The following is a 230,686-nucleotide window of genomic DNA, read 5'->3' as shown; positions in this document are numbered from 1 at the left end:
CTATACCTGAATTTGAACAATTGCTAAGGGTAAAATCTATAATTCTATATTTTCCTCCAAATGGTACTGCTGGTTTTGCTATTTTTTTAGTTAATTCATTTAACCTAGACCCCTGACCTCCTGCAAGTAACATAGCTATAACTTCTTTCTTTTGTCTTGCCATACTTTATCCCCCCATGATTTCTGTCTTTTAAATATCTATTTATCTTCTAATTTTAAAAATACTGCACCTAACGGTGGTACATTTAATGTTATGTGATAAGGCTGAGTGTTCCATCTTGAGTTCCTAGATTCAATTGTATCATCATTGACACACCCAGATCCTCCATACATACTTAAATCGCTATTAAATACCTCTTTATATCTTCCCTTAACAGGTACTCCTACTTTGTAACTATATCTAGGTACAGGCGTAAAATTAAAAACTCCTATAACAAAATTTTTCTGATCTGATCCTTTCCTCATAAATGAAATTACACTTTCTTGATAATTCTGATGATCTATCCATTCAAATCCTCTATAATCACTTTCAAGTTCATAAAGAGCATTTTCACTTTTATAAAATCTAATAAGATCTTCAACATACTTTTTTGTCTTTGAATGTTTTTCAAAATCAAGTAACATCCAGTCAAGTTCTTTATTAAAATTCCATTCTGAAAAATGAGCAAATTCACTTCCCATAAATATTAATTTTTTACCCGGATGAGCTATCATATATGAATACAATAATCTTAAATTCGCAAATTTATTCCAATAATCTCCTGGCATTTTCTGAATCAAAGATTTCTTACCATGTACTACTTCATCATGAGATAAAGGCAAAATATATTTTTCTGAAAAAGCATACATAAACGAAAATGTAATTAAATTGTGATGCCATTTTCTATGTATTGGATCTATTTCCATATATTTTAATATGTCATTCATCCATCCCATATTCCACTTAAAATCAAATCCTAAACCACCTATGTGTGTTGGTTTTGTAACACTAGGCCATGCAGTAGATTCTTCTGCTATCATAATAGCTTGAGGAAAATACATAGATATAACTTCATTCAGTTTTTTTATAAATTCAATTGCCTCTAGATTTTCATCTCCTCCATACATATTCACTAATTTATTGCCACTTTTACCAGCATTTAAATAAAGCATATATGATACTGCATCTACTCTTAATCCATCTATATGATATTTATCTAACCAAAATATAGCATTAGATATTAAAAAGCTATGTATATAACTTTTTCTATAATCAAATATTGCTGTGCCCCACTCAATATTTTCTGACATAAATTCATTGTCATATTCATACAATGCAGAGCCATCAAACCTATAAAGACCGTGTTCGTCTTTACAAAAATGTCCAGGAACCCAATCTAAAATAACTCCTATACCATTTTGATGACATTTATCTACAAAATACATAAAGTCTTGTACTTGTCCATATCTGCTTGTCACACTATAATATCCAGTTACCTGATACCCCCAAGAATCATCAAGTGGATGTTCACATATTGGTAATATTTCAACATGGGTATATCCCATTTTCAATACATACTCTATAAGCTCATCAGCAATTTCTCTATAATTATAAAACTGTCCATTTTCTTTACGTTTCCACGACCCTAAATGTAATTCATATATCATCATGGGCTTTTTATTTAAATCAGCCTTATTTCTTTTTTTCATCCATTCTTCATCATTCCATTTATATCCATCTAAACTTGCTATAACAGATGCTGTTTCTGGCCTTTTCTGTGAAAAAAAAGCATATGGATCAGCTTTTAATATCTTTTTATTATCTTTTGTATGTATTTCATATTTATATATGTCACCTTGCTTTAAGTCTGATATAACTATATGCCATATTCCTTTATCATCTATTTTTTTCATTACATGATCTTTTCCATTCCATCTATTAAAATCTCCTACTACACTTACGCTCAATGCATTAGGAGCAAATAGGACAAAACTTACACCTTCAAATACAACATTTTTTATAATATGAGCTCCAAAGTACTCATAACTTTTATATGCTTTTTGCTGGGATAAAAGATTTTTTTCAAAAAAACACTCAGGTAAATAACTCGATCTATATTTGTCCATACTTTCCTCCTTATCATGTGTTAATTCTTCATAAAGCTTTAGCAAAGTCGCTTTAACTTTTACTTACTATTTCAAGATATTCACCTTCTAACTGAATTATTCCAAAAAAAAGAAAAAAGTCTGAGTTATTCAGACTTTTTTCTGCTCCAACATATTATTTTATATCTTTCTTTTCCATCAGGAACAGTTACCACTACTTCATCTCCTGCTTTTTTGCCTATCAGTGCTTTTCCTAGAGGACTATCTTCTGAAATCTTGTTTTCCATAAAATTTGCACTAGCTGTATCCACGATCTCAAAATTTAAATTTTCGTCATACTTATAATCATAAAGCTGTACGCTACATCCTACGCCTATTCTATTTGCAAAGTATTCTTTTAATATGTTCAAAATTGCTATTTCAGGGTCTATACTATTATCTATCGCACCCTTTTGAATCAATATTAACACTCCTTTTATGTAAGATAATCTTTACATTTTGAGTGTTAACAAATTATTTAAAGTATATACATTATATTTTAAATTGTTTTAAAAGGATCTTTGCATTCTTTTGATTTTATTATATTCACATTCTCTAGTTTTTCTTGTAAATACTTTTGTAATATATCACTAAATATTTTTTCGCTTCCAAAATGCCCTATATCAATAATGCTAACTCCACTTTCAAGGGCTTGTTGTGCTTCGTGATATTTTATATCTCCAGTTATAAGAACATCTGCATTCATTGACGAAACTTTGCAAATCAAACTTGATCCACTTCCTGATACTACTGCTACTTTATTTATCTTCCTATCTAAATCCCCAACTACTTTTACACTTTCTAGACTAAATTTTTCTTTTATGTATTCAGTAAAAGACCTAAGTGTATAATTTTCTTCACATGTTCCTATTCTACCAAGGCCATATCTAATACCTGAATTTTTAAGTTCATATACATCATATGCCACTTCCTCATATGGATGATTTTTTATCATATTATTTATTACATTGTCTAATATACTCTCTTTACATATAGTTTCTATTTTTGTTTCTTGCACTTTCTCTAATTTAAACTTTTCTCCTATATGTGGATTTGTATTCTCAAGTGGCATAAAAGTACCTACTCCTTCGGTATTAAATGTACAATGACTATAATTGCCTATATGACCTGCTCCAGCTGCTGATAAGGCTTCTCTTACTTTCTCTACGCTAGAAATTGGAGTATATACAACTATTTTATAAAGTTTTTCAACCTTAGTTTGCTCTATTAACTTTAAATTTTTAAGTCCTAAAATATCACAAATAGCATCATTTAATCCTCCATATGCTATATCAAAATTTGTATGACAACAATATATGTTTATATCATTTTTAATAAGTTTATATATATTTTTACCTATTAGAGAATTTGATGTTATTTTTTTGATCGGTTTAAATACAAATGGGTGATGAGTAATTATTAAATCTACATTGTTTTCTATAGCTTCCTGTATAACTTCATCAGTAGCATCAAGAGCTATTAATATATTTTTTATATGTGCATTTAAATTTCCAATAATTAACCCTACATTATCCCAATCATACGCTAGTTCTTTTGGATATTTATTTTCTATTAGATTTACAATATCTTTAAGAAGCATGTGTTTTCATCTCCTTTAATTTATTAATTTTATCTTCATAGCATCTTATTTTTCTATTAACATCAAAATTATTTAAGTCTTTTATTTTTTCAATTACCATTTTGTATTCATTTATTTTTTTGTCTATAAATTCATCTAAAAGCGGATCTTTGTTTTCTATTAATTTTAAGCCGATTTCATAATATATTTCATCTTCAATTTTTTGTAAATTTCCACCATATCTTGCCACAATTATTTCATAAATTTTAGACTGTTCTTTCACTAAGACTTCATCCATTACTTCGAACTTATTTTCTATTAGATACTTTCTTAAATAAGAAGAGTTTTGCATCGGCTGAAGTATTAATTTTTCTAATGATATCGAAATATCAAATGAATCATTTAATATGTCAGATATTAAAGTTCCTCCCATACCAGCTATTATAGCTTCTTTAACTTCCCCCTTTTTTACTACACTCAGACCTGAGCCTAATCTTAGGTCTATTTTATTTTCCAAATTATTCCTTAAAACTTCTTTTCTAGCATTTTCTAAAGGACCTTTGTTTACATCTGATGCTATTGCAAATGGCACTATATTATTTTTAACAAGATATATTGGTATGTATCCATGATCTGTTCCTATATCTGCAATTTCGAATCCCGGAGTTATTAATTGACAAATTTTTCTCAATCTTGCACTTAATTTCAATTGTTTACACGTCCTTTCTAGAATTAAAAGTATAAAGTTATTAAATAATAATATTGAGGTGATTTTATGAAAAAGCACATACCAGTTCAAAAATTAGTTAGATTTAAATGGGGTGGAACAACATATGAATGGCAAGAAGAAGCCAAAGAAATCCACTCACAAATACAAGATTTAAAAGAAGAAGAAAAGCCTCAAGATGAAATTAGAAAAGAAATTGAATACGGTTGTACAAAGCAATACTGGAATTAAGATCTTTAAGAAAAAATTCGCCGACATGGCGAATTTTTAATCTAGATAGTCTTTTAACTTTTTAGATCTGCTTGGGTGTCTTAGTTTTCTTAAGGCCTTAGCTTCTATTTGTCTTATTCTTTCACGGGTTACTTCAAATTCTTTTCCAACTTCTTCAAGAGTTCTAGCTCTTCCATCTTCTAATCCGAACCTTAGCTTTAAAACTTTCCTTTCTCTTTCATTTAAATCTTTTAAAACTTCTTCTATCTGCTCTTTTAAAAGAGAGTAAGCTGCAGCCTCTGCTGGAGCTGGTGCATCTTCATCAGGTATAAAATCTCCTAAGTGACTATCTTCTTCCTCACCTATAGGAGTTTCTAAAGATACAGGTTCTTGTGCTATTTTTAATATTTCTCTTATTTTATCTTCAGGTAGATCCATTTGTTCAGCTATTTCATCTGGCCTTGGTTCTCTACCTAATTCTTGTAATAACTGCCTTGAAACTCTTATCAATTTATTTATAGTTTCTACCATATGAACTGGTATTCTAATAGTTCTAGCTTGATCTGCTATAGCTCTTGTAATAGCTTGCCTTATCCACCAGGTAGCATAAGTACTAAACTTATACCCTTTGCTATAATCAAACTTTTCTACAGCCTTTATAAGTCCTAAATTTCCTTCTTGAATTAAATCTAAAAATAACATTCCTCTTCCTACATACCTTTTAGCTATACTTACTACCAATCTTAAGTTAGCTTCAACTAACCTTTTCTTTGCTGTTTCATCTCCTTTTTCCATTCTCTTTGCAAGTTCTATCTCTTCTTGTGCTGTTAATAAAGGTATTTTTCCTATTTCTTTTAAATACATTCTTACAGGATCATCTATACTTATCCCCTTAGGAAGCGATAAATCTATATTTTCTAAGTCTACTAATTCATCATCATCTAAATCGTGATGTGAAATCATTTCCAAATCATCTTTTATGAAATCTATATCTTCTTTTATATCTGTTTGTTCTACAACATCAATTCCCATTTGGCCTAATGTTTCATATATATTCTCTATTTGCTCTTTATCTAAATCAATTTCTCCGAATACTTCCATTATTCTATCATAAGTAAGCTTACCTTTCTTCCTACCTTCTTCTATTAAATCTTTCACAGCCTTTTTTTGTTCGTTGCTAATTTTTATATCCATAATATCCCTCCTTTCCTATATAAGATTGTCTATTTGTTTTTTTATCTTCATTATATCTAATCCTATTTGAAGCAATTGCATATCAACCTCACTCATATCTATATTTTTATTGTTCTTTTTTTCATATTCAAGATCAGCTTGCCTTTTACAAAGAATATCTACCCTTTGTTTAAGACTTCCTCTTTTGAAAATAGTAAGTAAGTTATTTAAATCACATTTAAGATCAATATGTGATATGTCTGTATCAAGTATTTTATTTAAAAATTTTTCGTCTATGTCTAAATGTTTAATTTTGTCAATACTTATTATGTCCAAATCGCTATTTTTAATAATAAATTTAACTATTTCTTTATTTTTATCTATTAAAAAATCATCTATATCAAGTTTTAAAAGAATTACACTCCTTAGATCTTTCCTAGTTATTAAAATTTTCATAATTTGAAATTCTGCATTTTCTATGGTGTTTGTTTCTACTTTTAACTTTTCTATTGTTTTAGGTTTTTCTTTAACAAATTTGTTTTTATAATACCTACCATATATCTCTTTTTTAATAGCCTCAGGAGTAATATTAGCTATTTTTGAAATCAAATTTATATAATACTCTGCTTCTATTGGACTTTTAATTTCTTTTATCAATAAAGCTGCTTCTTTTGTAAACTTTATTCTTTCATCATCAATATCTAAGTTATATTTTTTCCTTAAAATATTTATTTTAAATTCATATAAAGAAATGCAGTTTTGAATAGAGTTTTTAAATTCTTCAATTCCATAGGTTCGTATATACTCATCAGGATCTTTTGCTTTATCAAGTTTTAAAACTTTAACGTCAAGGCCTGCTTCTTTTAATATGTCCATTCCTCTAATAGTTGCTGCAACTCCTGCCTCATCACAATCGTATGCTATTATAACCTTGTTTGCATATTTTTTTATAAGTTTACCTTGTTCTTTTGTAAGAGATGTTCCTAAAGAAGCAACAACGTTTTTTATTCCGAATTGGAACAAAGTTATAACATCCATATATCCTTCTACTATTATTAAGGTTTTGTCTGAAATGTTTTTCCTTGCAAAATTTAATCCATATAAATTAAATCTTTTATTAAATATTTGGGTATCAGGAGAATTCAAATACTTTGGTAACGAATTATCAAGAACTCTTCCTCCAAATCCAATAACATTTCCTGTTGTATTAAATATTGGAAATATTACTCTATTTATAAATCTATCTATATAACCTTTTCCATTTTTCTTAGGTATTGCTAAGCCACAATCCACTATTTCTTCTATCTTGTAACCCTTATTTAATAAATACTTTATTAAATTATCCCAGCTATAACTAGCATAACCTAGACCAAAGTACTTGATAGTTTTTTCATCTAATCCTCTAGATATAAGATATTTATACCCAGAATTATCTTTTTTCATTAGATTTGCAAAAAAATATCTAGCTGCATGTGCATGAATTTGTAAAAGTTTTTGCTCTTTATTTAGTTTTTCTCTGTCTATTTTACTTATGTTATTACTGTTTATTTGTATTCCTACTTTTTGTCCTAAAAATTTTAAAGCTTCAACAAAGTCTAGATTTTCCATTTTCATTACAAATTTAATTACATCGCCACCTTCTCCACACCCAAAACACTTATACATCTGTTTTTGAGAACTTATTATAAATGATGGCGTTTTTTCGGAATGAAATGGACATAATGCTTTATAATTTGACCCTGATGGGCTTATGCTGATATAACTAGATATTATATCCACTATATCAACACTTTCTTTTATTTGTTGTATTACATCTTGAATATCATTCATAATTTCACCCTCTATAAATTAGGTGTACATCTTTATTAATTCTTCATAAAAAATATTTTCCCTTCATCAGAAAATTTCAAATTTGAATTAGTAATAAATAAACAAAAACAGAACAGTCTTCAATAATTCGACTTTTTTTTCTAAAATCCTTCTTTTTTTTTATAATTTATATTCAAAATTAAAAGAGGCCTATAGCCTCATTCTTTTTATACTTGTCATTAAATCTTCAAACTGGTGAAAATACAGTGATTGTTTTCCATCTGATAGTGCATTTTCTGGACTAGGATGAACTTCCACCATTATTCCATCAGCTCCTGCTGCAATTGCTGCAAGCGCCATAGGCTTTACAAGATCTCTAATTCCCGTTGCATGACTTGGATCAACTATTACAGGAAGACCTGTTTCTCTTTTTATTATAGGTACTGCTGATATGTCTAACGTGTTTCTAGTATAATCGTTATAAGTTCTTATTCCTCTTTCACACATTATAATCTTATTATTTCCACCCATTACGATATACTCTGCTGCATTTATCCATTCTGTTACAGTTGCCGCTATTCCTCTTTTTAAGAGGATAGGTTTGTCCTGTTTTCCAACTTCTAAAAGCAAAGAGAAATTTTGCATATTTCTAGATCCAATCTGAATTATATCAGATACATCATAAATTTTTTCTAAATCTCTTATATCCATTAGCTCTGTAACAACACAAATACCAACTTCTTTTTTAACCTGTTTTAATATTCTTAATCCTTCTTCTTTCAGACCTTGGAAAGAATGAGGAGATGTTCTTGGTTTATACGCTCCTGCTCTTAATACATTAGCTCCATTTTTTTTGACAAACTTTGCAGTCTCTAAAAGCTGATCATAACTTTCTATTGCACATGGTCCTGCTATAAAAAGCTTATCATCAGGCACTTTTATATCTACTATAGATATTTTTTCAAAAGAAAAATTATTTTTCATTTTTAGTATACTCCTTTATTCCCTGCTCATTGAGTGTACTCAGTATATCCTTTATACTTTTTCCATCTACATATAGATTTGGCTCTATATCTAATAAAGGAATCAAAACAAATGCTCTCTCTTTCATTCTAGGATGAGGAATTGTTAATCTTTCATCTTCACAGATTATATCATCATAAATTAAAATGTCAATATCTATAGTTCTTGGACCCCATCTTATGATTCTTTCTCTTTTTAAATATTGCTCTATCATTTGACAGCTATCTAAAAGCTCATATGGATTAAGGTGAGTATTTATCTTTACACATATATTTAAAAACTTTTCTTGATTAGTATACCCCCACGGTTCTGTTTCATATACCTTAGATATTTTTAGTATTTGTGTTTTTTCTATTTGGCTTATATAGTTTATAGCATCATTTATATTTTTTTCTCTATCTCCAACATTTGTTCCTATACTTAAATAAACATTATGCATCTTTTTTTCTCCTTATTTCTACTCCAAAATAGTCAAATATACCTTTAACAGGTGCTTCAGGTTTTTTTATTCTAATCAACACTTCATCTATAATATTAAACTCTTGAAATATTTTTTTTGATATATTTTCTGCTAAGCTTTCTATAAGTTTATATCTATTATTTTCACAGATATCTTTTGCTATGTCATAAACTCTAGCGTAGTTTACAGAAAAATTTAAATCATCACTTTCTCCTGCTTTTTTTAAATCACAGTAAAGCTCTATATCTATAAAAAATTTCTGTCCTAACTTATTCTCTTCTTCTAGTACTCCATGATATCCATAAAAAGCTAAGTTACTAAGTATAATCTTATCCATAGTCTAACCTACTTTCTATATATTTCGTCAACAACTTTTATCGCCCTTAAATTCTCTTTTATATCATGAACTCTTACTATATCTACTCCTTGCATTATTCCCATTACAGTTGTTGCAATTGTCCCTTCTACTCTTTCTTTTGGTGGAAGATCTAATATTTTTCCTATCATAGACTTTCTAGATGTTCCTAACAAAATAGGATAACCAATCTGTTTAAGTTCTGAAATTCTTCTCATAACTTCTATATTTTGCTCATAAGTTTTACCAAACCCTATTCCAGGATCTAATATTATTTTTTCATCTTTTATACCTGCTCTTTGAGCTATCTTTATACTATTTTGAAAAAATTCTTTTATGCTCTGTATTATATCCTTAGGGTAATTAGTGTGGGATTGATTATGCATTATACATACATAAGCGCCATAGTGAGCAATTACATTAGCCATTTCTTTGTCTCTTTGCAGTCCCCAAACATCGTTTATCATATCTACTTTATATTCTAAAACTTTCTTTGCAACACCTGATTTATATGTATCTATAGATATAAAGGAGTCTATATTATTACATATATTATCTAATACAGGTATTAACCTTTTTAGTTCTTCATCTTCAGATATTTCTAAAGAGCCAGGTCTTGTAGACTCTGCGCCTATATCTATTATATCTGCTCCTTCTTTTATCATACTTTTAGCATGATTTAATGCTTTATCTTTGTCTATAAATTCTCCTCCATCTGAAAAGCTATCTGGAGTTACATTCAATATCCCCATTATATAGGTTTTTTTTCCAAATTTAAACATGATACCACCTCTACTTATGATTTATCAAACTCATAACTTCTGCTCTAGCTGCAGCATCCTTTTGGAATATTCCTCGAACAGCTGATGTTACTGTTTTTGATCCTGGTTTTTTTATCCCTCTCATAGTCATACACATATGCTCTGCTTCTACAACAACTACTACTCCATGTGGATTTAAAACTTCATTTATTACATCTGCAACAGTTGTTGTTATCCTTTCCTGCAGTTGAGGTCTTCTGGCAACAGTTTCTACTACTCTTGCTAGCTTTGATAAACCTGTTAGCTTTCCTCCTTTTGGTATATAAGCTACATGTGCCTTCCCAAAAAAAGGAACTAAGTGATGTTCACAAGTAGAGTAAAAAGGTATATCTTTAACTAATACTAATTCCTCATGCTTTTCATCTTGAAAGTATATTTCAAGATGTTTTTTCGGATCTTCATTTATCCCAGAATAGATTTCTTCAAACATTCTTGCAATTCTATCTGGAGTTCCTTTTAATCCTTCTCTTTGAGGGTCTTCCCCTATAGCCTCTAATAATTCTTTTACAGCTTTTTTTATTCTATCCTTATCCATTTAGGTCATCTCCTCTTTTGTATATCATCTTTATATATGTTTTTTCTAAATTTCCTTTAAATATATACCTTATTATATCTTCTAATATACAACAATCGTAGGTTTTATATAGTTTTTTGATCATTTCATATAAATATATATCTTCTTTTTTTAAAACTTTAAACATCTTTTTGTCTTTTGGTATCCATTTATTATTTAGTCTAAAATACACATCTAATGCTCTTTTAAGATAAACACTATAAAGATAACTAATTTCACCTTTATCTATATCCTGTCTATATTTTATCCTTTTTATATCATCAACTAATGAAAAGTATATATTCAAAATTTCATCATGGCTTAATTTTTCTGGTCCTTTATTATATTCTTTTACGCATAAATTTACATATTCAAAAGCAAACCCTTGTTTATCATATATAATAGTTGAATTAGACATAGCTTCTATAAAAAATTGCTCTTTGTCATCTATCAATTTATCTACTATACTCAAAGGAAAATAATTTATATCAAATTCTATATTTGATATTTTTTTTATCTCTCTAATTTGATACTTTCCACTTTTAGTTATTACAAATAAATCGATATCTTTTCTATCCATTAAATCTAATGTTTGTGCTGAGCCAACTAAAAGTATCGATAAATTATTATCATCATCTTGTAGTTTTTTTAATTCCTCTTTAAATACATCCATACCATTTCTCCTTAAGTTTAGATTCAATAAACTTAAATAGCTTGTTTTCTTTTTTAAAGTATGTATCTTCTATATTTGACACTTTTATAAGCTCTATCAAACTATTTGTAATAAAGCAAAATTCAAAATCTTTTACGCTGCTTAACTGTATCTTTGTTTTCTTGATCTTTATTTTTTCTTTTGTGCATATATCTATGATTTCTTGCCTTATAATTCCTGGAAGTATACTTAGACTTTCACATGGTGTATATACGATGTTATCTTTTATAAAAAATATGTTAGTCATTGAACCTTCTAAAATAATGTTTTTCATATTGATAAATAAAGATTCATCAAAACCATGTTTTAAAGCCTCTTTTTTAGAATAAATATTCTCTAGATAATTAACTGTTTTGTGCGTATAAAGTATGCTACTCCCTCTAATTATAGGGGCTATCTTTAGCTTGTATCCCCTTAGATAGTCACTTTGAGTATATGGTATATCTCTTAAAGAAATGTTATATCCATCATCAAATATAGTTAGTCTTAAGGCCTTGTTATTTATATTTTTTGAATGTTTTATAATTATATTTTTCATTTCATTTTTACAAATATCAAACGATATATTTAATTCATTAATGGAATTATATATTCGCTCTAGATGATTATCTAATAACATTGGGATTCCTTTGTATACCTTGATCGTTTCAAATAATCCTATTCCAAATTTTGTCAAATTGCTTTCTAATGAGATCTTATTCTTCATAAACACCTTTTAAAGCTTTTATAATAGATTTTGCTTTGTGAAGAGTTTCTTCATATTCTTCGTTAGGATTTGAATCCCAAGTTATTCCTCCTCCTACTTGAAAATATATTTTTTCTCCTTTTTTAACTATAGTTCTTATTGCTATATTAAAATCTAAATTGCCATCAAACCCTATATATCCAATTGAACCTGTATATACATTCCTTTTATTTGGTTCAAGTTCATCTATAATTTCCATTGCTCTTATTTTAGGTGCACCTGTTATAGATCCACCTGGAAAAGTTGCTTTTATAATATCAACTGCATCACACTCATCTTTTAATTTACCTATTACAGTTGAAACTAAATGATGTACATTTGAATACTCTTCTAATTTAAATAATTCTGGTACCTTTACGCTACCTATTTGACATACCTTGCCTAAATCATTTCTTTCAAGGTCTACTATCATAAGCAGCTCTGCTTTGTCTTTTTCGCTATTTATAAGCTCATTTTTATACATTTGATCTTCTTTTTTTGTTCTTCCTCTAGGTCTTGTCCCTTTTATAGGTCTTGTTTGAATAATTTTATCAACGCACTTTATAAATCTTTCAGGAGAATTCGAAAGAATTTTAGCATCATCAAATCTTAATAAAGCTCCAAATGGTGCAGGAGATATTCTTCTTAAATCTCTGTAAATTTCATAGTCTGAAACGTTTATTTCCCCCTCAAATCTTTGTGTTAAATTTACCTGGTATACATCTCCAGTTTCTATGTAATTTTTTATTTTATTAATTGCCTTTATGTAGTCTTCTTTTTTGAAATTTGATTTTAATTTTATTTTATCATGCAAGCTTTCTTCATAGCATATTTTATCTATATTATTTTCAGCATCTAATACTCTCTTAGTAACTTCATCTATTATTTTCTTTTCTAAGTCTTTATCTATATCCGGAGTTGCTATATATACTTCTTCTTTCAAATGATCTACAACTATAGCCCAATTGTACAATCCCATATAAATATCAGGTATACATACATCATCTAGTGCTGTCTTTGGTAGATTTTCTATATAGTGACAAAGATCATAAGATAAATATCCGACTGCTCCTCCTATAAACGGAATATGTGTTTTATTATCTATTTTATATTTTGATAACTTTTTTCTCAGCTCTTTTAATGGATCTTGATTAGAATTTTTAATCTTTATTATATCAAATGGATTTGCACTTATTATTGAGTACCTTCCTAATTTTTCTTTATCTATTGCACTATCTAATATAAAACTATGATTATCATCTTTGAATATTGTAAATAATTCAAAAGAATTAAGTTTTGTTTGAATCTTACTTATCATTTATCTGCCCCCTAGCTTGATTTATAAAGTTTCTCAATAACTTATGACCTTGCTCTGTTAATATAGCCTCTGGATGAAATTGAACTCCTTCTATAAGATATTTTTTATGTTTTATTCCCATTATTTCACCTTCATCTGTAACTGCTGTTATTTCAAGCTCATCAGGCAAAGTATTTTTATCTATAACTAGAGAGTGATATCTTGTAACCTTTAAAGGATTGTTAAGTCCATAAAATACACCTTTATTTGTATGCTTTATTTCATGAACCTTGCCATGAACAGGTCTTATAGCCTTAATTATTTTTGCACCAAATACATGTCCAATAGTTTGATGTCCTAAACATATTCCTAATATAGCCTTTTTGCCTTTAAAATGGTTTACAACATCTATTGATATTCCAGCTTCAGTTGGAGAACAAGGGCCTGGAGATATTACTATTATATTAGGATCAAGATCTTGTATCTGCTCTATTGTTATTTCATTATTTCTTTTTACTACTATCTTTTCCCCTAATTCACCTAGAAATTGAACTAAATTATATGTAAAAGAATCATAGTTGTCTATCATCAAAATCAATGTAATGCCCCCTTTTACAAATATACTCCATTTATATTATATATTACATCTATGTATTTTTCACTTAAATTCTATGTATTTTACTGTTTTAATATAGTATAAAATCTATTTTATGTGTAATCATAAGAATAGCTACTATTTTTTTGGAGGTGTTTGATGGATACTAAATATGTTATAATCCGATCAGATACAAAGTCTATATCAAAGCCTATGAGTAGAAATGAGGCTATTTTAAAAGTAAAAGAATATGACAAAGACGGAATATCTGCCTATATTGTTTCCGAAGATGAAGGAAATAGAATTATGAAAAGTGAATTTAATATACCTAAATGGTAACTATGTATTGAAAAAAGACAAAGAAAATCCTTTGTCTTTTTTGTGTCATTAAAATATCTCCTTAATAATAAATTTTATATATACAAGTTTAAGGAGGTATTTTATGTTTGTGTATAAAATTGCAAACAAAAATAATATTTACTTTAGATTTTTAATTCCTTTCTATACATATTTTTTTAGGTTTTCACTTCTTAAAAAGTTTGATTTATTATTCAATTCTTATATAGAAAATAGTGATGACTCTATAAATATATCTTTCATAGACTACTCTTTTGAAACATTTGATTTTATACCTGAATTTTCATTTAGATTATATCCTAAAAAAAATTGTATATACGTATCATCTGTTAAGCTCCCTAGTAATCTTCAGAGAGTTGGAATAGGAAGCTATTTTGTTCAATGGTTAAAACAGTTCGGTAAAATATTTGGTTTTGATTATATTTTTCTAAATTCTTATCAGTCTGCATATGGTTTTTGGACGAAAATGGATTTTAAAAAAATACCTTATGAATATCAAAAAAATTATATTCCGTAAGTTTTCACACTAATGTTTCCTGACATTTAAGCAAAAAGGCCTTTATATTTTCTCTCTCTTCGTTCATTTTTTCATCGGTCATTTGACCTCTTCCTAACCTATCACATAAAGATAAAAGGGCTATTTCATCTATAGAAACCTCTGACACCATTTTCTTTATATCTGCAAATGGAAGGTCTTTTACTACAAATAAAGTTTGCATATGCCACCTTACCATATTAGATACATCTTTTATAAAAATTTTATCATCTATAAAATGTTCTAAAAATTCTATAGTTAATTCTTTTCCTACAGTGTCATGCTCATATGATGTTATCTTTCCTTTTCTTACCTTTGTTGTTTTTCCTTTTCCTATATCGTGTAAAAGTGCAGCCCACATGAAAACTTTAGGATTTTTGCTATCTTCTTTTCTTTTTGCTGCATTATCTACAACAAGCATAGTATGGTTCCATACACTTCCTTCAGGATGGTGTACTGGAGATTGAGGTATTTTCTCTAAATCACTTATCAGATTAAATGGGTATTGTTTAAAGAGCTTTTCATTTTTTAATAAATAGTTAAAATATATAGAAGGCTTTTCATCATTCATTAGGTGATTTTCCATTTCTTTGAATAGTTTCTTTGACTTTTCCATAATGCATCTCCTTTTTTATTATATTTTTAACTTTTTTAATAAATTTTAGTCATTAGGTATTTATTTCTACTAGGAATTGGTTGTCTTGACTATGAATACACATTAGAGTAATATACAATTATACTTATTTTTGGAGGATCGTTATGTACTGGGATAATAAAAGATATAATTATTTGAGTGGTCATTTAAAGAAAATATTTGGATGTAAAGTAATTAAACTTTCTTTAAATGCAAATTTTACATGTCCAAATAGGGACGGTTCTATAAGTGATAAAGGATGTATATTCTGCAGTGAAAAAGGTTCTGGAGATTTTGCTGGATCTTCTCATTTTAGTATAAAACAGCAACTAAAAGAGCAAATGCAACTTCTTTCAAAAAAATGGCCAAGCGGAAAGTATATAGCATATTTCCAAAGCTTTACAAATACTTATGATACTCCTGAGAATTTAAGAAAAAAATATAATGAAGCTCTATGTTGTGATAACGTAGTTGGACTTGCTATAGCTACAAGACCTGACTGCTTATCTGATGATATTATTGATATTTTAGATGAATTCAACAAAAAAACTTATATGTGGGTTGAACTTGGTCTTCAAACCATACATGAATCTACAGCAAAACTTATAAATAGGGGTTATGATTTATCTGTTTTTGACAAAGCTATAAAAAAACTTAGAAAAAAAAATATAAATGTTGTTGTTCATCTTATTTTAGGTCTTCCTTTCGAAAGTAAAAATGATATAATTTCATCTGTTAAATATATTTCAAATTTAGACATTCAAGGAGTAAAGCTGCATCTTATGCATATTCTTAAAAATACACAGCTTGAAACTTTTTATAAAAATAATAAATTCCATGTTTTAACTCAAGATGAGTATGTTTCGTTGGTAGTTGATTGTCTGGAACTAATTCCTCCTGATATTGTTATCCATAGAATAACAGGAGATGGGCCTAAGGACTTATTGATAGAGCCTATGTGGAGTTTGAATAAAAGAGCTGTTTTAAATTCTATAGAGAAAGAGTTAAAAGATAGAAATTCTTATCAAGGTATAAAATACAAAAAGCCAACGATTTAACATTGGCTTTTTTATTATCCTAATATAGTTTTAAGGTCTTCATCAGGAGTTGAAATAGGAGTTATATTGAATTTTTCAACAAGTACTTGAAGTATATTTGGCGTTATAAACGCTGGAAGTGTAGGCCCTAGATAGATATTCTTTATATTTAAATATAAAAGAGTTAATAAAATAGCCACAGCTTTTTGTTCATACCAAGAAAGAATTAATGATAAAGGTAGGTCATTTACATCACAATTAAATGCTTCTGCTAGGGCCGAAGCTATTTTTATGGCAGAATATGAATCATTACACTGCCCCACATCTAACAGTCTTGGAAGCCCTGCAACTGTTCCAAAATCATACTTATTGAATCTATATTTTCCACAAGCTAGAGTGAGTATAACTGTATCACTAGGAGTTTTTTGTGCAAACTCTGTATAATAATTTCTTCCAGGTCTTGCACCATCGCATCCTCCTATTAAGAAGAAGTGTCTTATTTTTCCAGTTTTAACAGCTTCTATAATTTCACCTGCATGACTTAAAACTGCATTGTGACCAAATCCTACTAATATTTTCCTTTCTTGTTCATCTTCTTCAAATCCGCCTAGTTCAAGAGCCTTATTAATAATAGGAGTAAAATCTTTTTTACCGTTTATTTCTTGTATATGAGTTACTCCTTCATATCCAACTATACTAGTTGTAAAGATTCTGTCTTTGTAGCTTTCTCTTGGCTTCATAAGACAGTTTGTTGTCATTAGGATACATCCAGGTATTCCATCAAATTCATTTTGCTGTTCCTGCCATGCTCCACCAAAATTCCCTACAAGGTGTTTGTACTTTTTAAGTTCAGGGTATCCGTGAGCAGGAAGCATCTCACCATGAGTATAAACATTTATACCTTTTCCTTCTGTTTGTTCTAAAAGTTCTTTTAGGTCTTTCAAATCATGACCTGATACTATAATAAATGGCCCCTTCTTTTTACTAATTGATACTTCAGTTGGTTGAGGATGTCCATAAGCTTGCGTATTAGCTGAATCTAACATAGCCATACATTCTAAATTTGTTTTTCCAAGTTCCATACAAAGATTAAATAAATCCTCAACTGTCAAACTATCATCTATAGTAGCTGCTAATCCCTTGTAAAAGAAATTATTTACTTCTTCATCAAATTTCCCAAGCACGTAAGAATGATGGGCATAAGCTGCCATTCCCTTAAACCCATATATCAATAATTCTCTCAAAGAACGAATATCCATGTCAAGATCTTCATCTGCCATTATACCAATATTTTTAGCATCATTTAGCATCTCTTGTTTTGTTAAGGGCGCTCTGTAATCTGCTGCTTCAGGTACAGATCCTAAATCTCCTACCTTTGATTTTAATTCTTCCTTTACTTTATCAGCGTACTTTATATACTCTACAAATCTTTCTTCATCAAAGTTTACATTTGTTAAAGTAGAAAACATGGCATCTACCAAAAACTTAGTTGTTTCGCTGCAAATTTTTTCGCCTTTTTGTATAAGTTTTTGTCCGTAAAAACCTATGCCTTTTAATTGATGAATCAAAATATCTTGTAAATTTGCAACATCTGGTTCTTTCCCACAAACTCCTACTTTAACACAGCCCTTAGATCCTGCTGTTTGCTCACATTGATAGCAAAACATAGAGTTGTTCATGCTAATTCCTCCCTTTATTCTTGGGCTTCAAACTGATCCTTTCCTACTCCACATAAAGGACATACCCAATCTTCAGGAACATTTTCCCAAGGTGTTCCTTCTGATACTCCATTATCTGGATCTCCTAATTCCGGATCATATACATACCCACATACTACACATACATATTTTTTCATATTTAATTCCTCCTTGTTATTTTTATATTTTTTTGTCATTATTATTCATTATTATTTATTGCCATAATTTATATGTTTAAACATTTTTTGCACTAAAAAATTTTATTTTTTAATATTTTGATTCTCAGATAATATCTTTATTAACTTAGTTAACAAAGCAGTTCTTGGAATAATACTATTTAAGTTAATATATTCATCTTCAGTATGAACTCCACCACCTGTTGGACCTAATCCATCTAATGTTGGTATTGAAAGTGCACTTGTAAAATTAGCATCTGACCCTCCACCTGTAGATGCTTCTCCTATAGACATTCCTAATTCTTCACCTATCTTTTTTGCTATTTTATATAATTTTACGTTTTCTTCTTTTCTTTCCATAGGTGGCCTTTTGATTCCACCTTCAACAATCGTACTTGTTCCCTTTATATAGACCTCATTAGCTATTTTTCTTATATTTTCATCTATTTTCTGAGCTTGTTCTAGTGTACATATTCTTACATCTATAACTGCATCGCTATATGCAGGAACTGTATTAGATGCACTTCCTCCTTTTATTAGGCCTACATTTACAGTTGTTCCAGTTTCATAATTTGTAAGATTTGATATTTGTATTAACTTATGACAAAGTTCTATTATAGAGTTTGCCCCTTTTTTTAGATTTCCACCTGCACGAGAAGATTTTCCTTTTACTCTTATTTTATACTTTCCTATTCCTTTTCTAGACGTTACAACATCACCATTTTGCCTACATGCTTCCAACACAAGAACACAATCTGAATCTTTTGATATATTTTCTATAAGTTCTCTTGAGTATACTGAACTTATTTCTTCATCAGAGTTAAATAGTATCTGTATTGTTTTTACATCATCTTTATATAGTATATCTATTACTTTTAACGCAAAATAAATAGACGTTATGTCAGCTTTCATATCTATTATTCCTAGCCCAAAAGCCTTGTCATCTTCTATTCCAAACGGTCTTTTTTGTACTGTTCCATCCTGAAAAACTGTATCCATATGCCCTAAAAGTAGAATCTTTCCTGGTATTCTTCCTTTTCTAGTTATAACAGCATGATTTCCACATTTTTTTGAGGTATTATTTGTATTTTATAGTTTCCATCGAGTTGTTTAAACTTGTTTTATATTATTTCTAGTACTTTATTTACTCCTAAAATATTTAAACTGCCAGAATCCACATTTACTAAAGACCTTAACATATCTAAATAATTGTGATATTCTTCTTCTAAAATCTTTAATATATCCTCCAATATATTCCTCTCCTAATCAAAAAACCACTACAAATATAGTGGTTTTCAAGAATATGAAAAAACTACAGAAATACTTGCAACAATTTCTAACTGTCCTACCTCTATGGGTGTAGTATCACTTGCTAGTTTTAATGAATATGCTTCTCCTATGCTTTGTTCAGTTATACTAATAGGAATCTTATTAAGCTTAACTTCAAATGCTCTGGCTATTTCACTAGCCTTTGATTTGGCATTTTGTGCTGCTTTGTTCAGAGCTTTTTTGTAATAAACTTCTGGGTTTGAAAGTGAGAAACTTATATTTTCTACTATATTAGCTCCATTTTGTACTGATATATCAATTACTTTTCCTATTGAGTCTAGATCTTTTATTATTATTCTAAAAATATTTCTAACCTCATATCCTACAAATTCCTGTTTGTTATCTATAAATTCATATTTTCTATCTATAGAATATAATATTGTTCTAATATCTTCTTCTTTTACTCCTAATTTTTTTATATCATTAATAATTTTATTAGATTTTATCGCATTTTCTCTTTGAGCAAGCTGTACATCTTTATTTTCTGTGCTTACCCCTAGGTTTATAGTAGCTATATCTGGCCTTGCATACACACTTGCTCTTCCTTGAACAGTCATTGTATTACATTTATCTTTGTAATAGCTTCTATTATACTTTGGATAATATAAATTCATATCTTTACCCCTGCCTTATAATAGTTTATACATAGATTATATGCATGGGTTTATAGATTATGTTTTAGTATCTATAAATAGGTGAGTTGTAGTATTTTTGCTTTTCTCCTTTTATTTTTCTTACATTAATAAAACTTTCTATTTCTTCTATATATTTAGGGTCTTGTGCTAATCTTATTAAGCTTTTTAGATAGTAAAGATTTGTGGTCTTTGGTATTTTTTTATTAACTACTAAATCTATAGCTGTTTTAGCTGCATTAAAATTCTTTAAATGGGTATGTCCTTGTTCGAATTCCTTATTCATATTGTAAACTACAAACCCTTTTTTGATAGGAAATATTATAAATTCTCCTTTTTCATAAATTTTATTAAACATACCTCACCTCATCATTTATAATTTTTCTGTTCTTACTATAAATGATATTATATTAAGTGTATGCAAATTAAACATTTTTTGATCCTTTAACACATTTTTTACATAAAAAAAGCTATACTAAGAAACTTTTTAGCATAGCTTTTACAGAACTTCTAGGAAAAAGTTATGACTTCTTTTGAGTAACACAGAAAATCCATCTTCTCTCTCTACCACTTCAAATTCAAAATCCTTACCCTCTAAAATTTCTAATATATCCCTAACCTCGTCCTCAAAATCTACTAGCACTTCTATTAAACTATATTTATATTCGTTAAATACAGATTCTAATAAACTTTTTAGATCACTACAAGTCCTTTTTCTTGCATCTACAAGGTGATGTAACATACTGTCCTCCCCCATCTATTACCAAGCAGGATTATTGGAAAATTTTACGAATGTTTTTTCATTATTTTACCATCTAAGTTCTGTTTTGTAAATTAGAAAATAAAAATTGCCGAAATATGAATATATTTATTTTTATAGAAAAAATTAAACAGCCTTAGCCCAATGAAATATTGAGCTTTGGCTGTTTAATACAATTTTTATTATTTCCATTGTTACTTAACAGTATGCTTAAGTAGCATTTATTCCTTTACCACCAATTTTAAATCAACTGGAACAAAAGAATCTACTTTTTCTCCATTTATAACTTTATTAGCTACTTCAACCCCTAGTGACCCTATTTTTTCTGGTTGCTGAGCAACAGTAGCTGCCATTTTTCCTTCTTTTACTGCCTTTACAGCATCTTCAGTAGCATCAAATCCTACTATTAATATATTCCTTCCACTTCCTTCTATAGCTTGAAGTGCTCCTAAAGCCATTTCATCATTGTGAGCAAATATAGCATCTATCTGTGATTGAGCCTGCAATATATTCTCCATGACTGTTAGTCCTTTTGTTCTATCAAAATCTGCTGTTTGCCTTGCTACTACTTTTATTTGGCTTGATTCTAAAGCTTTGTTAAATCCATTTCCTCTGTCTCTAGCAGCTGAAGTTCCTGGTATTCCTTCTAATTCAACCACATTTCCACTTGCGCCCAGCTTTTCTATTATATACTCCCCTGCCATTTTTCCTCCTGCAATATTATCTGATGCAATATGAGATACTACTTGACCACCATTTGCTCCTCTGTCTAAAGTTATAACAGGTATATTAGCATTATTAGCTGTTTGAATAGCATTAACTACTGCATCTGAATCAGTTGGGTTTATAAGTATTAAAGCAACACCTTTTGTAACTAAATCCTCAACATTTGAAAGTTCTTTTGCAGGGTCATCTTGAGAATCTAAAACTATAAGTTCATATCCCAGCTCTTTAGCTTTTGCCTCAGCTCCTTCCTTTAAAGTTACAAAGAATGGATTACTAAGTGTAGATACTACAAGCCCTATTTTTTTAGTAGAATCGCCGCCTACACTCTCTTCTTGCCCACATCCCACTAATGTTCCTAAAGATAAAACTAAAATTAATAAGATTGAAACAATTTTTTTCATCTTTTATCCTCCTTTTAAAGTTAATGTATATCAAGGCATAGCCTTAATACCTAGTTTGTTTTCTATCTAGTAATACTGCTATTAAAATTACTATACCCTTAGCAATCATTTGATAATATGATGAAACATTCAGTAAGTTCAAAGCATTATTTAAAATACCTATTATAAGTGCTCCTACTATAGTCCCAGGTATTCCCCCTTGCCCTCCTGAAAGACTAGTTCCTCCTAATACTACTGCTGCAATAGCATCTAGTTCATATCCTGATCCTGCATTAGGTTGAGCTGAAAACAATCTTGAAGTTACTATTATCCCTGCAACGGTAGAAAGTATACCACTTATAGTATATACATATACTTTTGTTTTTGATGTATTTATGCCTGATAGCCTTGTTGCTTCTTCATTTCCACCAAGTGCATATATATATCTTCCAAGTCTTGTTTGAGTTAGTATAAAATAACATATGATAAATATTACTATCATTAAATATATAGGCATAGGAATTCCTAAAAATTGACCTGATCCTATCTTTGTGAAAGTAGCAGCATACTTACCATTCCCTATACTTATAGGCTTTCCATCAGTAAAAACTAAAGTTGCTCCTCTAAATATAGTCATAGTTGCTAAAGTTGCTATAAATGGCTGGATTTTACCCCTACTTATAATAAGTCCATTTAATGCTCCTACTAAAGCTCCAATAGTAATAGATACTAGTATAGCAATTATAAGGTTAGTTCCTGCTGATAATAAACTTGCACATATAGCTCCTGTAAATGCTAAAACGGATCCAACTGAAAGGTCTATTCCCCCTGTTAAAATTACAAAAGTCATACCCGCTGCTATTACAGCATTTATAGATGTTTGCCTCAATACATTGAGTATGTTAGCCACTGTTAAAAATCTAGGACTTAAAAACGAAACTATTATAGAAAATATAACCAATCCTATTATTGACTTAAATTTCATTATTTTTTCTTTATTCATAATTAGCCCACCATCCCAACTGCACTTTTCATTATTTTTTCTTGAGAGGCATTTGAAATATCAAATTCGCCACTTATCATTCCTTGATGAAGAACTAGTATTCTATCACTCATACCTAAAATTTCTGGCATCTCAGAAGATATCATTATTATTGCCTTTCCTTCTTTCTTAAGCTGATTTATCAGATCATATATTTCTTTTTTTGCTCCTACATCTACTCCACGTGTAGGTTCATCTAGTATCAATACTTTTGGATCTGTCATAAGTGCCTTTGCTATTGCAACTTTCTGTTGATTTCCACCACTTAGGTTTTTTATGATTTGGTTTATACTTGGCGTTTTTATAGACATTTTATCTATATAATTTTTTACATAATCTTCTTCTTTTGATTTATTTATTATAAACATTTTGTTTTGTAGTTTATCTAAAGAAGATATTGTCATATTCTCTTTTACAGAGAGTCCTAATATTAATCCTTGTGTTTTTCTATCTTCGCAAACATATACAATTCCATTTTCTATAGCAGATTTAGGAGAATTTATATCTACTTTTTTTCCTTCAACATATATTTGACCACTATCTTTTGATATAGCGCCATATATTGTTTTTGCAAGCTCTGTTCTTCCCGACCCCATAAGTCCTGCTATTCCAAGTATTTCTCCATTTCTAACGCTAAAAGTTATATCTTTTACATACTTGTTCGTAAGATTTTTTACATGAAATATAACATTACCTACTTCATTTTCTATCTTCGGAAATTGTTCTGTTAACTTTCTTCCAACCATCATCTCGATAATTTTATCTTCATTTAAGTTGCAAACCTTTTCACTTCCTGCAAATTTGCCATCTCTTAAGACAGTTACATCATCACATATTTCAAATATTTCTTTTAATCTATGAGATATATAAACTATTGCCTTATTTTCTGATTTTAGTTCATTAATAACCTTAAATAAGCTTTCTGTTTCTTTATCTGTTAATGCATCTGTTGGTTCATCCATTATTATTATTTTTGCATCAAGTGATAATGCTTTCGCTATTTCGACCATCTGCTGCTCTCCAATACTAAGATTGCCTAAAATCTCTTTTGGATCTCTGTTTACACCTAGCTTTTCTAATAAATAGCTAGATTCCTTATATAATTTATTCCAGTCTATTCTCCCAAATCTATCTACAGGCTCTCTTCCAAGAAATATATTTTCTCCTATAGTCATATTAGGAATTAAATTGAGTTCTTGATGTATTATAGCTATCCCTTTTTCTTGAGCATCTTTAGGTCCTTTTATTTCGTTTTTTTCTCCTTTATAAAATATCTCTCCCTCATCTTTTATGTATACTCCACTTAATATCTTCATCAATGTAGATTTTCCTGCTCCATTTTCACCAAGTAAAGCCATAACTTTCCCTTCATACAATTTTAAATTTACATTGTCTAAAGCCTTAACTCCAGGGAATACTTTACTTATTCCAACCATTTCTAATATAGGTTTATTCATATCATTTCACCTCTTAAAATACTACTCCTGACTTTAAAATTATATTTGCATAAGGAGTAAATTCACCAGTTCTAACTACCGCTAAGCATTCTTTAGTCATCTCTTTAAATTCTTCATGAGAAACTAAAGTTATTTTCACATCATGAAATCTATTAGACACTTCATTATACAAATCAGCACTTACAATTTTCATTTCATTAGCTATTATTACTTCTTCTACTTTTAACTCACTTAATATAGTATCTAGTGTCTCTAAAAAAGATGGAGTACCTTTTCTTAATGCTAAATCTATTCTATTTACATTCTTGGGAATTGGAAGCCCACTGTCACATACAACCATCATATCTGTATGGCCCATTTTAGATATAACATAAGATATTTCTGAATTTATCAAATATCCTTTTTTCATTTACTACTCCCCCTTAAAATTTAGTACATCTTCAAGATAAGGAAGTGAGCTTTGAGCTCCACATTTTGTAACAGTCAATGCACCTACTTTTGATGCAAACTCTATAGCCTTATCTATGTTATTATCATTAGATAAAGCAACCGCTAAGGCTCCTGTAAAACTATCTCCTGCAGCAGTTGTATCTATGGCTTTAACTTTAAACGATTTAAATCGTTTTATTGTATTGTTATTCATGTATAAACTTCCTTTTTCTCCTAAAGTAACAACAAGCTCTTTAACTCCCTTTTTTAAAAGTTTTCTGCCTGCTAAAACTATATCATCTTCATTTCTTATTTGAAATTCACTTAGAATCTCAAGTTCAGTTTCATTTGGAGTTAATAAATCTACATTTTTTATTATTTCATCGCTAAGCTTAGTTGCTGGAGCTGGGTTTAGTATTGTATATTTACCTAAACTTTTTGCTACCTTAAGCAGATAACTTACTGTCTTTAGTGGTATTTCCAGCTGTGTTACTACTATATTTGAGCACTTTATTGCATCTATACAATCGTTTATATCTTCTTCATTTAAATCATAGTTTGCACCAGGGGAAACTATAATTGAATTATCTGCGTCTTTATTGACTGTAATAAACGCTAACCCTGTAGGTATATCCTTCCTAATTTTTACAAAATCTGTGTTAACTTTGTCTTGTTTGAGTGAATTTATTAAACTTTGACCAAAATCATCATCTCCAACTTTTCCTATCATATTTACATTAGCCCCTAGTCTTGCTATGGCAACAGCTTGATTTGCTCCCTTGCCACCACAAACCTTCTTAAGATTTTTTCCAATAACAGTTTGACCAAGTTTAGGCATGTTATCTACATTGATAACAAGATCCATATTTAAACTTCCAACAACACATATACTATTCATATAATCACCCCTTAACTGTTGAGCTTCTAATTACAAGCTTTGGTACTAATACAATATCTTTTACCTTTTTAGACTTTTTTTCTAATATATCTATCAAAGTCTGTACAGATTTGTATCCCATCTCATATATAGGCTGTTTTATAGTTGTAAGTTGAGGATCAATAATTCTTGATATATATATATCATCAAATCCCAAGACTCCTACATCTTGAGGTATTTTGATATCGTTTTCCTTAAGAGCCTTAATAGCCCCTATAGCTATTAAGTCATTCCCACAAAATAAAGCATCAAAATTTTTATTTTGCTTCAAAATGAAATTTACTGCATTATATCCCCATTCACTTTTATAGCTTCCTTCTATAACATTTTCATAACTAAATTTAATATTGTGTTCATCTAATGCCTTTTTATATCCATTTAATCTATCTAAAGATGTTTTATTTTTTAAAGAACCCGTTATAAAAATAATTTTTTTATATCCTTGTTCTATTAGGTGCTTAGTTCCCTCGTAAGCTCCCATAAAATTATCTACTGTAATTTTAGAACTTATATGACTGCCTTTTACATCTCTATCTACTAATACTATAGGTATATTCGCGTTTTTCAATAACTTAAAATCATCTACTCTTTGAGATGATGCTGTAAATATTATTCCATCAACCATCTTTTCAACTAGCATAGCAACATATCTATCTTCTTTTTGTATGTCCTCATCTGTATTACAAATTATCAAATTATATCCTTCTTTATTTGCTTTATCTTCCGCTCCTCTAGCTAGTTCAGGAAAAAATGGATTTACTATATCTGGTATAATAAGACCTATTGTTTTTGTCTTTTTGGTAACTAAACTTCTTGCTATAGTACTTGGAACATAATTATTATCTTTCATTATTTTTATAACTTTTTCAGTAGTGTCTTTACTAATACTATCATGTTTATTATTTATTATTTTTGAAACAGTTGTCGTTGATACTCCTGCTAATCTAGCTATATCTTTAATTGTCAATTTCATTTAAGTACCTCCATCCAGGTAACCGTTTTAGTAAAACGTTTACCTAAAATATATAATACTATTAATCTTTTGTCAATAGGATTAGATAGATGTTATACTATTTATATAAGTTTTTCAAAGGAGGAATAAAAATGAATTTAGAAAAACTATACTTTCTTCAAAAAGAGCTAGATGAGAAAATAAACATAACTCATAATCTACATGGACATAGTTTAACAAGTTATAAGATATTAGCTTTAAATGTAGAACTTTCTGAACTTGCTAACGAAACGAGATGTTTTAAGTTTTGGAGCAATAAAAAAAGCTCTCCTAAAAATATTGTTTTAGAAGAGTTTGTTGACTGTCTTCACTTTATACTTTCTATAGGACTAGACTTAGGATTTGACTTTATATCTTTTGAAGATATAAAATCTATACATTCATCTAAAGATGGGGATATATCTTTAAAATTTCTTGAAGTTTTTGATAGTATAAGTAAACTTAAGAATTCACTTTCTAAATCTGATTATATAAATATGTTTTCTAGTTTTATTTCTCTAGCTAATGAACTCAATCTTTCTGAAAGTGAAATTGAAGATGCGTATATACAAAAAAATAATATAAATCATTTAAGACAAGAGGAAGGCTATTAAAAGGAGAATAAAATTATTCTCCTTAATAGCCTATAGATACATTTACTTCAAATTTCATGTCGTTTTTAGTTTTGAAAGGAATTGTTATAGTTTGCTGAGGATTTGAAATATTTACTTTTCCTTCTAAAATCATCGGTGGAGTTATATCTACTGTTTTTTGTATCTGTGACAGCTTAATAGCTGCAGTTCCCATCACCATATTTCCAAGTTCTCCTACTGCACTTTTAGCCATTTCTATATCTGTTATCTGCATTCCTCCCATCATTTGACCTGCTAGATATTTAACTATATCTTTTTGTAGTGCTATGACTATTTGTCCCTTTAAATCCCCTGTTACCCCTATATTTACACTTATATCATCTGCTGTATAAGGACTATTTTTTATATAAGGATTCCCTTTTTGTATATCTTCACCACAACACATATCTACAACTTCTTTTACTGAACTTAAAATTTGATTTATATATGTAGCTTCCATATCAATTACCTCCATGATCTTTTCCTGTTAATAATTATTATAATACAATATTTCTATAACAATTAATAGTTTTACACTAAATTAACAGTTATATATAGTATTATTATTTCATACCTATTATTTTAAAGCCATATTTTATATTATACATTATTACATAAATATATTATAATTGTACTAAAGTACTAAAAACGATATAAAGAGGTGATATTTTGAAAAAATATTCAAAACTATTCGTACTAATTATTGTTTTTTTCAACCTAACATCACATACCGTATACTCTAATCAAAACATAGATAGATATATGCAATCTGGCATATTAATAGATAAAGAAAGTAGTAGAGTTTTATATGAAAAAGATAGTTCTAAACAAGTTCCAATTGCAAGTTTAACTAAAATTATGACTTTATTAATAGCCTTAGAAGCTATCGAAAATAATCAGGTTTCAGAAAATGATATTGTAAACATAAGCAATAATTCAGCAAGACTTAGAGGATCTACCTATAATTTAAAGAAAGGAGAGCAGGTAGAACTTATTGAACTGCTTAAAGCTTTAATGATAGTGTCAGGAAACGATGCAGCAGTTGCAATTGCAGAACATATAGCAGAAACAGAAGATAATTTTGTAAAACTTATGAATAACAAGGCTAGAGAAATAGGAATGCATAAAACTTTGTTTTTCAACTGTCATGGTCTTCCTATATATAATTTAAATAATCCTGATGATAGAATCGAAAACTTATCGTCTGCTAAAGATTTATCTATACTTGTAAAATATTTATTAGATAATTACTACGAAGAAACTTTAAAGATAACCAGTATAAAAGATTATTCTAATCCAAGTAGAAATTTTCAAAGAAGTAATACTAATCCTTTAATGGATATTTTTCCTGAAGTTGATGGATTAAAGACTGGATATACAGGTATGGCAGGATATTGTCTAGCTTTTACAGCTCCAGTAAAAGCTACTTTACAAGATGAAGGTGACTTTAGACTTATAGGAATAACACTTGGCTCTTCTAGTCAAAACGAAAGAGTTTTAGCTAGTAAAAATCTATTAGAATACGGCAAGAATAATTTTGTAAAAACTAAGGTCTTATCAAAAGGTGAAGTTGTTAGTACTAGATATCTGTTTGGATCTGAATATCTTTCTGTAAATGTTGTTTCTGAGGATGAAATATGGGTTATAAGATCAAAAAATGAAAATATAAATAAGGAAATTAAATTAAGTGAGTTGTCTTTTCCTGTTAGAAAAGGAGATTTATTAGGTGAGCTTGTATACACAGGAGAAAACGGAGATATATTAGGAAAAACAAATCTTTTAAGCAACACTGATATTGTCTGGATCCCTATCAAAGCTCAGTTAGATATTGTTAAAAGATCTATATTAAGATTGTTTTCAAAACAATAAAACTTGAATATATATTAAAACGAAATCTTTGTTTGAAAGATTTAAAAAGAAGACTTTATTGAAACACATATCTTATCAAGATACGTAATTTCATATTTATTATAAAAAAGCAAAGAAATTTCTTTGCTTTTTTATAATAAATCATTTACGCTTCTTTCTTTTTGTTGATTTACATTTCTCATTTCTTCTTTAGATGCTCTCTTGCTTAATTTTTTCTTTCCACCACCTGCAACGTTTACCTTGTCTTCGATATCATAAAATAGTGTACCTATTTCAGATGCCATTTCTTCTCTCATAGCATTTGGTTTTTTCCTATATTTTGGTATTCCGTTTCTGTTTTTTTGACCTTTAGGATTATTCTTTTGAGCCATATAAATCACTTCCTTTATATTTTCTTATTAATATTTTGCTAAATAACTTTAGTAAAATTCTAAGAAAAATATGGATCAATTGTAATAGGACTATTGCAGTTTCAATTTTTTACAGTTTAGAGATATACTTTGTGGCTAAACTATTAATAAATATATCCTTATTTGAGGAGGAATTTATATGACTAGAAGTAGAAAAGCAGCACATGAAGCTAGTCAGGCTATTTACAACACGGAAAGTGAATTAAGAAATGGAATAAGCATGACTGATTATGAAGTTACTAATTACTCTCCTATAAATAAAATACCTTTAACTTCAAGAAATAATGGTGCAAGCGGAAAAGACATAGTTGACGCATTTGAAAGGCAAATGAATGGACTTAGATAAACAAAATCGCTAGGTACGCCTAGCGATTTATTTTATATTAGTACTTTTGATAAAAACTCTTTTGTTCTAGGGTTCTGTGGATTATTAAATATATGTTCAGGACTACCTTCTTCTGCTATAATTCCTTCATCCATAAAAATAATTCTATCTCCAACTTCTTTTGCAAATCCCATCTCGTGAGTTACAACTATCATAGTCATTCCTTCAGATGCTAAACTTTTCATAACCTCTAAAACTTCTCCTACCATTTCAGGATCTAGTGCCGATGTTGGCTCATCAAATAGTATTACATCTGGAGACATAGCAAGTGCTCTGGCTATTGCAATTCTTTGTTTTTGACCCCCAGAAAGCTGATTTGGATAACTATAAGCCTTATCTTCAAGCCCTACCCTTTTAAGTAAGTTCATAGCTATTTCTTCACTTTCTTGTTTACTCATTTTTTTTACTTTTATAGGAGCTAAAGTTATATTTTCTAAAACATTCATGTGCGGGAATAAATTAAACTGTTGAAATACCATGCCCATTTTTTCTCTTAACTTGTTTATATCAGTATCTTTACTTGTTATAGAAATATCTTCAACTAATACTTCTCCCTTTGAAGGCACTTCTAACAGATTAAGACATCTTAAAAATGTACTTTTTCCAGAACCACTAGGTCCTATAACAACAACAACTTCCCCTTTTTCTATAGTTGTATTAATTCCCTTAAGAACGTGTTGCTTTTTAAATTTTTTGTGTAAGTTATTTACTTTAATCACTAACTTTCATCCTCCTTTCAAGTGTTCCAAGTAATTTAGAAAGTGTAAATGTCATTATAAAGTAAATTAATGCTGCAACTATTAAAGGTTCGAATGGCTGAAATGTATTACCTCTTACAGTATCAGCTTTGTACATAAGATCTTGTATTCCTATGATAGATACTATCGAAGATTCTTTTATTATAACTATAAATTCATTTCCTAGTGCTGGAAGTATATTCTTAAATGCCTGAGGAATTATTACATATCTCATAGCATAGTTATGATTAAGTCCTAAAGATCTTGCAGCTTCCATCTGCCCTTTATCTATAGCTTGTATTCCAGAACGGATAATTTCAGCTACATATGCTGCACTATTTAAAGATAAAGTAACAATTCCAGCTAAAAAATCACCATAATATATTCCTACTAAAGGAATAGCACTAAAATCAACTCCCAACTTTGGAAGACCATAATAAATTATATATAACTGTACTAAAAGTGGTGTTCCTCTAATAAATTCAATATATGATGTTGCTAATATACTAATTGCTCTGTTATTTGATATCCTCATTAATGCTAAAAATGTTCCCAATATAACTCCGAATAAAACTGTAAATGCTGCAATAAAAATTGTATTTTTACTACCTTCTAAAAAAAACATATAATATCTTGGTAAAAAGCTAAAATCCAATGGTGTCACCCCCTTTAAATAAGGATTATACTTACTCAGCTAGCTGAATTGCCTCCATTACGAATCTTTCTATACTATTATCATTTATTAATCTTTCAAGTGTTTTATTTATAGCTTCTACTAAATCATCATTTCCTTTTTTTATAGCTACAGCAGATCCTGCATCTTCTTCTTCAAACTTTATCTCAGTTAAATATAAATCTAAATTTTTATTTACATACGAGTTAGCCACTGGCTTTTCTAAAACTATAGCATCTACTTTGTTATTTTTTAAAGAAAGCACTAAATCTGATATTTTTCCTAAAGCTCTTAAATTTGCTCCTTCAATTTGCTCAGTAACTATTTGTTCTTGAATAGAACCTTTTTGTGCTCCAACTATTTTACCATCTAAATCCTTTAGCGTTTTTATTGAATCTTTATCTTCATATCTAACTATTACACTTTGAACAGATGTATAATATATATTCGAAAAATCTACATTTTGCTTTCTTTCTTCTGTTGGTGTCATTCCAGCTATTACAATATCTACATTTCCTGATTGAAGTGCTGCTAAAAGGCCATCAAATCTCATATCTTTTATTTCAAGCTCTACTCCAAGGTCTTTTGCTATTTCTTTAGCTATTTCTATATCGAATCCAACTATTTCATGTTTGCCATTTACTTCTTTGTGAAACTCATATGGTGGATAATCAGCACTAGTTCCTATTACTAATTTTCCTGATTTCTTTATTTGGTCAATTTTTGATTCTACTCCATTATCTTTACTTTGACATCCTACAAATCCTAAACTTAAGCATACCATTAGTATCATTGCTATTAGCTTTTTGTTAAACATTTCAATTCCTCCTCTTTTCATTTTTTTGAATATTTTACATTTTTTTACTTTTAAAGTGTGCAAACATATGCTTCTTGCTTTACAATATCCTTTAAGCAAGACATTGAAAAAGTATTAAATTATATTTTTCACCTCCTCATAAAACAAAGTCTTCTTCGAAAAATTAATAAACAAGAATTTACTCTAACACATTACGGAAATTATAACTTTCTCACAATTTATTAAAGTACATAATTTCCTATGTGTTATAAACAAAAAACTTTCGCCTCTTAAAATAAGAGACGAAAGTTTACTTCCGTGTTGCCACTCTTGTTGATAGAATTACTTCTACCCGCTCAATTTCCTTAACGATGGATACCGTATTTTCCTACTGCTATTTCAGAAAATCCCCTCCAGAGCTCTCTTCCATATAGTTATGTTACTAGACTCACACCAACTCTAGCTCGCTGAAACAATCACTATATGTACTCTCTCTTTCTTTGGGTTTATATATTTAATTTAGAATGAAAAAAAACTTTCATCTCTTAAAATAAGAGACGAAAGTTTACTTCCGTGTTGCCACTCTTGTTGATAGAATTACTTCTACCCACTCAATTTCCTTAACGATGGATACCGTATTTTCCTACTGCTATTTCAGAAAATCCCCTCCAGAGCTCTCTTCCATATAGTTATGTTACTAGACTCACACCAACTCTAGCTCGCTGAAACAATCACTATATATACTCTCTCTTTCTTTGGGTTTATATATTTAATTTTTCGTTTCGTTATGATAGATATGATTATACGTAATTTGTATATCTATGTCAACAGAAAAAATATTTTTTTAGATAAATTTTATTACAAGCCACTGTATAATTAATTTCAACATTAACCCTATGCTAATTTATGTGTTGTTGGCTTCTATGCACTTAAACATGGCTTTATAACAATAATTTATTATATCACTTCTTTTTATTATTCCTATAAACACATTTTGGTCATCTATTACTGGAACAAAATTTTGATTTACTGAAACTGATATTAAATCTTCTATATTTGAATTTATAGATACTGGCTTATTATCCATATGTCTAGGTATGTCTTTAAGAAGTATTTTACTAGTGTTTTTGAAATTAAGATCTGGGGTATTTTTTAACATCCAAAGTAGGTCACCTTCTGTTATTGTGCCCACATATCTACCTTCTTCATCAATTATAGGAACAGCTGTATATCTGTGATACTCCATTTTTTCTAATGCCTGCCTCATAGTAGAATTTGGCGTAAGGCATATTACATCTTTTTTCGGTGTAAGGAAAAATGCAATATTCATAAAATCTCCCTCCAATTCAAAACAACACTGCCTTTAAAAATAAATATCTTTACTATATTAATATTATCATAATATATTAAAATTGCAAAATTACGCATAATGCAAAACATAAATTTCATAAATCAAAAAAGCTGATTCAATATATATTGAATCAGCTTTGAATTTTCTCAAACTTTAGATCTATGTCAACTCTTGAATTACGCTCTTACAACGTTTGCAGCTTGAGGTCCTCTAGCACCTTCAACTACTTCAAATTCAACCTTTTGGCCTTCTTCTAAAGTCTTGTATCCGTCTCCTTGTATAGCTGAATAATGTACGAATACATCATTTCCTCCCTCTACAGATATAAATCCGTAGCCTTTCTCTGCGTTAAACCACTTAACTATTCCTGTTTTCATTATTTAATTCCTCCTAAAAATATTACTAACGCTTACAACTAATTGTTCACGTTATACTTATATTACTTTATTTTCCTTCTAATGTCAATATTAATTTTAAAAATATTTTTGTAAATTAAAAATTTTTCTAAATTGTATTGTGTCTGTTCTAGTAATGCACTCTCACTAGCCAAAACTTTATATTTTTATTACTCCATCCTAAATCCCATGGAACTCTGTGCCTATCTGTGTTATGACAATTAACTAGTGAATATCCTTTAGAATCTGCCCCAGTTGCTACTGATATATGAGTTATTTTTCCATTTTTTTCATAAGCTACAAAATCACCTGGTAAAAGTTTGTAAGATGCTTTGTAAACTTTGTCATAAGTACCATATGCTATAACCGATGCTCTCCCACTATTTATCATATAGTTTTTAAAAGCATGTGCGTTTACCCACGCTTTACTTGCACCACCACTATCGTAATTCCATACACTTGTTTTTCTAAATTTTCCACCTTCGTGAAGTATTTGTGATGCAAAATTAGCACAATCCCCTCCTAAAGGGTTATAATTTCTATATTTAGGGTTATATTTAAATCCATATTTTTCTTCTGATGCTGCGCCACTATATTTATCTGCATATTCAACAGCGCCTTTTCGCCTTTCATTTAAATTAGAAAAATCTCTTTCTTGTTGGGATAATATATACTGTTTTATTTCTTCGCTTTTTATATCATCTAGATGCATAGAATCTGCAAATGGATCTACATACCATTCTTTTACTATTATCCATTCATTATCTCTATTTACTATATCTAAATAATGATAAGTTCCAATTCTAAAAGCATTAGATCTTTCTTCTCCTTCATAAGAGTATTTATATTCTGTAGAAACCATAAGATTTATAGAATATTTATTTTCCTCTTTTTTCTTTATATTTCTTATCTTTGTAATAGTATTTATATCTGTAAATTTAACCCCTTGTTTTTCCGACCACTTATGTAAATATTTCATTTTTTTTATCTCATGCTCATATGCCCAAAGCCCATATTTTATACTTTTATCATAAAGTGCATCTAGTGTTTTTGTATCTTGCTGAAGAATTGCTTCATTTCTTAAATCAAAAATTTCCTGTATTACTTCAGAAAATCCTTCTTCCATTAACATAGTTGATATAGTAGGTTTATGTGTTATGAATGTAAAAATTATAGAAAAAACTAATACAATAAATAGTGTAAATTCAAGCCTATATTTTTTAAAATTCAAGCATATAAACATTTAGATTACCCCCCTGAAATTGCTAATAAAATTATATGTTTAAACCAGAGAAGGTAGAATTACAAATTAACTCATATAACAAAGTCTTTCTTTGAAATATTCAAAAAGAAGACTTTGCTAAAACATATTACGTAAATTATAATTTTATATGTGTTATAACAAAAATAAGTCTCTAAACTTTAGAGACTTATTTTCCTATACTTTTATTCACTTAACATTTTAGCTAAATCTGCTTTTGCATCTGTGCTTATTAATTGTAAATTGAATGTATCTTGAAGTACACTTAAAACTGAAGGAGTTATGAATTTAGGAGCAGAAGGTCCTACATACATATTTTTAACTCCAAGACTAAATAACCCAAGCAGTATAGCAACAGCCTTTTGCTCAAACCAAGATAAAACTATTGTAAGCGGTAGATCATTTACTGTACACTCAAAAGCATCTGCAAGTGCTAAGGCTATCTTTACAGCTGAACCTGAGTTATTACATTGACCTAAATCTATATATCTTGGTATATTGGTTCCTGGAACTACTCCAAAATCTATATCATTAAATCTAAACTTACCACAAGAAGTTGTTAAAAGTACACACTCTTTTGGTAGAGAGTGAGCAAGCTCTCTGTAATAATCTCTTCCTTTTGTAGGAGCATCGCATCCTGCGATAACAAAGAATCTTTTTATTTTTCCTTGTTTTACAGCATCTATTATTTCAGGAGCTATAGCTAAAACTGTATTATGATGGAATCCAGTAGTTAAAGTTTTATCTGAATCAATATTAGCTTTTGGAAGAGATAATGCTTTTTCAATTATTGGGGTAAAATCATCGTTAACTATTTTTTGTACCCCTTCAAGTCCACAAGTTCCATAAGTAAAGAATCTATCTGAATAACTTCCTTTAACAGGCATTAAGCAGTTTGTAGTACCAAGTATTGCTCCTGGAAACTCTTCAAATAGTTTTCTTTGATCAAACCAAGCTTTACCAACATTACCTTTTAAATGAGGATATTTTTTAAGACCTGGATACCCATGTGCTGGAAGCATTTCTGAATGAGTATATACATTTATACCTTTCCCTTCAGTTTGTTTTAACAATTCTTCAAGTGCATATAAATTGTGTCCTGTAACTAATATACAATGTCCTTCAACCTTATCTTGAGAAACTTTGACCGGAACTGGAATCCCAAGTCTTTGTGTATGTGCTCTATCTAATAAATCCATTACTTTAACTGTAGCTTGCCCTACTTTCATAGCCATATCTATATGTTCTTTTAGATTAAAATTAGAGTTTGTTAAAGTTGCATATAAAGCTTCATGAGTAATTGCATCAACTTCAGGATCTACCATGCCAAGTTCCCTTGCATGAGTTGCATAAGCTGCAACACCTTTAAGACCAAATACTATTATATCCTGAAGACTAGCTATATCAGGATTCTTCCCACACACCCCAAACTTTGTACATCCATTTTCTAGTGTTTGTTCACATTGATAGCAAAACATCGGATTAGACTCATTTGTTTTTACTTCTTCTTTACCATTTTTGAATAAACTAAACATTTTTCATATCCCCTTTCGAAAAGTTTATTTTTTCTTGTGAGTCTAATATACTTCAGTTTTGCTTTATTTAATGTGACTCAAATCACTAATTGAAAAAAATTTTGGTAAATTATTTGGATAATATTTAATTTTCTATTGTCTATTACTACTTATCATATAGCCATTTTCATTAAAATTTAATTTTTTAGAAAGGATATAGGTTACAACTACAGCAGCTATTATTCTACTTCCTAATAATATAAATCCATTTGACCCAACGGCTACAAATATCAGTGTATCTTCAACAACTGCATGACAAAGTATTAAAAAATTAACCATTAAAAAAATATCTCTATTGCTTATATCCTTTTCTTTAACGCTTTGTATTATAACTCCAGCACCATATGATATTCCAAAGATTGTGCCCACTAGTATAGGAAGTGTTGTATCTTTTGATATTCCAAAAAAGTCACTTATAAATTTAAATGTATCAGATATTTTATCTAATACTGAATAGTTTTTCAGTATTTCTAGTACTATCATAGTAGGTATAACTATTATTGCTATTGAATAAATAGATCTAAAACTACCAATAAGCCCTTCTTTTATAATATCTACCATAAAACACCACCCATTTTACCTATAATTATTCCAAATATAATAGCAAGTGTAACTCTTGTTACTACAACTATTGAAGGTTTAAGTCCAAGCTTTTTTGTTACAGCAGTTTCAACTAAAAGAGAGTGAGAAAAACCTAATATAACTGCAACAGTTGTAGCTTGAGCTGCACTTAAAGAAATAGCACTCATAGCACCAATTGCAGCATATAAATTAAGTACATTCCCTAAAACTAAAATTATAGCTGCTTCTCCAGGCAAATTAAAAATTGACATAAAAGGTTTGAATATACTCTCAATCCAATTAATCACCGGTGTATATTTTAAAATGGTTACAAATAAATATACAGGGATTATAACTTTTGAAAGTATCCACGTTGTTTCTACTCCTTTTTTAAATCCATCTTTAATAGATCTTAAAAGCATAATATTCTCCTTCCACTGTATTTAATTACTTTATTTAATTGTTTTCTGTAAAAACAATTAAAATCCTTGCCTTTTATTAATAATTTTTTTAGAAAACTTTGTAAAGTATTAAATAATGAAAAGGTGCAAAAATAATACAGACTATATTTATATTTAGGAGGGATATTAGTGAAAAGAAATGATCAAAAACAACATCACAAACACGAGCTTCAAGCTGAAAATGCTCGTCGTATAGACGATTTAATAAATACTGTTGAAAGATATACTCGTACTGAAAGACATCTTGAACAACATTCAGATATATCTTCACCAGAACAAATTCAGCATGCTAAACAGATTCAAAACGAAAGAAAAGAACATATTGAAAATCTTAAAAATATAATAGCTTATGGAGAACATGCAAATGCAGATACACCTTTTGAGAACTTAAAGCAAAACTACGAATACACTGAAGGTTATTTAAATAATAATGCAGATCATTTAGACGAAGAAACTATAAACAACATAAAAGAAAAACAACAACACAGAAAAGACCAAATGAAATTTATGAGATAGTATTGACTTAAGTTTTATCTTATGCTATAAATTAGTTTAGGTGATGGAGTTCGCCTTTAACCATTGCGTCTTTGCAATTAATGACTCCTACTTAGAAATATCTAGGTAGGGGTCTTTTTTGTTTTTAATATTTTAAAAAGGAGTGATATTATGACATTCAGTTTAAGTTTAATAATTCTTTTAGGTTTACTGTCTAGTTTTATGTTTTCTAAATTAAAACTTCCAGGTCTTTTAGGAATGCTAGTTTTAGGAGTAATTCTTGGTCCATACGCTTTAAATGTAATCAGTAGTGATATTTTAAAAATATCTTCAGACCTTAGAAAAATAGCTTTAATAATTATACTTTTAAGAGCAGGTCTTGGAATTAAAAAAGATACTCTAAAAAAAGTAGGATCATCTGCTATAAAAATGAGCTTTATACCTGGCTTATTTGAAGGTTTTACCATAATGATAGTTTCTCATTATCTACTCAATTTTTCTATAGTTGAATCAGGTATGTTAGGATTTATAATAGCAGCTGTTTCTCCTGCTGTTATAGTACCTCAAATGCTCAATTTTATTGAGGCTAAAAAAGGAGAAAAAAAAGGTGTTCCTACTATAATTTTAGCTGGAGCTTCTATAGATGATGTAGTTGCTATTACACTTTTCTCAACATTTATAGGCCTATATGGTAATGAACAAATTAATATAATAAAAAAGATATTTGATATACCATTATCTATATTCTTAGGAATATTATTAGGAGTAATTGCTGCTTTTATCTTAATATACATATTTAAAAAATTTAATGTAAATGATACTAAAAAAGCCCTTATAGTTTTAGGAAGTTCTATACTACTTACTAATATAGAAAGTTTTCTTGAAAATATAGTTCCTATAGCTAGCTTACTAGGAGTTATGACTATAGGTTTTGTAATATTTCAAAAATCTGAACAAGTTGGAAGTATATTATCTGATAAGTTTAATAATATATGGATATTTGCAGAAATATTATTATTTGTATTAGTAGGAAGCCAAGTAAACATCTATGTCGCTTTTGAATCTGGACTATTAGGTCTTTTAATTATAATTACAGGATTATTAGCTAGAAGTTTAGGAGTTTTTGTTTCTTTTTATAATACTGATCTAAATATAAAGGAAAAATTATTTTGCGTTATATCATATATACCAAAAGCCACTGTACAAGCAGCAATTGGAGCTATTCCTTTATCAATAGGTGTAAAATCAGGAGATATTATACTTGCTATTGCAGTTTTATCTATAATTATTACTGCACCACTAGGAGCTATTGGAATAAAATTATCTGGTGAAAAATGGTTAGGATAGCTATTAGCTATCCTAATTTTAAATACTTATATTTTCACTTATAATTTTATATACTTTGCTTACAATATCGTTTAGTTCTTTACTAGCTGCTAAAAATCTTTCTATTTCAGGAATTTGAGATATTTCTTTAAATTTTTTGTTTAAAACAACCATTCTTCTGTTCATATCTTTAGATGATGCACTCTGCGAATAAACTTCCATTTGTTTTTTCTGAAATTCTTCAAGTTTTTTTCTAAGTTCATCATTGCTATCTATAACTTTCTTTGCTTGTTTAAATTCTATAAACTCTTTAGTTTCCTTTATTGAATTAGCTAAGTCTTTAGCTTTATCAATTATATCCACTCTTCATTCACTCCTTTATCCTTATAACTTCTGTAACATTATATTCTAATTTATATGTATTGTTACAAAAAAAACGTGGAGAAAAAATCTCCACGACTTAATTTTTTAGTGCTGCCTGAGCTGCTACAAGTCTTGCTATAGGAACTCTATACGGTGAACAAGAAACGTAATTTAATCCTATCTTATGACAAAATGCAATTGAAGAAGGTTCTCCTCCGTGCTCACCACATATACCTAGTTTTATATCTTCTCTTTCAGATTTTCCTAGCTGTGAGGCAATTTTTATTAATTTCCCTACTCCTTTTTCATCTAGTACTTGGAATGGGTCTTTTTCAAATATTCCCTTTTCTTCATATTCTGATAAAAACTTGTTTGCATCATCTCTTGAAAAACCATAAGTCATCTGGGTTAAATCGTTAGTTCCAAAACTGAAAAACTCTGCTTCTTTTGCTATTTCATCTGCTGTAAGTGCAGCTCTTGGAACTTCTATCATAGTTCCTATTAAATAATCTATTTCTACATTTGAGCGCTGTAATATATCCTCTATAGTATCTTTTATTATACTTTTTACGTACCTAAGTTCATTTATATCTCCTATAAGAGGTATCATTATCTCAGGTTTTACTTCTATACCGTCTTGTTTTACTTCTATTGCAGCTTCTATTATCGCTCTTGATTGCATTTGATATATCTCTGGATATGTTACGCAAAGACGACATCCTCTATGACCTAGCATAGGGTTAAATTCTTCTAAGTCTTCTACTCTTGATTTTATTTCTTCATATGAAATACCCATATTTTGTGCAAGCATATTTATTTCATCATCTTTTTTAGGTAAAAACTCATGAAGTGGTGGATCTAATAATCTTATTGTTGTTTCTCTTCCTTGCATTACCTTAAATATTTCTTTAAAGTCATCTTTTTGTATAGGTAAAAGCTCATCTAAAGCTTTTTGTCTTTCATCTTTGTCTTTTGCAATTATCATTCTTCTAACTATTGGTATCCTATTTTCTTCAAAGAACATATGCTCAGTCCTACATAATCCTATTCCTTCAGCTCCAAATTTAATTGCAGTAGCTGCATCTTTAGGAGTATCTGCATTTGTTCTTACCTTTAATTTTCTAAATTCATCTACCCATTTCATCAATTTTTCAAACTTTCCAGTAAGCTTTACATCAACTTTTGGTATATCTCCAACAAATACCCTTCCTGTTGATCCATCTAAAGATATATATTCTCCTTCTTTTACAACTATATCTCCTGCTCTAAACTGCTTTTTGTCTTCTTCTATTTTTATATCTGAACAACCAGCAACACAACATTTACCCATACCTCTTGCTACAACTGCTGCATGAGAGGTCATACCACCCCTTGCTGTAAGAATTCCTTCGCTTGATACCATTCCTTCTATGTCTTCTGGAGACGTTTCAAGTCTAACTAAAATTACTTTTTCTCCACAAAGATGTGCTTTTACTGCATCCTCTGCTGTAAAATATACTTTTCCTGAAGCTGCTCCTGGAGATGCAGGTAACCCTTTTGAAATTAATTTAGCTTTTTCTAAAGCCTCTTTTTCAAAATTTGGATGCAATAAAGTATCTAATTGCTTTGGATCTACCCTTAATATAGCTTCTTCTTTTGTTATAAGATTTTCTTCAGTCATATCTACTGCTATATTTATAGCTGCCTCAGAAGTTCTTTTACCGTTTCTTGTTTGAAGTATATATAATTTTCCATTTTCTATAGTGAATTCTATATCTTGCATATCCTTGTAGTGATTTTCTAATAATTTTGTGATTCTTTCAAATTCTGTATAAACATCTGGCATAATGTCTTTTAAAGTGTCAATAGAGTGTGGAGTTCTAATTCCAGCAACTACATCTTCACCTTGAGCATTTATTAAAAATTCTCCAAACAATCTGTTTTCTCCAGTTGAAGGATTTCTAGTGAAAGCAACTCCTGTTCCTGATGTATCTCCCATATTACCAAATACCATAGACTGAATATTAACTGCTGTTCCTAAGTCATGTGGTATATCGTGTAGTTTTCTATAGACAAAAGCTCTAGGATTATTCCAAGAATCAAAAACAGCTTTTACAGCTAAAAATAGTTGCTGTTTTGGATCCGACGGGAACGATTGTTTTATTTCTTTTCTATATATATTTTTAAATTCGTTTACTACAACTTTAAGATCTTCGCTTGTTAGATCAGAATCTAAGCTATATCCTTTTTCTTTTTTTACTTTATCTAATATAATTTCAAACTTATACTTTTGAATCCCCATTACTACATCTGAAAACATTTGTATAAATCTTCTATAGCTATCATAAGCAAATCTTTCGTTATTAGTTTTTTGAGCTAATCCTACTACAGTTTCGTCATTAAGTCCTAAGTTTAATATTGTATCCATCATTCCTGGCATAGAAAATACAGAACCTGATCTTACTGAAACAAGTAAAGGGTTATCTTTGTCTCCAAACTTTTTACCTAAAACGTTTTCAAGTTCTGAAAGCTTTTCTAAAACTTCATCTTCAAGCTCTTTCCATATAACTTTACCTTCTTGATAATATCTATTACACGCCTGTGTTGTAATAGTAAATCCAGGAGGAACAGGAAGACCTATTTTAGTCATTTCTGCAAGATTAGCTCCTTTGCCTCCTAAAATATTTTTCATTTCTTTTGAACCTTCACTAAAATTATAAACATACTTTTCCATGTGGTTACCCCCTTTTTTTATTATTTTATATCTTTATTTAGCTCTATTCCCTGTTCTTTCATTATTTCTAAAATTAATCCTGCTGTTTCTTCTATGGCTTTAGTTGCAACATTTATTACAGGACAGCCTAATTTTTTCATAACCTGTTGTGCATATTCTATTTCTTCTAAAATTCTACTCATGGATGCATAACTTGCAGTATTTGAAAGTCCTAGTACTTTCAGTCTTTCTTGCCTTATTTCATTTAATTTTTCTGGAGTATTAGTAAGTCCTATAATTTTATTTGAAGGTATTTCAAACAATTCTTTTGGCAGTGGTGATTCTGGAACTAAAGGAATATTGGCAACTTTTATATTTTTATTTGCTAGATACATACTCAAAGGTGTTTTCGATGTTCTTGATATTCCTATTAACACTAAATCTGCTTTAGTTAAACCTCTTGGATCTTTACCATCATCATATTTAACTGCAAATTCTATGGCCTCGACTCTTTTAAAGTATTTTTCATCTAATTTTCTTATTATTCCTGGTTCCCTTAAAGGCTTTAGATTAGTTTTTGATATTATCGCATTCATTAAAGGATTTACAAGATCTACATTTGGTATTGATTGTTTTTGGCAAAAAGATCTTACATATTCTGAAAGCGTTGAATCAACTAGTGTATATACGACCACAGCTTTATCATTTTTGCATTCGTTTAAAATTTCTTTTAAAAACTCTAGATCTAATACATATGGATATCTTCTTATTTCATAATCCTTTATGTCAAACTGACTAACTACAGCCTTTGCTACTTGTTCTCCTGTTTCACCGAGTGAATCTGATATTACATATATAAATAGTTTCTCCATATAATACCCCCTATTAGTTTCCACTAAACTCTAAAAATAGTTTTGTTATATTTGTCTTTGAAATTCTTCCAACTATTTTATAATACTCTTTGCCTTCTTTTTGTTCTAAATTCACAACAGGCAAACTATCTACTTCATGCTCTATAATTTTTCTTGCAGCATCTACTACACTATCATCTGGATATGTAACAACTATATTAGGCATTCTAGTCATAGTTATGCCTACAGGTATCTTACTTATATCTGATCCTCCAATTGCAGTTTTTAATAAATCTTTTCTAGACACTACACCTGATAAACAGCCTTTATTCGCTACAAATATAGTTCCTACATTTTCTAAAAACATTGTAACTATAGTATCATATACGGTTGTATCTTCGGTAACTACAATTGGCATACTCATTATTTCTTCTACCTTTTTTGAGTTTATTTTCTTTGAGACTAAGCTATTTTCATCTATACCAGAATAAAAATATCCTACCTTTGGTCTAGCATCTAAAATTCCTGACATAGTAAGTATAGCCAGATCCGGTCTTAATGTAGCTCTTGTTACGCCAAGAATAGAAGCTATTTGTTCACTTGTTATAGGTTGATATTGTTTTACTATATCTATTATTTTGATTTGTCTACTATTTAGCTGTATAAAAACCACCTCTTTTTAAATGTGTTATACTATATTATATAGTATATTATATATTCCAATGCTAATAATGTAAATATTTTTAATAGTAAAACCGAGCTAAAAAGCTCGGCTTTAATCTATTTATATACTATCTTAGATAAATCGCATATAGAAAGCATTGTATCTGTTATTTGTCTTAAAAGTGCTAATCTGTTATTTTTTATTTTTTCATCTTTGTCCATAATCATCACTGTGTTGAATAAAGTATCTATAGGATCTTTTAATTTTATAAATTCATCTAGTGCGCTAGAGTAATTTCTATCTTTTATAAGCTTATCTACCCTTTGTCTTATATCTTTAAACATATTATATAAAATCTTTTCTTCATTTTTTATTAAATATTCTTCACTTATCTCTTTAGATACAGCCTTTTCAGCTAGAGAAGATACTCTATTAAATACAGTAAGTATTTGTACTATTTCGTCTTTGTTTATCCATGTATTAAGCTCTTTAGCTTTTGTATATATATTAGCTATATCATTAATACCTTGATTCAATACAGCATCTATAACATCGTATCTTATTCCCATTTCACTGAACATATTTTTTATTCTTTGTTTAAAGAAATCTACAACTTCATTAACAACCTTTTCTTTATCAAACTCTAAATGTTTATAATTATCTAATGCATCTGCTATTATATTTTCTAAATCTATAGTTATATCTTTTTCCATTATTATATTTATTATTCCTAACGCTTGTCTTCTTAATGCATAAGGGTCATTAGATCCTGTTGGCTGAATTCCTATTGCAAAAAATCCTGCGATAGTATCTAACTTATCAGCTAGAGAAACTACTATTCCTGCTTTAGTTTGCGGAAGATCATCTCCTGAGAATCTAGGTAAATAGTGTTCATATATACCTTGAGAAACTACTTCTTTTTCATTATATACTTTTGCGTACTCTCTACCCATAATTCCTTGAAGCTCAGTAAATTCAAATACCATATTAGTTACTAAATCAGCCTTGCAAAGTCTTGCAACTCTTAATATATCTTCTTTATCATTAATATAGTCTAATGCATCTATTAAACTTTGTGATAAACTTTGTATTCTTTCAGTTTTGTCATAAACTGTACCTAGCTTTTCTTGGAAAACTACATTTTTAAGTTTATCTATATATTCATCTAAAGGTTTTTTGATATCCTCTTTATAAAAGAAAAGTGCATCTGCTAATCTTGCTTCTAAAACTTTCTCATTTCCTTTTCTTACATTATCTATTTTATAATCTGTACCATTTCTAACAGTTACAAAGTTAGGTAAAAGACTGCCATCTTCTTTAATAACTGGAAAATATCTTTGATGTTCCTTCATAGGTGTTATTATTACTTCTTTTGGAAGACTTAAATAATCTTGCTTGAAGTTTCCATAAAATGCTGTAGGATATTCTACTATGTAAGTTACTTCTTCTAATAATTCTTCATCTAATAATAAGTTTGCACTTAAACTTTCAGCTACACTCATGCACTGCTGCTTTATAATTTGTTTTCTTTCATTTTGATCTAATATTACATAATTTTCTCTTAATTTTGTTAAATAGTCTTCTAAAGAGTCTACTTTTATACTGTCACTTCCTAAAAATCTATGACCTCTTGTTATGTTTGAAGATTTTATACCTTCTACCTCAAACTGAACAACTTCTTGCCCATAAAGGCATACCATCCATCTTATAGGTCTTGCAAATCTTAAATTTTTTCCTCCCCAACGCATAGATTTAGGGAAAGTTATGGACTTTACTATCTCAGGAAGAACTTCTTTTAATACTTCTTTTGTATCTCTTCCCTTTTGAGTTATTTTTCCATATACATACTCTTCTTTTCCTGATTGTTTAAAGTATATATTTTCTAATGTAAGCCCTTTACTTTTCATAAATCCCTCTAAAGGCTTTGTAGGATTGTTATTTTCATCAAAAGCTATTTTCTTAGAAGGACCCTTTACTTCTTCTTCAAGGTCACTTTGCATTTCTTTTAGATCATTAACTACTAAAGTAAGTCTTCTTGGAGTTGTATATACACAGATTTGTCCAAAACTTAATCTATTTTCGTTAAATATCTTTTGTGTATTTTGTTTTATTTGATCTATTGCACTGTTTATAAATCTTGCAGGTATCTCTTCTGTTCCTATTTCAAATAACAAGCATTTATTCATTGTTTTTTCCTCCCTTCAGTAAAGGGTATCCCATTTCTTTTCTTTGATTTATATATTCATTAGCTATTTTTCTTGCCATATTTCTTACTCTAGCAATAAATCCTGCTCTTTCACTTACTCCAACAGCTCCCCTTGCATCTAATACATTAAATGCATGAGAACATTTTAATATGTAATCATATGCTGGCATTACTAAACCTTTATCTATAAGTTTTTGAGCTTCTCTTTCATAAGTATCAAATAAATTGAGAAGCATGTCTATATCGCCCTCTTCAAAACTATATACAGAATGTTCATATTCAGGCTTTTTAAATATATCTCCATATGTTACTTCATCATTCCATTTTAAATCAAATACATTGTCTTTTCCTTGTAAATACATAGCTATTCTTTCAAGCCCATAAGTAAGCTCTGCCGACTCTAGCTCACAATCTATACTCCCAACTTGTTGAAAATACGTAAATTGAGTTATTTCCATTCCATCAAGCCATACTTCCCATCCTAGTCCCCATGCTCCAAAGGTAGGATTTTCCCAGTTATCTTCAACAAATCTTATATCATGCTCATCTGGATTAATTCCTATAGCTTTTAAGCTATCTAAGTAAATTTCTTGAATATTATCCGGAGATGGCTTTAATATAACTTGAAATTGATGATGTTGATATAATCTATTAGGATTTTCTCCATATCTTGCATCAGCTGGTCTTCTTGAAGGCTCTACATAACAAACTCTCCAAGGCTCTGGTCCAAGAGCTCTTAAAAAAGTCTGTGGATTCATAGTTCCTGCACCTTTTTCGCTATCATAAGGCTGCATTACTATACAATTTTGATTTGCCCAATAATTTTGAAGTGCAATTATCATATCTTGAAAATTCATCATACTCCTCCTTTGCACCTTTAAAAATTAAAGCCCTTCGCAGTTGCGAAAGGCTAGGTTCGTCTTTAGATTTTAATTTAACAAATTAATCATTATTTGTCAAGATGCCCATTTTCTTCTTTAACTTCTTTTATAACCTCTTCTGTTATGTCCTTGCCTTCTTTATTTTTCTTAAAGTTGATTTTTTCTCTTACTTCTGAAAGCTTTTCTTCTGTTATTTCATTCAAATCTATTGTTTCTCCATCATCTTTTACTATTTTTATTCTATAATTTGTAACCATAGCTGCTGATACTCCTATTATAGATGCAACTGGCGCCATAACTAAACCTATAGCTCCAACTGATACAGGAAGATTTAATATTATATCCCCTTCTCGTTCAATTATAACTCTAGTTATATTTCCTTTTTTTAGAGCTTCTCTAAGTCTTTCTATAAGTTCATTTCCTTTTTCATTTAAGTTTAGATTTTTAAATACTTTCTTATTCTTTTTTTCTAGGTAAATCAAAGCTTCTATTACATCTCCATTTGAGTTAACTAGTGCTTCTTTAGCTTCAGCATATCCTACATCTGCCCTATCCATAATTTGATCGATTTTTTCTAATGTAATTTCCATAACACCACTCCTAATCACTTATACTTTTTAAGAAATTTAATGACTTTAAATTAAAATTGTCTACGTGTTCATTTAAATAGTTTTGTATTATGTTCCTTAATTCTTTTATTCTATATTTTGCAACTTTTGCCCTGCTATTTATTATTATGTCATTTGATAATATGTATTCCATTAATTTTAAATTTTGTTTGTCTAGTTTAATGGACTTTATCCCTAGATTTTGACATTCAGTGCATATAGCGCCTCCCTCAGATATACTAAATGTAGCACTTATTAAATTATTATTCCCACAATATGCACATTTTGATACCTCAGGTCTATAGCCTATATAGTCTAAAAGTTTTATTTCAAATACTAAAGTTAAATACTCTATGTCATACTTTTGCTTAGAGTACAAATAAAGAGTCTTAAGAAGAAGGTCAAATAATCTATTGTTTGTTTGATTTTCTAAGGTTACTTTGTCTACAAGTTCACATATATACGATGCATATGAAAGAATTAGCAATTCTTTAGATAAACTATAGAAACTGTATTTTATATAAGTTTGGCTTATTTTGTACATTGATGTTGATTTATGTAAAGAAAAATTAGAATAAGAAAAAACTTGAGTTGATGATAACATACTACTCTTTGGTCTTTTAGCTCCCTTTGCTATTGCTGAAATTTTTCCTAATTTTCTCGTAAATATAGTCAGTATTGCATCACTTTCTTTAAATTTTGTACTTTTTAGAACTATACCTTCAGTCTCTATCAGTGTAATCATCACTTATCTCCCTCAAAGTATCATCTTTTAATTTATCTTTATTATTAAAACAATTACTTAATTCTAGCAAATACATATATGCATGAATATCTCCTGTTTGCTTAAAATAGTTCCATAAAAATTCCTGCATATTAAAAACCCCCTCTCACCGTTTAAATATATTTTTGGTAAGATGGGGAATAGTATACATAAATTTTTTGGAAAAATAACTTTAATCTAGATATCCAAAATTTCTTATATAATTTTCACTTTCTCTCCACTTTTCTTTTACTTTAACCCAAACTTGAAGATAAACTTTCGATCCTAATAGATTTTCTATATCTTCTCTAGCAGATTTTCCTATTCCTTTTAATTTTTTTCCGTTTTTTCCTATTATTATTCCTTTGTGTGAATCTCTTTCACAGTATATAGTAGCAGCTATATCTACTATATCAGAATCTGTTCTTTTTTTCATGCTTTCAACTTCAACTGCTACTCCATGAGGAATTTCTTCATGAATATAATGCAAAACTTTTTCTCTTATCAATTCAGCTACTAAAACTTTTTCAGGCTGATCTGTTATCATATCTTTTGGGAAATACAACGGGCCTTCAGGGATATATTTTTTTATTACATCAATTAATGTTTCAACATTATTGCCTCTTAATGCTGAAATAGGGACTATTTCTGCAAATATACCCTCTTTACTATAAAGGCTTATTATTTCCATTAATTCTTCTTTGTTTACATTATCTATTTTATTTATAACTAGAACAACTGGAGACTTTACATTTTTTAAGTCATCTATTATCTTTCTATCTCCAGGCCCTATATTTTTTGAGGTGTCTACTACAAACAAAACCAAGTCTACATCATTTAAAGTGCTAATAGCAGCTTTAACCATATACTCTCCTAGCTTATTTTTAGGTTTATGTATACCAGGAGTATCTAAGAATATAATTTGATGAGTATCATCTGTATAAACAGATTGTATTTTATTTCTTGTAGTTTGAGGCTTATCGCTCATTATTGCTATCTTTTGTCCTACTATTCTATTCATTAGTGTAGATTTTCCTACGTTTGGTCTACCTAATATACTAACAAAACCTGATTTAAATTTCACTTTATCACCTTCCAAATTATTTGTTTAAGTCTGCTCCAGAAAAGCATTTTGGAAGTAAATCGTCTATAGTAAATATTCTATAATCTCCCTTAGATTCACCAACTATAACTTTTATATCTCTTCCAAATTCTAATATTACTTGTCTACATATACCACATGGATAAGTTTCTCCTGGATTGTCACTGCTTATTGCTATAGCTTCAAATTCTCTTTCTCCTTCTGATACAGCCTTAAATATAGCTGTTCTTTCTGCACAATTTGTTCCTCCATATGATGCACATTCAACGTTACATCCTGTATATACTTTTCCTGACTTAGTTAAAAGCGCTGCTCCAACATGAAAGTTTGAATATGGAACGTAAGCGTTTTCTTTTGCCTTCTCTGCTGCTTCTAATAATTTAACTATATCCATCTTAAATTCCTCCTTGCTTATCTAACATTCAAAATGCCCCCTGATACTATAAGTTTAAGAGCCTCTTCTATTGTTATATCCAAGTATACAACTTCATCTTTAGGAACTATAACAAGCATTCCAGATGTTGGATTAGGTGTTGTAGGTATAAATACAAAAACACATTCTTTATCAATATTTTTATTTATAAACTCAGGTACATTAGCTGTCAAAAATCCTAATACATAAGTATCCTTAGATGGATATCTTATTAATACACTATGTTTAAAGCTTTCCCTTTTTTTATTTGAAAATGCATCTATTACCTGCTTTACAGAAGAGTATACAACACCTGCTAAAGGAATCTTGTATAAAATACTCTCACAGAATATAAAAATTTTCTTTCCCAATACATCAGTTACAAACACACCTGTTAAAAATATAAGCAAAATTGTAAGTACAAAACCAATCCCATATAAAGGAAAACCTATTAGTTTTTCTAGAGGCTCTCTAAATATGGAATCGATCTTATTAAAAAGCCAAAATATAAGAGACAAGGTTATTGCAAGCGGAAGAATTGAAAAAGTTCCAGTTATAAAAACATTTCTTATATCCATAAGATTTTTGTTTTTATAGTAATTGTTTTTTATTTTCAATTTTATTCTTCCTCCTTTTTCTACCTTGTATCCATATTTTACGGCTTTTCGTAATTAGAGTGAGTGTCTTTTATTATACCAAACTTTTTTTATTTATCCAATAATTATTTATAATTATATGAAACTTAATTGAAAGATGAATATAGTTACTAATATTCCTAGTATAGCTCCTACTATTACTTCTGTAACACAGTGTATTTTTGCCTCTATTCTACTTTGACCTACTAATATTGCTAATAAATATGTCAATGTAGAAACTAACATTTCTTCAGATATAAACGTTACAGCTGTAGCAACAGAAAATGCAAGTGCAGAGTGTCCACTTGGCATACCACCTCTTAAATGGCTTCCTTTGCCTGTTAAAGACTTTCCTACTATTACTAGTATAAGTACTATTAATATAGCTATTACTGTTACGTGAATTTCTGATTTTCTTATTTTATTTAATAAGATATGAGATAGAGGATTTATTCTATCAAAGAAAATTATATATCCTACAACAACAGAATTTAAAGATGATATCAAAACAGCTCCTGCTGCTACATCTTTTGCTATTCTTGCTAGTTCATGATACTTGTCAGTAAAAAGATCTATAGATTTTTCTATAGCTGTATTTATCATTTCTGATATTATAACTAATGAAATAGCAAAAAATAACACTATCATCTCAAGCCTAGTAATATCAAAGAAAAGACTTAAAAATAAAACTATAACCCCTATTAAGTAGTGAATCTTCATATTTCTTTCATTTTTTAAAGTATATATTATTCCATCTATCGCACGATTAAAAGCTTCTATTATTGTGCTTTTTCTCATACTACTCCCTCACTATATTTAGTTTAGATAAAACTTGTTCTTCCTTTTGTCTCATTATTTTTGTGTTTTCTTCTGTGTCATGATCATACCCCATAAGGTGAAACATGCTATGACATACTAAAAATGCTACTTCTCTATCAAAACTGTGATTATATTCTTTACTTTGGCTTAATGCTTTTTCCAGGGAAATAACTATATCACCAAGCATACTCTCGTTAGGTATAACTGTGCTTTCTCTATCTAATAACGGAAAAGAAAGGACATCTGTAGGTCTATCTACTCCTCTATACTGTTTATTTAGTATATGAATTTCATCATTATCTACAAAAGATACACTAACTTCAATATCTTCACTAAAACCTTCATGTTTTAATGATTCAGCAATAACTTTTTTTATCATATCTATCAATTTATTATCTACTAATATTTTATCTTGTCTGTTATCTATTAAAACATTCATCTATTTTCTCCTCCTTCTTTTGGATATTCTATTCTCTCATGAAACATTCCCATCATAACTTCTAAAAAAGCTTTTTTTATCTCTTCTAAATCTTTTAATGTCAAATTACTCTCATCTAACTGCTTGTCATTTAATTTACCACTTACTATTTTTTCTATCATATCCTCTATTTTTTCTTTAGTAGGTTCTTTTATGCTCCTTATAGCTGCTTCTGTTGAATCAGCTAACATAACAACAGCAGATTCTTTACTTTGAGGCTTAGGCCCCTCATATCTAAAGTCTTCTTGCTTAACTTCTAAACCTTCTTCCTTTGCTTTATGATAAAAGTATGCTACTAAAGTTGTTCCATGATGCTCTTTTATAATGTTGATTATCTCCCTAGGTAGTTTATATCTTTTTGCTAAATCTATACCTTCACTTATATGGTCTTTAATTATTTTTGCACTAAGTGTAGGAATTATTTTATCGTGTGGATTTTCTATGATTATCTGATTTTCTTTGAAAAAATAAGGTCTTGTTAACTTTCCTATATCGTGGTAGTAAGATGCAACCCTTGCCAATAAAGAATTTGCCCCTATTCTATCACATGCCCTTTCAGCTAAATTCCCAACTATTATACTATGATGATATGTTCCAGGAGTTTCTATTAACATTCTTTTTAAAACTTCATTATTTGGATTAGATATTTCTAGCAATTTTAAAGATGTAAGTATATCAAAATAATGTTCCCAAAGTGGCAAACTCCCTACTACTAATATAGACGAAAATACCCCTGATAAAAGAGATAATAAAGAGTTTAAAAATAACTCTCTTAAATTAGTAGTATACATAAACCCTAAAGAAATAGCTAAAAGGAAATTAACAATACCTATTTTTGCTCCTGTAAAAATTATACTTCTTCTTTGAGCTATTTCTAAACTTGCAAATGATGCAAAAGTTCCCGATATTAAAGATATAATAAATAAATTCTGATCTCCTATAGCTAAGTATGCCATTATAGATACTAAAAAGTTGCACACTATAGCAAGCTTAGAATCTAAAAGTATGCTAATTAACATACTAGCTGTAAACAAAGGCATTATGTATACAGATATTACGCTTAATGGAAGGGATAAAACTAAAGTAGTAATTAGTATTAAAATTAAAAGAAGAAGTTTTCTTTCATTTTCTAATAAATTTCTATGAAACATATAAAGGTATATACCCAATAAACCCTCTAATATTAAAAGTATCGTTGCAATACTTATATTTACAAAAAAATCTTCTCTGCCTTTTTTTTCAATTATTCCTAGACTATTTATTATGTCGATTTTTTCTTGAGTTACAATTTCGCCTTTATATAAAATATAATCTCCTTTTTTTATTATAACCTTGTCTACTGATGATTTTGCTTCTTCTATTTTCTGTTGAGTTTTTTCTATATCTAAAAATTTATTTGGTCTTAAAAATGCGTTTATAATCTCTATGCCAAGTAGCTTTTCATCTGACTTAAATTTGTTTGTTTCTTGAAAAGAATCAGCTATAGCTTCTTTTAATGGATCTATTTCATCTTTTGTAATTCCTGTATTCATTATTTGATTTATTGTTTCGAATATGTATCTTTTGAGGTATTCAAGTCTTTGCTTATCCATGGATAATGCTTTAGCTATTGATTTTTCTGATATTTTTACTTCTTTAAATTTTTTTATTTTATCTTCTAATTCTAAATCTTTGTTATCTTTTAATATATATATTTGCTCAAAGAAATTATCTATATCTGATTTTATTTCAGCCTGAACAGTTGGATTTATTCTATATACAGGTTGTACATTTTCTACTGCCTTTTTTATCAGCTTTTCTGTTTCAATTTTATTTTCAATATCTTTAGTGGCCCTTATATCTTCTTGTGCTCTTTCCCCTACCCTAAGTTCATATTTTTGTGGAGATAAAAATGTAAATAATAGTAAAAAATTTATAACAAAAAATAAAAGAGCAAGGGAAAATTTTTTCAATTTCATTTTTCCCTCTCCTTTCTCTAGTTTTTATTTTTTATACTTTTTTTGTATTCTTCCTTCTTTTCATATTTTTCATATGCTTTTATTATTTTTTGAACTAACTCATGTCTTACTACGTCTTTTTCAGTTAAATTTATCATTCCTATTCCTTTTACATCCTTTAGTACATTTTGAGCATGAATAAGACCAGATTTTTTTCCTGCTGGAAGATCTGTTTGAGTTGTATCTCCAGTTACAACAGCTTTAGATCCAAATCCCAGTCTTGTTAAAAACATCTTCATTTGCTGCGGTGTAGTATTTTGTGCTTCATCAAGTATTATAAAGCAATTGTCTAAAGTTCTACCTCTCATATACGCTAAAGGAGCAACTTCTATCATTCCTCTTTCCATATACTTGTTAAATTTTTCTGGACCAATTATTTCAAATAAAGCATCATATAAAGGTCTAAGATATGGATCTACTTTTTCTTTCAAATCACCAGGTAAAAATCCTAAACTTTCCCCAGCTTCTACTGCTGGACGAGTCAAAATAATTCTTGAGATTTCATCTCTTTTAAATGCTCTTACTGCCATAGCAACAGCTAAGTAAGTTTTTCCTGTACCAGCAGGGCCTATACCAAATGTTATATCGTTATTTCTTATTAAATCTACATATGATTTTTGTCCTAATGTCTTAGGCTTTATTGGATTTCCTTTAGCAGTAAGAACTACTATATCTTCAGATAATTCTTTCATTTTATGTTCTGTACCCTCAAGCAATAATCCTATAGCGTAATTTATATTCTGAGCATTTAAACTTTGCCCATTTTTAACTAATATTAAAAGTTCTTTTAATAGCCTTTCTGTATTAGTAACATTTTCTTCATTTCCAATTAATACTATACTTCCTTCTCTTAAAACTATATTTACACTGAAACTATCTTCGATTATCTTTATATTTTTATCAAAATTTCCAAATAATTCTCTTTGAAATATTTCATCGTCAATTTCCATTTTCTTTTGAATTATCAATACTAGCTCCTCCTTTTATTTTTTCCTCTTTTCCTATATTTTCTATAACTTCTATTGTTACTGTAAATTTTAAGTTATAACCATCTACTCTATAATTTTCTGTCTTATTAACTATTTTTGCCTCTGGTGGTATTAAATAATCAATTTTCTTAAATGCTTTTTGTCTTAAATTTTGTTTTAATACTGATATATCTTTTTTTCTTTCTTTTATATTAACTTCATAAAAAGTTTGTATTTCTATTTCTACAGGAATTTTATATATACTATATACCTTTTTTTCATCTATATAGTCTTTGTATGTTATATTCCTTTTGAGGCTGTATGTTTTGTCAAATATATTTATCTTGATTATTCTTTTTTTATTTCCTGTTTTTATTTTTAATTTTTCTAAATATACATCTTCTTGCGAAACTTCGTAAAATGTTCTAGCAAACACCTCTCCCTTAGCTACTATATCTCCACCTGCAATTAAAACATCTCCCTTTTTTACTATATCTCCTTTTTTGACTAAAGCATCACCTTTTCTAGCTATAACTTTCTCTATTATACCATTTTTTTTTGCTATTATATTACAACTTAGTCTTTCTTTTTCTCTAATTTCTTCTTCTTTTTTAATTATTTCAACGTATGCGTTAGTTCCATGTATATTTATTGTTATATGAGCTATTTCATCAAACTTAAGTAGCATTTTATCTCTTATATCTTTTTTATCTATTATATACTTATTTGTCCATGGTTTTAATCCTAATTTATAAATTTCTTGTCTTATTATATCTTTGTTTATTCCTTCTGGAGCATCTATGTACACATTTGTTATAAAAGTTGTTAAGATCATTAAAATAAATAAAGATATAATACCTCCTAAGAGTAAGGATTTTCTTTTATATATTCGCTTCATCAAAAAAGGTATCCCTATAGATCTTTTAACCTTTATATTGTAATTAGATCTTCTGTATACACTTACTAATTTAGCAAAATCTTTTTTGTATATATAAAATTCTATCTTCGTGCTTGTTATCCTTCTTACATTGAAAATATATAATCCGCTTCTAGCTATCTCGCTAATAAATCTTTCTAAGTTCAATCCTTCTATAGTAACTATTACAAACCCTTTTACATATTGCCACAATTTTATGCCTCCTTAGACCCAGTATTCTATTGAATATATTTTACCTTCTATAAGAGCATCTTCTTCTGTTATGTATTTTATAATCAAGTTATCTCCATGTATTTTTAGTATATTGTTTTTGGTTTGTATTTTTATCATTTTATCTGAATATTCTATAATCGCTATATAATTCTCTATTTTTATACTTTTATTACCAATAGTTGTTACTCTAGGTAAAGTAACTTCCAAATCACTTGGTAAGTCAAACATTAACCCACCCCCTCTTATATAATTTTATGAAACTTAAATTATTTGATTACTAGTTTTATTCCATAGTTTTGTTTGGTTACGAAAAACTTCTTGACACTTTTATCTTTATATCGTAATATAACGATATAAAGATAGTGTAAATATAAAGGAGGTAATAATTATGAAAACAAAACGTAAATCTCATATGAAGTGGTCTTGGGTATTTATGATGCTATTTATAATCTTATCAATTTTAGATATAAGGTTTGGAGTTTTAGGATTTGTATGTATGACAGTCCCTATGTATCATGCTATAAAAGGTAGAGGTAAAGTTCATTGTTCTCACTATTGTCCTAGAGGATCATTGCTTGGAAACTTTCTTAAAAATATAAGCATGAACAACAATTTGCCTAAATCATTCAAGACTAATACTGTAAAAAATATAATTTTAACTCTTATGATAACTATGCTTGCTATATCACTTGTTCATGCTGGTCCTGATATTACTAAAATAGGTTTTTCTTTATTTAGATTTATGATGGCATCTTTACTTGTTGGTATAATAATGGGAATTATATTCAAGCCTAGATCTTGGTGCCAAGTGTGTCCTATGGGCCATGCGACAGGTCTTATAGATAATGTTATTAACAAAAAATCTTCTAAATAGAAAAGTATTTATTTTTAAAATGTTTATCCAAAACAGTTTTGGATATAAATATTGTAGATAAAAATATTAGGAGGTATCTACAATGAAAAGCTTAAAGAATCTTTTACAATCTGGAGATTGGAAAGGTGAAAAACATGTACCTGTTATACATGCTCCTGAAAAAGTAAAATTAAATGAAAGTTTTGATCTTAAAGTATCTATTGGAGATGAAATAAAACATCCTAATACATTTGAACATCACATTTCATGGATAAAAGTGTTTTTCCATCCAGAAGGTGAAAAATTCCCTATAGAACTTGCTAGCTTTAATTTTTCTTCTCATGGAGAAAGCTCTATTTTTACAGAACCTGTAGGGTTATCAAATGTAGTACTAAGTAAATCTGGAACTATATACGCCTTAAGTTATTGCAATATACATGGACTTTGGGAAAATAGTAAAGATATAGTGGTAGAATAATAAAAGCACCCTAAGGGTGCTTTTATTTTACCTTAAACTCTTTGGTTTAGACAAAATTTCACTTAAAATTATACCTTTTTTTAAGCTATCTAGATCTGAAAATAAATCAAAGTCATCCTGTTTTGTATCTTGTTGTGTATCTTTTAAAACTTTTTTATTACTATCATTTTTATCAACTTTTTCTTGCTTGTAGCAAATAACCTTGTCAGGTTTAACATCTTCTTTAGTATTTTTATATATTTTTTCAATATTTAGAGTTTCTATCTTTTCTGGCTGTATTTCTTGATTTACAGCATCTATGTTATTCTTTACATTTTCAAATATATCGTTTATATTTAGCTGTTCAAACAAACTTTTTTTATTTTCTTTCTTATCTTTACCTAAGAATGCATTTATAACTGCCATTACAATTATAAAAATAATACCTTCCATTTAACCACGCCCTTTATAGCTTTTGGTTAGGCTTTTGATCTTTTTTATCACCCATTTTAGCTATAGATTCTCTCATATTAGTATCAGCCATTACATTTTTTAGATTATAATAATCTAATACCCCTAAATTTCCATTTTTAAAAGCTTCTGCTATTGCAAGTGGTATTTGTGCCTCTGCTTCAACAACTTTTGCTCTCATTTCTTCTACCATAGCTTTCATCTCTTGTTCTCTTGCTATAGCCATAGATCTTCTTTCTTCTGCTTTTGCTTGAGCAATTTTCTTATCTGCTTCTGCTTGATCTGTTTGAAGCTGAGCACCTATGTTTCTTCCCACATCTACATCTGCAATATCTATTGAAAGTATTTCAAATGCTGTTCCTGAATCTAATCCTTTTTCTAAAACTGTTTTAGATATTCTATCAGGATTTTCAAGTACTGCTTTATGACTATCTGAAGAACCTACTGTAGTTACTATACCCTCTCCAACTCTTGCTATGATAGTTTCTTCACCTGCTCCTCCTACTAGTCTTTCAATATTAGCTCTAACTGTAACTCTTGCTCTTGCTATAACTTCTATTCCATCCTTAGATACTGCTGCTATTTTCGGAGTTTCTATAACTTTTGGATTTACACTTACTTGAACTGCTTCAAGTACATCTCTACCAGCTAAGTCTATTGCTGCTGCTTGCTCAAACTCTAAATTTATATTAGCTCTTTGAGCTGCTATTAACGCATCAACAACTGAGTTTACATTTCCACCTGCTAAATAGTGGGCTTCAAGTTTGTCTATACTTATGTTTAACCCTGCTTTAGTGGCTTTAATCATTGGATTAACTATTTTTGCTGGTAAAACTCTTCTAAATCTCATACCTATAAGTGTTAATATAGATATTTTAACTCCTGAAAATAAAGCTGTTATCCAAAGACCTACTGGAATGAAGCTAAAAAACAGTGACAAAAATAAAATTATCAAACCTAAAAATATTATTGGACCCAAAATCATACTATCCCTCCCTAATTTCTCTTACTATTATTTTATTTCCATTTATTTGAATAATTTGTACTGCCCTACCTCTTTCTATATAGGAAGATTCTGAGATAGCATCTAAAATTTCATCATCTACCCTTATTTTTCCTGAAGGTCTTAAGTCTGAAATACTAACTCCGATTTTTCCTATATATTCTTTCTTCTCTTTATAAGGTATAAATCCTTCTTCTTTATTAAGCTTAGTATCTAAAAGTAATGTTTTAGATATTTTTCTTTTAGGTAACTTCTTAATCAAAAAGATAGTTGCAAGTATAGTTAATACCATAGATATAACAATATAAATTAACGCTTGTGCTAATGAATTTGAAGCCATAACTATACTTATTACTATAGTAAGTATTCCAAACATCCCAAATACTCCAAATCCAGGTGCTAAAGCTTCTAAAAGCAAAAATGCAATACCTATAAAAAATACAAAAAATACAAACGCACTAGCACTTCCACCTAGTACTGAACCTCCAAAAAACAATCCAAATCCCAATATACTAACTACTCCTCCTACACCAAAACCTGGTGTAATAACTTCAACAATAAGACCAATAAATCCTAATGCTAAAAGTATAGGAGCAATATATGTTGAATTTATAAAGTCTACAAAACTATCAAACAAACTTTTTTCTAAAACTACCTCATTTAAATTCTCTATTTTTATATCTGAATATATTTCATATCTTGAATTGGCCACTCCATCTATAAAATTTATTTTTTTAGCTTGCTTTGTAGTTAGATTTAAAAGTTTTCCTTTATCTATAATTCCCTCTATTTGTATATCTCTATCAGCCATAGCTGCAACAATATCATCATCTCTTCCCTTTTGCTGTGCTACAGACCTTAATTGACTAGTCCAGTAAGATATATTCTTTTCTGTATAAGGTATAGTCTCAGCAGATCCTATAGTAGCTCCTTGAGCCATATATATTTTATCGCAAGATATACTTATTAAAACACCTGCTGACTCAGCTTTTTTGTTTATATATGCAACTGTTGGTATCTTTGTAGAAACTATAACATCACTTATGTTAACAGCAGAATCTACACGCCCCCCCATTGTATCTATTTCAAATAATATTAAATTAGCATTTTCAATTTCTGCTTTTTGTATAGAATTTTTTACATAGTAATATGTTCCTGGATTAATTTCCCCTTTTATATTTATAACATAAACAGATTTATTCGATTTAGAGAATACACTGCTAGTTATAAACGGATTAAAAAGTACAGATAACACAGTAGTTAAAAATATTAAAAATACGAATACTCTTTTCAACAAATCACCCCTTTTAATATGTTTTATATTATACTTTATTAATATTATATTTTCCATCCTAAATATGTTTAATTTATTGTTATCAATTTTTATATTTTTATTAGATATACCCTTAAGTTAAAATAGTAAACATAAAAAGGATATCTTTATAGATACCCTTTATACTATCTAAAAACTATATTGAACATTTAAATCCTTCCACTTTCCACATTTATCTCCCCATCTTGCTGATAATTCGTCATCTTTATAAATACCTACAACTTCACAAACATTCGGACAATGATCACATTCAAATCCACTTACTTTAAAGTTACTATCTGCTATTTCAAATCCTAGGAAGTTTGTTTTTCCTGTATTTTCAACTTCTTTCTTAGCAAGTAAAGCAGCTCCTAAAGCACCCATAACATTGTAATGTTCAGGTACATAAATTTCACAATTTAGTGCATTTTCAAATGCTTTTTTTATTCCTACATTTGCAGCAACACCACCTTGAAATACAACTGGTGATAGTATTTCTTTGCCCTTAGCTAAATTATTTAAATAATTTCTAACTAATGCTTCACAAAGTCCATTTATTATATCTTCTTGACTGTATCCTAATTGTTGTTTATGAATCATATCTGATTCTGCAAATACTGCACACCTTCCTGCAATTCTTACTTTTGTTTTTGAGTTTAATGCCTTTTTCCCAAACTCTTCTATAGGAATTCCTAATCTTGCTGCTTGTCTATCTAAAAAAGAACCTGTTCCTGCTGCACAAACTGTATTCATAGCAAAGTCACTTATAACATTATTCCTTATAAGAATGATCTTTGAATCTTGTCCTCCAATTTCTAAAATAGTTTTTACATCAGGTATAAAGTTTAAAGCTGCTACTGCATGAGCTGTGATTTCATTTTTTACAACATCTGCTCCAACCATAACACTTGCAAGATCTCTTCCACTTCCAGTACTACCTACTCCTGATATTTTTACCTTTTGTCCCATATCATCGAGTGCTTTTTTAGTCATCTTTAATCCTTCTTTTAGTACCTTTATTGGATTGCCCCCATTGTTCTTATATAAAGTTTTTGAATTACTTCGTTATTTTCATCTATAATAACTATATTTGTACTTACAGAACCTACATCAATTCCAAGATAAACTCGTTTCATCTTTCATAACCTCTCTTCTTCTTATTAATAAGTCTACAAATGCTTCTATTCTTGTTAAATACCCAGCTTCTCCTGTCATTTCATCCAAAACAAGAGTCAATACAGGTATATTGTTTTCTGTTTCAACAGTAGGAAGAATGCTTTGCGCTACTATTTCAGGCATACAAGTAAATGGTAGTAAATGTATTACTCCATCATATCCTTCTTGGCTATACTTAACAGTATTTCCTATTGTACAAAGAGCATGCCCTCCTATTTGATGTGATAAATATTTGCTCGCAGCTTTATGCACTATTTCTTTTTCTGATTTAATAAAAGGTATAAAATCCATCTGTTCTCTTAAAAATTCACTTGCTGTTATAGATCTGTGTACTTCTATTCCCATATTACCCAATTTTCTTTCTATATTTAGGTTTATAAAAGGCTCTATAACTGTATATATTTCTCCAACTAATCCTACTTTTAAAATTTGTTTTTCTTTATCTATATCAATTTCATTTAGTTTTTGTTTATATTCTCTTATTGTATTTATTGTTTCTTTATATCCTTTTGATTTATTTATTTGTTTTTCAAACTCGCTATAAAGCTTATCCACTGTTCCCTTATTTTTTTCTCTTGGTCTTATTTTGTTTACAAGATCATCAAAATCATCTATTTCAAATAAAACTTTCACACCTTTTCTAAATACATCTAATAATTTTACATAGCTAGCTTCTTTTGATACTTTTTTTAGGTTTTCTATAAAACTTTTTATTTCCTTTATGTTTGTGAATGAATTTGTGCATATCATTTCAACATCATATCCTAAGTCATTTAGTATATCTCTTTGCAAAACATTATACATTCCAAACCTACAAACATCACATCCTCCTAGCATAAATATAGTATCTGCGCCTTTTTCTATGCTCTGTATGTAGTTTCCTATATTCAGCTTAAACGGAGCACAAATAAGCTCAGGAGAATATTTTGTTCCGATTTCAAGTGCCTTTTTATTGCACTTTGGAGGAATAACTACATCTATTTTTAGTTCATCAAATATTACTTTCAATGGAATATATATATTACCCATGTGCGGAAATGTTATTTTCATTTGTATCCCTCCATTTTATCATATCTATAAATGCTTCAAGCCTAGTATTTATACCAGCTTCTCCACTATGCTCATCTAGTGTTAAAAGCATATATGGAATATTGCTTTCTTTTTTTATTATTCTTTCTACAATCTCTTCAACAACTGAATCTATTCCACATCCAAAAGACGAAATATATATAACTCCATCTGCAAGATTGTTTTCAACCAAGTAAAGAGTAGATCCTATAAGTTTTCTTGCAAAAGACCAAAATATTTTACCTTTATACTTAGTTGAATATTCATCTATAATAGCTTTATCTATCATCTCTGGAGTTAATACATCTCCTTTAGCTTTAATTTTATCTATTGAATTCATATTCATATATTTATCATATAAATTATTAGGACATATATATTCTTTTTTATGTAAACTTAATATTCTTGGCATAAATATGTAATCAACTTTGTCTTTTAGACTCAATACATGACCATGAAACAACTTAATAGGTATGCATGCTTCATCAACGGTATTGTTTGTTCCTTGGTCTAAAATTTTTTTATTTGTATTATCTGATACTATAACTTCAGCTCCAAGTTCTTCAAAAAAAGTAGTCCATAAACAAGAATATTTATGAAACAAAAGTGCTTTAGGTATTCCAATTTTAACTGACATACATTCCCTCCTATCTTTTCACATTTAGTATTATTAAGCTTTTTTCATATTTTATACATTTAAATCTATTTTCATAGCAAAATTAGATCTTTTTGCATATTTAAATATAAGGAATAAACTTATTAGGAGGTGGATTATGATTAAGATTTTCATAGACGCTGGTCACGGTGGGGTTGATCCAGGAGCAACATATAGGGATAGATTAGAAAAAAATGACACTTTAGAGATAGCAAATCTTATTGCAGATGAATTAAAAAGACACAATATTACAGTTATATTGTCTAGAAAAGATGATGTAACTGTTCAACTACAAGAAAGAGTTAATCTAGCAAATTCTAATAACGCAGACTATTTTATATCTATTCATAGAAATGCTTATGTGCCAGAACAATCTCAAGGAGTAGAAACTTATATATTTGAAAATGCTTCTATAAAGTCTAGGCAATTAGCTCAGAAAGTTCAAAGAGGATTAGTTGAGTTAGGATTTAGAAATAGAGGTGTAAAAACAGCTAATTTTTATGTGTTAAGACAAACAAAAATGCCTGCTATTTTGATAGAAATTGGATTTATAGATAACTCTCAAGATAATAAGTTATTTGATTCTAAAAAAGATGAAATAGTAAAATCAATAGTTATGTCTATACTTGATCAAGTCGGTATACAATATAAAGAAAAGTATGTATTTGAAAATGCAAATGTAAAAAAGTGGTATATAGAGTAATAGCAGGATCTTTTAGTAATATAGAAAATGCTAGAAAACAAGTAGAAAAACTAAAACAAGCAGGATTTGATGCTGTTATAATGCAATTTGAAATAGATTAAAAAAACCCCTATGATAATAGGGGTTTTTACTCTTTTTCACATTCTAAACATTTTTTTAGTTTTTTCAGCGCTCTTTTTTCTATTCTTGATACATATGACCTAGATATTTGAAGTTTCTTTGCTATATCTCGTTGAGTTTTATATCCACTAGATGTAAGTCCATATCTTAGCTCTATTATTTCTTTTTCTCTGTTTGTTAGTATATTGTTTATTTTTTCATATAATTTTTTAACCTTTATTTTTAAATCGACTTCATCTATTACATCATCTAATTCTGTTCCTAATATATCCATAAGGGTTATTTCATTTCCTTCCTTATCTACTCCTATAGGATCATGTAATGATACCTCGCTTTTATTTTTTTTGTTTGATCTTAACATCATAAGTATTTCATTATCTATACATCTAGCAGCATAAGTTGCTAGTCTAGTTCCTTTTTCCATGTTATAAGTTTCTATGGCTTTTATCAGACCTATCGTTCCTATTGATATTAAATCCTCAGCATCTTCATAGTAATTTGTATATTTTTTTACAATATGAGCTACTAGTCTTAAATTCCTTTCTATTAATATAGTTTTAAATTGCTCATCTCCTTCTTTGAATTTTTTTAAGTATTCTAGTTCTTCTTTAGGGGTTAATGGTTTAGGAAAAGACTTTGTAGATGGCACTATAAATTCACCCCCAATTTACAAGTCATTTTATATTATATGAGGGTGAATTTTCTATTGTGCCTGTACTTTAAATTTAATTGTTATTTATATTTTCTATAATTTCTTTAAATATAGGAGCTGCTGCTCCCCCTCCGGATTTACCATCATATACAAATACTGTTATAGCATATTTAGGATCAATAAATGGATGATATCCAGTAAACCAGCCATGAACTATCTTTTTGCCACGTATATAACTCTCAGCTGACCCTGTTTTTCCTGCACTTTCTCCTTCAAGTCCCTGTGCTGTTCTTCCTGTTCCTTGGATTACAACTCCTTCCATAAGATCTCTTACTCTATTTACTATAAAGGGTGATATGATAACTTTTTCTTTATCTTTATTGAATTTTTCGATTTCATTCATTCTTTGATTTAAGACAGAATCAAATAAATATAACCTTTTATATACGCCATTATTTGCTATTATTTGTGTCATTTGATTTACTTGTAATGGTGTCACCTCTATATCACCTTGACCTATAGATATATTAGTTATTGCATTTCCTTTTGCTTTATCACCTTTTGGCATTATACCTGCTTTTTCTTCACTAAGTCCAATTCCTACCTTTTCGTAAAGTCCCATTCTTTTAGCCATTTCTAATATTTTTTCGCTTCCAACCCTTTTTCCAATTTCTATAAAAGTTGTGTTACAAGAATTATAAAAAGCTTCAGCGAATGTTTGCTCTCCATGTCCACCTTCTTTCCAGCATCTTACTGTAAGTCCATCAACTTGTATATCTCCTTGACAGTTAAATATTTCATCTTCTTTTACTACTCCTTCTTCAAAAGCTGCTAAAGCTACAATAGTTTTAAATACAGATCCGGGAGGATATGTGCACTGGATAGCTTTATTTAAAAGTTCATCTCCTGAGCTTTTTACATAATCTCCTATTTTATATACATCAAAGTTTGGCCTAGAGGCCATAGCTAATATTTCCCCTGTTTTTACATTAGAAACTACAACAGCTCCATTTATTCTATTTTTATCCATAACCTCTTCTACTACTCTTTGTATGTTATAGTCTATAGTAGTTTTTATATGTTTTGCGTTTTTATTATCTTCTCTATTTTCTCTAAAACTTCCTGGTATAACATTGCTATGAGCATCTAAAAATACTTCTACATATTGTCTTTCATTATATTTTAAGTAGTTATCTTTCGCTTTTTCTATACCACTTACACCTACATTGTCATATTCATTTATGTATCCTATAACATGAGATAATATATTATCCTTTGAATATCTAAACGTTTTTTCTACAATCAACATCCCCCTTTTGTTTTTTATTTGTCTTTCTAGATCATCATCTAAATTATTTATCTTAAACTCTATAATATCGCTACTTTTTTGAAGATTAGTATATATCTGTGCTTCTGACATTTTAGTTATACTCTTTATCAAATTTAAGGTTTGTGTGTCTAAAATTACTTTTTCATTATTAGAAATTAATCTATTTTTTAATACTACAAGCACTTTTTCCTTATCTACATCAGTAAGAGGTATTCCATTTCTGTCATATATAATGCCTCTATTACTAGTTAGATCTACCTTTATTTCACTTTGCCTTACTGTTCTATTGTAATATTCTCTTCCTTTATAAATCTGAATATATGCAAGCTTTCCTGTTATTGATATATATATGAATATAAACAAATAAAATAGCGTATACAATCTTTTCATCATTAACTTATCTAACTTTATGTACATTAAAACACCCCCTGCTATTTTGTGTTATTTTTCCCAAATAGCAGGGGGCTAATACATTGATTATTTATTAACTTTTGATTGGATTATAGATCTTATTTTTGCTACTACAATATCTATAGCTACTGTGTTATATCCTCCTTCAGGCATTATTATATCTGCATATTTTTTATATGGCTCTATAAATTGCATATGAGCAGGTCTTACGGTAGATAGATACTGCTCTATAACTGAATCTACAGTTCTTCCTCTCTCTCTTATGTCTCTTTGAATTCTTCTAAGTATTCTAAGATCAGAATCTGTATCTACAAATATTTTTATATCAAGCATATTTCTCAATCTCTCATCTTCTAAAATCATTATTCCTTCTACTACTATTATATCCTTTGGGTCAATCTTTACTGTTTCATTTTTCTTTCTTGTGTGGTTTTCAAAATCATATACTGGTTTTTCTATACTCTTTCCTTCTATTAGATCTTTAAGATGGCTTATTAACAAATCATTATCAAAAGCTAATGGATGGTCATAATTTGTATTTAATCTTTCATTCATAGGAAGATGACTTTGGTCTTTATAATAGGCATCTTGTTCTATCATTGCTATGCTCTCTTTTGGTACATTTTCTAGTATGGATTGTACTACAGTACTTTTTCCTGATCCTGATCCTCCTGTTATTCCAATTATCAAAGGCCTATTTATCATCTTTTATCTCCTTTCTTAACATATAGTTTTCTTTTACTTTTACGTTTAGTTTCATTTTTATAATCTGTTTTGGATGAGGTGCTACATTTATTTCTTCACCATCCATTGTCCACATTTTTTCTATAACTGCATTTTTAGTTTCAGTATAAGGTCCCATAACTTCTATTTGCTCACCTGTAAACATTCTATTTCTCTGTTCAACTATTGCTATTTGATTTTCTTCATCATATTCTTTGACAAGCCCAATAAAATCATAAGTTCTTATGTAAGAACTAGACCCATAGTGGTGATCCTCAGCTGTAGGCTTTTTAAATATAAATCCTGTTGTAAAATCTCTATGACTAGCTTTTTTGATTTCATCTAGCCACATAGGGTTAAATTTCCAATTTCTAGGATCTTTGTAATATTCATCTATTGCCATCCTATATGCTCTAACTATACTTGCAACATAATAAGAAGTTTTCATTCTTCCTTCTATTTTAAAACTTTTGATTCCAGATTCTATTAATTGCGGTATATATTCTATCAAGCATAGATCTTTAGAGTTAAAGAAAAAAGTTCCTCTTTCATCTTCATAAATTGGATAATACTCTCCTGGTCTTTTTTCTTCTACTAGATAATATTGCCATCTGCAAGGATGAGCACATTCTCCCTTATTTGCATTTCTTCCTGTCATATAATTACTTATAAGGCATCTTCCAGAATAAGATATACACATAGCACCATGTACAAACGCCTCTATTTCCATATCATCTGGAATATTTTCTTTTATTTCTTTTATTTCTTCTATGGATAATTCTCTAGCTACTACTATTCTTTTTATTCCTTGGTTATACCAAAAGTTAGCACTCATATAATTTGTTGTGTTTGCTTGAGTGCTTAAGTGCACTTCCATATTTGGTATTACTTGTTTAACCATATATAAAACTCCAGGATCTGAAACTATTACTGCATCTACACCTATTTTTTCTAAATCTTTTAGATAATCTTCTAACCCCTCAAAATCTTTATTATGTGGAATTATATTAACTGTTACATATACCTTTTTGCCTCTTTCGTGTGCAAATTCGACACCTTCAGCCATTTCTTCTTTGGTAAAGTTTTTTGACCCTGCTCTAAGTCCAAATGCCTCTCCTCCTAAATATACAGCATCTGCACCGTAAACAATTGCCATTTTTAGTTTTTCTAAATCTCCAGCTGGTGCAAGTAGTTCTATTTTTTCCAATGAGATCACCTCTTCTCCTTTTTATAACTAAGTGCTATTCCGTCTCCTATTGGAACTAAGCTTGTATCAAGATAATTACAATTGCATATATAGTCTAAATATTCTCTCATTCTTTTTGCTATTGTCTTTTTTCTTTTAATTAAAAATTCATCACTAGCTATCATTCCTTTGTATAAAACATTATCTGATATAAGCAATCCTCCTACATCTAGCTTGTCTATTACTATATCAAAAAATATCTTATACTGACCTTTTGCTGCATCTAAGAAAATCATATCGAAATTTCCATCTATCTCTTTAAGCTTTTCTTTTGCATCTCCATCTATTATAGTTATATTATCTTGTAATCCGAACTTTTTTATATTCTCTGTTGCCTTTTTTATCATCTCTTCATTTCTTTCTACTGTGATTATTTGACATTCTTTATCTAAACTTAAAGCAAATAATATAGATGAATATCCTATTGCTGTTCCTACTTCTAATATTCTTTTGGGCTTATGGATTTTAAGTAATACCTTTAAAAAAGAAGCAACCTCTTTTTGTATTATAGGTACATTGTGCTCCTTTGCATATTTTTCCATGCACGATAAATCAAAACCTGTATTTACAGTCTGCTTTATATATTTTTCAACTAATTCATTTACTATATTATTCACAAAACCATCCTTTCTCACAAATAAATAGGTGGCATATCCCACCTATCTTCCTAAGTTTTCTCTTCTGTTTTTAAGATGATCATTGTAGTTTGTTGCAAAACTATGACTGCCATCTTTCTTTGCTACAAAATAAAGATAGTCTACATCTGCAGGATATAACGCGGCTTTTATAGAAGCCTCTCCAGGAGATGCTATAGGTCCTGGTGGTAGTCCCTTATTTTTATAAGTGTTGTAAGGAGAATCTATTTGAATATCAGAATTAGATAATATAGCCTTTCTTTCTCCTATGACATACTGAACAGTAGCACAAGATTGAAGAGGCATATCTATTTTCATTCTATTATGGAAAACAGCTGAAATTAAAGCTCTTTCATTATCTAACTTAGCTTCTCTTTCTATTATTGAAGAAAGTGTTATAAGCTCATTTAAAGATAACCCAAGTTCTTTTTGTCTTTGTCTTATCTCTTTGTTGTAAACTTCACTAAATCTTCTAAGCATTAATCTAATTATAGCTTCTTCAGAAAAAGTTTTTTCTAAGTAGTAAGTATCTGGAAACAAATATCCTTCTAAAGAAGTAATACCTTCTTCATTTAAAAAGTCAAATTCTCTTTTAAAATTATCTACATCATTTGCTAAATCTATAAATTTATTTTTATCTACAAGTCCTTGCTGCTCTAGTCTTTGAGCTATTTGTTTTAATTCAAATCCTTCAGGTATTGTAACTATTATAAAGTCTTTATATATCTTGCCTGAATTTAGAAGCTCTAATATTTCTTTATTTGAAAAGTACTGAGGAATTTTATATGTTCCTGCTTTTATATTTTTATCTTTATTAGTTATTCTAGACAAATTTACAAAAAATAATTTGCTTTTTATGAGATGATTTTCAAATAAAATGTCAGCTACTTCATAAACTGAGCTACCTTTTGGTATTTTTACTATTACTTCGTCTATACTTTTTTTATCATAAGGTCCTATTTGATTATAAAAGTAAGCTATGGTTGTAAAAATAAATAAAATTATCAGTATTGTAGATCTTTTTTTTATCATAACACTACCCCATTTTAATAGTTATTTATCTATATAATTATATAATTTTAGACTTATTTTTACAATAGAAACGAATGAAAAAAGAGCAAGGAAATCCTTGCTCTTTTATTAGAATCTTTCTATATTATCTTTAGTTACAACGCCATAAATTAGTTTTCTTTCTTGAGGTTTTTTATCTTCTATTGTATAAGCATTCAATAATCTTTGTTTTGCACTGTCAAGTTTTGACATGTCATTTAAATACATATGAGCTAAAGTTTCCCCTTCTTCAACAAAATCTCCTACTTTTTTACGAAGAACTATTCCTGCACCTAAGTCTATTTCACTTTCTTTTGTCTCTCTTCCTGCGCCTAAAATTAATGCACTTACTCCAACTTCTTCTGCTTCTATTTTAGAGATATATCCTTTTTTAGGAGATTTTAATTCTACAACATGTGATGCTCCTGGGAATAAATCATAATTATCTACTACTTGATCATTTCCACCTTGAGCTTTTATAAATTCTCTTAATTTTTCAAGTGCCTTACCAGAAGATATAGACTCTTGTAGCATTTGTTTTGCATCATCATAATTATCTGCTACCTTAGCTAGCATTAGCATGTAAGCACCTAAGTTTAAACAAAGCTCTGTAAAATCTTTTGGCCCTTTTCCTTTTAGAGTATCTATAGCTTCTATAACCTCTAGAGCATTTCCAACAGCATATCCTAGTGGTTGATCCATATCTGTTATTATACCTATAGTTTCTCTGCCCATTCCATTTCCTATATCAACCATTTCTTTAGCTAGTGCAAATGAATCTTCAATATCTTTCATAAATGCACCACTACCTGTTTTTACATCAAGTAATATAGCATCTGCTCCCGAAGCTAATTTTTTACTCATTATACTACTAGCTATTAACGAAATATTATCTACAGTAGCAGTTACATCTCTTAGTGCATATAATTTTTTATCTGCTGGAACTATTGTTGCTGTTTGTCCGCATACAGAAACTTTAATTTTATTTACATTTTCTATAAATTTCTCTTGATCTACTTCTATAGAAAAACCTGGTATAGATTCAAGTTTATCTAGTGTTCCTCCAGTATGACCTAGTCCTCTTCCAGACATTTTAGCTACTGGAGCATTGCAAGATGCTACTAATGGCGCTAAAGCTATTGTAGTTTTATCTCCTACTCCTCCTGTACTATGCTTATCTACCTTTATTCCGTCTATTCTAGATAAGTCTATAACATCTCCTGATCTCATCATAGCATCTGTTAAGTAAACAGTTTCCTGTTTTGTCATCTTTCTTAAAAAAATAGCCATCAAAAGAGCTGATACTTGATAATCAGGTATTTCTCCTTTTGAGTATCCTTCTACAAAAAAGTTTATTTCTTCTTTTGTAAGCTCATGTCCGTCCCTTTTTTTCTTTATTATGTCATACATTCTCATATCATTTACACCTCTTTTACTATTTCTTTAACTAGTGATATAAATTTTGGCCTTGTCCTTTGTGCAACTTTTACTACTTGTTCATGAGTTAAAACCTCAAGGTGCTCATTAGGTATAGCCATATCAGTTATACACGATATACCTAAAACTCTCATACCGCTATGTCTAGCAACTATAACCTCTGGCACTGTAGACATTCCTATTGTGTCTGCACCAAATACTATAAGCATATTTAATTCTGCTTTAGAAAAATAGTTAGGACCAGATATTCCTGCATAAACCCCTTCAAATATCTCTATGTTTAGCTTATTTGCAACATCTTTAGCTAACTTTATTAACTCTTTATCATAAGCTGTTGACATATCTGGAAATCTTACACCTAACTGACTATCATTTGGGCCTATTAAAGGATTTGCACCTGTAAAATTAATATGATCATTTATAATCATTAAGGCTCCTGCATAAAAATTAGGATTTAGTCCTCCGCAAGCGTTTGTAACTATTAATGTATCTACACCTAAAGATTTCATTACTCTTACAGGAAATGTAACTTCTTTCATTGTATATCCTTCATAGTAATGGAATCTTCCTTGCATTGCTATTACATTTTTTCCTTCTAGCTTTCCTATTACTAATTGCCCTTCGTGTCCTTCTACTGTCGATACTGGAAAGTTTGGTATTTCTTCATATTTTATAACTTTTGCATCTTCAATTTCATCTGCTAATACTCCTAGACCTGATCCTAATATTAGTCCTATTTCTGGTTTTACATCAATTTTAGATTCTATATAATCCACGGCCTGTTTTATTTGTGTGGTGTTCATAAAAATCCTCCTAGATTTTATTTACTATTTTCTTAACCAGCTTAATGAATTTTTCTTTAGCCATTTGAGTAGTTTCTATAACTTCTTCATGGTTTAGAGGTTGATCTAATATACCTGCTGCCATATTTGTTATGCAAGATATACCTATAACATTCATATCACTGTGTCTAGCTACTATTACTTCAGGAACTGTAGACATTCCTACCGCATCTGCTCCTATCTTATCAAGCATTCTTATTTCTGCAGGAGTTTCGTAGCTTGGTCCTGTCATAAATGCATAAACACCTTCTTTTACATCTATATTAAGTTCGCTTGCAGCTTGTTTTGAAAGTTGTATAAGTTCTGGTGTATAAGCTTTAGACATATCAGGGAATCTAACTCCTAATCTATTATCATTTGGGCCTATTAAAGGATTATTTCCACTAAAGTTTATGTGATCTGTAATTATCATTAAATCTCCAGGTGTAAAAGACTTATTTACTCCTCCTGCTGCATTAGTAACTATAATTGTTTCTACTCCTAAAGATTTCATTACTCTAACTGGGAATGTAGCTTCTTGCATTGTGTATCCCTCATAGTAATGGAATCTTCCTTGCATTGCTATTACATTTTTTCCTTCTAACTTTCCTATTACTAATTGCCCTTTATGACCTTCTACTGTCGATACTGGAAAGTTTGGTATTTCTTCATATTTTATAACTTTTGCATCTTCAATTTCATCTGCTAATACTCCTAGCCCTGATCCTAATATTAGTCCTATTTCTGGTTTTACATCAATTTTAGATTCTATAAATTGTGCTGCTTTCATTATATTTTCCATTTTAATTCCTCCTATTTTATTATTATATTTTTAAAGCTTTCTCCTGCTTTAGGCATATCAACATTTAAAATATCAGCTATAGTCGCTCCTATGTCTGCAAAACTATTTCTTATTCCTAAATTAACTCCTTGTTTTACAGACTTTCCATAAATTAAAACTGGAACATATTCTCTAGTATGATCTGTACCTTTATAAGTAGGATCGTTTCCATGATCTGCAGTTAAAATTAATACGTCATCATCTTTTAGGTTATCTATTATTTCTGGTATTTTTGCATCTAATTCCTCTATAGCTTTTTTGTATCCCTGAACATCTCTTCTGTGTCCATATTTTGAGTCAAAGTCTACTAAATTAGTAAATATCAATCCTTTGTTTTCCTTTTTTATGTATTCTATTGTTTTATTTATTCCATCTAAATTATCCTTTGTATGAACAGCCTCTGTTATACCATTTCCATTAAATATATCTTCAATTTTTCCTATTCCTATAACATCTAATCCTGCGTCTTTTATGTTATTAAGGATAGTAGTATCATATGGATCTAATGAAAAATCTCTTCTATTAGCTGTTCTTACAAAATTTCCTTCTGTTCCTATGAATGGTCTAGCTATTACTCTAGCTACTGCATTATCACCCATAAGTATTTCTCTTGCTATTTTACACATTTCATATAATTCTTCTAATTTTACAATTTCTTCATGTGCAGCTATCTGAAAAACGCTATCCGCAGACGTATAAACTATTACATCTCCTGTTTCCATGTGCTGCTTTCCTAGTTCATCTAATATGGCTGTCCCTGAAGCTGGCTTATTTCCTATAACTTTTCTTCCTGTTCTTTTTTCAAATTCATCTATAACATCTTTTGGAAATCCATTTGGGAATGTTTTAAATGGCTTGTCTACAACTAGACCAACCATTTCCCAGTGACCTGTTGTTGTATCTTTTCCTTGTGATATTTCTGAACATTTACCAAAAGATCCTATTGGAGTATCAATATTTTCAATAAAGTCAGCTCCATCTATATTTCCTATCCCTAGTTTAATTAAATTTGGTATTTTTATATCTGGGCAAGCCTTTACTATATTGCCTAAAGTGTTTACTCCTTTATCTCCAAATTTCTCACTATCAGGCAATTCACCAATTCCAATACTATCCATAACTACTAGTATTACTCTTTTCATTTGTATCCTCCTTTTTCGATATTTTTCGCAGGAAATACCTAAATTATAGCACTGTTATAATTGTTTTTCAATTATAATTATACCCTTTTCTTCGTATAAAAATAAACGTTTTCTATGTCCTAGGATGTTTTTGTTTTAATTCACTTCTTATATTCTTATCTATATGAACTAAATACCCCTCAAGGCTAGATAAGTTTGTGTTGCCTAATATTTTGCTTACAACACTCATATCTGCTCCATTTTTTAAAAGATGAATAGCAAAAGAATGTCTAAGCATTCTAGGAGTTACATTTTTGTCTATATCATAGATCTTAGCATATGTCTTTATAATTTTCCAAAGACCTTGTCTTGTAAATCTTTCTCCTTTAGAATTTACAAATAAGGCTTTCTCATTTTTATTTTTCACTATATTTTCTCTAGATTCATTTAAGTATTTAGATATATATTTTTTCGTTATATTAGATAGAGGAACTATTCTACTATTTTTTGATGATTTGCAAACTATATATTCAAGATCTAAATTTATATCATCTAAATCTAATTCTATAAGTTCACTAACTTTCATTCCTGTACCGTATAATGTTTCTAAAATAGCTTTATCTCTTATTCCTTTAATGGTTTTAGTATCAGGAGAATTTAATATTTTTTCTACTTCTGTTTCTGTTAAAACATCTACTTTGTCTCTAATTACTTTAGGTTTTTTAAGCTTAGATGTTGGATTTGAATCTATTTTTTTAGTTAAGAAAAGAAAGTCGTAAAAAGACTTTATAGAAGATATTGTTCTAGAAAGTGTAGAAACTGAAACATTACTTTTTTCTAAATAAATTAAAAAACTAAATATATCATTTTCAGATACTTCATCTAATTTTATTTCTTTTTCATTTAAATAAGATAAATACTTTTTTAGATCTATTAAATACGAGTTTATTGTATTATTAGAAAGTTTTTTCTCTTTATTTAGATAATTTGAATACTGCTTTATAACTTCATCCTGCATTTTTAACTCTCCTATCAAAATATTCTTTGAGTAATAAATATAAGTATTCCATTTATAAATCCTTGAACTAATACAGCAGGTATTATTATAGCCATCGAATTTATGATATATTTTTTAGCTAATCTTGTAATATAGTACTTATTTTTAAACTTTCTGCTCATTTTTATTGCTGAAAATGCATTCTTTACATAATTAAATAAAACAACCATAACTACTATAGAAAAAGGCATTATTACTATATTTTTTACTAAAACAAAAAATATCATTTTCAAATACGAAAAGTTAAATCCTATTACTAAAGTGCTAACTGTAAAACCTACAGAAACTCCCTTTAAAAATATAACCAAAAGAGCTAGCGGCCATGTAAAAACTCCTAAAGATAAAACTAATAAAGAAAGCAAATAGAAAAAATCATTTTTTCCATTTATGTACATAAGATTTAATACGCTGTAACTTGAATCAGTATAATAGTTACTTGTCCTAGATATATACTCCATAATATAGCTTGTGCTATCTGGATATATTTTATTTAAATATACCCCTAAAGAAATCCCTAATAACAATATAAAAATGATAAAACCTATAAATATGCTATGGTTAGATTTGGAAATTAGGTTTATTCCTATTTTTTTCAAAGTAAAACCCCCTTCTTATTATCACTTTACATAATTTTATGTATAAAAGAAGGGGCTTATTACTAAATTATATTAATTGTTTAGACATTAAAATTGCTATAATAGTTTTAGCATCTTTTATAGTTCCGTTTTGTAACATATCTAATGCATCTTCTACTTTCACCTTATGAATTTCAACATACTCGTCTTCATCTGGATTTGGATCACCTTCTACTAGATCCTTAGCAAGGTATAAATACATTTTTTCATCAGAAAAACCTGGTGATGTATAGAAAGTATTTATTAATTCAATTTTTTTACAAGAATAACCTGTTTCTTCTTTTAATTCTCTCATTGCACATTTTTTAGGATCTTCTCCTATTTCTAGTTTTCCAGCTGGAACTTCCCATAATGTTTCTTCCACTGTTTTTCTATACTGTTTGACCATTATAATCTCATTTTCTTTTGTTATAGCTAAAACAGCAACTGCACCAGGGTGTTCTACTATTTCTCTTTTTTGATATTTATGATCTGGAAGTTCAACTGTATCTATTCTTAAATTTATTATTTTTCCATTATATATTTTTTCTGAACTTAGAGTTTTTTCCTCTAAAATCATTTCAATCCCTCCAATATGTATGCGCCAGCTCCTGATGAAGATTTAAAAAATTCTTCATCTTCTTCATAGCTTCTTCCCATACTCTTTACATTTAATTTAAAATATTCTAAACATTCTTTTGTTTTATCGGATTGCATAAATACAAATTTATGTTTTTCGATTTTATTGTGTTTTATTTGATCATATATATATTTTTTCTTATCGCTATCTTGTATATTTATAGGAACTATAACTTTAGATTTAACAATATCTTTAAGTATAGTTATTGTATGATGACTTATCCCCTTGTGTCTATCTCTCTTATCTGCAAAACTTATTCTAGGAATAGCTATAGCCTCTCCACCTAATGTAACAACCGCATCTAATATATATCCTTGTTCTATTCCTGAAAAGCCATATTTTGTTCCAGTTCCTACAATTCCAGGACCCATCGAAACAAAAACTACATCAGCTTTTATTATTTCTTTTGCCACTATTAAAGCTGTATATATATTTACACACTCATAATCTCCTCCGAATGAATTTCCTATAGTTATAGTAGCATCTATTAATTTTTTTTGTTTTAGCTGCTTTACATTTTTACTCAGGTGAATAGGTAAAGCTGCCCCATCCGTCATTATATACGCTATTTTTTTTGTAGGGTCAGCTTTTTTTATAACCGCTACAAAAGGTACTAACATACTATGTAAAGTTCCTACTGCTACAGGAAGGTTATCTAAAGATTTAAAGTTGTTTATAATGTCATGATATTTACTTTCTTGTTCTTCAGCTGCAAATACCTTTAATTGAAAAGGAGTATATCTTAGTTTCATTATATGTCCGCCACCAGTTAAGCTGCTTTCTAAATTATTTAAGTTAGCAATTACAAAGTGAGCCCCTCCTGTTCCTAAATTCAATTCTACAGCTGTAGTATTTAATAGTAATTCATCACCTACATTTACATTACCTGTTAAAGATATATAATTTATAGCTTTTTGTACTTTATTTTCTATTATCACTTTTATTTCTTGTATATGAAAATCTTCATAAACTATACTATCTACTATTCCTATTTTTTTGCTGATCATACCTCTTTACCTTCCCAATTTATCTATATAGTTTAAAAACTTATTATTTTCTATTATTTTCGTAAGCGAATACTTTTCTGTTATTATATGAATAAGTATTAATCCAATCAATATAGCTATTCTTGTATATATATTAAAACTGTTTGCACTTATAATTCCAAGCCATACTCCTAAGATATTTGAACCTGCATCACCCATCATTGACAATGCCTTTATATCTTCCTTAAAGTAAGCAATTACATTTGCAGTTAGTAAAGCTATTAAAATCTTTTCATAGCTGTTGACACTTAGAAAAAATAATACTGATATAAAAAGATATCCTTTTATTGATCTTCCAGGTCTTAAGTCCAGTAAATTTAAAAGGTTTGTAAATAAAGCTATCATCATAGTATTTATTATTATATCTTGTATATTTTTAGATATACCTACTGATATACAAAGTGCTACAAATCCTCCAAATAAAGCTTTAAATCCTCCTGTTGTAAGCTTTCCCTTTATTAAACTTTTAATATGACCTTTAAGACCTGTAACATCTCTTGTTCCGATAAGATCATCTATAATTCCTACAAACCCCATTGCGATTGCTCCAAATAAATATGAATATATGATATTGTTTTCTATATAATATCTTAAGATTATAGAATTTATAACTAAAAATGGTAAGAAAACTATTCCCATAGAAACAGGTATTTCTTTTCCTAAATAGTTCTTTTTAGTTATATTACTTTCTATTAAAAGACTTTTAAAGTATGGAATAATTATCTTTGTTCCAATTAATCCAATTATAAATATAATATATATCAAGTTATCACCTCTTTAATATCCTACTTATCAATATCAAAAGTATATGCATAAACTGCTTTCCTCTATGGATAAATCCTTTTAAATTTCTTCCTGTTTCATTATGTGTCATATTAACTTCAACTTCTTTTATTTTGTATCCTTTTCTTAATATATCTATTGTCATACCTACTTCAACTCCATATCCAAAAGGTATTTTTTCAAATTCCATAAGCACTTGTTTTTTAAATACCCTTTGTCCAGAAAGGCTACTTTGTATATCTTCTCCAGTTAAATATTTCACTCCATATCTTGCAAGCTTTTTTACTAAACCAAATCCTCCTTTTCGCTTAGCTTTAGGAAACTTTGCTATTGTTACATCTATATCTTCTGTTAATATAGGAATAATTAGCTTTTCAACTTCCCTAGATGTTTCTTTTAAATCTGCATCTAAAAATCCTATTATATCTGACTTTTCTAATGCTTTACTTAAGCCATAGTTTAAAGCATAGCCTTTACCCATATTTTTAGGAAGTTTATAAGCTTTTACAAATTCATATTTAGAAGCTAGTTCATATGTTTTATCACTCGATCCATCATCAACTAATATTATCTGATTTATAAGTTTTATATCTTTAAGTCCATCTAGTGTCTTTTCTATTCTACTTTCTTCGTTATAAGCTGGTATTATTATACTTATATTTTTTTCCATTTTATTTCCTCCATTTATTTTAATTCAAATGGCATAAAATCCGTAGCTGTATCTTTTTCTCCAAAATGTCCCTTATTTCCCTTTAAAACCATTACAAGCGATATTTTTCCTGTAACTTCATCTATATTATCTACAGTTGAAATTTTTGATTTTTTGTAAAATGGTATATAAGATATTTCAACATCGCTTCTTTCTGTTCCAACTAAAGATACGTTCTTATCTTTGAAGTATTCTATTATCTTTTTATCGAATAGTTCAATTTTTCCTTCATTATTATGTATGCTTCCTCCTTGTATGATTACATAATCTAAATTTTCAAATTCTAAATCTATATTTTTTATATCTATCATACCTTTATCTCTAAGCTTTATTAAATTGTCGAGATTCTTCTCTTCGTAAATATGTCTTAAGATATACAATACTAATTCTTCTTTAGAATTTATCTGTCCATCAAATGTAGAAAAGTCTGATACATCTAGTAAGTTATCCTTTAAAATTATTTCAAAATAAACTTTTCCACCTGCTGATTGTATAAATTCCTTTGTATTTGTATAAAAATAATCTTCAGTAGTTTGTATTATACCTACTTTTTTTCCTTCTATTTTATTGTCTATAACATAATTATATGTAGTTTCTATATATTTATTAAGTTTATCATTTTTTCTAGATAAATTTAAAATTCTATTTTCAAGCATTTCATTTTCGTTTTTTATATTCTGAAATCTTTCTTCTAATCTTTGAATTATTTGTCCTTGTTGCTCTTGAATTAATCCATCAGTATTTAAATTAAAACCTATTAATATTCCTATTCCTAGCGATATAAATATAGCACTTATTGTTACTATATAATATTTCATATTTATACTCATTAAATAACCTCCTTAAAATTCTAATAACAATCTCATCCTAAGTTCCATAAGTTTAATTAATTGTTGAATTGGCGTAGACACATATGCCACTATAAGTATTGGTACTAAAGCAGCTACAACTAAACCCCATATATACTTTACTTTTAATCTACTTTTATAAAGTAAACTTACTCCTTTTGCATCTATTAATTTAGATCCTATTTTAAGTCTAACTAAAAATGTACTAGCCATTCCTTTTCTACCTTTTTCTAAAAAGTCAATCATATTTGAGTGAGTACCTAGTGCAACTATAAGTTTTGCCCCTTTCTCGTATGGTATGAGCATTGCTATATCTTCACTTGTTCCTGGAGCTGGAAAAACTGTTGCTTTAAGACCTAACTTTTTTACTCTTTCAAGCCCTGGAGCTCTTCCATCTGGATAAGCATGTACTATTATTTCTTTGCATTGTTTTAAACATTTATCACTTACACTGTCCATATCTCCAACTATCATATCTGGAGTATATCCAAATTCTAAAAGTGCATCTGCACCTCCGTCTACACCTATTAAAATAGGCTTTACTTCTTCTATATATGAAATTATAGTACTTAAATCTTCCTTATAATTTTGTCCTCTTACTACTATTAATGCATGTTTGTTTTTAAATTCTGTTTGTATAAAAGGCATATTAAGATTGCCCAATATAAAGTCTTTTTCCTTTTTAGCATATTCTATAGTGTTGTCTATAAAATTGTCTAATTCATTAGATAAATTTTCGTGACATATTTTTAGTTTTTCTTTTATTTTTTCTCTATCTAGTATCTCACCACTTCCTATTAGGTTATTTTCTAAATATATTTTATCATCTATTATTTCTACTACATCTCCCTCTTTTAGAGTGTCGAATACCTCTTTTCCTACATTATCTAATATAAATATATTTTTTTCGCATAAAATTTGTGGTCCTTTATTTGGATATCTTCCACTTATAGATATGTCTGCATTAATTACAGCTTTAATTTTTGCTTCAACTAAAGATGTAGCAGCAATTTCATCTATATCTTTATGATTTATTACAGCTATATCTCCAACACTTAGTCTTTTAGCTAAGTTCTTAGTTTTTCTATCTATTTTTATTGGAGCTTTAATTCTCATTTTCAACCTCCTAAATTATTCTTGAGTAACAAGCTTTATTATAGCACAAAATATCTTGCATTTAATTAGTTTTAACAATTATAAATTTTCATAATATAAAAAAAGTCCATATATTGATGTTGTAAATGTCGCAATTGTGTTAAAACAAAGCACTTTCTTAATTTAAAGAAAGTGCTTTGTTGTTATATCTAAAAGATGTTCTCTATTATTTAAACTAGGATCTTGTATTACTAAATCTAAAAGCTTATTTAATATTATACCTACTTTTTGTCCTTCTTTACATCCAAGACTTATAATATCTTTTCCATTTATATCTAAGTCTTTTACAGTAAAACATTCTTTATTAGATATTATTTGATCAAAAATCTGTTTTATTTCATATATATCTTTTGTTTTTTCGCCGCTATTTACAATGTTTTGGGATATACATCTTGCCCATTTTATCTTTAGCAAATCTTTAAAGTTATCTTTTCCTAATTTGTTTAAAAGCTTTTTTATGTCTGGCTTTGTTTTATAAATTTTAATATTTATAAAAGGCATAATAGCTTTTAATTTTTGTATAGTAAATTTATCATAACGCAAATATTTTAGTATTTGTACACAAATTTCTAATGAATTTTCCTTAAACTCATCTAACTGAATAATATCACAAAGCAAAGCTGCAAGCCTTAAATGCAAAGTTTTATCTATATATTTTAACGATTTTAGAGCATTTTTTGATATAGGATCTTGTATGTATTTATCTAGATTCAAAGATATATATTTTAAAAGATTGAGATTATGCATTAGATAAATTTTTTCTGGATTATTTGACAATAGTATCTTATCTATTTCTACTTTTATTCTTTCTTTACTAATATCTTTTATTAATGCTGAATTTTTTTTTATGGCACCTTTTGTATCTTTATGTATATTAAAATTTAATTGTGCTGAAAATCTTATCGCTCTTAGCATTCTTAAAGCATCTTCTTTAAACCTTTCATCTGGATTACCTACAGTTTTTATAATCTTTTTGTCTAAATCTATTTTACCATCAAATTTATCTACAAGTCCTATAGTTTTGTTGTATGCCATAGCATTTATAGTAAAATCTCTTCTTTTTAAGTCTTCTATCAAACTATTTGTGTATTCTATATTATCTGGCCTTCTGTTATCTGAATAATCGCCTTCTATTCTGTAAGTTGTAATTTCAAAACTTTGATTGTTTATAACTACTGTTATAGTACCATATTTTAGTCCTGTTGGTATAGCATAGTCATCTTGAAATATTTTTAGTATCGTTTGTGGATTTGCATTTGTAGTTATATCAAAATCACTAGGAATTTTTCCTAACAAGCTATCTCTTACACATCCTCCTACTATAAAAGCTTCATATCCATGATTTTCTATTTTTCTTATTATATAATCTACTTCTTTAGGGATTTGTATATACACGTCATCACCTCAAGTTTATTTTATACTAAATAAGCTTTGATATGTAATATTTATTTTTATAAAATAATATATTTTAATAGGCAATGATTTTTATAAACATTGACCTTTAAAAAAATCAGCCTCGAAAATCCCAAGATTTTTGAGGCTGATTTTTTTATTTTGCCATTTTATATTCAAGTCTTAATTTGTCTGACACCATAGCTATAAATTCTGAATTTGTAGGTTTACCTTTCGTATTGTGAACAGTATATCCAAATAATTGATTTATAGTATCAACTTTTCCCCTGCTCCAAGCTACTTCTATTGCATGTCTTATAGCTCTTTCTACTCTTGATGGTGTAGTGTTAAACTGTTTTGCAATGCTTGGATATAATTCTTTTGTTACTGCACTTAAAAGTTCAACATTATCTATTACCATTTTTATAGCTTCTCTTAGATATAAATATCCCTTTATGTGAGCTGGAACTCCTATTTCGTGAATTATATTTGTTATTTGAGCTTCTATATTTCCTGATGTTTTCACAAAAGGTGCTTTAGAAGTTTTATTTTCAATTATTACATTGCTTTTTTCTTGAATAACTTCAGGTTTATTTTCTACCATTTGTCTTATTCTATCTATAAATACATTAAAATCAAATGGTTTAACTACATAATAATCTGCTCCTAAACTTATAGCTCTTTGTGTAATTTTATCTTGACCTACAGCTGATAAGATTATTATTTTAGGCATTTTTTCTAAATTCATTCTGTTTAATTTTTCTATAACTCCAAGTCCGTCTAAATGAGGCATTATTATGTCTAAAACTAATAAATCAGGTTTTTTTTCTTGAATAAGATCAATAGCTTCAAGACCATCTCTTCCTATTCCAACTACTTCAACATCATCTTCTTTTTCTAAATACTCTTTCATTATTTGGCAAAAATCTCTATTATCATCTGCCAAAACTATTTTTATTGTTTCTTTCACTAAAAAACCCCCCTAAAAGATATTTAATTTTCAATAATGGATAAATTCGACATATCTGTAAACTTTCCTTCTAAATTTATAAAATTAATTTTCAAATTTCTATTTCATCATCCATTTTGCAAAAATTGCGTATCCTTTTTTAGGATCATTTATAAATACATGTGTTACTGCTCCTACCAATTTGTTATTTTGAATTATTGGAGCACCACTCATACCTTGAACTATTCCTCCTGTATATTCTATCAAATCTTTGTCAACTATTTCAATAACCATGCTTTTAGCTTCAGGGGCGTTTTGACTGTATATTTTATCTATAATTATTTCATATTCTCTTATATTATTGTTTTCATCTGGAAATAATATATGTGCTTTACCTTTTTTTACTTCATGAAATTGAGCTATTTCAATTGGTTTTATATTTGGAAAATAAGATGTATCTTGTATAAATCCGTTTATTCCAAAGTTAGTATTAATATCAAATGTCCCTATTACAACTGTATCGCTAAATTGTGATGTCAATTCTCCCGGATTACCTACTCTTCCTTTTTTTACAGTTATTTTATCTGGTTTATAAACTTTTCCCGATTTAACTTCTAAAAGCCTTCCCGTATCAACATCTGTTATCCCATGACCTAAGGCTGCAAAATTTTTGCTTATTGGGTCATAATAAGTCAATGTACCTATTCCTGCTACCTTATCTCTTACCCATACTCCTATTTTATATTTATTAGTTTTATCATCTTTTATTACTCTCACGTTTTTTTCTATTACAACTCCGTCTCTTTTTATGCTTACATTTACTAACTCTTTCTTTTTAGTATTTAAGATTTCTTCAATCTCACTAGCTTTATTTACTTCTTTACCTTCTATTGATAAAATAATATCTCCTACTTTTAAATCTCTAGATTTATTCTTTAAAAGTTCTGAATCTATACCTATAACCAGTACACCTTTTGTATCTAGTCTTATTCCGGCTACATAACCTAGAGGAATTACATATTTTTTATCAGTATTTATCGCTTCAGTTTTTATATCTGCTTTTGCTAAGGTAAAAATTGTAAGGATGAATATTATGAAGGTTATAAAATTTTTATTTTTTTTCAATTTCACCACATCCTTATTTTCGATTTAGTTTTAATTTTCCTTTATAAGTTGATTTATATTCAGATAAAAAATTATAGTAATTCCAAAAAAAACAAAAGGATAAAGATGATTTTATCCTTATCCTTTTGCTAATTCTATTATCTCTTTAGCACTTTTTATAGTTGTTTCTGTTATATTTAATCCACCAATTAATCTAGCTATTTCTTTTATTTTTTCTTCCTTACTTAATTTGTTTATATTGGTGTATGTTCTATTTTCTTCTACTACTTTTTCAATGCAAAAATGAGTGTCACCTTGAACTGCTATTTGCGGAAGATGAGTAATGCAAATTATTTGTTTTATAGATGACATATCCTTTAATTTTTCTCCTACTATCTGAGCGGTTATTCCACTAATACCTGTATCTATTTCATCAAAAACCAGCGTATTTATTTTTTCAGCTGAAAGCAAGATTTTCTTAAATGCTAGCATAAATCTAGACAACTCTCCACCTGAAGCTACTTTTTGTATAGGCTTTAGATCTTCTCCTTCATTAAATGATACTAAAAATTCTACGTCATCTTTTCCATTTGATGAAAACTCTTCTTTTTTAATAAATTTTACATCAAATAATGCATTTTTTATATTTAAACTTTTGAGTTCATCTAATAGATCTTTTTTTAACTTTTCTGATACCTGTTTTCTTTTTTGTGTTATTAAATCTGATTTTATGTTTAGATCTTTTTCTACTAGGTTTATTTTTTCTTTTAATGAATTTATTTTTTCATCTTTATTTATTATTTCCTCAAGTCTAGATTTTATTTTGTCTTTATAGCAAAAAATTTCATCTATGGTATTTCCATATTTTCTCTTTAGATTATTTATTGTATCTATTCTACCTTCTATATATTCAATATCTAAAGATGAAAGGTTCAAATTATCTTTATATAGCCTTATATCATTAGATACATCTGTAATTTTATATGTAATTTCTTCTAATTGTTCATAAATTTGTTCTAACTTATTGTCAAAAGAACATGTATTTCTAAATTCTTTTAGATTTTTAGAAATTAAATCAAAAGCATTTATGTTATCTCCATATATACTATTGTAACAATCGCTCAGTACATTATATATTTTTTCACTATTTCTGTATATTTCTCTTTCTTTTAGCAGCTGATCGTATTCTTCTTGTTTTAAATCTGCTTGTTCTATTTCTTTTATCTGAAATTGTAAAATATCAACTTCTCTTTGGATTTCTTTGTCATCTTTATTTTCCGTTAATCTAGACAATTCTGATTTTAGCAAAATGTATTCATCATAAATTTTTTTATACTCTTGTTTTATATCTTTTAAATCCTTATACCCGTACATATCTAAAAATCTTAAATGATTATCTTTGTTTAGCAACAATTGATTTTGATGTTGACTATGTATGTCTATTAAAAGTGATGATATTTTTCTTAAAAAAGAAACTTTAACACTTCTTCCATTTATCCTACTTATACTTTTTCCATCTGCATATATTTCTCTGGTTATTGTTAAATTTTCATTTGTTTCAAAGTCTATACCATATTCTAAAAGTTCTTCTTTTATATTTTCATTTTCTGTATAAAAAATAGCTTCTACAACACCTTTTTCATATCCTTTTCTAACAAACGATTTATCAGCTCTTTCTCCTAAACACAAGCCTAATGCTTCTATTATTATAGATTTACCCGATCCGGTCTCTCCTGTTAATATATTAAGACCTTTATCTAAAGTTAATCTAGCGCTTTTTACAAGAGCACAGTTTTGTATATATAATTCTAGGAGCAAAGCATCACCCCCCACTTTATAATAACTTTTTAAATCTGTTTATTATTTTTTGTACATCTGATTTTGATTTACATAATACAAATACTGTATCTATTCCTCCTATAGTTCCTACAACTTCTTCTAATTCTAGAGAATCTATTATACTTGCAATTATTTGTGCTGATCCTGATATAGTTTTAATACTCACTATATTTTCTGCAAAATCTATTGCCACAACAACTTCCTTTGCCATATTGCAAATAATATCAGAAAAATTTTTGTCATCCCTTTTTAGATGAGCATATTTATATTTTCCACTTGAAGACAGTACTTTTACTAATTTTAGCTCTTTTATATCCCTTGAAACAGTAGCTTGAGTAACAGTAAACCCAAGCTTTACTAAATGCTCAGCAAGTTCTTCCTGAGTCTCTATTTCATTATTTTTAATTATTTCAAGAATTTTGGCTTGTCTTATTAGCTTCAATTTTTATCCTCCTGTTAAAGTTTTTCATGAGAATTATTTACAACAGTTAACACAATATCTTTGTAATTAATATCTGTATGTTCATTACTTTTCTTTATATGCATAAGGTACTCTATATTTCCCTCTGGTCCTTTTATAGGAGAATAGTCTAAATTTAAAACAGAAAATCCTTCTTTAATTGCAAAAGAAAGTATTTCTTCAACAACATCTATATGAGTTTGTTTATCTCTTACTACACCTTTTTTCCCAACCTTTTCTTTTCCTGCTTCAAACTGAGGTTTTATAAGAGCAACTATTTCGCCTTCTTCTTTTATCAAATCTCTTACATTAGGAAGTACTAGTTTTAGAGATATAAACGAAACATCTATAGAAGCAAAATCTGCAAATTCACCTATGTCTTCAATTTTTACATGACGTATGTTTGTTCTTTCCATACATATAACTCTATCATCTTGTCTTAGTTTCCAGGCAAGTTGTCCATATCCAACATCTATTGAAAATACTTTTTTAGCTCCATTTTGAAGCATACAATCTGTGAAACCTCCTGTTGAGGCTCCTATATCTAAACATACCTTTCCTTTTAGATCTATATCGAATTTGTTTATAGCTTTTTCTAGTTTAAGTCCTCCTCTACTAACATACGGGATTGCATTTCCCCTTATTTCTATTTTGGCATTTTCATCTACATTTGTTCCAGGCTTATCTACCTTTTGCTCATTTATGAAGACTACCCCTGCCATTATAGACTTTCTAGCTTTTTCTCTTGTCTCAAAATGTCCTTGCTCAACTAATAGTACATCTAGTCTTTTTTTCATAATACTACTTTCCTTTCAATTTATCTCATCCAAAATTCTACTTGCTATTTTTTGTGCTGACAAAGCATATTTATCGTATAGTATATCTACTTTTCCGTGTTCTATAAATTTATCTGGCCATCCCATATTTACTATATCGCCCTTGAATTTGAATTTGATTAAATAACTATTTACATAACTTCCAAATCCACCTATCAAAACATTATCTTCTAGTGTAATTATAGTATTATGAGATTTAGCAATTGTTTGTAATAATTTTTCATCTAAAGGCTTTATACATCTTGCATTTACTACGGTTATATTTAATCCGTTGTTACATAAAATATCTTTTGCATCTAAAGAAGTCTTTACCATAGATCCAGTCGCTATTATGGCTATATCTTTACCTTCATTAAGTATTTCCCATTTATCAATATCTTTGTCATCTGCACTGTCATTTATTGATATTGCCTCTCCTCGTGGATATCTTATAGCAACCGGAGTGTTTATTTTTATTGAATGTTGTATCATTTTTTCAAGTTCATGTTTATCCTTTGGAGACATTATTTTTAAATTTGGCATAGAACTTAAATAACTTAAATCAAATATACCATGGTGAGTCTCTCCATCATCACCTACTATACCAGCTCTATCTATTAAAAATGTGACAGGCAGATTCTGTATACAAGCATCATGTATTATCTGGTCATATCCTCTTTGCAAAAATGTAGAATAAACAGCAAAATAAGGTCTGAGACCATTGGCTGCAAGACCTGCAGCAAAGGTTACAGCATGGGATTCTGCTATTCCTACATCGAAAAATCTTTCTGGATATACTTGTTGAAATTTATTAAGCCCTGTACCTGATGGCATGGCAGCAGTTATCGCAACAACTCTATCATCTAATTTTGCAAGCTCTAAAAGCTTATTTCCAGCTATTTTTGAATATGTATCTATAAAGCTTTCTGATACTCCTTTATCTATCCTAAAAGGTCCTACTCCATGGTATTTATCAGGACATTCTTCAGCAAATTTATATCCTTTTCCTTTTTTAGTTATAACATGAACTAATACTGGTCCTTGTACTTTTTTTATATTTTTAAACGTATTTATAAGTTCTTCTATATCATGGCCATCTATTGGTCCAAAATATTTTAGCCCCATCTCTTCAAACAATGCTCCTGGCATCAATAAATACTTTAAACTGTTTTTGAATCTACCTGCTGTTTCATAAAATGTTTTTCCTATTTTGGGTATATGGTTGGCTATATTTTCGATTTCATCTTTCACTTTTTTGTAGGCTGCGTTTGTTCTAATATTACACAAATAATTAGATATACTTCCTACATTCTTAGATATAGACATTTCATTATCATTTAAAACAACAATCATATTGGTATTTGTATGACCTAAGTGATTTAATGCTTCAAATGCCATACCACCTGTTAAAGCTCCATCTCCTATTATAGAAATTATATGGCTTTTTTCATTTTTTATATCCCTTGCCACGGCAAGACCAAGTCCAACAGATATTGATGTACTACTGTGACCTGTATCAAATATATCATGTATGCTTTCACTTTTTTTAGGAAATCCACTTATTCCTTCAAACTGTCTTAATGTATCAAATTTTTCGCGTCTTCCTGTTATTATTTTATGAACATAAGATTGATGTCCAACATCCCAAATTAGTTTATCTTTTGGACTATCAAATACATAATGAAGTGCTAATGTTAACTCTACAACTCCTAAGTTTGGAGCTAAGTGGCCTCCTGTGTTTGAAACCGACTTTACTAAAAACTTTCTTATTTCGTTAGACAGTATATTTAACTTATCTATATCTAATTTTTTTATGTCTTCAGGAGTGTTTATATTATGTAGATATTTATACATAGATTCATCTCTCTTTCTACTTTCTTAGTAAAATTATACTTATTATGAATTGTAATCAAAATACATATAAATATACTTGGTATAAGTGGTAATGTTGATTTGAATGTTACCTAATTGTAATCAAAATACATATAAATATACCCTAGTAATTATTACTAGGATACATTTATATATATTGTACTTATCTCACCATTAAATTGGCTACTATAATGCCTAATAGCGCTCCTGCTAATACTTCAACAGGAGTATGTCCTACAAGTTCTTTTAATCTTTTTTCATTAAATACATCTTTTCTATGAGCATGTATATCCTCTATCATCGTATTTAAAATTTTAGCCTGCTTACCTACAGCTCTTCTAACACCTGCTGCATCATACATAACTATCAATGCTAAAACCAAAGAAATAGCAAATTCAACAGAACTATACCCTCTTTTTATTCCTACTCCTGTTGTTAAACTTGTTACGATCGATGAATGTGAACTAGGCATTCCTCCTGAGCCTACAAATCTAGATATATCTATTTGATTATTAAAAATCAATGTCAGTATAACTTTTAAAAGTTGTGCTATAAACCAAGCTGTTATACAAGCTATAAAAACATCATTTTTCGAAACTTCTTCAATAAAAACCACTAGTAGTCCTCCTTAGTTAACATTCTCTACTTATTATATAATCTGCTAAATCTATTAAAAATTGTGCTTTCTCTCCAAATAAACTTATAGATTCTTTTGCCTGTTTTATTAAATCTTGAGCCATTTGTTTAGACTTGTCTAATCCATACAACGACGGATAAGTAGATTTATTATTTTCTAAGTCACTTTTTATATTCTTTCCAAGCTTAGATTGATCTCCTACTATATCTAATATATCGTCTACTATCTGAAAACTTAATCCTATACACCTTGCATAATTTGTTATTCTATCTAATTGTTCATCACTAGCTTTTCCTATTATAGCCCCACTTCTCATAGACGCTATTATCATAGCAGATGTTTTGTTCATATGTATAAATTCCAATGTATCTTTATCTACTAGCTTATTTTCACATTCTAAATCTACAGCTTGTCCTCCTATCATCCCATAAACACCAGATGCCTTAGCTATCTCATTCATAGCTTGAAGATATGTATAACTATTTTTCTTATCACTTAAAGATGCTTTTATCATAACCTCAAAAGCCAAGTTTAAAAGACCATCTCCTGCTAAAACTGCTATTCCTTCTCCGAACACTTTATGATTTGTAGGTTTTCCTCTTCTTAAATCATCATCATCCATACAAGGCAAATCATCATGTATTAATGAATATGTATGTATCATTTCAATAGCATTTGCAAAAGGAATAACATCTTCAACATTTCCCCCAACTAAACTGCAACTTTCCATCATTAATAATGGTCTAAGTCTTTTTCCACCAGCATCTAAACTGTATTTCATAGCTTCAAACAAGGTTTTTTGGTAGTTTGCATTTTGAGGTATATACTGATTCATAGTTTTTTCAAAATAAATTTTTCTTTGTTTTAGCTCATCCTTAAAATTCATATTACTCCTCCTCGAAGGTAAAATCAACCTCTTTAAATTCATCTCCATCTTGTATTATTTTTGTTATTTTCATCTGAGCTGAATCTAATAAATTATTGCAGTACCTGTAAAGTTTTATTCCTTCTTCATAAAGGCTTAAAGACTCATCTAATGTAGTTGTTCCTTCTTCTAATTTATCTAAAATTTGTTCTAATTTTTTATATGCTTGTTCATAAGTCATACATTTACCTCTTTATCTAAATTTATTTTTGTAACAACACAGTCAACATTTGAATCTTTAAATATTATATTTATTTTATCCTTAACTTTTAAATCTTGTCCAGATTTAACTAACATATCTTCTTTTTTTACAATTGTATATCCTCTATCTATTATAGCTAAAGGACTTAAGCTATTTAAATTTTTACCAGTTAATACAAGCTTATCCTTCTTAAAACCTATATCGCTAATAATCTTTTTAGTTATAGTATCATTTATTATATCTAAATTAATCCTTTTTTCCTTTATCATATAAGAAGGGCAAGTAAGTTTTAATCTTTTTAGTATAGATGACATTTTAAGTTTATTATTAGATATATTTTGAGAAAGTATTTTATCAAGTATATATTTTATATTTTCAAGGTTATATTTTACATCACTTAAAGAAGGTACACTTATCTCTGCTGCAGCAGATGGAGTTGGTGCTCTTAAATCAGCTACAAAATCTGATATTGTAAAATCAGTTTCATGTCCTATTGCTGATATTATAGGTATTTGGGAATTGAATATACTTTTTGCTACTTTTTCATCGTTAAATGACCAAAGCTCTTCTATTGAGCCTCCCCCTCTTGCTAAAATTATTATATCTACACAGTTATATTTATTAAAAAATTCAATAGCCCTAACTACATCATCTATAGAATTTGATCCCTGAACAGAAACTGGATACAGCTTTATATTAACCTTTGGAAATCTTCTTTTTACTACATTTATTATATCTCTTATAACAGCTCCAGTAGCAGATGTAACAACTCCTATATTTTTAGGCATGTAAGGAAGGTCTTTTTTAAACCTTTTATCAAATAAACCTTCTTTTTCAAGTCTTTCTTTTAATTTATTAAATTCGACATATAACGCGCCTAAACCTTCTATTTCTACAGATTTTATATAAAATTGATATGACCCGTCTTTTTCGTATATAGATATGTACCCTGAAGCTATAATACTCATACCATCTTTTAATTGTAAATTATTTATATCAACATCTTTAAACATTACACAATTTATTTTTGAATGTTCATCTTTAAGAGAAAAGTAAGCGTTTTTGCTGCTGTGAATCTTAAAATTAGATATTTCTCCTTTGATTTTTAAATTATATAGTATAGGATCATTTACAAGTAACTTTTTTATATAATTATTAGCTTCTCTTACTGAAAGAGCTTTCAATTTCATTTTATTCATCTCCACAATGCATAGTTTCAGCACCAATTAACGCTACACCTACAGCATTATCAGTGGCATATTCTGGTTTTGTCCAGTAGGCTTTTATTCCGTTTTTGCCAAGATCGTGTGTTAACGATAAAGATATATACTTACTTGAAGACACTCCTCCAACAAATAATACATCATTTATATCATATTTTCTACACAAATATAATAATGATTTTAAAAGTGATTTACTAATACAATCTAATGTTAACTTTGATATATATTCTTTTTCGTACTGACCTATAAAAGAATATAGTTTAGTTTCTACTCCAGAAAAATTTATATATCCTTCGTTTACCGAAATTTTTATAGGATCTATACATTTTTCAAAACTAATACTGTCGTTGTCTAAATATTTTCCACACGGAAATGGATACCCAAGTTTTACTCCTATTCTATCTATAAGCTGACCTGCACTTATATCTTTTGATGCTCCTATTATATCTATACTATAATTTGATTTATTTTTGTTTACTAGTAAAATTTCACTAGTCCCTCCAGAAATGTGAACACATATAAATTTATCTTTTGTCATATTGCTATTAACATATCCAGCTTGTATATGGCCTTCTTGATGAGTGGTTTTATAGATAGGAACATCTAATATATCTGCAATTGCATTTGCAAAATTATATCCAACATTAAAAACTGGCATATATGAATTTTCTACTGGTCTTGGTTTTGTAGAAACACATATTGCCTTTATATTATAGTTATCTTTATATTTTTTTACTTTAGAAAATATTTTTCCTAGATTATTTACATGTTGGTACACAGCTTCTGATTGTCTTAATCCTGTGGTTGCATTTTTTACTTTTAGCTGTATCTTTTCATTTAACAATATTTCATTTTCTAATGTAACAAGACTAAAAGATGTAGTATAACAGCTTGTATCTATTCCTAAAACGACATCACTTTTCGATTTCATTTACAACACTTCCTAATACTCCGTTTATGAATGAAGCAGAATCTGAATCTGAATATCTTTTAGCTAACTCTACAGCTTCATTTATAGACACTTTTAAAGGAATATCTTCTTTATATATAATTTCAGTTATTGCAAGTCTTAATATACTTAAATCTACTTTTGCTATTCTATTTAACTTCCACCCTACTGAATGTGTTGATATTAACTTATCTATATACTCATTGTTTTGTATAAAATTTTCAACAATACTCATTATGTACTCTTTGTCAGTACTTTCATATGAATATTCATCTAAGAATGAATTTATTTTTTCTTTGTTAAAATCTTTAGTTAGTTCAAGTTGATAAAGTAATTTCATACATAACTCTCTACTTACTCTTCTACTCATTTGTATCCCGTTACAGAAAACTTATAAAACTTTATAAAGTTCTTGTCAAACCTTATAAAAGTTTACGTTTCCTTCCTTGTTCATCGTGTCCAGTTTCGAAAAATCTACTCCTGTTTATTTAACACTCCGAAGGCTTAAATTCCCGACTAACGAATCGGTACATATCAATAATAGCTTTAGGTGCTATGCTATTGATTTACCATAATTTTTTAGGTTTATACTTGCATTTAAGTCTCTATCTATCTCGTGCCCACATTCATCACATATAAATGTTCTTTCTGATAAAGAAAGATTGTTTTTTAAAGCACCACATCTGCTACAAGTTTTTGATGAAGGATAGAATGTATCTGTAAGTATAAATTTAATATCATTTAAGGCACATTTATATTCCATTTGTCTTTTAAATTCGTAAAATAGCTGCTCTTGTATCGATTTTGATAATCTTTTATTTTTTAGCATCCCACAAGTATTTAAGTTTTCCATAACTACATATTCTGGCTTGGCTTTCACCAAAGATGCAGTTATCTGATGAATATAATTATGCCTTATGTTTTTAAGCCTTCTTCTCATTTTTAAAACAAGGAATTCTAACTTTTTTATATTGTTAGTTTTTCTGTAACGGATTTCACCTCCGTTCATTTCAATTTTGTTTAATTCATATTTTTTAGATAGCCTTTTTTGTAATCTTTTTTGTCTTTTCTCAAGTTTTTTAACTTTACTTGTTTTATTTATGTTTTTGTACTTTTGTCCTGTACTTATTGTATCTTGATAAAAGCTTAGCTTACTTTTCTTTTTTGATTTAAACTTAGGAAAGTTTGCTCTACCTTCAAAGAAGTTTTTATATGCAATACAGGTTTTATAGCTTTCTTGCTGTGTTGCTAACGCAAAGTTATATGCCCATCTTGCAACTGAAGCACACTCGAATAGCTTTGTTTGTTGTTTATTGTTAGGTAAAAGCTTAACTTTGTAAGTCTTAATCATCTTCTAATAGCACCTTAATCATTTTCTTAGCTTTGTTTGCTCTGTTTTTCCTATCAACTTAGCAAATTCACCTATGCTATAATATTTCATTTCCATCACCTCATAATAACCATAACATGATGTTGTAAAAATTATAAGATTTTTGTATGAATTTATAAATATTTTTAACTGTTTACACACCTCCTAATTACACAAAACTAACCCTCTGATATATCAGAGGGTTGAAGTATTATTGATTATTTTCTTCTATTTTTTCTTTTTTAAAACTTACTCCCTGAATGTGAACATTTACTTCTGAAACTTTTAGTCCTGTCATTGTTTCCACCGTATTTTTAATATTTTCTTGTATCTTCCATGCCACATCAGGTATTACAAAGCCATACTCTATTAGTACAAATAAATCTATAAATACTTCATCTTCATTAACTATAACTTTAACACCTTTAGATAAATTTTTCTTTCCTAGAATCTCAGTTATATTTTCTGTAATTCCACCACTCATAGAAGCTACGCCTTCTACCTCAGAAGCTGCTAAACTAGCTATTGTAGCTATTACATCTTCAGATATCTTTATATTTCCATACTCTTTACTTTCCATCGGCTCACCCCCTGATCTTTTCATATGTTAATTATACCAAATGAAGCTGTATTTTACAAACTATCTTTTATTATTCATTATTCTTATTTTATCTAGTGTTAATCCTGTTTGAGTCATAACTATATCTGATATCTTAGCTATATCTTGCTGATCTAATTTTTCTTTATTTACTACAATGTTAGCCATATTTTCACTTATATATACTATAGAATTTTCGTATCCTCTTGTAGCAAGTAAGTTTTCTATAGTTATTTCAGATTCTCTAAATTTTATTAAGCCTAGTTTGTAATTTAATGCTTCTTCTCTTCCTTTTTCACTCGTAGATGGATTGCTTATTATTCTATCTAATTCTTCCATTAATTCTCCTCTTTGTTTTTCTCTGCTTAATTTCATATCTACAAAGTATGTAGCTTTTTCCATATTTTCTTCAGATGTTAATTCTTGTGTGATATTAGCATTAGCTTCAGCTACTCTTTGTTCTATTTCACTAGCGTTGCTATCTACTATTTGTATATCTTCTGTAGTTACTCCTTCTCCAACTTCTCCTTCCATGTCTTCTTCAACGATCGCCAATTCATCTCCTAGTGCTTCCATCATACTTTTTTCATATTCTTTCAATTCGTTAGATGTTTCTAGCAATGATCTTTTGCTTAAATTATAATTGATTGTTCCAACTAATACTAACATCATTACCAGAGTAAATACTACAAAATTTCTTCCTTTGAGTAAATTTTTAATAGATTTCATAATAACATTCCCCCTATTTTATTTATTATATTTTTTTAGAATATACCTGCACTTTATGTCCTGACACTTGTAAAACTGTCTTGACTGCATTAAATAGTTTCTCTTTTACATGTGCATTTTCAGCTCCTTCAGCGACAACGATAACTCCTTTTATTTCAGGCTCTATTGTTTTGAGCAAAATAGGTTCATTTCCTCTAGATGTGTTTTGGGTAACTATAGTTTGTGTTATGTTTTGACTTTCAATAACTCTTTTTCCACCACTTGAATCAACTTCTTCTGTTGTTTCTTTAGACTCTACTGTATTAAATCCTGGTGTAACTTCTCCTCTTGTTTCAAATGTAATCATAACCTTTACCTGTCCAACACCACTTATGTTTGATAATATTTTTTCTAATCTAGCTTCTAGCTGTTCTTCTTTTGTAGATCCTATTATTACATCTTCTTGCATAACTAATTTTGAGTTTTGTGGAGCAGTTCCTGATCGTTTTGGAATAAATTCTGAAACTGTTATAAGCATTATAGATGCAATTAAAATTATGGCTATAATGTTATATATTTTGGTTTTATTTAAATTTTTCTTTTCCATAACTCATCCCTCTCATCAGTTTATTTTTATCTTATCTATAGATATTTTAAAAATCTGATTTATTTCTTCTTTTAAATTATCTTTATTTATTGTATTTCCGTTTTTGAATGCTTCTTTATAGTTTTCATTCTGTTTTAATTTTATTTTTTCATCTTCATCATTATTACTATTTTCTTTAAAATTTGTTTCTTTAAGAACTAAATTTTTGATTTCATTGTCTTTTACTTCTATTTCTTCTACTTCATACCCATGCTCTTTTAACTTTATATTTAAAACTTCTCTTAAATAATTAGAATAATTTTTTTCTACTTGATCGATATTTACATTAGATCCTAGTTTTGATGAACTTTGATAGTATTCATACTGAAAGCTGTTATATTTTTGAAGTATTTTATCCTGCAAATCCATATCTTTACTAATAATATTGGAAATAGGAGTTATTATTATACATATAAACACAAAGCTTAAAACTAAGTTTACATATGGCTTTAAATTGCCATTTGGAATTATTAGGTTAATTATATTCACTATAAAAGCTCCTATAAGTATAGAGCTTATTATTTCTTTTGCTAAACTCATAACAGCCTCCTTAAATCCTTGCTATATTTCCTATTGATGCAAGTATAGCCATTGTTATAAAAAATATCATTGATATTACTACTAAAGATGCTAAAGAAACAGCTATTAAATTCCCAACTTCATTTATATAACTTGCTATATTGTCATCACTGATTGGTTCTATAATTGCAGCTGAAATTTTATATACTAATAAAATACACGCTATTTTTATTATTGGAAGCAAACATATAGATAAAAGAATTATAAGCCCTAAAGATCCTATTACACTCTTTAACAAATATGAAGATGATAAAACTATGTCTATTGAATCAGATACTAAATTCCCTACTATAGGTATGAAATTTCCAACTGCAAATTTAACTGTCTTCATAGATAATTTATCAAAAGATGTTATATAAATTCCCTGAATAGATATTATCCCTAAATATAAGGTAAGAATAGCCCCCACACTAAATATGTTAAATTGTTTTATAAATGAAAATAATTTTTTTAGCTTTAAATTCTCTGATATGCTGTTTATTATCAATATTGAAAAAGCTAAGGTCATACTAATTACTATAAATCTTTTAAATACCATTGTTATAAATGCTATTGCTCCTAAAAATATAGGGCTTAACGTTGCTGATGTTATCGGAAATCCTAATGTAACTAGAATAGCTATTTCTATTGGAATTACTATTTCCATAAATCTTGACATATTTTCTATTGTAGTTGAGCATATGTATAAAACTTCCTTATATCCTATAAATGTTAGTGAAACAAGTACTAAAAATATTACGTAATTAGATAACTTACTTATAGTCCCTGATGAAAATGAGTTGTCTAAATTTTTAAGTAAAGAAGATATCACGGAAAGTATTAATATTGAAATAAATATCTTTAGATTTGTTCTTATTTCTCTAAACAGATATGTACTTAGAACGTCTTTGTTTATAATGTCAAATATATTTTTCTTTCCTCTAGCAACATCTAATAAAAAAGTTTTTATATTTATATTGTTTAATAATTCTTCACCTTTTAAATATTCTTCTAACTTCCATATCTGCATTGAATTTAGTTGTTCTTCTATATACTCATAAGGCTTTATATTTTGATCTATACAGTATGAAGATTCAGTTGCCATAACACAAAATATTATTATCGTTAAAAACACTATCTTTTTCATAGGTAAACTCCTAAGGTATAATATTTATTATAGTTTCAAGAATTGAAAGCATTATAGGAAAAGACATTGTAAGTATCATGACTTTTCCTGCAAATTCTAATTTTGAGGCTATCGCTCCTTCTCCTGCATCTTTACATATTTGAATTGCAAATTCAATTAAGTATGATATTCCTACAACTTTTATTATTGTAGATAAATATAGTGTATTTATATTTATCTTATTAGATAGACTAACTACCGAATCTATTATAAAACTGAGTTTATGTAAAGATGCTAAGAATATCCCTACTCCAGTAATAAGTCCTATAAACATACTTATTTCTGGTTTATCTTTTTTAAATAGTAAAGATAAAGTTATTCCTAAAAGGGCTGTTCCAATGAGTTTACTTAGATCCAAAATATCACTCTCCTTCTTTAGTAAAGATTAAACATTATTTTTACTGTATCAAACAAAACTTTTATTTCTTTTATTACCATCATAAGTACCACAACTACTCCAGTAAGAGTTGTAAACATTGCCTGCTCTTCTCGCCCTGATCTTATTAAAACTTGATTTAAAACTGATATTAGTATTCCTATAGTTGCAATTTTAAATATCAAATCTACATTTGCCCCCATAACCATCCCCCTTATAATAATATAATTACTAATAAAAGACCCATGATAACACTTATTTTTTTATAGAGAAGCCCTTTGCTTAAAACTTCTTCTTGAGTTTTTTTCTGTATTTTTTTTATGTTCTCTATTCCAAGCTTTATTATGTTCTCTTGACTGTAAAAATCACTTTTTCCTAAATTGAGTATTAAATTTTTCAGTTCCTCTATTTCTTCTGCCTTTAAGAATGTTTTTTCATAAAGCAAATAGGCACAGCCATCAAAAGCATCTTCTAGAGTGTTATCATTTTCTGTTTCTAATTTATTAGCTAGGTTGTAAAAAAATTCACATAATCTGAAATCTTTTTTTTGTGAGATCTTAAAAAATGCTTCACTTAATGTGTATAATCCAAATCTTAACTCCATGTTCAATATTTCTAGTAGCTTTATCAAATCTGATACATCTTTATTTCGCTTTTTATATGTAGAATGTATTTCTTCGCCTAAAAAAAATGAACTTACTAATATAATTAAAATCAGTAAACTTCTAACTAACAAATAAACACCTCTTTTCTTGTAGATCATATATTTTTTCTATTGTTCCTGGTCCTAGCCTATTTGATAATACAATTACCTTTCTAAACAAATCCCTATCTAATAGTCTATTTAGTTCTTTTCTGTTTTGTATATCTTCTATACCTGATCCATGAACAGTAGTTATAAGACCTACTCCACCATTTAATGCAGTATATAAAGCATTTATCTCTTTACTGTTTCCTATTTCATCAGTTACTATAACATTTGGAGACATAGCCCTTAAAACCATCATAATCCCTATATCTTTTGGACAAGCTTCTATTATATCTGTTCTAAGTCCTACATCCATTTGAGGAACTCCAAGATATGAACCTGATATTTCATTTCTTTCATCTATTACAACAGTTTTTAGTCCATTAAATTCTAACTCTTCAATTCCATTGCTAATGTTTCTAACTATATCTCTAAGCAATGTCGTTTTTCCACACTGTGGAGGTGATATTATTAAGGTATTATGTACTCTATCTGAAGATGCGATTATATGTCTTAAAACTCTCCTTGAACAATTCAAAACTTCCTTTGAAATTCTTATGTTTAGTGATGAAATGTGCTTTATATTTTTTATGCTTTCTCCATCAACTAATACTTTTCCACCTATTCCTACTCTATGCCCTCCCTTTATTGTTATAAATCCTTTTTTAATATCTTCTAGAAATGAATGTATTGAGTATCTACATATTATCTGGAATGTTTGTTCTATGTCTTCATTTTTTACTATGTAAAGTGTTTGACTTAACTTGTTTGATACTTTTCCTTTTTCTTCGAAAAAGTATTCTTTATTATTTCCTATAACCATTAAAGGTCTATTAACTCTTAATCTTATTTCTTCTATTTCTCCTTTTAAATTATCATCACAATTTTCGATTAGTGTTCTTATTTTTCTACTAAGTGAATTAATTATCTCTTCTGGAAGTTTTCTCATAGACTCGTCCTCCTTCTCGTTTGTAAATAATATTATTTAATCGTAAAAAATATTCATAAATTTTTGCAAAACAAAAAGTCTCCTGTTTTGAAACAGAAGACTTTTATTTTAGTACTTTTTAAATGCTAATGTTGCGTTGTGTCCTCCAAATCCTAGTGAATTTGAAAGAGCATATCTTACATCTTTTTTTATCCCTTTATTTGGAACGTAATTTAGGTCAAGTTCAGGATCTTGGTTTTGTATATTCATTGTAGGTGGTATAAACCCTTCTTTTATAGCAAGTGCACACGCTATTGCTTCAACTGCTCCTGCTGCACCTAATAAGTGTCCTGTCATTGATTTTGTAGATGATACACAAAGGTTGTATGCATGATCTTTAAATACTGACTTTATAGCCATAGTTTCATTCTTATCATTATACGGAGTACTTGTTCCATGCGCATTTATATAATCTACTTCTTCTTTTGGTATATTTCCATCTTCTAAAGCCATTTGCATAGCTCTTGCAGCTCCTTCGCCTCCTTCTGCAGGAGCTGTTATATGATAAGCATCTGCAGTAGCTCCATATCCTACTATTTCAGCATATATAGTTGCATTTCTATTTAGTGCATGTTCAAGCTCTTCTAATATTAAAATTCCTGCACCTTCTCCCATTACAAATCCATCTCTATCTCTATCGAATGGTCTAGAAGCTGTTTTAGGGTCATCATTTCTAGTTGACATTGCTTTCATTGTGCAAAAACCTGCTACAGCTAAAGGAGTTATAGGACTTTCTGATCCTCCTGCAAATATAATATTTGCATCTGATCTTTGAATAACTTTATAAGCTTCTCCTATAGCATGAGTTGCAGAAGCACAAGCTGTTACAATACTACTATTTATAGCTTTAGCTTTAAACATTATAGAAACTTGACCTGCAGCCATGTTAGTTATCATCATCGGCACAAAGAAAGGACTTACCCTATTAGGTCCCTTATCTAAAAGTTTAATGTGCTGCTGTTCAAGAGTTTCTATTCCTCCTACTCCTGATCCTATAATTACTCCTAATTTGTTTGGATCTACACTATCAAGATTAATACCTGAATCATCTAATGCTAATTTAGCAGCTGCTACTGCATACTGAGTAAACCTATCCATCCTTTTGGCTTCTTTTTTTTCTATATAATCTTCAGGGGTAAAGTCTTTAACTTCTGCTGCTATTTTAGTTGTATAATCTGATGTATCAAATCTTGTTATTTTGTCTATACCACAAAATCCTTCCTTTAAACTATTCCAATATTTTTCTTTGCCTATTCCTATTGGAGTTACGCAACCTATACCTGTAATTACTACTCTTTTTTTCATTATGATTACCTCCAAAGTTACATATTCTGCTCTATATAGCTTGCTATATCTCCTATACAAGTGAATTTTTCTGCATCTTCATCTGGAATTTCAATTTCAAACTCATCTTCAAGAGCCATCATTATCTCTACTGCATCTAAAGAGTCTGCCTCTAAATCCTTCATTAAAGAAGTTTCTCTTTTTATTTCCTCTACATTTTCTAATCCTAATTGCTCTGCTATTATATTTCTTACCTTTTCAAATACCATAATAATTCCTCCTTAAATTTATTATTATTTTGAATTTACATTACCATTCCACCATCTACATGAATAACTTGACCTGTTATATAGTCAGACATTGAACTTGATAAAAATACCACTAAGTTTGCAATATCTTCAGTACTTCCATATCTTCCTAAAGGTATATTTCTTATCATAGCCTCTTTTACTTCTTCTTTAAGAACTCTTGTCATATCTGTATCTATAAAGCCTGGTGCAATAGCATTTACATTTATATTTCTAGATGCTAATTCCTTTGCAGTAGCTTTTGTAAAACCTATTACCCCTGCTTTAGAAGCACAATAATTTGATTGACCTACATTACCCATAACTCCAACTACCGAAGACATGTTTATTATCTTTCCACTTCTTTGTTTCATCATCGGTTTAGTTACAGCTTTTGTGCAATTAAATACTCCTTTTAGGTTTACAGATATTACTGAATCAAAGTCCTCTTCTTTCATTCTCATTAAAAGGCCATCTTTTGTTATTCCTGCATTATTTACTAAAATATCTATTCTTCCAAAAGTGTCTATAACTTTGTCAATCATGTTTTGAACATCGTCATATTTTGAAACATCGCATTTTACTATCAGAGACTTTACTCCGTAAGAGTTTATTTCTTCTTGAGTATTTAAAGCCTCTTCTTCTTTTGATGTATAATTTATAACTACATTAGCTCCAAGTGATGCTAATTTTATAGCTATCGCTTTTCCTATTCCTCTTGAACCTCCAGTTACCAAAGCAACCTTGCCATTTAACTGTATCACCTTTATTCATCTCCTTTGTAAAGATTTATAACTTGCTTGAGACTTTCTTGATCTTCTACATTGTAAATATTTATATCTTTTTTCATATTAGAAGCTATCTTCTTTATAAATGCTTTTAATGTCTTTCCTGGACCTATTTCAATGAATGTATCGAATCCATCATTTATAAGTTTTTCTACTGAATCTTCCCATAAAACTGATGAACTCACCTGCTTTACTAAAGATTCTTTTATATTATCTTTACTTAGATATTTAGCATTTACATTTGCTATTACCTTAGCCTTAGGTTCATTAAAACTTATATTTTCTAATTCTTTTCTAAGATTTTCTCCTGCATCTATTAACATAGATGAATGGAAAGGTGCACTTACTTTAAGCAATACTGCTTTTTTTGCTCCTTTTTCTTTACAAAGAGAAACAGCTTTTTCAACTGCACTTATCTGACCTGATATAACTATTTGATCTGGACTATTAAAATTTGCAGCCTCTACTACGCCAAACTCTTTAGCCTCATCTAAAACTTTTAATAAAGTGTTTCTATCAAGTCCTAATATAGCTGCCATAGTACCTTTTCCTTCTGGTACAGCCTCTTGCATAAACTTTCCTCTTTTTCTAACTAAAGAAACTGCATCCTCAAAAGATATTGCATCTGCGGCTACAAGTGCTGAATATTCTCCTAAAGATAATCCTGCACACGCATCATATTTTAAATTTATATTTTCTTTTAATACCTCAAGTAAAGCTACACTTAAAGTTAATATTGCAGGTTGAGTATTTTCTGTTTTTGTAAGTTCTTCTTCTGGACCTTCGAATATTATAGATTTTAAATCTACATTTAAAACTTCATTAGATTTATGAAATATTTTTCTAGCAACTTCATACTTTTCATATATCTGTTTTCCCATTCCAACATATTGTGCACCTTGCCCTGGGAAAACCAAAGCTACCTTTTTCATATCTTTTCCTCCTAGACTTTGAGATTAGAAATAACTTTTTTGGCATCTTCAATTATTTCTTCTATTATCTCTTTGCAAGGTTTTATATCTTTTATCATTGCTGCTACCTGCCCAGCCATTACTGATCCTTTTTCTATATCTCCTTCTATAGCCGCTATCTTTAAGCTTCCTGCACCTTTTTCTTCTAGTATTTTAGGATCTACTCCTTGTTTTTCTAACTCTAAAAATTCCTTCATAAATTTGTTTTTCAAAGCTCTTACAGGATGCCCTGTACTCCTTCCACTTACAATTGCATCTCTATCCTTAGCATTTATAAGTGCTTTTTTGTAGTTCTCATGAGCTTTACATTCAGTACTACATATAAACCTAGTTCCTATTTGAACTCCCTCAGCCCCTAATGCAAATGCTGCTACCATTGCTCTACCATCAGCTATTCCACCTGCTCCTATTACAGGAATATTGACTTGATCAACAATTTGAGGAATTAATACCATTGTCGTAAGCTCTCCTATATGTCCACCTGCTTCTGTTCCCTCAACTATCAAAGCGTCAGCTCCATATTTTTCCATTCTTTTTGCAAGTGCTACAGATGGAACAACAGGTATTATCTTAGTTCCAATAGTTTTTAATTTTTCCATATACTTAGCTGGATTACCAGCTCCTGTTGTTATGACAGGAATTTTTTCTTCATATATAAGATCCATAATTTCATCTACATATGGTGACATTAGCATAACATTAACTCCGAAAGGCTTATCTGTAAGAGTTCTAGCTTTTCTTATTTCGTCTTTAACTACCTGTTTTGGTGCATTTCCTGCTGCGATTAGTCCTAAGCCTCCTGCATTTGATACAGCTGCAGCAAGTTCTGCTGTTGCTATCCAGGCCATTCCACCTTGTATTATGGGATATTCTATCCCCAAAAGCTTACAAATTCTATTCATGACTTTCATCCTCCTAAATACTCCATTTTAAAAGAACTGATCCCCACGTTAAACCTCCACCAAATCCAACTAAAACTATATTATCTCCTCTTTTGATAGCCTTAGCTTTATATGCTTCATCAAGAGCTACAGGTATAGAAGCAGATGACATATTTCCATATTTATCTAAGTTAACATAAACTTTATCCATCGAAACTTTAAGTCTTTTAGCTGAAGCTTCTATTATCCTTATATTTGCTTGATGTGGAACTATAAAATCTATATCTTCACTGGTTAATCCTGCAAGTTCTATAGCTTTTTTAGCTGATTCACCCATAATTCTTACTGCAAATTTGAACACTTCATTCCCTTCCATTTTTATAAAATGAAGTTTATTATTTACTGTATCGAAACTAGCAGGAAGCCTTGATCCTCCTGCTGGTTGTGTCAAAAACTGTCCACCTGATCCATCTGCTCCTAGATATGTAGATAATATTCCTTCATTTTCATCTACTTCTCCTAACACTACTGCTCCTGCTCCATCTCCAAATAAAACGCATGTATTTCTATCAGTCCAATCAACTATTTTTGAAAGGGTCTCTGCTCCTATAACTAATATTTTTTTGTATGTTCCACTTTGTATAAATTGATTAGCTATTGATAGCGAATATATAAATCCTGAACATGCAGCTTCTAAATCAAATGCAGCTGCTCTTGTTGCTCCTATATTTTTTTGAACTATACAAGCTGTAGATGGAAATGTCATATCTGGAGTTACTGTTGCTACTATTATTAGATCTATTTCTTCTGGTTTTGTGCTAGCATTTTCTAAAGCAATTTTTGCTGCATTAGTAGCAAGGTCAGATGTAGCTACATTTTCCCCTGCAATTCTTCTTTCTTTTATTCCTGTTCTTGTAAATATCCATTCATCTGATGTATCTACAATCTTTTCCATATCAAAGTTTGTAACCACTTTCTCAGGAACAAAACTACCTATACCTAATATCCCTGCTCTTTTAGGAATTTTCAATAATATCATCCTCCATAGAATTTATTGTTAATTTAATTTCATCTAAAACATTTCCATTTATAAATCTAATGGCTTGCTTTATCGCATTTTTTATTGCCTTTCCATTAGAACTTCCATGAGCCTTTATAACTGGCCCATTTACTCCTAGTAAAGGTGCTCCTCCATATTCTGTATAATCAAGCATATCTTTCATTTTTCTCAAATGATCTTTTACAAGTGCTGCTCCTAGTTTTGTTTTTAGATTCATATTAAATGTTTCTTTTAACATAGAAAAAATAGACATAGCTACTCCTTCAGTAAGTTTTAATACTACATTTCCTGTAAATCCATCACATACAATTACATCTGTATATCCAAAAGGTATATCTCTTGCTTCTACATTTCCTATAAAATTTACATTTGAATTTTTTAACAATTCATATGATTTTTTAGAAAGCTCATTTCCTTTACCTTCTTCTATTCCAACATTTACAATAGCAACTTTAGGATTATCAATTTCTAATACCTTATTTGCATAAATTGATCCCATTATTCCAAATTCTAATAAATTCCTAGGTTTACAGTCACTGTTAGCTCCTGCATCTAATAATATAGACATCCCATTTTTTGTAGGCATATAACTACATAATGCAGGTCTATCTACTCCTTCAATCCTTCCAAGAATAAATAATCCTCCTGCTAATAAAGCTCCTGTATTTCCTGCTGAAACTATTGCATCTGCTTTCGCTTGTTTTACTAGATTAATTCCTACAACCATTGATGAGTCTTTTTTACTTCTAATTGCTTTAACTGGCTTATCTTCATTCTCTATTACTTCAGTTGTATTTATAATTTCTAATTTACTTTTGTCAAAACTATATTTATTAAAAGCTTCACTTAACAAAGCCTTATCTCCGGTTATAATTATATCTACTCCAAACTCATTTATAGCACTTACAACACCCTCAACAGTTGAGTGTGGTGCATTATCTCCACCCATACCATCTACTACTATTTTCAATTCCTTTTCCTCCTTTAACTTATCTCATCAAATATGAATTTTCCTCTAAATACTTGCATATGATTTTTGTTGTTTATCTTAACATGTACATAGTGTTTTTTGTTTCTTACTCTAACTACCTCAGCTTTTGCTATAAGTCTATCATTTGGTCTTACTGGGTCTATATTTTTAATATTTGCAACTCCCATCAAAACAACAGGAGCATCTATTACTGCCATCGCTAAAGATTCTGCTTGAGCAAATATATAGTGACCCTTTATTATATTTGTTTTGCTATATGTCATATCTTCAGTAGTTTCCAAGATAGATATTCCTAAACTTCCAACTTCTAAAGTTATAAGTTCTCCTAAAATTTCTTTTCCCTTTATGGTTTTAACTTTATCTAAATTACTCTCAGCAAGATTTTTTACTCTTTCTCTTAGTTCAGGTATTCCTAATTGAAGTCTATCTAATCTAATTGTTTGTATACTTACCTCAAAGTAAGACGCTAGTTCTTCATCTGTATAAAAACAGTCTTTTTCTAACATCTCTAAAAGCTCTTTTTGTCTTTCCTTTTTACTTTTTTTCTTCATAATGTTTCACCTCAGGATATTACACTTAATATTAGTACCTGATACTAATATTAGTATATAATATTTTTGTTCTTTAATCAATATTCCTCAAAAAGTATTTTTTAATTCAAGATAAAATCACTATGAAAAAAAGCATGTAGAAATACTCTACATGCTTTCTATTATTGAGCTATTACTTCCTTACCATTGTAATGGCCACAATCAGGGCACACTCTGTGTGGTAATTTAGGCTCATGACATTGTGGGCATTTTACAAACCCTACTGCAACCATTTTTGAGTTAGCCGCTCTTCTTGAGTCTCTTTTTGACTTTGAAGTTTTACGCTTTGGTACTGCCATTTATGCCACCTCCTTAACTATTTTTAAAAAAATCTTTTAGCTTACTTAAACGGGGATCTATAAATTCTTCATTTTCTTCTTTTTTAAAGCATTCACATTGTGCTTCATTTAAATTTACTCCGCATTTATCACATATTCCTTTACAATTTTCTTTACAAAGTATCTTGCTTGGAATATTTAGTATAAATGCGTTTTCTATTATTTCTGTAAAATCTAGCTCGTCCCCATTGTAAACAAAAGTATCTTCTTCTTCAAAGATTTCTTCTTCACTTGTAACTAAAAATCCTTTCACATGAGACAATATAGATGTTTCTACTTCCTTTAAGCATCTTGAGCAAAGGTCTATCGTAGAAAACTCAATATTGCAATCTAAATATAAGCCCTCATGTGCTCTAAATATTTTTCCATCTACTTTTACTGGCGATGTGAACTTGAAGTTTCTTCCCTGATAATTAATAGTATCAATTTCATCACAAAAATGCAAGTCCAGAGTATCTACTTCTTTCTTTAGAAGTTTTTCTAGGCTTATTTTCATTTAATCACCTCAATGCGTTGCCAAATTAATTATACAAATGGGTAATTGTTTTGTCAAGTTTTTTTCCTTGATAGAAAAATATAAGGTAGGATTTATCCTACCTTATATCTATATTTTTTCCAAAATTATTTAACTAATGCAGCTGTATCTCTTGCTATCATCAATTCTTCATTTGTAGGTACTATTAAAACTTTAACCTTAGAATTTTCAGTACTTATAATTCTTTCTTGTCCTCTTACTTTGTTCTTTTCTTCATCTATTTCTATACCTAATCTTTCAAGACCTTTGCATACCTCTTTACGAACAACATCAGAGTTTTCTCCTATACCTGCTGTAAATACTATAGCGTCAACTCCACCCATTTCTGCCATATAAGCACCTATATACTTTTTGATTTTTTTGCAGTAAGTTTCAAGACCTAGTATTGCTTTTTCATCTCCTGCTGCTGCTGCATCTTCTATATCTCTAAAGTCACTGCTTATTCCAGTTAATCCTAGTATTCCAGATTTTTTATTCATTAAATTGCTAAGATCAGATGCGTTTAAATTTTCTTTTTCCATTAAGAAAGGTAGTATAGCTGGATCTATGTCACCACATCTAGTACCCATTATTAATCCCTCAAGAGGAGTGAATCCCATAGTAGTATCTACTGATTTTCCTCCATCTACAGCTGCAACTGAAGCTCCATTTCCTAGGTGGCAAGTAATTATTTTTAGATTTTCTATATTTTCTCCTAAAATTTCTGCTGCTCTTTGAGAAACATATTTATGCGATGTTCCATGGAATCCATATCTTCTTATACCATATTTTTCATATAATTCGTATGGAAGAGCATATAGGTATGATGATTTAGGCATTGTTTGGTGGAATGCTGTATCAAATACTCCAACCATAGGTACATTTGGAAGTATTTCTTGGCATGCATTTATTCCCATTAAGTTAGGTGGGTTATGTAATGGTGCTAAATCTATACACTCTTCTAAAGCTTTCTTAACTTCATCAGTTATAACAACAGATCCTGAGAATTTCTCTCCACCATGAACAACTCTGTGTCCAACAGCAGATATTTCGCTCATATCTTTTATAGCTCCATAATCTTCGTTTACTAAAGCATCTAAAACCATTTTTAAAGCATCTTTGTGGTTTTTCATTTCTTTTTCTATAACCACTTTGTCTCTTCCTTCAATCTCATGCTTTAATCTTGATCCATCAATTCCTATTCTTTCTGCTAATCCTTTTGCCATAACTTGCTCATTTTCCATATTGATTAGCTGATACTTTAACGAAGAACTACCACAGTTTATAACCAGTACATTCATCTTAAGAATACCTCCTTATATTTTATGAAAATATCTCATTGTAATAAATTTTATCAATAATACTATACCATTTTTTTGTATAAAAGTACACAATATTAAATCAAAAATACTATTACTCATATACTAAGTTTATATATTTGTATATAATTAAATTAGTATATTTAAGGAGGTTAATATGAAGGTATTAGGAGTTATAGTAGAATATAATCCTTTTCACAATGGACATTTACATCATCTTCTAGAATCTAAAAAAATCACAAATTCAACCCATACAGTTGCTGTTATGAGTGGTCATTTTCTACAAAGAGGCGAACCTGCTTTGTTTGATAAATGGACAAGAGCACATATGGCTATAAAATGTGGTGTTGATCTTGTAATAGAACTTCCTTGTATATATTCTTCTCAAAGTGCAGAATTTTTTGCCAAGGGAGCTATCGCTACTTTAAACGCTACAAATGTTATTGATTGTATATGTTTTGGAAGTGAAATAGGAAATATAGATATTCTATATAAAATTAGTGAAATTCTTGTGTATGAACCAGTCGAATTTAAAATAAAACTAAAGGAATACTTAAAGTTAGGCTATTCTTTTCCTGTGGCAAGATCTAAAGCTTTATTTGATTATATGAAAGAAAATAATCTAGCTTGTATAGATGAACAAGATTTGTTAGATGTTTTAAATAACCCTAACAACATTTTAGGAATAGAATATATAAAAAGCATCATAACTTCAAACAGCAAAATTAAACCTTATACAATACAAAGAATAAAAGCACACTACAACTGTAAAAATATAGAAAGTGAAATTTGCAGTGCAACAGCTATAAGAGAATTTCTAAGGAAAAATGATAATATAAATGATCTTCGTAGAGTAGTTCCTTATCAAACATTTGAGATTATGGAAAATCAAATCCATAATAAATTTTTACCTATGTTTGATAAATATTTCTTTGAAACTATTATTTATACAATAATTAAAGAAGGACTAGATATAAAAAGGTATCTTGAAGTTAATGAGGGATTAGAAAATAAAATACTATCCTGTGCATTTAAATCGTCATCTTTTGATGATTTACTATCAAATATAAAGTCTAAAAGATATACTCTAACTAAAGTTAAACGAACTATTATGAATATACTTTTAGGAATAGAAAAAAAAGATATGGAATATATAAAAAGCACCCAAAATACGCCTTATATACGAGTGTTAGCATTTAATGAAAAAGGAAGACAAATTCTAAAAAAAATAAAACAAGATTCTAACTGCACAATAATAAATAAACTTAGTTCAACAGATTTTAATAACCCTATTTTAAATACATTCTTAAAATATGATATAAAATCAACTGATATTTATAATATTTTTTACTATTCTAATAACAAATATATGTTAAAAGGTTCTATGGATTATTATATATCCCCTATATATGTTAAATAAACACATACGTTTACTCCTTCATTAATATAATTATATTGAGATTAATATTATTGGAGGAGTATAGTATGAGAAAAAGTAAAGTTGTAGCATCATTTATACCTGGAATAATAATACTTATTCTTTTATCTTGTATAGTTGTTTTTCCTCAAGATTCTTTGGATGCCGCTTATTTAGGGCTTAAAATATGGTTTAATACGTTGGTCCCTGCTTTATTACCATTTTTAATAGGCTCTGGGCTTTTGATAAGATTAAAAGTTGTAGACCTTATAGGAATATTTCTTGAACCCATAACTCAATTTGTGTTTAGAGTTTCTGGTAAAGGCGCCTTTGCCTTTGTAATGTCTATTATTTCTGGATATCCTGTTGGAATAAAAATTGTTTCTGAGCTTAGAGAAAAAAATCTCATATCTAAGTATGAAGGACAACGTCTATCTTCATTTTGTAGTACTTCTGGTCCACTATTTGTCATAGGGGCTGTTGGCATTGGAATGTTTAAAAACCCTGTTATAGGTTATATGATCCTCATATCTCATTACCTGTCAGCTCTAACAGTAGGGATAATTTTTAGAGGATATGGAAAAAAATACAATGAAACTTACAAAATCAACTGGAATATAAAAAACGCAGTGAAGAATTTGGTCTATGATAATATGAATTGTAAAAAAGGTTTTTTTTGTATATTCGGTGAGTGTATAAACGATAGCATAAATACTATTTTGAATGTAGGAGGATTTATAGTAGTATTTTCAGTAGTATTTAGGATATTAACTATAACAAATTTTATAGATTTTATCACTTACTTTTTTGTTTTAATTTTGTCTAAGTTTAATGTGTCAAAGGAATTAATATATGCATTTATTAGCGGTTTGTTTGAAATAACTATAGGTTGTAACAATATAGCTTCAATCACCGATGTATCCTTAATTTTTAAAATATCTCTCTGTGCTTTTTTGGTATCCTTCAGCGGAATATCTATAATTGCTCAGGCTTGTAGCTTTCTGAACAAAACAGATATAAATACTTATACATATATACTAAGTAAATTCATGCAAGGAATTATATCTTTTGTATATATTTATGCTTTGTATCCACTTTTTAAATACAATCTAGATATAGCTACTTTTAACCATGAGTATTATGTATATAATCAATCTATGTTTAATACCTTTGTAGGTTTTAATAAAATATTTTTCGTTGCGTTGATGTTTGTATATGTATATTCTTATAAAACAAAATTAAAGGGATAACTTTTATCCCTTTTTGTTTAATTCTTCTCTATTTGCTTTTATTATATTGTGTAAATTTTCCATATTATCTTGAACTTGCTTTAGCATTTCATCTGCGTATTCTTTTGCTCCTATCCTTATTTCTTTAGCTACTTTTTGTGCTTCTTCTATTATTTTTTCTGCTTCTTTTTGAGCTTGTTTTATTATTTCATGGTTTTCAACTTGTTCTTGTATATATAGTTTTGTGTTTTGAACAATCCCATCTGCCTCTTGCTGAGCTTCTGCTAAAATTCTTTGTCTTTCTGTATTTATCCATTCAGCTTGCTTTATCTCATCAGGAATTAGTAATCTTATTTCCTTTATTATCTCAAGAACTTCTTTTTTGTCAACAATAGCCTTTCCACCAAAAGGAACAGATACACTTTCTTCTATTAGATCTTCTATTTCATCTAATAACTTTAAAACCTCCACTTTATCTTCCTCCTTGTTTGTACTTGTCTTGTAGTTTTTTTAAAACTACATCTGGAACTAAATCTGATATATTTCCGTTAAATTTAGCAACTTCTTTTACTAAACTTGAACTTAAAAATGAATATTTTGTCCTAGTTGTTAAAAATATCGTTTCTACATCTGAATTGAGCTGGTAGTTCATTTGTGACATTTGTAGCTCATATTCAAAATCTGAAACTGCTCTTAAGCCTCTTATTATTGCAGATATATTATTTTCCTTACAATAATCTATTAATAAACCTGAGAATGTATCTATATGTACATTGCTTAGATTATTAGTAGTTTCCTTTAAAAGCTCATATCTTTCTTCAAATGTAAATAATGATTTTTTACTAGGATTATTCAAAACAGCAACTATTAGCTTATCAAATAACTTAGAAGCCCTTGTTATTATATCTAAATGTCCATGTGTTACTGGATCGAAGCTTCCAGGGTAAATAGCGATTCTTTCCATTTTATTCACTCCATTTAAAAAATGAAATTTTCGTACTTGAGTATTGTTTTTCTCTATATTTTGTTAAATTTCCTACCTTATCGGGTATAACATCTTTTGAATCGTGTTCTACGATTATTATTCCATCTTCTTCAAGAATTTCACTTTTACTTATAGTTTCTAAAGCAGGTATTATTAATTTTTTTAAATATGGTGGATCCATAAATATTATGTCAAACCTATCCCTTTTAACAGCAAGTTTATTTAAAGCAGATATAACATCAGAAAATATAATATCACTTTTTTGTAACATTCTAGCCTTATTTAGATTTTCCTTTAATATAGATATACTTTCTTTTGAATTATCAACAAAAGTACATGAATATGCACCTCTTGATAAACATTCTATACCTAATGAACCTGTACCAGAAAATAAATCTAATACAAAACTATCTGCTATATTGCTATTTATAATATTGAATACAGATTCTTTAACTCTATCTGATGTAGGTCTTATATTCATACTCTTTGGACTTTTAAGCCTAAGACCTCTTAAAGTTCCTGAAATTATTCTCATTAATATCCTCCTTTGGTATTTTAACATAATTTTTAATTTAGTGATATATTATCTAACTTATCTTTAAATTTATTTAATATGTATTGTTTTAATTTTTTATTTTTTTCAAAAGTCAAGTTTGGGTCTTCCATAATAATTAGTCTACTTTGTTTTTGAGCCTTTTTTAATATGTCCATGTGTTTAAAAATATTAGCAATCTTAAGTTCAGGAATCCCATGCTGTCTTGTTCCAAAAAATTCTCCTGGACCTCTTAGTTTAAGATCTTGCTCTGATATTTTGAATCCATCTGTAGTTTGCTCCATTATTTTCATACGCTGTAATGCAATCTCTGTTTTTGATCCATATATAAGTATACAATAAGATTTATGCTCTCCTCTTCCAACTCGACCTCTCAATTGGTGAAGCTGAGCTAGTCCAAACCTTTCAGCATCCTCTACTATCATAAGTGTAGCATTAGGCACATTTACTCCTACTTCTACAACAGTAGTAGATACTAGTATATCTATATCTCCATTTTTGAACTGTTTCATAACTTCATCTTTCTCAGATGGTTTCATCTTGCCGTGAAGCAATCCTAATCTTAGGTTACTAAAATAATTTTCCTTTAATTCAACTAAAAGCTCTGTTGCAGCTTTTGCTTGTATAGCTTCTGACTCTTCGACTAATGGGCATACTATATAAACTTGTCTTCCTAGTTTAACTTGTTTTTTTACGAAACCATAAGCTATATCCCTTTTTTCTTTAGGAACAGCAAATGTATCTATTTTTTGCCTTCCAGGAGGCAATTCATCTATTATAGAAACATCAAGGTCTCCATACAAAATAAGAGCTAGTGTTCTAGGTATAGGAGTTGCAGTCATAACTAAAACATCAGGATTTTCTCCTTTTGTAGACAGTTTATTTCTTTGAGTTACTCCAAATCTATGTTGCTCATCGGTTATAACTAGTGCTAAATTTTTAAATTTTACATTCTCTTCTATAAGAGCATGAGTGCCTACCAATATGTCAATATACCCATTTTCAATTTTATTTAGGACATCTTCTTTTTCTTTTTTAGTTAAACTTCCTACTAATAAATCTACCTTTATTCCAAACTTAGATAAGATTTCATTTAATGAATTAAAATGTTGCTCTGCTAGTATTTCTGTCGGTGCCATCATTGCTCCTTGATATCCGTTTAAAGCACAGTTTGCAAGTGCAAGCAAAGCTACTACTGTTTTTCCTGATCCAACATCTCCTTGAACAAGCCTATTCATAACAGTTTTACTTTCCATATCGTTAAGTATATCTTCTAAAGCATTCATTTGAGCTTTTGTAAGTGAAAACGGTAAATTATTAATTATATCGTACAACTTTGGACTTTTTCTTATACTTATTCCATTTTTATTCAAAGAGCCACTTTTAAGATAAAAAAGTCCAAGTTGTAAAATTAAAAATTCTTCGAAAACAAGCCTGTATAAAGCTATTTTCAAACTATTTCTATTTTGGGGAAAATGAATATTTCTTATAGCAAAATCTATGCTGCATAGTTTGTTTTCATTTATTACATTTTCAGGTAAATATTCTTGTATATGATCTATGTTATCTAAAGCTAATTTTATTAAATTTGAAACTTCATTATTTGTAATAGAGTTTTTAAGAGAATATATAGGGGTTATATTTCCTATACTATTTTCTTTATCTTTAAGTTCTATTTGGGGACTTATCATCTGTCTTGTTCCAAATTCTATTTTTATTTTTCCATACGCTACAATCTCATCTTTTACATTAAATTTTCCTAATATATAACTTTGATTAAAAAAAACTAAATCTATAATTCCTGTATTATCTTTTACTTTTATTTTACTAATATTTATATTTTCTTTTACTTTTCTACTTTCAAAACCTATAATTACTCCACTTATAGATATTTTTTCTTCATTTTCAACTTCATTTATTTTCTTAAACCTGCTTTTATCTTCATATTGCCTTGGAAAATAATAAATACAATCATACAAAGTGTATATTCCTAGGCTATTGAATTTTTTAGCTCTTTTAGGCCCTATACCTTTTATGTATTGAATTGGAGTATTAATATCCATTAAAATCACCTCAAATGAAAAACAAGGGAAACTTAATAAGTTTCCCTACTCTACAGAAATAATATAATAATATAATGGCTGTCCTCCATAGTAAAGCTCTATATCTAACTCATCATATTTTTCTTGTAATATATCTTGTAATTCATTTGCAGTTTCTTCATCTATGTCTTCACCATAGAACAAAGTTACAATTTCCGTATCTTCATCTATTAATTGTTCAATTAGATCTAAAGTTGTTTGTTTTATATCTTTTCCTGAATTTAATATCTTTCCTTCACCTATTCCTATTATATCTCCTTCTTGTATGTCTATATTGTTTATAATTGTATTTCTAACTGCAAATGTTACTTGACCTGTTTTTACATTGTTTATTGCATAAGTCATAGCCTTTTCATTATCTTTAGGATCAGCTTCCATATTAAATGCTAAAAGCGCAGCAAAACCTTGTGGAACTGTTTTTGAAGGAATAACTATAACATTTTTTTCTGAAATTTCTTTTGCTTGATTTGCTGCCATTAGTATATTGCTGTTATTTGGAAGTATAATTATATTTTTTGCGTTTATTTTCTCTATTCCTTCTAAAAAGTCTTGAGTACTTGGATTTATAGTTTGACCACCTTCTATTATATGGTCAACTCCAAAATCTTTAAATATATTACTCAATCCATTTCCCATAGTAACACTTATAAATCCATATTCTTTAGCATCTTCTTTGGCTTTTTCTGTTAGAACATTCTCGTGTTGGACTCTCATATTATCTATTTTTATGTTTGTTAAACTTCCATAGTTTATAGCTTCCTGAAGTACTAATCCTGGATCGTTAGTGTGTATATGTATTTTTATTATTGACTCATCTCCCACTACAACTAAGCTATCTCCATATTTTTCTATTTTTTCTTTCATTTTTTCAGAGTCTATTTTATCAGTTTGTAATATAAACTCGGTACAGTATCCGTATTTTATATCTTCTTGACTTAATGATGGAGCCTGATGGTCGTTATCATAATTTTTATCTATATTCTCAAGATCTACTTTTTCTCCTATTAATGCCTTATATGCTCCTTCATATATTGTTAAAAGTCCTTTTCCTCCTGAATCTACAACTTTAGCCTCTTTAAGAGCTCTAAGAAGATCAGGTGTTTTATTTAGAGAACTGTTTGCCTCATTTATAACCATTTTGAAGAATTTTTGCACATCTTTTTCTTTTTTAGCTATCTTAACAGCATATTCTGCACTTTCTCTTGCAACTGTTAATATAGTTCCTTCTATTGGTTTTATTACAGCTTTATATGCTGTGTCAGATCCCTCTTTTAAAGCTAAAGCTAGATCCATAGTAGATAATTTTTCTTTCCCTTGTATAGATTTTGCAAATCCTCTTAAAATTTGAGAAAGTATTACTCCTGAATTTCCTCTTGCTCCCATTAATGACCCTTTAGATATAGCTTTTCCGATATCTGTTATGCTCTCTCCTGAAATTTTAGATAACTCATTTATAGCTGAAGACATCGTAAGGGCCATATTAGTTCCTGTATCTCCATCTGGAACTGGAAAAACATTTAACTTATCTACTATCTTTTTATTTTTTTCTAGATTATTGTATCCAGAAATAAACATATCTTTTAACAGTTTACTATCTACATATTCCACCTTCAATTTTTTTCCTCCTACCTATTATGTACTCTTACTCCTTGTACATTTATATCTACCCTATTTACTTTAAGACCTGTGAATTTTTCTACACTATACTTGACTCTATTTATTATGTTATCAGCTACAACTGATATCTTAGTGCCATATTGTATTATAACAAATAGCTCAATATAGACATTATCTTCATCTATTTTAACCTGAACACCTTTACTCATTTGTTCTTTCTTCAATAACTCTACTAAACCATCAACTTTAGATCTATATCCCATTCCTACAAGTCCATAACATTCTATAGCTGATTGACTAGCTATTTTAGCTATTACTTCAGTATCAATATAAATATTACCATAATTATTGGTTATCTTTCCACTCATTTTTTACCCCCTCCAATTTTATAGATATAAGTATATTCTATATTATATACATAGTTTATTCAATATAAATATAACATTTCTCTTGCAAAACCTTTAGTAATATGGTAGTATTAAATATGTTTTTAGACTATGTGAACACAGTTTTAAAGGAGGTGTTTATAAATGGCAAGAGTTTGTGAAGTTTGTTCAAAAGGAATAGTTACTGGAAACCAAATAAGCCACTCTAACCGTCACAATAAGAGAACTTGGGCTCCAAACTTAAGAAGAGTTAGAGCTATAGTTAATGGTACTCCAAAGAGAATGAATGTGTGTACTAGATGCTTACGTTCTGGAAGCGTAGAAAGAGCTATATAGTATGTTAAAAGCCTACAAAATGTAGGCTTTTTTATTTTTTTCTCATAAAGAATTTTATTATGCTTGATAAAAATTTTGGTAATTTGATTGCTATAATTTTCATATTTATCCCCCCTCTTTACTTAAAACAAATAAAACCACATATTATAAGTCCTATTGCAAACAATGTCATCCAAAGCCAGTTAGGTAAAATTATTGTTAATATTAAAGCTACCCCTGTTGCTATTGCTATCAACCCAAACAAATGTTTTGTACACCTTCTCATCATCCTCACCCCGATATAGAAGTTCATATAATTAATTTATTCATCTATTTCTCTTTTGATACAAAAAAAGAGCCTTTTAGGCTCTTTTTTTGTATTTTATTATAAGTAAACATCCTTGTTTTACTTTCACTATACATTTAGGGCTTAGCATTACATTAGATATTCCTCTTGCACAGCCAAACTCTAAATTAAAATCTTCTAAAGTATATTCAAATCCTTCTAAAGTAACTCCTTTAGCATCACTAAAACAAGGTATAATCGAAACTATATCTCCTATTTCTCCATATATAACTTTTTCTTTATCTGTTATATATATTTGGCTATTTTCATCTACTATTTTTCCATCTACTTTTCTTTTTAATAGATAATATAGGCAATTTATATTAGCAAGTGTATGATCCATTCTATCACCTAAAGCTCCTATAAAATCTATTTGTGTAGCCCCTATGGATATTGCATAATCTATGGCTATTTCTGTATCAGTTTTATCTTTCTTTGATGGAAATTTCTTAAAATCTACGTTATTCTTTCTATAATAGTTTTTTACATGATCGTGTATTGAATCTAAATCTCCTATTATAACATTTGGTTTTTTTCCTATTTTATATAATTTATTAGCTCCTCCATCTGCACAAATTATATAATTATAGTTTTCTAATATACTATCAAAAAATTCTATGTTTTCTATTTGTCCGTTTAATATTATGGCTACTTTCAATATCTCACTTCCTTAGAAATAGCATTTTCTCTGAATTTTTTTACTGTTTGTTGTATATTTTCACTATTAAATATAGCTGATCCTGCAACTACAACATTTGCACCTGCTTTTATAACTTTACTAACGTTATCTGGATTTATTCCTCCATCTACCTGAATATCTATATTAAGTTTTTTACTATCTATTAGGCTTTTTAGCTCTTTTATTTTACAAATCATTTCCTCAATAAATGATTGGCCACCAAATCCAGGATTGACAGTCATTATCAAAACCATGTCTACATCTTGAATAACATGTTTTATCGTCTCTATAGGTGTTGCTGGATTCAATGCAACTCCTACTTTTTTTCCACATGCCTTAATATTTTGTATAGTTCTATGAAGATGAGTACAAGCTTCTTGGTGAACAGTTATAATATCAGCTCCTGCTAGTGCAAATTCTTTTATATACATATCTGGATTTTCTATCATTAAGTGAACATCAAATACCATATTTACATCTTCTCTTAAGCTTTTTACCAAAGCAGGTCCTAAAGTTATATTTGGAACGAAATGTCCATCCATTACATCTATGTGCAGATATTCACATCCAGCATTTTCTACTTTTTTTACATCTTCTAATAATTTAGCAAAGTTTGCAGAAAGTATAGATGGTGCTAATTTCATAATCATTAATACCTCCTTTTTGTATCTTTTATTTCGTTTAAAAGCTGTATATAGCTACTATATCTTTCATTAGATATTCTCCCTTCATCAAGTGCCTCTTTCACTCTACAGCCAGGTTCATTTTCATGCAAACAGTTTTTATAAAACTTACATTCAAAGGCTAGATCTTTAAACTCTATAAAATATTCTTTAAGTTCATCAGTATCAATCTCACTTAGCAATAAAGAACTAAATCCAGGAGTATCAGCTACAAAACACTCCTCCTCTAGCTTTATAAGTTGTGCATGTCTTGTCGTATGCTTTCCTCTTTTTACTTTTTCACTTATTTGCCCTACTTGTAAGTTTAAATTTGAATCTATGCTGTTTAATAAACTTGACTTTCCAACACCTGATGGACCTGCAAAAACAGATATATGACCCTTTAGCTCTTTTTTTACCTCATCTATTCCTAATCCTAGTTTATTGCTAACTGGAATAACTTTGTATAAATCTTTATATACATCTTTTATCTTGCTAAATTCATCATTGTCATCTAAGTCAACTTTAGTTATACATATTGCTATATCAAGCCCTTCCTTTTCTGAAAGAACTATAAATCTATCTAATAAAGAAAAATTCGGCTTTGGATCTGTTACTGAAAAAACTATTACTGCTTTACTTACATTTGCTATAGGTGGTCTTATTAATTCTGTAGTTCTTTCATATATATTTTCTATAACTGCCTTTTTATTTTCTTCATCTATTACTTGTATATCTACTATATCTCCAACTAAAGGAGTTAATTTCTTTTTTCTAAATATCCCTCTAGCCTTACATTCGTATAATCCCTTAGCTGTATCTATATAATAAAATCCACCTATACCTTTGAGTATTCTGCCCTTAAGCATACTCGCCTCCTTTAAAATTGTACTTGTAATTTTTCATATAGTTGGTTATCTACATATATTTCGTATTCTTTCTTTCCGCTTCCTTGTATTTGTATACTTATAGTACCGTTATATTCCGAAGAATTTATTGTCTCATTGTATATAGTTGTAGATTTGCCATCTACAATTTCATTAACTATTAAATTGAAAGTTTCTTTATCTTGTGGAAGTTTTATAGTAAGTCTTTTTGTTGTGATCTTTTCTTTAGGTTCCTCATTATATCTATTTATTGTAAGGTTTATTTTTGTTCCTTCTTTTACCCTTTGTCCACTAGTTAAACTTTGACTAACTATTACATTATTGGGCATACTTGTATCTTCTATAGTAGTTATATTGCCTATTACTAAGCCTTTAAGATCTATTTTGGCCTGTTCTAATGTTTTTCCTATAACATTTGGAACTTGTATAATTCTAACTTGCCTTCCTTTACTTACAATTAAATTTATTTCACTACCTTCTTTTACTTGTGTTAACGGTTGTGGATCTTGTTTTATAACAGTACCTTCAGGCAAATTGCTATACTCATACCTTACAATACCTTCTACTAAATTATTTTCACTTAATATTTCATTTGCTTGATCTAGTCTTTTATTTAGTAAATCTGGAACTGTAACAATTTTTCCACCTTTGCTTATATCTACCTTTATTATATATCCTTCCTTAACTTTTGTTCCACTTTCAGGTATTTGACTTATTATGTGATCTTCATCAACAGTAGCATCATATACTTCTCTACGTATTTGTAGCGAAAGATTCATCTTCTCTAGTAATTCTTTAGCATCATCTATGTGCATATTTTCTAAGTCTGGAACTTCATACTCTTTAACTACGAAAAAATCTTTTAAAAAATATGCACTTATAGTTAGAGTTAATGCTAAAACTAAACCTAAAATTATGGCTAAAATAGTAATTTTCTTTTTGTTTTTCTTAGGCAATTTTAAATTTTTATCTTGTTTTACTAATCTTTTTTTAGGTAAATCTATCTTTTGAGTAGCATAATGAGTATAATCGTCATCAAAACTTGGCTCTACATTGTTTTGTATAGACTCTATATCTTTGATTAAATCTTCTGATTTTTGATATCTATTTACTTGACTTTTTTGAGTAAGTTTATCAACTAGTTTTATCACTGATTGTGGTATATCTTCTTTTATTTCATCCGGAAATACTAATTCATCATTTATATGCTTTAAAGCTATATTTACAGGAGTATCTCCTTTGAACGGAACTCTTCCTGTTAACATTTCAAACAATACTATTCCTAATGAATAAAGGTCTGACTTTTCGTCTACATACCCTCCTCTTGCTTGCTCTGGAGAAAAATAATGAACAGATCCTATTACACTACCTGTACATGTTATAGTTGAACTTGTTGTAGCTTTTGCTATTCCAAAGTCTGCAACCTTAACAATTCCTTCATTTGATATTAAGATATTATGAGGTTTTATATCTCTGTGAATAATATGTCTTTTATGAGCTTGAGACAGTGCTACTGCTATTTGCTTTGTTATATCAAGTGCCGTTTTATAGTCTAATTTTCCTTGCTTTTTTATAAGTTCTTTTAAATTTAAGCCTTCAACATATTCCATTACTATGTAGTGTATATTATCCTGTTGTCCTACATCGTATATATTTACTATATTTGGATGAGTAAGACTTGCAGCTGCTTGAGCTTCATTTTTAAATTTTTGTAAAAATTCTTCATCATTAACAAATTCATGTCTTAGCACTTTTATAGCTACAATTCTATTCAAAAGAGTACACTTAGCCTTATATACAAAAGCCATTCCTCCGTCAGCTATCTTTTCTATTATCTCATATCTATTTCCAAGTAATTTATATTCCACTATATCACCACTCTCTAATTATATTGATATACAAATTATAGTTATATTGTCGCGTCCACCATTTTGATTTGCTAATTCAACTAACTTAAAACAACACTTTTCTATATCATCGCTTATATTGCTTACTATTTGTTTATCTGAAACATAATTTGTAAGCCCATCTGTTGTTAAAAGTATTTTGCTATTTTCTTTTACATGATTTATATATATATCTAATTCTACAAACTTATCTGTACCTATTGCTCTTGTAATTATATGTCTTTGAGGATGTGTACGTGCCTTTTCTTCATCTATTAGCCTTTTTTCTATAAGTTCTTGAACTAGGGAGTGATCTTTTGTTATTTGGGTTAATTTATTATCGTTATATAAGTAGCATCTACTATCTCCCACATTTGCTGTATACATGGTTTTTTCATATATTACACATGTTGTTAATGTTGTTCCCATTCCTGAAAACTTTTCATCTTCGATAGATAGATTATATATTAACTTGTTTACAAATTCATAAGATTTTTTCAGCAAATTAGTAATACTTTTATTATCTAAATTATCAATATAAGCTATATTTTTTCTAATGTAATCTAATAAAGTTTCTACAGCTAGTTTACTGGCTACTTCTCCTTTATTATGTCCCCCCATTCCATCTGCTACAGTATATACATGTATATGTTTATCTTTTATTTTTATTTTATCAAACCCAAAGTAATCCTCGTTTAACTTTCTAACTTTGCCTATATCCGATAAGGCATAATGTTTCATAAAATTACCTCCAAAATAAATTTTATAAGTTTCTTCTTCTTAGCTGACCACATGCCCCTTGTATATCTGAACCCATTGATCGTCTTACTGTAGCTTCTATATTATTTTTCTTTAATATTTTCTTAAATGTTTCTATATCATTAATATCTGGCTTTTTATAGTCTCTTTCATCTATTTTATTTACAGGTATCAAATTTACATGACATAAAAGCCCCTTTAATTTTTGTGCTAGTAATTTAGCATCTTCTTTGCTATCATTAAAACCCTTTATTAATGAATACTCAAATGTAATTCTCCTATTTGTTTTTTCTATATGATATCTACATGCCTTTAGTATATCTTCTATAGAATAAGCATTGGCTATTGGCATAATTTCTTTTCTTTTCTCATCCGTAGCTGCATGAAGAGATATTGCTAGATTTATAGGCAACTTTAAATCTGATAATTTATACATTTTGTCAACCAATCCACAAGTTGAAACAGTTATATGTCTATATCCTATATTTAAGCCATTTTTTTCATTGACTATAGCTAAAAACTGCTTTACTTGCTCGAAATTATCTAAAGGTTCTCCACTTCCCATAAGCACAACATTTGATACTCTTTGATTTATATCGCTTTGTATTTTCAATATTTGATCTATCATTTCTGATGATTTTAAATTTCTTTTAAGTCCATCTATTGTAGATGCACAAAACTTACAACCCATCCTACATCCAACTTGTGTTGAAATACAAACAGACACCCCATGTTTGTACTTCATCATTACACTTTCTATAATATTTTTATCTTCTAAAGAAAATAGATATTTAATTGTCCCATCTATTTTTGATGAAAATTTTTTGTATATAGATAAATTTGCTATAGTCGTGAAATCATCTAATTTACCTCTTAATTCTTTAGATAAATCTGTCATTTGTTCTAAATTCTGTGCACCTTTATATATCCACTTAAAAATTTGAGCTCCTCTAAAAGGCTTTTCACCTATAGATTTTATAAATTCTTTTGTCTGATCTTCTGTAAGAGATTTTAGATCTATTCTTTCCATACCTATTACCTTACCCTTCTCATTTTAGCTATAAAAAATCCATCTACCCCGTGTATATTTGGATACAAGCTTATATATCCTTTGTGTTGGTTTTCTAAATCTATATTTATATTCTCTATAGGTTCAAGTTCAAAATTTTCGTTTTCTTTCAAAAAATTATCAATTACTTGTATATTTTCTTTATCTTCTATTGTACATGTACTATAAATTAATAGTCCACCTTTTTTTACATATTTCGAATTATTATTTAAAATTTTTTGCTGAAGCTCTGGAAGTTTGTTTACTTCTTCTTCATCTTTATACTTTATTTCTGGCTTTCTTCTTATTATTCCAAATCCTGAACACGGTGCATCTACTAATACATAATCAAATTTTTCTACACTTTCACTGTCAAATTGTGTTGCATCAAATTTTTCTACCTTTACATTTGAAAGCCCTAACCTTTTAACTGACTGTCTTATCAAATTTAATTTGTGATCAAATATATCTCTAGCTACTACAAGTCCAGAGTTTTCCATTTTTGTAGCTATATGGGTGGTTTTTCCTCCAGGAGCACTACAACAGTCTAACACAAGAGAATTTTTGTTTGGATTTAATATATGTCCAACTAACATAGAACTTAAATCTTGAACTTGAAAATATCCTTTTTTAAATAAATCATTTTTTTCTATATTTTTCATATTATTAACTTTTATACACTCATCTATTAGCCCTATCTTTTGACAATCTATACCTTGATTTTTCAATTTATTTAAAAGCTCTTGTGTGCTTATTTTTAATGTGTTAACCCTTATATATAAAGGTGGTTTTTCACTATTAGCTACTAGTAGATCTTCTACAAACTCTTTAGAAAATCTTTCTAACCATCTTTTTATTATCCAAGGTTCATAAGAATATTTAACTGAAAAATGCTTTACTATATCACTTCTTAAAGGATATTTTATGTTTTCTTTTTCCCTTACTACATTTCTTAAAACCCCATTTACAAAACCTGATGCTTTTTTATTGTACTTTTTACAAAGGTTTACACTTTCGTTTACAGCTGCAAAATCTTCAACTCCGTCTAAAAATATTATTTGATATATTCCCATTTTCAATATAGTTTTTACATCTTTTGATAGTTTTTTAAGTTTTATCGTTGAAAATTTCTCTAGTATATATTCTAATAAATATTTATTCTCTACAACTCCATATATAAGCTCTGTTGCAAACCCTCTATCTTGATTTTTTAAATCACTCTCTTTAAGATACTTGTTTACAGCTATATTAGAATATAACTGTTTGTTTTCTATATCATATATAGCTTTAAAAGCTATTTCTCTAGCAGTTTTCATATATTTTCCTCCTTTGTTTTAACGAAAATAAGCCCTAGATGAACTAGGACTTACTTTTTTAATCCCTTCTGCTGTTTCTTAAAACTATAAGTCTAAGTAGCTGAGATACTGCAGCAGCTGCTGCTGCCACATAAGTTAGTGCTGCAGCATCTAAAACTTTTTTACTTTGACTTTCTTCGTTAAATGCTATTAATCCATTTTCTTTTAGCTGGTCTATAGCTCTATTTGATGCATTAAATTCTACAGGAAGTGTTACTATTTGAAATAAAACTGCTGCTAAGAATAAAAGTATTCCTATGTCTATAAAAGATGGACTTACCATAAATCCAAGTAAAATAAATATCCACGCCATAGATGATCCTATATTTGCAATTGGAACTAAAGTATTTCTAAATACCAAAGGAAAATAGTTTCTAGCATGTTGTATTGCATGACCAACCTCGTGAGCTGCAACTGATATTGATGCTATTGATGTACCGTAATAAACTTCATTTGAAAGTCTTACTACTTTATTTCCTGGATCATAGTGGTCCGTAAGTTTTCCTCTTGATAGCTGTATATCTACATCATTTAATCCATTTTTATCTAATATATATCTAGCAACTTGTGCTCCTGTAAAACCTTTTGAAGAATGTACTCTAAGATATTTTGAAAATGTAGATTGAACCTTACTTTGAGCATACAAAGTAAAAAGAATTGCAGGAATTAACAATACATATGTTGGATCATAGTAATAAGGAAACATCTAAACACCTCCTAAGAAAAAATTTATAGCATTTTCTATTTTTTCAATATCTACTTTTGTATCTAAACATGGGCCATTTGGCCTTTCATTTAAAATTCCAATTACGGGAATTTTTTCGACATCTTGAATACCACTTGTCAAATCTCTTTCACAGGCAACAGCTATTATAGCCTTAGGCCTGTTTTCTTTTATTATTTTTCTAGCTAGTGTTCCACCTGTTGCAACAAATACTTTTACTTTATATTTTTCTTTTATGTCTAATAAATCTGATACATCACAACCTTTACATCTTATGCAATTTTGAATTCTATTGGTAATCTTGTGTTTGCACGATCCTTTCTGTATACAGTGAGGTGTCAAAATCATTATATCTTCAGGATTTAAATTATAATTATTAGAATATATATATATATTATTTAGATGTATATAAGTATTTCTCACATCGTTTTTTGAAATCTTTAAAAACTTACATATGTTAATTATTAAAGGATACATAGCTTTTACTAATTTAAAATTTATCTTCATTAGATATTTATTTACATTTTCTCTATATAAAATACTATACGAAACTATAACTGAAAATATGATAATACCTAATATCGCTATTGATAATGTATTGAATATAACAAAAAATATATCTAATAGCTCACCTTTATTTGATAATAAATAGTTTATAAATAATAAAAGTAAAGTTACTTTAACTCCTAAAACAGCCATTAATATCAAAAACACATTTATCCTATCATTATTCACCTAACACAACACCTTTTTCTATAGTATTACCCTTTATATATTCGTGTACTGGCATTCTTTTTTTTCCTGGCATCTGTATATCTTCTACAAGTAAAGTTCCTTTTTTACAAGCAACACTTATACCTTGACTAGAAACATCTAATATAGTTCCTGGTTTTAAGTTACTATCTTTATCTATAACTTTAGCTTTCCATATTTTCATTGTACTTGCTTTATAATTAGTGAATGCACTAGGCCAAGGATTAGTTCCTCTTATCAAGTTAAATATATCTTGTGCGCTTTTATTCCAATTTATATTTCCTAAGTTTTTATCCATTATAGGAGCATACGAAGCTTGAGAATCATCTTGTTTTTGTCTTAAAACTGTTCCTTTTTTTATTAGGTTTAAAGTTTCACTTAAAACCTTAGCACCTAGAACTGATAGTCTATCGTGAAGCTCTCCTGCTGTTTCTTCATCTCCTATTTTTGTTTCTATTTTAAGGATCATATCTCCTGTATCTAAACCCTCATCCATATACATAGTTGTAACTCCTGTAACTTCTTCTCCATTTATTATAGCCCAATTTATTGGAGCTGCTCCTCTATACTTAGGTAAAAGAGATGAGTGTACATTTATACAACCATGTTTTGGAATAGAAAGAATATCTTTAGACAATATTTGTCCAAATGCTATAACTATTATTATGTCTGGATTTAATTGTTTAAGTATATCAACAAATTCCTTATCTTTGACTTTACTTGGTTGATACACCTTAATTCCATGATTTAAAGCCTCTTGTTTTACAGGAGGATATGTAATTTTGTTTCCTCTTCCTTTTGGCTTATCAGGCTGAGTAACTACAGAAATTATATCATATCCTTCCTCTATCAACATTTTCAATGATGGAACTGCAAAATCTGGAGTACCCATAAATACAACTCTCAACTACATCACATCCTTTGTCTATATGTTTATTCAACTTTGTCTATAAACAATATTCCATCTAAATGATCTATTTCATGGCATAATGCTCTAGCTAAAAGTTCCTTACCTTCTACGATTATAATTTCTCCATTTCTATTTAAACCTTCTACCTTAACATACATAGGTCTTTTAACCGTCCCATATTTCCCGGGAACGCTAAGGCAACCTTCATCTCCAACTTGAATTCCTTTTGTTTCTATTATCTGTGGATTTATAAGTTCTATAGGTCCATCTCCTACATCTACTACTATTACTCTTTTTAAGACTCCAACTTGAGGTGCTGCAAGTCCTACTCCATCTGCATGGTACATAGTTTCCTTCATATCTTCTAACAAAGTTATAATTTTTTCATCGATCTTATCTACAACTTTTGATTTTTTTCTTAATACTGGATCTGAATCTTTTCTAATTATTCTAAGTGCCATACTATTTCCTCCTAAACTTAAAGTATACTCTCTGGGTCTGTATCTATGCTTAAACTTACATCTGAATCGAGCAAAAAGTCCCTTTTTTCAATACATATATATTTTATTATACCCTTTAAAAGCTTTATTTCAATATCTAAATCCTTAAAGAGTATTTGCCATCTATAATTATTGTTAATCTTAGATATAGGACACGGATTTGGACCTAATATAAATTGGAAATTATTAATTCCTTTTTTATTTAGAACATATATTACAGCATCATATATTTTCTGTATATTTTTTATAACACTTTTTTCATTTTTCCCAAATACGACTACGCTAATTAAACTATTGAATGGTTTGTAGTTAAATATCTTCCTTATTTTTATCTCTTCATTATAAAACCCTAAATAGTCATAATTTTTAGCATACCTTATAGAATAGTGCTCTGTATCATATGTTTGAAGTATAACCCTTCCTTTTAAAAGATCTCTTCCTGCTCTTCCTGCAACTTGATTTATTATTTGAAATGTTTTTTCTGAACTTTTAAAGTCAGGAAAATTAAGCATCATATCAGCTGATAATATGCCAACTAAGGTTACATTAGGAAAATCTAACCCTTTACTTATCATTTGCGTTCCTATCAAAATATCTGCTTGACCGTTTTTAAATTTGTTTAATATATCTTCATGTGATCCTTTCTTTGATGTAGTATCCCTATCCATCCTAAGTACTCTAGCATTTGGAAAGTATTTTTTTATTTCTTCTTCTATTTTTTCTGTTCCAATTCCAAATTCCTTTAAATATAAACTATCACAGCTTGGGCATTTTTTAGGAACTTCAACTTCATATCCACAATAGTGACACTTTGCAATGTTTTTGTACTTGTGATATGTCAATGATATATCACAACTAGAGCATTTGAAAAGGTACGAACATTTCCTGCACGATATAAAATTAGCATATCCTCTTCTATTTAAAAACAATATAGTTTGCGTTTTGTTTACTAGATTATTATCTATAGCTTCATATAGAGCTCTACTAAATATACTTTTATTTCCATTATTTAATTCTTCTTTCATATCTATAACTTCTATAGGTGGCATCTGTTTGTTATTTGCTCTGTTTTTAAGCTCTATTTTGTTATACTCTCCTATTTCACATTTGTAGTATTCATCTATAGAAGGTGTTGCTGATCCTAACAAAAGGATAGATCCTGTTTCTTCACATAATTTTTTTGCCACTTCTATCGTATTGTACTTAGGGCTTGTTTCTGATTTATATGAGCTTTCATGAAATTCATCTATTATCACTATTCCTAAATCTTTACATGGAGCAAATATTGCAGATCTTGCTCCGATTACAATTTTAGCCTTACCTTGCTTTATTCTTTTATACTCATCCTGTCTTTGGCCATCTGATAACCTACTATGAAGTAGTGCTATTGTATCGTTGAATCTATTTTTAAATCTTGCTATTGTTTGTGGAGTTAGCGATATTTCAGGAACTAAAACTATACTGTCTTTTCCTAAACTTAACATCTCTTGTATTATTTTTATATAAACCTCAGTTTTTCCACTTCCTGTAACTCCATGAAGTAAAAAAGGCTTTTTAGATTCATTTTGTATATTTGATTTTAAAATATTTACTGCCTTTATTTGCTCTTGATTTAAATTTATTTCTTTTTCATCTATTTTATAGGTTGTTTCTATTTTCCTAAAATAATCTATCTTTTCTATTTTTATTAAATCTTTTTCTTGTAGTGATTTTATAGATGATTTTGTTACTTTCAGCTCTTTAATCAAATCATCAAGTAATACTTTTTCCTTATTGGCTAAAAAACTTATTATTTGAGCCTGTTTAAATGATCTTTTTTTATTTAAAGATTGTATTGTATTTTCAACTTCACTGTTTTGAATATTTAATCTTAAACTGTATACATATTTTTCATTTTTTATGCTCTTAGACTCCCAAGTTATTTGAATAATTCTTTTTTCTCTCAGTTTTTTAATATAGGAGTCTATATTAGATTTTATATTTTTTTTCAATTTATCGAGTGATATTTTACCTTTATGCTTTAAAATTTCATCTATTATTTTTTTTTCTTCAAATCTTAAGTTTTCATAAGTAAAATTATTATTTACTAGATGTATAACTTTATAAGTATTAACTCTATAACCCTTAGGATAAATACAATCTATAGCTTCTATGAATTTACATAAATACTCATCTTTCATCCATTTAATAATCTTTATGTCTACATCTCTTAGTAGTGGCTCTTCATCTAAAATATCTATTATTTTTTTTGTATTTTTATGCTCTTCATTTTCATCTAATATATCAAATATAAAACCTTGTATTGGTTTATTTGATTTTCCAAAAGGAACTAACACTCTATGTCCAATTTTAATTTGATCTAAAATATCGTCGGGTATTTCATAGGTAAAAAAGTTATCTGTATATATAGAATTGTTGTCTACTATTACTTGAGCATATTTTTTCATAAAAACACCTACTTTAAACAAAATAAGCATCTTTAAAGATGCTTATTTTCTAATAATAGTTTTATTTTATCTAATATTACATTTGCAATATCTTCTTTGCTCATTTTAGGAAAAGGGTGTATATCTCCATTTTTATCTATGATTTTGACTATATTGGTATCTACTCCAAAACCTGCACCTTCTTGAAGCAAATCATTAGCTACTATAAAGTCTAAATTTTTCTTTTTTATCTTTTGTTTAGCATTTTCTATCAAATCATGTGTTTCTGCAGCAAACCCTACAAGTATTTTATCTTGTTTTATCTGGCCTATTTCTTTTAATATATCGTTATTTCTCTCAAGCTCTATAAATAAATTGTCATCTGTTTTTTTGATTTTTCTATCAGATACTTTTTTAGGTTTGTAGTCTGCAACTGCTGCTGATTTTATTATAACATGTTGATCTTTTATATTTTCCATAACAGCATTATACATTTGATTTGCCGACTCTACTTTTATAAATTTAGAAAGTCCTAAAGGCTTATCTATATTTGTTGGCCCTGATATTAATGTAACAAGAGCACCTCTTTTTACTGCTTGAGTAGCTATTGCATAACCCATTTTTCCTGTTGATCTATTTGTTATATATCTTACTGGATCTATTGTTTCTCTTGTAGGTCCTGCTGTTATAAGTATTTTTGTGCCTTTAAGATCCTTACTCAATGTAAGCTCTTTTACTATTTTGTCTACTATAACTTCTGGTGAAGCTAATTTTCCCTTTCCTACATCACCACAAGCAAGTCTTCCTTCTTCTGGGTCTATGAAATCATACCCTAATTCTTTAAGTTTTTTTATGTTTGACTGAACTATTTTGTTTTCGTACATATTTGTGTTCATTGCAGGTGCTATAAGTACAGGCGCTTTAGTTGCCATTACAGTAGTTGATAACATATCATCAGCTATTCCATTAGCAATTTTTCCTATAATGTTTGCTGTTGCAGGAGCTATAAGAAAAAGATCTGCCTTTTGAGCTAAAGAAATATGTTCTATATCCCAAGTTTTAGGCTCTTTAAACATATCAACAACTACATAATTTTGACTTAGACTTTGAAAAGTAAGAGGTGTTACAAATTCTGTAGCAGATCTAGTCATTATAACATAAACGTTAGCATTTAACTTTTTTAGTCTGCTAACTATATCACAAGATTTATATACAGCAATTCCACCTGTAATACCTATAACTATATTTTTTCCCTTCAGCATAACTATTCCGTTACAGAAAGCTTATAAAACTCTATAAGGTTTTTATCAAACCTTACAAAAGTTTACGTTTCCTTCCTTGTTCATCGTGTCCAGTTTCGAAAAATCTACTCCTGTTTATTTAACACTCCGAAGGCTTAAATTCCCGACTAACGAATCGGTACATATCAATAATAGCTTTAGGTGCTATGCTATTGATTTACCATAATTTTTTAGATTTATACTTGCATTTAAGTCTCTATCTATTTCATAGCCACATTCATTGCATATAAATGTTCTTTCTGATAAAGAAAGTTTGTTTTTTAAAGCACCACATATGCTACAAGTTTTAGATGAAGGATAGAATGTATCTGCAAGTATAAATTTAATATCATTTAAGGCACATTTATATTCCATTTGTCTTTTAAATTCGTAAAATAGCTGCTCTTGTATCGATTTTGATAATCTTTTATTTTTTAGCATCCCACAAGTATTTAAGTTTTCTATAACTACATACTCTGGCTTGGCTTTCACCAAAGATGTAGTTATTTGATTAATATAATTATGCCTTATGTTTTTAAGCCTTCTTCTCATTTTTAAAACAAGGAATTCTAACTTTTTTATATTGTTAGTTTTTCTGTAACGGTATTCCCCTCCATTCATTTGAATTTTGTTTAATTCATATTTTTTCGATAGCCTTTTTTGTAGTCTTTTTTGTCTTTTCTCAAGTTTTTTAACTTTACTTGTTTTATTTATGTTTTTGTACTTTTGTCCTGTACTTATTGTATCTTGATAAAAACTTGGCTTACTTTTCTTTTTTGACTTAAACCTAGGAAAGCTTGCCCTACCTTCAAAGAAGTTTTTATATGCAATACAGGTTTTATAGCTTTCTTGCTGTGTTGCTAACGCAAAGTTATATGCCCATCTTGCAACTGAAGCACATTCAAATAATTTTGTTCTTTGTTTATTATTAGGTAGAAGCTTAACTTTATAAGTCTTTATCATCTTCTACTGACTCCTTAATAACTTTTCTTAATGTTTGATAAGTTTTGCCTTCACCTCTTGAATTTATCACAATACAAACGTTTCATAAATTCAAGAATATCATACAAACTTATATAATGTTTTGTTAACTGTTATACTTCCTCTTTGTTTTCATCTTTATTTTCTTTTCCTATATTTTTTATTTCTTCTTGAGTCATAGGTCTATAAGTCAATTTACCTTCGTTTATTTCATGTATTGCTATACTTACTGGTTTATTTTCTTTTACCTTTACAAGTTTAGGATCTCCATCTATTAATTGTCTTGCCCTTTTAGCAGCAGCTATAACTAAAGTATATCTGTTATCTACCTTTTTTAAAAGATCATTTATTGACGGGTAAAGCATTTTACAATTCCTCCTTAAATTTTTTTATTATTTGTTCTTTATATCTTGATACTCTATTTTTTTCAGATGTTATTATGCTCCTTAGCTCATAAACTGCCCTTTGTAAGTCTTCATTTATTATAAAATAGTCGTAGTTATCTATTTTTTCTATTTCAGATAAAGCACTGCTAAATCTTTTTATTATATCTTCTTCTGTTTCTGTTCCTCTTTTTACTATTCTCTCTTTTAATTCTTTTAAAGAAGGCGGAAGTATAAAAATAAACACCCCCTTAGGATATTTCTCCTTTACTTTCATAGCCCCTTGTATATCTATTTCAAGCAAAACATCTTTTCCCTGCGAAAGGGTATCTAAAACAGCTTTTTTAGGAGTGCCATAAAAATTTCCGTAAACATTTGCATATTCTAAGAACTCTTCTTTTTCTATCATATCTTCAAATTTTTCTTTTGATATAAAAAAGTAGTTTACACCGTCAACTTCTCCCTCTCTTGCCTTCCTTGTTGTAGCTGAAACCGAAAGTTTTATATTATGGGCATCATTTAATAATTCCTTGCAGATAGTTCCTTTGCCAGCTCCTGAAGGACCTGATACAACTATTAAAAGGCCTTCTTTTTTCATCTTTATCTCCCTTCCTAAGTTAATTATTCTATATTTTGAATTTGTTCTCTTATCTTTTCTAATTCACTTTTAATCTCTACTACTAACTCTGATATTCTAAGGCTTGAAGATTTAGAAGCTATAGTATTTGTCTCTCTGTTTATTTCCTGTATTAAAAAATCTATCTTTCTTCCTATAGCATCATTTTTGTTTATAGTCTTTGTAATCTGATCTACATGACTTTTAAACCTAACTATTTCTTCTGTTATATTGCTTTTATCAGCAAATATAGCTACTTCTTGAGAAATTCTTTCCTCATCTATGTTAATAGTATCATCTAATAGCTCTTTTATTCTATTTCTTAATTTTTCCTTATACTCAATAACTAAATTATATGAACATTTTTCTATTTCATCAATATAATTTTTTAAAAGGTTACATCTTTCTTGTATATCTTTAGATAATCTTTCTCCTTCTAAAAGCCTCATATCCTTTAATTTCTCTAGAGAGTCTTTAATTGCAATGCTTAAAGATTTCCAAATTTCATCTTCATCGTCTTCACTTTCTTGTACCTTTATAACATCTGGAAACTTAGCTATAGATAAAACAGATATATCGTCATTTACATTTAATTCATTTTTTATTGTCTGTAACAATTTATGATATTCTTTGGCCAAGTTTATATCCAAAGTTAAAGTTATATCAGATTCTTTAATGAATTCCATTTTTACAAATAAATCAACTCTACCTCTTTTTATATACTCTTTTACTAGTGATCTTATCTTTTCCTCTAGGAAAGATATTCTTCTTGGAAGTTTTATGTTTATATCTGTATATTTATGATTTATTGTTTTAGTTTCTACTATAAAATGAAATTTATCGTCTTTATAATCTCCTCTTCCAAATCCTGTCATACTTATAGCCATTTTAAATTCCCTCCAGTATACCTTCGCATATTTTAACTGCTGGACCTTGCATGTATACTCTATCTTCTGATATTTCTATTAAAAGTTTTCCACCTTCTGAAATTACATTTACTTTTTTATCTACTTTGTTCAAATAATTTGAAATAACAACAGATGCAGTAATCCCCGTTCCACAAGCAAGGGTATATCCGCATCCTCTTTCCCAAGTAGATACTTGTATATTTTCTTTATCTATTACTTTTACAAAATTTACATTTGTTTTCTCAGGAAATATTTTGTGATTTTCAATAAGTGGTCCATACTTTAATATATAGTTTTTATCTATTTCTTCTACAAATACGACTGTATGAGGTACTCCTAGTAAAATAGATGAAACGTTTAATTTTTCTTTATTTATAATTATTGTTTCATTTATAAATTTATCTTTAGTTGTATCTACAGGAATATATTTTGGATCAAAATTAGGTAGTCCCATATTTACTTTTATGCTATCTATTTTTTCATTTAACATATTAAGTGTTATTTCTTGAATAGAAGCTAAAGTTTCAACTGTAAAGTTGGACTTTTTTACTATATTGTTTTCATAAACAAATTTAGCAAAACATCTTATTCCATTTCCACACATTTTTGCTTTAGACCCATCTGAATTGTAATATAACATCTTGCAGTCACTATTATTTGATTCTTTTACAACTAAAAGACCATCTGCTCCTACTCCAAAGTGCCTATGGCATACCTTTTTTGCAACATCTGAATAATCGTCTGTTAAGTCTTTTCTGCCATCTATAGCTATAAAATCATTTCCAGCCCCATGTAATTTCCAAAACTTCATCAATACCCCTCCTTATATTCCTAGATTATATATACTATGTCCATAAAAATAAATTAAAATCATATGTTTGTTACATTTTTTTAATAATTGTATAGTTATTATATACAATGTATACTATGATTAGATACAATCAATTTACTTGAAAGGAATGAAAATTATGGCACTAGACGGATTGGTTATATATTGTTTAGTTGATGAATTATCCAAAAAATTAATAGGAGGAAAAATAGAAAAAATTTATCAACCTGAAAATGATGAGTTGATTTTAAATATACGAAAAGATAAATCTAATTTTAAATTACTTCTTAGTGCTAACAGCTCTAATCCAAGAGCTTATATATCTAATTCATATTCTAAAGAAAATCCAATTAATGCTCCTTTGTTTTGTATGATACTTAGAAAACATATTCAAAATGGAAAAATAGTTAGTATACATCAACCTGACTTTGAAAGAATAATAAAAATAACTGTAGAATCTTTAGATGATTTAAAGAATATAAAAACAAAAGATCTTATAATTGAAATAATGGGTAAGCATAGTAACATAATACTTGTTGATAAAGATGAAAATAAAATTATAGATGCTATAAAGAGGGTTCCTGTTAATGTAAATACATTTAGACAAATTCTTCCTTCAAAAACATATGTAAATCCTCCAAGTCAAAATAAGCTTAATCCTATTTCAGAAATAAATATAGAGAAATTTAAAAAAGCTTTACTCCATAATAATTCTGCTATTTTTAAAGCTATATATTCTTCTTTCACAGGAGTAAGTCCTACTATTGCAAAGGAAATTTGTTTTAGGAGCAATCTTGATCCTGATATTAGTGTTAAAGATATAGATGATAAATGTATTGAAAGTCTATTTATTTCATTTAATGAAATCTTTAGTGATATAAAAAATAAAATATTTAATCCTTGCATGGTTGTGAACGAAAAAATAAATAAGATGGTTGATTTTGGGTGTATAAAGTTTAAAATGTATAGCGAATATAAAACTATAGAAAACAGTAGTATAAGCTTTATTCTTGATGAGTACTATTCAAAAAAAGACATTAAAGAAAGACTTTTACAAAGATCTTATGATCTTAGAAAAAATATATCAATCAAACTTGATAGATTATATAACAAGCTTGAAAAGCTAAAACAAGAAATGGAAGATTCAAAAAATAGCGATATATACAAAACATATGGTCAATTAATAACTACTTACATGTACATGATAAAAAAAGGAATGGACGAGATAGAGGTTGTAAACTTTTATGATAATAGTGGAGAAACTGTAAATATAAAACTAGATAAATCTTTATCTCCTGCTGAAAATGCTCAAAAATACTTTAAAAAATATTCAAAATTAAAAAATGCTCAAAATGAAATAAAACAACAACTAGATATAACAGCTAATGAAATAGACTATCTTGAAAATATAATACTAAGTATTGAAAACTGCGAAAATATCTTAGAACTTGATGAAATAAAACAAGAGCTTATAAAACATGGATACATTAAGAAAGTAAAACAGTATAAGTCTAAGGAAGAACAATTAAAATCAACACCTCATAAATTTATATCCTGTGATAATTTTACTATGTATGTAGGAAAGAATAATAAGCAAAATGATTACTTAACTTTTAAATTGGCTTCTAGTGATGATATCTGGCTTCATACTAAAGATATACCTGGTTCTCATGTTATAATAAAAACTAATGGCAAGCAGGTTCCTCATTCTACATTAGTACAAGCAGCAATACTAGCTTCTTATTTTAGTAAGGCAAGAATGTCTTCTAATGTAGCAGTTGATTTTACTTATAGAAAAAATGTTAAAAAACCTAATGGAGCAAAACCTGGAATGGTTATATACGAAAACAACAATACACTATATGTAACACCTTCTGAAGAAGCTTTTGTAAGTATAAAAAATCATTCAGAAAAAAAAGATGAGAAAAACTAGTCTTTCTCATCTTTTGTCGTGTTATGTATATTTTTGTTTTAGATTTTTTTAATACTGTGTTATAATATGTATTTGAAAATATTTAAAAATTTGGAGGACATCATATGATAAGTACACAAAACCTATCGTTAAGATTTGGAAAAAGAGCTCTGTTTGAAGATGTTAATATAAAATTTACTCCTGGAAATTGTTACGGCCTTATCGGAGCTAATGGTGCAGGAAAATCTACATTTTTAAAGATATTATCTGGAGAAATTGAACCAAGCACTGGAGAAGTAATTATTGAACCAGGCAAACGACTTGCAGTTCTTAAGCAAAACCACTTTGAGTTTGATGAGTTTGAGGTATTAAAAACAGTTATTATGGGACATAAAAGACTTTATGAAATAATGGAAGAAAAAGATCTTTTATATTCAAAATCTGACTTTTCTGAGGAAGATGGAATAAAAGCAGCAGAATTAGAAGCAGAATTTGCTGAACTTAATGGATGGGATGCTGAATCTGATGCTGCTGCCCTTTTAATAGGACTTGGAATTCCTAAAAATCTTCATGACAAAAAAATGAAAGATATAGATGCAAATCTAAAGGTTAGAGTTTTATTAGCTCAAGCTTTATTTGGAAATCCAGATATTTTGCTACTAGATGAGCCTACTAACCACCTTGATCTTGAATCTATAAAATGGCTTGAAAACTTCCTTGCTAATTATGAAAATACAGTTATTGTTGTATCTCACGATAGACACTTTTTAAATCAGGTATGTACTCATATTGCAGACATTGATTTTGGAAAAATACAAATATACGTTGGAAACTACGATTTTTGGTATGAATCTAGCCAACTTGCATTAAAACTTACTAAAGAAGCTAATAAAAAGAAAGAAGAAAAAATTAAAGAACTTCAAAATTTCATAGCAAGATTTAGTTCTAATGCTTCTAAAGCAAAACAAGCGACTTCTCGTAAGAAAATGTTGGAAAAAATAACTCTTGATGACATTAAACCTTCAACTAGAAAATATCCTTTTGTACACTTTAAACCTGAAAGAGAAGCTGGAAATATTCTTCTTGAAGTTAACAATATAACTAAATGTATAGATGGAGAAAAAGTGTTAAATGACATAACTTTTACTGTTAATAAGGGAGATAAAATAGCATTTGTAGGACCAAATGAGCTTGCTAAAACTACTTTATTTAAAATATTAATGAATGAAATAAAACAAGATAGCGGCGAATATACATGGGGAGTTACAACTTCTCAAGCATATTTCCCTAAAGATAATAGTGAATATTTTAATACTGACTTAAATTTAGTTGATTGGCTTAGACAATTCTCTAAAGAAAAAGACGAAACGTTTATAAGAGGTTTTTTAGGTAGGATGTTATTTTCTGGAGAAGAAACACAAAAAAAAGCAAGCGTATTATCTGGTGGTGAAAAAGTTAGATGTATGCTTTCTAAGATGATGCTTAGTGGCGCTAATGTTTTAATATTAGATGAGCCTACTAACCACTTAGATCTTGAATCTATAACATCTTTAAATAATGCCCTTATAGACTTTCCTGGTACTGTTTTATTTGTATCTCACGATCATCAATTTGTTCAAACTATAGCTAATAGAATAATAGAAATTACTCCAAACGGAATCATCGATAGATATATGTCTTTTGATGAGTATTTAGAAAATGAGGAAATTAAAAAGCTTCGCGAGTCTATGTATGAATAAAGTCTTTATTTGAAAGGTTTAAAAAAGAGGAGATTTATCTCCTCTTTATCTATTTATTATCTTATTTAGTATAACTCCAATTATTGCAGCTAAGCTAAGTCCTGTTATTTTTACAGTTGATGTTATAGGTATGCCTATTGATAATCCAAAATTAGATGCTAATCCTATAAATAGTATAGTTACCATAATTATAATATTCTTTATATCTAGATTTATTTGGCTGTTTTTTATAGTTTTTACTCCTATTAATGAAATCATAGAAAATAACATCAAGCTTATTCCACCCATTACAGGAACAGGTATTGTTTGTAAGAATACTCCTATTTTATTTATACATCCAAGTATTATTGCTAAAACTGCTGTTAGTCTAAGAATTGACGGGTCATACACCTTTGTTATTGCTAAAACACCAGTATTTTCTCCATAAGTTGTATTAGCAGGACCACCTAAAAATCCAGCTATCATAGTTGCAAGCCCATCACCTAGTAAAGTTCTATTTAATCCTGGATTTTCCATAAAATCTTTTCCAACTACTGCTCCGTTAGTTGTTATATCTCCTATGTGTTCCATGAATACTGCCAAAACAACTGGTGCAATTATAGCTATTGCTCCTATATCAAACTTTGGAGTTGAAAACTTTGGAGCTGAAAACCATACTGCTTCTCTTATAACTGTATTATCTACAATTCCCATATTCATAGAAACCAAGTAACCTACTACAACAGCTATTAGTATAGAAAGTTGCTTTAAAAATCCCTTACCTAGAAAATTAATACCTAACGCTATACTTAAAGTTATAAAAGCTACTATATAGTTATTTGATGCCATATTAAATGCTACTGGCACAAGATTTAACCCTATAACTATAATCATAGGTCCTGTAACCTGTGATGGAAAATATGCTTTTATTTTTTCAACACCAAATTTTTTTACTAGTAAGGACATTATTATATATAAAATTCCAGCTACGACAATTCCTCCTTGTGCATAAGACAAATCACCATTATATAATTCTTTGACAGTTAATATTACTGGTATAAATGCAAAACTTGAGCCTAAAAATACTGGTACTACTCCTTTTGTTACTAAGTGAAATACTAATGTTCCAATTCCTGCACTTATTAGTGCAACTGATGGATCAAATCCTGTTAAAATAGGTACTAATACTGTTGCTCCAAACATTGCTACTAAGTGTTGAACTGATAAAAATATCTTTTTGATGTTTTGGAATGAATAAGATAAGTTTTCTTTCGAATTGCTTAAAGATAAGACTTTCTCAGACATAAAAATACCTCCTATATGTTTTTTATAAGGAGGGAGAAATTAAATTCTCCCTTTTTCAGCCTCTCTGGACTGAATTAAAAGGTCAAAATAAATTATTTATTTTTCATTTATTGAAACATAATTTTGACCATCAATTTCATAAACATTAACACTTACTATTTCATCTTTAGATGTTGGTACATTTTTACCTACATAATCTGCTCTTATAGGTAATTCTCTATGCCCTCTATCTATTAGTACTGCAAGTTGTATAGCTTTAGGTCTTCCTATATCTACTAAAGCATCCATAGCTGCTCTTACAGTTCTTCCTGTATATAAAACATCATCAACTAATACTACAATTTTATTATTTATATCAAACTCGACTTTTGATCCATTTATTACTGGATCTAATTCACATTTACTTAAATCATCCCTATACAAAGTAATATCTATTTCTCCTACCTGTATTTGTTTGCCCTCTATTGCATTTATTCTTCTTCCTATTTCATTAGCAATAGGAACTCCTCTTGTCTTTATTCCTATTAACACTACATTATCTATCCCTTTATTTTTTTCTATAATTTCGTGGCTTATTCTTGTAACAGCTCTTATCATAGCCTTTTCATCCATTATTCGAGCCTTTTCTTTCATTTCATACCTCCAAATTTATTTTATCTGTATATACAAAAAACTTCTTGCGACATAGCAAGAAGTTTATAATCTAAACCTGTTATATTCCCCTTGCTAGTCTCTCTGGACTATTCTTAAAGGCCTGATTTCTATTATTTATAGATTAACATACTTTGTTGTTTTAATCAAGAACTTTTAATAGTTTTTTAAAATAATCTGGCAAATCTGATGTAAACTCCATATACTCTTTTGTTGTCGGATGAATAAAGCCAAGAGTTTTAGCATGTAGAACTTGCCCTTTAAGATTAAATTTACAATTTCTAGGGCCATATACAGGATCTCCTAGTAAAGGATGTTTTATATATGAGCTATGAACTCTTATCTGATGAGTTCTACCAGTTTCTAGACTAGCTTGTACATGAGTATATTTTTCGAATCTTTTGATTACACTAAAATGAGTTACAGCATTTTTCCCATTACTTACTACTGCCATTTTTAATCTATCTACTGGATGTCTTCCTATAGGGGCATCTACAGTTATCTTATCATCTTTTAATACTCCATGACATATCATCTCATATTTTCTAGTTATTGTGTGATCTTTAAGTTGCTGTGCTAAAAAGTTATGAGATGTATTATTTTTTGCAACCATTAAAAGTCCAGATGTATCTTTATCTATCCTATGAACTATTCCTGGTCTTATTACTCCATTTATTGATGATAATTTGCCTTTACAAATATATAAAAGAGCATTTACAAGAGTTCCTGAATAATTTCCAGGAGCAGGATGAACAACCATACCCTGAGGTTTGTTAATTACAATAACATCATCATCTTCATAAACTATTTCTATAGGTATATCTTCTGGCTCTACTTTTAAAACCTTAGGCTCAGGAATTGATACCTGTATACTATCATCCTCTTTTACTAAATAACTAGGCTTTTCATATTTATCATTTACATTTACCATTTTATCTTTTATTAGCTTCTGAATATAAGACCTAGACATTTCTCCAAGTTCATTTGATAAAAATACATCAAGTCTTAGCCCTTCTTCTTCTTCTGATACTATAAACTCCCTTATATCCAATCAAACCACCTACTCTTTATTAGTTAAAATTATGTATGAAATAAGTATACTTCCTATAACAACGCATATATCAGCTACATTAAATACAGGCCATATTCTAAAATCAAAAAAATCAACTACAAATCCAAGTCTTATTCTATCTATCAAGTTTCCTAATGCTCCTGATACAATTAAAGACAGTGCTAGTTTTGTTAGATTTGTTAAATTTTTATTGCTATACATATAGTAAATTATATATCCTGTTATAATACCTGTTACAATTATTAAAAAATTTACCTTTCCATGAAATATTCCAAATGCTGCACCTTTATTTTCTACATATGTAAGATAAAAAATATTTTCTATTACAGGAATTGATCCTATATTAGACAAATAGTCTATAGCCCATTTTTTTGTCAACTGATCTAATATTACTAATAAAAATATATAAATTAGTCCCAAAACATTCACCCCCAACCTATGATGATAAATTAGATTATATCAGAACAAAGTCTTCTTTGAAAGATTAATAAAAAAGACTTTGCTCTAACACATTACAAAAATTATAACTTTCTCACAATTTATTAAAGTAAATAATTTCCTATGTATTATAAAAAATAAAACTACCCAATTGGATAGTTTTAAAAATCATCTTCTACAGCATCATTTTCCTCATTCCTGTTAATATCAGCTAAATCTTCGAGTATATCACTGTAAAATAAATCTCTTTTATCTAAAAGTTGCTCCTCTACAGGCCTATAATCATAGTTTTTGAGTTTAGCATATTCACTAGCACACTCAGAGCAAAGAGAAGTCTCTGGAATCACATCCAATCTTTCATCTTCTATATGCTTTGAGCAATTACTGCAAATTCCATAGTTTCCATTGTATATTCTTTCTATAGCTCTTTCAATCTCATATAGCCTAAATTTTTCGTTATCTCTTAGATTCATATTCATCTCAGTCATGAAAACTTCACTGCCAAAATCTGCTGGATGATTATCGTATGAAGAAAGTTCTCCACTGCATTCCCTTTCATTTGCTCTATCTTTTTGATCATCATAAACGGAATTATCATCCATCTGTTGTATTAGTTTTATTATTCTCTCTTTTTCATTCATTAAAATATCCTTATACTTATCTATATTTTTCATAATTGCCTCCTACCTATAATTTTCTACTATGTCTAAAAGTCTTGCTATAAACTCTCCTATTAAAGGAAGGTTAACCCAACTTCTTAAAATATAAAATAATATAGCTGCTAAAATCGTAAGTCCAACAGCAGTTCCTAATCCTCTTGCTAATCCTGCAATTAAATTTATTATAATTAATCTTTTAGGATTGCTAACTAAATCTGCATATTCTCTTATTCTACTTTTATCAATTATAATTGACAGCTCTTCTATCTTCTTTTCAAGTCTTTCTAATCTATCCTCTTTCAATTTAAAGTCCCCCTAATTTTTTGATATATAAAATATTATTTGTAAAATTTAATTTTAAATACAAAAATGAGCCCTATTTTATAGAGCTCATTTATATATATTTTTTTTCAACAAATCCAACTTTTCTATAAACTTTTCTTAAAGTTTTTCTTGCTGCTTTTTCCGCTTTTATAGCGCCTTGAGAATATATGGATTCTAAATAATCTTTATTTTTTAATAGCTGTTCATATTTTTCTCTAACAGGTCTTAATGATTCTACTACAACTTCTGCTAGATCACTTTTAAATTCACTATATCCTTTTCCTTCGTATAGACTTTCAATTTCTTGTATAGACTTTCCAGAAAGATTAGAATATATGCTTATTAAATTTTTTATTCCAGGTTGTTCTTCACAATACTTTACTCTGTTTAAAGAATCTGTAACAGCTCTTTTTATTTTTCTTGATATGCTATCGCTATCTTCTGTAATAGATATGTATGCATTCACATTTTCATCCGATTTAGACATTTTCTTTGTAGGATCTTGTAAACTCATTATTCTTGCTCCTACTTTGCCTATATATGCTTGTGGGACTTTAAATGTTTCGCTATATCTGTTATTAAATCTTTGTGCTAAATCCCTTGCAAGTTCTAAATGCTGCTTTTGATCTTCTCCAACAGGAACAAGATCTGTTTGGTAAAGTAATATATCTGCTGCCATAAGGATTGGATATGTAAATAATCCAGCATTTAGATTTGCTTCATTTTTTGAAGATTTTTCTTTAAATTGAGTCATTCTATTAAGCTCACCCATATAACACATACTATTTAGTATCCATGCAAGCTCAGTGTGAGCACTAACATGTGACTGTATAAATATTGTATTTTTTTCTGGATCAAGACCACTTGCTATATATTGAGCTAATAGCTCAAGAGAATTTCTTCTTAAAGCTTTTGGATCTTGTGGTACAGTTATTGCATGTAAATCTACTATACAATAATAACAATCATATTCTTCTTGTAGCTTAATCCAGTTTTTTAATGCTCCTATATAATTTCCAAGAGTAAGTTTTCCAGATGGTTGTGCTCCACTAAATATAATCTTTTTTTCGCTCATATCATTCCTCCTTAATAAATCTTATTTAATTATACATTAGCATCCAATCTTTTTCAAAATTAATTATTTTATTTTTTATAATACGTTACGTAGTTTTGTGAAAAAATATAAGTGAAAATATAAAAAAGGAGAGTGTTTTTATGGAGTGGAAAAAAGGTAGAATAGAGTTTGATGATGGAACTGTTTATCCAGCTGAATTTTTAATGAAAGGTAATGGTATAGTTTGGAATGTTAAAGTTTATAAAGATGGTAAGATAATAAAAGAGATAGATGCAGATGAATTTTCTAACAAACTAGGTAAATCTGTTGAAGATGTATACCCTTATAAATATCATATAGAATAAAATAACAAAGTCTTCCTTTATACTTTTAAAGGGAGACTTTGTTATTTACTAAATGTATCTTGACGTTATTTTAAAAATATTATAACCTTTATTATAGGGTATATATTTTTTAATAATATTATAGGAGTGTTTTTATGTCAAATAAGTTTGAAATTAATAGTGTTGTAACAGGTAAAGTTGTAGACATTAAACCTTTTGGTGCGTTTGTTGCACTTGATGAAAATACTAAAGGGCTTGTTCATATTTCGCAGGTTTCTCATGATTTTGTAAAGGATATAAATAATCATCTTACTGTTGGTCAAGAAGTTCAAGTTAAGATATTATCAATAGATGAGCAAAGTGGAAAAATATCTCTTTCTATTCGAGAAGCTACACAGCGTCCAAATCGTAAACAACAAGCTAAAAAAGAAGAACAAGTTCAAAATACAAATAATGTTTCTCTTGAAGATAAGCTTAAAGAGTGGTTAAAACAGTCTAACGAGCGTCAAGCTGACCTTAATAAAAGAAACAATAGAAGATAAGAAGCTAGTTTGATATCAAACTAGCTTTTATTTTATGTTTCTTAACATATTAAGTACTATATCTTTTGAGTTATTTGCTGCTTTATTTACAAATTCATTATAGTTTACATGTGCACTTCCATCTGCTTTATCAGACATAGCTCTTATTATAACAAAAGGAACATTATTTACATAACACGTATGACCAATAGAAGCTCCTTCCATTTCAGTTGCGTACGCATTAAGCTTTGAAACTAATTTTTCTTTTAAATCTTTACTGCTTACAAATATATCTCCTGATACTATTCTTCCTTTTAGGATTTTATGATTCTTAACACTTTCTATACTAGAATTGTATGCAATTTCAACTAAGTTTTTATCTGCTTCAAAAATTGAAGTCTCCATTCTAGGTATTTGTCCAATTTCATAATCAAATACTGTTACATCAAAATCGTGATACATAGTATCTGTAGATATTACTATATCAAGAACATCTAGCTCATCATGAAGCGCACCTGCAACGCCTGTATTTATGACTTTACTTACTGAAAATTCACTTATTAATATCTGAGTACACAAAGATGCATTTACTTTTCCTATACCACATCTTACAAGTACAACTTTTTTACCCTCTATTGTTCCCACATTAAATTCAAGACATGCTTTTTTTATTACTTGTTCAATATCCATATGCTCTTTTAAAATATCTACTTCTTCGTCCATAGCTCCTATTATTCCTATAATATCCATTTTTCTGCCTCCTTTATTTAAAATGCTCCATAAAATGGAGCATTTTTTAGCTTATTTTTTCTATTTTTATTCCTGTTTGATGGTCATTTAAATTATGTTTTTCTAAAGACTCATCTAAAACTTTTTCTATGCTTACTGCTAGTGTTTCTTGCATAATATATTCTTTATGAATATCAACAGCTTCAGATACGCTATCGTCAGCACTGAAGAATATTTTTATTTTATCTAGCATTTCATAATCATTATTTTTTCTCATTTGTTGTACCTTTGAAATAAATTCTCTTGCAAATCCTTCGTTTATAAGTTCTTTCGTTAATGTAGTATCTAGTATTACAAATAGATTATTTTCCATAGCTACATTAAATCCTTCTTTAGAAGAAATAGTTATCATAACAAGGTCTTTGTTTATAGTAAACTCCTCATTATCAAGATTTAATGTTATACTTTCTCCTTTTTCAAGTTTAGGTGCTATTTGTGATGCATCTAAAGAAGATAATGCATTTGCAAATAATTTAATCTTAGGTCCTAAAATAGGTCCTGCAACTTTAAAGTTAGGTTTTAAACTAAAGTTCATAAATACCCCTAAATCTTTAGCAAATACAACTTCTTTTACATTTAACTCTTCTTTTATCAGATCTACAAGATCGCTTATTAATTGTTCATATTTTCCATCTACTATAACCTTTTGAAGTGGCTGACGAACTTTTATTTTTACTGATTCTCTTGACGCTCTTCCAAGTCCTACTAAGTCTCTTACTAAATCCATTTTTTCTTCAACTTCATTGTCTATTAAACTTTCATTAACAGTTGGATAGTCACTTAAATGAACTGATAATTCTCCTGTTAAGTTTTTATACATTTCTTCTGATATATAAGGTGCAAAAGGTGCTACCATTTGACATATTCCAACTAATATCTCGTAAGTAGTATTATAAACAGATTTTTTGTCTTGTGTTAAACTTGTTTCCCAGAAACGTCTACGAGAACGTCTTATATACCAGTTAGAAAGATCTTCATTTACAAATTCTTGTATAGCTCTAACAGCTTTAGTTAAATCGTATACTTGCATATGTTCTCTAACTGATTTAATCAAGTTGTTATATTTAGACAGTACCCATCTATCTATTTCAGGTCTTTCATTGTAATCTATGAAAAAGTCTCTTGGATTTATATTGTCTGTATTTGCATATAAAGTAAAGAAATTATATACATTTCTGATCGTAACAAAGAATTTGCTTTGAACTTCTTTTAGCCCTTCTATATCAAATTTTGTTGGAGTCCATGCAGGTGATACATAAAGTAGATACCATCTTAGTACATCTGCTCCGTATTTATCAAATAGTTCAAATGGATCTACTGTATTACCTCTAGACTTTGACATTTTTCTTCCTTCTTTGTCTAGTATAAGATCATTTACTAAAACTCTCTTATAAGGAGATACCCCTTTTACAAATGTAGAGATTGCAAGTAATGAATAGAACCATCCTCTTGTCTGATCTATTCCTTCGCATATAAAGTCTGCTGGGAATAGTTCATCAAAGTTTTCTTTGTTTTCAAATGGGTAATGATGTTGAGCATAAGGCATTGCACCACTATCAAACCAACAATCTATTACATCTTTAACTCTTGTCATATTATTTTCACATTTTGGACATTTTATGTGAACGTCATCTACATAAGGTCTGTGCAGTTCTATACTTTCATCAATATCTTCTATTGCCTTTTCTACAAGCTCTTTTCTTGATCCTATAGACTCTTTATGTCCACATTCACATGTCCATATATTTAAAGGTGTTCCCCAATATCTACTTCTAGATATTGCCCAGTCATTTAGATTTTCAAGCCAGTTTCCAAAACGCTTTTCTCCTACATACGGTGGATACCACTCAACAGTTTTGTTGTTTTCTATTAGTTTGTCTTTAAGTTTTGTCATTTCTATATACCAGCTAGGTTTTGCATAGTAAAGAAGTGGTGTGTTACATCTCCAGCAGTGTGGGTAGTTGTGAGCTATTTTTTCTTTCTTGAACAATTTTCCTTCTGCATGCAGCCACTTTATTATGTCTATATCTGCATCCATTACAAACATGCCTTTCCAAGGCGTTGCAGTATATTTTCCTGTTTCGTCAACTGGTTGTAGCACTGGAAGATCATATCTTTTTCCTGTGTTATAGTCATCTTCTCCAAATGCTGGTGCTGTATGAACAATACCTGTACCATCTTCTGTTGTAACATAATCAGCTACTGTAACATAAAATGCCTTTTTATCTGCTTCTAAAAATGGCATTAGTTGCTCATACTCTACATACTCTAACTCTTTTCCTTTCATTTCTTGTAAAACTTCATATTCTGAACCTATAACTTTTGGAGCTAAATTTTTCTCTACATAATATACTTGACCTTCGTATTTAACTTTTAGATATGTTTCATTTGGATTTACTGTTAAAGCAACGTTTGATGCTAATGTCCAAGGTGTTGTCGTCCAAACTAAGAAATATTCATCTTTATCTTTTAGTTTAAATTTTACTATAACAGTATTAGTCTTTACTTCCTTATATCCTTGAGCTACTTCATGTGATGCAAGTCCTGTTCCACATCTTGAACAATATGGAAGTATTTTATGTCCCTCATATATATATCCTTCTTTGAAAAATTTATCTAATATCCACCATACACTTTCTATATAATTATTATCAAGCGTTATGTATGGGTTGTCTAAGTCTATTTCATAAGCCATTCTTTTTGTCATTTCTCTCCATTTGTTCTCGTATTTAAAAACAGACTCTCTACACTTTTCATTAAATTTATCTATTCCGTAGTTTTCAATATCCTGTTTATCTTTTAGATTTAATTCTTTCTCAACTTCTATTTCAACAGGAAGTCCATGAGTATCCCATCCTGCTTTTCTTTTCACAAGATATCCATCCATAGTTTTGTATCTGCACACAGAATCTTTTAATGTTCTAGCTATAACGTGGTGGATACCAGGAGATCCATTTGCTGTTGGAGGACCTTCAAAGAATATAAATGGCTTTTTATCTTTCCCTTTTTCTAATGTCTTTTCTAGTATATTTATTTCACTCCAAAAATCTGAAATATGTTTTTCACTATCTTTTACTGATGAGTCTATAAGTGGTTTAAATTTTTCCACACACTTCACCCTTTCCTTATTAGTTTGCTTAATATTATAAAAACCCCGTCCCTGTAAGGGACGAGGTTTAACCCGCGTTACCACCCTAATGCCAAAATTTTTAGCACTCATTTTTTTTAACGCATTATATGCGGCACAGCCTAATTGTAAATTTCAGCCTGCAGCTCCAGAGTGATCTTCAATAGCATAGATTTACTGGTTTGCACCACCCACCAGCTCTCTGTAAAATCTGATGCAATCTACTCTCTCCTTCATAGCTTTTTTTTATTAAATTTTTATTTTACATACTATTTTAAAACAATGTATTACATTAAGTCAATAATTTTATTCTATATCTTCAAATGTTTCTTCCACTGTTTTAATCTGATTTTCTAAAAGAGATTTGAATTTGTTTTTAAATATCTTAAACTCTTTTCTTATCTCTTCATACTCTTTCTTTATATCTATAACCTCATTATTTGCATTTTCTATTATTTTTCTAGCTTTAAGTTCTGCTTCTTCTATTATAACTTGAGCTTTCTTAAGAGCTGTTGCATTAACATCTTCTGCTGTATTTTGAGCAACTATCAGTGTATTTTTTAAAGTTTCTTCTATATTTTTATATCTTGTAACTTGCTCTGTCATCATATTCAATTTATCTTTTAATTCTATATTTTCCTTATATAGTTTCTCAAAATCTTCTTTTACTTGATCTAAAAATTCATCTACTTCTTCTTCTTTATATCCTCTTAGTGATTTTTTGAATTCCTTGTTTTCTATATCTAATGGAGTTATCATTTTTAAAACCTCCTATACAATTATTTTTGCTAATATTTTGATTCTTCCTTTTTTAGTCAAACTTCCTACTTCATGTAATATAGCTCTACCTTTTCCTTTTACTGATAATAAAATCCCTTCTTTTACACTCTTTGAAGGTATACTTACTAGCTCAAAATCTACCTTTACTCTATCCCCTAATATGTACTTATTGGCTTCTTGTCTTGAAAGATTGAATACTGCTGATATTACGCAATCTAATCTTAAGGATGATACACTTGTACAAATCTCTTTATACTCTATTTTAGGAACTTTTATATTATTTTCACTTATTCTTCTTATATTTATATTACTGCTAGCTACTTTTTTTAGATTTAGTAATACAAAATCGCTTAAATCACTTTGCAATATTATTTGACAACAATTTTCGCATATAAATATATCACCTATCTTCTCTCTTTTTATTCCTAATCCTAAAATAGCTCCTAGACAATCTCTATGAGAAATATCTGCATACTTAGAATTTAAAGTTATTTCTAGCACAGTTATAGGTGATTCAAACATTTCACTATCCATATAATCTGGATATATAAATATAAGATTTCTCTCAGCTTGTTTGTAGCCACCATATATTTCATATTTTATATCATAGATAGAATTTAATATGGATATTGCATTTCTTAATTCATACGGATCTAAAAAGTCTGTATATTTAGGTATATGATTTTTTAAAACCATTTGAGCTTTATCAATAACTTTATACATAGTGGCTTTAAGGTTTATATCTTTTATGTGACTTGTCAGTTTTTCCTTATCTATCATCTAAAATCCTACCCTAAGCAGTATAGAAATTACAACTCTATATAATAATCTTATTAGAAAAAGTGCTATTATTGGTGATAAATCTATAGGGCCTGTCCTAAGAAATCTATATGTCAATTCTCTTACAGGAGCCATTATAGGTTCTGTTACATTATAAACAAAATTGTAAAATGCAGAATACCTATTAGTAGGAATCCACGACATTATAACTCTAATAAAAATCATCCACTCTATAAACTGAACAAAATACCCTAAAGACCTAATTATTACCCACATAATATAATCTCCTTTTATATTTATTTGTTCCAAGGGAACAATACCTTACCTTCTATTTCTTTTCTTATGTTCCCATCAATATCTATATTACTTGGAGCTAATATAAAGATTCCTTTTGAAACCTTTTGTATACTTCCTTCAAGAGCATACACTGCACCATTTATAAAATCGAATATAGTTTTAGCAAGCTCACTATCTTCTATATTTTCTAGATTTACAATTACAGCTTTTCTATTTTTCAAATTATCTACTATACCAGTTGCCTCATCATATGTTTTAGGTTCATATATCATAACTTTCATTTGAGTAGTTGCGTGTATATTAACTATTTTGTTAGCTATAGTAGTAGTTTTTGTATTAGATATATTTGTTTCTTCTTCTATTTCTTCTTCAAATTCTTCTTCCTCATCAGCAAAACCCATGAATTTTTTTACTTTATCTACTAACTTATCAGACATTATTATACCTCCTCATAATTTCTTTCTCCAAACAAAACTGTTCCTAATCTTATCATATTAGATCCTTCTTGTATAGCTACAGTATAATCATTACTCATACCCATAGATAAATAGTCCATATACATATTCTCAAGCTTCATATCGCTTATTTTTAGTGACAACTCCTTTAATTTTCTAAAATATATTCTTGTATCTTCTTTATCTTGTGTGTACGGAGCCATTGTCATAAGTCCTTTTATTCTTATATTAGAGAAATTTTCAGAAACACTTTTTATGAAATCTAAAGCTTCTTCTTCTTTTATACCATGTTTTGTTTCTTCTTTTGATATATTAACTTGTACTAAACAATCAACTACTTTATTTATAGACTTAGCTCTTTTATTAATCTCCTCACACAAAGAAATTCTATCTAACGAATGAATCAGATCTACCTTATCTATTATATATTTTACCTTATTTGTCTGTAAAGTTCCAATCATATGCCATTTAACTTTTTTTCCTATGACATCATATTTTCTTACAAGCTCTTGAGGTTTATTTTCCCCTACATCTGTTATTCCATATTTTATTGCTTCTTGTATTACTGGTATATCTACTGTTTTTGTAACAGCTATTAAAGTTATATCTTCTTTTTTTCTATTAGATTCTTTAGCATATTTCTCTATATTATCTAAAACAATATCTAGATTCTTTTTTAAATCTAACATAAAATCACCCCTATCTTATTTTTTGACCATCACTTACTCTATTAGGTGACAAAACTATTTGATCATATAGTTTTACAGTATCTACATTATTTCTAGTAATATCTCTATAATCTAATATTATATCACTTTTGTTTTCTCCTAATATACTCTTTAATTCTTTAAATACTGCATTTCCTGTATTAGAAACAACATATACTCCTCTTTTTCCATCCTTATCTATAACTGCACTTTTAGGAACTTTTATGCCTACTATATTTTTATAAACAATTTCAAATTCTTCTTTTCTTACATTATAAAAATTTTCTATTTCTTCTTTTACTTCAATAACAAGTATATACCTGTTCTTGCTGTCTTTATAAAGATATTTTACATTTCCAGAAAAATCTATATCATTCTTTTTTATTGTTAGATTTTTTCCAACAGAAAATTTCTCTTTTTCTTTTTCTTCTAGGACAATGGCTATGTACCATTCATGATTGTTTGTAATTTTCGCTATGACATCTCCCACTTCAACTTGATCTTTTTTGTTTATTTTTACATCATTCTTTAAGTTAAACAAATAATCAGATTCAAGCTTATTTAGCGTATCAACTCTTAATATATCTTCAAACCCATCTGATGCAAACGAAATTACCCCTGTACTTTCTGAAACTATCTGATTAACACTACTATTTACTTTTTCTTGCAGTTTATTTTTCTCTGCTTTAAGGGCATTTATGTTCTTGCCAACAAAACTTTTCTCTCCTATTATTAAACTTTTTTTATCTATCAAGTTTAGTAGATCATCTTTTAACCTTTGTATATTTGAAATATCATTGTCTATTAATCTATTTTTTATATCTACTCTTAGTGAGTTAATACTATTTTCTATTTTTTCAATATCTCTTTGTATAATTTGTTCGTCTTTATTCGCATTTATTCCTTCTATTCTTCTATTTACAGTATCTAGTCTCTCTTTTATAGATGGATCTAGATCCTTTATGTATATATGTGCTATTTGTTCATTTGCATGAATTCTTTCTCCCTCTTTTACAAAATAATCTATTTTCCCTGAAACTTTCGACAAAATAACTTTCTCATCTCTTATAACTATTCCTTGTTTAGTTATAGTCTCTACTATTTCTCCATAATCTACTGTATAAAGAGAAATAGTTGCATTTGATATATTAAATATTAATTTAAACAATATATAACTTAGTATTCCAAATATCCAAATGTAATTAAACTTTATCTTTTTTTTTCTCTTTTTCTTCATTAAATAACTCACCTCATACCCTATTAATTCTTCATGAAACGTTCTAATCCTTTTTAGACAAAGAAAAAAGGTTTAGAATAAAATTATCCCAAACCTTCTAAGTACATATAAAAATTATATCAATATATACAAATTAGCACAATACAAAAACTTATAATATTATAGCTATTAAATTTCCACTTCCTTCATTTATAATTTTTTCTAACGTTTTTTGCATTTTATTTCTTATATCTTCAGGCATCATAAATAATTTGTTTTGTAGCTGTTCTTTTACTAAATCATGAAGTGATTTTCCAAACATATTAGATTCCCATAGTTTTGAAGGATCTTCTTCAAATTCTTTTAATAAATATCTAGCTAACTCTTCACCTTGTTTTTCTGCTCCAACTATTGGAGATACTTCAGTTTTAATATCTGCTCTTATTAAGTGAAGTGATGGAGCATTAGCTCTTAACTTAACTCCAAACTGATTTCCATGTCTAAATATCTCAGGCTCATCTAAAGTAAGCTCATCAAGAGAAGGTGGAACTAATCCATATCCTTTTGTTCTAACATCGTTTAAAGCTTTTTCTACCTTGTCATACTCTCTTTTTACATTAGCTAATTTAGAAACTAAGCTTAAAAGCTGATGCTGACCTTCTAATTTATATCCAGTTTTTTCTTCTATTATATTATAGAATAGCTCTTCTCCTGCTTCTAATCTAATTTCTACTATACCTTCTCCTAAATTCACATCATTAATATATGTTTTTTCTAAAAATTCTACCTGATTAAAGCTTTCTACTATATTATCTACATCTTTAATTTTTCTTATATTATTTAAATTTTCTTTTATTGTTCTCATTATACTACTTTTTATCCAATGGTTTCTTTCTAACCCCTCTACCCAACTTGGAAGATTTATATTAATCTCTCTTAATGGGAAATCATAAAGTACATTTTCCATTATATTTTCTATATCTCTTTCATCCATATTTAATACATCTAAAGGTAATACTCTCATATTGTATTTTTCTTCTAACTCATTTTTTAACATTAAAGTTTCTTCACTATCCTTGTTCTTTGTATTTAAAACTATAGCAAAAGGCTTATTCAGCTCTGTTAACTCCTTTATTACTCTTTCTTCTGCCTGTAAATAGCTTTTTCTACTTATTCCAGTTATACTGCCATCAGTAGTTATAACAATACCTATTGTAGAATGATCTTTTATAACCTTTTGAGTACCTATTTCTGCTGCTTCTTCAAAAGGAATAGGCTCTTGTTTCCATGGAGTTGACACTTTTCTTTGTTTTCCTTCTTCTTCGTGTCCAAGGGCTCCTTCTACTAAATATCCTACACAATCTACCATCTTAATTTTCATTCTTAGTTTATCTTTTACCTTTACCTCTACTCCGTTATTTGGAACAAATTTAGGCTCAACTGTCATTATAGTTTTTCCATCTCCACTTTGTGGCAGTTCATCTCTAGTTCTTTCCCTATCATATTCTTTGTCTATTCTAGGCAAAACTAAAAGCTCCATGAATTTTTTTATAAATGTTGACTTGCCAGTCCTTACAGGCCCGACCACTCCTATGTATATATCTCCATTAGTTCTTTTGGAGATGTCTTCATATATATTAGTGTTCAAAAATTATCCCCCCTCAGAATAAAATTCTTAATAAATATATATGTCTTAAATGTTTTATTATTACAAAAAAAACTAAGCTTATAAGCTTAGTTTTTCTAAAACAACCTCTTCTAGTTCCTGTGCTTTATCTCTGAGCATTAAATTTTCTATACATTCTTTGACATCTTTTTTCTCGTATAAAACTTTGTATATTTCTTTTGTTATTGGCATATCTACGTTATACTTTTTTGATAACTCATACGCTACCTGTGTTGCTGTTATCCCTTCAACAACCATTTTTATTTCATGTAAAGTTTCATCTAAACTTTTTCCTTGACCTATTAATATACCTGCTCTTCTATTTCTACTATGCATACTAGTACAAGTAACTATTAAATCTCCTATTCCTGAAAGACCTGAAAATGTACTAAGTTTTGCTCCCATTTTTATACCAAGTCTTGCTATTTCTCTTATACCTCTTGTCATTAAAGCTGCTTTTGTATTATCTCCACAACCTAATCCATCTGCTATTCCAGCTCCAAATGCAATTATATTCTTAAGTGCTCCTCCTAACTCAACTCCTATAACATCAGGATTTGTATATACCCTTAACTTAGATGTAGAAAATATATTCTGTATGTACTCTGCCACCTTTATATCTTGTGATGATGATACTATTGCAGTAGGAACTTCTTTTGCTATTTCTTCAGCATGTGATGGACCTGATAAAACTACATATTTATTATTAGGTAGTTCTTGCTTTACAATTTCAGATATCCTTAATCCAGTCTCTTTTTCTAGACCCTTAGCTACATTTACGATTATTTGATCATCTTTTACATATGGCTTTATAGTTCTCAAAACACTTCTAACTGCTTGAGATGGAACTGCTAAAAGTATCACATTTGAATCTTGCAAAGAACTTTCTAAGTCAATACTAATTGAAAGCTTTTCTGGAAGATATATATCTTTTAAGTAATTTTCATTTTTTCTTGTATTTAACATCTCGTCATATTGCTTTTTATCTCTAGTCCAAAGAACAACATTGTATTCGTTTTTGTTTGTAAGTAATATAGCCAACGAAGTTCCAAAACTCCCCGCTCCCAATACACATATTTTTTCCATAAGAACACCTTCCCAAATTACCTAGTATCTGTTTTTTGGCCTATTTTTCTTTCTGTTCCATTTATAAGCTTTTTTATGTTCTCTCTATGAGTAAATACTATCATTACAGCTAAAATAATAGATACAATAAGCCTATTTCCACCCCTATAAACCATAAATATAGGTAGTGAAACTATACCTAAAATCGATCCTAAAGATACATATTTTGTCTTTATTATAAGTATAATTCCTAATGCTAAAGAAAATATTCCTATAAAAGGATCTATAGCCATCATAGCCCCTATTGTTGTTGCAACACCCTTACCTCCTTTGAATTTTAAAAGTAAAGGCCAGTTATGTCCAACTACAACAAATATAGCTGATATTAAAGCCCCTTTTTCTCCAGCTAAAAACCTTCCTATCAAAACTGCTAAGACCCCTTTTAGTGAATCTCCTAAAAAAGTGTATAAAGCAGCTTTTTTTCCTAAGGTTCTTAAGACATTAGTAGCTCCTGCATTACCTGATCCATGTTCTCTTATATCTATATTTTTTGTTGATTTTCCTATGATATAAGAAGTTGAAAAGTTTCCTATAAAATAGGATATAAAAGCTGACAACACCTCATAAATCACGTAACCTACCTTCTTTCTTTCTCTTTATAATTAAATCTTATAGTAGTTCCTTCAAAACCGAAGTTTTCTCTTATCTTGTTTTCTAGGTATCTTTGATATGAAAAATGCATAAGCTCTTTATCATTTATAAACATTGTAAATATAGGTGGTTTAACACTAGTTTGAGTAGCATAATAAATCTTTAGTCTTTTACCTTTATCTGATGGAGGTTGATTTAAAAGTACAGCCTCTCCTATAACTTCATTTAAAGCACCAGTTGTAACCCTTTTAGCATGTTCGCTCGCAACAAATTTTACAGTTTCTAAAATTTTGTGCATTCTCTGATTTGTCTTTGCAGAAACAAATAAAATTGGTGCGTAAAGTAAAAAAGGAAACGCATCTCTTATCTGTTTAGTATATTGATTCATTGTATAGGTATTTTTTTCTATAAGATCCCATTTATTTATTACTATTACACATCCTTTACCTTCTTCGTGTATAATTCCAGCTACTTTTGTATCTTGCTCTGTAACCCCTTGAGTTGCATCTATTACCATAAGAGCAACATCACTTCTTTCTATAGCTGTAAAAGATCTTAAAACACTATACCTTTCTATATTCTCTGTTATTTTACTTTTTCTTCTTACACCTGCTGTATCTATTAATAAATATTTATCATCTCCTTGCTCAAAATATGTATCAATAGCATCTCTTGTAGTTCCAGCTATAGGACTTACGATAACTCTTTCTTCTCCTAATATATTATTTAGAATAGAAGATTTTCCTGCATTTGGCTTTCCTACAATAGCTACTTTTATTACATCTTGTGCATACTCTGTATCTAATCCTTCTGGGAATTTTGATATAATTTCATCTAGTAAATCTCCAACTCCAAGTCCTGTAGCTGCTGCCACCATTATAGGTTCTCCTAATCCTATTTCAAAAAAATCATAGTAAGTATCTGGAGTTTTTCCCTTATCTACTTTATTTAAAACAAGCAAAACTGGCTTTTTAGTTTTTCTAAGCATTTGAGCTATTTCTTTATCTGTAGGAGTTAATCCTACCTTAGCATCTACTACAAACAATATTACATGAGCCATTTCCATTGCTAGTTGAGCTTGATTTCTCATTTGAGATAATATTATATCTTCGCTTTCTGGTTCTATACCTCCTGTATCTATTAGAGTAAAATATTTATTTAGCCATTCTACTTCTGTATATATTCTATCTCTTGTAACTCCTGGAGTATCTTCTACTATAGCTATTCTTTTTCCTGCTAGTTTATTAAATAATGTAGATTTTCCAACATTAGGTCTTCCAACAATTGCTACTATAGGTCTACTCATGTATCTTACTCCTTTCTCTCAAGTAATTTTCTTATAAATGTTCTACCTTCTACCTCGCAAGGGATAATTTTTACATTTAATATTTTTTCTAGATCATCTATTGTATAGTCATCTAAAAATACATCTTCATCTTGCTTTAACATAGATTTTGGTATTAAAATCATATCACCTAAGTTTTTATCTTTCAAGTTATTGATTATATCCGTAGCTGTAACTAATCCTGATACTGTTATACTTTCTCCAAAATAAGTATTTTCTATTTTATAAACATTTATTTGTAACCCTTCTATATTATTCATTATTTTTTCACTTATATTCTTTATAAAATTATACGCAGACTTGCCTGTAACTATTGTAACTTTTCTTTTAGTCTTTAACCTAACGCTTACAAACGTTAAATACCTATTTACTTCTTCTTCAAACTTGGTCATAAGCCCTACTCCATTTTCTAATTGAACAAATCCTTCATATTCATCAAAGCTAGGTCTTTTTTTGTCTGCAAGTACATAAAATTCATCTGATAAAAATACGAATCTAGTATTTATAGTTTTTAAGAACTGATTTTGTTTACAAGATATATACTCTATTACTTTTGTTGCACTTTCTTTATCAAATGTATCTAAATTTTCAAGTCCTTCTCTAAACTTTGTTACTCCAACTGGCACTATTGCAACACTATTTACATTTGGATAAAGTTTAGCTAGATCTTCAATAGTTTTTTCTAAATATTTTCCATCATTTATACCTGGACACAATACTATTTGACAATTCATCTGAATATTAGCTTTTGCTAACCTTTTCATTATATCATATATTTTACCTGCGTTTTTATTGTTTAGCATTTTCACTCTAAGTTCACTATCTGTAGTATGTACAGAGATATTAAGAGGACTAATTTTATACTTTATAATTTTATCTATATCATTTTCATCCATATTTGTTAAAGTAATAAAATTTCCTTGTAAAAAAGAAAGTCTAGAATCATCATCTTTAAAATATAATGTATGTCTCATTCCTTTAGGAAGCTGATCGATAAAGCAAAAAATACATTTATTCTTGCAACTTCTAGTTTTATCTATTATAGGATTTAAAAATTCTATTCCTATGTCTTCATCATAATCTTTTTCTATTTCGTATACATATACTTGTTTACCTCTTTGTATTTTAAGTTCTAAGTATTCATCGCAAATTAAAAATTTATATTCTATAATATCTTCTATCTTTTGATCATTTATACTTAAAAGTATATCTCCTTCTTTTATTCCTAGCTCATCTGCTATACTTTTTTTATACACTTTGCTTATAATATTATCTATGCTCAAATTTATCACCACTCTTTTTAAAACTATGTCAAGTTATACTACCATGTACTATATTAATTAGTCAAGAGAACAAAGTATAGTTACACAAAAAGGTACCTTTAAGGTACCTTAATGCTTTACTATTATTAAAGTTTCATCTCCTACATCATGAACCATTCCCATCATACATTTTGATAAAGCTAATGCCTTTCCCTGAAGCTCTTCCTTATTCTCTACATAGAATATAGGTGTTGTTGTACAATTTATAGACTTATTGGTAGTAACTATTGCCAATACACAGTGTTTTATTCCTATATTCATATATTATCATCCTTTCAGATAACGACTTTTTCCTTTAGCAGACTCTATAACTGGTATATTTTTTATTAATTCAATAAGTAAACTCTCGTCTTTCTTTATAGGAACTATTGAAACTAACAAACTTTCATTATTTGGATTTCTTCTGATCATAGGTGTAAAATCTGGCTCATCAACATCTTTTTTTATTCCTAATTGAATAGATATGTTGTGAGCAATAACTTGCCTTTGACCTAAATTTGATATAGTTCCTATGTATACATTTTCTTTTGGAATTATCTCAACTGCAAGCCCTTCATTTATATACCTTTCTCTTGAACTTTCAAGTCCTACATTCATTATTGTTACCCCATTTATCTTTAAAAATGGTCCATCAAATTCTATCTTTGCTGGAACTACATCAGCAATTTCTCCTATTTTCTCTCGTGTTAATAAATTTTTAAGGGCAAATGCTACTAAAGTTCCTACTATCAAAGCTATTAAAATACAAATGTATAAAGGTGCTTTTAAAAAATTATCTACAACATAAAAACTTATACCACTTGATAGTGCAGATAGTATAGCCATGTAATTTCTAGCTTCAAAGGCTTTTGCTATATCTTCTATGTAAGCAGTACCTCTTGGAACCATTTCTGTACTTTCTATATTATCTAAACTCTGTCTTTCCATACTTCTTACATCTCTAAATTGCTGAGCTGCTAAGGCCAAAAAAGTAACTGCTGAAAACTCTTTTTCTACAAGAGCTGGAATTGCAACTGATCCAAGTGCAGATGCTATTATACCTAACGTTATGTGAGATATAAATCCTTGTGGATATGTTGGATATTGTCTATTGTCTAGTCTCATCATATATAGTCTAGAAAAAAATCCAACTATAAACGATGTTGTCATTAAATATACATAATCGTGCATTTTGTCAGCTCCTTTCATATATAATTAGAATTTCCAAAAAAAAATAAGAATTTCCTTGTAAATATAGGAAATTCTTATTTAGGTAGTTTAACGGAAAATTCAGTTCCTTGATTTAATGTACTATTTACACTTATAGTTCCTCCTAAGGATATAACTATATGTTTTACTATAGCTAATCCTAAGCCAGTTCCTCCTATTTTTTTACTTCTAGCTTTATCTACTCTATAAAACCTTTCAAATATACGAGGTATGTCCTCTTTTGGAATTCCTATTCCATTGTCTTTTACATTTATAAATACACTATCTTGTCTATCAATTATTTCTACATATATTTTTCCGTACTCAGGAGTATATTTTATAGCATTATCTATTAAATTTAAGAAAAGTTGCTTTATATGATCTTTGTTTGCTTTTATTAAAACTTTATTGTTATTAAAATAATAAGAATAGCTCTGTTTTTTCTTTTCGGCCAATTTATATGTTACATCATATACATCTTTAAACGTATCTATAATGTCTATATCTTTATCTATTTTTCCTTTATTATTTTCTATAAACGATAACATAAGTATATCATCTATAAGTCTTCTAAGTCTATTTGATTCTTCTTCTATAATTCCTAAAAATCTATCCCTTGTATCTTTGTCTATAGAGTCGTTGTTTTTTAAAGTTTCAACAAATCCATTTATAGAAGTAAGAGGTGTTTTAAGTTCATGAGTTACATTAACGACAAATTCTGATCTAATTTTTTCTAATTTTACTTTTTCAGTTACATCTTCTATATTTATTAGACATCTTATTACCATTGTTTCTTCATCTTCTAACTTTATGGGATCTACCTTTATTTTATAACAATTGCCACTACTATCTTCTATATCAACCTCTTTAGAATCTGTCGTAGATATTAAAGCTTTTATATTTTCTAAGAAAAATTTATTTTTTATTACTCTATAATACTTTATTCCTTCAAAATCATCTTTGTAATATCCAAAAAGCTCTTTAGCAACTGGGTTCATTAAAAGTATTTTTTCTTCACTATCAATAGCTATTATTCCACTTGATATATTCTTAAGAATCGTATTAAGTTTTATATTCTTATCTTCTAGATCTTGTATATTAATCCTTATTTTTTCTATCATCATATTAAAGTTTTTTGAAAGTTTACCTAAATCTCCACTATAATTATTTTGAATATTGACAAAATAATCTCCCTTACTTACCTGTTCTGAAGCTAAAGTCATATCATTAAGATACTTTTTTAATATACTAGAATATCTATATATAAGAACAGATATTATTATAAGGATTGCTAACAATATATATATATAATTTTGTATTTTGTTCACCTCTTTTACTTTAGTTTATACCCTACACCTCTTATAGTTTCTATATATTGAGGATTTTTATCTTCATCTTCTATTTTTTTTCTTAGATGTCTTATATGAACATCTACAGTTCTTGTTTCGCCAAAATATTCATATCCCCATATTTTATCTAAAAGCAAGTTCCTAGATAAAACTTTTCCTCTATTTTCTGCTAATATTTTAAGAAGCTCAAACTCTTTGAGTGTTAAGTCAATCTTTTTACCATTTTTTGTAACTTCATAATTTTCTAGATCTATTTTTATATCTCCAACTACTATTTCATTTGATTGATCTTTACCTGCATTATACCTTCTAAGAACTGCACTTACTCTAGCTATTAATTCTTTTATACTAAATGGCTTTGTTATATAATCATCTGCTCCTATTTGAAGTCCTTGTATTTTGTATTCTTCCATATCTTTTGCTGTAAGCATTATCACAGGAATATCTTTTATTTCTTTTTCACTTCTAACCTTTTTTAATAATCCAAATCCATCTATACTAGGAATCATTACATCTAAAATAATTAAATCTGGTTTATTTTCCCTTATCTTAACAAATGCATCTAAACCATCATACGCAACATCTATTTTATAACCTTGTAAACTCAAATTGAACTTTAAAAGCTCAACTATATGCTCTTCATCATCTACAATTAAAATCTTTTTATCCATAAGCACCTCCAAATTAGATAAGCTCTAGTAAAAAGCCCATCCTTTTCGATGTTTGATTATCCTTTCTATACGAATAAAACATATCATTATTACAACATGTACACATTTTAGTATTTATTATATTTTCTTTTTTTATGCCGCAACTAGATAGTATATATTCGTTTATATTCCAAAGATCTAGAAAATATTTACCTTCTTTTATTATATAGAATTTTCTATCTGGATTTGTAAATTTATTGTTAAATTTATCTACAAGCTCTTTATTAACTTCATAACAACAAGGGCCTATGGATGGACCTATAAGACATAAGATATCTTCTGTATTACTATTGTATATTTGTTTCATAGTATCTATTGCTTTTTTAGATATTTGGCTAAAAGTTGATCTCCAACCAGCATGAACAAGACCTATAGCTTTGTTTTTAGTATCTATTATAGCTATAGGAACACAATCTGCAACAAATACTAATATAGGAACATTTCTCAAGTTAGTAATTATACCATCACCTTCAAATGTTTTTCCTATTTTTTCTTTATCTATTATGTTTATATTATCTCCATGAACTTGCTTGTTAAAGGTTAAGTTGTTAAAATTAAATCCAACATCTTCGCAAATATTTTTAATATCTTCAATGTTTTTTGCATCTACATTTCTATTTGTAAAAATAGCCTTTATAAAATCTAGTTTATCTAATGAGCTAAATGATATATAATTCAAACATTCACCTCTTTTCCTTGAATATCTTTTCAATTTCTTCAATAAATGTACTTATATCTTTAAATTGTCTATATACAGATGCAAATCTGACATAAGCTATTTCATCTATATCTTTTAACTTTTCTATTATTAACTCTCCTATTTTTTTGCTTGATATCTCACGTGCTACAGTTTTGTTTATAGCCTCTTCTACATACGAAGCAATTTTTTCTATTTGTTCCATAGAAACAGGCCTTTTTTCACATGCCTTTATTATTCCGTTTATTATTTTACTTCTATCAAAACTTTCTCTAGTTCCATCTTTTTTTATAACCATTAAATTTATACATTCTAATTTTTCGTATGTAGTGAATCTTTTCTTGCAATTTTCACATTCTCGCCTTCTTCTTATACAACTTCCTTCATCTATTGGTCTAGAATCTATTACTTTTGATTCTAAATAATTGCAAAACGGACACTTCATATAAACCTCCATTTAACTTTTCTTAAGTAAATTATATATTTTTATGATTTATATGTCTACTTCATTGATTATGTTAGAATCTTTGTAGTCTACTAATATTGTATCACAGCCTATTTTGACTATATTCTTCCAACTAATTGAATACATTTCTGATCTCCCTAAAAGATAAAGTTTTGAATTATCATTGTACACAACTAAAGATTTTATAGTTCCGTCATTGGTATCAATTTCAATATCTCCAATAAATCCTAATTTTCTTCCATTATTTATATTTACTATTTCCTTTTCCATTATATCCGATATTTTAAACATATAAATCCCCCCTTAAATAATGGATATGAGTTTTTCATATGAATTATTCACATTTAAAGCAAAGTCTTTCTTTAGAAAGATTTAAAAATATGATAAAAAAAAGACCTTTTTAAAGGTCATATGTATTTTCTCATATTTTTGAGAGCATTTTTTTCTATTCTTGAAACTTGTGCTTGCGATATACCTATTTCTTCAGCAACCTCTATTTGTGTTTTTCCCTTATAAAATCTTAGGTCTAATACTAACCTTTCTCTAGAGTTTAACTTTTTAACGGCTTCACTTAATGCTATTTCTTCTATCCATACTTCATCACTTCCTTTTTTATCTTGGACTTGATCCATGACAAAGATTGCATCTCCATTATCTTGATATACTGGATCAAATAAAGAAATGGGATCTTGTATTGCATCAAGAGCTAAAACTACATCTTCTCTGTTTATATTTAATTCTTTAGCTATTTCTCCTACTGTAGGCTCTTTCAAGTTTTCTCTTGTTAGTTTTTCTCTTACTTGCAAAGCCTTATATGCAATGTCTTTTAACGACCTACTTACTCTTATACTGTTGTTATCTCTTAAATATCTTCTTATCTCTCCTATGATCATCGGAACAGCATAAGTTGAAAATTTAACGTTATGGCTTAAATCGAAATTATCTATTGCTTTTATTAATCCTATACACCCTATTTGAAATAAATCGTCGATATTTTCTCCTCTATTATTAAACTTTTGTATAACACTTAAAACCAACCTTAAATTTCCCTTAACAAAAGTTTCTCTAGCTTCACGATCACCTTGTTTTATTTTTATTAGCAGTTCTTTCATCTGGTTGTTTTTTAATACTGGCAATTCAGATGTATTCACTCCACATATTTCTACTTTATTTGTTTGCATAACTACCAGTCCTTTCCTCAAACTATTCCCTTGTATCAATTATTCACATAATATAAATTTTTATACTTTTGTGAAGAATGATACTTCAGGAAATATGAGGAAATTAAACTAGCTTTTTCATTTCCTTCTTTAATCTAAATATTATTTTTTTCTCAAGTCTTGATATATATGATTGTGATATTCCAAGCATATTCGCTACTTCTTTTTGTGTTTTTTCTCTTCCATTTAAAAGTCCAAATCTAAGTTGCATAATTTGTTTTTCTCTTGTTGACAACTTATCTAATGCAAGTTGAAGCAATTCTTTATCTATTTCTTCTTCTATCAATCTATAAATTTCATCATTTTCAGTTCCTAAAACATCTGATAATAAAAGTTCATTTCCATCTAAATCTACATTCAAAGGCTCATCAAATGATAATTCTGTCTTTTTTCTGCTGTTTTTTCTTAGATACATAAGTATTTCATTTTCTATACATCTTGATGCATATGTAGCTAATTTTATGTTTTTGTCTAACTTAAATGTATTTATAGCTTTTATAAGTCCTATTGTCCCAATAGAAATTAAATCTTCAATATCTAAACCTGTATTTTCAAACTTTCTAGAAATATATACTACTAATCTTAAATTTCTCTCTATCAATATACTTCTTACACTTTCATCTGTATCTATCCTTTTTAATAATTCGTTTTCTTCTTCTTGCGTTAACGGTGGAGGTAAAACATCATTACCACCTAAATAGTGTATTTCTCCTGTTTCTAAAAGGCCTAACTTATTAAGTATAGTGTTTATAAATTTGATTATTTTTTGTTTTAAAATAGCTAACATAAATATCCCCCCTAAATTATATTTGGATTTAAAATTGCATCGTACTCAGTGTTATTAAAATTTGAAATTCCTAAAATTATATTACTTCTCTCATTTCCATTAATCTGTAAACTATCTGCTTTAAATCCAATCAGTAAATTTTTTTCACTTCCTACTACTTTATAAGGTATTAACCTGAATCTTTTAAGCATGTTTAGAGTAAGTTTATTTGCTATATGATCTGCTTTTTTATAGTCCATATTAGAATAGTCCATGTAAATGAGGTCTTCTGGTAATATATTTTCTAATGCTTTTACGTTTACTACTATAACAGGATCATTAGTTAAAGGATCTTTTAATAAGTTACCTGTATCTAATAAAGCACTACATTTTATAGACTTATCTTCTATATGAATTACTATGTCTTGTTTTGTATCTCTCATTATCCCTATACTTTTTAGAATTTTCTGATAATTGATTATGAATTTAGAACTTGCAAGGCCTACTATTAATATCAACGATGTAGTCATATGACCTATACCTGTAAAATATATTATAAAAAACATACTACCAGATACAAATATATTAACAACATAAAAAGTAGCTAAAGATTTTATGTAAGTTTTTAGATTAGTATAGGAAAATGACAAATAAACTATAAAAAGAGTGAATATAATTTTAAAAAAGATATTGTATAAAAACAAAAGATTTTGGTTAAAATAAGCCATGGAGTATAATGCTCCTATAAAAGATGCACTGTAGACTCTTTTTTTACTCATATTTATATTTAGAATTTTACCTACTGAAATGATTATTATATAATCTAATAGTAGGTTTTGCAAAAAATAATATTCAGCATATACTATCATATATTACCACCTATTCTAGGGCCTTATGATATATAGATTATACTAAAATTATGACTATTTTTTTGTCATAATCAGTAGTCGAAATCTATGTTTTATATTTTATATTTTTGCAAACTACGACAAAAAAGACCTTAAGATATCTTAAGGTCTTTTTTATTTATCTTCTTCTTCTTAAAAATGTAGGTATATCTAAATCGTACCCTATATTATCTTCTTTATTTTGATTTTGCTCTTGTTCTTTATTTGCAATTTTAACTGTTTCTTTAGGCTCTGGTTTTGTATTTTGAGTAATGTTATTTTCTAATCCTTCTTGAAATCCTGTAGCTATAACAGTTATTCTTATTTCATCTTTTAGATCTTCGTCTATAACAGCTCCAAATATAATATTAGCTTCTGGATCTGATGCTTCTTGCACTAAGCTAGCAGCCTCATTAATTTCAAATAGCCCAAGATCTGCACCACCAGTTATATTTAATAATACTCCTTTTGCTCCCTTTATAGATGTTTCAAGCAGTGGACTTTGTATAGCTTGTTTAGCAGCCTCTAATGCTCTATTTTCACCTGTTGCTCTTCCTATACCCATATGTGCTAGCCCTTGTTGTTTCATTATTGTTTGAACATCAGCAAAGTCTAAGTTTATAAGTCCTGGTACTGCTATTAAGTCTGATATACCTTGTACCCCTTGCTTTAGAACATCATCAGCTATTCTAAATGCCTCTAACATAGATGTTTTCTTTTCTACAACCTGAAGTAATCTATCGTTAGGTATAGTTATTAATGTATCTACTTTAGATTTTAACTCTTGTATTCCTTGTTCTGCATGAATAGCTCTTCTTCTTCCTTCAAACAAGAAAGGCTTAGTTACAACTCCTACTGTAAGTATTCCCATTTCCTTAGCTATCTGAGCAACAACAGGAGCAGCTCCCGTTCCTGTTCCTCCACCCATACCAGCAGTTACAAATACCATATCTGCACCTTGAAGTGCTTGATATATTTCATCTTTACTTTCTTCAGCTGCCTTTTTACCTATTTCTGGATTAGCACCTGCTCCAAGACCTCTTGTAAGCTTATCTCCTATTTGAATTTTCTGCTCTGCCTTTGAATTAAAAAGTGTCTGTTTATCAGTATTTATTACTATAAACTCAACCCCTTTTAATTGAGCTTCTATCATTCTATTAACAGCGTTGTTTCCTCCACCCCCAACGCCTATTACTTTTATATTCGCAAAATTATCCATATCAACATCGAACTGTAGCATCTAGGAACCTCCTTAACATTGTTATCGTTTATATTATAAACCCAACTATATACTGTTTAAAATTTACAATTATTATTTATTTGTTATTCAACATAAATCTTTAATTTCCTCTTTTTTTAATCACAAATCTGTCAAAAATACGCCTTCTAATTATAGCAAAGTTTTGGAATAACCTTCCTCCAAATACAAATATAGAAGCATAATAAAGGGGAACTCCTAATTTATCTCCCACATAAGCTAAAAATCCTGCTATAATAGCATTTCCAAAAAAACCTGTTATAAATATAATATTATCATAATTTCCTTCAATATTGGCTCTTATAGCTCCGAATACTGAATCTAGTGAAGCTAATATAGCAACTGATATATATAAAGAATAGCTATCAGGATACGTTACAGGTATATAATATCCAATTATTACACCTAATGCAAGTCCTACTAAAGTCACCATCAAGTTAATCACCTTCTTTTATAAATTTAAAGCGAACACTTCTGTTATATTTTGGTATTTTTATTTCATCAAATATGTTTGAATGTACTTTCAAACCATACACATCTTTTAAAACACTTGCATATGAATTTGGTGCTTTAATCGCGGCTTCTAGCATTTTTGGTTCTCCTATTGCTGTTATAACAAATGGTTGTCCATAAGTAGACCCATTTATAGTTATAGTTGGTCCTGAACATTTAATTTCAGATAAACTTATTATTCTTTCTCCATTAATAGCTAAAGCCTCAGCCCCTGCTACTTTTAAGTCATTAACAATTCTTAAAACATCCACATCATGTACTATTATATCATTCGGATCCTCTCCTAGATTTAACTCTCTTTCACTATCGGCTAAACTTACAACAATACCAGGACCTTTTACAGCTTTAAATCCTGTTATTGCTTTTAATTCAACAAGCTCACTTTCTATTACGCTCTTTATCGATCCATTTTCCTTTAGCTCTATTTCATACTTTGCTATATCATACTTTCTTTCTGATATAAGCCTATTTATATTTTCTAGTTCTATTCTTTCTAGTTCTATCTGACTTTTTATTTCATTTATAGACCTTAAACTTACAAAAACATTATTAGGATCTAAACTTTTAAGTTGTATTGATATTATAATTCCTAACAAAAATGACATTAAAACTACATATCTTTGCTTAACTATTTTGTTCATAGTTACCACCTATATCTAATCTACTGGCTTAGCATACTCAAATTTTATTCTTCTTGTATATCTAGGTATTTCTATATTCTGACTTTTTTCTACAGTAACATTTAATCCATAGTACTTTCTTATTTCCCATATAATTCCATATCTTAAGTTTAGTGCAGCTTCTAAAGTATTAGCATCTCCTATTGCTTTTATCTCAAATGGTGGCATAACTGGATTTCTATTTATTATTAGTCTGTCACCCGAAAGAGCTATTTCTGTATTAGCAACTACTCTTTCGTTGTTTATTGAAATAGCTTCTGCACCAGATGCGTTTAACTTATTTATAAGAGCTAATAACAATTCGTAATTATATGTTAATACACTACTAGTTGTTATATCCTTTCCTTCTTCTAACCTAACTATAACTCCTGGACCCGATACATCATAATACCCAGCTAAATTTGAATATTTTCTTATATCATTTTTTAGATTTTTAACTATAACACTTTCGTTTGCCTCAGCATTTTTATATTGTTCTATTCTACTCTCTACAGTTTTTAATTCTTTTAATAAAACTTCTTTTCTATCTCTTAAACTTTTTAACTCTAATGCTAATTGCTGTGCCTTTTGAGAAGATACTACTCCTCCAGTTGCTTTTTCTATTGTTCTTAACTGAATAACTAAAATTATACCTAATAAAGTGCTTAGAAAAAATAGTATAATTTTATTTTTTTTCAAGATAATCAACCCCTATCTCTCTCTATATACGGGATATGTGTCAAACTTCATATCTACAATTCCACTTGTTATATTTTTAGTATGCAAGTCTACCATTATTTTACTTAGCTGAAACATTTTGTAGTTTATATCTTCACCTTGTCCTAAAAGAACTTCTATTCCCTGAAGTGTATATAACCTTATATCCATGTTTTCATCAATATTTATTTCTGATATATTATCTAATATATTAGCACTATTACAAGAATTTAGCAAATCTAATATTCTTGATAATAACTTTTTATCCTTAATTTCTATCTTTTTTCCTAAATTAAAATTATCAAAAGTTAACCCTGTAAGGAAAGGCTTGTCTACATTTTCTATATTTTCTTCAACCTTAAGTACAACGCCTTCTTCATCTATTATAATATAAGAACCCATATATGGAATTGTACATATCTGTACTCTTTCCGTTATATCTATAAAGATTTTGTTTGGAAAAGCTCTTTTTATTCTTACATCTTTTACATATGGATTACTTAGAATATTATCTTTAACATTTTTGATATTATACATATAAATATTTTTACCCTTTTCTATTTTTCCACTTATAAGTATATCCTCTTTATCAAGTTTTACTAACCCTACAACACTTACTTCCTTCAAAGAAAATACATCTGTTTTTATAAATATATAACCGAAAATACTAATCATTAAAATAACTATTAATATCAAAATATTATTCCTTTTCATTTAAAACATTCCTTTCTGAAAAATTCCATAAAAAATACATTCATATATATCATTATAACCTTATATATACCATAAAAAAAAGGCTCAAGTCTAAGCCCTTATTATATCAGCTCCTAGACTTGATAAAACCTTCTCCATACTTTCATATCCTCTATCTATATGATCAATGCCATATACTTCACTATATCCGTTTGCATTTAAAGCTGCTAATACTAATGCTGCTCCTCCTCTTAAATCAGGGGAGTTAACCTTTGCTCCCATTAAACTTTTTACACCTTTTACTATAGCAGTTTTTCCTGATATAGTTATATTAGCCCCCATTCTTATAAGTTCATTGCAATACTTAAACCTATTTTCGAATATATTTTCTTCTATAAGGCTAGTTCCATTAGCTATTGTCATTAAAGTAGTAATTTGCGCTTGCATATCAGTAGGAAAGCCTGGATATGGAAGTGTTTTTATATGCTCAACAGAATTGATCCTACCTAAACATTTAAGTTTTATACTATTTCTTAGATAACTTATTTCACACCCTGCCTCTTTCAATTTCGATACTATGCTTTGGATATGTTCTGGAACAACATTGTTGATTATAATTTCTCCGTTAGTCATAGCAGCTGCTACTAAATAAGTTCCTATAGCTATTCTATCTGGAATTATAGTATATTCAACATTATTTAATCTTTCTACCCCTTCTATTTCTATATAACTAGTTCCTGCGCCTTTCACTTTTGCACCCATGGAATTTAGAAAATTTTGAAGATCTACTATTTCTGGTTCTTTAGCAGCATTATATATTTTCGTTATTCCTCTTGATTTTACAGATGCTAACATTATATTTTCTGTAGCGCCCACACTAGGAAAATCGAGTTGTATTTCACTAGAGTTTATTGATTGTCTTTTACATCTTATATATCCGTGTACTTCTTGAATTTCTACTCCCATTTGTGATAAGGACTTTAAGTGAAGATCTATCGGTCTTGATCCAATCTCACAACCACCTGGGTAACTTATTTTAGTTTGATCAAATCTTGCAACCATTGATCCTAATAGAATTATGGAAGACCTCATTCTTCTTACAAAGCTTTCTGGAATCTCAGATGTATGCATATATTTTGTATTAATAGTTAATGTTCCATCTTCAAATTTAACATAGCATCCTACATGTCTTAATATATCTATCATAACATTAACATCTGCTATATTTGGAACATTGTGTATTATGCTTTCTCCTTCATTTAGGATAGTAGCAGCAACTATAGGTAAGACTGCATTCTTTGCACCTTTTAAACTTATTTCTCCCTTTAATTTATTTCCTCCACGGATTATAAATTTATCCAAGAAGGTCACCCCCCTTTCAAATTAAATGATGCATTATACTATTTAAATTATGTTTTAAGGGGGGTTTATGTGACTTACAGCATACTAATAATTTCTTTATATATTATTTCTATTGATTGTGGCATACCCGCATTCTTACTGTTTTGTTCCATATCTTTTAATCTTTTTCTGTCTCCTAAAATCTTAAATATCATGTCGTTTAGAACTTTCGAATTTAAATCCTTTTCTAATATTACCATTGCTGCTCCTTTGTTTTCTAAACTCTTAGCATTGTACTCTTGATGATTTTCAGCTGTATAGGCTTTAGGAATGATTATAGATGGTTTACCTAAAGCTGTAACTTCTGCTAATGTAATTGCACCTGCACTACATATTACAAGATCACAAGCTGCTAGTGCCGTAGCCATATCATCTAGATAATCTACTACTTTCTGTGACTTTTTAAGGTTAATCTCTCCTAACTTATCAATAAATTTTTCATAATGGTTTTTACCTGTAACATGAATAAATTGTATATCTTCTTTAACTAGATTACTAATTATATTAACCATAGAATCGTTTAGCTTTCTTGATCCTCCACTTCCACCTACACAAAGAAGCATTTTTTTGTCTTCTGCTATTCCAAGCTTTCTCTTTGCTTCATTTTTATTAGCCGTTAGAATCTCTTTTCTTACTGGGTTTCCTGTAAAAACAACTTTATCAGAATTAGGAAAATATTTTTTTGCATCTTCAAAGCTTATTAATATTTTATCTACAAATCTTGCAAGTATCTTATTAGTTATACCTGGAAATGCGTTTTGCTCATGTATAACTGTTGGAATACCTCTCATAGCTGCATTAAATACAACTGGTCCACATACATATCCACCAGTTCCTATTACTATATCTGGATCAAACTTTTTCACTATTTTTCTAGCATCTTCTAATCCTTTAAATAATTTTAAAACTCTTTTTACATTCTCAAAACTTATTTTTCTTTGAAATCCTTCAACTGTTATTGTTTTTAATTCATAGCCTGCCTTAGGAACTACCTTGCTTTCAAGTCCTTTTTCTGTTCCTACAAATAATATCTCAACTTCTTTTAATTCTTCCTCTAGCTTATTTGCAATAGCTATAGCTGGATATATATGACCTCCTGTTCCACCTCCAGAAATCAAAACCTTCATTTAATCAACTCCCATCTAACTTAACATGTCTAGATACATTCAGTATAACCCCGATTGCTGCCATAAATATTATAAGCGAACTTCCTCCATAGCTTATAAATGGAAGAGGTATTCCAGTAACAGGCATTGAAGATGTTGCAACAGCTACATTTATCATAACCTGTATTCCTATTTGAGCTGTAATTCCTACAACTAACATACTGCCATATATATCTGGAGCATTAATAGCTACTCTTACGCATCTGTATATCAAAAATAAAAATAAAAGCAATACAACTATACACCCTATGTACCCTAGTTCTTCTCCTATTATCGCAAATATAAAGTCATTTTGTGGCTCAGGAATATAAAAAAACTTTTGTCTACTTCTGCCTAAACCAAGTCCAAATAATCCACCTGACCCTAGTGCATATAAGGATTGAATTACCTGATATCCACTTCCTGTTGGATCTTGAAAAGGATCTAAAAATGATAAAAAGCGCTTTAGTCTATATGAAGATGTGGCTATAAGTGCTACAAATGCAGCACATGCTACGCCGCCAAGACCTATAATAACCTTCATATCTAACCCAGCTACAAACAACATGACAATTGTTGTCATCAATATACTCGCTCCTGTAGATAAGTCTGGTTGAAGCATGATAAGAGCAAAGTAAACTGATGAAACTAATATACAAGGAAAAACTCCTTCGATTAATTTTCCTATCTTATTCTTTTTATTTTTTATTATTTTTGAAACAACAATTATAGATGCAAATTTAGCAACTTCAGATGGCATTATTGTAAGTGAACCTATACCTATCCATCTTCTAGCTCCATTTATATTTATTCCTAATGGAGTAAGTACTAATACAAGTAGTATAAAGGTAAGTATCCCTATCTTTCCTGTTAATTTTTCTAGCCTTTTATAATCTACCTTTGATGCAAATATCATAGCAAAAAATCCTAGTGTAGCCCATATCATATTTCTTTTTAGGAAAAAATACTCATCTTTCATTTTCATTTTAGCTTGAACAAAACTAGAACTAAATACCATTATAATTCCTATAACTACTAAAGCTATTGTAGTATAGAAAATATATGGATCAAAATCTCTTTGCTTTTTTTTGCCCATATTAGGACCTCCCTATTTAATTAAAGGCTATAGACACATTCTTTAAAGTCATTCCCTCTAGCTTCATAACTTTCATACATATCCCAACTTGCACATGCTGGAGAAAGAAGAACTATATCACCACTTTGCGCAATTTCAAAACATTTATTCACTGCATCTTTCATATTTTTAACTTTATATGAATTTTTAAAACCTTGCTCTAAAGCTGCTTTTTCTATTTTTTCAGCTGTTTGGCCTAAAAGCACTAACCCTTTTACTTTGCCATTAAATGATTTTATAAAGTCTGTAAAATCACTATTTTTATCCATTCCTCCTGCTATTAAAACAATTGGGCTATTATATGATTGAATTGCTTTTATAGAAGCATCAGGATTTGTTCCTTTAGAATCGTTTATAAACTTTATCCCATTTAATTCTCTAACAAATTCTAGTCTATGCTCTACCCCTTTGAATGATTTTAAAACTTTTCTTATTGTATCTAAATCTACATTCAAAATAAATGCTATAGCTACCGCAGCTAGTGCATTTTCTAGGTTATGATCTCCAGGTAAGCTTAAATTATCTTTATCTATAACTAGGGTATCTTTTCCATCAAATCTTATTACTATATTGTTATTTAATACAAATACTCCTTCTTTTAAAACTTCTTTTCTACTGAAGAATATTACCTTAGATTTACATCTTTGAGCTAGATTTCTAGATAAAATGCAGTCATAATTTAATACCGTAAAATCTTCACTTGTTTGATTCTCAAATATTCTAGCTTTAGCATCTATATAATTTTGCATCGTTTTATGTCTATTAAGATGATCTTCTGTTATATTTAAGATAGCACTTACTTTAGGTCTAAAATCTCTTATACTCTCAAGCTGAAAGCTACTAAGTTCTGTAACTATAAATGAATCTTTTGTTGATAGATCTACTATATCTATTACTGGATTTCCTATGTTACCAACTACAAAGGTATTAGAGCTAAATGATTTAAATATTTCTCCTACTAATGTAGTTGTAGTTGTTTTGCCGTTTGTTCCTGTTATTCCTATAAATTTGCCTTTAGCTAACCTGTAAGCAAATTCTACCTCCCCTATAACCTCTATATCTCTCTTTTTAAGTTCTACTATAAATGGAATATCTAAAGGAACTCCTGGAGATACTACTACAAGGTCTATATCTTCTATATAGTCTATATGCCTACCTAGTATATATTCTACATTATATCCCTTTAATTGATTTATTATGTCTTTGAGTTTTGATTCATCTTTTATATCGTTCACAACTATGTTACATCCCATCGTAGCAAGTTTTTTTATCATAGATATACCTGTTTTTGCAAGGCCTACAAGCAATACTTTCTTTCCATTTAAATTCATCTTCTTCCCTCCTTATATTACAGCTATAAATCCTATTAAAGCCAATATAACACTAACTATCCAAAATACTAAAACTACTTTCGTTTCATGCCATCCTTCAAGTTCAAAATGATGATGAAGAGGGCTCATTTTAAATACTCTCTTTCCAGTAAGCTTAAATGAAGTTACTTGTATTATTACAGATAAAGATTCTGCAAAATATATGCCTCCTACTATTGGTATTATAAGAGGTAAGTTCATAAGTATAGCAGCAGCTGCAACCCCTCCTCCTAATGCCATAGATCCTGTATCACCCATAAATACTCTTGCAGGGTTTGCATTGTACTTTAAAAAACCTAAACATGCTCCAACTAATGCTGCAGATACTATTGCTATACTTGTATTTCCCCAATAGTTAGCTATAATAGCAAAGAATAAACTTACAATCATTGTAACTCCTGATGCTAATCCATCTAATCCATCAGTTAGATTAACACTATTTACCGTTGCTATTGTAACAAATATTATAAACGGTATATAAAATATTCCTAAGTCTATATTAGTGTTGAAAAAAGGTATAACAACACTAGTTCCTAATGCTGAAAACTTCAATTGATATACTGCAAGAATTGTTGCTAATATTAGCTGACCTATTATTTTTTGATATGCTCTAAGCCCTAAAGACCTTTTAAGAACAACTTTTATATAATCATCAACAAAACCTATAAATCCAAATCCTACTATAGATATAAGTGCAAATAGTGTGTCTCTTTGGATTCTACCGGCCCTTGTTAAAATAGTAAAAAGTATAGCTATAATCATAATTATTCCACCCATTGTAGGTGTTCCATTCTTTGAAAGATGTGTTCTTGGTCCTTCTTCTCTAACCGTTTGACCAAACTTAAGTTTTCTTAACATAGGAATAAATATAGGCCCCAATATAAGTGTTATCAAACATGAAATTACTATGGTATACAAAACTTCTTTTAGTGACATTATGTTTATCATTTCAATAACTCCTCTCTTGTATTAACACAAAGCTTCAACTATTTTCTCCATCCTCATTCCCCTTGAACCTTTTACTAAAACTACATCATCGTCTGAAATTATTTTTTCTAATAACTCAACAACTTCTTCATTTGTCGAAAAATGATATACATTTGATTTTTCAAACCCTTCTTCTATAGCCTTATATCCTATATATCTTGAATTATTTCCTACAGTTATTATAATATCACTTTTATCTTTTGCAAACGATCCAACTATTTCATGTACTTGTTTAGAATATTCTCCCATTTCTAGCATATCACCTAGTACAGCTATTTTTCTATTATTCTTGTATTCATTTAGTACATCTAACGCTGCCTTCATAGAATCAGGACTAGCATTATAAGCATCATTTATTATTATAATGTTGCCTTTTTTAATTATATCTAATCTCATATTTGTTGCTTTATAATCTAATAACCCTTTTTTTATTTCTTCGATGCTTAAATTAAGCTCCATTCCAACTAAAATAGCTGCCATAGCATTATATATGTTATGTTTTCCTCTAGCTGGAGTAAAAAAATCATACTCTTTATTATATAATTCCACAGTAAACTGTGTTCCATCTTCATTAGTTTCATATTTTATACATTTTAAATCATTATCAAAATTAAAACCAAAACTTTTTATTTTATAATCTACTTTTTTATTTTTTACTGTCTTTAGATATTCGTCATCTCCATTTATAATCAATATATTATCTTTTGAAAATTGACTTGTTATTTCTAGTTTTGCTTTTAGTATTCCTTCTCTTGATCCCAAATTTTCTATGTGTGAAAATCCTATGTTAGATATCACTGCAATATGCGGCCTTGCTATTTCAGCTAAATATTCTATCTCTCCAAACGATGACATTCCCATTTCAAGAATAGCTGCCTCATGGTAACTTTCTAGATTGAATATAGTTAATGGTAAGCCTATGTGATTATTAAAGTTACCCTCTGTTTTTAATGTTTTATATTTGCTTGATAAAACTGCATATATCATATCTTTTGTAGTTGTTTTTCCTGTGCTACCGGTAACCCCTACATAATGAATCTTGAATTTATCCCTATAAAATTTAGCTATATCTCCAATAGCTTTTGTAGTATCCTCAACTTTAATTATATTTATATCTTCTGATATCAAATCTATATGGTGATTCTTATCGATAACAAATGTATTTGCTCCCTTTTCATATGCATCTTTTATAAAGTCATGTCCATCAAATTTTTCCCCTATTAATGCTATATACATATCTTTCTTTTTTGTCTTTCTGCTATCTATAGATATGTTATTTACTAAATCTTTGCCGTTTCCTTTAATAAGTTCACCGTTTGTAGCAATTACTATTTCTTCAATACTTATTGGATTCATTTTTTATCCTCCTTTAAAAATTCTCTTACTACTTCTTTATCATCAAAATGAATTTTCTTATCTCCTATTATTTGATAATCTTCGTGACCTTTTCCTGCTACAATTACTATATCTCCTTCGTTTGCCATTGCTATAGCTTGTTTTATAGCTTCTTTTCTATCTATAATTATTTTGTAGTTATTTATATTCTTGTTCATACCTTCTAATATATCTTCAACGATCTTTTTAGGATCTTCGCTTCTAGGATTATCTGAAGTTATGATGCTAATATCACTTAAATCTTGGCTTATCTTGCCCATTATAGGTCGTTTTGATCTATCTCTGTCTCCACCACAGCCAAATACTGTAATTATATTTCCTCTTACAAATTCTCTTGCAGTTTTTATTATATTTTCTAGTGCATCTGGTGTATGAGCATAGTCAACTATTACGCTAAAGTTTTTGCTGCTGTTTATAGTTTCAAATCTTCCTGGAACTTTGTTTGCTTTTTTTAGTCTTTTTATTATAATTTCTTTTGGTATTCCTAATGCTATGCATGCACCTATAACTGCTAACGAGTTATATACTGTAAATTTACCCGGAATTGGAACTTCAACTTCTTCCTCAAATTCATCAGTTACAACTGTATATTGAACTTTATCGAGAAACATTTTTATATCTTTTGCTGTAATATCCGCTTTATTATTTATTCCATAGGTTATTATAGGTGTTTTTAGATGTTTTATATCTTCATATATTTTTCTTCCACCTTCATCGTCTATATTGATTATATTTGCTTTGGTTGTTTTGTAAAATAATTTTTGTTTTGCTAGCCTATAATTTTCTAAAGTTTTATGAAAATCTAAGTGATCTTCTGTTAAGTTCGTAAATATACCAACCTTAAATTCACATTCTTCTACTCTTTTAAGTTCTAATGAGTGTGATGAAACTTCCATGACGCAATATTTTACATTTTTATCAACCATTTCTCTAAAATATGACTGAAGCTGCAAACTTTCCGGTGTAGTTCTAGAAGATACTATTTCTTTATCTCCTATTATGTTTTTTATAGTTCCTATAAGACCTACTCCTTCTTCATGTAATATATCTTTTAGTAAATAAGTTATTGTAGTTTTTCCATTAGTTCCTGTTACGCCAACTAAATTTAAATCTTTTGTAGGGTTTTTGTAGAAATTTGACGCTATTATAGCCATAGCATCTCTAGTATCTTTTACTCTTATAAATGTGTATCCTTCTATAAATATATCATCTTGTACAATAAATGCTCTACTTCCTTTTTTGATCCCTTCTTGTATAAAGTTGTGTCCATCTACATTAAATCCTTTAATACATATAAATAAACTATCTTTATCAAGTCTTCTTGAATCATAATCTATACTATTTATTTCTAAATCTAATTTTCCATGTATATCAATTATATCTAATCCTGATATTATATCTTTTAATTTCATATTTTATCTCTCCCTCAAATAAATATATAGCTCTTATAAAGGCAATGTATATTTTAACATACATTGCCTTATTAATTATATACTAGTTTATAAAGTTTTAATAGTTATTTAAATTCTACTATTATTGTAGAATTTGTATCTACTTGTGAATTTGGCTTAGGATTTTGATCTACGCAAATCCCATTTCCAACAATTTTAAATTTAAGCCCTAGACCTTGAAGTATGTTAGACACTTCTCGTACCGTCTTTCCTTTTAAGTCTGGCACTACCACCTGAGAAGACTTTGTATTTTTATCCTTTACATAAAGTATTATACTAGATTCTATAGGTACTTTTGCCTGTGGTTTAGGAAACATATCTATTACAATAGCGTCTCCTTCTGAATACATATCTGGCTCAACTGTAAAGTTTAGTTTTTTCTCTACAAGTACTTTAGCAGCATCGGCTAATGTTAGATTTCTAACTTCAGGAACTACAACTTCTTCTTTAACTAGATTTTCTTTTTCTTGCTCAGTGTATGAAGGCTTTACATCTAGATATTTTAACGTATCATAAATTATTTCTTTTACTACAGGTCCTGCCGTTAAACTACCAAAGTGACTTTCTCCTCTTGGCTCATCTATTACCACCAATACTGCTAACTGTGGATCGTCACTAGGTGCTATAGCTACAAAAGATGAAATATAATGTCCACTTGCATATCTTCCATCTATAACCTTTTGAGCCGTTCCTGTTTTTCCTCCTACTCTATAGCCTGGTATATAAGCTGCTTTACCTGAACCATCTCTTACTACCGATTCCATCATCTCTCTTATTGTTTTAGAAGTGTTTGCAGATATTACTTGCCTTACTGTTTCAGGTTCAAACCTTTGTATTACATTTCCTTTTGGATCTACTAACTCTTTAACAAGCCTAGGTTTCATAAGTTTTCCGTCATTAGCTATTGCAGAAATTGAAGTTATAAGCTGTATAGGTGTAACTGATATACTTTGACCAAATGATATTGTAGCAAGTTCTACTGGCCCAACAGCACTTTTATTATAAATAAGTCCTCTTTCTTCACCTGGCAAATCTATACCTGTTTGAGATGTAAGACCAAATGCATTTATATAGCTATATAATTTATCTACCCCTAATCTTTGACCAACTTCTACAAAAGCAGGGTTACATGAAGTTTCAACTGTTTGAGTAAATGTTTGTCTTCCATGAGGATTATAATGTCTCCAACATCTTATTCTTCTATCAGCAACCATTATATATCCCTTACAATAAAACTCTTCATCTGGTGTTACAACTCCTTCTTCAATCCCAGCTGCTGATGTTATTAATTTGAATGTAGATCCTGGTTCATAAGTATCATTTACTATAGGATTTCTCCACATTTTAAACCATGCTTTTATTTTTTCACTATCATCATATTTTGCTATTTCTTCTTCAAACAGGGGATATAAAGCCTTTCTAGGGTTATTTGGATCATAATCTGGTTTTGCACTCATTGCAAGTATATCCCCAGTTTTAGGATCCATAACTATTGCATAAACTCTTTTTGCGTTATTAACCTCAAGTGCCTTATCTAAAGCTTTCTCTACATAGTGTTGTATTATTTCATCTATTGTAAGAACTAACCCCATTCCATCTTTTGGTTCGTTGTATATCTCGTTTGAAAAAGGAATTTCTTTTCCCGATGCATCAGTATTTATTACAAGTCTTCCAGGAAGACCTTTTAAATGTTTATCATATTCTAATTCTATTCCTGCAACACCAGCATTATCTGCTGAAACATGGCCTAATATATAGGCTGCAAAATTCCCGTAAGGATAATATCTTTTATTATCTTCCGTTATCCATATTCCCCTAAAGCGTAGTTTTCTCATTTCATTTGCCTTATCTTCATCTATCCATCTAGCAACTCTTACTAATCCTACATTCTTTTTAGTTATCCTCTTTAAAATTACTTCTTCATCTTCACCTATTATCTGAGCAATAGCTTTAGCTGCTTCTTGAGGTTTATCAACTTCTACTGGTTTTGCCCAGATTGTGTGTTTTGTTATGCTTACAGCTAATTCTTTTCCTTTTCTATCGTATATAGTGCCTCTCCTAGCTTCTATAGGTATATCTCTTGTCTGTTGAGAAATAGCTCTTTCTTTTAGCCACGGCCCTTTTATCATCTGTATATATCCAACTCTTACTACTAATCCAAAAAATCCCAATGTAACAAGAATCAATAAAAAAATAAGTCTTTTTCTATGTCTTATATTTAATCCAGACAAAATCTAGCCCCCCAATTAATTAATCTACTCTAATATAAACTATTTGTTCTTCACTTGGATAAACCATATTAAGTCTTTTTTTCGCTTCTCTTTCTATATATCCACTTTTGCTCAATCTCTCTAGTTCAACAGTAAGTTCACCTTTTTTATTTTCAAGGCCTCTCAATTCTCTATTAAGAGAGTGTATTTCATATTTTAAACTTGATATATAGGCGTATCCACACATAAATGCAATCATTACGCCAAAAATCATAAAAAAGGCTAATTTAATAATAGGCTTGAACTTTCTTTTTTTAGCTCTTTTTTCTCTATAAATAGTATTCTTTTTTCTATTTTTATATTCCTCTAAACTTGTAACGTTCTTATACATTTTAAATTTCCTCCAAACCCTATACTTTTTCTGCTACCCTTAATTTTGCACTCCTTGATCTAGGATTTTGAGTTATTTCTTCTTGACTAGGAATTATAGGCTTTTTTGTTATAATCTTTAGAACTTGAGCTTGATTACATTGACACACAGGAAATTCCTTAGGACAAATACAACTTTTTTCTAGATTTTTATATGTGTTTTTTACTATTCTATCTTCAAGTGAATGGAATGTTATTATACATATCCTGCCGCCTTTATTTAGCATATTAGCACTATCTACAATAACTTTATCTATTATATCTAATTCATTGTTTACCTCTATTCTTAGTGCTTGAAAAGTTCTTTTTGCTGGATGAGGACCATCTATTCTAGCTTTTTTAGGTATTGCCATTTTTATTATATCTACAAGTTCTCCTGTTGTATTGATTTGCTTTTTTTGTCTTTCTTGCACTATAAATTTTGCTATTCTTTTAGACCAATTTTCTTCTCCGTATATTCTTATTATCTTCTCTAATTCCTCTTCACTATAGCTGTTTACAATATCTTTAGCAGTTATAGGATTTCTTATATCCATTCTCATATCTAAAGTAGCATCCTGCATATAAGAAAATCCTCTTTCTTTTTCATCTAACTGATGAGAAGATACTCCTAAGTCTATAAGTATACCATCAATTTTATGTATTCCTATCTTGTCAAGTTCTGATTTTAAATTTACAAAATTACTATGAATAAGTTTAATTTTTTGTTCATAATTTTTAAGCTTTTCACTTGCAACTTTTATTGCATTTATATCTTGATCAAATCCTATTAAAAGTCCATCTTCATTTAGTCTTTTAACTATCTCTAAAGAATGTCCTGCTCCACCTAATGTCGCATCCACATACACACCATTAGGTTTTATATTTAAGTTTTCTATACATTCATCTAAAAGAACAGATATATGATTAAAATTCATTTTTTTCTCTCCTTACATCGTGTTTTTGAAAATACCTATCTAAAAAAATACAACCAGTTATGGTTAATAAACTTACTAACTGTGCAGTTTTGAAAGGGCCTATCATAAGACTATCTATCCTAAGTCCTTCTATAAAGAATCTTCCTATTGAATATCCAATTGCATAGTATATGAAAATTTGACCTTCATATTTTTTATTTTTCCTAAATTTTATTAGAAATATAAAAACACATATATTCCAAACAAATTCATAAAAAAACGTTGGATGAACTTTAACACCATCTATTGTTATTGCCCAAGGTAAATCAGTAGGCCTTCCATATGCTTCTTGATTAAAGAAATTTCCCCATCTTCCTATAGCTTGTCCTAGTATAATACCAGGAGCTGAAATATCAATAACTTTTCTAAAATCTATATTTTTAAGTTTGCAGTATATATAACCTGCAATCAAGCCACCTATGATTCCTCCATGTATTGCAAGTCCACCACTTCTTATATTTATTATTTTAAATAAATCTCCTTTGTAATATTCTAAGTTGAATAGAACATAATATACTCTAGCACCAATTATAGAACTTGGTATAGCTATCAAATATAAATCTAATAATCTATCTTCATCTATTTTAGCTCTTTTAGCTCCATTTAAAGCTATGAAAATTCCAATTACCATAGCCATCGATATAAGTATACCATACCATCTTATATCTATACCAAAAATACTAAACGCTATTGGATCCATTATTTCACCTCCATAAAAAATAAAACCAGGCTAAGCCTAGCTTTATTATAATTGTACTTAAGCAGTATGTCAATTTTCAACTATTTTGGATTTATTATAGATATAACACAATTTTCTTCTGTAAAATGATTATTAAATCTATTTATAACATCTTCAAACTTTATGTTCTTAACTGCCTCAAGATAGTCTGTTATATTTATTCCTTTAAAATGATAAGATATAAAGTTATTTGCTATAAATTCTATCGAATCAAATGATTTTAGGAATTTGCCTATTTTTTTTCTCTTTGATCGGTTAAAACTTTCTTCATCCAATCCTTCTTTTCTATATTTTTGGATATATTCAAATATTATATCTTTAACTTTTTTAGGATCTTTAGATTCTCCTCCCATTATTGTATATCCATGATCTATATGACCTACATAATCACAACCAAAACTTTCATTTATCAATCCTTTAAGATATAGCTGTTCATAAAGTATGCTTCCTTTGTCAAATATCATATCTAATATAATTTCTGTTGCTATTTCCTTATTTAATAGCTTATCGCCATCATAATTTACATCTGTATCTTTAAACCCTATATTAAACATAGGTATAGATACTGATAGATTCTCAACAATTTCTTTTTGGTTTATATTCTTTGGCTCATCTGGATAAAACCTTTTTATACTAGAGTTTAGATTATTAAATTCTTTTCTCATATTTTGTCTTACTGTGGAAATTACTTTATCTTTTTCTAAATCTCCTACTACAAATAATGCCATATTTCCCGGGCTATAAAATGTATTGTAACAATCATAAAGCTCTTCTTTTGTTATTTTGTATATACTTTCGACAGTTCCTGCAATATCAATTCTAGTAGGATGATTAACATACATAGCTTTTAGTGCATTAAAATAAACTTTCCAATCTGCATTGTCATTATACATATTTATTTCTTGCTCTATTATTCCTTTTTCTTTTTCTACATTTTCATCTGTAAAATATGGCGTTTGAACATAATCTAATAAATGTTCTAAGCAAGGATAAAAATTTTCAGTGCAAGAAAATAAGTATGCAGTCATTGTAAAATTTGTATATGCATTTGCGCTAGCTCCAAAATCTGAGAATTTATCAAATGCATTTTTCCCATCTGGCTGTTCAAACATCTTGTGTTCTAAAAAGTGTGCTATCCCCTCATTAACTCTTATTTTTTTATCTTTATTTGCAGGGATAAACTCTAAATCATTAGATCCATACTTAGTAGCAAACACTGCATATTTTTTGGTAAATCCTGGCTTGTGCATAAAGAATAGTTCTAAGCCATTTTCTAATTTTTCATAAAATATACTTTCTTTTAATTTATCATTAACTATTTCTTTCATAACTTACCTCCTTAGTTTCTCAGGAAATATATCGTGTCTAACTTTATTTTTGATGAAGCATCTATAACTTGCTCTATTGTAACTGAATTTATCTTCTCAATTATAGAATCCAAACTTTCTTGTGTTTGACTTATTATTTGTCCATAATAAAAGTCAGATAGACCTAATAAACTATCTTTAACTGAATTAACAGAATTTATTAAGGCTTTTTTACTATTACTTATTTCTTCTTGAGTTATTTCTCCTTTATTTATTTTTTCTAATTGTTCGTTGATAAGATTTATTGCTTTTTCATAGTTATCTACTTCTATGCCTGATGCAATCACCATTATAGATTTATATTTTTCTATTGAGGAATATATATAGTAACATAAGCTTTCCTTTTCTCTTACATTTACAAAAAGTTTTGAGTGAGGTCCTCCCCCTAGTATATTAGAATATACCATAAGAGGATAATATTTATCGTCTTTATAGTGTATATTTGTTCTAAACCCTAAAACTATTTTCCCTTGAGTTACATCCATCTTCTCTGTTATATTCTTAACATCTTTTACATCTATATCTATTTGTTCTTGAGGGATCTGTATAATACTATCTCTTTCAAAGTTTAATATATTTTTTACATCATTTATTATAGATTCTCTGTCAAAACTTCCTGCTATAACTATATCAATAGGAGATGTCCTTATTATATGTTTATAATGATCATAAAGAGTTTTTTCATCTATATCTTTTAAGTCTTCTTCATATCCATATTCATATATGCTAAAACTTTCTCCTTTGCACATTTCTTCTATACATCTTTCTAATGCATAATGCCCCTTGTCATTAATTCTTGATCTTATTTTATCTCTTAAGTTACTTTTTTCAATTTCTAAGTATTCTTTTTTAAATCCATTATTTTCTACTAAAGGCTTATTTATTATTTCATTTAAAAGGATAAGTCCTTCTTTTAATATATTTTCATTTACGTATGTATTGTTTACTATTGCTAATTTAAAGCTTAGTATATGTTTTTCTCCTTTTTTACTTACACTGCAAGCTAGTCCTGCTCCATACAATTCATCTAATTTTCTAGATATTTCTCTTTGTGTTTTAAAATTTACAGTTCCACTTTCTAATAAACTTGGGATAAGAGTATTTTTTGTAACTTCTTTTCTATCTAATGGCCTTTTTATATATACACTTATCAGATTTGTTTTAAATTTTTCTGTATTTATTAAAACCAAGTTAAACTGTTCTCCTAAAGATATTTTTTCTATTTTATCCAAGTCAATTACCGTTACAGAAAACTTATAAAGCTCTATAAAGTTCTTATTAAACCTTATAAAAGTTTACGTTTCCTTCCTTGTTCATCGTGTCCAGTTTCGAAAAATCTACTCCTGTTTATTTAACACTCCGAAGGCTTAAATTCCCCACTAACGTATGGGTACATATCAATAATAGCTTTAGGTGCTATGCTATTGATTTACCATAATTTTTTAGGTTTATACTTGCATTTAAATCCCTATCTATCTTACATCCACATTTATCGCATATAAAAGTTCTTTCTGATAAAGAAAGTTTGTTTTTTAAAGCACCACATATGCTACAAGTTTTAGATGAAGGATAGAATGTATCTGCAAGTATAAATTTTATATCATTTAAGGCGCATTTATATCCCATTTGTCTTTTAAATTCGTGAAATAGCTGCTCTTGTATCGATTTTGATAATCTTTTATTTTTCAGCATTCCACAAGTATTTAAATTTTCCATAACTACATACTCTGGCTTGGCTTTCACCAAAGATGCAATTATCTGATGAACATAATTATGCCTTATGTTTTTAAGCCTTCTTCTCATTTTTAAAACAAGGAATTCTAACTTTTTTATATTGTTAGTTTTTCTGTAACGGTATTCACCTCCTTCTGTTTGAATTTTGTTTAATTCATATTTTTTAGATAGCTTTTTTTGTAATCTTTTTTGTCTTTTCTCAAGTTTTTTAACTTTACTTGTTTTATTTATGTTTTTGTACTTTTGTCCTGTACTTATTGTAGCTAAATAAAAACTTGGTTTACTTTTCTTTTTTGACTTAAACTTAGGAAAGTTTGCTCTACCTTCAAAGAAATTTTTATATGCAATACAGGCATCTTTTATAGCTTGTTTTGTTATATTATTTGAGTAATTGTTAAGCCAAGTATATTCTTTTGTCTTTTTTAACTCTGTTAATCTTTTTCTAATCTCACCATCATTTAAAAACTTACCACTATTTTATAGTTTTCTTGCTGTGTTGCTAACGCAAAGTTATATGCCCATCTTGCAACTGAGGCACACTCGAATAGCTTTGTTCGTTGTTTATTGTTAGGTAAAAGCTTAACTTTGTAAGTCTTAATCATCTTCTACCAGCACCTTAATCATTTCCTTAGCTTTGTTTGCTCTGTTTTTCCTATCAACTTAGCAAATTCACCTATACTATAATATTTCATTTCCATCGCTTCATAATAATCATAACATGATGTTATAAAAATTATAAGGTTTTTATATGAATTTATAAATATTTTTAACTGTTTACACACCTCCTTGATTTTCTATTAATCTTATTTTTTTATGTAACTCTTCAACTAATAAATCATTACTATTAACAGGGCCTACATAGTAATATTTAGTTTCATCAGAAATATCTAGTTTGTTAAAAATATATTCTGCTAAAGATCTTGTTTGAATTGTTTCAAACAAAGATGTTGGTATAACCAAAAATAATATATCTATACCATATTCTAACAACTCATTCCCCACTTTTATTATATCCTTTTTATGATTTTCTAAAAGTGCTAATTTTATTTTCATATTATATCCATCTTCCATCAATAAATATTTTTTTATTTTTTCTCTAAAACTTACATCTTGATTTAAATCATTTTGTTCCTTAAATCCAACTAATAAAATTCCTACAGCATCATCTTTTTCGATTATATAATTCATTATGTAGTCTTTATATAAAGTGGCTATATTATGTGAGTTGAAAAACACTTCAGTAATTTTAGTTTTTACCCCATATTTTATAAGTTCCATATCATTTAGTCTTTTTTCAAAAATTTTATATTCTTTTCCTTCTGTTAAAAACATAGGACAAAATATAATATCTTTGTATCCTTTGTTAACAAGATCTGATACAACTGTTTCTAAATATGGTTTTGTATGAAGATTCGCATTTATCACTATATATTCATTATCTAATTTATTTGTTAACTTTTTTCTAAAATCATATGAATTCCTTTTAAAATCACTAGACCCCAAATTGTTATACATACTCTTGTATCTATTTAATTTATATGCACTAGTGAATATAGAATAAATTTTATCATTTTCATAAATTTCTCTCGCTCTTTCTTTTAAATTATATAGTTTGTCTTCTCCCTGATAAACTAACACAATAGCTTTTTTATCTTTATTTAGATTGTTATTTTCTATTATTGAATAATTTATTTTGTCTTTATAAAAAACCACTACTACAAGGTTTAATATTATATACCCAACTACTAAACTTTTTAATACATCTTTAAAGTCTTTTTTTACTAAGAGTGCATATACTCCTACCGAAAATATAATTATGAATATATTTTCAAGTGTTTTGTCAAAAATTGCTGCACTAAATATACTTAATGCTATTAATATTTTTTTATACATAATATCACCTAACTTTAATTAATAATTTGCATTGATATTATATATGAGTTATAATTTTTCTGTATGTCTATTTAGTTTAAAATAATACTATACGAGAGGAAGATTAAAGATGAAGTTAGGGATAGTAGGATTACCTAATGTTGGTAAAAGTACACTTTTTAATGCTATAACTCAAGCTGGAGCAGAATCAGCTAACTATCCATTTTGTACGATTGAGCCTAATGTCGGAGTTGTTTCTGTTCCTGATGAAAGGCTTTTAAAACTTCAACAAATATATAATTCTGAAAAGATAGTTCCAACTGCTATTGAGTTTTGTGATATAGCAGGACTTGTTAGAGGAGCTAGTAAGGGAGAAGGTTTAGGTAATAAATTCTTATCTCATATAAGGGAAGTAGAAGCTATTGTACATGTAGTACGATGCTTTGATGATCCTAATGTAGTTCATGTAGATGGATCTGTTGACCCTATAAGAGATATAGAAACTATAAACATTGAACTTATACTTTCAGATATTGAAGTTTTAGAAAGAAGAATTCAAAAAACTCAAAAAGCTGCTAAGGCTGATAAATCTTTAGCTTCTGAGCTTGAGATTTTAGAGAAAATAAAAGAAACTCTTGAAGGTAACAAGCCTGTTAGATCTATGAATTTTTCAGATGATGATCAAGCATTTGTAAAGCAACTTAATTTATTAACTTACAAACCAGTAATTTATGTAGCTAATGTATGTGAGGACGATCTAGTTGACAATGGAGATTCTAATGAATACGTAAAGCGCGTTAGAGAATATGCAAGCAACGAGAACTCTCAAGTTGTTGTTATATGCGCTCAAATAGAATCTGAAATTGCTGAACTTGGAGATGACGAAAAAGCTGAGTTCTTAAAAGATTTAGGTCTCACAGAGTCTGGACTTGATAAATTAATAAAAGCTGGGTACTCTTTACTTGGTCTTATAAGTTTTCTAACTGCTGGACCTAAAGAGGTTAGAGCATGGACTATAAAAAATGGAACTAAAGCTCCTCAAGCAGGTGGAAAAATTCATTCTGATATAGAAAGAGGCTTTATAAGAGCTGAGACAATTGCATATGAAGACTTAATTTCTGTAGGTACAATGTCTGCAGCAAAAGAGAAAGGTCTTGTTAGACTTGAGGGTAAAGATTATATAGTTAAAGATGGAGATGTTATACTGTTTAGATTTAATGTATAAAAAAGAGGTGAATAATTATTCACCTCTTTTTTTACTACATTTGAGCCATTCTTTTGTATGTTTCATATCTTTCTTTAGCTTCTTGTTCTGCCTTAGCGAATAATTTTTCTGCTTCTTCTGGGAATGAATTCATTAATGAAGTATATCTTACTTCTCCCATTAAGAAATCTCTAAAGCTTCCTGTTGGCTCTTTTGAGTCTAGTATGAATGGATTTTTACCTTGCTCTTTAAGTTCTGGATTAAATCTGTATAGGTGCCAGTATCCGCACTCTACTGCTTTTTTCATTTGATTTTGAGTACGTCCCATACCTTCTTTTATACCATGAGCAATACATGGACAATATGCTATTATTAATGATGGTCCATCATATTTTTCTGCTTCAATTACAGCTTTCATAAATTGATTTTTATCAGCACCCATTGCTACTTGAGCTACATAAACATATCCATAGCTTGCAGCTATCATACCAAGATCTTTCTTTTTAACTTTCTTTCCTGATGCTGCGAATTTAGCAACAGATCCTGTAGGAGTTGCTTTTGAAGACTGTCCTCCAGTATTTGAATAAACCTCTGTATCAAATACAAGAACATTTACATTTTCTCCTGAAGCAAGAACATGATCAAGTCCACCATAACCTATATCATATGCCCAACCGTCTCCACCAAATATCCAGATAGATTTCTTAACTAGATAATCTTTCTTTTCTATTATTTCATCTATTATTTCTTTAGCCTTAGCATCTTCTACTTTAACTTCATTTATAACTGAAAGTAGTTTTTCGCTTACCTTTCTTGAAACATCTCCATCATTCATAGTTTCAATCCACTCTTTTAATGCTTCTTTTAATTCTGATGGAATGTTAAGCTCTATACATTCAGTCATTATATCTTTTAATCTATTTCTTATTTGTCTAACTGCAAGTGCCATTCCATATCCATATTCTGCATTGTCTTCGAATAAAGAGTTAGCCCAAGCTGGTCCTCTTCCATTCTTATCTTTGCAATATGGAGTAGATGGTGCTGATCCTCCCCAAATTGAAGAACATCCAGTAGCATTTGCAATATACATTCTATCTCCATATAACTGAGTTATAAGTTTTGCATGAGCTGTTTCAACACAACCTGCACATGCTCCTGAGAACTCAAGAAGTGGCTGAGCAAATTGGCTACCTTTTACAGTATCACGAGGCATTAAATCATCTCTTACAGGTAAAGTTAACGCAAACTCCCAGTTTTTCATTTGTACTTCATGCTGAGTTTCTGCAGGCTTCATGATTAATGCTTTCTCTTTTGTTGGACAGATATCCGCACAGTTTCCACATCCTGTACAGTCCATAGTTGTTACCTGCATACGATATTGTAATCCTTCAAGTCCTTTACCTATAGCTTTCTTAGTTTCAAACGCTTCTGGAGCATTTTTTAACTCTTCTTCTGTAGCTAAGAAAGGTCTTATAGCAGCATGAGGACAAACAAATGAACATTGGTTACATTGTATACACTTATCTATTTGCCATTCTGGAACTGTTACAGCTATTCCACGTTTTTCATAAGCTGCAGTACCATGTGGGAAAGTTCCATCTTCTGAACCTACAAAAGTACTTACTGGTAAAGAGTCTCCCTCTTGTCTGTTCATAGGAATTAATACTTTGCTTATAAACTCTGGTACTTCTTTTGATCTTGTTAAAGCAGCTTCTTCTACAGCTCCTGACCAAGAAGCTGGAACATTAACTTTTACAAGAGCATCGATTCCTCTTTTTACTGCTGTATAGTTCATTTGAACTATCTTTTCACCTTTTCTTCCATATGCTTCGTCTATAGCTTCTTTTAAGTACTTAACTGCATCTTCCATAGGAATAACATTAGCAAGCTTAAAGAATGCTGATTGCATTATCATGTTAATTCTATTTCCTAATCCGATTTCTTGAGCTATATCAGTAGCATTTATGATGTAGAAGTTTATATTGTTGTCAGCTATATATTTTTTCATTGAAGCAGGAAGATTCTTATCTAATTCTTCTTCACTCCATCTGCAGTTTAGAACAAATGTTCCGCCTGGCTTTAATCCTTTTAATAAATCATACTGATTTACATAAGATTGATTATGACATGCTATAAAGTCAGCTTCATCTATTAAGTAAGTTGATCTTATAGGTTTTTTACCAAATCTTAAGTGAGAAATTGTAACCCCACCAGACTTTTTAGAATCATAAGAGAAATAACCTTGAGCATATAAGTCAGTTTTATCTCCTATGATCTTAATAGCACTCTTATTTGCACCAACAGTACCATCTGATCCTAATCCCCAGAATTTACATCTTATAGTTCCTTCTGGAGCTGTATTTATTTTTTCTTTAACATCTAAAGATAAGTGAGTAACATCGTCAACTATACCAATTGTAAATCTATCTTTAGGATTTTCAGATTTTAAGTTGTCGAATACTGCTTTAATTTGAGATGGAGTAGTATCTTTAGATCCTAGTCCATAACGTCCACCAACTATTAATGGAGCATTTTCTTTATTGTAGAATAAAGAACGTACATCTAGGTATAAAGGCTCTCCTATTGCTCCTGGTTCTTTAGTTCTATCAAGTACAGCTATTCTCTTAACTGTAGAAGGTAAAACATCAAAGAAATACTTAGGAGAGAATGGTCTGTAAAGACGTACCTTAATTAATCCTACTTTTTCTCCTTTTGCTAATAAGTAATCTATAGTTTCTTCTATAGTTTCTATAACAGATCCCATTGCAACTATAATATTTTCTGCATCTGGTGCTCCATAGTAGTTAAATGGCTTATAATCTCTACCTGTTAATTTATTTATTTCTTTCATATAATCATTTACTATATCTGGAACTGCATCATAATATGTATTACAAGCTTCTCTTGCTTGGAAGAATATGTCTGGATTTTGAGCTGTACCTCTAGTTACAGGGTGCTCTGGATTTAAAGATCTATTTCTAAACTCTTTAACAGCTTCTTTGTCAACAAGCTTTGCAAACTCATCATACTCTATAACTTCTATTTTTTGAACCTCATGAGAAGTTCTAAATCCATCAAAGAAATGTACAAAAGGAACTCTAGATTTAATAGCTGCTAAATGAGCTACTCCTCCTAAATCCATAACTTCTTGTACTGATCCTGAAGCTAAAAGTGCGCAACCTGTTTGTCTAGTTGCCATAACATCTGAGTGATCTCCAAATATAGAAAGTGCGTGACTTGCAACTGCACGTGCTGTTACATGGAATACTCCTGGAAGTAATTCCCCAGCTATTTTATACATATTTGGTATCATAAGTAATAAACCTTGAGAAGCAGTAAAAGTTGTAGTAAGCGCTCCTGCAGCTAAAGAACCGTGAACAGCTCCTGCTGCTCCTGCTTCTGATTGTAATTCAACTACCTCAACTGTTTGACCAAAGATATTTTTTTGTCCAAATGCCGCCATTTCATCAGCGTATTCTGCCATAGGTGATGATGGAGTTATTGGATATATAGCTGCAACATCTGTAAACGCATAAGCAACGTAACCAGCAGCTGTATTTCCATCCATCGTCTTCATTTTTCTTGCCATTTAATTTCCCTCCTTATCATACTTTTTATAATGTGTTTTGTGTTAAAAGCAAGTTTAATTTTCTGACATTTAAATAATTTTATTTTTCACAATTAATTGTACACCATTTTTAGAATAATTTCTATATCTGTAAGCAATTTTGTTACAAATAATTACTACCTATCTAATCATTGCCTAAGTTACTGATTTTATACATTATATAATATTGAAATTTATTCCTAGAAAAAAGTGACCATTGGTCACTTTTTTCTAATAACCACTACCTTCAGTTTCACTTCCTGTAACTATAGCAACTGATGAACTAGCTCCTATTCTAGATGCTCCTGCTTCAATTACTGCTTTTGCATCTTCCTCTGTTCTAACTCCACCAGATGCTTTTACACCCATGTTTTGTCCTACTGTTTCTCTCATAAGTTTTATATCTTGCGGAGTAGAACCTCCTGTTCCAAATCCTGTTGAAGTTTTAACATAGTCTGCTCCTGCTTTTTTAGCTAATTCACAAGCTATTTTTTTCTCTTCATCTGTTAAGTAGCATGTTTCTATTATTACTTTAACTAAAGCTTTCTTATCAGCAGCATCTACTACTGCTTTTATATCCTTTTGTACATAATCATACTTTTTATCTTTGAGTGCTCCTATATTTATAACCATATCAACCTCATCTGCACCCTTTTGGATAGCATCTTTAGTTTCAAAAGCCTTAACCTCTGGAGTATTTGCCCCTAAAGGAAAGCCTATAACAGTACATACCTTAACATCTGAACCTTCTAATTCCTTTTTAGCAAGTTCAATATAAGCAGGATTTATACACACTGAAAAAAATCCATACTCTTTTGCTTCTTTACAAACTTTTTTTACATCTGCCTCAGTTGTTTGAGCCTTTAGTACAGTATGATCTATAATTTTTGCTATTTCTCTGTTCATTTGTTTCCTTTTCCTCCTAATATATATTTTTATTTTCTATATAAACGCATAAATTATTATGCGCTGTAAACTAAAGTACTTATTATTCAACTATTAATTCTACCATATCTCCATTTTTTACACCTGCTGCATTTCCTTCTTCTACATCAACATGCATTTCTAATGCAAAGCTTGGGTGTACTCTAACTAAAACATTTTCAAAAACTACTGCTCTTTCTCCAAAAGTTCTTATTTTAACTCTTTGTTTATCAACAACATTGAACTTTTCAGCATCTGTAGTGTGCATATGTATATGTCTTGCAGCTGCTATTATACCTTTATCAAGCTCTACTTCTCCTTTAGGTCCAACAATTTTAGCTCCTGGAGTTCCTTCTATATCTCCAGAATCTCTAACAGGAGGCATTATTCCAAGTGCAAATCCATCTGCAAATGAAATTTCAGCTTGAGTTTGTGGTCTTGCTGGTCCTAAAACTCTAACCCCTTTTATAGTTCCTTTTGGACCTACTATATCAACTTTTTCATTGCAAGCATATTGACCTGGCTGAGAAAGATCTTTAAAGTGAGTCAATTCATATCCTTCCCCAAATAAAATCTCAATATGCTCTTTACTTAGATGTATGTGTCTGTTAGATAAAGCTATAGGTAACTTCATTCCACTCTCTCCTTTTCTATTATTTTCTTAACAATATCATTATAACGTATTCCTTACAAAAAAATCAAATTATATTTAATAACTAACTTTTCTTAATATATCTGTAAATTCAGGAAATGAGATATCTATACAGTCAAAGTTATCTATGCATGTATCCTTGTCAGCTACTAAAGCTGCAATTGAAAATGCCATAGCTATCCTATGATCATTAAAACTATCAATTTTCGTTCCTTTTAACTTACAAGGACCATTTATAATCATTCCATCTTCTAATTCTTCTATATCAGCTCCCATAGCTTTTAAGTTTAAAACTACACTTTTTATCCTGTTAGATTCTTTTACCTTTAACTCACTGGCATCTTTTATTACTGTAGTTCCTTCACACTGAGTTGCTAATACAGCTATAATAGGTATTTCATCTATAAGTTTTGGTATTAACTCTTTACCAATCTGTATAGCTTTTAACTTTGAGTATCTAACTAATAAATCTCCAATTATCTCTCCACATACAACTTTTTTGTTTAATACCTCAAAGTTCCCTCCCATTTGGCTTAAAACCTCTAATATACCTGTTCTTGTAGGATTAAGACCTACATTTTTTATTAAGATTTCTGATCCTTTCAGCATACTTGCTGCACATATAAAAAATGATGCTGATGAAATATCTGCAGGAACATATATATTTTGTCCATATAATTTTTCTACTTGATTTATATATATTTCATTATCTATTACATTTATATTAGCTCCAAACTCTTTTAGCATTATCTCTGTGTGATTTCTACTTTTTACTTTTTCAACTATCCTAGTCTGTGAGCTAGCATATAAAGAAGCTAAAATTATAGATGATTTTACTTGAGCTGATGCTATTGGCATAATATAATCTATCCCTTTTAACTGTCCTCCATGTATGGTTATAGGAACAAAATTTGCATCATCTTTTCCTATTATTTTTGCTCCCATCTTCCTCAAAGGATCAGTTACTCTTTTCATAGGCCTTTGGGCTATAGAACTATCTCCTATTAAATTAGCTTCAAAGTTTTGACCTGCAAGTATTCCCATCAATAGCCTTATAGTTGTTCCTGAATTACCTACATCTAATTGTCCATGTGGTCTTTTCAATCCTCTTAACCCAACACCTTTAACTGATACACTTTTATCTTTATTTATATTTATATCTACTCCCATCTTTCTAAAACAGTCTATTGTACTTAAGCAATCTTTAGCCATAAGAAAATTTTCAATATAGCTATTGCCATTAGATATACTAGATAGCATTATTGCCCTATGGGAGATAGATTTATCTCCAACAAGATTAATCTCACCTTTTATATGTGAGATAGGGTTAAAAATCATTTTTTACCTCCTTAATAACTGATATTATTTCTTCTTCATTTATATCATCGAATACTTGTACTTTTCCAAAGTCTACTGGTAAAACTAAATTATATTTTGAAAAATTATTTTTTTTATCTTTTTTCATGATATCAAGTATTTCAAACTCACTTATACCTTCAAAACTTACAGGCAACCCAAAATCTTTATATGTATTTATTAGCTTGTCATAGTAATTTTTCCCTATAAGGTTTCTATCTAAAGAAAGCTTAAATGCCATACAAGTCCCTATAGAAACTGCATATCCGTGTGGCAAATTTCCTAATCGTTCAATTCCATGTCCAAAACTATGACCTAAGTTTAGTATTTTTCTTAAACCTGTTTCTCTATGGTCATTTTCTACTATATAACTTTTTATATCTATGCATTTTTTGACTATGTTACATAAAACAGTTTTATCTTTGTCTAATATGCTTTTTCTTTTATAAATAAGATAATCTAAAAAGTCATAATCCCATATAAGTGAGTATTTTATAACTTCTGCCATTCCACTAATAAAATCTTCATCAGAAAGAGTTGTTAAAGTACTTATATTTATATAAATACTGTCTGCATTATAAAAAGTTCCCATAACATTTTTAAAGTTTCCTATGTTTATACCTGTTTTTCCGCCTATACTACTATCAACCTGAGATAAAAGCGTTGTAGGACAATGAAGTAAAGATAGTCCCCTCATATATGTAGATGCAACAAATCCACTTATATCTCCTACTACCCCTCCTCCTAAGGCTATAATTAAAGATTTTCTAGTTAAGCCTTTTTCAAGTGCAAATGTAAAAATTTCTTTATAAGTATCTAATGTTTTTGATTTTTCTCCAGGCTCTATAACATATACATATGTTTTATCCTGTATTTTGCTAAGTATAGATTTTAAATATAAGTTTTCTACGTTTTTATCTGTTACTATTAGTATTTTATCAAAAGTATTATCTATCAAAATATCATCAAAACTATGACTTATGTAGATTTTAGATTTTTTATCCATCCCTTTTCCTTTAACCTTTCTAGATAATTTTCGTAGTTTGATAATATATCATCCATATTGTCATTTCCAAATTTATACATAAAAAATTTAGCAATAACAAATGCACATACATTTTCTGCTACAACAGATGCTGCAGGTACTGCACAATTATCAGATCTTTCAACAGAGGCTTTATAATTTTCTAATGTGTTTATATCTATACTATTTAAAGGAGTATACAAGGTAGGTATAGGCTTCATCACACATCTTATAATAATTTCTTCTCCTGTGCTCATTCCACCTTCTATTCCACCTAAGTTATTTGTATTTCTATAAATACCCTTTTCTTTACTGTAATATATCTGATCTTGAGCTTTAGATCCAAAAACTTTTCCAAGTTTAAAACCTAAACCAAATTCAACTCCCTTTATACCTTGAATAGACATTAACTCAAGTGCCAAGTTTGCATCAAGTTTTTTGTCATAGTGAACATAAGAACCTACTCCTAAAGGAATATTCTGTATTCTTATTTCAATTATTCCTCCTAATGTATCCCTATTTTCCTTAGCTTTATTTATTTCATCTATAAATTTTTGTTCATAAAATTTATCTACACATCTTACACTAGAATTTTCTACATTGTCACTTATATATTTAAAATCATAATTTTTATCTAGCTCATATTGACCTATGCCAACAACATGACTTGTAAATTTTATATTAAAGTTAGATAAAAATTCCTTGCATATAGCGCCTATAGCAACTCTTGCTGCAGTTTCTCTAGCACTAGACCTTTCTAAAACATTTCTTATATCTTCAAAATTATATTTTAAAGCCCCTACTAAATCAGCATGTCCTGGTCTTGCTTTTGTAACTTTTTTACTTTCTAAGTCTATATCTCCTATAGGATTCATGTACTCTTTCCAGTTGTCAAAGTCTTTATTTTGAATCTGTATAGCTATGGGACTTCCTAGTGTTATATTGCCTCTAACTCCCGATAATATAATAGCCCTATCATTTTCTATTTTCATTCTATCTCCTCTGCCGTAACCTAGCTGACGCTTTTTGAGTTCTTTATTTATATTCTCTATATTTATCTTTAGATTAGCAGGCATACCTTCTATTATTGCTGTTAAACACTGCCCATGAGATTCCCCAGATGTTAAATACCTTATCATAGCCCTACCTCTTTTATTAACCTAATACTTATTTTCTTTATATCTTCTAAAGCCTTTTCGTTATCTTTTATTTCTACTTCATCTGTATTTGATATGTAAAGATTATCTATAAGTTTTGTATTTATACTTTTATAAAAAAAATCTACAACTATTTGAGATGCTAAGAACTGAGTTTTATAAACTTTCGATCCTCCAACAGATATAAAAAAACCCATTCTATGTTTATTTCTATCTATTGAGGGTTTTTTTAATATATATTTACTTGCATAAAAAGCTTGTGTTCTATCTATTAATGATTTTAGTTTTGCAGGAATACAATCAAAATAAACAGGTGATACAACTATTGTTCCTTTTGATAAATCAAATTCTTTATATAAATCTTTCATATCATCTTTTATGTGACAAATTCCATTTTGATTGCAATAACCACATGCATTGCAATACTCAATATTCATATCCCAAATATTTAGTATTTTATAATCTACACTGTTACCATCAAATATATCTTTTATTTGCTCAACTGCTTGATGGCAATTTTTGTTTTTTCTTGGGCTTGCATTAATTATCAAAAAGCTCATTTTTTTCTCCTTTTATGATCATTTTATTTTCTGATTTTATGTTACTATATATATCCAATATAGTAAACATGAAAACGATCATAAGTATAGCTACATAAAAACCTTTGTATTGCGAAAATGTAAGCAAAATTAATATAATAAACATTCCTTTTATCTTATTTTTTATGCTCTCTGTAAATACAGGTTTGGTTTTAACTTGTACTTTTGTTTTTGTTAAGTTTAAATAGCTGTTAATTTTTCTTTTATACATTTTTCTATAAATTAAATATATTAAAAAGCTAATAGTTGATAAATATATATTGCCTCTAAAAATTATCGAAAAAAACAGTAAACAAAGGCCTAGCTTTATAAACTTAATAGTTACATTATCTATCTTATTTACTATTTTTGTATTATGCTTTACTTTAACACTGCAAGGGTCGACTTTTTCCATTTGGTTAAGCCTTGTTTTTATAACCTCTTTATACATTAAATCTATTAAACCACTTATCATCTTTTTTCCTCCTTTTTAGAAGTTATATTTGATTTTTTCCTTAAATTTAGTATTTTATTCAAAACAAAAGCTAAGGAATCCCTTAGCTTTATTGCATAGCTTTTTCTAGTTTACTTAAATGCTGAAGCGGAAAATACCTTAGTAATTCTTTAAACTGTTCTACAGTTAGTCCTGATGTTGTAGTGTATATTTCTATCTTTTCATCAAGTGTAGCATTTTTGAATCTTTCTTTTAGCATTTCAAAATTAACTTGTTTATCCATACTATCACTCCTCACCTTCAAACTTATTATTATCAAAATTAAAGTAGCATATTCAAAATTTTAAAAGGCAAAGACTTAAGTCTTTGCCTTTTAAAATTTATTGTTGTTTTCCTGATAGTTGTCTTTCAGCCATTTCTACTAGCTTTTTAGTCATGTATCCACCTACATAACCATTTTGTCTAGCAGTTAAATTTCCTTTATCCATGTTTTGATAGTTGCTCATTCCAAGCTCACTTGCAGTTTCTAATTTCATTTGATTTAAAGCTGCTTTAGCCTCTGGAACTGCTTTTTTGTTGTAGTTGTTAGCCATTTTGTATCCCTCGCTTTTAAGTATATTTATTACTTGATATTATTCTGTGAAAATTTTTCTAAACTATACTTGGTATTTATTGGTTGATGTATTCTTCAAGTTCTTCTTTTAAATATCTTAAAGCTATTGTTGAAGCTTCATTTCTTATATAATTTCTTTCTCCTTTTAAATTTATTTTCTTCACTTTTATATTTCCTTTTATATATAAACCTATATATACAAGTCCAACTGGTTTTATATCACTTCCACCTAAAGGCCCTGCTATTCCTGTTGTAGATATTGCTATGTCTACATTTGTGCTTTTAGCTATTCCAAATGCCATCTCCTTTGCAGTTTCTTCACTTACAGCTCCATATTTATCTAATGTATCTTTATTTACATTTAATCTATCGATCTTAGATTGATTACTATATGCAACAATTCCCTCTATAAATACCGATGAGACACCAGAGCAATTAATAAGTTTTGATGATATAATTCCTCCTGTACAAGATTCAGCTACTGAAATAGTTAGGTTTTTACTTTTTAAAATTTTCACTACCTCATTTTCTATAACTTCTTTAACACACATCGTATAGTATAACCTCCTTTTCGTTTTTTATCCTATTTTACCAAATGTATTATTTCTAAAATAGAAAAAAGTAGTAGAATTATTCTTCTACTACTGCTATATAAGGCAAGTTTCTAAATTTTTCAGCACAGTCAATTCCATATCCAACTATAAATTTATCTGGTATTTCAAATCCTACATAGTCTATATCTAAATGACACTGCCTTCTTTCAGGTTTATCTAAAAGTGTGCATATTTTTATTGAATTAGGTTTTCTCGATTTTAGATTATCACTTAAATATTTTAGCGTAAGACCTGTATCTATAATATCCTCAACTATTAAAACATCTTTATTTTCTATATCACTATCTAAGTCTTTTAAAATTTTTACTATTCCTGAAGTTTGAGTTGACATTCCATAACTTGAAACTGCCATAAAATCTAAAGTTACATCTAAATCTATATTTCTTATTAGATCCGATATAAACACAAATGCCCCTTTCAGTACTCCTATAACTAAAAGATCTTTACCTTTATAATCAGATTCTATAGCTTTAGCAAGCTCATAAACTCTATTTTTCACTTGTTCCTCACTTATCAAAACCTCAGCAACTCTATACATTTTTTAAGTTTCCTCCTTATTTTTTATAGCTATATTTTATCATATGTAAGTAATTATGTGAACTTTTTTTGTATTTTTTATTTTATTTTTCGTATTTTAGATTTCTATATATATAATTTCATCTTCACTATACTTTGCTAAAGTGTATATAACATCAGACAATTTCTGTATATACTTAATTAAAGCCGGATTTATTTTTTGCTTTTTATTTAAACTTAATATGTCTCTTTCTGCTCTTGTGCATATAGTTTTAGCTATATGAAGTATAGATGAACTTTTTGAAATTCCAGGAACAACAAATTCATTTGCATTTTCTACCTTTGATATATATTTATGTTTTATATTTTCTAAATATTGTATATCCTCTTCGTCAACCGAAACCCTCACTAAATTTTCTTGACTATCAAAAATCGTTAATAACTTTTCTTGTATATTTCTAAGTTCGTTATATATTTCTCTATCTTTTGAATAATTTTTAGCCAAGTCTATATAAAAATTGAGTTCATTTATTGTTTCATACGACTTTTCTACTATACTGTTATAATTTTTCATTTTAAACCCTCTCTTTCTTTTTTAAAATTAACAGCTTACTTAATAAAGAAAAAAATGTATAATTAACTTATTAGGAGGATGATTTTGATGAGTGTAAAACATGGTGCTAATTTATTTGAAATAGCTAGAGAATATAATTTTAAGAAAGAAGAAATTTTAGATTTTAGTTCTAATATAAATCCATTAGGAGCTTCATTAAAAGCGAAAGAGGCTTTAATAAAAAATATTGATATGATTTCTATTTATCCTGATCCAGACTACATAAATTTAAAAAACTCTATCTCTTCATACTGTAGTGTAAAAAGTGAAAATATTCTTTTAGGAAGCGGTGCTACTCAATTTATTTCTTCATTCATTAAATTGATAAGCCCTAAAAAGTCTCTTATAGTCTCTCCTGCATATTCAGAATATGAAAGAGAACTTAAAAAAGTGCATTCAAATATCGATAAGTATTTTCTAAGAAGCGAAGATGACTTTAAGGTCGATCTTGATCATTTTTTACAAACTATAAAACAAAATAACTATGAGTTAGTAGTAATATGCAATCCTAACAATCCAACAGGACATGCATTTACAAAAGACGAATTAGAAGTTATTTTAAACTGGACAAATTCATTTGTTATGGTAGATGAAACATATATAGAATTTACAGATACTAATATTTATTCTTGCTCAAGTTTAGTCGATATTTATCCTAACCTATTCTTAATAAGAGGTACATCCAAATTCTTCTCAACACCTGGAATAAGATTAGGTTATGCTCTTACTAGCAATGAAACTATATATAATGATTTAAAGCAAAACTTAGATCTTTGGAATATAAACATTTTCGCTTCTATAATAGGAGAAGCTATGCTATCAGATACAGAGTATATCTGTAAAGTTAAAGAGTTTATGAAAACTGAAAGAGAATATCTTATGTCTAATTTATCCAAAATTAACTCTTTAAAAATATATGATAGTAAAGGTAACTTTATACTATGCCAGATATCATCTAAAGTTATAACAGCAAGGGATTTATACAACATTCTTGTTAAGGATAAAATAGTTATAAGGGATGCTTCTTCTTTTGAAGGGCTTGATGAATATTTCTTTAGAGTATGTATTTTAAATCACAAAGATAATGAGCTATTAATAAAAAAACTAAGAGGAATTTTTTCCTCCTAGTTTTCATCTTTTATTATATAATCATCTATTTCTATTATTCTTAAAGATTTTTCTTTTAATGTTCTCTTATAATCTTCTAATTGTTTATTTAACATTTCAAATATATAAGTAAGCACGAATATATCATCTATAATACCTAGACCAAATATAAAATCTGGTATAAAGTCTATCGGAGAAACTAAATATAAAATTCCTACCGAAAACAATGAAAATGCCTTAATTTTGCTTACAATATTAACATTTTTATCTTTTAAATACTTAAAAAATATATTTATTCTTTTTATAAAAGATATGGCAGCTATTATTTTTTTCATATTATCATCTCCTTTATAGTAATATAAAACCTTTCCTAATTATTTATTACAATATTTTTGGAGGATCATTATGATAGACAATATAAAAAAATCTTTTTCTACTTTTAAACCTAGCATAAACAAATGTGACAGTCCATCTTTTTATTCTGTTTTGATTCCACTTTTGCAAATAAATAATTCTATAAATATATTATTTCAAGTTAGGTCTAATTCTTTAAAATCTCAACCAGGAGAAATATCTTTTCCAGGGGGAAAATTTGAAAAACATGATGTTTTATTTGAAAAAACTGCTATAAGGGAAACGTGCGAAGAGTTAGGAATAGATGAAAAAAATATAGATATTATTTGTCCATTAAACACTTTTGTAGCTCCATTTAATATGGTTATATATCCTTTTTTAGGAGAGATAAAAAACTTTGACTGTATAAATATAAATAAAGATGAGGTAGATCATATCTTTTTAGCTCCATTAAACTTTTTTATAGATAATGAGCCATCAATTTACAAAACAGATGTACATATAATTCCACATAAAAATTTCCCTTATCACTTAATTTCTTATGGCCAAAATTATAAATTTAAAACTGGCACTTACGATGTTTTATTCTATGAATATAAAGATTATGTCATATGGGGAATTACAGCTAAAATACTTAAAGACTTTATAGATAGTTATAAAAAAAGAAAATAAAAGTCTTTGTCTAAGCAAAGACTTTTTGTATATACTCCTGTATTTCATCTGCTGTAGTTAATTTTAAAACTTCATCAGATATTTTTTTCATTTCTTCATAACTTAGCGAATTAATAAGTTTTCTAGCAGGAAGTATAGAAATAGGACTCATACTAAACTCATCTAAGCCCATACCTATAAGTATTGGAATAAGTCTTTTATCTCCTGCTACTTCTCCACACATACCAACCCATATACCTTCTTTATGACCATTATCTATAACTAATTTTATAAGTCTTAATACAGCAGGATTAAATGGATTGTATAAATTGTGGATTTTTTCATTCATTCTATCAACTGCACAAGTGTACTGTATCAAATCATTAGTTCCTATACTAAAGAAATCAACATGCTTAGCTAATATATCACTTATTATAGCAGCTGATGGAACTTCTATCATCATTCCAACTTGTACATCTTTAGAATAAGATATATTTTCTTTGTCTAAATCTTTTTTTACTTCCTCTAAAACACTTTTAGCTTCTAATAATTCTTCTAAACAAGATATCATAGGAAACATTATTTTTAAATTTCCGTATACACTAGCTCTTAAAAGTGCTCTAAGTTGAGTTTTAAATATGTCTTTTCTATCAAGACAAAGTCTTATAGCTCTATATCCTAAGAATGGATTCATTTCTTTATCCATTTTCATGTACGAAAGTTCTTTATCTCCACCTATATCTAAAGTTCTAATAACTATAGGTTTTGGATTCATAGCTTCAAGCACTGCTTTGTAAGCTTCAAATTGCTCATCTTCACTTGGAAAATCATCTCTATCCATATATAAAAACTCAGTTCTATATAGACCTACACCTTCTGCATCATTTTTAATAAGTCCTTCTATATCATTCGGTGTGCCTATATTTCCTGCAAGTTCAACTTGTCTTCCATCTATAGTTTTACTTTCTTTACCTTTATAGCTTTCTAGTTCTTTTCTAGTTTTATCGAATTCTTCTTTTAACTTTTTGTATTCATTTATAGTGTTTTCATCTGGATTTAAAACAACATCTCCTGTTTCTCCATTAAACACTATAAAATCTCCTGTTTTAACCTTATCAGTTATATCTTTTAATCCAACAACAGCTGGAATTTCTAAAGTTCTTGCCATTATAGCCGTATGAGATGTTTTTCCACCTATATTAGTTAAAAAACCTAAAACCTTATTTTTGTCCATTGTAGCTGTATCTGATGGAGTAAGGTCTTGTGTTACTAATATAACTTCTTCTTTTAAGTTAGAAAGATCTACAATGTCAATACCTAAAAGATTTCTCAAAACTCTATCTGATACATCTTTTATATCTGCAGCTCTTTCTTTCATATATTCATTATCCATGCTTTCAAACATAGAGATAAACATATCAGCTATTTGTTTAAATGCATACTCTGAATTTACTTTTTCATCTTTTATTTTATTTATTGTTGAATCTATAAATTCAGGGTCTTCTAAAACCATAATATGTGCATTAAATATTTCAGCTTTATCTTCTCCAAGCTCTCTTAATGCCTTTTCTTTAATTTCTGTTAATTGTTCTTTGGCTTTTTCTACAGCAGCTAAAAACTTAGTTTCTTCGTGTGCTGTATCTTGAACTATGTTTTTTTCTACATTGATTTGAGTATGCTCTATAAGGAGAACTTTTCCTATACCTATACCAGGAGAAGCTCCATTTCCTTTTATCATAATATCCCTCCTACTATTCACCAAAGCCACTTTCAACTAGAGCTACTAATGCATCTAATGCGCTTTGTGCATCTTCTCCATTAGCTATTATTTTTATTTCATTACCTTTTGCAAGTCCTAAGCTCATAACACCCATTATAGATTTTGCATTTATTTTCTTTCCATTGAATTCTATCTCTACACTAGACTTGAATTCTGAAGCTTTCTTAACAAACATTCCCGCTGGTCTTGCATGTAATCCACTTGCATTTACTATAGTTACTTTTCTTTCCATTTTAATTTCCTCCCTTTATAGTTATTTATATTTATTATTTTATAAAACTTTAAAATTAAACTTAAAGTTTTTATTTTATAAGCAAACAAAAACATGAGCTAAAAGGTATATATACAGTAGTATACAAAACCTTTAGCTCATGCCTGCCGTACAGTAACACGCTAACCCGGTTTTATTATATTATATTTCTTTTAATTTGTGAATATGCATAGCCATATATGCTAATTCATCTTCTGGAACTTTTATTTTTAATTCATTTTCGATTATTTTACCTAATTTAAGCGCTAAACCAAATTCAAACTCGAATTGTTCTTTTATTTTATCTAATAGAGGGTTTTCAAATACTTTATCATTTTCTAGTCTACTTATTATCCCTCTAATGTGTATAACAAATCTAACATAATCAAAACTATCTCTTTTTATAGCTATATGTAGTTCATCTTCTACTGTCTTGATTAAATTATTAACTAATTTAGTTATTTTAAGAGCAACTGCCTTATCCTTACTCTTTAACGCTCCATGTATATGGAAAGCAATAAATCCTATTTCTGCATCTGGGATTTGTATATTCAATTTTTCCTTTAATATTTCTACAGCTTCTTGAGCTAGTTCATACTCCTTTGGATACATTATTTTTGTTTCAGTAAGAAATGGATTTATTATATCTATATTTTCTTGAAGTCTTTTTATGGCAAAGTTTATATGATCTATAAGCCCTATATGAATATTTGGATTTAATTCTTCCCCCATTTTTTAGATATCATAGCTATTATTTCTTCTGTAGCCGCCGCTATCTTCTTATCTACTTTAGATAATAGTTGCTCGTATTCATACTTATCTAAACCCTCTAAAGATATGAATGTATTTTCTACATTTTCAACATCTTCTAAAACAGAGTCTTTCTTTTTTCCAAATCCTACACCTTTTCCAACAAGAATATATTCCTTGTCTTTATGAGTAACTAATATAACATTGTTACTTAAAACTTTTTTAATAATATACTTTTCCCTCATGAGATCCTCCAGGAAATTGTTATCATAATCATATTTTATTAAATATTACACACTTTGTCAATATGCGACCTTTTTCTTCATTGTTTTTTCGACTATAAATGTTTACCTATATATTTATAAAATGTTATAATAAATTGTCATATTTTTTCTGTTAAGGAGGTGTAAAAATGAAGACAAAAAATATTCTTCCATTTTTAGCTGGATGCAGTACTTCTATTATATTTGGTATGAGTTTTTTGTTTTCAAAACAAGCTTTAAATGTTACAGATCCTATTTCTTTACTTTCTTTTAGATTTTTGACAGCTTTTGTTGTAATGTCTCTTTTAATAAAATTCAATGTTATAAAAATAAACTATAAACATAAAAATATAAAAAACTTATTCCTATTAAGCCTTATGCAACCTATAATATATTTTATATTTGAAACATATGGAATAAAATATTCTTCATCATCTGAAGCAGGTATAATGCTAGCCTTAATACCTATTTTTGTTACTTTAATGGCATTTATATTTTTGAAAGAACGTCCTTGCAATATACAGTTATTATTTATCCTTCTTTCAGTTACTGGCGTTGTATATATGATAATTATGCAAGGATCTAGCTCTAGATATTCTAGCTTTATAGGAACTTTTTTCTTATTTGGAGCTATTCTTGCTGCATCGGCATTTAATATTATATCTAGAAAGCTATCTTCAGAGTTTACTCCTATGGAGCTTACTTACTCTATGATGGCATCAGGCGCCTTTTTCTTTAATTTTATAAATTTATTAATTCATATAAAAAACAACACTCTAAATAATTATTTTGATCCTATAAAAAGTACAAACTTTGTTATATCTATATTATATCTAGGTATATTATCTTCTATTATAGCATTTTTCCTTGTAAATTTTACATTATCTAAACTTGAAGCTTCTAAGTCAGCTGTATTTGCTAATTTATCTACTGTTGTTTCTATAATTGCTGGGGTATTAATCTTGAAAGAAAAATTTTACTACTATAATTTTATAGGATCAGCAATGATATTAATTGGTGTTTGGGGAACTAATTACTTTGATAAAAAATCTGAAAATGCTTTAAAACTTGCAGAAAATCCATAGGGTATCCTATGGATTTTTTTGAATAAGCCATATGTGTAAAATAAGTCCACCTAAAAATTTTTAAATTAAGACTTTATTATATTAATACTTTTATCATAAAATAGCTAGATACAGCTGTAACTAAAAAGACCATACTTGCAAAAAATAATGATTTAAGTCCTTTATTTTTTATACTTTTAAGATTTACACTGAGGCCCATAGCTATCATGGCCATTAATATAAATGTTGAACTAATCTTAGAAAATATATTTGTCAAATTTTCAGGGATTACATCAAGAGAGTTTAAAACTCCAGCTATTACAAAGTAAATAACATACACAGGAAACCTTGTTTTTGTTTTTTTTGTTTCTTTACTATATAAATAGCTAAGAATAATAGCCACAGGAATCATCATTACAACTCTTGCCATTTTTACAACTGTTCCTATTTCTCCTGATATTTCTCCCATAGCAAAAGCTGCTGCTATTGCATGGGCAACTCCATGAAGAGATAATCCTGCCCATATTCCATAATGAGTCTGACTTAAGTTTAAACTTACAGCCACACTTGAGTATATCAAAACTCCTATAGCACCTAAGAAATTAACTATAGATATTGCTACTACTAGATCATCTTCATCAGCATTTATACAAGGAGCTAATGTAGCAACTGCCGACGCCCCACATATACTACTTCCAACCCCTATTAAGGTTGCTAATTTCTCATTGATTCGTAATAGCTTTGAAAATAAATTTGAAACAACAAATACAAAAATAACAAATCCAACAACAAGCATCAATATTGTAGGACCAAGATCTATGAGTGATTTAAAATTTAATCTAAATCCTAGTAAAATTATCCCTAATTCTAATAGATGTTTATTTACAAATATTATTCCATCCTTGAAGATTTTATTAATTTTTAAAGCATTGCTATATATGATTGCTAATACTATTCCAATAGTTATCGCTTCTAGATTAATAACAAATTTTAGATAATCATTTATGATATTAGATATTATAGAAATCAAGTAAACAAATAAAATTCCTGGAAATATATTTTTTATCTTCGTCATTATATCACTCCTTCGAAAAATTATATACTTATATATTATCATAAGAGAAAAATTTTTTGTTTAATTTTAAGTCTAAAGGGGAATATAGTAAATGTAGTTGTTACAAAATTATGTTCTTGAAGGAGGATTTAGTGTTATGGCTGAGAGAATGGTAGGAGTTAAAGCTCCTGATTTTACAATGAAAACAGTTTTAGGAGATGGACAAACTTTCGGAGAAGTATCTTTAGATAGTTTTAAAGGAAAGTGGTTAGTTATGTTTTTTTATCCACTTGACTTTACATTTGTTTGCCCGACAGAAATTACATCTATGGACGCTAAATATGAAATGTTCAAAAAATTTAATGCAGAAGTTTTAGCTGTTAGTACAGATAGTGTATATTCTCATAAAGCTTGGATAAATACAGATAAAGACAAAGGTGGTCTTGGAAAACTTAAATTCCAAATTGCATCAGATAATACTCACAAAGTATCTAAGGATTATGGTGTGTACATTGAAGAAGAAGGTATAGCTCTTAGAGGCTTATTTATTATTGATCCTCAAGGTATATTAAGATATTCTGTTGTACATGACCTGAATGTTGGTAGAAGCGCTGACGAAACTTTAAGAGTTCTTCAAGCTCTACAAGCTGGAGGCCTTTGCCCTGCTGATTGGAATCCAGGAGATGAACTTTTATAAAAGTAGAAATCTCAGCTTTTAAGCTGAGATTTCTTACTTTACCTCCTATTTATAGTAATCTGCTGTTTAATAGTTTCTATTGTGGTTTTGTTTAGCATTTTACTTCCTTCTGTGATAACTGCACAAAATGCACAAGCTGAAGCTAGTCTTAATATTTCTTGATCTAGTAGTTTCTCTTTTATTCCATACGCAAGTGCTGCTACCATAGCATCTCCTGCTCCAACTGTACTTTTAACTTCTAGTTTCAAAGGATTAGAATAAAAAACATCATTTTTTGTGATATATAAAGAACCTTTCTCTCCCATAGACACCAATACCTTTTCTATACCTTGATTAACAAGTTTTTTGCCTACCTCTATTATGGAATCCATATTATTTTCATCGAAATTTATGATATTTTTAAGCTCATATATATTAGGTTTTATCATATACGGCTTAGCCTTTATGCCCTCTATTAAAGCTTTACCATCTGCATCTAGTATTACTTTAACATTCTTATTATTTAAAATCTCTATAATATTCTTATAAATATCATTACTTACTCCTGATGGGATACTTCCAGAAAGCACTACTACGTCATCTTCATTTAAAGAAGATATTCTATTTAGGAGTAGATTAACGCTTTCCTCACCAACCGAAAAACCTATATCGTTTATATCAGTATGAATATCACAGTCTAATTCAATGATTTTTAAGTTTGTTCTACTCTCTCCATCTACAATTATAAAATCATGCTCTATTTTTACATCTTCTAAAAAGTCTATGAAACACTTTTTATTATCTCTACCTAAAAACCCTAATACTATACTTTCTTTCCCGAGAACTTTTAATACTTTAGATACATTTATTCCTTTACCACCAACGTCTTTGATAGATTTTTTTATTCTGTTTACTTCCCCTTTTTTTAGACTATCTAGGAATATGGTCTTATCTATTGCTGGATTCAAAGTTATTGTATATATCAAACTATCACCGTTACAGAAAGCTTATAAAACTCTATAAGGTTTTTATCAAACCTTACAAAAGTTTACGTTTCCTTCCTTGTTCATCGTGTCCAGTTTCGAAAAATCTACTCCTGTTTATTTAACACTCCGAAGGCTTAAATTCCCGACTAACGAATCGGTACATATCAATAATAGCTTTAGATGCTATGCTATTGATCTGCCATAATTTTTTAGGTTTATACTTGCATTTAAATCTCTATCTATTTCATAGCCACATTCATCGCATATAAATGTTCTTTCTGATAAAGAAAGTTTGTTTTTTAAAGCACCACATCTGCTACAAGTTTTAGATGAAGGATAGAATGTATCTGCAAGTATAAATTTAATATCATTTAAGGCACATTTATATTCCATTTGTCTTTTAAATTCGTAAAATAGCTGCTCTTGTATTGATTTTGATAATCTTTTATTTTTCAGCATCCCACAAGTATTTAAGTTTTCCATAAATACATACTCTGGCTTGGCTTTCACCAAAGATGTAGTTATCTGATGAATATAATTATGCCTTATGTTTTTAAGCCTTCTTCTCATTTTTAAAACAAGGAATTCTAACTTTTTTATATTGTTAGTTTTTCTGTAACGGTATTCACCTCCGTTCATTTGAATTTTGTTTAATTCATATTTTTTAGATAGCTTTTTTTGTAATCTTTTTTGTCTTTTCTCAAGTTTTTTAACTTTACTTGTTTTATTTATGTTTTTGTACTTTTGCCCTGTACTTATTGTAGCTAAATAAAAACTTGGTTTACTTTTCTTTTTTGACTTAAACTTAGGAAAGTTTGCTCTACCTTCAAAGAAGTTTTTATATGCAATACAGGCATCTTTTATAGCTTGTTTTGTTATATTATTTGAGTAATTGTTAAGCCAAGCATATTCTTTTTGTTTTTTTAACTCTGTTAATCTTTTTCTAAGTTCACAATCACCTAAAAACTTACCACCATTTTTATAATTTTCTTGCTGTGTTGCTAACGCAAAATTATATGCCCATCTTGCAACTGAAGCACATTCAAATAATTTTGTTCTTTGTTTATTATTAGGTAAAAGCTTAACTTTGTAAGTTTTAATCATCTTCTAATAGCTCCTTAATCATTTTCTTAGCTTTATTTGCTCTTTTACCTTGTAGTTTGCAACTAAAAACTGTTATTATTTGTATTAAATCTTCTACAAGTTCTTGTTCTTCAGTTTTTTCTGTGTTATCTATTATTTCTATTGTAGTTCCATATTTTTTACATAAATTTTCAATAATTTCAAAACCAAATCTAATAAGTCTATCTTTATATAAAATGACTATTTTATCAACTTCTCTATTAGTTATCATGTCAATTAATTGATTTAATCCTTTTTTATTGTAGTTAATTCCACTTCCTATATCTGAAATAATTTTAAATTGATAACCTTTAGCAATCATATATGTTTTAACATTTTCTATTTGTCTTTCAAGGTCATCTTTTTGTTTATTAGAACTAACTCTACAATATCCTAATTACTTTTTTATTTTTAGTTTCAATGCCCTTAATTCCTAAAAAATGATTAAGTTGCTCCTGTGAATAATATCTAATTTTATTATAAATTATCACGAAAACATTGTTAATAAGTTTTTATAGATTTGATATGAAGTATAGTTTTGTCAATATTAAACAATACTATAATTGGAAATGGAGGGAAGTATTATGAGAAATAAAAGAAGAATAGTTGAGCCTATAGTTTCGATTACAAAGGCTCACAATGAGTCAGATTCGCTAAAAGAAGCTTTAGATTTATTACCAATGACTGAAATTATAAAACCTAACGACACTGTAGTAATAACTCCCAACTGGGTAAAGTCAAATATGCCGTCTACAGGTACTGTTGTTGGGCCTAGTACTTTAAGGTCTTTAATAAAATACATAAAAAACTTTAATCCTTCAAAAATATACATAGCAACAGGTTCAGGAGGAGATCCAACGCCAAAAGTTATGAAAGATGTTGGATACGATAAAGTTATTAATGATGAAAATGTAGAATTTGTAGATTTAAATTACGGCCCTTATGTAACTTTAGATCTTGATCACCACATTATTACAAATACAAAAATAAATAAAATATTAACTGAATTAGATGTTTTAATATCATTTACACAACTTAAACAACACGAAGAAGCTACAATGAGTGCAGGTATAAAAAATATAGCCCTCGGATGGCCTCCTGCTGAAATTCACGGCTTTCCTAAAAAAAATCTAGGAATACACGATGATTTACATGGATTTATTGTAGCGATGGCTAAAAAGATACCTATAGATTTAACTATAGTAAGTACAGATAAAGCAATGGTTGGAACAGGTCCTAGTGACGGAAAACCAGTTGATACTAATGGTCTTATAATAGCTGGAACAGATCCTGTTGCTGTTGATACTATAGGTGCAAGACTTTTAGGATTTTTACCTCAAGCAGTTCAGTATCTATACTCTCTCTATAATCAAAATATAGGAGAGGCAAAACCTGAGAATATGAAATTAAAAGGTATACCACTTAAAGAAGCTGAATTAATTTTTAGTAAAAGTGCATTCAACTTCGAAATAGCACTAGATAAAGATAAAATTAAAGATATTCACGGAAATAAATAAAAGCGGATAACACTATCCGCTTATTTGTTTTAGAGCCTCCTCTAAAGATGGTATAATTTTTATTACACTTAAAAATATTTTCTTCTCTATTTTTCCAAGATTCATTTCATCTAAGAAAGATTCTTTTTCTATAATTATTATCTCTTTAAATCCAGCTTTTATAAATAGTTTAAAAGCATTTCGTATTGTAGATTCTATATCACTATATGAACTTTTTAATGAACTTGGATCTAGAATTAAACTGTACTGTTTAGGTTTTATCTCCTTTACTACTTTTTTATATTCATTTATAAGTTCTTTTCCTTGTTCTTCATTAAAGTATCCCCCTACAGTTATTAAAACTACCTTTACATCATTATCAATCTCTATTTTATACATAATAACCTCCACAAATTTATAGTTTTTATACTAAAAGCCTATTACTTATATATGATATTTATTACAAAAATAAAAGCGCTCTTTTTAAAAAGAACGCTTATATATAATCTATTGCCTTAACAGGACATTTATCAATCGCTTCATCTGTACTCTCATCTATAATATCATTTAATATTTTTGCCTTCCCACTAGATACTTTAAACTTTGATGGGGATACTCTCTCGCATATTCTGCATCCAATACAATACTCTTCTTTTATTACTACTTTATTTTTAATTATACTATCTTTAATATTAGGTATACTGTCCTTTTTAACAAATATAGAAACAATATATGCCATAACAAATATTGATATAGTAGTCAATATCCACCTAATCATCATAAATTTAGTTCCTAGAAATTTAGCCTCATTAGCTAACATCGGAACTTTAACAACAGCCCAAGTACTAAGTATTATAACAATATTTGAAATACTTGCACCTTTTTTTATAAGAGTTTTGCAAACTGGAAAGGCAGCATATATAGGCCCTGCAGAAAAACTCCCCAGTATAAATGAGAGCATATTTCCTTTTATTCCTGATTTTTCACCAAAGCTGTTCATTATAACTTCTCTAGGAATCCACGCTTCTATTAGTGAGGTTAATATAAATATAACAGGCATTATCTGAAGCATTTCAAGTACATAATACATGCTATTTTGTGTAGATTCTATAGCTTTATCAGTATTTGTAATGAACAATACTACATAAACTAAAGTTACTATAAATAATAACTTATTTTTTTTTATTATATTCATATAACTCCCCCCATAAATAGAGCAATAACCACTGCAAAGCCAAAGCTCAATATATTTCTAATTATGGCAAATTTTAGTCCAAATTCTCTTTTTTCTAGAGGGAAAGTTACAACTCCTACCATTGTTAGTGTTGTTAAAAAAGCTACTAAAGGAACTATATTTGCTCCATTATTTAAAAGTGATCCCACTAGAGGAAACGCTACAAAAGCTGGTATAAGCGTAACACTTCCAATGAAAGCTGATCCTATAGTGGATAGTACCACATTTGAATCACCCATAAAGGTATTTATACTTTCAGGTGGAATAAATGTCAGCATCAATCCTATAATAAAAAGTACAGCAAATATTTCTCCTACCATATTCTTCATCATATTTCTTCCCATTTTCATAGAGTTTAAGGTTCTTTCTTTATCTTTAAGTAGCGATAAAATTAAGAATATAATGGTTATGATCCATAACGAAATAGTAAATATATCCATGTTACACCTTCGGCATATCTTTAGGATTTGGAGCTTTAACAACAAAGAACTCTAATATTTCATCATGAGAGTTACTAACATTCATTTTGGTGTTAAATGGTATATTTAATATGCTTCCAGCCTTATGAGTGTTAGGTGTTTCATCATCTAATTGTATAGTCATAGTCCCTCTTACTATTATCATATAAACATTAGAGTTAGAATAATGCTCAGGTAATGCTGTTCCCTTAGTTAATATCATATGGTTTAGAACAACATTTTCATCATCGATAATTTTCTCAATGAGCTTTTCACTTGCATCTGAAAAATTATAAATTTTTTCTATCATTTTTACTTCCTCCTTTATAGATATCTTTTTTTATATTATACTCTTGTGTATAAATACAATTCGGTAACTAATGTTACCATTTGAAATTTGAAGGAGAAATTTTCATGACTACAAAACAATATATAAATACACTTAAAAATATTCCCTTGTTTGGTGATTTTTCTAAGGAGTATTTAGAAAGGTTAATTCAAGGTTCTAATAATATAAAAAAATATAAGAAAAATTCTATAATTTATGAACAAGGCGATAAATGCAATACTTTAGATATTATAATTGAGGGAATAGTGTCAATAGAAAAAATAGATGAAAATGGGAATGTTTTAGTAATATATGAATTTAGAGGTGGAGATATTTTAGGTAGCAACCTAATTTTTGCTCAATCTAACAAATATCCTATGACTATTTTATCTAAAACTGACTGTACAATACTAAGTATACAAAAAGATATAATTCTAAATCTATGTCAAACCAATAAGTCTTTCTTGCTTGAGTATATAAAGTTAATCTCAGATATAACAGTAGCCATAGGAACAAAACTAAATTCTATAACATTAAAAACTATCAGACAACATATACTAGAATTTTTAAATTGCGAATATAAAAAACAAGGTACATATAAAATTAAACTTTATATGACTAAAAAAGAATGGGCTGAAAGATTAGGAGTTCAAAGACCTTCCCTTTCTAGAGAACTAATTAGAATGAAAAATGAAAAACTTATTGACTACGATAAAAACAGTATTACTATAACAAATAAATCAATAATAAAATATTAACTCCCAGGAGACTTAGATTTCCTGGGAATTTTCACAAAAGCATTTAAATTCACAATATCTACATTCATTTGAATTGTCTTTTATACTAAGTTCTGTTTCAAAATCATAATTTTGTATTGTCTTTATAATATTTTCTATATATTTTTCATGAGCTTTATATTTTTCCTCTGAATAGTCTATTTTTATAACTTCTGTATGTGTAGGTTGCCAATATATCATTGTTATATCTTTTTCGCTAATATCTTGTCCTAAAACTTTCTTTGACATTTTTTTTAGCAAATACATATAAACTACTGTTTGTATGCTGTTTTCTAGTTCAAATTTTTCTAGTTTCTTTTTTTGAGTCTTCCAGTCATATATTTCTATTTTTCCATCTTCTCTTATAACTATTAAATCATACTTTGCTAATAACCTTATTCCTTCGTTATTAATTCTTATTTCGTATTCAGGAAGATAAGTATCTTTATCATTTACTTTAATAAACCTTTGAATGTTACTTATCCATAAATCAAAAATACTACCTTTTTGTATTCCAAGAGGTATTTTTTTGAAATACCTTTCGCAAATCAGATGAAAATCTTTACCTATCTCAACACTTTCAGATATATCATCTAATTTATCATCCCTCCAGTGTATTTTATCTATATACTTTATCTTAAATTTTAGTGGACATTTTAGAAACGTACTTAATGAAGCTTGGCTGTAATAAAAGTTATTAGAATTTCTAATGTCTATCATACTTTATCTTCTCACTTTCAATAAAATTTTTTAAATGATTTATATATAAAGAAGGAACTTCTTTATTTGTTTTGTGAGACATAAGTATCAAAGTTTCTTTAGCTCTAGTTATTCCAACATATAAAAGTCTCGCTTTTTCAGCTATAACTTCTTGTCTTGACTTTATTAATGGATCTTCATAGGTTTTTTCATTTAAAGCTTTTTTTAAAGAGTCCTTTAAAGAAGCTAAAGGATTTGCATATTCTTTCTTTAGATATCTATTTTCACCTAAAAATCTATCTGTTAATTTTACAGGAAAGTTACTACTTGTAATACCTAATATAAATACACAATCCCACTCAAGCCCCTTAGCTTTATGTAGTGTAGATAAAGTTACCTTACCTTTAGTTGGAGTATACCCCTTCATATCATAAACAAATTTAGCAAAATAATTGAACCTATTGTTTTTGCTTTTACCTAGCTCATCTGCTATATCTTTAATTGTCCACTTTGGATTACTTTTTAATAATATCTTTAGATCATATGCTATATTCTGAACTATCGCTCTTTGCTCTCTATCAAAATTTAGTTTTTCTCCTATGTATAAAATAAGCTTATCTACTGATATTTGAGGGAAATTAAGAAAATTTCTAATTAAATCTAAATATTCTATAAACTGTTCATATATAGATAGATTTTTTATATCATCAGGAAATGATATCTGCGAACTTGGATAAATGATATCCTCTAAATTACATTTTCTTATATACTCATAAAGTATAATATCTTCTGTTGTTTCATTTTTTATAAAAATATTTTTAAATATATCCTCAAACATTTCATTGTCATATGGCATATGTATATATTTTAGTATTTTAGACAATATTGTAGCAGTTTCTAATTTTTCACTAGATATATCTGATAACTCATCATAGTCTATATTGTTTTTTCGTAATTTATCCGAAACATTCATTATCATATTTCCAGTAGGAATTAACGCAGCTATAGTTTTATCCGGATACTTTTGTACATATTTTTTATATAAATTTATAAATCTTTCTATCTCATCTTCCCACGAGTTTTCTATATACACTCTTATTCCATAATTTGAAGGTTTTGGATTTTCAGGTTTTTCACCTTCAGGTACAATATTTAACATTTGATTTTCCAGTGCATTTGTGCATTGCTTTACAGGATGCTCTTTTCTTACCCAGTTTACTAGATAATTAGCTAAATCTATTATTTGCTTACTACTCCTACCCGCTGTAAACATCTTTTCTAACTTGTTAGCTGTTTTACAAAAATTACTAAACAACTCTGGACTAGAGGATGTAAAAGTGCCTGTAATACTTTGATTTAAATCTCCAACTCTGACTAAATTTCCGTATTTTTGTGATAATATTTCAAGTATTTTTCCTTGTATTTTATTGCTATCTTGACATTCATCTTCAAATATATACTTGTATCTACTCTGAAATTTATTTTTTATGTATTCATCTTCCTTAAGTAGTTTATATGCAAAATATAATAAATCATCATAATCCAAAAGACCATTCTTTTTTAGATATATATCATATTCTTGATATACATAACTTGCAAGCCTTAAAATATTTGTTTTGTCTAAATCTTTTGTTATATCATTTAGTTTTTCAGCTGATATTCCTATAGATTTTAGCTCTCCTATAAAAGAATTCATAGCTCTAACAAAACTTTCCTCTACACTGTTATAAACTTTTCTTAAATCTGTATCTTTGTTTATATTTATAAAATTATCAAATTCATTTCTCTTTAAGTCCTTGAACCTTTTAACTGCATGTGTTATCAATGAAACTTGAGTTACAGAATCTATAATCTTAAATTCATCTGACAAATTTAAAAAATCTGGCTTTTCCTTTATTATCTTCATAGCCAAAGAGTGAATAGTCATAACTTCAAAGTCTTTACAAGAATTTATTCCTTTATCTTCTAAAAAATCTAATATTCTAGATTTTATATTACTACATGAACTAGTCATATATGATAAGATTAGTATTTTACCCGGTTTATGTTTTCCTTCTAATATTAACTTGCCAACAAGATGGGTTAAAACAAATGTTTTTCCTGCTCCAGGAACAGCTGGAATTGCCATAGTTCCATTTGTATAGCTTATTATATTTATTTGATCAGATCTATACTTCAATGATATCACCGCCAAATGCATTTATTATGGCATCTAATAATATGCCGCTTTGCTCATACCCACTAGCTGAATATATGCTATCAAATAAGTATAATTTATCCTTACACCTACCAATTAAACTCTTAAATATTATATTTAGATATCTTTTTCTATTTTTTTCTTCTATATCTTCAGTATAAATATCATTTATATTCCACGTTTTAGTTAAAACATAAGGATTTTCAAGTTCTGTTACATTTCTTGGAGACCACATATCGTTTCCTAAATCTGCCCATATATGTATCTTGTTATAACTTCCTGAAGCTAAATATGTAGACGGGGTAGCTAATGTTACAAAACTGCTTGAAAGCCTTTCTTCCAACGTATAAATAGATTCATTTGATTTAGCTCCACTTTTTATAAACTTTATAAATTCTAGATTAGGATCTTTTATCGATTCAAATTTAGATATTATATTTATAAAATTAGTAGCAGAATCTACTATTTCTCTACATGCGTTTATATTCTCTTTTCCCGCTGGTAAAGTTATTAAAATTTCAAGATATACTTTTCTAAAGAATTCATCTATATTCAATCGTTCACCTTGTTTATAATTTTCAATCCATTTTCTTATAAATTCATATTTTTCTATATATCTATCTCCAACTCTATCTTTAATCTTTTCGTCCTTAATTTCTTTTAATAAAATAATATTATCTTTATTTTCATAAATATGTTTTATCAAAATAGATACTCTTATAGGATCTATGTTCATCAAAAGAAGAAGTAAATTTTTCACATCATCTTCATTCACATTAACTTTTTCAAACTCATAACAAAGACACGCTAAAATAACAAGAGCATATGAATATGGATTATCAACTATTGAGCTTTTTCTACTTATATTTAATACTTCATAGCCAAGCTGTTTTATATTATTGGATAATACATATTCAAAAACTATATCATTTACTGGAGATATTACAGCTATATCTTTCGGTTTTATCCCCTGCTTTAATAAAGTTACAACTTGTTTAGTTAGACTTTCTATCATATCACTTCTAAACTCTGACCTAGATATATATATATCTTCATATTTTTCTATTTTTCTTGTCGTAGAGTTAACTATATTATTCGAAACACACATTTGAAAATCATAAAATTTGTTTTTACTATAACTATAATCTAAACTTACATTCTTATATTTATTTACTATATTCATTTTAGTATACAAAGGATCTGCTCCATGTCTTATTCCAAATCCACCGTCAGGATTGTATAAAAGAAGACTAGTTTTTGTATAAGGTATTAACTGTTTTATAAAATCTATTTGGGAAGGGGTACATTCTTCTAGATTATCCACTATCAAATGTTTTATATTTCTCACCAGATACTCTTTATATAAAGGATCATTCAGAAGATATTTATTGTATAAAAATACACTTATCCCATAATCTATAATACCCTTTTCTAAACACCTTTTTATATAATAATCTATAATATTATCCATATCTTTAAAAATATTTTGTTTTATAAGATCTTTATTTTCTAATGAATTATAAAGTCTAGTTCCTATTTCTTCTATCGATATACTCGGAAGAGATGCCTTAGTGAGATTAGATATAACTGATATTGCTATTCTATCTGAGGGTGAATTTAATCCCAAAAGCAATCCTTCCTTATTCCTTTTAAATTCAACAAGCCTATTCATAAGACATTGAGATGTTTCGAATGTATGAAAAACTGGCTTTATAGAATCTTTACCTATAAGATCACACTTTTGAACAACTAATGGCCAAAACCTTATAAGCTCCTTTTGTATAAACCCAAAATAAGATGTTATTTTTATTTCTCCACATCCTTTAATGTCTAAATTTGATCTATAAATTAACGATTGTATTCTATTTAAAACTAAAACTAATATTTGTTCACTTTTTATATTTTCATTTTCTATCATGTGTCTATATCTTTCAATAGCAATAGTTGTTTTACCAGTTGCACTAGATCCATTAACAACTATACAGTTAGTATCAAATTCATAATTTACTATCCTTTTTTGTGTATCGTTCATGTTTTTTCACCACCTAGTTAAATAAACTAATACTATAATTATAAACTTTTTACGTTTATTTTAAAAAGAAAAAAAGCGCCATAAAGGCACTTTCTAAGCTGATACACGTAAAGATTTTCTACTTAAACCTATCAATTTATTTTTTAATTCTTCTTTAGATAAAGTTTCAAATATTATATATCCATCTTTTAATATTTCTTCATAAGTCCAACCACCAATATTATTTCTATGAGCAACATAAGCTAGATCTCTTTCTTCTACTCTTATTTCTTTAGTTATTTTATCCTCTACAACAATATATAGTTTTGTACTTTGTAAACTATTTTTTTCTCTTTTTTTTCTAAACACAAACTTTAATATACTCATGCTTTGCAACCCCCATCCACATTTTCGGTTTGCTAGTTAATTTTTTATCTAATAATACTATATGTAAATTTCTTGTTTTAGGTTATATCTTGTTTGTTAATTGTTAATCATTTTATTTTAATTCTATCATGATACTAAGTTTTTTGCAATATTATTTTTGTATTTTCTGTTTTTTCGCCATCTTTCTTGCTAGAATATTGTATTCTGGTTAAGGTATACAGTGTTCACTTTGTTTTATATTTAACATATTTTTCTATCTTTTAGGAAATCGTTTTTTGTATTAGTATAATTATAAATCTAAATATGGATATTTTTTTGTCAATCAGAATTGTTATTTACTTTTAATTCATTAAAGTACATAATTTCCTATGTGTTATAAATAAAAAGTGGGATTTAAATAAATCCCACTTTAATTATAAACAGATAATCTATATAAACAGATTTACATTTGATTTTTCTGCTTCTCCAAGATATGCTGCAACTCCACCAATTTCAACACCCTCTATTAATTCTTCTTTTTTTATGCCCATAACATCCATTGACATTGAACAAGCAACAATCTTTACACCATTTACTTTTGCTTGTTCTATTAATTCTTCAAGAGAAGCTATATTCTTCTTTTTCATTATTCCACGAATCATCTTTGGACCAATTCCTCCCATGTTCAACTTAGATAATGCTAACTTTTTACTTCCTCTTGGCATCATCTTTGCAAACATCTTTTCAATGAATGTCTTGCTAACTTTAGCTGATGTATCTTTTCTTAAAACATTTAGTCCCCAAAATGTAAAGAACATAGTAACAGGCCTTCCCATCGCAGCTGCACCATTTGCTATTATGAATGATGCAATAGCCTTATCTAAGTCTCCACTAAACACAACCATTGTTTTTCCTTGTGGTAACTCGACATTTACCTGTGTATTATCTTTTTCTTTTTTACCCTTCATAACATAAGCAATATAATCACAACAAGTCTTTTCAGTTCCAATTAGAGTATTTCCTGTTCTTTCACACCAAGCCTTTATATCTGTTGCAAATCCCGAGTCCGTTACATGTATTTCTAGAACATCACCTTCATTCACCTTTTCTATTTCATTCTTTACCCTCATTATTGGACCTGGGCACTGAAGCCCACAGGCATCAACTTTTATTGTTTTTTTACTTAAAGTTACTTCTTTTTTCTCTTCTATTGATTCAAGTTTTGTCATTTCATCATTTAATTTTAATCCTTCACCGTATTTCATATTATAGGCAAGAACTAAATCATATCCACCACTTAAATTGTATACATCATAAGTCTTTTGAGTTAATATTCTGTATGCAATATATCCTCTTAAACCAACTTTGCAATAAACAATTATCTTTTTATCCTTTGGTATTTTATTTATGCTCTTTCTTAATTCATCAACTGGAATATTTACTGCACCTTCTAAGTGTCCAGCTTCAAATTCAACATCTGTTCTAACATCAATTATAAAGTATTCATCTTTATTTATACCTTTTAGTTCATCAACGTGTATAATCTTCATATCTCCTTTTAATATGTTTGCTGCTGTGAAACCAGCTATATTCACAGGATCCTTCGCTGATGAATATGGAGGTGCATAGGCAAGTTCAAGTTCTTCTAAATCATAAACTGTCATTCCAGCCCTTATTGCAGTTGCAATAACATCTATTCTCTTATCAACACCATCTCTACCCACAATTTGTGCTCCAAGTATTTTACCATCTTCAGGTGAGAAAAGCAGTTTTATTGTCATTTGGAATGCTCCTGGATAATATCCAGCATGCGAACCTGATTGAGTATATGATTTAACATAAGGAATACCTTGTGTTTTTAATGTTTTTTCGTTATTCCCCGTTGATGCTGCTGTCAAATCAAATACTTTTATGATTGAAGTTCCTTGGGTACCCTTATATACACTTTCTCTACCACAAATATTATCTGCTGCTATTCTTCCTTGCTTGTTAGCTGGCCCTGCAAGTGGAATTAGTGTATTCACTCCATTTATAAAATCTTCAACTTCTATTGCATCTCCAACGGCATATATATATGGATCTGAAGTTTTCATATTGGAATCAACTTTAATTCCACCACGCTCACCAATCTCAAGACCTGCTTTCTTTGCAAGGTTAATCTCAGGTCTTACCCCTATTGCCATTATAACTATGTCAGTATTTAATTTCTTACCGCTTTTTAAAGTAAGTTCTAAGGTATTGCCCTTTTCAAACTTTTCAACAGCATCTCCAACTATTAATTTTATACCGTTATCTATCATATGCTTTTCTATCATCTTTGCCATCTCAAAATCAAGTGGTCCCATAACTTGTTCAGCTGCTTCAACTAAAGTAGTATCAATGCCGATATGTTTTAGGTTTTCTGCCATTTCTATACCTACATATCCACCACCAATTACTACTGCCTTATTTATCTTGTTCTTTGTAACATGTTCTTTTATTCTATCTACATCCTCCATATTTCTTAGAGTATAGATTTGATCTAAACTTACCCCTTCAATTGATGGTACAAAAGGAGCTGCACCTGGTGAAAGAATTAAATAATCATATTTTTCTTTGTAAGTCTTGCCATTTGACACAACTTCTACTTCCTTTGTATCTGTAAAAATGTTTGTAACTTCACTGTGCGTTCTTACATCTATATTAAATCTTTTTTCCATTCCTTCTTCTGTTTGAACAAGAAGTTTTTGCCTTTCATTTATAGTTCCACCTATATAATATGGCAGACCACAGTTAGCAAATGAAATATATCCTCCTCTTTCAAACATTATTATTTCTATATCTTCGTCAAGCCTTCTAAGTCTAGCTGCTGCACTTGCACCCCCTGCGACCCCTCCTATTATTAAAACTTTCTTTTTCATATTATCATCTCCTTAGATCTATTCTAAATTCTTACGAGTTTATTTTTAAATCTATATATTGTAATATTATAATATATCATCCTCTAGTTGGTTGTCAACAAAATATATCAAGACAAAATAAATTTCGGCAAAAAAAACAACTTGCCAATACATAGCAAGTTGTCTTGTTGTATATTATTATCTGCTTTATAATTCAACTTTAAATTTGTTTACTATATTTTTTAGATCAAATGCCATTTCACTTAGTGTTTGCGCTGTTGATGCAACTTCTTGACTGGATGCAGTAAGTTCTTCTGATGATGCTGCTGCTTCTTCAGAAGATGCTGTATTTTCTTCAACGATAGCACTTATACTTTCAACTTTATCTAATACTTCATCTTTAACTTTTGTCATTTCACCCATTCTTTGATAAGTGTTATCCATTAAAGGACCTACTTTTTCAATTGAATTTAATATATCTATAAAAGATATTACTGTATTATCAACTATACTATTTTGAGAATCTATAAAATCTTTTACTTTGTTTGAAGTATTTATAACTTCTTCAGTATCATTTTGAATTAAACTTACAAAATCAACTATTTCTGTTGTAGATTTTTTTGACTGCTGTGCAAGCTTTCTAACTTCCTCTGCAACTACTGCAAAACCTCGACCAGCTTCTCCAGCTCTTGCTGCCTCAATAGCTGCATTTAAAGCAAGCAGGTTAGTTTGTTCTGATATTGCATTTATAACATTTGTTATATTGTTTATTTCTTTTACTGATGTTGTAAGAGTTTGTACTTTATTTATAACAGTATCAAAAGCTTTTTTTATTTCATTAATAGACTTTACAAGTTTGTCCATTTCTTTGTTTCCTAAGTTTGCTTTGTCTGTTGTATTTTCAGTTTCATCTTTTACTTTTTTAAGTTCCGTATAAACATTTTCGATATTAGTTGCAAGATTGTGAACTAGATCTACAATAGCTTGTAGGTCGCTCGCCTGTGATGTAGCACCTTGTGCCACTTGCTCCATTGTTTTAGCAAGGTCTTGTGATGATGATGCCATCTCGTCTGATGTAGCCGAAAGCTGCTGTGAACTTGCACTTAAGTTTTGTGTATTTACCATTACTTGTGATAAAGCATTTTTTAGGCTTTCTAAAGTTATAGTAAGGGATTTTTTCATTTCATCAAATTCATTATTGCCTTCAATAGTTAGCTTTGTTGTAAAGTCTCCTTCTGCTACTTTTTCTAATATATGTCTCATTTCTTTTACACTTGAATCTATCAATTTAATCACAAATATAGAAATAGTTAACACGAAAACTAAAGATATGATTATTATTAGAATATTTAGTTTTGCTACAGTATTATTAGTTTCCTCTGCTTGCTGGTTTAACTTTTCTGCTTCTAGTCTGTTTAATTCTATTAAGTTATCTATATTTCTTTGAACTAAACTTCCTACATTATCAAACTCTGTTAAACGCTCTAAAAATTCCTTCTTTGACATTACGGAATTTGCTTTTTCCCAAACAACCATGTAATCTATTAAACTTGATTTTAAATTATGTATCAATCTCTTTTCTTCATCTGTCATTTCAATTTCTTCATATTCTTTTATTATATTTTGAATATCAGCATATAAATTTTTGATATTACTATCTAAATGAGAGTCATATTCTCTTAAAGCATTCAGTCTAAACGCTCTATTAGCATTTATTCTCATATATAAAAAGTTTGCATTTATTTGGGCTGCTTTCTGGCTTGGAATTAATCTATTGTTATACATATCTTTAATCAATTGATCACCTTTATTTGTACCATAATATCCCAAAATACCAACTGTAGTTATAAATAACAACGAAATTGTTACTAAAGTTAATAAAATTGTTTTGACTTTGACTCTTTTAAATAAATTTTTATTCTTTTTGATGTTTTTTGTCCTCATTTTTCAGCCCCCCTGATGACTTTTTGAAACTCATAAAAAATTATAGATTTTAGAAAAGTTGTAATGTGCTTCAAAAACGTATTTTTTAAATTTTCAAACGAAAACTTTGTTCTTATTATATCATTTATTGTCATTTTAAGTAAATATTAAAATAAGATTAAATATAACAACAAAGCAGGCTCGATGAAAGTCCTACCTTAACCATTGACAAAAATACACAAAACCGCCTAACAAATTGTTAGACGGTTTAATTTACAAATAAATATTGAGTAAGCCTATAAGCCGAGATATAGTCTAACTACAACGCTTTAAGCTTTTTGTCCTGCAAAAGATGGTATTTTGAACACTTTCAGAACTTTATTAAGTTTAGTAAATAACACACTTTTGCAAAAAGTAAACTAATAAGTGTTCTGTACCACAAAAAGGAGGAAAAAGAGCATGGAAATTTGGGAAATCTTTGAAGAATTTATTGATTTTTTGGCAGTAGAAAAAAACATTTCTAACCACACAAAAGCGAATTATTTTAGCGATTTTAAGATTTTTATTAATTTTTTGGTTACTAACGGAATAAAACCCGAGTTAGAGACCATTAAAACGAAGGATATAAGAAAATATCTTGTGCATCTAAAAACCGAAAAACAATACGAAAATGAAACAATTAGAAGAAAAATCAATAGTTTAAGTAGTTTTTTTAAATTCGTATTTGAACATGAATATGTAGACAAAAACCCAATGGGACCCATAAAAGCTCCAAAACGAGAGGAAAAACTTCCGATTTATTTAGGAGATAAAGAAATAGAAGAGATAATAAAAGCTACGATGAAATTCGGAGAAGAGAACGCATTAAGGGACAAATGCTTTATAAAAACTTTAGCTTATACAGGGATGAGACGACAAGAAGCTATAAAATTAAATTGGGAAGATGTGGATTTTAGCCAAAATATTATTAAAATTAAATTCGGGAAGGGTAAAAAAGAAAGATTAGTTCCTGCCCCCGATAGTTTAATAACAGATTTATGGGCGTATCTACAAACAAGGCTACCCTTAAGTAATCAGGCTGTCTTCATTTCTGCTACAGGGAATAGACTATCCCCAACATCAGCTCAGCATATTTTTAAAAAATATGTAAAGAAAGCTGGGTTGGGAGATAGGGGGTACACAATCCACAAGCTTAGACACAGTTACGCCAGTTTACTAATTCAAAACAATGTGGATTTGCTAAGTGTTCAAAAATTACTTGGACACTCGGATTTAAATTCTACCAAAATTTACACCCATATAAATACTAACTTTTTAAAAGAGCAAGTAGAAAAACTACCCTTTAAATAGTATATATAGCCCCTTAAGGGGCTTTTTAATTTTTATCGTAACAAAATAAATTCTCTAAAAAACCAGAACAATGGAATACCAAATGCAATCATAAAAATATCTCCAAAAATTTCTACTAAAATATCTTGCACATATTCTTTGTTGCTTATTTTTTCTTTTATTTTGTTTTTTATTTTTTCTTTTAATACTGTTATGTTCATTAATTTATTACTCCTTTACTTTTATAATGTTAGTTTTATAATTTTATAGATTTAAATTAATAAATACTTTATTTAACTCTTCTTGCATAACCCCAATGTATCGCTTTGTAATTGTTAATGATGAGTGATTTAATCCTTCCATTATAAGCATTGGATTAGTTCCCGTTTTCCAAGCCCAGTAACCCCAAGTTTTTCGTAAACTGTGAGGACTAATAGGCTCTTCTATTCCACACCATTCCCCTCCTTTGCTGAGTATGTAATGAGCTTGTTGGCGTGTTATTGGTTTGTTTTTCCCTTTTTTACTCCTAAATAAATAATCTTCCATTCTTAATTTTTCTTCCTTCATGTATTCCTTAAGTGCTTTCCTCATATTTTCATTTATTGGAATTTTTCTTAATTTATTAGTTTTTTGCTCCTTTAGTTCTATGTATTCTCGAATCTTTTTCCCATTATAAACATCCTCTAACTTCAAATTTAGTAAATCTCCGATTCTTAGATTTGTATTAATACCAAAAATAAATAATAAATAATCCCTTAAATTTTTATTCTTAAAGTAAAGCTTCAGTATTTCTATATGTTTTAAATCTTTTATAGGGCTTACTGTTCTCATTTATATCCCTCTCTCTTATCTTACTTAATATACTTATATAATACATTATGTCAGATTAAAACTCAAGCTTTTTTATGTTTTATAGCAAAGCTTTATTTTAAGCCATTCTTTATCTTACTTAATATTTATTGTGTCAGATTACTTATATGTCTTTATTTTATAGAACAATATGATACAATTAATACTAAGAATGAAAAAGGGGTTTTAGAAGATGATAAACGAAATTTATAATAGAACATTAAATTATTTGGACAATATAAGTAAGGAAGAAAGAAAAGAAATAGGACAATTCTTTACCCAGCCATCCATAGCTATTTATATGGCAAGTTTAATGACTATAAATAAAAACAGTATAAGAATATTAGATGCTGGAGCTGGTAGTGGCATTTTAACTTCTGCTCTATGTCAAAAGTGTTTAAAAAATAACAACATTGAAAATATA

At 28.8% G+C, this 230,686-nt stretch carries 257 protein-coding genes, 1 pseudogene, 1 riboswitch and 3 other annotated features (2 of these 262 running past the window's edge); of the genes and pseudogenes, 29 read left to right on the top strand and 229 right to left on the bottom strand.

The genetic code is table 11. The features are described from left to right. The 5 genes from JWYL7_RS04315 to JWYL7_RS04295 all read right to left on the bottom strand — a co-directional run. On the bottom strand, window positions 1–163 hold the start of the coding sequence (locus tag JWYL7_RS04315; protein ID WP_066069440.1) for a glucose-1-phosphate adenylyltransferase. It extends 962 nt beyond the left edge of the window; the window shows 163 of its 1,125 coding nt (coding positions 1–163); it begins with the start codon at window positions 161–163; its stop codon lies off the left edge, out of view. A gap of 35 nt (window positions 164–198) precedes the next feature. Continuing rightward, the gene (gene glgB / locus JWYL7_RS04310; RefSeq protein ID WP_066069437.1) at window positions 199–2,106 is read right to left on the bottom strand and encodes a 1,4-alpha-glucan branching protein GlgB; all 1,908 of its coding nucleotides are present in this window, start codon (window positions 2,104–2,106) and stop codon (window positions 199–201) included. A 125-nt stretch (window positions 2,107–2,231) separates the two neighbouring features. Continuing rightward, window positions 2,232–2,546 (bottom strand): GreA/GreB family elongation factor, encoded by a 315-nt coding sequence (locus tag JWYL7_RS04305; protein WP_066069434.1) that lies wholly within the window; start codon window positions 2,544–2,546, stop codon window positions 2,232–2,234. A gap of 77 nt (window positions 2,547–2,623) precedes the next feature. Continuing rightward, window positions 2,624–3,724 (bottom strand): Nif3-like dinuclear metal center hexameric protein, encoded by a 1,101-nt coding sequence (locus tag JWYL7_RS04300; protein ID WP_066069431.1) that lies wholly within the window; start codon window positions 3,722–3,724, stop codon window positions 2,624–2,626. Then, entirely contained in the window at window positions 3,714–4,412 is a 699-nt protein-coding gene (locus tag JWYL7_RS04295; RefSeq protein ID WP_066069428.1) for a tRNA (adenine(22)-N(1))-methyltransferase, read from the bottom strand. Before JWYL7_RS04295 ends, JWYL7_RS04300 begins: the two co-directional genes overlap by 11 nt. Window positions 4,413–4,478: 66 nt before the next feature. On the opposite strand from JWYL7_RS04295, the gene JWYL7_RS04290 reads away from it, so the two are divergent. Beyond that, on the top strand, window positions 4,479–4,661 hold the full coding sequence (locus JWYL7_RS04290) for a hypothetical protein (RefSeq protein WP_066069425.1): 183 nt from the start codon (window positions 4,479–4,481) through the stop codon (window positions 4,659–4,661). 36 nt (window positions 4,662–4,697) lie between these two features. On the opposite strand, the gene rpoD is transcribed toward JWYL7_RS04290, so the two are convergent. The 11 genes from rpoD to JWYL7_RS04235 form a co-directional block, all read right to left on the bottom strand. Then, window positions 4,698–5,834, bottom strand: a complete 1,137-nt coding sequence (rpoD, locus tag JWYL7_RS04285) for an RNA polymerase sigma factor RpoD (protein WP_066069422.1) — start codon at window positions 5,832–5,834, stop codon at window positions 4,698–4,700. A gap of 15 nt (window positions 5,835–5,849) precedes the next feature. Then, window positions 5,850–7,643, bottom strand: a complete 1,794-nt coding sequence (dnaG, locus tag JWYL7_RS04280; RefSeq protein WP_066069420.1) for a DNA primase — start codon at window positions 7,641–7,643, stop codon at window positions 5,850–5,852. Window positions 7,644–7,832: 189 nt separating this feature from the next. Beyond that, window positions 7,833–8,606 (bottom strand): 3-deoxy-7-phosphoheptulonate synthase, encoded by a 774-nt coding sequence (gene aroF / locus JWYL7_RS04275; protein WP_066069417.1) that lies wholly within the window; start codon window positions 8,604–8,606, stop codon window positions 7,833–7,835. Beyond that, the gene (folK, locus tag JWYL7_RS04270; protein ID WP_066069413.1) at window positions 8,596–9,084 is read right to left on the bottom strand and encodes a 2-amino-4-hydroxy-6-hydroxymethyldihydropteridine diphosphokinase; all 489 of its coding nucleotides are present in this window, start codon (window positions 9,082–9,084) and stop codon (window positions 8,596–8,598) included. Before folK ends, aroF begins: the two co-directional genes overlap by 11 nt. Next, entirely contained in the window at window positions 9,077–9,442 is a 366-nt protein-coding gene (gene folB / locus JWYL7_RS04265) for a dihydroneopterin aldolase (protein ID WP_066069410.1), read from the bottom strand. Before folB ends, folK begins: the two co-directional genes overlap by 8 nt. Before the next feature lie 8 nt (window positions 9,443–9,450). Beyond that, window positions 9,451–10,242, bottom strand: coding sequence for a dihydropteroate synthase (gene folP / locus JWYL7_RS04260; protein WP_066069407.1), 792 nt, complete (start codon window positions 10,240–10,242; stop codon window positions 9,451–9,453). A gap of 10 nt (window positions 10,243–10,252) precedes the next feature. Next, the gene (gene folE / locus JWYL7_RS04255) at window positions 10,253–10,816 is read right to left on the bottom strand and encodes a GTP cyclohydrolase I FolE (RefSeq protein WP_066069404.1); all 564 of its coding nucleotides are present in this window, start codon (window positions 10,814–10,816) and stop codon (window positions 10,253–10,255) included. Beyond that, window positions 10,809–11,507, bottom strand: coding sequence for a hypothetical protein (locus JWYL7_RS04250; protein WP_066069401.1), 699 nt, complete (start codon window positions 11,505–11,507; stop codon window positions 10,809–10,811). Before JWYL7_RS04250 ends, folE begins: the two co-directional genes overlap by 8 nt. Continuing rightward, on the bottom strand, window positions 11,494–12,252 hold the full coding sequence (locus JWYL7_RS04245; protein WP_066069398.1) for an aminotransferase class IV: 759 nt from the start codon (window positions 12,250–12,252) through the stop codon (window positions 11,494–11,496). The genes JWYL7_RS04250 and JWYL7_RS04245 overlap by 14 nt, the downstream gene beginning before the upstream one ends. Beyond that, window positions 12,242–13,588: an aminodeoxychorismate synthase component I gene (pabB, locus tag JWYL7_RS04240; protein WP_066069395.1), complete on the bottom strand. Its 1,347-nt coding sequence runs from the start codon at window positions 13,586–13,588 to the stop codon at window positions 12,242–12,244. Before pabB ends, JWYL7_RS04245 begins: the two co-directional genes overlap by 11 nt. Continuing rightward, a complete protein-coding gene (locus tag JWYL7_RS04235) occupies window positions 13,578–14,165 on the bottom strand; it encodes an anthranilate synthase component II (RefSeq protein WP_066069392.1) in 588 nt (195 codons plus the stop codon). Before JWYL7_RS04235 ends, pabB begins: the two co-directional genes overlap by 11 nt. 156 nt (window positions 14,166–14,321) lie before the next feature. Here JWYL7_RS04235 and JWYL7_RS04230 point away from each other — a divergent pair, with 156 nt between their 5' ends. Together JWYL7_RS04230 and JWYL7_RS04225 are read left to right on the top strand one after the other, a co-directional pair. Then, window positions 14,322–14,501, top strand: coding sequence for a hypothetical protein (locus JWYL7_RS04230; protein ID WP_066069389.1), 180 nt, complete (start codon window positions 14,322–14,324; stop codon window positions 14,499–14,501). A 103-nt stretch (window positions 14,502–14,604) separates the two neighbouring features. Further along, window positions 14,605–15,036 carry a GNAT family N-acetyltransferase gene (locus JWYL7_RS04225; RefSeq protein ID WP_066069386.1) on the top strand — a complete coding sequence of 144 codons (432 nt, stop codon included), beginning with the start codon at window positions 14,605–14,607 and terminating at the stop codon, window positions 15,034–15,036. 4 nt (window positions 15,037–15,040) lie between these two features. On the opposite strand, the gene JWYL7_RS04220 is transcribed toward JWYL7_RS04225, so the two are convergent. Then, window positions 15,041–15,670, bottom strand: coding sequence for an HDIG domain-containing metalloprotein (locus JWYL7_RS04220; protein WP_066069383.1), 630 nt, complete (start codon window positions 15,668–15,670; stop codon window positions 15,041–15,043). A 143-nt stretch (window positions 15,671–15,813) separates the two neighbouring features. Between JWYL7_RS04220 and mnmL the strand changes: the two genes are divergently transcribed. After that, on the top strand, window positions 15,814–16,746 hold the full coding sequence (gene mnmL, locus JWYL7_RS04215; RefSeq protein ID WP_066069380.1) for a tRNA modification radical SAM protein MnmL/YtqA: 933 nt from the start codon (window positions 15,814–15,816) through the stop codon (window positions 16,744–16,746). A 14-nt stretch (window positions 16,747–16,760) separates the two neighbouring features. On the opposite strand, the gene hcp (JWYL7_RS04210) is transcribed toward mnmL, so the two are convergent. The 13 genes from hcp (JWYL7_RS04210) to JWYL7_RS04155 form a co-directional block, all read right to left on the bottom strand. Continuing rightward, entirely contained in the window at window positions 16,761–18,404 is a 1,644-nt protein-coding gene (gene hcp, locus JWYL7_RS04210; protein ID WP_066069377.1) for a hydroxylamine reductase, read from the bottom strand. Between the two features lie 14 nt (window positions 18,405–18,418). After that, on the bottom strand, window positions 18,419–18,580 hold the full coding sequence (gene rd, locus JWYL7_RS04205) for a rubredoxin (protein ID WP_066069374.1): 162 nt from the start codon (window positions 18,578–18,580) through the stop codon (window positions 18,419–18,421). A 102-nt stretch (window positions 18,581–18,682) separates the two neighbouring features. Then, a complete protein-coding gene (locus tag JWYL7_RS04200; RefSeq protein ID WP_331722136.1) occupies window positions 18,683–19,615 on the bottom strand; it encodes a M20 family metallopeptidase in 933 nt (310 codons plus the stop codon). A 104-nt stretch (window positions 19,616–19,719) separates the two neighbouring features. Further along, window positions 19,720–19,848, bottom strand: coding sequence for a hypothetical protein (locus JWYL7_RS10770; RefSeq protein ID WP_331721849.1), 129 nt, complete (start codon window positions 19,846–19,848; stop codon window positions 19,720–19,722). A gap of 45 nt (window positions 19,849–19,893) precedes the next feature. Then, window positions 19,894–20,541 (bottom strand): SIMPL domain-containing protein, encoded by a 648-nt coding sequence (locus JWYL7_RS04195; protein WP_066069368.1) that lies wholly within the window; start codon window positions 20,539–20,541, stop codon window positions 19,894–19,896. A 64-nt stretch (window positions 20,542–20,605) separates the two neighbouring features. Beyond that, window positions 20,606–20,917 carry a hypothetical protein gene (locus JWYL7_RS04190; protein ID WP_066069365.1) on the bottom strand — a complete coding sequence of 104 codons (312 nt, stop codon included), beginning with the start codon at window positions 20,915–20,917 and terminating at the stop codon, window positions 20,606–20,608. 141 nt (window positions 20,918–21,058) lie between these two features. After that, window positions 21,059–21,301 (bottom strand): sulfurtransferase TusA family protein, encoded by a 243-nt coding sequence (locus JWYL7_RS04185; RefSeq protein WP_066069362.1) that lies wholly within the window; start codon window positions 21,299–21,301, stop codon window positions 21,059–21,061. Between the two features lie 239 nt (window positions 21,302–21,540). Beyond that, window positions 21,541–22,446: a ribose ABC transporter substrate-binding protein RbsB gene (rbsB, locus tag JWYL7_RS04180; RefSeq protein WP_066069359.1), complete on the bottom strand. Its 906-nt coding sequence runs from the start codon at window positions 22,444–22,446 to the stop codon at window positions 21,541–21,543. 43 nt (window positions 22,447–22,489) lie between these two features. Next, window positions 22,490–23,428, bottom strand: coding sequence for a ribose ABC transporter permease (gene rbsC, locus JWYL7_RS04175; protein ID WP_066069356.1), 939 nt, complete (start codon window positions 23,426–23,428; stop codon window positions 22,490–22,492). 2 nt (window positions 23,429–23,430) lie between these two features. Next, a complete protein-coding gene (gene rbsA, locus JWYL7_RS04170; RefSeq protein ID WP_066069353.1) occupies window positions 23,431–24,924 on the bottom strand; it encodes a ribose ABC transporter ATP-binding protein RbsA in 1,494 nt (497 codons plus the stop codon). Between the two features lie 13 nt (window positions 24,925–24,937). Then, complete coding sequence (gene rbsD, locus JWYL7_RS04165; RefSeq protein WP_066069350.1) at window positions 24,938–25,333, bottom strand: D-ribose pyranase; 396 nt, start codon at window positions 25,331–25,333, stop codon at window positions 24,938–24,940. Window positions 25,334–25,336: 3 nt separating this feature from the next. Next, window positions 25,337–26,251 (bottom strand): ribokinase, encoded by a 915-nt coding sequence (gene rbsK / locus JWYL7_RS04160; RefSeq protein ID WP_066069347.1) that lies wholly within the window; start codon window positions 26,249–26,251, stop codon window positions 25,337–25,339. A 4-nt stretch (window positions 26,252–26,255) separates the two neighbouring features. Then, entirely contained in the window at window positions 26,256–27,263 is a 1,008-nt protein-coding gene (locus tag JWYL7_RS04155; protein ID WP_066069344.1) for a LacI family DNA-binding transcriptional regulator, read from the bottom strand. Between the two features lie 131 nt (window positions 27,264–27,394). Here JWYL7_RS04155 and JWYL7_RS04150 point away from each other — a divergent pair, with 131 nt between their 5' ends. Beyond that, window positions 27,395–27,895: a dUTP diphosphatase gene (locus JWYL7_RS04150; protein WP_066069341.1), complete on the top strand. Its 501-nt coding sequence runs from the start codon at window positions 27,395–27,397 to the stop codon at window positions 27,893–27,895. A 22-nt stretch (window positions 27,896–27,917) separates the two neighbouring features. Here the strand turns inward: JWYL7_RS04150 and JWYL7_RS04145 are convergent, their stop codons facing one another. Further along, window positions 27,918–28,373, bottom strand: coding sequence for a chemotaxis protein CheX (locus JWYL7_RS04145; RefSeq protein ID WP_066069338.1), 456 nt, complete (start codon window positions 28,371–28,373; stop codon window positions 27,918–27,920). A 209-nt stretch (window positions 28,374–28,582) separates the two neighbouring features. Between JWYL7_RS04145 and JWYL7_RS04140 the strand changes: the two genes are divergently transcribed. Beyond that, window positions 28,583–29,782: a D-alanyl-D-alanine carboxypeptidase family protein gene (locus JWYL7_RS04140; protein ID WP_066069335.1), complete on the top strand. Its 1,200-nt coding sequence runs from the start codon at window positions 28,583–28,585 to the stop codon at window positions 29,780–29,782. A gap of 131 nt (window positions 29,783–29,913) precedes the next feature. Here JWYL7_RS04140 and JWYL7_RS04135 read toward each other — a convergent pair whose 3' ends face one another. Further along, window positions 29,914–30,153 carry a hypothetical protein gene (locus tag JWYL7_RS04135; RefSeq protein WP_066069332.1) on the bottom strand — a complete coding sequence of 80 codons (240 nt, stop codon included), beginning with the start codon at window positions 30,151–30,153 and terminating at the stop codon, window positions 29,914–29,916. 178 nt (window positions 30,154–30,331) lie between these two features. Between JWYL7_RS04135 and JWYL7_RS04130 the strand changes: the two genes are divergently transcribed. After that, window positions 30,332–30,538, top strand: a complete 207-nt coding sequence (locus tag JWYL7_RS04130) for a hypothetical protein (RefSeq protein ID WP_066069329.1) — start codon at window positions 30,332–30,334, stop codon at window positions 30,536–30,538. Window positions 30,539–30,570: 32 nt separating this feature from the next. Here the strand turns inward: JWYL7_RS04130 and JWYL7_RS04125 are convergent, their stop codons facing one another. The 9 genes from JWYL7_RS04125 to JWYL7_RS04085 all read right to left on the bottom strand — a co-directional run bounded on the left by JWYL7_RS04125 (window position 30,571) and on the right by JWYL7_RS04085 (window position 38,347). After that, window positions 30,571–31,296, bottom strand: a complete 726-nt coding sequence (locus tag JWYL7_RS04125; RefSeq protein ID WP_066069326.1) for an amino acid ABC transporter ATP-binding protein — start codon at window positions 31,294–31,296, stop codon at window positions 30,571–30,573. Further along, window positions 31,289–31,969 (bottom strand): amino acid ABC transporter permease, encoded by a 681-nt coding sequence (locus JWYL7_RS04120; RefSeq protein ID WP_066069323.1) that lies wholly within the window; start codon window positions 31,967–31,969, stop codon window positions 31,289–31,291. Before JWYL7_RS04120 ends, JWYL7_RS04125 begins: the two co-directional genes overlap by 8 nt. 31 nt (window positions 31,970–32,000) lie before the next feature. After that, window positions 32,001–32,804 carry an ABC transporter substrate-binding protein gene (locus JWYL7_RS04115; RefSeq protein WP_066072350.1) on the bottom strand — a complete coding sequence of 268 codons (804 nt, stop codon included), beginning with the start codon at window positions 32,802–32,804 and terminating at the stop codon, window positions 32,001–32,003. A gap of 274 nt (window positions 32,805–33,078) precedes the next feature. Further along, window positions 33,079–33,293, bottom strand: a binding site (T-box leader). A gap of 40 nt (window positions 33,294–33,333) precedes the next feature. After that, window positions 33,334–33,548, bottom strand: a binding site (T-box leader). Window positions 33,549–33,687: 139 nt separating this feature from the next. Further along, window positions 33,688–34,113: a CBS domain-containing protein gene (locus JWYL7_RS04110; protein ID WP_066069320.1), complete on the bottom strand. Its 426-nt coding sequence runs from the start codon at window positions 34,111–34,113 to the stop codon at window positions 33,688–33,690. Window positions 34,114–34,310: 197 nt separating this feature from the next. Further along, on the bottom strand, window positions 34,311–34,511 hold the full coding sequence (locus JWYL7_RS04105) for a cold-shock protein (protein ID WP_066069317.1): 201 nt from the start codon (window positions 34,509–34,511) through the stop codon (window positions 34,311–34,313). Between the two features lie 148 nt (window positions 34,512–34,659). After that, window positions 34,660–35,772: an amidase domain-containing protein gene (locus JWYL7_RS04100; protein ID WP_066069312.1), complete on the bottom strand. Its 1,113-nt coding sequence runs from the start codon at window positions 35,770–35,772 to the stop codon at window positions 34,660–34,662. A 203-nt stretch (window positions 35,773–35,975) separates the two neighbouring features. Beyond that, a complete protein-coding gene (gene hcp / locus JWYL7_RS04095; RefSeq protein ID WP_066069309.1) occupies window positions 35,976–37,325 on the bottom strand; it encodes a hydroxylamine reductase in 1,350 nt (449 codons plus the stop codon). 132 nt (window positions 37,326–37,457) lie between these two features. Continuing rightward, complete coding sequence (locus JWYL7_RS04090) at window positions 37,458–37,925, bottom strand: nucleoside recognition domain-containing protein (protein WP_066069306.1); 468 nt, start codon at window positions 37,923–37,925, stop codon at window positions 37,458–37,460. Further along, window positions 37,919–38,347, bottom strand: a complete 429-nt coding sequence (locus JWYL7_RS04085) for a nucleoside recognition domain-containing protein (protein WP_066069303.1) — start codon at window positions 38,345–38,347, stop codon at window positions 37,919–37,921. The genes JWYL7_RS04090 and JWYL7_RS04085 overlap by 7 nt, the downstream gene beginning before the upstream one ends. A gap of 168 nt (window positions 38,348–38,515) precedes the next feature. On the opposite strand from JWYL7_RS04085, the gene JWYL7_RS04080 reads away from it, so the two are divergent. Further along, on the top strand, window positions 38,516–38,902 hold the full coding sequence (locus JWYL7_RS04080; protein ID WP_072280166.1) for a hypothetical protein: 387 nt from the start codon (window positions 38,516–38,518) through the stop codon (window positions 38,900–38,902). 30 nt (window positions 38,903–38,932) lie between these two features. Beyond that, window positions 38,933–38,999, top strand: a riboswitch (Fluoride riboswitch). 53 nt (window positions 39,000–39,052) lie between these two features. Beyond that, on the top strand, window positions 39,053–40,228 hold the full coding sequence (locus JWYL7_RS04075; RefSeq protein WP_066069297.1) for a cation:proton antiporter: 1,176 nt from the start codon (window positions 39,053–39,055) through the stop codon (window positions 40,226–40,228). Window positions 40,229–40,246: 18 nt separating this feature from the next. Here the strand turns inward: JWYL7_RS04075 and JWYL7_RS04070 are convergent, their stop codons facing one another. From JWYL7_RS04070 to JWYL7_RS03990, 18 genes are all read right to left on the bottom strand, one after another. Next, complete coding sequence (locus JWYL7_RS04070) at window positions 40,247–40,570, bottom strand: YlbF/YmcA family competence regulator (protein ID WP_066069294.1); 324 nt, start codon at window positions 40,568–40,570, stop codon at window positions 40,247–40,249. Window positions 40,571–40,667: 97 nt separating this feature from the next. Continuing rightward, the gene (gene ppdK / locus JWYL7_RS04065; protein WP_066069291.1) at window positions 40,668–43,283 is read right to left on the bottom strand and encodes a pyruvate, phosphate dikinase; all 2,616 of its coding nucleotides are present in this window, start codon (window positions 43,281–43,283) and stop codon (window positions 40,668–40,670) included. A 20-nt stretch (window positions 43,284–43,303) separates the two neighbouring features. Further along, window positions 43,304–44,134 (bottom strand): pyruvate, water dikinase regulatory protein, encoded by an 831-nt coding sequence (locus JWYL7_RS04060; protein ID WP_066069289.1) that lies wholly within the window; start codon window positions 44,132–44,134, stop codon window positions 43,304–43,306. Between the two features lie 13 nt (window positions 44,135–44,147). Next, a complete protein-coding gene (ccpN, locus tag JWYL7_RS04055; protein ID WP_066069286.1) occupies window positions 44,148–44,786 on the bottom strand; it encodes a transcriptional regulator CcpN in 639 nt (212 codons plus the stop codon). A gap of 107 nt (window positions 44,787–44,893) precedes the next feature. Continuing rightward, entirely contained in the window at window positions 44,894–46,963 is a 2,070-nt protein-coding gene (gene glyS / locus JWYL7_RS04050; RefSeq protein ID WP_066069283.1) for a glycine--tRNA ligase subunit beta, read from the bottom strand. Then, window positions 46,956–47,840, bottom strand: coding sequence for a glycine--tRNA ligase subunit alpha (gene glyQ / locus JWYL7_RS04045; RefSeq protein ID WP_066069281.1), 885 nt, complete (start codon window positions 47,838–47,840; stop codon window positions 46,956–46,958). Before glyQ ends, glyS begins: the two co-directional genes overlap by 8 nt. A 92-nt stretch (window positions 47,841–47,932) precedes the next feature. Then, window positions 47,933–48,454 (bottom strand): DUF4342 domain-containing protein, encoded by a 522-nt coding sequence (locus tag JWYL7_RS04040; RefSeq protein ID WP_066069279.1) that lies wholly within the window; start codon window positions 48,452–48,454, stop codon window positions 47,933–47,935. 10 nt (window positions 48,455–48,464) lie between these two features. Then, window positions 48,465–49,217 carry a DNA repair protein RecO gene (gene recO, locus JWYL7_RS04035; protein WP_331721850.1) on the bottom strand — a complete coding sequence of 251 codons (753 nt, stop codon included), beginning with the start codon at window positions 49,215–49,217 and terminating at the stop codon, window positions 48,465–48,467. Then, window positions 49,195–49,347, bottom strand: coding sequence for a YqzL family protein (locus tag JWYL7_RS10125; RefSeq protein WP_083528269.1), 153 nt, complete (start codon window positions 49,345–49,347; stop codon window positions 49,195–49,197). Before JWYL7_RS10125 ends, recO begins: the two co-directional genes overlap by 23 nt. Window positions 49,348–49,428: 81 nt before the next feature. After that, on the bottom strand, window positions 49,429–50,319 hold the full coding sequence (gene era, locus JWYL7_RS04030) for a GTPase Era (protein WP_066069276.1): 891 nt from the start codon (window positions 50,317–50,319) through the stop codon (window positions 49,429–49,431). Window positions 50,320–50,335: 16 nt separating this feature from the next. After that, on the bottom strand, window positions 50,336–50,731 hold the full coding sequence (gene cdd / locus JWYL7_RS04025) for a cytidine deaminase (RefSeq protein WP_066069274.1): 396 nt from the start codon (window positions 50,729–50,731) through the stop codon (window positions 50,336–50,338). A 17-nt stretch (window positions 50,732–50,748) separates the two neighbouring features. Next, entirely contained in the window at window positions 50,749–51,366 is a 618-nt protein-coding gene (locus tag JWYL7_RS04020) for a DUF502 domain-containing protein (protein ID WP_083528268.1), read from the bottom strand. A gap of 114 nt (window positions 51,367–51,480) precedes the next feature. Beyond that, on the bottom strand, window positions 51,481–52,182 hold the full coding sequence (locus tag JWYL7_RS04015) for a diacylglycerol kinase (RefSeq protein ID WP_066069271.1): 702 nt from the start codon (window positions 52,180–52,182) through the stop codon (window positions 51,481–51,483). A gap of 1 nt (window position 52,183) precedes the next feature. Then, window positions 52,184–52,642 carry an rRNA maturation RNase YbeY gene (ybeY, locus tag JWYL7_RS04010; RefSeq protein ID WP_066069268.1) on the bottom strand — a complete coding sequence of 153 codons (459 nt, stop codon included), beginning with the start codon at window positions 52,640–52,642 and terminating at the stop codon, window positions 52,184–52,186. Continuing rightward, on the bottom strand, window positions 52,639–54,639 hold the full coding sequence (locus JWYL7_RS04005; RefSeq protein WP_066069266.1) for an HD family phosphohydrolase: 2,001 nt from the start codon (window positions 54,637–54,639) through the stop codon (window positions 52,639–52,641). Before JWYL7_RS04005 ends, ybeY begins: the two co-directional genes overlap by 4 nt. A gap of 17 nt (window positions 54,640–54,656) precedes the next feature. Next, complete coding sequence (locus JWYL7_RS04000; protein WP_066069262.1) at window positions 54,657–55,646, bottom strand: PhoH family protein; 990 nt, start codon at window positions 55,644–55,646, stop codon at window positions 54,657–54,659. Continuing rightward, entirely contained in the window at window positions 55,618–56,775 is a 1,158-nt protein-coding gene (gene yqfD / locus JWYL7_RS03995; protein WP_066069260.1) for a sporulation protein YqfD, read from the bottom strand. Before yqfD ends, JWYL7_RS04000 begins: the two co-directional genes overlap by 29 nt. 12 nt (window positions 56,776–56,787) lie before the next feature. Further along, window positions 56,788–57,024, bottom strand: coding sequence for a YabP/YqfC family sporulation protein (locus JWYL7_RS03990; protein ID WP_066069259.1), 237 nt, complete (start codon window positions 57,022–57,024; stop codon window positions 56,788–56,790). Window positions 57,025–57,184: 160 nt separating this feature from the next. On the opposite strand from JWYL7_RS03990, the gene JWYL7_RS03985 reads away from it, so the two are divergent. Continuing rightward, a complete protein-coding gene (locus JWYL7_RS03985) occupies window positions 57,185–57,670 on the top strand; it encodes a 4Fe-4S binding protein (protein ID WP_066069257.1) in 486 nt (161 codons plus the stop codon). An 82-nt stretch (window positions 57,671–57,752) separates the two neighbouring features. Continuing rightward, window positions 57,753–58,127 (top strand): class II SORL domain-containing protein, encoded by a 375-nt coding sequence (locus tag JWYL7_RS03980; RefSeq protein WP_066069254.1) that lies wholly within the window; start codon window positions 57,753–57,755, stop codon window positions 58,125–58,127. Between the two features lie 27 nt (window positions 58,128–58,154). On the opposite strand, the gene JWYL7_RS03975 is transcribed toward JWYL7_RS03980, so the two are convergent. The 6 genes from JWYL7_RS03975 to JWYL7_RS03950 form a co-directional block, all read right to left on the bottom strand. Continuing rightward, window positions 58,155–58,559 carry a hypothetical protein gene (locus JWYL7_RS03975; RefSeq protein WP_066069252.1) on the bottom strand — a complete coding sequence of 135 codons (405 nt, stop codon included), beginning with the start codon at window positions 58,557–58,559 and terminating at the stop codon, window positions 58,155–58,157. Between the two features lie 13 nt (window positions 58,560–58,572). Then, complete coding sequence (floA, locus tag JWYL7_RS03970) at window positions 58,573–59,562, bottom strand: flotillin-like protein FloA (RefSeq protein WP_066069248.1); 990 nt, start codon at window positions 59,560–59,562, stop codon at window positions 58,573–58,575. 1 nt (window position 59,563) lies between these two features. Beyond that, window positions 59,564–60,874 (bottom strand): NfeD family protein, encoded by a 1,311-nt coding sequence (locus JWYL7_RS03965; RefSeq protein ID WP_066069245.1) that lies wholly within the window; start codon window positions 60,872–60,874, stop codon window positions 59,564–59,566. Window positions 60,875–61,042: 168 nt separating this feature from the next. Further along, complete coding sequence (locus tag JWYL7_RS03960) at window positions 61,043–61,885, bottom strand: acyl-CoA dehydratase activase (RefSeq protein WP_334292122.1); 843 nt, start codon at window positions 61,883–61,885, stop codon at window positions 61,043–61,045. A gap of 117 nt (window positions 61,886–62,002) precedes the next feature. Further along, on the bottom strand, window positions 62,003–63,118 hold the full coding sequence (locus JWYL7_RS03955) for an acyl-CoA dehydratase activase-related protein (protein ID WP_066069242.1): 1,116 nt from the start codon (window positions 63,116–63,118) through the stop codon (window positions 62,003–62,005). Then, on the bottom strand, window positions 63,090–63,773 hold the full coding sequence (locus JWYL7_RS03950) for an acyl-CoA dehydratase activase-related protein (protein WP_072280164.1): 684 nt from the start codon (window positions 63,771–63,773) through the stop codon (window positions 63,090–63,092). The genes JWYL7_RS03955 and JWYL7_RS03950 overlap by 29 nt, the downstream gene beginning before the upstream one ends. Window positions 63,774–63,909: 136 nt before the next feature. Here JWYL7_RS03950 and JWYL7_RS03945 point away from each other — a divergent pair, with 136 nt between their 5' ends. Both JWYL7_RS03945 and JWYL7_RS10765 read left to right on the top strand, forming a co-directional pair. Beyond that, complete coding sequence (locus JWYL7_RS03945; protein WP_331721851.1) at window positions 63,910–64,494, top strand: N-acetylmuramoyl-L-alanine amidase family protein; 585 nt, start codon at window positions 63,910–63,912, stop codon at window positions 64,492–64,494. Continuing rightward, window positions 64,479–64,595 (top strand): SPOR domain-containing protein, encoded by a 117-nt coding sequence (locus tag JWYL7_RS10765; protein WP_331721852.1) that lies wholly within the window; start codon window positions 64,479–64,481, stop codon window positions 64,593–64,595. The genes JWYL7_RS03945 and JWYL7_RS10765 overlap by 16 nt, the downstream gene beginning before the upstream one ends. 26 nt (window positions 64,596–64,621) lie before the next feature. Here the strand turns inward: JWYL7_RS10765 and sigK are convergent, their stop codons facing one another. The 53 genes from sigK to JWYL7_RS03685 all read right to left on the bottom strand — a co-directional run bounded on the left by sigK (window position 64,622) and on the right by JWYL7_RS03685 (window position 110,282). Continuing rightward, on the bottom strand, window positions 64,622–65,263 hold the full coding sequence (gene sigK, locus JWYL7_RS03940; protein ID WP_066069240.1) for an RNA polymerase sporulation sigma factor SigK: 642 nt from the start codon (window positions 65,261–65,263) through the stop codon (window positions 64,622–64,624). Window positions 65,264–65,339: 76 nt separating this feature from the next. Continuing rightward, window positions 65,340–67,013, bottom strand: a complete 1,674-nt coding sequence (locus tag JWYL7_RS03935) for a peptidoglycan D,D-transpeptidase FtsI family protein (protein ID WP_066069239.1) — start codon at window positions 67,011–67,013, stop codon at window positions 65,340–65,342. Window positions 67,014–67,073: 60 nt separating this feature from the next. Then, the gene (gene udk / locus JWYL7_RS03930; protein WP_066072341.1) at window positions 67,074–67,709 is read right to left on the bottom strand and encodes a uridine kinase; all 636 of its coding nucleotides are present in this window, start codon (window positions 67,707–67,709) and stop codon (window positions 67,074–67,076) included. Then, on the bottom strand, window positions 67,702–68,937 hold the full coding sequence (locus tag JWYL7_RS03925; RefSeq protein WP_066069237.1) for a peptidase U32 family protein: 1,236 nt from the start codon (window positions 68,935–68,937) through the stop codon (window positions 67,702–67,704). Before JWYL7_RS03925 ends, udk begins: the two co-directional genes overlap by 8 nt. 5 nt (window positions 68,938–68,942) lie before the next feature. Then, window positions 68,943–69,593, bottom strand: a complete 651-nt coding sequence (locus JWYL7_RS03920) for an O-methyltransferase (protein WP_066072338.1) — start codon at window positions 69,591–69,593, stop codon at window positions 68,943–68,945. A gap of 42 nt (window positions 69,594–69,635) precedes the next feature. Next, entirely contained in the window at window positions 69,636–70,643 is a 1,008-nt protein-coding gene (gene mltG / locus JWYL7_RS03915) for an endolytic transglycosylase MltG (protein WP_066069235.1), read from the bottom strand. 108 nt (window positions 70,644–70,751) lie between these two features. Further along, on the bottom strand, window positions 70,752–72,077 hold the full coding sequence (locus JWYL7_RS03910) for a pyrimidine-nucleoside phosphorylase (RefSeq protein WP_066069232.1): 1,326 nt from the start codon (window positions 72,075–72,077) through the stop codon (window positions 70,752–70,754). 5 nt (window positions 72,078–72,082) lie between these two features. Continuing rightward, window positions 72,083–72,901, bottom strand: coding sequence for a purine-nucleoside phosphorylase (locus tag JWYL7_RS03905; protein ID WP_066069229.1), 819 nt, complete (start codon window positions 72,899–72,901; stop codon window positions 72,083–72,085). Window positions 72,902–72,911: 10 nt separating this feature from the next. Continuing rightward, on the bottom strand, window positions 72,912–73,721 hold the full coding sequence (locus tag JWYL7_RS03900) for a purine-nucleoside phosphorylase (RefSeq protein WP_066069228.1): 810 nt from the start codon (window positions 73,719–73,721) through the stop codon (window positions 72,912–72,914). An 11-nt stretch (window positions 73,722–73,732) separates the two neighbouring features. Next, window positions 73,733–74,902, bottom strand: coding sequence for a phosphopentomutase (locus JWYL7_RS03895; protein WP_066069227.1), 1,170 nt, complete (start codon window positions 74,900–74,902; stop codon window positions 73,733–73,735). Between the two features lie 112 nt (window positions 74,903–75,014). Further along, window positions 75,015–75,899 carry a tyrosine-type recombinase/integrase gene (locus JWYL7_RS03890; RefSeq protein ID WP_066069225.1) on the bottom strand — a complete coding sequence of 295 codons (885 nt, stop codon included), beginning with the start codon at window positions 75,897–75,899 and terminating at the stop codon, window positions 75,015–75,017. Window positions 75,900–75,913: 14 nt separating this feature from the next. Next, window positions 75,914–76,534 (bottom strand): hypothetical protein, encoded by a 621-nt coding sequence (locus tag JWYL7_RS03885; protein WP_066069223.1) that lies wholly within the window; start codon window positions 76,532–76,534, stop codon window positions 75,914–75,916. 67 nt (window positions 76,535–76,601) lie between these two features. Then, window positions 76,602–77,132 (bottom strand): NUDIX hydrolase, encoded by a 531-nt coding sequence (locus tag JWYL7_RS03880; protein WP_066069220.1) that lies wholly within the window; start codon window positions 77,130–77,132, stop codon window positions 76,602–76,604. After that, window positions 77,129–78,199 carry a DUF3866 family protein gene (locus JWYL7_RS03875; protein WP_066069217.1) on the bottom strand — a complete coding sequence of 357 codons (1,071 nt, stop codon included), beginning with the start codon at window positions 78,197–78,199 and terminating at the stop codon, window positions 77,129–77,131. The genes JWYL7_RS03880 and JWYL7_RS03875 overlap by 4 nt, the downstream gene beginning before the upstream one ends. A gap of 6 nt (window positions 78,200–78,205) precedes the next feature. After that, complete coding sequence (locus tag JWYL7_RS03870; RefSeq protein ID WP_066069213.1) at window positions 78,206–79,003, bottom strand: MraY family glycosyltransferase; 798 nt, start codon at window positions 79,001–79,003, stop codon at window positions 78,206–78,208. Window positions 79,004–79,007: 4 nt separating this feature from the next. After that, on the bottom strand, window positions 79,008–79,691 hold the full coding sequence (locus tag JWYL7_RS03865) for a glycosyltransferase family 2 protein (protein WP_066069210.1): 684 nt from the start codon (window positions 79,689–79,691) through the stop codon (window positions 79,008–79,010). A 14-nt stretch (window positions 79,692–79,705) separates the two neighbouring features. Next, window positions 79,706–80,560 (bottom strand): copper transporter, encoded by an 855-nt coding sequence (locus JWYL7_RS03860; protein ID WP_066069207.1) that lies wholly within the window; start codon window positions 80,558–80,560, stop codon window positions 79,706–79,708. Between the two features lie 12 nt (window positions 80,561–80,572). Continuing rightward, on the bottom strand, window positions 80,573–81,694 hold the full coding sequence (gene steA, locus JWYL7_RS03855) for a putative cytokinetic ring protein SteA (RefSeq protein ID WP_066069203.1): 1,122 nt from the start codon (window positions 81,692–81,694) through the stop codon (window positions 80,573–80,575). 162 nt (window positions 81,695–81,856) lie between these two features. Beyond that, window positions 81,857–83,128 (bottom strand): CCA tRNA nucleotidyltransferase, encoded by a 1,272-nt coding sequence (locus tag JWYL7_RS03850; RefSeq protein WP_066069201.1) that lies wholly within the window; start codon window positions 83,126–83,128, stop codon window positions 81,857–81,859. Between the two features lie 154 nt (window positions 83,129–83,282). Beyond that, window positions 83,283–84,038, bottom strand: a complete 756-nt coding sequence (spo0A, locus tag JWYL7_RS03845) for a sporulation transcription factor Spo0A (RefSeq protein ID WP_066072335.1) — start codon at window positions 84,036–84,038, stop codon at window positions 83,283–83,285. Window positions 84,039–84,194: 156 nt separating this feature from the next. After that, window positions 84,195–85,199: a SpoIVB peptidase gene (gene spoIVB, locus JWYL7_RS03840; RefSeq protein WP_066069198.1), complete on the bottom strand. Its 1,005-nt coding sequence runs from the start codon at window positions 85,197–85,199 to the stop codon at window positions 84,195–84,197. A gap of 117 nt (window positions 85,200–85,316) precedes the next feature. Beyond that, entirely contained in the window at window positions 85,317–86,996 is a 1,680-nt protein-coding gene (gene recN / locus JWYL7_RS03835; protein WP_066069195.1) for a DNA repair protein RecN, read from the bottom strand. A gap of 16 nt (window positions 86,997–87,012) precedes the next feature. Next, entirely contained in the window at window positions 87,013–87,459 is a 447-nt protein-coding gene (locus JWYL7_RS03830; protein WP_066069191.1) for an arginine repressor, read from the bottom strand. Window positions 87,460–87,473: 14 nt separating this feature from the next. Further along, on the bottom strand, window positions 87,474–88,274 hold the full coding sequence (locus tag JWYL7_RS03825) for a TlyA family RNA methyltransferase (protein WP_066069188.1): 801 nt from the start codon (window positions 88,272–88,274) through the stop codon (window positions 87,474–87,476). A gap of 15 nt (window positions 88,275–88,289) precedes the next feature. Then, on the bottom strand, window positions 88,290–90,146 hold the full coding sequence (gene dxs, locus JWYL7_RS03820) for a 1-deoxy-D-xylulose-5-phosphate synthase (protein WP_066069185.1): 1,857 nt from the start codon (window positions 90,144–90,146) through the stop codon (window positions 88,290–88,292). 181 nt (window positions 90,147–90,327) lie between these two features. Then, window positions 90,328–90,780 carry a divergent PAP2 family protein gene (locus JWYL7_RS03815; RefSeq protein ID WP_066069183.1) on the bottom strand — a complete coding sequence of 151 codons (453 nt, stop codon included), beginning with the start codon at window positions 90,778–90,780 and terminating at the stop codon, window positions 90,328–90,330. A gap of 16 nt (window positions 90,781–90,796) precedes the next feature. Continuing rightward, window positions 90,797–91,687 carry a polyprenyl synthetase family protein gene (locus tag JWYL7_RS03810; protein WP_066069180.1) on the bottom strand — a complete coding sequence of 297 codons (891 nt, stop codon included), beginning with the start codon at window positions 91,685–91,687 and terminating at the stop codon, window positions 90,797–90,799. 1 nt (window position 91,688) lies between these two features. After that, window positions 91,689–91,907 (bottom strand): exodeoxyribonuclease VII small subunit, encoded by a 219-nt coding sequence (gene xseB, locus JWYL7_RS03805; RefSeq protein ID WP_066069174.1) that lies wholly within the window; start codon window positions 91,905–91,907, stop codon window positions 91,689–91,691. Then, the gene (xseA, locus tag JWYL7_RS03800) at window positions 91,904–93,118 is read right to left on the bottom strand and encodes an exodeoxyribonuclease VII large subunit (protein WP_066069172.1); all 1,215 of its coding nucleotides are present in this window, start codon (window positions 93,116–93,118) and stop codon (window positions 91,904–91,906) included. Before xseA ends, xseB begins: the two co-directional genes overlap by 4 nt. Window position 93,119: 1 nt before the next feature. Beyond that, complete coding sequence (locus JWYL7_RS03795; RefSeq protein WP_066069169.1) at window positions 93,120–94,082, bottom strand: O-sialoglycoprotein endopeptidase; 963 nt, start codon at window positions 94,080–94,082, stop codon at window positions 93,120–93,122. Continuing rightward, complete coding sequence (gene nusB / locus JWYL7_RS03790) at window positions 94,066–94,470, bottom strand: transcription antitermination factor NusB (RefSeq protein WP_066069167.1); 405 nt, start codon at window positions 94,468–94,470, stop codon at window positions 94,066–94,068. Before nusB ends, JWYL7_RS03795 begins: the two co-directional genes overlap by 17 nt. Window positions 94,471–94,653: 183 nt before the next feature. Then, a complete protein-coding gene (locus JWYL7_RS03785) occupies window positions 94,654–95,451 on the bottom strand; it encodes an RNA-guided endonuclease TnpB family protein (RefSeq protein WP_066069164.1) in 798 nt (265 codons plus the stop codon). Window positions 95,452–95,469: 18 nt separating this feature from the next. Then, window positions 95,470–95,631, bottom strand: coding sequence for a hypothetical protein (locus tag JWYL7_RS10515; RefSeq protein WP_161937478.1), 162 nt, complete (start codon window positions 95,629–95,631; stop codon window positions 95,470–95,472). Between the two features lie 49 nt (window positions 95,632–95,680). Beyond that, window positions 95,681–96,049: an Asp23/Gls24 family envelope stress response protein gene (locus JWYL7_RS03780; protein WP_066069163.1), complete on the bottom strand. Its 369-nt coding sequence runs from the start codon at window positions 96,047–96,049 to the stop codon at window positions 95,681–95,683. A 60-nt stretch (window positions 96,050–96,109) separates the two neighbouring features. Beyond that, window positions 96,110–96,796, bottom strand: coding sequence for a SpoIIIAH-like family protein (locus JWYL7_RS03775; protein ID WP_066069160.1), 687 nt, complete (start codon window positions 96,794–96,796; stop codon window positions 96,110–96,112). A gap of 25 nt (window positions 96,797–96,821) precedes the next feature. After that, complete coding sequence (locus tag JWYL7_RS03770; RefSeq protein WP_066069158.1) at window positions 96,822–97,382, bottom strand: hypothetical protein; 561 nt, start codon at window positions 97,380–97,382, stop codon at window positions 96,822–96,824. Between the two features lie 15 nt (window positions 97,383–97,397). Continuing rightward, window positions 97,398–97,961, bottom strand: coding sequence for a stage III sporulation protein AF (locus tag JWYL7_RS03765; protein ID WP_066069155.1), 564 nt, complete (start codon window positions 97,959–97,961; stop codon window positions 97,398–97,400). A gap of 10 nt (window positions 97,962–97,971) precedes the next feature. Next, window positions 97,972–99,126: a stage III sporulation protein AE gene (spoIIIAE, locus tag JWYL7_RS03760; protein ID WP_066069152.1), complete on the bottom strand. Its 1,155-nt coding sequence runs from the start codon at window positions 99,124–99,126 to the stop codon at window positions 97,972–97,974. A 10-nt stretch (window positions 99,127–99,136) separates the two neighbouring features. After that, the gene (gene spoIIIAD / locus JWYL7_RS03755; protein WP_066069149.1) at window positions 99,137–99,523 is read right to left on the bottom strand and encodes a stage III sporulation protein AD; all 387 of its coding nucleotides are present in this window, start codon (window positions 99,521–99,523) and stop codon (window positions 99,137–99,139) included. 17 nt (window positions 99,524–99,540) lie between these two features. Beyond that, complete coding sequence (gene spoIIIAC, locus JWYL7_RS03750; RefSeq protein WP_066069146.1) at window positions 99,541–99,744, bottom strand: stage III sporulation protein AC; 204 nt, start codon at window positions 99,742–99,744, stop codon at window positions 99,541–99,543. Window positions 99,745–99,755: 11 nt separating this feature from the next. Continuing rightward, window positions 99,756–100,277: a stage III sporulation protein AB gene (locus tag JWYL7_RS03745; RefSeq protein WP_066069143.1), complete on the bottom strand. Its 522-nt coding sequence runs from the start codon at window positions 100,275–100,277 to the stop codon at window positions 99,756–99,758. Beyond that, a complete protein-coding gene (gene spoIIIAA, locus JWYL7_RS03740; RefSeq protein ID WP_066069141.1) occupies window positions 100,267–101,238 on the bottom strand; it encodes a stage III sporulation protein AA in 972 nt (323 codons plus the stop codon). The genes JWYL7_RS03745 and spoIIIAA overlap by 11 nt, the downstream gene beginning before the upstream one ends. 108 nt (window positions 101,239–101,346) lie before the next feature. Continuing rightward, window positions 101,347–102,582 (bottom strand): beta-ketoacyl-ACP synthase II, encoded by a 1,236-nt coding sequence (fabF, locus tag JWYL7_RS03735; RefSeq protein ID WP_066069137.1) that lies wholly within the window; start codon window positions 102,580–102,582, stop codon window positions 101,347–101,349. Between the two features lie 17 nt (window positions 102,583–102,599). Beyond that, complete coding sequence (gene acpP / locus JWYL7_RS03730; RefSeq protein WP_066069134.1) at window positions 102,600–102,830, bottom strand: acyl carrier protein; 231 nt, start codon at window positions 102,828–102,830, stop codon at window positions 102,600–102,602. Between the two features lie 35 nt (window positions 102,831–102,865). Continuing rightward, window positions 102,866–103,612 (bottom strand): 3-oxoacyl-[acyl-carrier-protein] reductase, encoded by a 747-nt coding sequence (gene fabG / locus JWYL7_RS03725; protein WP_066069131.1) that lies wholly within the window; start codon window positions 103,610–103,612, stop codon window positions 102,866–102,868. 2 nt (window positions 103,613–103,614) lie between these two features. Beyond that, window positions 103,615–104,568 (bottom strand): ACP S-malonyltransferase, encoded by a 954-nt coding sequence (fabD, locus tag JWYL7_RS03720; protein WP_066069128.1) that lies wholly within the window; start codon window positions 104,566–104,568, stop codon window positions 103,615–103,617. A gap of 11 nt (window positions 104,569–104,579) precedes the next feature. Next, window positions 104,580–105,509 (bottom strand): enoyl-[acyl-carrier-protein] reductase FabK, encoded by a 930-nt coding sequence (fabK, locus tag JWYL7_RS03715; protein WP_149683739.1) that lies wholly within the window; start codon window positions 105,507–105,509, stop codon window positions 104,580–104,582. Between the two features lie 13 nt (window positions 105,510–105,522). After that, complete coding sequence (locus tag JWYL7_RS03710) at window positions 105,523–106,512, bottom strand: beta-ketoacyl-ACP synthase III (protein ID WP_066072332.1); 990 nt, start codon at window positions 106,510–106,512, stop codon at window positions 105,523–105,525. Continuing rightward, window positions 106,505–107,518: a phosphate acyltransferase PlsX gene (plsX, locus tag JWYL7_RS03705; RefSeq protein WP_066069122.1), complete on the bottom strand. Its 1,014-nt coding sequence runs from the start codon at window positions 107,516–107,518 to the stop codon at window positions 106,505–106,507. Before plsX ends, JWYL7_RS03710 begins: the two co-directional genes overlap by 8 nt. A gap of 14 nt (window positions 107,519–107,532) precedes the next feature. Next, complete coding sequence (gene fapR / locus JWYL7_RS03700; protein ID WP_066069120.1) at window positions 107,533–108,090, bottom strand: transcription factor FapR; 558 nt, start codon at window positions 108,088–108,090, stop codon at window positions 107,533–107,535. Between the two features lie 161 nt (window positions 108,091–108,251). Beyond that, the gene (rpmF, locus tag JWYL7_RS03695) at window positions 108,252–108,428 is read right to left on the bottom strand and encodes a 50S ribosomal protein L32 (RefSeq protein WP_066069118.1); all 177 of its coding nucleotides are present in this window, start codon (window positions 108,426–108,428) and stop codon (window positions 108,252–108,254) included. Between the two features lie 13 nt (window positions 108,429–108,441). Further along, window positions 108,442–108,963, bottom strand: a complete 522-nt coding sequence (locus JWYL7_RS03690) for a YceD family protein (RefSeq protein ID WP_066069116.1) — start codon at window positions 108,961–108,963, stop codon at window positions 108,442–108,444. A gap of 125 nt (window positions 108,964–109,088) precedes the next feature. Further along, window positions 109,089–110,282 carry an acetate/propionate family kinase gene (locus tag JWYL7_RS03685; RefSeq protein ID WP_066069114.1) on the bottom strand — a complete coding sequence of 398 codons (1,194 nt, stop codon included), beginning with the start codon at window positions 110,280–110,282 and terminating at the stop codon, window positions 109,089–109,091. Window positions 110,283–110,457: 175 nt separating this feature from the next. Between JWYL7_RS03685 and JWYL7_RS03680 the strand changes: the two genes are divergently transcribed. Together JWYL7_RS03680 and ylbJ are read left to right on the top strand one after the other, a co-directional pair. Then, window positions 110,458–111,720, top strand: coding sequence for a nucleotidyltransferase (locus tag JWYL7_RS03680; protein ID WP_066069111.1), 1,263 nt, complete (start codon window positions 110,458–110,460; stop codon window positions 111,718–111,720). Between the two features lie 65 nt (window positions 111,721–111,785). After that, on the top strand, window positions 111,786–112,967 hold the full coding sequence (gene ylbJ, locus JWYL7_RS03675; protein ID WP_066069108.1) for a sporulation integral membrane protein YlbJ: 1,182 nt from the start codon (window positions 111,786–111,788) through the stop codon (window positions 112,965–112,967). Window positions 112,968–112,970: 3 nt separating this feature from the next. Here ylbJ and JWYL7_RS03670 read toward each other — a convergent pair whose 3' ends face one another. From JWYL7_RS03670 to JWYL7_RS03645, 6 genes are read right to left on the bottom strand one after another with little or no spacing between them, the layout of a single operon-like run. Next, a complete protein-coding gene (locus JWYL7_RS03670; RefSeq protein ID WP_066069104.1) occupies window positions 112,971–113,417 on the bottom strand; it encodes an ATPase in 447 nt (148 codons plus the stop codon). A gap of 1 nt (window position 113,418) precedes the next feature. Next, window positions 113,419–113,910, bottom strand: coding sequence for a pantetheine-phosphate adenylyltransferase (gene coaD, locus JWYL7_RS03665; protein ID WP_066069101.1), 492 nt, complete (start codon window positions 113,908–113,910; stop codon window positions 113,419–113,421). A 1-nt stretch (window position 113,911) separates the two neighbouring features. Continuing rightward, the gene (gene rsmD / locus JWYL7_RS03660; protein ID WP_066069098.1) at window positions 113,912–114,466 is read right to left on the bottom strand and encodes a 16S rRNA (guanine(966)-N(2))-methyltransferase RsmD; all 555 of its coding nucleotides are present in this window, start codon (window positions 114,464–114,466) and stop codon (window positions 113,912–113,914) included. A gap of 32 nt (window positions 114,467–114,498) precedes the next feature. Continuing rightward, on the bottom strand, window positions 114,499–116,547 hold the full coding sequence (gene recG / locus JWYL7_RS03655) for an ATP-dependent DNA helicase RecG (protein WP_066069096.1): 2,049 nt from the start codon (window positions 116,545–116,547) through the stop codon (window positions 114,499–114,501). 45 nt (window positions 116,548–116,592) lie between these two features. After that, window positions 116,593–118,161 carry a DAK2 domain-containing protein gene (locus tag JWYL7_RS03650; RefSeq protein WP_066072329.1) on the bottom strand — a complete coding sequence of 523 codons (1,569 nt, stop codon included), beginning with the start codon at window positions 118,159–118,161 and terminating at the stop codon, window positions 116,593–116,595. Window positions 118,162–118,211: 50 nt separating this feature from the next. Next, window positions 118,212–118,571, bottom strand: coding sequence for an Asp23/Gls24 family envelope stress response protein (locus tag JWYL7_RS03645; protein WP_066069093.1), 360 nt, complete (start codon window positions 118,569–118,571; stop codon window positions 118,212–118,214). Window positions 118,572–118,733: 162 nt separating this feature from the next. Between JWYL7_RS03645 and rpmB the strand changes: the two genes are divergently transcribed. Beyond that, a complete protein-coding gene (gene rpmB, locus JWYL7_RS03640; RefSeq protein WP_066069090.1) occupies window positions 118,734–118,925 on the top strand; it encodes a 50S ribosomal protein L28 in 192 nt (63 codons plus the stop codon). A 118-nt stretch (window positions 118,926–119,043) separates the two neighbouring features. Here rpmB and JWYL7_RS10380 read toward each other — a convergent pair whose 3' ends face one another. The 19 genes from JWYL7_RS10380 to dapF form a co-directional block, all read right to left on the bottom strand. Beyond that, window positions 119,044–119,190 carry a 2-oxoglutarate translocator gene (locus JWYL7_RS10380; RefSeq protein WP_149683740.1) on the bottom strand — a complete coding sequence of 49 codons (147 nt, stop codon included), beginning with the start codon at window positions 119,188–119,190 and terminating at the stop codon, window positions 119,044–119,046. 76 nt (window positions 119,191–119,266) lie between these two features. After that, window positions 119,267–119,908: a thiamine diphosphokinase gene (locus tag JWYL7_RS03635; RefSeq protein ID WP_066069087.1), complete on the bottom strand. Its 642-nt coding sequence runs from the start codon at window positions 119,906–119,908 to the stop codon at window positions 119,267–119,269. Further along, the gene (gene rpe / locus JWYL7_RS03630; RefSeq protein WP_149683746.1) at window positions 119,905–120,576 is read right to left on the bottom strand and encodes a ribulose-phosphate 3-epimerase; all 672 of its coding nucleotides are present in this window, start codon (window positions 120,574–120,576) and stop codon (window positions 119,905–119,907) included. The genes JWYL7_RS03635 and rpe overlap by 4 nt, the downstream gene beginning before the upstream one ends. Before the next feature lie 2 nt (window positions 120,577–120,578). Continuing rightward, window positions 120,579–121,460: a ribosome small subunit-dependent GTPase A gene (gene rsgA / locus JWYL7_RS03625; protein WP_066069084.1), complete on the bottom strand. Its 882-nt coding sequence runs from the start codon at window positions 121,458–121,460 to the stop codon at window positions 120,579–120,581. Between the two features lie 11 nt (window positions 121,461–121,471). Next, window positions 121,472–123,346 carry a Stk1 family PASTA domain-containing Ser/Thr kinase gene (gene pknB / locus JWYL7_RS03620; RefSeq protein ID WP_066069081.1) on the bottom strand — a complete coding sequence of 625 codons (1,875 nt, stop codon included), beginning with the start codon at window positions 123,344–123,346 and terminating at the stop codon, window positions 121,472–121,474. A gap of 18 nt (window positions 123,347–123,364) precedes the next feature. Further along, on the bottom strand, window positions 123,365–124,105 hold the full coding sequence (locus tag JWYL7_RS03615) for a Stp1/IreP family PP2C-type Ser/Thr phosphatase (RefSeq protein WP_066069078.1): 741 nt from the start codon (window positions 124,103–124,105) through the stop codon (window positions 123,365–123,367). A 22-nt stretch (window positions 124,106–124,127) separates the two neighbouring features. Next, window positions 124,128–125,153, bottom strand: coding sequence for a dual-specificity RNA methyltransferase RlmN (rlmN, locus tag JWYL7_RS03610; protein WP_066069074.1), 1,026 nt, complete (start codon window positions 125,151–125,153; stop codon window positions 124,128–124,130). Between the two features lie 5 nt (window positions 125,154–125,158). Further along, a complete protein-coding gene (gene rsmB, locus JWYL7_RS03605) occupies window positions 125,159–126,487 on the bottom strand; it encodes a 16S rRNA (cytosine(967)-C(5))-methyltransferase RsmB (RefSeq protein ID WP_066069071.1) in 1,329 nt (442 codons plus the stop codon). Between the two features lie 58 nt (window positions 126,488–126,545). Continuing rightward, window positions 126,546–127,232: a zinc metallopeptidase gene (locus JWYL7_RS03600; RefSeq protein WP_066069068.1), complete on the bottom strand. Its 687-nt coding sequence runs from the start codon at window positions 127,230–127,232 to the stop codon at window positions 126,546–126,548. Then, window positions 127,233–127,985 (bottom strand): DUF116 domain-containing protein, encoded by a 753-nt coding sequence (locus tag JWYL7_RS03595; protein WP_331721888.1) that lies wholly within the window; start codon window positions 127,983–127,985, stop codon window positions 127,233–127,235. Next, window positions 127,978–128,910 (bottom strand): methionyl-tRNA formyltransferase, encoded by a 933-nt coding sequence (gene fmt, locus JWYL7_RS03590; protein ID WP_149683742.1) that lies wholly within the window; start codon window positions 128,908–128,910, stop codon window positions 127,978–127,980. The genes JWYL7_RS03595 and fmt overlap by 8 nt, the downstream gene beginning before the upstream one ends. Window positions 128,911–128,936: 26 nt before the next feature. Continuing rightward, complete coding sequence (gene def / locus JWYL7_RS03585; protein ID WP_066069064.1) at window positions 128,937–129,374, bottom strand: peptide deformylase; 438 nt, start codon at window positions 129,372–129,374, stop codon at window positions 128,937–128,939. 17 nt (window positions 129,375–129,391) lie between these two features. Continuing rightward, window positions 129,392–131,890: a primosomal protein N' gene (priA, locus tag JWYL7_RS03580; protein WP_331722108.1), complete on the bottom strand. Its 2,499-nt coding sequence runs from the start codon at window positions 131,888–131,890 to the stop codon at window positions 129,392–129,394. Window positions 131,891–131,892: 2 nt separating this feature from the next. Continuing rightward, window positions 131,893–133,101 (bottom strand): bifunctional phosphopantothenoylcysteine decarboxylase/phosphopantothenate--cysteine ligase CoaBC, encoded by a 1,209-nt coding sequence (gene coaBC / locus JWYL7_RS03575; RefSeq protein ID WP_066069057.1) that lies wholly within the window; start codon window positions 133,099–133,101, stop codon window positions 131,893–131,895. A 183-nt stretch (window positions 133,102–133,284) separates the two neighbouring features. Next, window positions 133,285–134,082, bottom strand: a complete 798-nt coding sequence (locus JWYL7_RS03570) for an RNA-guided endonuclease InsQ/TnpB family protein (RefSeq protein ID WP_072280162.1) — start codon at window positions 134,080–134,082, stop codon at window positions 133,285–133,287. A gap of 131 nt (window positions 134,083–134,213) precedes the next feature. Beyond that, complete coding sequence (rpoZ, locus tag JWYL7_RS03565; RefSeq protein WP_066069054.1) at window positions 134,214–134,465, bottom strand: DNA-directed RNA polymerase subunit omega; 252 nt, start codon at window positions 134,463–134,465, stop codon at window positions 134,214–134,216. Window position 134,466: 1 nt separating this feature from the next. Continuing rightward, window positions 134,467–135,081 carry a guanylate kinase gene (gene gmk / locus JWYL7_RS03560; protein ID WP_066069051.1) on the bottom strand — a complete coding sequence of 205 codons (615 nt, stop codon included), beginning with the start codon at window positions 135,079–135,081 and terminating at the stop codon, window positions 134,467–134,469. Between the two features lie 23 nt (window positions 135,082–135,104). Further along, window positions 135,105–135,986, bottom strand: a complete 882-nt coding sequence (locus JWYL7_RS03555; RefSeq protein ID WP_066069048.1) for a YicC/YloC family endoribonuclease — start codon at window positions 135,984–135,986, stop codon at window positions 135,105–135,107. A gap of 1 nt (window position 135,987) precedes the next feature. After that, window positions 135,988–136,818 (bottom strand): diaminopimelate epimerase, encoded by an 831-nt coding sequence (gene dapF / locus JWYL7_RS03550; RefSeq protein WP_066069045.1) that lies wholly within the window; start codon window positions 136,816–136,818, stop codon window positions 135,988–135,990. A 157-nt stretch (window positions 136,819–136,975) separates the two neighbouring features. On the opposite strand from dapF, the gene JWYL7_RS03545 reads away from it, so the two are divergent. Then, the gene (locus tag JWYL7_RS03545; protein ID WP_066069042.1) at window positions 136,976–138,769 is read left to right on the top strand and encodes an Rqc2 family fibronectin-binding protein; all 1,794 of its coding nucleotides are present in this window, start codon (window positions 136,976–136,978) and stop codon (window positions 138,767–138,769) included. A 104-nt stretch (window positions 138,770–138,873) separates the two neighbouring features. Next, window positions 138,874–140,487 (top strand): ABC-F family ATP-binding cassette domain-containing protein, encoded by a 1,614-nt coding sequence (locus tag JWYL7_RS03540; RefSeq protein ID WP_066069039.1) that lies wholly within the window; start codon window positions 138,874–138,876, stop codon window positions 140,485–140,487. A 45-nt stretch (window positions 140,488–140,532) separates the two neighbouring features. Here the strand turns inward: JWYL7_RS03540 and JWYL7_RS03535 are convergent, their stop codons facing one another. The 7 genes from JWYL7_RS03535 to trpS all read right to left on the bottom strand — a co-directional run bounded on the left by JWYL7_RS03535 (window position 140,533) and on the right by trpS (window position 145,990). After that, the gene (locus JWYL7_RS03535) at window positions 140,533–141,771 is read right to left on the bottom strand and encodes a uracil-xanthine permease family protein (protein ID WP_066069036.1); all 1,239 of its coding nucleotides are present in this window, start codon (window positions 141,769–141,771) and stop codon (window positions 140,533–140,535) included. 96 nt (window positions 141,772–141,867) lie between these two features. After that, window positions 141,868–142,404: a bifunctional pyr operon transcriptional regulator/uracil phosphoribosyltransferase PyrR gene (pyrR, locus tag JWYL7_RS03530; protein WP_066069033.1), complete on the bottom strand. Its 537-nt coding sequence runs from the start codon at window positions 142,402–142,404 to the stop codon at window positions 141,868–141,870. A 160-nt stretch (window positions 142,405–142,564) separates the two neighbouring features. Continuing rightward, complete coding sequence (locus JWYL7_RS03525) at window positions 142,565–143,473, bottom strand: RluA family pseudouridine synthase (RefSeq protein WP_066069030.1); 909 nt, start codon at window positions 143,471–143,473, stop codon at window positions 142,565–142,567. 9 nt (window positions 143,474–143,482) lie between these two features. Further along, a complete protein-coding gene (gene lspA / locus JWYL7_RS03520) occupies window positions 143,483–143,923 on the bottom strand; it encodes a signal peptidase II (protein ID WP_066069026.1) in 441 nt (146 codons plus the stop codon). 170 nt (window positions 143,924–144,093) lie between these two features. Next, window positions 144,094–144,606 (bottom strand): TraR/DksA C4-type zinc finger protein, encoded by a 513-nt coding sequence (locus JWYL7_RS03515; protein ID WP_066069022.1) that lies wholly within the window; start codon window positions 144,604–144,606, stop codon window positions 144,094–144,096. 9 nt (window positions 144,607–144,615) lie between these two features. Next, window positions 144,616–144,894 (bottom strand): DUF5665 domain-containing protein, encoded by a 279-nt coding sequence (locus tag JWYL7_RS03510; RefSeq protein WP_066069018.1) that lies wholly within the window; start codon window positions 144,892–144,894, stop codon window positions 144,616–144,618. Between the two features lie 91 nt (window positions 144,895–144,985). After that, on the bottom strand, window positions 144,986–145,990 hold the full coding sequence (gene trpS, locus JWYL7_RS03505; protein WP_066069015.1) for a tryptophan--tRNA ligase: 1,005 nt from the start codon (window positions 145,988–145,990) through the stop codon (window positions 144,986–144,988). Between the two features lie 140 nt (window positions 145,991–146,130). Here trpS and JWYL7_RS03500 point away from each other — a divergent pair, with 140 nt between their 5' ends. Further along, window positions 146,131–146,334 (top strand): hypothetical protein, encoded by a 204-nt coding sequence (locus tag JWYL7_RS03500; protein ID WP_066069013.1) that lies wholly within the window; start codon window positions 146,131–146,133, stop codon window positions 146,332–146,334. 134 nt (window positions 146,335–146,468) lie between these two features. Further along, a complete protein-coding gene (gene yugI / locus JWYL7_RS03495; RefSeq protein ID WP_066069010.1) occupies window positions 146,469–146,855 on the top strand; it encodes a S1 domain-containing post-transcriptional regulator GSP13 in 387 nt (128 codons plus the stop codon). Window positions 146,856–146,882: 27 nt separating this feature from the next. Here yugI and JWYL7_RS03490 read toward each other — a convergent pair whose 3' ends face one another. The 45 genes from JWYL7_RS03490 to JWYL7_RS03280 all read right to left on the bottom strand — a co-directional run bounded on the left by JWYL7_RS03490 (window position 146,883) and on the right by JWYL7_RS03280 (window position 190,369). After that, window positions 146,883–147,584, bottom strand: coding sequence for a 5'-methylthioadenosine/adenosylhomocysteine nucleosidase (locus JWYL7_RS03490; RefSeq protein ID WP_066069008.1), 702 nt, complete (start codon window positions 147,582–147,584; stop codon window positions 146,883–146,885). 46 nt (window positions 147,585–147,630) lie between these two features. Next, a complete protein-coding gene (gene ileS, locus JWYL7_RS03485) occupies window positions 147,631–150,732 on the bottom strand; it encodes an isoleucine--tRNA ligase (RefSeq protein ID WP_066069005.1) in 3,102 nt (1,033 codons plus the stop codon). Window positions 150,733–150,785: 53 nt separating this feature from the next. Further along, window positions 150,786–150,996: a binding site (T-box leader), on the bottom strand. A 60-nt stretch (window positions 150,997–151,056) separates the two neighbouring features. Beyond that, on the bottom strand, window positions 151,057–151,509 hold the full coding sequence (locus JWYL7_RS03480; RefSeq protein ID WP_066069003.1) for a DivIVA domain-containing protein: 453 nt from the start codon (window positions 151,507–151,509) through the stop codon (window positions 151,057–151,059). Window positions 151,510–151,521: 12 nt separating this feature from the next. Next, window positions 151,522–152,310 carry a YlmH family RNA-binding protein gene (locus JWYL7_RS03475; protein WP_331721889.1) on the bottom strand — a complete coding sequence of 263 codons (789 nt, stop codon included), beginning with the start codon at window positions 152,308–152,310 and terminating at the stop codon, window positions 151,522–151,524. Beyond that, entirely contained in the window at window positions 152,311–152,586 is a 276-nt protein-coding gene (locus JWYL7_RS03470; RefSeq protein WP_066069000.1) for a YggT family protein, read from the bottom strand. A gap of 20 nt (window positions 152,587–152,606) precedes the next feature. Then, window positions 152,607–153,044: a cell division protein SepF gene (locus tag JWYL7_RS03465; RefSeq protein WP_066068997.1), complete on the bottom strand. Its 438-nt coding sequence runs from the start codon at window positions 153,042–153,044 to the stop codon at window positions 152,607–152,609. A 2-nt stretch (window positions 153,045–153,046) separates the two neighbouring features. Continuing rightward, window positions 153,047–153,751, bottom strand: coding sequence for a YggS family pyridoxal phosphate-dependent enzyme (locus JWYL7_RS03460; protein ID WP_066068994.1), 705 nt, complete (start codon window positions 153,749–153,751; stop codon window positions 153,047–153,049). 10 nt (window positions 153,752–153,761) lie between these two features. Beyond that, complete coding sequence (locus tag JWYL7_RS03455) at window positions 153,762–155,006, bottom strand: biotin/lipoyl attachment domain-containing protein (RefSeq protein ID WP_066068991.1); 1,245 nt, start codon at window positions 155,004–155,006, stop codon at window positions 153,762–153,764. A gap of 151 nt (window positions 155,007–155,157) precedes the next feature. After that, on the bottom strand, window positions 155,158–156,633 hold the full coding sequence (gene spoIVA / locus JWYL7_RS03450) for a stage IV sporulation protein A (RefSeq protein WP_066068988.1): 1,476 nt from the start codon (window positions 156,631–156,633) through the stop codon (window positions 155,158–155,160). A gap of 78 nt (window positions 156,634–156,711) precedes the next feature. Beyond that, window positions 156,712–157,737 carry an NAD(P)H-dependent glycerol-3-phosphate dehydrogenase gene (locus JWYL7_RS03445; RefSeq protein WP_066068985.1) on the bottom strand — a complete coding sequence of 342 codons (1,026 nt, stop codon included), beginning with the start codon at window positions 157,735–157,737 and terminating at the stop codon, window positions 156,712–156,714. A 17-nt stretch (window positions 157,738–157,754) separates the two neighbouring features. Then, entirely contained in the window at window positions 157,755–158,336 is a 582-nt protein-coding gene (gene plsY / locus JWYL7_RS03440; protein ID WP_334292130.1) for a glycerol-3-phosphate 1-O-acyltransferase PlsY, read from the bottom strand. Window positions 158,337–158,353: 17 nt separating this feature from the next. Then, window positions 158,354–159,673, bottom strand: a complete 1,320-nt coding sequence (gene der, locus JWYL7_RS03435) for a ribosome biogenesis GTPase Der (RefSeq protein WP_066068982.1) — start codon at window positions 159,671–159,673, stop codon at window positions 158,354–158,356. Window positions 159,674–159,678: 5 nt separating this feature from the next. Continuing rightward, window positions 159,679–161,007 (bottom strand): DUF512 domain-containing protein, encoded by a 1,329-nt coding sequence (locus JWYL7_RS03430; RefSeq protein ID WP_066068979.1) that lies wholly within the window; start codon window positions 161,005–161,007, stop codon window positions 159,679–159,681. A gap of 96 nt (window positions 161,008–161,103) precedes the next feature. Beyond that, window positions 161,104–161,295 (bottom strand): capping complex subunit for YIEGIA, encoded by a 192-nt coding sequence (locus tag JWYL7_RS03425; RefSeq protein ID WP_066068977.1) that lies wholly within the window; start codon window positions 161,293–161,295, stop codon window positions 161,104–161,106. A 6-nt stretch (window positions 161,296–161,301) separates the two neighbouring features. After that, window positions 161,302–162,204 (bottom strand): YIEGIA family protein, encoded by a 903-nt coding sequence (locus JWYL7_RS03420; RefSeq protein ID WP_066068974.1) that lies wholly within the window; start codon window positions 162,202–162,204, stop codon window positions 161,302–161,304. Window positions 162,205–162,278: 74 nt separating this feature from the next. Next, window positions 162,279–163,550, bottom strand: a complete 1,272-nt coding sequence (locus JWYL7_RS03415; RefSeq protein WP_066068973.1) for a HAMP domain-containing sensor histidine kinase — start codon at window positions 163,548–163,550, stop codon at window positions 162,279–162,281. A 5-nt stretch (window positions 163,551–163,555) separates the two neighbouring features. Next, window positions 163,556–164,242, bottom strand: a complete 687-nt coding sequence (locus JWYL7_RS03410; protein ID WP_066068969.1) for a response regulator transcription factor — start codon at window positions 164,240–164,242, stop codon at window positions 163,556–163,558. A gap of 13 nt (window positions 164,243–164,255) precedes the next feature. Then, complete coding sequence (pgeF, locus tag JWYL7_RS03405; RefSeq protein ID WP_066068967.1) at window positions 164,256–164,960, bottom strand: peptidoglycan editing factor PgeF; 705 nt, start codon at window positions 164,958–164,960, stop codon at window positions 164,256–164,258. Window positions 164,961–164,964: 4 nt separating this feature from the next. Continuing rightward, the gene (nrdR, locus tag JWYL7_RS03400; protein WP_066068963.1) at window positions 164,965–165,423 is read right to left on the bottom strand and encodes a transcriptional regulator NrdR; all 459 of its coding nucleotides are present in this window, start codon (window positions 165,421–165,423) and stop codon (window positions 164,965–164,967) included. A gap of 48 nt (window positions 165,424–165,471) precedes the next feature. Next, window positions 165,472–165,735 (bottom strand): YlmC/YmxH family sporulation protein, encoded by a 264-nt coding sequence (locus JWYL7_RS03395; RefSeq protein ID WP_066068960.1) that lies wholly within the window; start codon window positions 165,733–165,735, stop codon window positions 165,472–165,474. A 116-nt stretch (window positions 165,736–165,851) separates the two neighbouring features. Continuing rightward, on the bottom strand, window positions 165,852–166,625 hold the full coding sequence (sigG, locus tag JWYL7_RS03390) for an RNA polymerase sporulation sigma factor SigG (RefSeq protein ID WP_066072308.1): 774 nt from the start codon (window positions 166,623–166,625) through the stop codon (window positions 165,852–165,854). 103 nt (window positions 166,626–166,728) lie between these two features. Continuing rightward, complete coding sequence (sigE, locus tag JWYL7_RS03385; RefSeq protein ID WP_066068958.1) at window positions 166,729–167,451, bottom strand: RNA polymerase sporulation sigma factor SigE; 723 nt, start codon at window positions 167,449–167,451, stop codon at window positions 166,729–166,731. An 11-nt stretch (window positions 167,452–167,462) separates the two neighbouring features. Next, complete coding sequence (locus JWYL7_RS03380) at window positions 167,463–168,299, bottom strand: sigma-E processing peptidase SpoIIGA (RefSeq protein WP_066068955.1); 837 nt, start codon at window positions 168,297–168,299, stop codon at window positions 167,463–167,465. 157 nt (window positions 168,300–168,456) lie between these two features. Further along, window positions 168,457–169,557, bottom strand: coding sequence for a cell division protein FtsZ (gene ftsZ / locus JWYL7_RS03375; protein WP_066068952.1), 1,101 nt, complete (start codon window positions 169,555–169,557; stop codon window positions 168,457–168,459). Between the two features lie 100 nt (window positions 169,558–169,657). Beyond that, window positions 169,658–170,020 (bottom strand): small basic family protein, encoded by a 363-nt coding sequence (locus JWYL7_RS03370; RefSeq protein ID WP_331722105.1) that lies wholly within the window; start codon window positions 170,018–170,020, stop codon window positions 169,658–169,660. Then, the gene (locus JWYL7_RS03365) at window positions 170,013–170,729 is read right to left on the bottom strand and encodes a DUF881 domain-containing protein (protein WP_066068945.1); all 717 of its coding nucleotides are present in this window, start codon (window positions 170,727–170,729) and stop codon (window positions 170,013–170,015) included. The genes JWYL7_RS03370 and JWYL7_RS03365 overlap by 8 nt, the downstream gene beginning before the upstream one ends. A 15-nt stretch (window positions 170,730–170,744) precedes the next feature. Next, window positions 170,745–171,446 (bottom strand): DUF881 domain-containing protein, encoded by a 702-nt coding sequence (locus tag JWYL7_RS03360; RefSeq protein ID WP_066068942.1) that lies wholly within the window; start codon window positions 171,444–171,446, stop codon window positions 170,745–170,747. A 12-nt stretch (window positions 171,447–171,458) separates the two neighbouring features. Next, complete coding sequence (locus JWYL7_RS03355; protein ID WP_066068939.1) at window positions 171,459–172,178, bottom strand: cell division protein FtsQ/DivIB; 720 nt, start codon at window positions 172,176–172,178, stop codon at window positions 171,459–171,461. 90 nt (window positions 172,179–172,268) lie between these two features. Then, a complete protein-coding gene (murA, locus tag JWYL7_RS03350) occupies window positions 172,269–173,519 on the bottom strand; it encodes a UDP-N-acetylglucosamine 1-carboxyvinyltransferase (protein ID WP_066068936.1) in 1,251 nt (416 codons plus the stop codon). Window positions 173,520–173,593: 74 nt separating this feature from the next. Then, the gene (gene murG / locus JWYL7_RS03345) at window positions 173,594–174,685 is read right to left on the bottom strand and encodes an undecaprenyldiphospho-muramoylpentapeptide beta-N-acetylglucosaminyltransferase (protein WP_066068932.1); all 1,092 of its coding nucleotides are present in this window, start codon (window positions 174,683–174,685) and stop codon (window positions 173,594–173,596) included. 4 nt (window positions 174,686–174,689) lie between these two features. Then, a complete protein-coding gene (gene spoVE / locus JWYL7_RS03340; protein ID WP_066068928.1) occupies window positions 174,690–175,799 on the bottom strand; it encodes a stage V sporulation protein E in 1,110 nt (369 codons plus the stop codon). Window positions 175,800–175,819: 20 nt separating this feature from the next. After that, window positions 175,820–177,169 carry a UDP-N-acetylmuramoyl-L-alanine--D-glutamate ligase gene (murD, locus tag JWYL7_RS03335; RefSeq protein ID WP_066068926.1) on the bottom strand — a complete coding sequence of 450 codons (1,350 nt, stop codon included), beginning with the start codon at window positions 177,167–177,169 and terminating at the stop codon, window positions 175,820–175,822. Between the two features lie 12 nt (window positions 177,170–177,181). Then, window positions 177,182–178,156 (bottom strand): phospho-N-acetylmuramoyl-pentapeptide-transferase, encoded by a 975-nt coding sequence (gene mraY, locus JWYL7_RS03330; protein WP_066068923.1) that lies wholly within the window; start codon window positions 178,154–178,156, stop codon window positions 177,182–177,184. Window positions 178,157–178,177: 21 nt separating this feature from the next. Next, window positions 178,178–179,551 carry a UDP-N-acetylmuramoyl-tripeptide--D-alanyl-D-alanine ligase gene (locus tag JWYL7_RS03325; protein WP_066068920.1) on the bottom strand — a complete coding sequence of 458 codons (1,374 nt, stop codon included), beginning with the start codon at window positions 179,549–179,551 and terminating at the stop codon, window positions 178,178–178,180. Then, window positions 179,548–181,002, bottom strand: a complete 1,455-nt coding sequence (locus JWYL7_RS03320; protein WP_066068918.1) for a UDP-N-acetylmuramoyl-L-alanyl-D-glutamate--2,6-diaminopimelate ligase — start codon at window positions 181,000–181,002, stop codon at window positions 179,548–179,550. Before JWYL7_RS03320 ends, JWYL7_RS03325 begins: the two co-directional genes overlap by 4 nt. A 104-nt stretch (window positions 181,003–181,106) precedes the next feature. Continuing rightward, complete coding sequence (locus tag JWYL7_RS03315; RefSeq protein ID WP_066068915.1) at window positions 181,107–183,272, bottom strand: stage V sporulation protein D; 2,166 nt, start codon at window positions 183,270–183,272, stop codon at window positions 181,107–181,109. A gap of 19 nt (window positions 183,273–183,291) precedes the next feature. Next, entirely contained in the window at window positions 183,292–183,642 is a 351-nt protein-coding gene (locus JWYL7_RS03310) for a septum formation initiator family protein (RefSeq protein WP_066068912.1), read from the bottom strand. Between the two features lie 19 nt (window positions 183,643–183,661). Next, window positions 183,662–184,597, bottom strand: a complete 936-nt coding sequence (gene rsmH / locus JWYL7_RS03305) for a 16S rRNA (cytosine(1402)-N(4))-methyltransferase RsmH (protein ID WP_066068909.1) — start codon at window positions 184,595–184,597, stop codon at window positions 183,662–183,664. Continuing rightward, entirely contained in the window at window positions 184,587–185,336 is a 750-nt protein-coding gene (lgt, locus tag JWYL7_RS03300; protein ID WP_066068906.1) for a prolipoprotein diacylglyceryl transferase, read from the bottom strand. Before lgt ends, rsmH begins: the two co-directional genes overlap by 11 nt. 80 nt (window positions 185,337–185,416) lie before the next feature. Beyond that, complete coding sequence (gene yfmH / locus JWYL7_RS03295) at window positions 185,417–186,703, bottom strand: EF-P 5-aminopentanol modification-associated protein YfmH (RefSeq protein WP_066068903.1); 1,287 nt, start codon at window positions 186,701–186,703, stop codon at window positions 185,417–185,419. 11 nt (window positions 186,704–186,714) lie between these two features. Then, window positions 186,715–187,974, bottom strand: coding sequence for an EF-P 5-aminopentanol modification-associated protein YfmF (gene yfmF, locus JWYL7_RS03290; RefSeq protein ID WP_066068900.1), 1,260 nt, complete (start codon window positions 187,972–187,974; stop codon window positions 186,715–186,717). A 184-nt stretch (window positions 187,975–188,158) separates the two neighbouring features. Next, the gene (locus tag JWYL7_RS03285) at window positions 188,159–188,707 is read right to left on the bottom strand and encodes an RNA-guided endonuclease InsQ/TnpB family protein (protein WP_334292129.1); all 549 of its coding nucleotides are present in this window, start codon (window positions 188,705–188,707) and stop codon (window positions 188,159–188,161) included. Between the two features lie 227 nt (window positions 188,708–188,934). Continuing rightward, a complete protein-coding gene (locus JWYL7_RS10645; protein WP_169794320.1) occupies window positions 188,935–189,078 on the bottom strand; it encodes a helix-turn-helix domain-containing protein in 144 nt (47 codons plus the stop codon). Between the two features lie 18 nt (window positions 189,079–189,096). Beyond that, window positions 189,097–189,258 carry a hypothetical protein gene (locus tag JWYL7_RS10510; protein ID WP_161937477.1) on the bottom strand — a complete coding sequence of 54 codons (162 nt, stop codon included), beginning with the start codon at window positions 189,256–189,258 and terminating at the stop codon, window positions 189,097–189,099. Continuing rightward, window positions 189,251–190,369, bottom strand: coding sequence for a CbiX/SirB N-terminal domain-containing protein (locus JWYL7_RS03280; protein WP_066068897.1), 1,119 nt, complete (start codon window positions 190,367–190,369; stop codon window positions 189,251–189,253). The genes JWYL7_RS10510 and JWYL7_RS03280 overlap by 8 nt, the downstream gene beginning before the upstream one ends. Before the next feature lie 109 nt (window positions 190,370–190,478). Here JWYL7_RS03280 and ychF point away from each other — a divergent pair, with 109 nt between their 5' ends. Next, window positions 190,479–191,573: a redox-regulated ATPase YchF gene (gene ychF, locus JWYL7_RS03275; protein ID WP_066068894.1), complete on the top strand. Its 1,095-nt coding sequence runs from the start codon at window positions 190,479–190,481 to the stop codon at window positions 191,571–191,573. A 34-nt stretch (window positions 191,574–191,607) separates the two neighbouring features. Here ychF and nifJ read toward each other — a convergent pair whose 3' ends face one another. The 13 genes from nifJ to JWYL7_RS03215 all read right to left on the bottom strand — a co-directional run bounded on the left by nifJ (window position 191,608) and on the right by JWYL7_RS03215 (window position 203,621). Continuing rightward, complete coding sequence (gene nifJ, locus JWYL7_RS03270) at window positions 191,608–195,141, bottom strand: pyruvate:ferredoxin (flavodoxin) oxidoreductase (protein WP_066068891.1); 3,534 nt, start codon at window positions 195,139–195,141, stop codon at window positions 191,608–191,610. Window positions 195,142–195,390: 249 nt separating this feature from the next. After that, window positions 195,391–196,065: a deoxyribose-phosphate aldolase gene (gene deoC, locus JWYL7_RS03265; RefSeq protein ID WP_066068888.1), complete on the bottom strand. Its 675-nt coding sequence runs from the start codon at window positions 196,063–196,065 to the stop codon at window positions 195,391–195,393. Between the two features lie 82 nt (window positions 196,066–196,147). Further along, on the bottom strand, window positions 196,148–196,717 hold the full coding sequence (gene pduL / locus JWYL7_RS03260) for a phosphate propanoyltransferase (RefSeq protein WP_066068886.1): 570 nt from the start codon (window positions 196,715–196,717) through the stop codon (window positions 196,148–196,150). A gap of 75 nt (window positions 196,718–196,792) precedes the next feature. Continuing rightward, complete coding sequence (gene aroA, locus JWYL7_RS03255; protein WP_066068883.1) at window positions 196,793–198,073, bottom strand: 3-phosphoshikimate 1-carboxyvinyltransferase; 1,281 nt, start codon at window positions 198,071–198,073, stop codon at window positions 196,793–196,795. Next, window positions 198,063–199,097, bottom strand: a complete 1,035-nt coding sequence (gene aroB / locus JWYL7_RS03250; RefSeq protein WP_066068880.1) for a 3-dehydroquinate synthase — start codon at window positions 199,095–199,097, stop codon at window positions 198,063–198,065. Before aroB ends, aroA begins: the two co-directional genes overlap by 11 nt. Beyond that, a complete protein-coding gene (gene aroC, locus JWYL7_RS03245) occupies window positions 199,070–200,254 on the bottom strand; it encodes a chorismate synthase (RefSeq protein ID WP_066068877.1) in 1,185 nt (394 codons plus the stop codon). The genes aroB and aroC overlap by 28 nt, the downstream gene beginning before the upstream one ends. Next, window positions 200,251–200,832: a flavodoxin family protein gene (locus tag JWYL7_RS03240; protein ID WP_066068874.1), complete on the bottom strand. Its 582-nt coding sequence runs from the start codon at window positions 200,830–200,832 to the stop codon at window positions 200,251–200,253. The genes aroC and JWYL7_RS03240 overlap by 4 nt, the downstream gene beginning before the upstream one ends. Further along, window positions 200,813–201,325, bottom strand: coding sequence for a hypothetical protein (locus JWYL7_RS03235; RefSeq protein ID WP_066068870.1), 513 nt, complete (start codon window positions 201,323–201,325; stop codon window positions 200,813–200,815). The genes JWYL7_RS03240 and JWYL7_RS03235 overlap by 20 nt, the downstream gene beginning before the upstream one ends. Before the next feature lie 88 nt (window positions 201,326–201,413). Then, a complete protein-coding gene (locus JWYL7_RS10640) occupies window positions 201,414–201,587 on the bottom strand; it encodes a hypothetical protein (RefSeq protein WP_149683762.1) in 174 nt (57 codons plus the stop codon). Between the two features lie 97 nt (window positions 201,588–201,684). Further along, the gene (locus JWYL7_RS03230) at window positions 201,685–201,897 is read right to left on the bottom strand and encodes an alpha/beta-type small acid-soluble spore protein (protein ID WP_066068867.1); all 213 of its coding nucleotides are present in this window, start codon (window positions 201,895–201,897) and stop codon (window positions 201,685–201,687) included. Between the two features lie 76 nt (window positions 201,898–201,973). Further along, on the bottom strand, window positions 201,974–202,468 hold the full coding sequence (locus tag JWYL7_RS03225; RefSeq protein WP_066068864.1) for a CinA family protein: 495 nt from the start codon (window positions 202,466–202,468) through the stop codon (window positions 201,974–201,976). Window positions 202,469–202,547: 79 nt separating this feature from the next. Next, a complete protein-coding gene (gene hpt / locus JWYL7_RS03220; protein WP_066068861.1) occupies window positions 202,548–203,069 on the bottom strand; it encodes a hypoxanthine phosphoribosyltransferase in 522 nt (173 codons plus the stop codon). 96 nt (window positions 203,070–203,165) lie between these two features. Beyond that, on the bottom strand, window positions 203,166–203,621 hold the full coding sequence (locus JWYL7_RS03215; protein ID WP_066068858.1) for an ATP:cob(I)alamin adenosyltransferase: 456 nt from the start codon (window positions 203,619–203,621) through the stop codon (window positions 203,166–203,168). An 87-nt stretch (window positions 203,622–203,708) separates the two neighbouring features. Here JWYL7_RS03215 and JWYL7_RS03210 point away from each other — a divergent pair, with 87 nt between their 5' ends. Then, on the top strand, window positions 203,709–204,788 hold the full coding sequence (locus tag JWYL7_RS03210; protein ID WP_066068856.1) for a pyridoxal phosphate-dependent aminotransferase: 1,080 nt from the start codon (window positions 203,709–203,711) through the stop codon (window positions 204,786–204,788). On the opposite strand, the gene JWYL7_RS03205 is transcribed toward JWYL7_RS03210, so the two are convergent. Next, window positions 204,785–205,102 (bottom strand): YkvA family protein, encoded by a 318-nt coding sequence (locus JWYL7_RS03205; RefSeq protein ID WP_066068853.1) that lies wholly within the window; start codon window positions 205,100–205,102, stop codon window positions 204,785–204,787. The two genes, JWYL7_RS03210 and JWYL7_RS03205, sit on opposite strands and share 4 nt — an antisense overlap. Window positions 205,103–205,172: 70 nt before the next feature. On the opposite strand from JWYL7_RS03205, the gene JWYL7_RS03200 reads away from it, so the two are divergent. Beyond that, a complete protein-coding gene (locus JWYL7_RS03200; RefSeq protein ID WP_066068851.1) occupies window positions 205,173–205,793 on the top strand; it encodes an NUDIX hydrolase in 621 nt (206 codons plus the stop codon). 10 nt (window positions 205,794–205,803) lie between these two features. Here JWYL7_RS03200 and ptsP read toward each other — a convergent pair whose 3' ends face one another. The 4 genes from ptsP to JWYL7_RS10760 all read right to left on the bottom strand — a co-directional run bounded on the left by ptsP (window position 205,804) and on the right by JWYL7_RS10760 (window position 208,797). Then, window positions 205,804–207,510, bottom strand: coding sequence for a phosphoenolpyruvate--protein phosphotransferase (ptsP, locus tag JWYL7_RS03195; protein WP_066068849.1), 1,707 nt, complete (start codon window positions 207,508–207,510; stop codon window positions 205,804–205,806). A 13-nt stretch (window positions 207,511–207,523) separates the two neighbouring features. Further along, window positions 207,524–207,784: an HPr family phosphocarrier protein gene (locus JWYL7_RS03190; RefSeq protein WP_066068846.1), complete on the bottom strand. Its 261-nt coding sequence runs from the start codon at window positions 207,782–207,784 to the stop codon at window positions 207,524–207,526. Between the two features lie 180 nt (window positions 207,785–207,964). After that, window positions 207,965–208,534, bottom strand: coding sequence for a BglG family transcription antiterminator (locus JWYL7_RS03185; protein WP_066068843.1), 570 nt, complete (start codon window positions 208,532–208,534; stop codon window positions 207,965–207,967). Next, entirely contained in the window at window positions 208,519–208,797 is a 279-nt protein-coding gene (locus JWYL7_RS10760; RefSeq protein ID WP_066068840.1) for a CAT RNA binding domain-containing protein, read from the bottom strand. The genes JWYL7_RS03185 and JWYL7_RS10760 overlap by 16 nt, the downstream gene beginning before the upstream one ends. Before the next feature lie 167 nt (window positions 208,798–208,964). Here JWYL7_RS10760 and JWYL7_RS03175 point away from each other — a divergent pair, with 167 nt between their 5' ends. Next, window positions 208,965–209,900, top strand: coding sequence for a DMT family transporter (locus tag JWYL7_RS03175; protein ID WP_066068838.1), 936 nt, complete (start codon window positions 208,965–208,967; stop codon window positions 209,898–209,900). A 76-nt stretch (window positions 209,901–209,976) separates the two neighbouring features. Here the strand turns inward: JWYL7_RS03175 and JWYL7_RS03170 are convergent, their stop codons facing one another. Then, window positions 209,977–210,954, bottom strand: coding sequence for a YeiH family protein (locus JWYL7_RS03170; protein ID WP_066068835.1), 978 nt, complete (start codon window positions 210,952–210,954; stop codon window positions 209,977–209,979). 97 nt (window positions 210,955–211,051) lie between these two features. Between JWYL7_RS03170 and JWYL7_RS03165 the strand changes: the two genes are divergently transcribed. Next, complete coding sequence (locus JWYL7_RS03165) at window positions 211,052–211,630, top strand: peroxiredoxin (RefSeq protein ID WP_489752594.1); 579 nt, start codon at window positions 211,052–211,054, stop codon at window positions 211,628–211,630. A 38-nt stretch (window positions 211,631–211,668) separates the two neighbouring features. On the opposite strand, the gene pfkB is transcribed toward JWYL7_RS03165, so the two are convergent. The 3 genes and pseudogenes from pfkB to JWYL7_RS03150 all read right to left on the bottom strand — a co-directional run. After that, the gene (gene pfkB, locus JWYL7_RS03160; protein WP_066068828.1) at window positions 211,669–212,595 is read right to left on the bottom strand and encodes a 1-phosphofructokinase; all 927 of its coding nucleotides are present in this window, start codon (window positions 212,593–212,595) and stop codon (window positions 211,669–211,671) included. 183 nt (window positions 212,596–212,778) lie between these two features. Beyond that, complete coding sequence (locus tag JWYL7_RS03155) at window positions 212,779–213,699, bottom strand: RNA-guided endonuclease InsQ/TnpB family protein (RefSeq protein ID WP_066068825.1); 921 nt, start codon at window positions 213,697–213,699, stop codon at window positions 212,779–212,781. Continuing rightward, window positions 213,692–214,187: pseudogene (locus JWYL7_RS03150) on the bottom strand (IS607 family transposase); the annotation flags it as partial. The gene JWYL7_RS03155 and the pseudogene JWYL7_RS03150, both read right to left, overlap by 8 nt. A 114-nt stretch (window positions 214,188–214,301) precedes the next feature. On the opposite strand from JWYL7_RS03150, the gene JWYL7_RS03145 reads away from it, so the two are divergent. Then, on the top strand, window positions 214,302–215,234 hold the full coding sequence (locus JWYL7_RS03145; RefSeq protein WP_066068818.1) for a DUF362 domain-containing protein: 933 nt from the start codon (window positions 214,302–214,304) through the stop codon (window positions 215,232–215,234). A gap of 12 nt (window positions 215,235–215,246) precedes the next feature. On the opposite strand, the gene JWYL7_RS03140 is transcribed toward JWYL7_RS03145, so the two are convergent. The 4 genes from JWYL7_RS03140 to JWYL7_RS03125 all read right to left on the bottom strand — a co-directional run bounded on the left by JWYL7_RS03140 (window position 215,247) and on the right by JWYL7_RS03125 (window position 217,215). Then, window positions 215,247–215,612, bottom strand: coding sequence for a hypothetical protein (locus tag JWYL7_RS03140; protein ID WP_066068814.1), 366 nt, complete (start codon window positions 215,610–215,612; stop codon window positions 215,247–215,249). A gap of 97 nt (window positions 215,613–215,709) precedes the next feature. After that, window positions 215,710–216,408, bottom strand: a complete 699-nt coding sequence (locus JWYL7_RS03135; protein WP_066068812.1) for a permease — start codon at window positions 216,406–216,408, stop codon at window positions 215,710–215,712. Next, on the bottom strand, window positions 216,405–216,887 hold the full coding sequence (locus JWYL7_RS03130; RefSeq protein ID WP_066068810.1) for a permease: 483 nt from the start codon (window positions 216,885–216,887) through the stop codon (window positions 216,405–216,407). The genes JWYL7_RS03135 and JWYL7_RS03130 overlap by 4 nt, the downstream gene beginning before the upstream one ends. Before the next feature lies 1 nt (window position 216,888). Continuing rightward, on the bottom strand, window positions 216,889–217,215 hold the full coding sequence (locus JWYL7_RS03125) for a cupin domain-containing protein (protein ID WP_066068806.1): 327 nt from the start codon (window positions 217,213–217,215) through the stop codon (window positions 216,889–216,891). Between the two features lie 104 nt (window positions 217,216–217,319). On the opposite strand from JWYL7_RS03125, the gene JWYL7_RS03120 reads away from it, so the two are divergent. Continuing rightward, window positions 217,320–217,991: a Crp/Fnr family transcriptional regulator gene (locus tag JWYL7_RS03120; RefSeq protein WP_066068801.1), complete on the top strand. Its 672-nt coding sequence runs from the start codon at window positions 217,320–217,322 to the stop codon at window positions 217,989–217,991. 12 nt (window positions 217,992–218,003) lie between these two features. Here the strand turns inward: JWYL7_RS03120 and JWYL7_RS03115 are convergent, their stop codons facing one another. The 6 genes from JWYL7_RS03115 to JWYL7_RS03090 all read right to left on the bottom strand — a co-directional run bounded on the left by JWYL7_RS03115 (window position 218,004) and on the right by JWYL7_RS03090 (window position 228,105). Then, window positions 218,004–218,729: a PD-(D/E)XK nuclease family protein gene (locus tag JWYL7_RS03115; RefSeq protein WP_066068798.1), complete on the bottom strand. Its 726-nt coding sequence runs from the start codon at window positions 218,727–218,729 to the stop codon at window positions 218,004–218,006. Beyond that, on the bottom strand, window positions 218,716–220,887 hold the full coding sequence (locus JWYL7_RS03110) for an ATP-dependent helicase (RefSeq protein ID WP_066068796.1): 2,172 nt from the start codon (window positions 220,885–220,887) through the stop codon (window positions 218,716–218,718). The genes JWYL7_RS03115 and JWYL7_RS03110 overlap by 14 nt, the downstream gene beginning before the upstream one ends. Next, a complete protein-coding gene (locus tag JWYL7_RS03105; protein WP_066068793.1) occupies window positions 220,877–222,937 on the bottom strand; it encodes a UvrD-helicase domain-containing protein in 2,061 nt (686 codons plus the stop codon). Before JWYL7_RS03105 ends, JWYL7_RS03110 begins: the two co-directional genes overlap by 11 nt. 93 nt (window positions 222,938–223,030) lie before the next feature. Continuing rightward, complete coding sequence (locus JWYL7_RS03100) at window positions 223,031–223,303, bottom strand: hypothetical protein (RefSeq protein WP_066068791.1); 273 nt, start codon at window positions 223,301–223,303, stop codon at window positions 223,031–223,033. Between the two features lie 428 nt (window positions 223,304–223,731). Continuing rightward, window positions 223,732–226,182 carry a DsrE/DsrF/DrsH-like family protein gene (locus tag JWYL7_RS03095; RefSeq protein WP_066068787.1) on the bottom strand — a complete coding sequence of 817 codons (2,451 nt, stop codon included), beginning with the start codon at window positions 226,180–226,182 and terminating at the stop codon, window positions 223,732–223,734. 186 nt (window positions 226,183–226,368) lie between these two features. Beyond that, a complete protein-coding gene (locus JWYL7_RS03090) occupies window positions 226,369–228,105 on the bottom strand; it encodes a methyl-accepting chemotaxis protein (RefSeq protein ID WP_066068784.1) in 1,737 nt (578 codons plus the stop codon). A gap of 438 nt (window positions 228,106–228,543) precedes the next feature. On the opposite strand from JWYL7_RS03090, the gene JWYL7_RS03085 reads away from it, so the two are divergent. Continuing rightward, complete coding sequence (locus JWYL7_RS03085; protein ID WP_066068780.1) at window positions 228,544–229,434, top strand: tyrosine-type recombinase/integrase; 891 nt, start codon at window positions 228,544–228,546, stop codon at window positions 229,432–229,434. 32 nt (window positions 229,435–229,466) lie between these two features. On the opposite strand, the gene JWYL7_RS10505 is transcribed toward JWYL7_RS03085, so the two are convergent. Next, on the bottom strand, window positions 229,467–229,634 hold the full coding sequence (locus JWYL7_RS10505; protein WP_161937476.1) for a hypothetical protein: 168 nt from the start codon (window positions 229,632–229,634) through the stop codon (window positions 229,467–229,469). Window positions 229,635–229,677: 43 nt separating this feature from the next. Next, window positions 229,678–230,244, bottom strand: a complete 567-nt coding sequence (locus JWYL7_RS03080; protein WP_066068777.1) for a tyrosine-type recombinase/integrase — start codon at window positions 230,242–230,244, stop codon at window positions 229,678–229,680. A gap of 211 nt (window positions 230,245–230,455) precedes the next feature. Here JWYL7_RS03080 and JWYL7_RS03075 point away from each other — a divergent pair, with 211 nt between their 5' ends. Beyond that, a protein-coding gene (locus JWYL7_RS03075; protein WP_072280158.1) for an Eco57I restriction-modification methylase domain-containing protein crosses the window boundary here: on the top strand, window positions 230,456–230,686 show its start. It continues 1,299 nt past the right edge of the window; the window shows 231 of its 1,530 coding nt (coding positions 1–231); the start codon lies at window positions 230,456–230,458; its stop codon lies off the right edge, out of view.

The organism is Alkalithermobacter thermoalcaliphilus JW-YL-7 = DSM 7308, assembly GCA_001584565.1.
GTDB lineage: Bacteria > Bacillota > Clostridia > Peptostreptococcales > Peptostreptococcaceae > Alkalithermobacter > Alkalithermobacter thermoalcaliphilus.
The sequence above is the reverse complement of the archived record's forward strand: the minus strand, read 5'-3'. Positions and strand labels throughout refer to the sequence as shown.

Bases quoted from the DNA above. Each gene is read 5' to 3' on its own strand.
- JWYL7_RS03890 (WP_066069225.1), bottom strand. From the start codon at position 75,899: ATGCAGGATGAAGTTATAAAGCAGTATTCAAATTATCTAAATAAAGAG.
- JWYL7_RS04155 (WP_066069344.1), bottom strand. From the start codon at position 27,263: ATGAAATTGACAATTAAAGATATAGCTAGATTAGCAGGAGTATCAACG.
- sigE (WP_066068958.1), bottom strand. From the start codon at position 167,451: ATGTTAGCTATTTTAAAACAAAAAATAATCAAATTTATAAACACTATA.
- nifJ (WP_066068891.1), bottom strand. From the start codon at position 195,141: ATGGCAAGAAAAATGAAGACGATGGATGGAAATACAGCTGCTGGTTAC.
- JWYL7_RS03215 (WP_066068858.1), bottom strand. From the start codon at position 203,621: ATGAAAAATTATAACAGTATAGTAGAAAAGTCGTATGAAACAATAAAT.
- ptsP (WP_066068849.1), bottom strand. From the start codon at position 207,510: ATGATAAAAGGAAATGGAGCTTCTCCTGGTATAGGTATAGGAAAAGTT.
- ftsZ (WP_066068952.1), bottom strand. From the start codon at position 169,557: ATGCTACAGTTCGATGTTGATATGGATAATTTTGCGAATATAAAAGTA.
- lgt (WP_066068906.1), bottom strand. From the start codon at position 185,336: ATGGATCCAATAGCGTTTAGTATTTTTGGTATAGATATAAGATGGTAT.
- JWYL7_RS03875 (WP_066069217.1), bottom strand. From the start codon at position 78,199: ATGATCAGCAAAAAAATAGGAATAGTAGATAGTATAGTTTATGAAGAT.
- JWYL7_RS03770 (WP_066069158.1), bottom strand. From the start codon at position 97,382: ATGGAAAAGAAAAATTTAAATAAAACCAAAATATATAACATTATAGCC.
- rbsK (WP_066069347.1), bottom strand. From the start codon at position 26,251: ATGAATAGTATATGTGTTGTTGGAAGTTTAAATATGGATCTTGTTATC.
- JWYL7_RS04005 (WP_066069266.1), bottom strand. From the start codon at position 54,639: ATGAAATTGAAAAAATTTTCCCTTGCTCTTTTATTTTTTGTTATAAAT.
- JWYL7_RS04300 (WP_066069431.1), bottom strand. From the start codon at position 3,724: ATGCTTCTTAAAGATATTGTAAATCTAATAGAAAATAAATATCCAAAA.
- aroF (WP_066069417.1), bottom strand. From the start codon at position 8,606: ATGAAAAATAATTTTTCTTTTGAAAAAATATCTATAGTAGATATAAAA.
- JWYL7_RS04145 (WP_066069338.1), bottom strand. From the start codon at position 28,373: ATGGAAGCTACATATATAAATCAAATTTTAAGTTCAGTAAAAGAAGTT.
- rsmH (WP_066068909.1), bottom strand. From the start codon at position 184,597: ATGAATTTTAATCATATATCTGTTCTTTTAGATGAATGTATAGAAAAC.
- JWYL7_RS10125 (WP_083528269.1), bottom strand. From the start codon at position 49,347: ATGCAGGAATTTTTATGGAACTATTTTAAGCAAACAGGAGATATTCAT.
- JWYL7_RS03455 (WP_066068991.1), bottom strand. From the start codon at position 155,006: ATGAAGAAAAAGAGAAAAAAAAAGATAAAGTTTAATTACATTTGGATA.
- JWYL7_RS03765 (WP_066069155.1), bottom strand. From the start codon at position 97,961: ATGAGTTTAGCAAAAGAAATAATAAGCTCTATACTTATAGGAGCTTTT.
- spo0A (WP_066072335.1), bottom strand. From the start codon at position 84,038: ATGAAAGAGTATTTAGAAAAAGAAGATGATGTTGAAGTAGTTGGAATA.
- JWYL7_RS10380 (WP_149683740.1), bottom strand. From the start codon at position 119,190: ATGAGAAGGTGTACAAAACATTTGTTTGGGTTGATAGCAATAGCAACA.
- rd (WP_066069374.1), bottom strand. From the start codon at position 18,580: ATGAAAAAATATGTATGTGTAGTATGTGGGTATGTATATGATCCGGAA.
- JWYL7_RS03985 (WP_066069257.1), top strand. From the start codon at position 57,185: ATGAAAACAAAACGTAAATCTCATATGAAGTGGTCTTGGGTATTTATG.
- JWYL7_RS03155 (WP_066068825.1), bottom strand. From the start codon at position 213,699: ATGATTAAAACTTACAAAGTTAAGCTTTTACCTAATAATAAACAAAGA.
- def (WP_066069064.1), bottom strand. From the start codon at position 129,374: ATGGCACTTAGAATAATTAGAAAAGATTCAGATCCAGTATTAAGAAAA.
- JWYL7_RS03950 (WP_072280164.1), bottom strand. From the start codon at position 63,773: ATGTCAGTTAAAATTGGAATACCTAAAGCACTTTTGTTTCATAAATAT.
- JWYL7_RS03860 (WP_066069207.1), bottom strand. From the start codon at position 80,560: ATGAGTATAAATATGAAATATTATATAGTAACAATAAGTGCTATATTT.
- JWYL7_RS10505 (WP_161937476.1), bottom strand. From the start codon at position 229,634: ATGAACATAACAGTATTAAAAGAAAAAATAAAAAACAAAATAAAAGAA.
- der (WP_066068982.1), bottom strand. From the start codon at position 159,673: ATGAGTAGACCTATAGTAGCAATTGTTGGAAGACCTAATGTTGGAAAA.
- JWYL7_RS03175 (WP_066068838.1), top strand. From the start codon at position 208,965: ATGAAGACAAAAAATATTCTTCCATTTTTAGCTGGATGCAGTACTTCT.
- JWYL7_RS04130 (WP_066069329.1), top strand. From the start codon at position 30,332: ATGACTAGAAGTAGAAAAGCAGCACATGAAGCTAGTCAGGCTATTTAC.
- rbsB (WP_066069359.1), bottom strand. From the start codon at position 22,446: ATGAAAAAAATTGTTTCAATCTTATTAATTTTAGTTTTATCTTTAGGA.
- trpS (WP_066069015.1), bottom strand. From the start codon at position 145,990: ATGAGCGAAAAAAAGATTATATTTAGTGGAGCACAACCATCTGGAAAA.
- JWYL7_RS04195 (WP_066069368.1), bottom strand. From the start codon at position 20,541: ATGAATTTATATTATCCAAAGTATAATAGAAGCTATTACAAAGATAAA.
- JWYL7_RS03100 (WP_066068791.1), bottom strand. From the start codon at position 223,303: ATGAGTATATTAAAGTTTGTGTTTAGAAAAAAAAGAGAAAAAAATAGT.
- JWYL7_RS04100 (WP_066069312.1), bottom strand. From the start codon at position 35,772: ATGTTTATATGCTTGAATTTTAAAAAATATAGGCTTGAATTTACACTA.
- recO (WP_331721850.1), bottom strand. From the start codon at position 49,217: ATGATTACACTGATAGAGACTGAAGGTATAGTTCTAAAAAGTACAAAA.
- recG (WP_066069096.1), bottom strand. From the start codon at position 116,547: ATGGATATTAATACTCCAATTCAATACATAAAAGGTATAGGGCCTAAA.
- JWYL7_RS03865 (WP_066069210.1), bottom strand. From the start codon at position 79,691: ATGGAAAAAAATATAAGTATAATAATACCAGCTTATAACGAAGAAAGT.
- JWYL7_RS03935 (WP_066069239.1), bottom strand. From the start codon at position 67,013: ATGTACATAAAGTTAGATAAGTTAATGATGAAAAGATTGTATACGCTA.
- JWYL7_RS03540 (WP_066069039.1), top strand. From the start codon at position 138,874: ATGATAAGTACACAAAACCTATCGTTAAGATTTGGAAAAAGAGCTCTG.
- folB (WP_066069410.1), bottom strand. From the start codon at position 9,442: ATGGATAAGATTATACTTAGTAACTTAGCTTTTTATGGATATCATGGA.
- rlmN (WP_066069074.1), bottom strand. From the start codon at position 125,153: ATGGAAAGAATAGATCTAAAATCTCTTACAGAAGATCAGACAAAAGAA.
- JWYL7_RS03420 (WP_066068974.1), bottom strand. From the start codon at position 162,204: ATGCACGATTATGTATATTTAATGACAACATCGTTTATAGTTGGATTT.
- JWYL7_RS03355 (WP_066068939.1), bottom strand. From the start codon at position 172,178: ATGAAAAGGAATAATATTTTGATATTAATAGTTATTTTAATGATTAGT.
- JWYL7_RS03200 (WP_066068851.1), top strand. From the start codon at position 205,173: ATGATAGACAATATAAAAAAATCTTTTTCTACTTTTAAACCTAGCATA.
- ppdK (WP_066069291.1), bottom strand. From the start codon at position 43,283: ATGGAAAAGTATGTTTATAATTTTAGTGAAGGTTCAAAAGAAATGAAA.
- JWYL7_RS03645 (WP_066069093.1), bottom strand. From the start codon at position 118,571: ATGAGTGGAAAGATAACCAATAATTATGGTAATATTTATATTGATACT.
- JWYL7_RS04220 (WP_066069383.1), bottom strand. From the start codon at position 15,670: ATGGAAAAGTCAAAGAAACTATTCAAAGAAATGGAAAATCACCTAATG.
- JWYL7_RS03880 (WP_066069220.1), bottom strand. From the start codon at position 77,132: ATGATTTTAGAGGAAAAAACTCTAAGTTCAGAAAAAATATATAATGGA.
- JWYL7_RS03090 (WP_066068784.1), bottom strand. From the start codon at position 228,105: ATGAGGACAAAAAACATCAAAAAGAATAAAAATTTATTTAAAAGAGTC.
- JWYL7_RS03410 (WP_066068969.1), bottom strand. From the start codon at position 164,242: ATGGATAAAAAGATTTTAATTGTAGATGATGAAGAGCATATAGTTGAG.
- JWYL7_RS04190 (WP_066069365.1), bottom strand. From the start codon at position 20,917: ATGTTTAATAAAATTTATGAAAAAGGAGAATTTATAATATTTCCTATC.
- pabB (WP_066069395.1), bottom strand. From the start codon at position 13,588: ATGATAAGTAAGATTCAAACAAAACTTAATTCTTTTGAATTATTTACA.
- JWYL7_RS03535 (WP_066069036.1), bottom strand. From the start codon at position 141,771: ATGTCTGAGAAAGTCTTATCTTTAAGCAATTCGAAAGAAAACTTATCT.
- rsmD (WP_066069098.1), bottom strand. From the start codon at position 114,466: ATGAGAATAATTTCAGGAACTTTAAGAGGTCTTAGGCTTAAAAGTCCA.
- coaD (WP_066069101.1), bottom strand. From the start codon at position 113,910: ATGGAAAGAATCGCTATTTACCCTGGAAGCTTCGATCCAGTAACACAT.
- JWYL7_RS03105 (WP_066068793.1), bottom strand. From the start codon at position 222,937: ATGAACGATACACAAAAAAGGATAGTAAATTATGAATTTGATACTAAC.
- JWYL7_RS03135 (WP_066068812.1), bottom strand. From the start codon at position 216,408: ATGAATATAATAAAAAAAAATAAGTTATTATTTATAGTAACTTTAGTT.
- ybeY (WP_066069268.1), bottom strand. From the start codon at position 52,642: ATGAATGTTTTAATAGATAACAGACAAGATAAAATATTAGTAGATAAT.
- JWYL7_RS03905 (WP_066069229.1), bottom strand. From the start codon at position 72,901: ATGAACACCACACAAATAAAACAGGCCGTGGATTATATAGAATCTAAA.
- glyQ (WP_066069281.1), bottom strand. From the start codon at position 47,840: ATGAATTTTCAAGATATGATAATTGCACTTCAAAATTATTGGGCAAAT.
- JWYL7_RS04085 (WP_066069303.1), bottom strand. From the start codon at position 38,347: ATGCTTTTAAGATCTATTAAAGATGGATTTAAAAAAGGAGTAGAAACA.
- JWYL7_RS03955 (WP_066069242.1), bottom strand. From the start codon at position 63,118: ATGAAAATAACATTTCCGCACATGGGTAATATATATATTCCATTGAAA.
- JWYL7_RS03230 (WP_066068867.1), bottom strand. From the start codon at position 201,897: ATGGCTAACAACTACAACAAAAAAGCAGTTCCAGAGGCTAAAGCAGCT.
- rpmF (WP_066069118.1), bottom strand. From the start codon at position 108,428: ATGGCAGTACCAAAGCGTAAAACTTCAAAGTCAAAAAGAGACTCAAGA.
- JWYL7_RS04290 (WP_066069425.1), top strand. From the start codon at position 4,479: ATGAAAAAGCACATACCAGTTCAAAAATTAGTTAGATTTAAATGGGGT.
- JWYL7_RS04090 (WP_066069306.1), bottom strand. From the start codon at position 37,925: ATGGTAGATATTATAAAAGAAGGGCTTATTGGTAGTTTTAGATCTATT.
- JWYL7_RS03810 (WP_066069180.1), bottom strand. From the start codon at position 91,687: ATGAATTTTAAGGATGAGCTAAAACAAAGAAAAATTTATTTTGAAAAA.
- JWYL7_RS04150 (WP_066069341.1), top strand. From the start codon at position 27,395: ATGAATTTAGAAAAACTATACTTTCTTCAAAAAGAGCTAGATGAGAAA.
- rbsD (WP_066069350.1), bottom strand. From the start codon at position 25,333: ATGAAAAAAGGATATTTGATAAATTCAGAAATATCTTATGTTATATCT.
- JWYL7_RS03210 (WP_066068856.1), top strand. From the start codon at position 203,709: ATGAGTGTAAAACATGGTGCTAATTTATTTGAAATAGCTAGAGAATAT.
- JWYL7_RS03170 (WP_066068835.1), bottom strand. From the start codon at position 210,954: ATGACGAAGATAAAAAATATATTTCCAGGAATTTTATTTGTTTACTTG.
- spoIIIAC (WP_066069146.1), bottom strand. From the start codon at position 99,744: ATGGGGGCAAATGTAGATTTGATATTTAAAATTGCAACTATAGGAATA.
- JWYL7_RS03600 (WP_066069068.1), bottom strand. From the start codon at position 127,232: ATGTTTCCTTATTACTATGATCCAACATATGTATTGTTAATTCCTGCA.
- JWYL7_RS04225 (WP_066069386.1), top strand. From the start codon at position 14,605: ATGTTTGTGTATAAAATTGCAAACAAAAATAATATTTACTTTAGATTT.
- ylbJ (WP_066069108.1), top strand. From the start codon at position 111,786: ATGAGAAAAAGTAAAGTTGTAGCATCATTTATACCTGGAATAATAATA.
- floA (WP_066069248.1), bottom strand. From the start codon at position 59,562: ATGATTTTGGGTCCAATAATATTTTTAGGTTTGATAATTTTATTTTTG.
- JWYL7_RS03130 (WP_066068810.1), bottom strand. From the start codon at position 216,887: ATGGATATATTTACTATTTCGTTATGGATCATAACCATTATATTCTTA.
- sigG (WP_066072308.1), bottom strand. From the start codon at position 166,625: ATGCAAACAAATAAAGTAGAAATATGTGGAGTGAATACATCTGAATTG.
- rbsA (WP_066069353.1), bottom strand. From the start codon at position 24,924: ATGAATAAACCTATATTAGAAATGGTTGGAATAAGTAAAGTATTCCCT.
- fabK (WP_149683739.1), bottom strand. From the start codon at position 105,509: ATGAATAGAATTTGTAAGCTTTTGGGGATAGAATATCCCATAATACAA.
- yugI (WP_066069010.1), top strand. From the start codon at position 146,469: ATGTCAAATAAGTTTGAAATTAATAGTGTTGTAACAGGTAAAGTTGTA.
- JWYL7_RS03365 (WP_066068945.1), bottom strand. From the start codon at position 170,729: ATGAACAAAATAGTTAAGCAAAGATATGTAGTTTTAATGTCATTTTTG.
- hcp (WP_066069377.1), bottom strand. From the start codon at position 18,404: ATGAACAACTCTATGTTTTGCTATCAATGTGAGCAAACAGCAGGATCT.
- JWYL7_RS03780 (WP_066069163.1), bottom strand. From the start codon at position 96,049: ATGGAAAGTAAAGAGTATGGAAATATAAAGATATCTGAAGATGTAATA.
- rpmB (WP_066069090.1), top strand. From the start codon at position 118,734: ATGGCAAGAGTTTGTGAAGTTTGTTCAAAAGGAATAGTTACTGGAAAC.
- JWYL7_RS03900 (WP_066069228.1), bottom strand. From the start codon at position 73,721: ATGGAAAATATAATGAAAGCAGCACAATTTATAGAATCTAAAATTGAT.
- JWYL7_RS04115 (WP_066072350.1), bottom strand. From the start codon at position 32,804: ATGTTTAACAAAAAGCTAATAGCAATGATACTAATGGTATGCTTAAGT.
- JWYL7_RS03545 (WP_066069042.1), top strand. From the start codon at position 136,976: ATGGCACTAGACGGATTGGTTATATATTGTTTAGTTGATGAATTATCC.
- pduL (WP_066068886.1), bottom strand. From the start codon at position 196,717: ATGAAGTTACCTATAGCTTTATCTAACAGACACATACATCTAAGTAAA.
- JWYL7_RS03145 (WP_066068818.1), top strand. From the start codon at position 214,302: ATGAGAAATAAAAGAAGAATAGTTGAGCCTATAGTTTCGATTACAAAG.
- JWYL7_RS03225 (WP_066068864.1), bottom strand. From the start codon at position 202,468: ATGTGTGTTAAAGAAGTTATAGAAAATGAGGTAGTGAAAATTTTAAAA.
- JWYL7_RS03425 (WP_066068977.1), bottom strand. From the start codon at position 161,295: ATGAATATAGGAATAAAACACTGTGTATTGGCAATAGTTACTACCAAT.
- nusB (WP_066069167.1), bottom strand. From the start codon at position 94,470: ATGAGTAGAAGAGTAAGTAGAGAGTTATGTATGAAATTACTTTATCAA.
- ychF (WP_066068894.1), top strand. From the start codon at position 190,479: ATGAAGTTAGGGATAGTAGGATTACCTAATGTTGGTAAAAGTACACTT.
- JWYL7_RS03125 (WP_066068806.1), bottom strand. From the start codon at position 217,215: ATGATAGAAAAAATTTATAATTTTTCAGATGCAAGTGAAAAGCTCATT.
- aroC (WP_066068877.1), bottom strand. From the start codon at position 200,254: ATGATAAGGTATTTAACATCTGGGGAATCTCATGGGCAGTGTTTAACA.
- JWYL7_RS03120 (WP_066068801.1), top strand. From the start codon at position 217,320: ATGACTACAAAACAATATATAAATACACTTAAAAATATTCCCTTGTTT.
- xseB (WP_066069174.1), bottom strand. From the start codon at position 91,907: ATGACTTATGAACAAGCATATAAAAAATTAGAACAAATTTTAGATAAA.
- JWYL7_RS03795 (WP_066069169.1), bottom strand. From the start codon at position 94,082: ATGAAATCGAAAAGTGATGTCGTTTTAGGAATAGATACAAGCTGTTAT.
- JWYL7_RS03320 (WP_066068918.1), bottom strand. From the start codon at position 181,002: ATGAAATTAAAAGATATAATATCAGGATTAGATATAATTGATATACAT.
- xseA (WP_066069172.1), bottom strand. From the start codon at position 93,118: ATGAAATTGAAAGCTCTTTCAGTAAGAGAAGCTAATAATTATATAAAA.
- JWYL7_RS04110 (WP_066069320.1), bottom strand. From the start codon at position 34,113: ATGAATATTGCATTTTTCCTTACACCGAAAAAAGATGTAATATGCCTT.
- rsgA (WP_066069084.1), bottom strand. From the start codon at position 121,460: ATGCTTAAGGGCAGAATACTCAAAGGTATAGGTGGATTTTATTATATA.
- JWYL7_RS03445 (WP_066068985.1), bottom strand. From the start codon at position 157,737: ATGGAAAAAATATGTGTATTGGGAGCGGGGAGTTTTGGAACTTCGTTG.
- JWYL7_RS03895 (WP_066069227.1), bottom strand. From the start codon at position 74,902: ATGAAAAGAGTAATACTAGTAGTTATGGATAGTATTGGAATTGGTGAA.
- JWYL7_RS03470 (WP_066069000.1), bottom strand. From the start codon at position 152,586: ATGTGGGTAATAATTAGGTCTTTAGGGTATTTTGTTCAGTTTATAGAG.
- JWYL7_RS04105 (WP_066069317.1), bottom strand. From the start codon at position 34,511: ATGAAAACAGGAATAGTTAAGTGGTTTAACGCAGAGAAAGGCTACGGA.
- gmk (WP_066069051.1), bottom strand. From the start codon at position 135,081: ATGAAAAAAGAAGGCCTTTTAATAGTTGTATCAGGTCCTTCAGGAGCT.
- folE (WP_066069404.1), bottom strand. From the start codon at position 10,816: ATGGATAAGGATAGAATAAAAAAAGCTGTAAAAGAATTATTAGAGGCT.
- JWYL7_RS03190 (WP_066068846.1), bottom strand. From the start codon at position 207,784: ATGGAAAGAAAAGTAACTATAGTAAATGCAAGTGGATTACATGCAAGA.
- JWYL7_RS10645 (WP_169794320.1), bottom strand. From the start codon at position 189,078: ATGATTAAGACTTACAAAGTTAAGCTTTTACCTAACAATAAACAACGA.
- glgB (WP_066069437.1), bottom strand. From the start codon at position 2,106: ATGGACAAATATAGATCGAGTTATTTACCTGAGTGTTTTTTTGAAAAA.
- coaBC (WP_066069057.1), bottom strand. From the start codon at position 133,101: ATGCTGAAGGGAAAAAATATAGTTATAGGTATTACAGGTGGAATTGCT.
- JWYL7_RS04185 (WP_066069362.1), bottom strand. From the start codon at position 21,301: ATGTTACATCACCTTGTAGATGCAAGAAAAAGGACTTGTAGTGATCTA.
- JWYL7_RS03280 (WP_066068897.1), bottom strand. From the start codon at position 190,369: ATGTATAAAAAAATATTAATAGCATTAAGTATATTTAGTGCAGCAATT.
- JWYL7_RS03240 (WP_066068874.1), bottom strand. From the start codon at position 200,832: ATGAGCTTTTTGATAATTAATGCAAGCCCAAGAAAAAACAAAAATTGC.
- pyrR (WP_066069033.1), bottom strand. From the start codon at position 142,404: ATGAAAGAAAAGGCTCGAATAATGGATGAAAAGGCTATGATAAGAGCT.
- JWYL7_RS03490 (WP_066069008.1), bottom strand. From the start codon at position 147,584: ATGGATATTATAGGAATAATAGGAGCTATGGACGAAGAAGTAGATATT.
- JWYL7_RS03945 (WP_331721851.1), top strand. From the start codon at position 63,910: ATGATTAAGATTTTCATAGACGCTGGTCACGGTGGGGTTGATCCAGGA.
- JWYL7_RS04015 (WP_066069271.1), bottom strand. From the start codon at position 52,182: ATGAGAAAAAGCACAATAATAGAAGCTTTTAATCGTGCGATAGATGGA.
- JWYL7_RS03380 (WP_066068955.1), bottom strand. From the start codon at position 168,299: ATGATAGTATATGCTGAATATTATTTTTTGCAAAACCTACTATTAGAT.
- folP (WP_066069407.1), bottom strand. From the start codon at position 10,242: ATGTTTAAATTTGGAAAAAAAACCTATATAATGGGGATATTGAATGTA.
- JWYL7_RS04250 (WP_066069401.1), bottom strand. From the start codon at position 11,507: ATGGATGTATTTAAAGAGGAATTAAAAAAACTACAAGATGATGATAAT.
- yfmH (WP_066068903.1), bottom strand. From the start codon at position 186,703: ATGAAAGAAATAGTTAATGATAAATTAAAAGAAAGTATATTTTATGAA.
- JWYL7_RS03325 (WP_066068920.1), bottom strand. From the start codon at position 179,551: ATGAATCCAATAAGTATTGAAGAAATAGTAATTGCTACAAACGGTGAA.
- JWYL7_RS04245 (WP_066069398.1), bottom strand. From the start codon at position 12,252: ATGAAGAATAAGATCTCATTAGAAAGCAATTTGACAAAATTTGGAATA.
- JWYL7_RS03975 (WP_066069252.1), bottom strand. From the start codon at position 58,559: ATGGAAGGTATTATTTTTATAATTGTAATGGCAGTTATAAATGCATTC.
- JWYL7_RS03080 (WP_066068777.1), bottom strand. From the start codon at position 230,244: ATGAGAACAGTAAGCCCTATAAAAGATTTAAAACATATAGAAATACTG.
- JWYL7_RS03680 (WP_066069111.1), top strand. From the start codon at position 110,458: ATGAAGGTATTAGGAGTTATAGTAGAATATAATCCTTTTCACAATGGA.
- JWYL7_RS03395 (WP_066068960.1), bottom strand. From the start codon at position 165,735: ATGTTTAAAATATCGGATATAATGGAAAAGGAAATAGTAAATATAAAT.
- aroB (WP_066068880.1), bottom strand. From the start codon at position 199,097: ATGGATAAAAAATCTAAAATCTACATAAGTCATAGTTTTGATGATATT.
- hcp (WP_066069309.1), bottom strand. From the start codon at position 37,325: ATGTTTAGTTTATTCAAAAATGGTAAAGAAGAAGTAAAAACAAATGAG.
- JWYL7_RS04060 (WP_066069289.1), bottom strand. From the start codon at position 44,134: ATGGAGAAACTATTTATATATGTAATATCAGATTCACTCGGTGAAACA.
- JWYL7_RS03990 (WP_066069259.1), bottom strand. From the start codon at position 57,024: ATGTTTGACTTACCAAGTGATTTGGAAGTTACTTTACCTAGAGTAACA.
- dnaG (WP_066069420.1), bottom strand. From the start codon at position 7,643: ATGAATGATATTCAAGATGTAATACAACAAATAAAAGAAAGTGTTGAT.
- aroA (WP_066068883.1), bottom strand. From the start codon at position 198,073: ATGATTTTTAACCCTATCTCACATATAAAAGGTGAGATTAATCTTGTT.
- priA (WP_331722108.1), bottom strand. From the start codon at position 131,890: ATGCTTATTTTGTTTAAAGTAGGTGTTTTTATGAAAAAATATGCTCAA.
- JWYL7_RS03235 (WP_066068870.1), bottom strand. From the start codon at position 201,325: ATGATAAGTGGTTTAATAGATTTAATGTATAAAGAGGTTATAAAAACA.
- dapF (WP_066069045.1), bottom strand. From the start codon at position 136,818: ATGAAGTTTTGGAAATTACATGGGGCTGGAAATGATTTTATAGCTATA.
- JWYL7_RS03910 (WP_066069232.1), bottom strand. From the start codon at position 72,077: ATGAGAATGTATGACATAATAAAGAAAAAAAGGGACGGACATGAGCTT.
- JWYL7_RS10640 (WP_149683762.1), bottom strand. From the start codon at position 201,587: ATGGATAAACAAGTTAATTTTGAAATGCTAAAAGAAAGATTCAAAAAT.
- JWYL7_RS03205 (WP_066068853.1), bottom strand. From the start codon at position 205,102: ATGAAAAAAATAATAGCTGCCATATCTTTTATAAAAAGAATAAATATA.
- cdd (WP_066069274.1), bottom strand. From the start codon at position 50,731: ATGGATATAGTTAAATTATTAGAAGCAGCAGAGAAGGCAAAAGAAAAC.
- JWYL7_RS03460 (WP_066068994.1), bottom strand. From the start codon at position 153,751: ATGTTAGATTTAAAAAAGAATCTAGATATTGTTTTAGATAATATAGAG.
- nrdR (WP_066068963.1), bottom strand. From the start codon at position 165,423: ATGAAGTGTCCGTTTTGCAATTATTTAGAATCAAAAGTAATAGATTCT.
- folK (WP_066069413.1), bottom strand. From the start codon at position 9,084: ATGCATAATGTTTATTTAAGTATAGGAACAAATGTTGGAGATAGAGAA.
- rbsC (WP_066069356.1), bottom strand. From the start codon at position 23,428: ATGAATAAAGAAAAAATAATGAAATTTAAGTCAATAATAGGATTGGTT.
- JWYL7_RS03465 (WP_066068997.1), bottom strand. From the start codon at position 153,044: ATGTCTGATAAGTTAGTAGATAAAGTAAAAAAATTCATGGGTTTTGCT.
- JWYL7_RS03515 (WP_066069022.1), bottom strand. From the start codon at position 144,606: ATGAAAAATATAGATAAGTATAAGGATATTTTAATGAATGAAAAAGAG.
- fabF (WP_066069137.1), bottom strand. From the start codon at position 102,582: ATGAAAAAAAGAGTAGTAATTACAGGTATAGGTTGCGTAACTCCAATA.
- JWYL7_RS04075 (WP_066069297.1), top strand. From the start codon at position 39,053: ATGACATTCAGTTTAAGTTTAATAATTCTTTTAGGTTTACTGTCTAGT.
- steA (WP_066069203.1), bottom strand. From the start codon at position 81,694: ATGAGAATTAAAGCTCCAATAAAAATAGATAGAAAAACTAAGAACTTA.
- murG (WP_066068932.1), bottom strand. From the start codon at position 174,685: ATGAAGGTTTTGATTTCTGGAGGTGGAACAGGAGGTCATATATATCCA.
- JWYL7_RS03310 (WP_066068912.1), bottom strand. From the start codon at position 183,642: ATGTATAAGAACGTTACAAGTTTAGAGGAATATAAAAATAGAAAAAAG.
- JWYL7_RS03685 (WP_066069114.1), bottom strand. From the start codon at position 110,282: ATGAATGTACTGGTTATAAACTGTGGTAGTTCTTCGTTAAAGTATCAG.
- acpP (WP_066069134.1), bottom strand. From the start codon at position 102,830: ATGGTATTTGAAAAGGTAAGAAATATAATAGCAGAGCAATTAGGATTA.
- JWYL7_RS04230 (WP_066069389.1), top strand. From the start codon at position 14,322: ATGGATACTAAATATGTTATAATCCGATCAGATACAAAGTCTATATCA.
- JWYL7_RS03085 (WP_066068780.1), top strand. From the start codon at position 228,544: ATGGAAATTTGGGAAATCTTTGAAGAATTTATTGATTTTTTGGCAGTA.
- JWYL7_RS03775 (WP_066069160.1), bottom strand. From the start codon at position 96,796: ATGAAATCTATTAAAAATTTACTCAAAGGAAGAAATTTTGTAGTATTT.
- JWYL7_RS03570 (WP_072280162.1), bottom strand. From the start codon at position 134,082: ATGATAAAGACTTATAAAGTTAAGCTTCTACCTAATAATAAACAAAGA.
- rpoD (WP_066069422.1), bottom strand. From the start codon at position 5,834: ATGGATATAAAAATTAGCAACGAACAAAAAAAGGCTGTGAAAGATTTA.
- spoIIIAA (WP_066069141.1), bottom strand. From the start codon at position 101,238: ATGAGAAAACTTCCAGAAGAGATAATTAATTCACTTAGTAGAAAAATA.
- JWYL7_RS03690 (WP_066069116.1), bottom strand. From the start codon at position 108,963: ATGAAAATAAGCCTAGAAAAACTTCTAAAGAAAGAAGTAGATACTCTG.
- JWYL7_RS03475 (WP_331721889.1), bottom strand. From the start codon at position 152,310: ATGATAGATAAGGAAAAACTGACAAGTCACATAAAAGATATAAACCTT.
- mraY (WP_066068923.1), bottom strand. From the start codon at position 178,156: ATGATAAACATAATGTCACTAAAAGAAGTTTTGTATACCATAGTAATT.
- JWYL7_RS10760 (WP_066068840.1), bottom strand. From the start codon at position 208,797: ATGAGGGAAAAGTATATTATTAAAAAAGTTTTAAGTAACAATGTTATA.
- mnmL (WP_066069380.1), top strand. From the start codon at position 15,814: ATGTACTGGGATAATAAAAGATATAATTATTTGAGTGGTCATTTAAAG.
- JWYL7_RS04135 (WP_066069332.1), bottom strand. From the start codon at position 30,153: ATGGCTCAAAAGAATAATCCTAAAGGTCAAAAAAACAGAAACGGAATA.
- JWYL7_RS03500 (WP_066069013.1), top strand. From the start codon at position 146,131: ATGGAGTGGAAAAAAGGTAGAATAGAGTTTGATGATGGAACTGTTTAT.
- JWYL7_RS03615 (WP_066069078.1), bottom strand. From the start codon at position 124,105: ATGAAACATTATGCCTTATCGGATATAGGCAAAGTTAGAAAGTTAAAC.
- glyS (WP_066069283.1), bottom strand. From the start codon at position 46,963: ATGAATAAATGCTTGTTATTTGAAATAGGAACAGAAGAGATACCTGCA.
- rsmB (WP_066069071.1), bottom strand. From the start codon at position 126,487: ATGAAAACTGCTAGAGAAATAGCTTTTAAAGCTATATATGATATAGAA.
- deoC (WP_066068888.1), bottom strand. From the start codon at position 196,065: ATGAACAGAGAAATAGCAAAAATTATAGATCATACTGTACTAAAGGCT.
- spoVE (WP_066068928.1), bottom strand. From the start codon at position 175,799: ATGGGCAAAAAAAAGCAAAGAGATTTTGATCCATATATTTTCTATACT.
- JWYL7_RS03115 (WP_066068798.1), bottom strand. From the start codon at position 218,729: ATGATAGACATTAGAAATTCTAATAACTTTTATTACAGCCAAGCTTCA.
- JWYL7_RS03825 (WP_066069188.1), bottom strand. From the start codon at position 88,274: ATGAAAAAAAGACTAGATGTACTATTAGTTGAGCAAGGACATTTTGAG.
- spoIIIAE (WP_066069152.1), bottom strand. From the start codon at position 99,126: ATGAAAAAGATAGTGTTTTTAACGATAATAATATTTTGTGTTATGGCA.
- fabD (WP_066069128.1), bottom strand. From the start codon at position 104,568: ATGAAAAAGGTAGCTTTGGTTTTCCCAGGGCAAGGTGCACAATATGTT.
- JWYL7_RS04040 (WP_066069279.1), bottom strand. From the start codon at position 48,454: ATGGAAATTACATTAGAAAAAATCGATCAAATTATGGATAGGGCAGAT.
- hpt (WP_066068861.1), bottom strand. From the start codon at position 203,069: ATGTATAGAGTTGCTGAGGTTTTGATAAGTGAGGAACAAGTGAAAAAT.
- JWYL7_RS03140 (WP_066068814.1), bottom strand. From the start codon at position 215,612: ATGTATAAAATAGAGATTGATAATGATGTAAAGGTAGTTTTAATAACT.
- JWYL7_RS03650 (WP_066072329.1), bottom strand. From the start codon at position 118,161: ATGTTTATTTCTGGATACAATAATCTAGAAAAAAATAAAAAGATAGTA.
- JWYL7_RS03980 (WP_066069254.1), top strand. From the start codon at position 57,753: ATGAAAAGCTTAAAGAATCTTTTACAATCTGGAGATTGGAAAGGTGAA.
- JWYL7_RS03960 (WP_334292122.1), bottom strand. From the start codon at position 61,885: ATGACTAAAAAAGCACTCGATGATATGGGACAAAAGGTAAAAATATCA.
- JWYL7_RS03785 (WP_066069164.1), bottom strand. From the start codon at position 95,451: ATGATTAAGACTTACAAAGTTAAGCTTTTACCTAACAATAAACAACAA.
- dxs (WP_066069185.1), bottom strand. From the start codon at position 90,146: ATGTATAAATATCTACATAATATAAACACTCCTGAAGACATAAAAAAA.
- JWYL7_RS03185 (WP_066068843.1), bottom strand. From the start codon at position 208,534: ATGGGGGAAGAATTAAATCCAAATATTCATATAGGGCTTATAGATCAT.
- rpoZ (WP_066069054.1), bottom strand. From the start codon at position 134,465: ATGCTTTACCCGTCAATAAATGATCTTTTAAAAAAGGTAGATAACAGA.
- JWYL7_RS03480 (WP_066069003.1), bottom strand. From the start codon at position 151,509: ATGATAACTCCATTAGATATAGAAAACAAGGAATTCAAAAAATCACTA.
- murD (WP_066068926.1), bottom strand. From the start codon at position 177,169: ATGAATTTAAATGGAAAGAAAGTATTGCTTGTAGGCCTTGCAAAAACA.
- mltG (WP_066069235.1), bottom strand. From the start codon at position 70,643: ATGATAAAAAAAAGATCTACAATACTGATAATTTTATTTATTTTTACA.
- JWYL7_RS03555 (WP_066069048.1), bottom strand. From the start codon at position 135,986: ATGGCTATAAGTATGACAGGATTTGGAAGAGGAGATTATAAAGACGAT.
- fapR (WP_066069120.1), bottom strand. From the start codon at position 108,090: ATGAAGAAAAAAAGTAAAAAGGAAAGACAAAAAGAGCTTTTAGAGATG.
- JWYL7_RS03095 (WP_066068787.1), bottom strand. From the start codon at position 226,182: ATGAAAAAGAAAGTTTTAATAATAGGAGGGGTCGCAGGGGGTGCAAGT.